Annotated in this window: 222 protein-coding genes, 1 pseudogene and 1 riboswitch (1 of these 224 running past the window's edge); of the genes and pseudogenes, 121 read left to right on the top strand and 102 right to left on the bottom strand. The window is 66.4% G+C overall.

The genetic code is table 11. The annotated features are described in order from the left end of the window. Positions 1-12 precede the first annotated feature (12 nt). Complete coding sequence (locus tag ABS767_RS08060; RefSeq protein WP_408077831.1) at positions 13-420, bottom strand: EVE domain-containing protein; 408 nt, start codon at positions 418-420, stop codon at positions 13-15. A 172-nt stretch (positions 421-592) separates the two neighbouring features. Between ABS767_RS08060 and ABS767_RS08065 the strand changes: the two genes are divergently transcribed. Both ABS767_RS08065 and ABS767_RS08070 read left to right on the top strand, forming a co-directional pair. Next, on the top strand, positions 593-955 hold the full coding sequence (locus ABS767_RS08065; RefSeq protein WP_408077832.1) for a hypothetical protein: 363 nt from the start codon (positions 593-595) through the stop codon (positions 953-955). A gap of 81 nt (positions 956-1,036) precedes the next feature. Continuing rightward, the gene (locus tag ABS767_RS08070) at positions 1,037-1,315 is read left to right on the top strand and encodes a DUF3297 family protein (protein WP_408077833.1); all 279 of its coding nucleotides are present in this window, start codon (positions 1,037-1,039) and stop codon (positions 1,313-1,315) included. A 121-nt stretch (positions 1,316-1,436) separates the two neighbouring features. On the opposite strand, the gene ABS767_RS08075 is transcribed toward ABS767_RS08070, so the two are convergent. From ABS767_RS08075 to ABS767_RS08085, 3 genes are all read right to left on the bottom strand, one after another. After that, entirely contained in the window at positions 1,437-2,186 is a 750-nt protein-coding gene (locus ABS767_RS08075; RefSeq protein WP_408077834.1) for an isocitrate lyase/PEP mutase family protein, read from the bottom strand. A gap of 70 nt (positions 2,187-2,256) precedes the next feature. Next, the gene (locus tag ABS767_RS08080) at positions 2,257-3,060 is read right to left on the bottom strand and encodes a LytR/AlgR family response regulator transcription factor (protein ID WP_408077835.1); all 804 of its coding nucleotides are present in this window, start codon (positions 3,058-3,060) and stop codon (positions 2,257-2,259) included. A 100-nt stretch (positions 3,061-3,160) separates the two neighbouring features. Further along, positions 3,161-4,258 carry a sensor histidine kinase gene (locus ABS767_RS08085; protein WP_408077836.1) on the bottom strand — a complete coding sequence of 366 codons (1,098 nt, stop codon included), beginning with the start codon at positions 4,256-4,258 and terminating at the stop codon, positions 3,161-3,163. Between the two features lie 145 nt (positions 4,259-4,403). On the opposite strand from ABS767_RS08085, the gene ABS767_RS08090 reads away from it, so the two are divergent. Continuing rightward, complete coding sequence (locus tag ABS767_RS08090; protein ID WP_408077837.1) at positions 4,404-4,829, top strand: OsmC family protein; 426 nt, start codon at positions 4,404-4,406, stop codon at positions 4,827-4,829. A gap of 124 nt (positions 4,830-4,953) precedes the next feature. Here the strand turns inward: ABS767_RS08090 and gpmA are convergent, their stop codons facing one another. Beyond that, entirely contained in the window at positions 4,954-5,640 is a 687-nt protein-coding gene (gene gpmA, locus ABS767_RS08095) for a 2,3-diphosphoglycerate-dependent phosphoglycerate mutase (RefSeq protein WP_408077838.1), read from the bottom strand. A gap of 69 nt (positions 5,641-5,709) precedes the next feature. Between gpmA and ABS767_RS08100 the strand changes: the two genes are divergently transcribed. Then, entirely contained in the window at positions 5,710-6,435 is a 726-nt protein-coding gene (locus ABS767_RS08100; RefSeq protein ID WP_408077839.1) for a dienelactone hydrolase family protein, read from the top strand. Positions 6,436-6,525: 90 nt separating this feature from the next. On the opposite strand, the gene ABS767_RS08105 is transcribed toward ABS767_RS08100, so the two are convergent. The 3 genes from ABS767_RS08105 to purB are packed head-to-tail and all read right to left on the bottom strand — an operon-like array spanning position 6,526 to position 9,253. Next, the gene (locus ABS767_RS08105; protein ID WP_408077840.1) at positions 6,526-7,146 is read right to left on the bottom strand and encodes a DUF4126 domain-containing protein; all 621 of its coding nucleotides are present in this window, start codon (positions 7,144-7,146) and stop codon (positions 6,526-6,528) included. Between the two features lie 7 nt (positions 7,147-7,153). Next, entirely contained in the window at positions 7,154-7,912 is a 759-nt protein-coding gene (locus tag ABS767_RS08110) for a hypothetical protein (RefSeq protein ID WP_408077841.1), read from the bottom strand. 27 nt (positions 7,913-7,939) lie between these two features. Further along, complete coding sequence (gene purB, locus ABS767_RS08115; RefSeq protein WP_408077842.1) at positions 7,940-9,253, bottom strand: adenylosuccinate lyase; 1,314 nt, start codon at positions 9,251-9,253, stop codon at positions 7,940-7,942. A gap of 295 nt (positions 9,254-9,548) precedes the next feature. Here purB and ABS767_RS08120 point away from each other — a divergent pair, with 295 nt between their 5' ends. After that, the gene (locus tag ABS767_RS08120; RefSeq protein WP_408077843.1) at positions 9,549-10,133 is read left to right on the top strand and encodes an EF-hand domain-containing protein; all 585 of its coding nucleotides are present in this window, start codon (positions 9,549-9,551) and stop codon (positions 10,131-10,133) included. 87 nt (positions 10,134-10,220) lie between these two features. Next, positions 10,221-10,592, top strand: coding sequence for an excalibur calcium-binding domain-containing protein (locus tag ABS767_RS08125; RefSeq protein ID WP_408077844.1), 372 nt, complete (start codon positions 10,221-10,223; stop codon positions 10,590-10,592). 10 nt (positions 10,593-10,602) lie between these two features. Here ABS767_RS08125 and radC read toward each other — a convergent pair whose 3' ends face one another. Further along, entirely contained in the window at positions 10,603-11,295 is a 693-nt protein-coding gene (gene radC, locus ABS767_RS08130) for a RadC family protein (RefSeq protein ID WP_408077845.1), read from the bottom strand. Positions 11,296-11,455: 160 nt separating this feature from the next. Between radC and ABS767_RS08135 the strand changes: the two genes are divergently transcribed. From ABS767_RS08135 to ABS767_RS08165, 7 genes are all read left to right on the top strand, one after another. Next, the gene (locus ABS767_RS08135) at positions 11,456-11,773 is read left to right on the top strand and encodes an AtpZ/AtpI family protein (RefSeq protein ID WP_300495037.1); all 318 of its coding nucleotides are present in this window, start codon (positions 11,456-11,458) and stop codon (positions 11,771-11,773) included. A gap of 63 nt (positions 11,774-11,836) precedes the next feature. Continuing rightward, positions 11,837-12,601, top strand: coding sequence for a F0F1 ATP synthase subunit A (locus ABS767_RS08140; RefSeq protein WP_408078674.1), 765 nt, complete (start codon positions 11,837-11,839; stop codon positions 12,599-12,601). A gap of 43 nt (positions 12,602-12,644) precedes the next feature. Further along, the gene (locus ABS767_RS08145; protein ID WP_408077846.1) at positions 12,645-12,872 is read left to right on the top strand and encodes a F0F1 ATP synthase subunit C; all 228 of its coding nucleotides are present in this window, start codon (positions 12,645-12,647) and stop codon (positions 12,870-12,872) included. A 65-nt stretch (positions 12,873-12,937) separates the two neighbouring features. After that, positions 12,938-13,429, top strand: coding sequence for a F0F1 ATP synthase subunit B family protein (locus ABS767_RS08150; RefSeq protein WP_408077847.1), 492 nt, complete (start codon positions 12,938-12,940; stop codon positions 13,427-13,429). Continuing rightward, positions 13,422-14,051, top strand: a complete 630-nt coding sequence (locus ABS767_RS08155) for a F0F1 ATP synthase subunit B family protein (RefSeq protein ID WP_408077848.1) — start codon at positions 13,422-13,424, stop codon at positions 14,049-14,051. The genes ABS767_RS08150 and ABS767_RS08155 overlap by 8 nt, the downstream gene beginning before the upstream one ends. A gap of 251 nt (positions 14,052-14,302) precedes the next feature. Then, positions 14,303-14,881, top strand: coding sequence for an outer membrane protein (locus tag ABS767_RS08160; protein WP_408077849.1), 579 nt, complete (start codon positions 14,303-14,305; stop codon positions 14,879-14,881). A gap of 66 nt (positions 14,882-14,947) precedes the next feature. After that, on the top strand, positions 14,948-15,340 hold the full coding sequence (locus tag ABS767_RS08165) for a YidH family protein (RefSeq protein ID WP_408077850.1): 393 nt from the start codon (positions 14,948-14,950) through the stop codon (positions 15,338-15,340). Here ABS767_RS08165 and ABS767_RS08170 read toward each other — a convergent pair. Continuing rightward, positions 15,330-16,649, bottom strand: a complete 1,320-nt coding sequence (locus ABS767_RS08170; RefSeq protein WP_408077851.1) for an amidohydrolase — start codon at positions 16,647-16,649, stop codon at positions 15,330-15,332. The two genes, ABS767_RS08165 and ABS767_RS08170, sit on opposite strands and share 11 nt — an antisense overlap. 65 nt (positions 16,650-16,714) lie before the next feature. Continuing rightward, on the bottom strand, positions 16,715-18,154 hold the full coding sequence (locus ABS767_RS08175) for a S41 family peptidase (protein WP_408077852.1): 1,440 nt from the start codon (positions 18,152-18,154) through the stop codon (positions 16,715-16,717). A gap of 81 nt (positions 18,155-18,235) precedes the next feature. Between ABS767_RS08175 and uvrC the strand changes: the two genes are divergently transcribed. Continuing rightward, positions 18,236-20,152: an excinuclease ABC subunit UvrC gene (gene uvrC / locus ABS767_RS08180; RefSeq protein ID WP_408077853.1), complete on the top strand. Its 1,917-nt coding sequence runs from the start codon at positions 18,236-18,238 to the stop codon at positions 20,150-20,152. Between the two features lie 86 nt (positions 20,153-20,238). On the opposite strand, the gene ABS767_RS08185 is transcribed toward uvrC, so the two are convergent. From ABS767_RS08185 to ABS767_RS08195, 3 genes are all read right to left on the bottom strand, one after another. Beyond that, positions 20,239-20,532 carry a hypothetical protein gene (locus ABS767_RS08185; RefSeq protein WP_408077854.1) on the bottom strand — a complete coding sequence of 98 codons (294 nt, stop codon included), beginning with the start codon at positions 20,530-20,532 and terminating at the stop codon, positions 20,239-20,241. Positions 20,533-20,550: 18 nt separating this feature from the next. After that, positions 20,551-21,780, bottom strand: a complete 1,230-nt coding sequence (locus ABS767_RS08190) for a DUF2254 domain-containing protein (RefSeq protein WP_408077855.1) — start codon at positions 21,778-21,780, stop codon at positions 20,551-20,553. Positions 21,781-21,929: 149 nt separating this feature from the next. Beyond that, positions 21,930-22,769: a 23S rRNA (adenine(2030)-N(6))-methyltransferase RlmJ gene (locus ABS767_RS08195; protein ID WP_408077856.1), complete on the bottom strand. Its 840-nt coding sequence runs from the start codon at positions 22,767-22,769 to the stop codon at positions 21,930-21,932. Between the two features lie 101 nt (positions 22,770-22,870). Between ABS767_RS08195 and ABS767_RS08200 the strand changes: the two genes are divergently transcribed. The 7 genes from ABS767_RS08200 to ABS767_RS08230 all read left to right on the top strand — a co-directional run bounded on the left by ABS767_RS08200 (position 22,871) and on the right by ABS767_RS08230 (position 29,234). Then, positions 22,871-23,191, top strand: coding sequence for a hypothetical protein (locus ABS767_RS08200; protein WP_408077857.1), 321 nt, complete (start codon positions 22,871-22,873; stop codon positions 23,189-23,191). Positions 23,192-23,445: 254 nt separating this feature from the next. Continuing rightward, complete coding sequence (locus ABS767_RS08205; protein WP_408077858.1) at positions 23,446-24,399, top strand: polysaccharide deacetylase family protein; 954 nt, start codon at positions 23,446-23,448, stop codon at positions 24,397-24,399. Continuing rightward, the gene (locus tag ABS767_RS08210; RefSeq protein ID WP_408077859.1) at positions 24,396-25,319 is read left to right on the top strand and encodes a GNAT family N-acetyltransferase; all 924 of its coding nucleotides are present in this window, start codon (positions 24,396-24,398) and stop codon (positions 25,317-25,319) included. Before ABS767_RS08205 ends, ABS767_RS08210 begins: the two co-directional genes overlap by 4 nt. 9 nt (positions 25,320-25,328) lie before the next feature. Further along, positions 25,329-26,060: a DNA repair protein RecO gene (recO, locus tag ABS767_RS08215; protein ID WP_408077860.1), complete on the top strand. Its 732-nt coding sequence runs from the start codon at positions 25,329-25,331 to the stop codon at positions 26,058-26,060. 49 nt (positions 26,061-26,109) lie between these two features. Continuing rightward, the gene (leuB, locus tag ABS767_RS08220; RefSeq protein WP_408077861.1) at positions 26,110-27,156 is read left to right on the top strand and encodes a 3-isopropylmalate dehydrogenase; all 1,047 of its coding nucleotides are present in this window, start codon (positions 26,110-26,112) and stop codon (positions 27,154-27,156) included. Then, positions 27,153-28,256, top strand: coding sequence for a glycosyltransferase (locus tag ABS767_RS08225; protein WP_408077862.1), 1,104 nt, complete (start codon positions 27,153-27,155; stop codon positions 28,254-28,256). The genes leuB and ABS767_RS08225 overlap by 4 nt, the downstream gene beginning before the upstream one ends. A 42-nt stretch (positions 28,257-28,298) precedes the next feature. Next, the gene (locus ABS767_RS08230) at positions 28,299-29,234 is read left to right on the top strand and encodes a TraB/GumN family protein (RefSeq protein ID WP_408077863.1); all 936 of its coding nucleotides are present in this window, start codon (positions 28,299-28,301) and stop codon (positions 29,232-29,234) included. A 1-nt stretch (position 29,235) separates the two neighbouring features. Here ABS767_RS08230 and ABS767_RS08235 read toward each other — a convergent pair whose 3' ends face one another. Beyond that, positions 29,236-30,474 carry a glycosyltransferase family 39 protein gene (locus tag ABS767_RS08235; protein ID WP_408077864.1) on the bottom strand — a complete coding sequence of 413 codons (1,239 nt, stop codon included), beginning with the start codon at positions 30,472-30,474 and terminating at the stop codon, positions 29,236-29,238. Between the two features lie 82 nt (positions 30,475-30,556). Between ABS767_RS08235 and ABS767_RS08240 the strand changes: the two genes are divergently transcribed. From ABS767_RS08240 to ABS767_RS08265, 6 genes are read left to right on the top strand one after another with little or no spacing between them, the layout of a single operon-like run. Then, complete coding sequence (locus ABS767_RS08240; RefSeq protein ID WP_408077865.1) at positions 30,557-31,765, top strand: trans-sulfuration enzyme family protein; 1,209 nt, start codon at positions 30,557-30,559, stop codon at positions 31,763-31,765. After that, positions 31,762-32,160 (top strand): Co2+/Mg2+ efflux protein ApaG, encoded by a 399-nt coding sequence (gene apaG, locus ABS767_RS08245; protein ID WP_408077866.1) that lies wholly within the window; start codon positions 31,762-31,764, stop codon positions 32,158-32,160. The genes ABS767_RS08240 and apaG overlap by 4 nt, the downstream gene beginning before the upstream one ends. A gap of 4 nt (positions 32,161-32,164) precedes the next feature. After that, positions 32,165-32,959, top strand: a complete 795-nt coding sequence (locus tag ABS767_RS08250) for a LysR family transcriptional regulator (protein ID WP_408077867.1) — start codon at positions 32,165-32,167, stop codon at positions 32,957-32,959. Beyond that, positions 32,959-33,837 (top strand): hypothetical protein, encoded by an 879-nt coding sequence (locus ABS767_RS08255; RefSeq protein WP_408077868.1) that lies wholly within the window; start codon positions 32,959-32,961, stop codon positions 33,835-33,837. Before ABS767_RS08250 ends, ABS767_RS08255 begins: the two co-directional genes overlap by 1 nt. Beyond that, positions 33,834-34,376, top strand: coding sequence for a GNAT family N-acetyltransferase (locus ABS767_RS08260; RefSeq protein ID WP_408077869.1), 543 nt, complete (start codon positions 33,834-33,836; stop codon positions 34,374-34,376). The genes ABS767_RS08255 and ABS767_RS08260 overlap by 4 nt, the downstream gene beginning before the upstream one ends. Further along, the gene (locus tag ABS767_RS08265; protein WP_408077870.1) at positions 34,373-34,942 is read left to right on the top strand and encodes a GNAT family N-acetyltransferase; all 570 of its coding nucleotides are present in this window, start codon (positions 34,373-34,375) and stop codon (positions 34,940-34,942) included. Before ABS767_RS08260 ends, ABS767_RS08265 begins: the two co-directional genes overlap by 4 nt. Here the strand turns inward: ABS767_RS08265 and ABS767_RS08270 are convergent. The 4 genes from ABS767_RS08270 to parE form a co-directional block, all read right to left on the bottom strand. Next, entirely contained in the window at positions 34,896-36,203 is a 1,308-nt protein-coding gene (locus ABS767_RS08270; protein ID WP_408077871.1) for a serine hydrolase, read from the bottom strand. The genes ABS767_RS08265 and ABS767_RS08270 overlap by 47 nt on opposite strands. Positions 36,204-36,220: 17 nt before the next feature. Next, positions 36,221-36,808: a hypothetical protein gene (locus ABS767_RS08275; RefSeq protein ID WP_408077872.1), complete on the bottom strand. Its 588-nt coding sequence runs from the start codon at positions 36,806-36,808 to the stop codon at positions 36,221-36,223. Then, complete coding sequence (locus ABS767_RS08280) at positions 36,805-37,338, bottom strand: RNA polymerase sigma factor (protein ID WP_408077873.1); 534 nt, start codon at positions 37,336-37,338, stop codon at positions 36,805-36,807. Before ABS767_RS08280 ends, ABS767_RS08275 begins: the two co-directional genes overlap by 4 nt. A 69-nt stretch (positions 37,339-37,407) precedes the next feature. Continuing rightward, on the bottom strand, positions 37,408-39,387 hold the full coding sequence (parE, locus tag ABS767_RS08285; protein WP_408077874.1) for a DNA topoisomerase IV subunit B: 1,980 nt from the start codon (positions 39,385-39,387) through the stop codon (positions 37,408-37,410). Positions 39,388-39,533: 146 nt separating this feature from the next. Here parE and ABS767_RS08290 point away from each other — a divergent pair, with 146 nt between their 5' ends. Then, positions 39,534-40,361 carry an outer membrane protein gene (locus tag ABS767_RS08290; RefSeq protein WP_408077875.1) on the top strand — a complete coding sequence of 276 codons (828 nt, stop codon included), beginning with the start codon at positions 39,534-39,536 and terminating at the stop codon, positions 40,359-40,361. Between the two features lie 57 nt (positions 40,362-40,418). On the opposite strand, the gene ABS767_RS08295 is transcribed toward ABS767_RS08290, so the two are convergent. From ABS767_RS08295 to ABS767_RS08305, 3 genes are all read right to left on the bottom strand, one after another. Next, a complete protein-coding gene (locus ABS767_RS08295; protein ID WP_408077876.1) occupies positions 40,419-41,945 on the bottom strand; it encodes a methyl-accepting chemotaxis protein in 1,527 nt (508 codons plus the stop codon). 20 nt (positions 41,946-41,965) lie between these two features. Next, on the bottom strand, positions 41,966-42,283 hold the full coding sequence (locus ABS767_RS08300; protein ID WP_408077877.1) for a hypothetical protein: 318 nt from the start codon (positions 42,281-42,283) through the stop codon (positions 41,966-41,968). A gap of 69 nt (positions 42,284-42,352) precedes the next feature. After that, positions 42,353-43,033: a GcrA family cell cycle regulator gene (locus ABS767_RS08305; protein WP_408077878.1), complete on the bottom strand. Its 681-nt coding sequence runs from the start codon at positions 43,031-43,033 to the stop codon at positions 42,353-42,355. Positions 43,034-43,095: 62 nt separating this feature from the next. Here ABS767_RS08305 and ABS767_RS08310 point away from each other — a divergent pair, with 62 nt between their 5' ends. Further along, the gene (locus ABS767_RS08310; protein ID WP_408077879.1) at positions 43,096-43,941 is read left to right on the top strand and encodes an ABC transporter permease; all 846 of its coding nucleotides are present in this window, start codon (positions 43,096-43,098) and stop codon (positions 43,939-43,941) included. A 3-nt stretch (positions 43,942-43,944) separates the two neighbouring features. Here the strand turns inward: ABS767_RS08310 and ABS767_RS08315 are convergent, their stop codons facing one another. Next, the gene (locus ABS767_RS08315) at positions 43,945-45,939 is read right to left on the bottom strand and encodes a sensor histidine kinase (protein ID WP_408077880.1); all 1,995 of its coding nucleotides are present in this window, start codon (positions 45,937-45,939) and stop codon (positions 43,945-43,947) included. A 182-nt stretch (positions 45,940-46,121) separates the two neighbouring features. Between ABS767_RS08315 and ABS767_RS08320 the strand changes: the two genes are divergently transcribed. The 6 genes from ABS767_RS08320 (at position 46,122) to queE (ending at position 51,142) form a co-directional block, all read left to right on the top strand. Then, the gene (locus ABS767_RS08320; RefSeq protein ID WP_408077881.1) at positions 46,122-47,318 is read left to right on the top strand and encodes an aspartate aminotransferase family protein; all 1,197 of its coding nucleotides are present in this window, start codon (positions 46,122-46,124) and stop codon (positions 47,316-47,318) included. A gap of 21 nt (positions 47,319-47,339) precedes the next feature. After that, the gene (argF, locus tag ABS767_RS08325; protein ID WP_408077882.1) at positions 47,340-48,269 is read left to right on the top strand and encodes an ornithine carbamoyltransferase; all 930 of its coding nucleotides are present in this window, start codon (positions 47,340-47,342) and stop codon (positions 48,267-48,269) included. Between the two features lie 149 nt (positions 48,270-48,418). Then, positions 48,419-49,315 carry an Hsp33 family molecular chaperone HslO gene (locus ABS767_RS08330; protein ID WP_408077883.1) on the top strand — a complete coding sequence of 299 codons (897 nt, stop codon included), beginning with the start codon at positions 48,419-48,421 and terminating at the stop codon, positions 49,313-49,315. A 56-nt stretch (positions 49,316-49,371) separates the two neighbouring features. Beyond that, complete coding sequence (locus ABS767_RS08335) at positions 49,372-49,767, top strand: DUF3617 domain-containing protein (RefSeq protein ID WP_408077884.1); 396 nt, start codon at positions 49,372-49,374, stop codon at positions 49,765-49,767. Positions 49,768-49,809: 42 nt separating this feature from the next. Next, positions 49,810-50,499 (top strand): 7-cyano-7-deazaguanine synthase QueC, encoded by a 690-nt coding sequence (gene queC, locus ABS767_RS08340; protein ID WP_408077885.1) that lies wholly within the window; start codon positions 49,810-49,812, stop codon positions 50,497-50,499. A gap of 10 nt (positions 50,500-50,509) precedes the next feature. Then, positions 50,510-51,142: a 7-carboxy-7-deazaguanine synthase gene (queE, locus tag ABS767_RS08345; protein ID WP_408077886.1), complete on the top strand. Its 633-nt coding sequence runs from the start codon at positions 50,510-50,512 to the stop codon at positions 51,140-51,142. Here the strand turns inward: queE and ABS767_RS08350 are convergent. From ABS767_RS08350 to lipB, 3 genes are all read right to left on the bottom strand, one after another. Beyond that, positions 51,139-51,783, bottom strand: coding sequence for a hypothetical protein (locus ABS767_RS08350; RefSeq protein WP_408077887.1), 645 nt, complete (start codon positions 51,781-51,783; stop codon positions 51,139-51,141). The genes queE and ABS767_RS08350 overlap by 4 nt on opposite strands. Positions 51,784-51,997: 214 nt before the next feature. Continuing rightward, entirely contained in the window at positions 51,998-52,246 is a 249-nt protein-coding gene (locus ABS767_RS08355) for a hypothetical protein (RefSeq protein WP_408077888.1), read from the bottom strand. A 90-nt stretch (positions 52,247-52,336) separates the two neighbouring features. Continuing rightward, a complete protein-coding gene (gene lipB / locus ABS767_RS08360; protein WP_408077889.1) occupies positions 52,337-53,011 on the bottom strand; it encodes a lipoyl(octanoyl) transferase LipB in 675 nt (224 codons plus the stop codon). A 96-nt stretch (positions 53,012-53,107) separates the two neighbouring features. On the opposite strand from lipB, the gene ABS767_RS08365 reads away from it, so the two are divergent. Both ABS767_RS08365 and ABS767_RS08370 read left to right on the top strand, forming a co-directional pair. Further along, positions 53,108-53,932: a hypothetical protein gene (locus ABS767_RS08365; protein ID WP_408077890.1), complete on the top strand. Its 825-nt coding sequence runs from the start codon at positions 53,108-53,110 to the stop codon at positions 53,930-53,932. Then, positions 53,929-54,663, top strand: a complete 735-nt coding sequence (locus tag ABS767_RS08370) for a hypothetical protein (RefSeq protein WP_408077891.1) — start codon at positions 53,929-53,931, stop codon at positions 54,661-54,663. Before ABS767_RS08365 ends, ABS767_RS08370 begins: the two co-directional genes overlap by 4 nt. Here the strand turns inward: ABS767_RS08370 and ABS767_RS08375 are convergent. Genes ABS767_RS08375 through ABS767_RS08385 form a run of 3 tightly spaced genes read right to left on the bottom strand, consistent with a single transcriptional unit; the run spans position 54,627 to position 56,528 of the window. Then, positions 54,627-55,226 (bottom strand): GNAT family N-acetyltransferase, encoded by a 600-nt coding sequence (locus ABS767_RS08375; protein ID WP_408077892.1) that lies wholly within the window; start codon positions 55,224-55,226, stop codon positions 54,627-54,629. The two genes, ABS767_RS08370 and ABS767_RS08375, sit on opposite strands and share 37 nt — an antisense overlap. 1 nt (position 55,227) lies before the next feature. Further along, positions 55,228-56,082 carry an oxygen-dependent coproporphyrinogen oxidase gene (hemF, locus tag ABS767_RS08380; protein WP_408077893.1) on the bottom strand — a complete coding sequence of 285 codons (855 nt, stop codon included), beginning with the start codon at positions 56,080-56,082 and terminating at the stop codon, positions 55,228-55,230. Beyond that, positions 56,079-56,528: a tRNA (cytidine(34)-2'-O)-methyltransferase gene (locus tag ABS767_RS08385; RefSeq protein WP_408077894.1), complete on the bottom strand. Its 450-nt coding sequence runs from the start codon at positions 56,526-56,528 to the stop codon at positions 56,079-56,081. The genes hemF and ABS767_RS08385 overlap by 4 nt, the downstream gene beginning before the upstream one ends. Before the next feature lie 195 nt (positions 56,529-56,723). On the opposite strand from ABS767_RS08385, the gene petA reads away from it, so the two are divergent. The 5 genes from petA (at position 56,724) to ABS767_RS08410 (ending at position 60,666) form a co-directional block, all read left to right on the top strand. After that, the gene (gene petA, locus ABS767_RS08390; RefSeq protein ID WP_408077895.1) at positions 56,724-57,296 is read left to right on the top strand and encodes a ubiquinol-cytochrome c reductase iron-sulfur subunit; all 573 of its coding nucleotides are present in this window, start codon (positions 56,724-56,726) and stop codon (positions 57,294-57,296) included. Between the two features lie 14 nt (positions 57,297-57,310). Next, entirely contained in the window at positions 57,311-58,597 is a 1,287-nt protein-coding gene (locus tag ABS767_RS08395; RefSeq protein WP_408077896.1) for a cytochrome b, read from the top strand. A 17-nt stretch (positions 58,598-58,614) separates the two neighbouring features. Next, positions 58,615-59,469 carry a cytochrome c1 gene (locus ABS767_RS08400; RefSeq protein WP_408077897.1) on the top strand — a complete coding sequence of 285 codons (855 nt, stop codon included), beginning with the start codon at positions 58,615-58,617 and terminating at the stop codon, positions 59,467-59,469. Between the two features lie 68 nt (positions 59,470-59,537). Next, positions 59,538-60,077 carry an adenine phosphoribosyltransferase gene (locus ABS767_RS08405; protein ID WP_408077898.1) on the top strand — a complete coding sequence of 180 codons (540 nt, stop codon included), beginning with the start codon at positions 59,538-59,540 and terminating at the stop codon, positions 60,075-60,077. 70 nt (positions 60,078-60,147) lie between these two features. Next, positions 60,148-60,666 carry a hypothetical protein gene (locus ABS767_RS08410; protein WP_408077899.1) on the top strand — a complete coding sequence of 173 codons (519 nt, stop codon included), beginning with the start codon at positions 60,148-60,150 and terminating at the stop codon, positions 60,664-60,666. A gap of 6 nt (positions 60,667-60,672) precedes the next feature. Here ABS767_RS08410 and ABS767_RS08415 read toward each other — a convergent pair whose 3' ends face one another. The 3 genes from ABS767_RS08415 to ABS767_RS08425 all read right to left on the bottom strand — a co-directional run bounded on the left by ABS767_RS08415 (position 60,673) and on the right by ABS767_RS08425 (position 62,886). Beyond that, on the bottom strand, positions 60,673-61,122 hold the full coding sequence (locus ABS767_RS08415; RefSeq protein ID WP_408077900.1) for a MaoC family dehydratase: 450 nt from the start codon (positions 61,120-61,122) through the stop codon (positions 60,673-60,675). Between the two features lie 68 nt (positions 61,123-61,190). Next, on the bottom strand, positions 61,191-62,525 hold the full coding sequence (locus ABS767_RS08420) for a hypothetical protein (protein WP_408077901.1): 1,335 nt from the start codon (positions 62,523-62,525) through the stop codon (positions 61,191-61,193). Between the two features lie 55 nt (positions 62,526-62,580). Then, the gene (locus tag ABS767_RS08425) at positions 62,581-62,886 is read right to left on the bottom strand and encodes a hypothetical protein (protein ID WP_408077902.1); all 306 of its coding nucleotides are present in this window, start codon (positions 62,884-62,886) and stop codon (positions 62,581-62,583) included. A 50-nt stretch (positions 62,887-62,936) separates the two neighbouring features. Here ABS767_RS08425 and ABS767_RS08430 point away from each other — a divergent pair, with 50 nt between their 5' ends. Both ABS767_RS08430 and ABS767_RS08435 read left to right on the top strand, forming a co-directional pair. Continuing rightward, positions 62,937-63,776: an oxygenase MpaB family protein gene (locus tag ABS767_RS08430; RefSeq protein WP_408077903.1), complete on the top strand. Its 840-nt coding sequence runs from the start codon at positions 62,937-62,939 to the stop codon at positions 63,774-63,776. 34 nt (positions 63,777-63,810) lie between these two features. Next, a complete protein-coding gene (locus ABS767_RS08435) occupies positions 63,811-64,584 on the top strand; it encodes a hypothetical protein (RefSeq protein ID WP_408077904.1) in 774 nt (257 codons plus the stop codon). Between the two features lies 1 nt (position 64,585). Here ABS767_RS08435 and ychF read toward each other — a convergent pair whose 3' ends face one another. Further along, positions 64,586-65,686, bottom strand: coding sequence for a redox-regulated ATPase YchF (ychF, locus tag ABS767_RS08440; RefSeq protein ID WP_408077905.1), 1,101 nt, complete (start codon positions 65,684-65,686; stop codon positions 64,586-64,588). Between the two features lie 102 nt (positions 65,687-65,788). Beyond that, a complete protein-coding gene (locus tag ABS767_RS08445) occupies positions 65,789-66,388 on the bottom strand; it encodes a TIGR02466 family protein (RefSeq protein ID WP_408077906.1) in 600 nt (199 codons plus the stop codon). A 111-nt stretch (positions 66,389-66,499) separates the two neighbouring features. Here ABS767_RS08445 and ABS767_RS08450 point away from each other — a divergent pair, with 111 nt between their 5' ends. Both ABS767_RS08450 and ABS767_RS08455 read left to right on the top strand, forming a co-directional pair. Next, positions 66,500-67,036, top strand: coding sequence for a hypothetical protein (locus ABS767_RS08450; RefSeq protein WP_408077907.1), 537 nt, complete (start codon positions 66,500-66,502; stop codon positions 67,034-67,036). Positions 67,037-67,195: 159 nt separating this feature from the next. Further along, positions 67,196-68,209, top strand: a complete 1,014-nt coding sequence (locus tag ABS767_RS08455; protein WP_408077908.1) for a HupA family protein — start codon at positions 67,196-67,198, stop codon at positions 68,207-68,209. A gap of 55 nt (positions 68,210-68,264) precedes the next feature. Here ABS767_RS08455 and pth read toward each other — a convergent pair whose 3' ends face one another. The 3 genes from pth to ABS767_RS08470 all read right to left on the bottom strand — a co-directional run bounded on the left by pth (position 68,265) and on the right by ABS767_RS08470 (position 70,587). Beyond that, complete coding sequence (pth, locus tag ABS767_RS08460; RefSeq protein ID WP_408077909.1) at positions 68,265-68,840, bottom strand: aminoacyl-tRNA hydrolase; 576 nt, start codon at positions 68,838-68,840, stop codon at positions 68,265-68,267. Between the two features lie 111 nt (positions 68,841-68,951). Beyond that, a complete protein-coding gene (locus ABS767_RS08465; protein ID WP_408077910.1) occupies positions 68,952-69,629 on the bottom strand; it encodes a 50S ribosomal protein L25/general stress protein Ctc in 678 nt (225 codons plus the stop codon). 109 nt (positions 69,630-69,738) lie between these two features. Then, positions 69,739-70,587 carry a TraB/GumN family protein gene (locus tag ABS767_RS08470; RefSeq protein WP_408077911.1) on the bottom strand — a complete coding sequence of 283 codons (849 nt, stop codon included), beginning with the start codon at positions 70,585-70,587 and terminating at the stop codon, positions 69,739-69,741. A 76-nt stretch (positions 70,588-70,663) separates the two neighbouring features. On the opposite strand from ABS767_RS08470, the gene ABS767_RS08475 reads away from it, so the two are divergent. The 4 genes from ABS767_RS08475 to ABS767_RS08490 all read left to right on the top strand — a co-directional run bounded on the left by ABS767_RS08475 (position 70,664) and on the right by ABS767_RS08490 (position 77,479). After that, positions 70,664-71,557 (top strand): glycine--tRNA ligase subunit alpha, encoded by an 894-nt coding sequence (locus ABS767_RS08475; protein WP_408077912.1) that lies wholly within the window; start codon positions 70,664-70,666, stop codon positions 71,555-71,557. After that, positions 71,554-73,938 carry a glycine--tRNA ligase subunit beta gene (gene glyS / locus ABS767_RS08480; RefSeq protein WP_408077913.1) on the top strand — a complete coding sequence of 795 codons (2,385 nt, stop codon included), beginning with the start codon at positions 71,554-71,556 and terminating at the stop codon, positions 73,936-73,938. The genes ABS767_RS08475 and glyS overlap by 4 nt, the downstream gene beginning before the upstream one ends. Positions 73,939-74,266: 328 nt before the next feature. Further along, a complete protein-coding gene (gene ppdK, locus ABS767_RS08485; RefSeq protein WP_408077914.1) occupies positions 74,267-76,930 on the top strand; it encodes a pyruvate, phosphate dikinase in 2,664 nt (887 codons plus the stop codon). Positions 76,931-76,981: 51 nt separating this feature from the next. Further along, positions 76,982-77,479: a hypothetical protein gene (locus ABS767_RS08490; RefSeq protein WP_408077915.1), complete on the top strand. Its 498-nt coding sequence runs from the start codon at positions 76,982-76,984 to the stop codon at positions 77,477-77,479. Between the two features lie 7 nt (positions 77,480-77,486). On the opposite strand, the gene ABS767_RS08495 is transcribed toward ABS767_RS08490, so the two are convergent. The 8 genes from ABS767_RS08495 to ABS767_RS08530 all read right to left on the bottom strand — a co-directional run bounded on the left by ABS767_RS08495 (position 77,487) and on the right by ABS767_RS08530 (position 85,421). Then, a complete protein-coding gene (locus tag ABS767_RS08495; RefSeq protein WP_408077916.1) occupies positions 77,487-78,173 on the bottom strand; it encodes a hypothetical protein in 687 nt (228 codons plus the stop codon). An 87-nt stretch (positions 78,174-78,260) separates the two neighbouring features. Then, positions 78,261-79,256: a type II secretion system F family protein gene (locus ABS767_RS08500; protein ID WP_408077917.1), complete on the bottom strand. Its 996-nt coding sequence runs from the start codon at positions 79,254-79,256 to the stop codon at positions 78,261-78,263. A gap of 4 nt (positions 79,257-79,260) precedes the next feature. Beyond that, positions 79,261-80,238, bottom strand: a complete 978-nt coding sequence (locus ABS767_RS08505) for a type II secretion system F family protein (protein WP_408077918.1) — start codon at positions 80,236-80,238, stop codon at positions 79,261-79,263. 44 nt (positions 80,239-80,282) lie between these two features. After that, a complete protein-coding gene (locus tag ABS767_RS08510; protein ID WP_408077919.1) occupies positions 80,283-81,566 on the bottom strand; it encodes an AAA family ATPase in 1,284 nt (427 codons plus the stop codon). Beyond that, entirely contained in the window at positions 81,563-82,201 is a 639-nt protein-coding gene (locus ABS767_RS08515) for a CpaD family pilus assembly protein (RefSeq protein ID WP_408077920.1), read from the bottom strand. Before ABS767_RS08515 ends, ABS767_RS08510 begins: the two co-directional genes overlap by 4 nt. Before the next feature lie 18 nt (positions 82,202-82,219). Then, positions 82,220-83,854, bottom strand: a complete 1,635-nt coding sequence (locus tag ABS767_RS08520; protein ID WP_408077921.1) for a pilus assembly protein N-terminal domain-containing protein — start codon at positions 83,852-83,854, stop codon at positions 82,220-82,222. A 1-nt stretch (position 83,855) separates the two neighbouring features. Then, positions 83,856-84,899, bottom strand: a complete 1,044-nt coding sequence (gene cpaB / locus ABS767_RS08525) for a Flp pilus assembly protein CpaB (protein ID WP_408077922.1) — start codon at positions 84,897-84,899, stop codon at positions 83,856-83,858. 51 nt (positions 84,900-84,950) lie between these two features. Then, positions 84,951-85,421 (bottom strand): A24 family peptidase, encoded by a 471-nt coding sequence (locus ABS767_RS08530; RefSeq protein WP_408077923.1) that lies wholly within the window; start codon positions 85,419-85,421, stop codon positions 84,951-84,953. 50 nt (positions 85,422-85,471) lie between these two features. On the opposite strand from ABS767_RS08530, the gene ABS767_RS08535 reads away from it, so the two are divergent. After that, positions 85,472-86,416, top strand: coding sequence for an alpha/beta hydrolase (locus ABS767_RS08535; protein WP_408077924.1), 945 nt, complete (start codon positions 85,472-85,474; stop codon positions 86,414-86,416). Next, entirely contained in the window at positions 86,413-87,519 is a 1,107-nt protein-coding gene (locus ABS767_RS08540) for an NAD(P)/FAD-dependent oxidoreductase (protein WP_408077925.1), read from the top strand. The genes ABS767_RS08535 and ABS767_RS08540 overlap by 4 nt, the downstream gene beginning before the upstream one ends. A 31-nt stretch (positions 87,520-87,550) precedes the next feature. On the opposite strand, the gene rnhA is transcribed toward ABS767_RS08540, so the two are convergent. The 3 genes from rnhA to ispH all read right to left on the bottom strand — a co-directional run bounded on the left by rnhA (position 87,551) and on the right by ispH (position 89,994). Further along, complete coding sequence (gene rnhA, locus ABS767_RS08545; protein ID WP_408077926.1) at positions 87,551-87,994, bottom strand: ribonuclease HI; 444 nt, start codon at positions 87,992-87,994, stop codon at positions 87,551-87,553. Continuing rightward, entirely contained in the window at positions 87,991-88,944 is a 954-nt protein-coding gene (gene thrB / locus ABS767_RS08550; RefSeq protein WP_408077927.1) for a homoserine kinase, read from the bottom strand. Before thrB ends, rnhA begins: the two co-directional genes overlap by 4 nt. Before the next feature lie 96 nt (positions 88,945-89,040). Beyond that, a complete protein-coding gene (gene ispH / locus ABS767_RS08555) occupies positions 89,041-89,994 on the bottom strand; it encodes a 4-hydroxy-3-methylbut-2-enyl diphosphate reductase (protein ID WP_408077928.1) in 954 nt (317 codons plus the stop codon). Positions 89,995-90,145: 151 nt separating this feature from the next. Between ispH and ABS767_RS08560 the strand changes: the two genes are divergently transcribed. The 9 genes and pseudogenes from ABS767_RS08560 to ABS767_RS08600 all read left to right on the top strand — a co-directional run. Continuing rightward, the gene (locus tag ABS767_RS08560) at positions 90,146-90,784 is read left to right on the top strand and encodes a hypothetical protein (protein WP_408077929.1); all 639 of its coding nucleotides are present in this window, start codon (positions 90,146-90,148) and stop codon (positions 90,782-90,784) included. Positions 90,785-90,981: 197 nt separating this feature from the next. Continuing rightward, positions 90,982-91,078, top strand: a riboswitch (glycine riboswitch). Between the two features lie 159 nt (positions 91,079-91,237). Further along, a complete protein-coding gene (gene gcvT, locus ABS767_RS08565) occupies positions 91,238-92,401 on the top strand; it encodes a glycine cleavage system aminomethyltransferase GcvT (protein WP_408077930.1) in 1,164 nt (387 codons plus the stop codon). Continuing rightward, on the top strand, positions 92,398-92,769 hold the full coding sequence (gene gcvH / locus ABS767_RS08570; protein WP_408077931.1) for a glycine cleavage system protein GcvH: 372 nt from the start codon (positions 92,398-92,400) through the stop codon (positions 92,767-92,769). Before gcvT ends, gcvH begins: the two co-directional genes overlap by 4 nt. Positions 92,770-92,918: 149 nt before the next feature. Then, on the top strand, positions 92,919-94,277 hold the full coding sequence (gcvPA, locus tag ABS767_RS08575) for an aminomethyl-transferring glycine dehydrogenase subunit GcvPA (RefSeq protein ID WP_408077932.1): 1,359 nt from the start codon (positions 92,919-92,921) through the stop codon (positions 94,275-94,277). Beyond that, the gene (gene gcvPB / locus ABS767_RS08580) at positions 94,274-95,902 is read left to right on the top strand and encodes an aminomethyl-transferring glycine dehydrogenase subunit GcvPB (RefSeq protein ID WP_408077933.1); all 1,629 of its coding nucleotides are present in this window, start codon (positions 94,274-94,276) and stop codon (positions 95,900-95,902) included. The genes gcvPA and gcvPB overlap by 4 nt, the downstream gene beginning before the upstream one ends. Positions 95,903-95,978: 76 nt before the next feature. Beyond that, a complete protein-coding gene (locus ABS767_RS08585; protein ID WP_408077934.1) occupies positions 95,979-96,347 on the top strand; it encodes a hypothetical protein in 369 nt (122 codons plus the stop codon). A 63-nt stretch (positions 96,348-96,410) separates the two neighbouring features. After that, positions 96,411-97,535, top strand: coding sequence for a serine hydrolase domain-containing protein (locus ABS767_RS08590; RefSeq protein WP_408077935.1), 1,125 nt, complete (start codon positions 96,411-96,413; stop codon positions 97,533-97,535). Further along, positions 97,532-98,161, top strand: a complete 630-nt coding sequence (locus ABS767_RS08595) for a DUF938 domain-containing protein (RefSeq protein WP_408077936.1) — start codon at positions 97,532-97,534, stop codon at positions 98,159-98,161. Before ABS767_RS08590 ends, ABS767_RS08595 begins: the two co-directional genes overlap by 4 nt. Continuing rightward, positions 98,158-98,409 (top strand): annotated as a pseudogene (locus ABS767_RS08600) (TMEM175 family protein); the annotation flags it as partial. The gene ABS767_RS08595 and the pseudogene ABS767_RS08600, both read left to right, overlap by 4 nt. 261 nt (positions 98,410-98,670) lie before the next feature. Here ABS767_RS08600 and ABS767_RS08605 read toward each other — a convergent pair. After that, positions 98,671-99,654 (bottom strand): DMT family transporter, encoded by a 984-nt coding sequence (locus ABS767_RS08605; RefSeq protein WP_408077937.1) that lies wholly within the window; start codon positions 99,652-99,654, stop codon positions 98,671-98,673. Between the two features lie 85 nt (positions 99,655-99,739). On the opposite strand from ABS767_RS08605, the gene proS reads away from it, so the two are divergent. Both proS and ABS767_RS08615 read left to right on the top strand, forming a co-directional pair. Then, positions 99,740-101,272, top strand: coding sequence for a proline--tRNA ligase (gene proS / locus ABS767_RS08610; RefSeq protein ID WP_408077938.1), 1,533 nt, complete (start codon positions 99,740-99,742; stop codon positions 101,270-101,272). Between the two features lie 30 nt (positions 101,273-101,302). Next, positions 101,303-101,617: a hypothetical protein gene (locus ABS767_RS08615; protein ID WP_408077939.1), complete on the top strand. Its 315-nt coding sequence runs from the start codon at positions 101,303-101,305 to the stop codon at positions 101,615-101,617. Here the strand turns inward: ABS767_RS08615 and ABS767_RS08620 are convergent. After that, a complete protein-coding gene (locus tag ABS767_RS08620) occupies positions 101,614-102,783 on the bottom strand; it encodes a saccharopine dehydrogenase family protein (protein ID WP_408077940.1) in 1,170 nt (389 codons plus the stop codon). The genes ABS767_RS08615 and ABS767_RS08620 overlap by 4 nt on opposite strands. 146 nt (positions 102,784-102,929) lie before the next feature. Here ABS767_RS08620 and ABS767_RS08625 point away from each other — a divergent pair, with 146 nt between their 5' ends. Further along, positions 102,930-103,226, top strand: coding sequence for a hypothetical protein (locus tag ABS767_RS08625; protein WP_408077941.1), 297 nt, complete (start codon positions 102,930-102,932; stop codon positions 103,224-103,226). Here the strand turns inward: ABS767_RS08625 and ABS767_RS08630 are convergent. After that, positions 103,223-105,025 carry an ABC transporter transmembrane domain-containing protein gene (locus ABS767_RS08630; protein ID WP_408077942.1) on the bottom strand — a complete coding sequence of 601 codons (1,803 nt, stop codon included), beginning with the start codon at positions 105,023-105,025 and terminating at the stop codon, positions 103,223-103,225. The genes ABS767_RS08625 and ABS767_RS08630 overlap by 4 nt on opposite strands. 192 nt (positions 105,026-105,217) lie before the next feature. On the opposite strand from ABS767_RS08630, the gene ABS767_RS08635 reads away from it, so the two are divergent. Beyond that, positions 105,218-106,450, top strand: coding sequence for a polyhydroxyalkanoate depolymerase (locus tag ABS767_RS08635; RefSeq protein ID WP_408078675.1), 1,233 nt, complete (start codon positions 105,218-105,220; stop codon positions 106,448-106,450). A 9-nt stretch (positions 106,451-106,459) separates the two neighbouring features. Here the strand turns inward: ABS767_RS08635 and ABS767_RS08640 are convergent, their stop codons facing one another. Further along, positions 106,460-106,828: a YkvA family protein gene (locus tag ABS767_RS08640; protein ID WP_408077943.1), complete on the bottom strand. Its 369-nt coding sequence runs from the start codon at positions 106,826-106,828 to the stop codon at positions 106,460-106,462. 83 nt (positions 106,829-106,911) lie between these two features. Here ABS767_RS08640 and ABS767_RS08645 point away from each other — a divergent pair, with 83 nt between their 5' ends. Next, the gene (locus ABS767_RS08645) at positions 106,912-107,859 is read left to right on the top strand and encodes a prolyl hydroxylase family protein (protein WP_408077944.1); all 948 of its coding nucleotides are present in this window, start codon (positions 106,912-106,914) and stop codon (positions 107,857-107,859) included. A gap of 39 nt (positions 107,860-107,898) precedes the next feature. Here ABS767_RS08645 and ABS767_RS08650 read toward each other — a convergent pair whose 3' ends face one another. The 4 genes from ABS767_RS08650 to ABS767_RS08665 are packed head-to-tail and all read right to left on the bottom strand — an operon-like array spanning position 107,899 to position 110,065. Then, on the bottom strand, positions 107,899-108,453 hold the full coding sequence (locus ABS767_RS08650; RefSeq protein ID WP_408077945.1) for a hypothetical protein: 555 nt from the start codon (positions 108,451-108,453) through the stop codon (positions 107,899-107,901). 38 nt (positions 108,454-108,491) lie between these two features. Continuing rightward, the gene (locus tag ABS767_RS08655) at positions 108,492-109,121 is read right to left on the bottom strand and encodes a trimeric intracellular cation channel family protein (protein ID WP_408077946.1); all 630 of its coding nucleotides are present in this window, start codon (positions 109,119-109,121) and stop codon (positions 108,492-108,494) included. Between the two features lie 37 nt (positions 109,122-109,158). Beyond that, positions 109,159-109,512 (bottom strand): DUF6768 family protein, encoded by a 354-nt coding sequence (locus ABS767_RS08660; protein WP_408077947.1) that lies wholly within the window; start codon positions 109,510-109,512, stop codon positions 109,159-109,161. Further along, entirely contained in the window at positions 109,505-110,065 is a 561-nt protein-coding gene (locus ABS767_RS08665; RefSeq protein ID WP_408077948.1) for an RNA polymerase sigma factor, read from the bottom strand. The genes ABS767_RS08660 and ABS767_RS08665 overlap by 8 nt, the downstream gene beginning before the upstream one ends. A 112-nt stretch (positions 110,066-110,177) precedes the next feature. Here ABS767_RS08665 and ABS767_RS08670 point away from each other — a divergent pair, with 112 nt between their 5' ends. Continuing rightward, positions 110,178-110,837, top strand: a complete 660-nt coding sequence (locus tag ABS767_RS08670) for a YoaK family protein (protein WP_408077949.1) — start codon at positions 110,178-110,180, stop codon at positions 110,835-110,837. Positions 110,838-110,841: 4 nt separating this feature from the next. After that, positions 110,842-111,849 (top strand): L-glyceraldehyde 3-phosphate reductase, encoded by a 1,008-nt coding sequence (mgrA, locus tag ABS767_RS08675; protein WP_408077950.1) that lies wholly within the window; start codon positions 110,842-110,844, stop codon positions 111,847-111,849. Here the strand turns inward: mgrA and ABS767_RS08680 are convergent. From ABS767_RS08680 to ABS767_RS08745, 14 genes are all read right to left on the bottom strand, one after another. Then, entirely contained in the window at positions 111,846-113,192 is a 1,347-nt protein-coding gene (locus ABS767_RS08680) for a serine hydrolase (RefSeq protein WP_408077951.1), read from the bottom strand. The two genes, mgrA and ABS767_RS08680, sit on opposite strands and share 4 nt — an antisense overlap. 80 nt (positions 113,193-113,272) lie before the next feature. Then, positions 113,273-115,216 carry a sensor domain-containing diguanylate cyclase gene (locus ABS767_RS08685; protein ID WP_408077952.1) on the bottom strand — a complete coding sequence of 648 codons (1,944 nt, stop codon included), beginning with the start codon at positions 115,214-115,216 and terminating at the stop codon, positions 113,273-113,275. Positions 115,217-115,283: 67 nt separating this feature from the next. Beyond that, positions 115,284-116,678, bottom strand: a complete 1,395-nt coding sequence (gene lpdA, locus ABS767_RS08690; protein WP_408077953.1) for a dihydrolipoyl dehydrogenase — start codon at positions 116,676-116,678, stop codon at positions 115,284-115,286. Positions 116,679-116,774: 96 nt separating this feature from the next. Next, positions 116,775-117,041, bottom strand: a complete 267-nt coding sequence (locus tag ABS767_RS08695; RefSeq protein ID WP_408077954.1) for a GIY-YIG nuclease family protein — start codon at positions 117,039-117,041, stop codon at positions 116,775-116,777. A 114-nt stretch (positions 117,042-117,155) separates the two neighbouring features. Continuing rightward, the gene (odhB, locus tag ABS767_RS08700; protein WP_408077955.1) at positions 117,156-118,397 is read right to left on the bottom strand and encodes a 2-oxoglutarate dehydrogenase complex dihydrolipoyllysine-residue succinyltransferase; all 1,242 of its coding nucleotides are present in this window, start codon (positions 118,395-118,397) and stop codon (positions 117,156-117,158) included. Between the two features lie 26 nt (positions 118,398-118,423). Further along, positions 118,424-121,387 carry a 2-oxoglutarate dehydrogenase E1 component gene (locus tag ABS767_RS08705; RefSeq protein ID WP_408077956.1) on the bottom strand — a complete coding sequence of 988 codons (2,964 nt, stop codon included), beginning with the start codon at positions 121,385-121,387 and terminating at the stop codon, positions 118,424-118,426. Positions 121,388-121,453: 66 nt separating this feature from the next. Then, a complete protein-coding gene (gene sucD / locus ABS767_RS08710) occupies positions 121,454-122,338 on the bottom strand; it encodes a succinate--CoA ligase subunit alpha (RefSeq protein WP_408077957.1) in 885 nt (294 codons plus the stop codon). Then, positions 122,339-122,926, bottom strand: coding sequence for a hypothetical protein (locus ABS767_RS08715; RefSeq protein WP_408077958.1), 588 nt, complete (start codon positions 122,924-122,926; stop codon positions 122,339-122,341). Continuing rightward, on the bottom strand, positions 122,923-123,459 hold the full coding sequence (locus ABS767_RS08720; RefSeq protein ID WP_408077959.1) for a hypothetical protein: 537 nt from the start codon (positions 123,457-123,459) through the stop codon (positions 122,923-122,925). Before ABS767_RS08720 ends, ABS767_RS08715 begins: the two co-directional genes overlap by 4 nt. Before the next feature lie 4 nt (positions 123,460-123,463). Beyond that, entirely contained in the window at positions 123,464-124,426 is a 963-nt protein-coding gene (gene mdh, locus ABS767_RS08725; RefSeq protein ID WP_408077960.1) for a malate dehydrogenase, read from the bottom strand. A gap of 162 nt (positions 124,427-124,588) precedes the next feature. Then, positions 124,589-125,701 (bottom strand): cell division protein ZapE, encoded by a 1,113-nt coding sequence (gene zapE, locus ABS767_RS08730; protein WP_408077961.1) that lies wholly within the window; start codon positions 125,699-125,701, stop codon positions 124,589-124,591. Then, complete coding sequence (locus ABS767_RS08735) at positions 125,698-126,156, bottom strand: PaaI family thioesterase (RefSeq protein ID WP_408077962.1); 459 nt, start codon at positions 126,154-126,156, stop codon at positions 125,698-125,700. The genes zapE and ABS767_RS08735 overlap by 4 nt, the downstream gene beginning before the upstream one ends. A 17-nt stretch (positions 126,157-126,173) precedes the next feature. After that, entirely contained in the window at positions 126,174-126,956 is a 783-nt protein-coding gene (locus tag ABS767_RS08740; RefSeq protein ID WP_408077963.1) for a succinate dehydrogenase iron-sulfur subunit, read from the bottom strand. Between the two features lie 117 nt (positions 126,957-127,073). Then, positions 127,074-127,412 (bottom strand): ArsR/SmtB family transcription factor, encoded by a 339-nt coding sequence (locus tag ABS767_RS08745; RefSeq protein ID WP_408077964.1) that lies wholly within the window; start codon positions 127,410-127,412, stop codon positions 127,074-127,076. A 118-nt stretch (positions 127,413-127,530) separates the two neighbouring features. Here ABS767_RS08745 and ABS767_RS08750 point away from each other — a divergent pair, with 118 nt between their 5' ends. Further along, positions 127,531-128,274 (top strand): SDR family NAD(P)-dependent oxidoreductase, encoded by a 744-nt coding sequence (locus ABS767_RS08750; RefSeq protein WP_408077965.1) that lies wholly within the window; start codon positions 127,531-127,533, stop codon positions 128,272-128,274. Between the two features lie 48 nt (positions 128,275-128,322). Here ABS767_RS08750 and creD read toward each other — a convergent pair whose 3' ends face one another. The 6 genes from creD to sdhC form a co-directional block, all read right to left on the bottom strand. Next, positions 128,323-129,681 (bottom strand): cell envelope integrity protein CreD, encoded by a 1,359-nt coding sequence (gene creD / locus ABS767_RS08755; RefSeq protein WP_408077966.1) that lies wholly within the window; start codon positions 129,679-129,681, stop codon positions 128,323-128,325. 83 nt (positions 129,682-129,764) lie between these two features. Further along, positions 129,765-130,328 (bottom strand): ATP-dependent Clp protease proteolytic subunit, encoded by a 564-nt coding sequence (locus tag ABS767_RS08760; protein ID WP_408078676.1) that lies wholly within the window; start codon positions 130,326-130,328, stop codon positions 129,765-129,767. A 157-nt stretch (positions 130,329-130,485) separates the two neighbouring features. Further along, positions 130,486-131,472, bottom strand: a complete 987-nt coding sequence (locus ABS767_RS08765; protein ID WP_408077967.1) for a C13 family peptidase — start codon at positions 131,470-131,472, stop codon at positions 130,486-130,488. 94 nt (positions 131,473-131,566) lie between these two features. Further along, positions 131,567-133,369 (bottom strand): succinate dehydrogenase flavoprotein subunit, encoded by a 1,803-nt coding sequence (sdhA, locus tag ABS767_RS08770; protein ID WP_408077968.1) that lies wholly within the window; start codon positions 133,367-133,369, stop codon positions 131,567-131,569. Continuing rightward, positions 133,369-133,767 carry a succinate dehydrogenase, hydrophobic membrane anchor protein gene (gene sdhD, locus ABS767_RS08775; RefSeq protein ID WP_408077969.1) on the bottom strand — a complete coding sequence of 133 codons (399 nt, stop codon included), beginning with the start codon at positions 133,765-133,767 and terminating at the stop codon, positions 133,369-133,371. Before sdhD ends, sdhA begins: the two co-directional genes overlap by 1 nt. After that, positions 133,767-134,231 (bottom strand): succinate dehydrogenase, cytochrome b556 subunit, encoded by a 465-nt coding sequence (gene sdhC / locus ABS767_RS08780; protein WP_408077970.1) that lies wholly within the window; start codon positions 134,229-134,231, stop codon positions 133,767-133,769. The genes sdhD and sdhC overlap by 1 nt, the downstream gene beginning before the upstream one ends. A gap of 214 nt (positions 134,232-134,445) precedes the next feature. Between sdhC and ABS767_RS08785 the strand changes: the two genes are divergently transcribed. From ABS767_RS08785 to ABS767_RS08805, 5 genes are read left to right on the top strand one after another with little or no spacing between them, the layout of a single operon-like run. Continuing rightward, a complete protein-coding gene (locus tag ABS767_RS08785) occupies positions 134,446-135,762 on the top strand; it encodes a methyl-accepting chemotaxis protein (protein WP_408077971.1) in 1,317 nt (438 codons plus the stop codon). A 12-nt stretch (positions 135,763-135,774) separates the two neighbouring features. After that, a complete protein-coding gene (locus ABS767_RS08790; protein ID WP_408077972.1) occupies positions 135,775-137,139 on the top strand; it encodes a methyl-accepting chemotaxis protein in 1,365 nt (454 codons plus the stop codon). Positions 137,140-137,190: 51 nt separating this feature from the next. After that, positions 137,191-137,892: an SDR family NAD(P)-dependent oxidoreductase gene (locus ABS767_RS08795; protein ID WP_408077973.1), complete on the top strand. Its 702-nt coding sequence runs from the start codon at positions 137,191-137,193 to the stop codon at positions 137,890-137,892. An 11-nt stretch (positions 137,893-137,903) separates the two neighbouring features. Next, entirely contained in the window at positions 137,904-138,629 is a 726-nt protein-coding gene (locus ABS767_RS08800; protein ID WP_408077974.1) for a hypothetical protein, read from the top strand. Further along, complete coding sequence (locus ABS767_RS08805; protein WP_408077975.1) at positions 138,629-139,606, top strand: 50S ribosomal protein L11 methyltransferase; 978 nt, start codon at positions 138,629-138,631, stop codon at positions 139,604-139,606. Before ABS767_RS08800 ends, ABS767_RS08805 begins: the two co-directional genes overlap by 1 nt. A gap of 4 nt (positions 139,607-139,610) precedes the next feature. Here ABS767_RS08805 and ABS767_RS08810 read toward each other — a convergent pair whose 3' ends face one another. Beyond that, on the bottom strand, positions 139,611-140,189 hold the full coding sequence (locus tag ABS767_RS08810; protein WP_408077976.1) for a DUF6882 domain-containing protein: 579 nt from the start codon (positions 140,187-140,189) through the stop codon (positions 139,611-139,613). Next, on the bottom strand, positions 140,167-141,036 hold the full coding sequence (gene phhA / locus ABS767_RS08815) for a phenylalanine 4-monooxygenase (RefSeq protein WP_408077977.1): 870 nt from the start codon (positions 141,034-141,036) through the stop codon (positions 140,167-140,169). Before phhA ends, ABS767_RS08810 begins: the two co-directional genes overlap by 23 nt. Positions 141,037-141,172: 136 nt before the next feature. On the opposite strand from phhA, the gene ABS767_RS08820 reads away from it, so the two are divergent. Beyond that, positions 141,173-141,898: an alpha/beta fold hydrolase gene (locus tag ABS767_RS08820; RefSeq protein WP_408077978.1), complete on the top strand. Its 726-nt coding sequence runs from the start codon at positions 141,173-141,175 to the stop codon at positions 141,896-141,898. Between the two features lie 12 nt (positions 141,899-141,910). On the opposite strand, the gene ABS767_RS08825 is transcribed toward ABS767_RS08820, so the two are convergent. After that, positions 141,911-142,165: a hypothetical protein gene (locus ABS767_RS08825; RefSeq protein ID WP_408077979.1), complete on the bottom strand. Its 255-nt coding sequence runs from the start codon at positions 142,163-142,165 to the stop codon at positions 141,911-141,913. Positions 142,166-142,176: 11 nt separating this feature from the next. Beyond that, positions 142,177-143,241, bottom strand: coding sequence for a glycerophosphodiester phosphodiesterase (locus tag ABS767_RS08830; RefSeq protein ID WP_408077980.1), 1,065 nt, complete (start codon positions 143,239-143,241; stop codon positions 142,177-142,179). Positions 143,242-143,303: 62 nt separating this feature from the next. On the opposite strand from ABS767_RS08830, the gene ABS767_RS08835 reads away from it, so the two are divergent. The 3 genes from ABS767_RS08835 to ABS767_RS08845 are packed head-to-tail and all read left to right on the top strand — an operon-like array spanning position 143,304 to position 145,645. Continuing rightward, entirely contained in the window at positions 143,304-144,221 is a 918-nt protein-coding gene (locus ABS767_RS08835; RefSeq protein WP_408077981.1) for an XdhC family protein, read from the top strand. After that, positions 144,208-144,795: a nucleotidyltransferase family protein gene (locus ABS767_RS08840; RefSeq protein WP_408077982.1), complete on the top strand. Its 588-nt coding sequence runs from the start codon at positions 144,208-144,210 to the stop codon at positions 144,793-144,795. Before ABS767_RS08835 ends, ABS767_RS08840 begins: the two co-directional genes overlap by 14 nt. Then, the gene (locus tag ABS767_RS08845; RefSeq protein ID WP_408077983.1) at positions 144,788-145,645 is read left to right on the top strand and encodes an EamA family transporter; all 858 of its coding nucleotides are present in this window, start codon (positions 144,788-144,790) and stop codon (positions 145,643-145,645) included. Before ABS767_RS08840 ends, ABS767_RS08845 begins: the two co-directional genes overlap by 8 nt. Positions 145,646-145,681: 36 nt before the next feature. Here the strand turns inward: ABS767_RS08845 and ABS767_RS08850 are convergent, their stop codons facing one another. The 4 genes from ABS767_RS08850 to ABS767_RS08865 are packed head-to-tail and all read right to left on the bottom strand — an operon-like array spanning position 145,682 to position 150,474. Next, positions 145,682-146,890: an ABC transporter permease gene (locus tag ABS767_RS08850; protein WP_408077984.1), complete on the bottom strand. Its 1,209-nt coding sequence runs from the start codon at positions 146,888-146,890 to the stop codon at positions 145,682-145,684. After that, positions 146,890-147,606 carry an ABC transporter ATP-binding protein gene (locus ABS767_RS08855; protein ID WP_408077985.1) on the bottom strand — a complete coding sequence of 239 codons (717 nt, stop codon included), beginning with the start codon at positions 147,604-147,606 and terminating at the stop codon, positions 146,890-146,892. The genes ABS767_RS08850 and ABS767_RS08855 overlap by 1 nt, the downstream gene beginning before the upstream one ends. Further along, positions 147,599-148,978 (bottom strand): efflux RND transporter periplasmic adaptor subunit, encoded by a 1,380-nt coding sequence (locus tag ABS767_RS08860; RefSeq protein ID WP_408077986.1) that lies wholly within the window; start codon positions 148,976-148,978, stop codon positions 147,599-147,601. Before ABS767_RS08860 ends, ABS767_RS08855 begins: the two co-directional genes overlap by 8 nt. Then, positions 148,978-150,474 carry an efflux transporter outer membrane subunit gene (locus ABS767_RS08865; RefSeq protein WP_408077987.1) on the bottom strand — a complete coding sequence of 499 codons (1,497 nt, stop codon included), beginning with the start codon at positions 150,472-150,474 and terminating at the stop codon, positions 148,978-148,980. Before ABS767_RS08865 ends, ABS767_RS08860 begins: the two co-directional genes overlap by 1 nt. Positions 150,475-150,639: 165 nt before the next feature. Between ABS767_RS08865 and ABS767_RS08870 the strand changes: the two genes are divergently transcribed. Then, positions 150,640-151,146: an O-acetyl-ADP-ribose deacetylase gene (locus tag ABS767_RS08870; protein ID WP_408077988.1), complete on the top strand. Its 507-nt coding sequence runs from the start codon at positions 150,640-150,642 to the stop codon at positions 151,144-151,146. Here the strand turns inward: ABS767_RS08870 and ABS767_RS08875 are convergent. Together ABS767_RS08875 and ABS767_RS08880 are read right to left on the bottom strand one after the other, a co-directional pair. Next, positions 151,138-151,830, bottom strand: coding sequence for an NnrU family protein (locus ABS767_RS08875; RefSeq protein ID WP_408077989.1), 693 nt, complete (start codon positions 151,828-151,830; stop codon positions 151,138-151,140). The two genes, ABS767_RS08870 and ABS767_RS08875, sit on opposite strands and share 9 nt — an antisense overlap. Before the next feature lie 21 nt (positions 151,831-151,851). Further along, positions 151,852-153,465, bottom strand: coding sequence for a peptide MFS transporter (locus ABS767_RS08880; RefSeq protein ID WP_408077990.1), 1,614 nt, complete (start codon positions 153,463-153,465; stop codon positions 151,852-151,854). A gap of 211 nt (positions 153,466-153,676) precedes the next feature. Between ABS767_RS08880 and ABS767_RS08885 the strand changes: the two genes are divergently transcribed. From ABS767_RS08885 to ABS767_RS08900, 4 genes are read left to right on the top strand one after another with little or no spacing between them, the layout of a single operon-like run. Beyond that, entirely contained in the window at positions 153,677-154,276 is a 600-nt protein-coding gene (locus ABS767_RS08885) for a nitroreductase family protein (RefSeq protein WP_408077991.1), read from the top strand. A gap of 52 nt (positions 154,277-154,328) precedes the next feature. After that, the gene (locus ABS767_RS08890; protein WP_408077992.1) at positions 154,329-154,685 is read left to right on the top strand and encodes a GntR family transcriptional regulator; all 357 of its coding nucleotides are present in this window, start codon (positions 154,329-154,331) and stop codon (positions 154,683-154,685) included. 16 nt (positions 154,686-154,701) lie between these two features. Continuing rightward, positions 154,702-155,730: a hypothetical protein gene (locus tag ABS767_RS08895; protein ID WP_408077993.1), complete on the top strand. Its 1,029-nt coding sequence runs from the start codon at positions 154,702-154,704 to the stop codon at positions 155,728-155,730. Next, on the top strand, positions 155,727-156,479 hold the full coding sequence (locus tag ABS767_RS08900; protein ID WP_408077994.1) for an ATP-binding cassette domain-containing protein: 753 nt from the start codon (positions 155,727-155,729) through the stop codon (positions 156,477-156,479). The genes ABS767_RS08895 and ABS767_RS08900 overlap by 4 nt, the downstream gene beginning before the upstream one ends. A gap of 4 nt (positions 156,480-156,483) precedes the next feature. Here ABS767_RS08900 and ABS767_RS08905 read toward each other — a convergent pair whose 3' ends face one another. Then, complete coding sequence (locus ABS767_RS08905) at positions 156,484-156,957, bottom strand: SMI1/KNR4 family protein (RefSeq protein ID WP_408077995.1); 474 nt, start codon at positions 156,955-156,957, stop codon at positions 156,484-156,486. Beyond that, complete coding sequence (locus ABS767_RS08910; protein ID WP_408077996.1) at positions 156,926-158,617, bottom strand: acyl-CoA dehydrogenase; 1,692 nt, start codon at positions 158,615-158,617, stop codon at positions 156,926-156,928. Before ABS767_RS08910 ends, ABS767_RS08905 begins: the two co-directional genes overlap by 32 nt. Positions 158,618-158,665: 48 nt before the next feature. Here ABS767_RS08910 and ABS767_RS08915 point away from each other — a divergent pair, with 48 nt between their 5' ends. Next, entirely contained in the window at positions 158,666-159,604 is a 939-nt protein-coding gene (locus ABS767_RS08915; protein WP_408077997.1) for an L-threonylcarbamoyladenylate synthase, read from the top strand. Between the two features lie 30 nt (positions 159,605-159,634). Here the strand turns inward: ABS767_RS08915 and msrA are convergent, their stop codons facing one another. Next, complete coding sequence (gene msrA / locus ABS767_RS08920) at positions 159,635-160,180, bottom strand: peptide-methionine (S)-S-oxide reductase MsrA (protein WP_408077998.1); 546 nt, start codon at positions 160,178-160,180, stop codon at positions 159,635-159,637. 70 nt (positions 160,181-160,250) lie between these two features. Between msrA and galE the strand changes: the two genes are divergently transcribed. The 5 genes from galE (at position 160,251) to otsA (ending at position 165,909) form a co-directional block, all read left to right on the top strand. Beyond that, positions 160,251-161,252 carry a UDP-glucose 4-epimerase GalE gene (gene galE / locus ABS767_RS08925; RefSeq protein ID WP_408077999.1) on the top strand — a complete coding sequence of 334 codons (1,002 nt, stop codon included), beginning with the start codon at positions 160,251-160,253 and terminating at the stop codon, positions 161,250-161,252. Continuing rightward, positions 161,249-161,872, top strand: coding sequence for a MarC family protein (locus ABS767_RS08930; RefSeq protein ID WP_408078000.1), 624 nt, complete (start codon positions 161,249-161,251; stop codon positions 161,870-161,872). Before galE ends, ABS767_RS08930 begins: the two co-directional genes overlap by 4 nt. Before the next feature lie 67 nt (positions 161,873-161,939). Then, entirely contained in the window at positions 161,940-162,704 is a 765-nt protein-coding gene (gene otsB, locus ABS767_RS08935) for a trehalose-phosphatase (RefSeq protein ID WP_408078001.1), read from the top strand. Beyond that, positions 162,701-164,497, top strand: coding sequence for a glycoside hydrolase family 15 protein (locus tag ABS767_RS08940; RefSeq protein WP_408078002.1), 1,797 nt, complete (start codon positions 162,701-162,703; stop codon positions 164,495-164,497). The genes otsB and ABS767_RS08940 overlap by 4 nt, the downstream gene beginning before the upstream one ends. Further along, a complete protein-coding gene (otsA, locus tag ABS767_RS08945) occupies positions 164,494-165,909 on the top strand; it encodes an alpha,alpha-trehalose-phosphate synthase (UDP-forming) (protein ID WP_408078003.1) in 1,416 nt (471 codons plus the stop codon). Before ABS767_RS08940 ends, otsA begins: the two co-directional genes overlap by 4 nt. Here otsA and ABS767_RS08950 read toward each other — a convergent pair. The 3 genes from ABS767_RS08950 to hppD all read right to left on the bottom strand — a co-directional run bounded on the left by ABS767_RS08950 (position 165,906) and on the right by hppD (position 168,733). Continuing rightward, positions 165,906-166,262 (bottom strand): Rieske (2Fe-2S) protein, encoded by a 357-nt coding sequence (locus ABS767_RS08950; RefSeq protein WP_408078004.1) that lies wholly within the window; start codon positions 166,260-166,262, stop codon positions 165,906-165,908. The two genes, otsA and ABS767_RS08950, sit on opposite strands and share 4 nt — an antisense overlap. After that, positions 166,259-167,539, bottom strand: a complete 1,281-nt coding sequence (gene hmgA / locus ABS767_RS08955; protein ID WP_408078005.1) for a homogentisate 1,2-dioxygenase — start codon at positions 167,537-167,539, stop codon at positions 166,259-166,261. The genes ABS767_RS08950 and hmgA overlap by 4 nt, the downstream gene beginning before the upstream one ends. A gap of 141 nt (positions 167,540-167,680) precedes the next feature. Beyond that, positions 167,681-168,733: a 4-hydroxyphenylpyruvate dioxygenase gene (gene hppD / locus ABS767_RS08960; protein WP_408078006.1), complete on the bottom strand. Its 1,053-nt coding sequence runs from the start codon at positions 168,731-168,733 to the stop codon at positions 167,681-167,683. 164 nt (positions 168,734-168,897) lie between these two features. On the opposite strand from hppD, the gene ABS767_RS08965 reads away from it, so the two are divergent. The 18 genes from ABS767_RS08965 to paoC all read left to right on the top strand — a co-directional run bounded on the left by ABS767_RS08965 (position 168,898) and on the right by paoC (position 193,616). Beyond that, the gene (locus ABS767_RS08965) at positions 168,898-170,574 is read left to right on the top strand and encodes a tetratricopeptide repeat protein (protein ID WP_408078007.1); all 1,677 of its coding nucleotides are present in this window, start codon (positions 168,898-168,900) and stop codon (positions 170,572-170,574) included. 40 nt (positions 170,575-170,614) lie between these two features. Then, the gene (locus ABS767_RS08970; RefSeq protein WP_408078008.1) at positions 170,615-172,084 is read left to right on the top strand and encodes a trypsin-like peptidase domain-containing protein; all 1,470 of its coding nucleotides are present in this window, start codon (positions 170,615-170,617) and stop codon (positions 172,082-172,084) included. Continuing rightward, a complete protein-coding gene (locus ABS767_RS08975; RefSeq protein ID WP_408078009.1) occupies positions 172,084-172,890 on the top strand; it encodes a response regulator transcription factor in 807 nt (268 codons plus the stop codon). Before ABS767_RS08970 ends, ABS767_RS08975 begins: the two co-directional genes overlap by 1 nt. 5 nt (positions 172,891-172,895) lie before the next feature. Continuing rightward, positions 172,896-174,305: a sensor histidine kinase gene (locus ABS767_RS08980; protein ID WP_408078010.1), complete on the top strand. Its 1,410-nt coding sequence runs from the start codon at positions 172,896-172,898 to the stop codon at positions 174,303-174,305. Next, on the top strand, positions 174,305-175,702 hold the full coding sequence (locus ABS767_RS08985; protein WP_408078011.1) for a trypsin-like peptidase domain-containing protein: 1,398 nt from the start codon (positions 174,305-174,307) through the stop codon (positions 175,700-175,702). The genes ABS767_RS08980 and ABS767_RS08985 overlap by 1 nt, the downstream gene beginning before the upstream one ends. A gap of 285 nt (positions 175,703-175,987) precedes the next feature. Further along, on the top strand, positions 175,988-176,680 hold the full coding sequence (locus ABS767_RS08990; protein WP_408078012.1) for a hypothetical protein: 693 nt from the start codon (positions 175,988-175,990) through the stop codon (positions 176,678-176,680). Between the two features lie 103 nt (positions 176,681-176,783). Then, entirely contained in the window at positions 176,784-177,461 is a 678-nt protein-coding gene (locus ABS767_RS08995; protein WP_408078013.1) for a hypothetical protein, read from the top strand. Positions 177,462-177,492: 31 nt separating this feature from the next. Further along, positions 177,493-179,265 (top strand): CHAT domain-containing protein, encoded by a 1,773-nt coding sequence (locus ABS767_RS09000; protein ID WP_408078014.1) that lies wholly within the window; start codon positions 177,493-177,495, stop codon positions 179,263-179,265. Positions 179,266-179,395: 130 nt separating this feature from the next. Further along, positions 179,396-180,088 carry a hypothetical protein gene (locus ABS767_RS09005; RefSeq protein WP_408078015.1) on the top strand — a complete coding sequence of 231 codons (693 nt, stop codon included), beginning with the start codon at positions 179,396-179,398 and terminating at the stop codon, positions 180,086-180,088. 19 nt (positions 180,089-180,107) lie between these two features. Then, complete coding sequence (locus ABS767_RS09010) at positions 180,108-182,528, top strand: caspase family protein (RefSeq protein ID WP_408078016.1); 2,421 nt, start codon at positions 180,108-180,110, stop codon at positions 182,526-182,528. Positions 182,529-182,592: 64 nt separating this feature from the next. Then, entirely contained in the window at positions 182,593-183,063 is a 471-nt protein-coding gene (locus ABS767_RS09015; protein WP_408078017.1) for a hypothetical protein, read from the top strand. A gap of 153 nt (positions 183,064-183,216) precedes the next feature. Then, positions 183,217-186,660: a response regulator gene (locus ABS767_RS09020; RefSeq protein WP_408078018.1), complete on the top strand. Its 3,444-nt coding sequence runs from the start codon at positions 183,217-183,219 to the stop codon at positions 186,658-186,660. Then, the gene (locus tag ABS767_RS09025) at positions 186,657-187,493 is read left to right on the top strand and encodes a CheR family methyltransferase (RefSeq protein WP_408078019.1); all 837 of its coding nucleotides are present in this window, start codon (positions 186,657-186,659) and stop codon (positions 187,491-187,493) included. Before ABS767_RS09020 ends, ABS767_RS09025 begins: the two co-directional genes overlap by 4 nt. Beyond that, the gene (locus tag ABS767_RS09030; RefSeq protein WP_408078020.1) at positions 187,490-188,062 is read left to right on the top strand and encodes a chemotaxis protein CheB; all 573 of its coding nucleotides are present in this window, start codon (positions 187,490-187,492) and stop codon (positions 188,060-188,062) included. The genes ABS767_RS09025 and ABS767_RS09030 overlap by 4 nt, the downstream gene beginning before the upstream one ends. Further along, a complete protein-coding gene (locus ABS767_RS09035; RefSeq protein ID WP_408078021.1) occupies positions 188,059-189,744 on the top strand; it encodes a response regulator in 1,686 nt (561 codons plus the stop codon). Before ABS767_RS09030 ends, ABS767_RS09035 begins: the two co-directional genes overlap by 4 nt. Positions 189,745-189,837: 93 nt before the next feature. Continuing rightward, complete coding sequence (paoA, locus tag ABS767_RS09040) at positions 189,838-190,467, top strand: aldehyde dehydrogenase iron-sulfur subunit PaoA (RefSeq protein WP_408078022.1); 630 nt, start codon at positions 189,838-189,840, stop codon at positions 190,465-190,467. Beyond that, a complete protein-coding gene (locus ABS767_RS09045) occupies positions 190,464-191,414 on the top strand; it encodes an FAD binding domain-containing protein (protein WP_408078023.1) in 951 nt (316 codons plus the stop codon). Before paoA ends, ABS767_RS09045 begins: the two co-directional genes overlap by 4 nt. A 3-nt stretch (positions 191,415-191,417) precedes the next feature. Beyond that, the gene (gene paoC / locus ABS767_RS09050; protein WP_408078024.1) at positions 191,418-193,616 is read left to right on the top strand and encodes an aldehyde oxidoreductase molybdenum-binding subunit PaoC; all 2,199 of its coding nucleotides are present in this window, start codon (positions 191,418-191,420) and stop codon (positions 193,614-193,616) included. Positions 193,617-193,647: 31 nt separating this feature from the next. Here the strand turns inward: paoC and ABS767_RS09055 are convergent, their stop codons facing one another. Then, the gene (locus tag ABS767_RS09055; protein ID WP_408078025.1) at positions 193,648-194,793 is read right to left on the bottom strand and encodes an AraC family transcriptional regulator; all 1,146 of its coding nucleotides are present in this window, start codon (positions 194,791-194,793) and stop codon (positions 193,648-193,650) included. Between the two features lie 96 nt (positions 194,794-194,889). Here ABS767_RS09055 and ABS767_RS09060 point away from each other — a divergent pair, with 96 nt between their 5' ends. The 5 genes from ABS767_RS09060 to ABS767_RS09080 all read left to right on the top strand — a co-directional run bounded on the left by ABS767_RS09060 (position 194,890) and on the right by ABS767_RS09080 (position 203,493). Next, positions 194,890-197,538: a TonB-dependent receptor plug domain-containing protein gene (locus ABS767_RS09060; protein WP_408078026.1), complete on the top strand. Its 2,649-nt coding sequence runs from the start codon at positions 194,890-194,892 to the stop codon at positions 197,536-197,538. 79 nt (positions 197,539-197,617) lie between these two features. Next, positions 197,618-199,657, top strand: coding sequence for an acetoacetate--CoA ligase (locus ABS767_RS09065; RefSeq protein WP_408078027.1), 2,040 nt, complete (start codon positions 197,618-197,620; stop codon positions 199,655-199,657). Beyond that, complete coding sequence (locus ABS767_RS09070) at positions 199,654-200,499, top strand: 3-hydroxyacyl-CoA dehydrogenase family protein (protein WP_408078028.1); 846 nt, start codon at positions 199,654-199,656, stop codon at positions 200,497-200,499. The genes ABS767_RS09065 and ABS767_RS09070 overlap by 4 nt, the downstream gene beginning before the upstream one ends. A gap of 25 nt (positions 200,500-200,524) precedes the next feature. Beyond that, the gene (locus ABS767_RS09075) at positions 200,525-201,835 is read left to right on the top strand and encodes a spinster family MFS transporter (protein WP_408078029.1); all 1,311 of its coding nucleotides are present in this window, start codon (positions 200,525-200,527) and stop codon (positions 201,833-201,835) included. Between the two features lie 26 nt (positions 201,836-201,861). Further along, on the top strand, positions 201,862-203,493 hold the full coding sequence (locus tag ABS767_RS09080) for a tannase/feruloyl esterase family alpha/beta hydrolase (protein WP_408078030.1): 1,632 nt from the start codon (positions 201,862-201,864) through the stop codon (positions 203,491-203,493). Between the two features lie 38 nt (positions 203,494-203,531). Here the strand turns inward: ABS767_RS09080 and ABS767_RS09085 are convergent, their stop codons facing one another. The 4 genes from ABS767_RS09085 to ABS767_RS09100 form a co-directional block, all read right to left on the bottom strand. Beyond that, positions 203,532-204,839: an alpha/beta fold hydrolase gene (locus ABS767_RS09085; RefSeq protein ID WP_408078031.1), complete on the bottom strand. Its 1,308-nt coding sequence runs from the start codon at positions 204,837-204,839 to the stop codon at positions 203,532-203,534. Between the two features lie 134 nt (positions 204,840-204,973). Continuing rightward, entirely contained in the window at positions 204,974-205,465 is a 492-nt protein-coding gene (locus ABS767_RS09090; protein ID WP_408078032.1) for a hypothetical protein, read from the bottom strand. After that, entirely contained in the window at positions 205,462-206,025 is a 564-nt protein-coding gene (locus ABS767_RS09095) for an RNA polymerase sigma factor (RefSeq protein ID WP_408078033.1), read from the bottom strand. Before ABS767_RS09095 ends, ABS767_RS09090 begins: the two co-directional genes overlap by 4 nt. A gap of 144 nt (positions 206,026-206,169) precedes the next feature. Then, positions 206,170-207,069: an SDR family oxidoreductase gene (locus tag ABS767_RS09100; protein WP_408078034.1), complete on the bottom strand. Its 900-nt coding sequence runs from the start codon at positions 207,067-207,069 to the stop codon at positions 206,170-206,172. Positions 207,070-207,166: 97 nt separating this feature from the next. On the opposite strand from ABS767_RS09100, the gene ABS767_RS09105 reads away from it, so the two are divergent. The 4 genes from ABS767_RS09105 (at position 207,167) to ABS767_RS09120 (ending at position 214,286) form a co-directional block, all read left to right on the top strand. Continuing rightward, positions 207,167-208,003 carry a helix-turn-helix transcriptional regulator gene (locus ABS767_RS09105; RefSeq protein WP_408078035.1) on the top strand — a complete coding sequence of 279 codons (837 nt, stop codon included), beginning with the start codon at positions 207,167-207,169 and terminating at the stop codon, positions 208,001-208,003. 327 nt (positions 208,004-208,330) lie between these two features. Continuing rightward, positions 208,331-209,488, top strand: a complete 1,158-nt coding sequence (locus ABS767_RS09110; RefSeq protein WP_408078036.1) for a tyrosine-type recombinase/integrase — start codon at positions 208,331-208,333, stop codon at positions 209,486-209,488. A gap of 278 nt (positions 209,489-209,766) precedes the next feature. Next, positions 209,767-212,055, top strand: a complete 2,289-nt coding sequence (locus ABS767_RS09115; RefSeq protein WP_408078037.1) for an ATP-binding protein — start codon at positions 209,767-209,769, stop codon at positions 212,053-212,055. A gap of 2 nt (positions 212,056-212,057) precedes the next feature. Beyond that, on the top strand, positions 212,058-214,286 hold the full coding sequence (locus ABS767_RS09120) for a putative bifunctional diguanylate cyclase/phosphodiesterase (protein ID WP_408078038.1): 2,229 nt from the start codon (positions 212,058-212,060) through the stop codon (positions 214,284-214,286). A 109-nt stretch (positions 214,287-214,395) separates the two neighbouring features. Here the strand turns inward: ABS767_RS09120 and ABS767_RS09125 are convergent, their stop codons facing one another. Next, positions 214,396-214,602, bottom strand: coding sequence for a helix-turn-helix transcriptional regulator (locus tag ABS767_RS09125; protein WP_408078677.1), 207 nt, complete (start codon positions 214,600-214,602; stop codon positions 214,396-214,398). A gap of 255 nt (positions 214,603-214,857) precedes the next feature. Between ABS767_RS09125 and ABS767_RS09130 the strand changes: the two genes are divergently transcribed. Together ABS767_RS09130 and ABS767_RS09135 are read left to right on the top strand one after the other, a co-directional pair. Then, positions 214,858-215,670 (top strand): transporter, encoded by an 813-nt coding sequence (locus tag ABS767_RS09130; protein ID WP_408078039.1) that lies wholly within the window; start codon positions 214,858-214,860, stop codon positions 215,668-215,670. A gap of 357 nt (positions 215,671-216,027) precedes the next feature. Then, on the top strand, positions 216,028-219,333 hold the full coding sequence (locus ABS767_RS09135; protein ID WP_408078040.1) for a sensor domain-containing protein: 3,306 nt from the start codon (positions 216,028-216,030) through the stop codon (positions 219,331-219,333). Between the two features lie 142 nt (positions 219,334-219,475). Here the strand turns inward: ABS767_RS09135 and ABS767_RS09140 are convergent, their stop codons facing one another. After that, positions 219,476-220,180 (bottom strand): anti-sigma factor family protein, encoded by a 705-nt coding sequence (locus ABS767_RS09140; RefSeq protein WP_408078041.1) that lies wholly within the window; start codon positions 220,178-220,180, stop codon positions 219,476-219,478. Beyond that, entirely contained in the window at positions 220,177-220,659 is a 483-nt protein-coding gene (locus ABS767_RS09145) for an RNA polymerase sigma factor (RefSeq protein ID WP_408078678.1), read from the bottom strand. Before ABS767_RS09145 ends, ABS767_RS09140 begins: the two co-directional genes overlap by 4 nt. A 271-nt stretch (positions 220,660-220,930) precedes the next feature. On the opposite strand from ABS767_RS09145, the gene ABS767_RS09150 reads away from it, so the two are divergent. Both ABS767_RS09150 and ABS767_RS09155 read left to right on the top strand, forming a co-directional pair. Further along, on the top strand, positions 220,931-221,983 hold the full coding sequence (locus ABS767_RS09150; protein WP_408078042.1) for a S8 family serine peptidase: 1,053 nt from the start codon (positions 220,931-220,933) through the stop codon (positions 221,981-221,983). A gap of 83 nt (positions 221,984-222,066) precedes the next feature. Continuing rightward, positions 222,067-223,011: a hypothetical protein gene (locus tag ABS767_RS09155; protein ID WP_408078043.1), complete on the top strand. Its 945-nt coding sequence runs from the start codon at positions 222,067-222,069 to the stop codon at positions 223,009-223,011. A gap of 118 nt (positions 223,012-223,129) precedes the next feature. Here ABS767_RS09155 and ABS767_RS09160 read toward each other — a convergent pair whose 3' ends face one another. Beyond that, positions 223,130-224,230 carry a sensor histidine kinase gene (locus tag ABS767_RS09160; protein WP_408078044.1) on the bottom strand — a complete coding sequence of 367 codons (1,101 nt, stop codon included), beginning with the start codon at positions 224,228-224,230 and terminating at the stop codon, positions 223,130-223,132. 4 nt (positions 224,231-224,234) lie between these two features. Further along, on the bottom strand, positions 224,235-225,359 hold the full coding sequence (locus ABS767_RS09165) for an alpha/beta fold hydrolase (protein ID WP_408078045.1): 1,125 nt from the start codon (positions 225,357-225,359) through the stop codon (positions 224,235-224,237). Between ABS767_RS09165 and ABS767_RS09170 the strand changes: the two genes are divergently transcribed. Beyond that, on the top strand, positions 225,358-225,573 hold the 5' end (the start) of the coding sequence (locus tag ABS767_RS09170) for a PAS domain S-box protein (protein WP_408078046.1). The gene runs 3,123 nt beyond the window's last position; only the first 216 of its 3,339 coding nucleotides appear in the window; the start codon lies at positions 225,358-225,360; its stop codon lies beyond the right edge, outside the window. The two genes, ABS767_RS09165 and ABS767_RS09170, sit on opposite strands and share 2 nt — an antisense overlap.

Below are 225,573 nucleotides of genomic sequence, written 5' to 3' on the forward strand. Positions count from 1 at the left end.
GTTCCGCGCGATTCAGCCGCGCGCCATCTTCAGTACCTGGTCCCATTCGGCCTTGCGCACCTTGCCGACCGACAGGCGCGAATATTTGACCAGTTCCATCTCGGCGAGCTTCGGCTCGGCCTTGACCTGCTTCAGCGTCACCGGATTGGCGAGCGGCTCGACCGGCTTCATCTCGACCGACACCCAATGCTTGCCCTCGCCATCGGGCTGGGCTTCGCGGCTCACCTCCATGATGCCGACGATCTTCAGGCCGATATTGCTGTGATAGAAGAAGGCGCGGTCGCCCACCTTCATCGCGCGCAGATTGCCGGCGGCGGCATGATTGCGGACGCCGTCCCATTCGGTCTTGCCGTCGCGGACGAGATCGTCCCAGCTGAACACATCGGGTTCGGACTTCATCAGCCACAGGTTCATCGGCATTCCTTGTCTGGTTCGGCAAGCGCCGGGGCGGCCTTCCAAACCGAAAACCACCTAAACCGCAAGTGAACATCCGATTCCGCACGAGTTCAGGACGACTCGGCCAGTGTGCATCCACGACGCCCGCTCATGCGTTTTCGGCGTCAGTGATGCAGAATGCACGAGGAGGAACGTCATGAATACCATTACCAAGGCGGTAATCGGCCTGACGCTCGGCGCCACGGCGTTGACCGCAGCCGCTCCCGCAGAGGCGCAGCGTTATCGCTATCGCGACCGCGACAATACCGGTGCCGCGGTGGTTGCGGGCATCGCCGGGATCGCCATCGGCGCGGCGATCGCGTCGTCGGGCCGCGACCGCTATGATCGCTACGATCGCCGCTACGACTATGACCGCCGCTATTATCGCGGGCGCGGCTATTATCCGCGCGATGGCTATTATTACCGCGAATATGAGCGCCGCGGCTGGCGCGGCTGCACCGTCCGCCGGGTGTACGATCCCTATATCGGACGCCGGGTGAAGGTGCGTTATTGCCGCTGATCGCGGTGAAATGCAGGCGGCGCGGGACTTGGGTTCCGCGCCGCTTTCGTTTGCGCGCAATTCGGGCTAGAGGCGCCGCCCATGAGCGACACTCCTCCCGACCGGCTCTCGGTCAATCCGAAGAGCCCCTATTTCGACCAGGCCGTCCTTCAGCGTGGCATCGGCATCCGCTTCAAGGGCAATGAGCGCCGCGACGTCGAGGAATATTGCATTTCGGAAGGCTGGATCCGTGTCCAGGTCGGCAAGACGATGGATCGCAAGGGCAATCCGCTGACGATCAAGCTGTCCGGCCCGGTCGAGGCATGGTTCGAGAGTGCGCCGGCGGGCGAAGGCGACGGCGACGGAGAGGCGGAAGCCTGAATTACCTTCGTCAGCCCGGCCTTGTGCCGGGCTCCGCAGTTCCCCGGTCCAGAACCTGAGCCTTTTTCGACGCGCTCGCCTCCGGGTGGACCCCGGCACGAGGCCGGGGTGACGATCGGTCTTAGCTGAGCAATGCCCGCGCCGATTCCTCCAGCGCCTGCATCGCTGCGCGGAAGGGGAAGGGGCCGTGGCTGATTCGCGCCACGCCTGCCTGCGCCACCGCCGCCGCGTCGGGCGCCCCCGGAAACGCCATGAAGTTCACCGGTAGCGGTGACGCGTCGCAGATGCGCGCGAGCAGGTCGAGATCGGCGAGCCCCGGCACGAAGAAGCCGCTCGCGCCCGCTTCGGCATAGGCACGGGCGCGCTCGATCGCGGCATCGGCCTTTGCCACGTCATGCGCGTCGGCTTTCGCCTGCAGGAAGATATCGGTGCGGGCGTTGATGAAGAACGCCGGGCCGGTCGCGGCGCGGATCGCGGCGATGCGCTGCGCCTGAAACCCGGTCTCGTGCAACCCTTCGCCGCCGATCACCTGATCCTCGAAATTACACCCGACCGCCCCGGTTGCCGCGAGCCGCGTGACATTCGCCGCGAGCGAGGCGGGATCGACCGCATAGCCGCCCTCGAAATCGATCGTGACGGGAAGGTCGACCGCGGCCACGATCCGCGCCGCGTTCGCCAGGGCTAGGTCGATCTCCAGCACCTCGGCATCCCCAACACCGTGCGCCGCCGCGACCGACGAACTGCCCGTCGCGATCGCGCGCGCTCCGGCCGAAGCGACTGCCTGTGCCGATCCCGCATCCCAGACATTGACTAGGATCAGCGGGTTGCCGGGTACATGCAGCGCGGCGAATTGTTCGAATCGATCGGTCATCGGTCCCTCCTCGTTCGACCGACTTTATGGCCGGAACAAAGAGAGAACAATCCGTTTCTTGCGCGCAACGTTAATGGACGAAGCGGGCCACCACGTCGCGATAGCTGCGGCTGACCTTCACCTGCGATCCCGAATCGAGGATCAGGAAACATTCGCCATTGGTGTGTGGCTTGACCTGCTTGACCTGATCGAGATTGACGATGGTCGAGCGGTGGACGCGCTGGAAGCGGCGCGGGTCGAGCCGCTTTTCCAGATCCTTCATCGTCTCGCGCAGCACCAGCGTATTGTCGGCGGTCTTGATGCACATGTAATCGCCCGCGGCCTCGACCACCTCGATCGTGTCGACATCGACGCGGAAGATCTGGCCGCGATCCTTGATGTTGATCAGCTTTTCGAAACGGCTGGACGAGACTTCGCCGCCGTCGCCGGCGGCAAGTTCCTCGACCGCGTCGGGGGCGACTTCGGCCAGAACTTCCTTGAGCTTCTCGACCTCCTCGACGCCGCGCTTCTCGGTCAGGCGCTGGCGGACGCGGTCGAGCGTGTCGGCAAGACGGCCCTCATCGACCGGCTTCATCAGATAATCCATCGCATTGGCTTCGAACGCGCGGATCGCATGGTCGGAATAGGCGGTGACGAACACGAACAGCGGCGGCTCGATCTCCATCAGCCCCTGAACGACCGAGAATCCGTCGAATCCGGGCATCTGGATATCGAGAAAGACCAGATCGGGCTTGTGCGTCTTGATCGCGCGGATCGCTTCGCGGCCGTTCTGGCATTTGTCGATGATCTCGACATCTTCATGCGCGGCCAGCCGCAGTTCCAGGCCCTGAATGGCCAGGGGTTCGTCATCGACCAGAATGGTGCGGATCGTCATGCTCTCTCTACTCTCATCCGGTGCCGTCCCGATGCCCCCGGGTCCGGCGTCCAACAACCCCTATTACACTCCCAACTCAATGGTTACGGCTCGGTTCCGATCAGGCTGCCTCCTTGGCTTGTTCCTCGAACTGGAACGGAATTTCGATCTCAACGCGGAAACCGCGCCCGGGGTCCGAGCGCGTTTCGAACCGGTGATCCGGCCCGAACGCCTGTGCCAGCCGCTCCCGTATATTGGTAAGCCCGACCCCGGTTGAAAGGCTTGGACGGTTCTTGCCCTGGATCAATCCCGGACCGGTATCGGATACGGTGATCTGCACCCGATCGCCGTTGAGCCGCGCGACGATGCAGATTTCGGCACCCTCCTCCTGCGGCGTCACGGCATATTTGATCGCATTCTCGACCAGCGGCTGCAGCAGCAGCGAGGGCAGGCGCGCCTTGGCTGTGCGCGGGTCGATGTCGAATTCGGGCTTGAGCCGCTGTTCGAAGCGCATCTTCTCGATCTCGAGATAGAGTTTGAGCGTCTCCACCTCCTGCGCCAGCGTGACGTGCGCCGTCGGCTCGTTGGCGAGCGTGTAGCGCAGGAAGTTCGACAGCCGCGCCAGCATCGCGTTGGCCCGATCCGTCTGCTTGAGCAGCACCAGCGTCGAGATCGAATTGAGCGTGTTGAACAGGAAATGCGGGTTGAGCTGGTAGCGCAGCATCGCCAGCTGCGCTGAACTCGCCTGATTCTCGAGCAGCAGCATGCGGTCGCTCTGATCCTCGACGATCAGATAGAAATTGATGCCGAAATACAGCGCCGACCACCCCGCCAGCACGGTGAAGTTGAGGAACAGGCTGCCCAAGATCAGCGGCAGCTCGATCCCCGGATCGCCGCGCATCACCGACACGGTGAAGGCGTTGAGCATCGCATAGATCAGCGTCGCCGCGGCCAGCGTCGCGACCGTCGCAAGGATCCCGCTGATCCGCGGCAGGCGGCGGTAATAGCCGAAGAGAGCGGACAGCAGCAGCGTGATGCAATAGCCGACGATCGATTCGATCGTGACGCGAATCAGATCTTCGAAGCTGAAGCTGCGGTTCGAGAAGTTCGACACCGCGCGCAGCAGCAGATAGCCGCCCCAGCCCGCGCCCTGGAGCATCCAGAAGGCACGGCTCTTCTGCTCGAAGAAGGGGCGGGAGAAGATGGCGGGTTTCTGCATGGGGTTCGCGCTTCTCTACATCGCCCCTCTGCGGCTGGGAAGAATGGTGCAACGTGGCTGCAACGATATCGTTGCACCCCCGTTCATGTCGCGACCCGCGCACCCATATCCGCTGGCGCGTTCATTTCGAGAGGAGACCGATCCCATGACCACCCGTACCGCCACCGCCCGCTATTCCGGTTTCGGCAAGGAGGGGAAGGGGGCGATCTCGACCCAGTCGGGCGTGCTCACCGACCAGTTTTACGGCTTCAACACGCGGTTCGAAGACGAGCCGGGGACCAATCCCGAGGAACTGATCGCCGCCGCCCATGCCGGCTGCTTCACCATGGCGCTCAGCTTCGCACTGGCGCGGGCGGGCTATAGCGAGGGAACGCTGGAGACCAAGGCCGCGGTCAAGCTGGAGCAGAAGGACGGCGGCTTCGTCATCACACGCTCGGACCTGACGCTGGAGGCCAGCGTACCGGGCATCGATGCCGACGCGTTCGCCGATCTGGCCGAGGAGGCGAAGAAGAACTGCCCGGTATCGAAGCTGCTCAATGCGGAAGTGTCGCTCGCGCACAAGCTGAACTGAACACCATTGTCACCCCGGACTTGTTCCGGGGCCCACCGAAACGCGGCGTGGAATTCGAGCCTTATGGCCTGAGCTCGCCGCACAGTGGACCCCGGCACTAAGGCCGGGGTGACGGCTGTGCGACTTACCGCTCGTTCAGATAATAGCGATCGGTCGGCGCCAGATCGTCGGCGAGTTCATAGACGATCGGCTGTCCGGTCGGGATCTCCAGGCCCGTGATCTCTTCGTCCGAAATACCCGACAGATGCTTCACCAGCGCACGCAGCGAATTGCCGTGCGCGGCGATCAGCACGCGCTTGCCCGCGCACAGGTCGGGCGCGATGCGCTCTTCCCAATAGGGCAGCACGCGCGCGATCGTGTCCTTCAGGCTCTCCGTCTGCGGGATCGGGATGCCCTTGTAGCGTTCGTCCTTGGCGAGGTCCCACGCCGACCCCTCCTCGGGCAGCGGCGGCGGAATGTCGAAGCTGCGGCGCCACAGATGCACCTGTTCGTCGCCATGTTTCGCCGCGGTCTCCGCCTTGTTGAGCCCGGTCAGCCCGCCATAATGGCGCTCGTTCAGTTTCCAGCTCTTCTCGGTCGGTAGCCACAGCCGGCCCATCGCCTCCAGCGCCAGGTTGAGCGTCTTGATCGCCCGGCTCTGGAAGCTGGTGTAGGTCATGTCGAAATCCAGGCCCTTGTCGCGCATCAGCTCGCCCGCCGCCCAGGCTTCCTTGACGCCCTGTTCGGTCAGGTCGACGTCCCACCAGCCGGTGAAGCGGTTCTCCAGGTTCCAGGACGACTGGCCGTGGCGGATCAGGACGAGCGTGGGCATGGGCTACTCCTTGCAGGACGTTGCCCGCGTCCTTAGCGAATGGGGCCGACAGGGCAACGGAGGATGGCCATGGGCATCGAAAGACGGAGCATCGTATATGACGGCCCGGGCGGGCCGTTCGAAGGTGTTGCGGTGGTCGATGGCGACTGGGACACCCCGCGCCCCGGCGTACTGATCGTCCCCAATGTTCTGGGGGAGAAGGAACAGGATCGCGTCACCGCCGAGCGGATCGCGGGGCTGGGCTATGCCGCCTTGGTCGCCGACCTCTACGGCCAGGGCAAGCGCACGACCCGCGACTCGCCCGACCCGGCGATGTACATGAATCACCTCAACGCCGACCGGCCATTGCTGCGCGACCGATTGTTCGCGAGTGTCGCGGCGCTGCACGCGCTGCCACAGGTCGACGCGGCGCGGACCGCCGCGATCGGCTATTGCTTCGGCGGCAAGGCGGTGATCGACCTCGCCCGGGCCGGCGGCGACGTGCTCGGCGTGGTGGCGTTCCACGGCATCTTCGATCCGCCCGGCTACGATTATCCGTGTCCGATCGGTGCGAAGCTGCTCGTCTGCCATGGCTGGGACGATCCGCTCGCCACGCCCGACGCGGTGACGGCGCTGGCGGCGGAGCTGACCGGGGCGGGCGCCGACTGGCAGCTGCACGGCTATGGCGGTGCCGGCCATGGCTTCACCGATGCCAGCATGACGGGATCGACGCGACCGGGATTCGGCTACGATGCCAATGCCGACCGCCGCAGCTGGGCGGCGATGACCGGATTTCTGGCGGAGGTGTTCGGCTAGTTCATCCTCCCCGGAACGGGGAGGGGGACCATGCGCAGCATGGTGGAGGGGGCGCGAGGCAGGGGAGTCCGGTGCGTCAAACCCCCTCCGTCAGCGCTGCGCGCTGCCACCTCCCCGTGCCGGGGAGGATTTGCGCCGCATCAGCCTGCGCAGCAGGCGCCGCAGCAGCACCAGGGTCGCGATCGTCGCGAGCAGGATCAGCACCGCGATCGCGACCGCCGCGATCGGGTTGGCAAGGGCGAGCAGCAACAGCCCGCCGGTTACGATGTCCTCCCCGGTCGAAATCACCACGTTGCTCACCGGCTCCGGGCTGACATTGACCGCCGCACGCGTCCCCGCCTTCGCGCCATGCGTCAGCAACGCGCTTCCGCCGCCGAGCAGCAGCGCGGCGATCTGCCAAGCCGGGTCCGACGGATCGACGATGGCCAGCGCGAGCAGCGCGCCGCCGATCGGGCGGATCGCGGTGTGCACGCTGTCCCACAGCGAATCGATCCACATTACCTTGTCGGCAAAGAACTCGGCGATTGCGCCCACCCCGGCAATGCCGATCAGCCAGGGATTGGCGAGAACGTCGAGTGCCTTCAACTGGTCCGGCAGTTCCACCCAGCCGGTGCGCATCGCGATGCCGACCGCGAATATGCACAGATAAAGCCGCCAGCCCGCAAGCAGGCTGACCGATGCCGCAAGGCCGATCAGCTCGACGGCGCCCATCGGCGCGTCAGCTGGCGCCGCCGGTCTTGCGCGGTGCGCGCGGCTTGGCGGGGGCCTTGGCCGCAGGCTTTTTCGGCGCAGGGGCTTTTGCCCCCGCGGGCGCCTTTGCCGCCGGCTTCGGGGCGCTGGCGGCTTTCGTCGCAGCGGGCTTGCTCGGCGACGCCTTGGCAGCGGGCGTGCGCGGTGCGGCCGGCCTTTTAGGCGCTGCGGCGCGCGCGGGACGGGCAGGTGGTGCCTCGGCAACGGGTGCCGCAGGCGCCTCGGGCGGTTTTGAAGGTACAGGTGGCGTGGGAGGTTCGGGCGCCTTGGGAGGTTCCGGCGCCTCGGGCGCGGCGGGCGCGGCCGTCCTGGGTTCGCCGCCCAGCTTCGCACTGATCTTCTCCGCCGCGCGCGCCGCGATCAGCGTGGCGAGCGAGGAGGCGGTCCTGGCGAAATCGTCCATTCCCGACGGCTTTTTCTCGGCCGTCCCGGTGGCGGCGGGCGCAGGGGCGGGCGTCGGCGCGGGTGCCGGGTCGCTGGCCTTTTTCCGCACATTGCCTGCCAGCGCGACCAGTCCGGCGGCGACGATGTCGGCGACCAGCGGATGGCGGGTCAGCTCGAGCAATTTGGCGCCCTGCTCGCGCAATTCCTTGGGCAGTTCGATCCCCGCGACGCTCTTGGGCAGTTTCGCGGTCTTCTCGGCCTTGCTGGCCTTGCCGGTCTTCGGCTTGCTCGCCTTCGCGCTCTTCTTGCCCTTGGCCATCGTCACGCCTCCATGGTGTGTCATGTGACTGACACACCCGGAGGCGTGCCGTCAATCCGCGAATACCCGTTCGAAAATGGTATCGACCGCCTTGAAATGATAGTCGAGGTCGAACTTCTCCTCGATCTGCTGCGGCGACAGCGCGGCGGTGACCTCGTCATCGGCCTTGAGTAGCTCGAGCAGCGAGAGTTCGCCGTCGCTCTCCCACACCTTCATCGCGTTGCGCTGGACGAGGCGATAGCTGTCCTCGCGGCTCACGCCCGCCTGGGTCAGCGCCAGCAGGACGCGCTGCGAGTGGACCAGCCCGCCCATGCGGTCGAGATTCTTCTGCATCCGCTCGGGATAGACCAGCAGCTTGTCGATCACCCCGGTCAGCCGCGCGAGCGCGAAGTCGAGCGTGATCGTCGCGTCCGGCCCGATATAGCGCTCGACCGACGAGTGGCTGATGTCGCGCTCATGCCACAGCGCGACATTCTCCATCGCCGGGATGACGGCGGCGCGGACCATACGGGCGAGGCCGGTGAGGTTTTCGGTGAGAACCGGGTTGCGCTTGTGCGGCATCGCCGACGAACCCTTCTGCCCCGGCGAGAAATATTCCTCAGCCTCGAGCACCTCGGTGCGCTGCAAGTGGCGCACTTCGACCGCCAGCCGCTCGATCGAGCTGGCGATCACGCCCAAAGTCGCAAAGAACATCGCATGGCGGTCGCGCGGGATCACCTGCGTCGACACCGGCTCGACCGTCAGGCCCAGCTTGTCGGCGACATGCTGCTCCACGCGCGGATCGATATTGGCAAAGGTGCCGACCGCGCCCGAGATCGCGCAGGTGGCGATGTCAGCGCGCGCGGCGATCAGGCGTGTCTTGCAGCGGCTGAATTCGGCATAAGCCTCGGCGAGCTTGAGCCCGAACGTCACCGGCTCGGCATGGATGCCATGGCTGCGGCCGATCGTCGGGGTCAGCTTGTGCTCGTACGCACGGCGCTTGAGCACCGCGAGCAACTGGTCGAGATCTTCCAAAAGGATGTCTGCCGCCCGCGTCAGCTGCACCGCCAGACAGGTGTCGAGCACGTCGCTCGATGTCATCCCCTGGTGCATGAAGCGCGCTTCGTCGCCGACATTTTCCGCGACCCAGGTCAGGAACGCGATCACGTCATGCTTGGTCACCGCCTCGATCGCATCGATCGCCGCGACGTCGATCGTCGGGTTGGTCGCCCACCAGTCCCACAGCGCCTTGGCTGCGGATTCGGGCACGACGCCCAGTTCACCCAGCTTCTGCGTCGCATGCGCCTCGATCTCGAACCAGATGCCGAAGCGGGTTTCCGGCGACCAGATCGCGGTCATTGCGGGGCGGGAATAGCGGGGGACCATGGGAGAGCCTTTCGTGGGACGCGGCGCCCCTAGCAAAGCCCCGCCGGGGCGGCAAATCGATCCGGATACGGTCCGATCCATCCGCTCGTCGCAGAATCAAACCGGAATCGCGACAAGTTGAAGCTGATCGCCGACAAGACGAGGACTTACTAATTTTTTCAGGGAACGTGACAATTATATCACTCGTTGAGACCTCGTACGTGAAATCCGAATAGTGACGGTTTTTCATTATGGAATTCGGAAATAGAACAGGAGAAGATCAATGTTGAAATCAATCCTTCTGGCTAGTGCAGTCATGATTTCTGCCCCTGCATTTGCGCAGGACATGCAGGACGATCAGTCTTCGGCGCCGCAGGAGCAGACTGCTCCCGATACGGCAACCGAGCCCGTCCCCCAGGAAACGCCGGACGCGACGCCCGAGCCGATGACGGATCCGACCCCGGCGCCGACCCCGGAACCTGCCCCGACGCCGGAACCCACCCCGACCCCTGAGCCGGCCCCGACGCCTGAGCCGCAGGCGGCGGAACAGACGGCGCAGGTGAAGCAGCCGGCAACCCAGGCGACCCCGGCTGAGGCTGCTCCGGCGGAACAGTCGGCGTCGACCGCTGGCCAGAAGCCTGCGGATGCCGCCCAGATCGCCCAGATCATCGACCAGGGTTTTCCGACCTATGACAAGGATGCCGACGGCAACCTGAAGTCGGAAGAGTTCGGCAGTTGGATGGTCGCGCTGCGTTCGGCGAGCGAGCCGGCGTTCACCGGTGAGTCCGCCGCCGACAAGGAATGGATTGGCCGCGCCCTGGCTGCTGCCGATGCGGACAAGTCGGGTGGCGTCAGCAAGGAGGAACTGAAGGCGTTCCTGGCCCCCGCCGCCGCGTCGTAAACGAGGCCCCTCCCGAGCGGGTCCTCTCGCATCTGGCCCGCTTGCAGACGGCCGTCGGAGTTCGCTCCGGCGGTCGTCTCGCCATGAATGATTGTCAAAACCATTCGTCAACGCCGCTCAGGTGATGTGTTCGAAATGACGGGGCATCCTTCGGGCAGAGCCAAGGGCAGATCGCGTCCGCGGCGGCGCGGTCAGGAGGCAAGCTTTGGCGCTCAACTCTTCGTGTCCTGCGCGGCGGTGGGCGCGATTACCTTCGTGATGGCACCGGAAATCGAATCGATATGGTCCTTGTCCACGCACTCCCCGGAGCAAATCGCCGCGGTTGAGCGGAGTCGCTATTTCTCCGGTTGCGACGAGGCGCGCGCCGCCGGCGTGGCTCCCATCCACCGCGGCAGTCCCGGCTATCGGAGCGGCATGGACGGCGACGGGGACGGCATCGCCTGCGAACCCCATCGCTGATCGGCTCGCGTTACATCAGCCCCTGCGCGCGCAGGCTGACATGCCCGCCGCTGCCGAGCACGATATGGTCGTGCACCGCAATTCCCAGCCGCTTGCCCGCCTCGACGATGTTGCGGGTCAGTTCGATGTCCGCGCGGCTCGGGCTGGGGTCGCCGCTCGGGTGGTTGTGGACCAGGATGATCGCAGTCGACCCCAGATCGATCGCGCGGCGGATCACCTCGCGCACATAGACCGGTGCCTCGTCCACCGACCCTTCCTGCATCAATTCGTCGCGGATCAGCATGTTGCGGCTGTTGAGGTGGAGCACCCGCACCCGTTCGATCGCATGGTGCGCCATGTCTGCGCGCAGATAGTCGAGCAGGGCCTGCCAGTTGGACAGGATCGGCCGGGCCGCGACCTCGCCCTTGAGCAGCCGCAGTGCCGCGGCATGCGCGATCTTGAGCGCCGCGACCGATGTCTCGCCCATCCCCGGCACCCGCGCGATCGCCTCGGCATCGGCGGTCAGCAGTCCGGCGATCCCGCCGAACTCATGCAGCAGTGCCTTGGCCAGCGGCTTGGTGTCGCGCCGGGGAATCGCCAGTGCGAGCAGATATTCGATCAGCTCATGGTCGAGCAGCGCGTCATGATCCGCAAGCAGGCGCGCGCGCAGGCGGGCGCGATGCCCGGTGCCGTCGGTGATCGCATCGCTGCCGCCGTCCCCCATAAGCGGAGCTTAGCGGCAGCCGGACGGGCGGGGAAGGGTTGCAACAATGTTGCACCGCGGTTGACTCGGGATGCCCCCCTTTCTAAAGCGCGCGTGCCTTGGCGGGCTCGCCGCTCGGCCCATGCGTTTCGCCCTGGTATGATGCTGGTGGAGAGACGAAATGACCGAGAACGAGCCCGGACTGGACCCCCTCAAGGAGGATGGCCGCATCACGTCGCTCAACGAGCGGCTGGCGCGGGCGAAATCCGAAGAGGCGGATCGGCGGGGCGAGGGGCAGCAGGCCGGCGATCGGGATTATCGCATGGGCAACCGCGTCCTCGCCGAGCTGATCGGAGGAATGGTCGGGGGGGCGCTGATCGGGTGGGTGCTCGATCGGTTCCTGGGAACCTCGCCATGGCTCCTGCTCACGCTGCTTGCCCTGGGCATCGTCAGCGCGTTCAGGAACATCATCAGGATTTCGAACCAGCGCTCGAAGTAACTTTCGGGCGCTTGCGTTACATGGGAAACGGGCGTGGCTGAAGAAGCGGGCAAGATCGATCCGATGCACCAGTTCGAGGTGACGTCGATTGCCGACATGTTCACCATCGGCGGGCATCAGATCGCCTTCACCAACAGCGCGCTGTGGATGGGGCTCGCGGCGATTGCCCTATGGCTGTTCATGCTGGGCGGCATGAAGCGTGAGGTGATTCCGGGCCGCTGGCAGATGGCGGTCGAGGGGTTCACCGGCTTCATCGATAACCTTCTCAAGGCGAATATCGGGGCTGAGGGGCGCAAGTTCCTCCCCTACGTCTTCTCGCTGTTCATGTTCATCCTGTTCGCGAACGTCATGGGCCTGCTGCCGTTCGGCGTGGTGCCCGGCGTGCATCCGTTCACCGCGACCAGCCATTTCACCATCACCGGCGTGCTGGCGATCCTGTCCTTCTCGATCGTGCTGGTGGTCGGCTTTGCCAAGCATGGCCTGCGCTTCTTCTCGCTGTTCGTGCCGAAGGGGACGCCGATCCCGGTCCTGCTGCTCGTGGCGCCGATCGAGTTCGTCTCGTTCATGGTCCGCCCGTTCAGCCTCGCGCTGCGACTGTTCGTCGCGATGACCGCAGGCCACATCCTGCTCAAGGTGCTGGCCGGCTTCATCATCAATTCGGCCAATGCCGGCGCCGGCTGGGGCGTGCTCGTGGGCGTGCCCAGCTTCGCGCTGATGCTCGGCGTCTCGGCGCTCGAGCTGCTGGTCGCCGGCGTTCAGGCCTATGTGTTCGCGCTGCTCACGTCGCTGTACATCAACGACGCGGTGCACCTGCACGATCATCACTGAGTTTTTTCCAACCAACGACTGATTTTTCGAAGGAGTGATTTCAATGGACGCAGAAGCTTTCAAGCTGCTCGGTGCCGGTCTCGCGGCAATCGGTGCGGGTCTGGCGGCGCTGGGCGTGGGCAACGTCTTCGCGGCATTCCTCCAGGGCGCGCTGCGCAATCCGGGCGCGGCTGCCAGCCAGCAGGGCAACATGTTCATCGGCTTCGCGGCTGCCGAGCTTCTCGGCCTGCTCGCGTTCGTCGTGGCGGTGCTGCTGATCTTCGTCGCCTGATGTCTCTGCCGCCCCGTATGCTGTATACGGGGCGGGCTTGAGGACGGACCGCGAGAGGACCGACAATGCCCCAGATCGAACAAATCGCGGCGACCTATGCGTCGCAGATCTTCTGGCTGCTGCTGACCTTCGGGCTCACCTTCGTGATCGTCGGCCTGGGCATCGTGCCCAAGGTCTCGACCACGATGGACGCGCGCGACGCGTCGGTGGCGAACGACCTTGCGGCTGCGGAAGCGGCACGCGTGGCGGCCGACCAGGCCGAAGAGACCTGGCGTGCGCAGGAAAATGCGGCGCGTGAAGCGGCACGCAAGCGCCTCTCCGAGGCTCGCGCCGAGGGGCAGGCCCAGACCGACGCCGCGCTCGCATCGGCCAATGCCGAGATCGAGGGTCGCGTGGCTGCGGCGGAGGCCCGCATCGCGGAGGCGAGCGCCGCTGCAGCGGGCGAGATCGAATCGGTCGCGACCGACGCCGCGCGCGATATCGTCGCGCGCCTGTCGGGGGTGAACGTGACGGCGGCGGAAGCCGGCAACGCAGTGAAGGCGGCACTCAATGGCTGAACAGGCACAAGTGACGGCAACCACCGGCACCGATCCGGTCGCCCAGAATCTGAGCGAAGCAGCCAAGGGCAAGGGCATGGGCCTGCCCGATGCCACGGTCGAGGCGCCCGGCGCCGTCCATCATGCGACGCCGGCGGTGTTCGGCATCGATGCGACGATGTGGGTCGCGATCGCGATGCTCGGGCTGATCCTGATCGTCGTGTGGAAGAAGGTGCCGTCGGCGATCGGCGGCATGCTCGACAAGCAGATCGCCGCGATCCGCACCCGACTCGACGAAGCCAACCAGCTCCGCGCTGAGGCCGAGGCGCTGCGCGACGAGTATGCGCGCAAGCTCACCAATGTCGAGCAGGAGGCCGCCGCCATGGTCGCCCATGCCGATGAGGAGGCTCAGGGGCTGCTGGTGAAGGCCAAGGCCGACGCCGAGGATCTGATCCGCCGCCGCACCAAGATGGCCGAGGACAAGATCGCCGCGGCCGAGCGTGCCGCGCTCGACGAGGTGCGCGCCAAGGCGGCGCAGGCGGCTGCCACGGCTGCGGGCACGATCATCGCGCAGAAGCACGATGCCGGCGCCGACAAGGCGCTGGTCGACCGGACGATCGCGGGCCTGTCGCGGCTCAACTGAGCGAAGTCCAGTGACGTGAACAGGGGCGTCGGCCAGTGGCCGGCGCCCCTTTCCGTTTGCATATGGTTCGGATGAACGAACCGTCAGGCTTGCGGCAACATATTACGCCGCCGACACAATTCGGGCCGAATTGCGCCCGATGCCGAAACGATCGAGGAGTCGGGCCGGGTTCTCCGGTCCTGGCTGGGCGAGTTTCGCGCAACAATTGCGGGCACGAAGGGCGCCGGCCATCCTGTTGTGAGGTATTGTGTATGCGTCTGATTGCTTCGATCCTGACCGCTTCCCTGGCCGTTGTTGCCCTCCCCGCAGCCGCCCAGGATGCCGAACCCTTCACTGGCGCCAGCGTGGTGGCGCTGGGCGGCATCGACCATACCAGCAGCGGTCCGGGCGACCCGCTGACCGGCTTCGTCTATGGCGGCGCGGTCACCTACGATCTCGGCGAAGGCAAGCTGCGTTACGGCGTCGAAGCGGAAGCCACCGGATCGACGATGGACGGCTGCTATACCATGGGGGGAACGGCAGTGCGGTCGTGCACCAGCTTTGGCCGCGACCTCTACGTCGGTGGTCGCGTCGGTGTCGTGCTCAACCCTTCGCTGATGCTCTACGGCAAGGCCGGCTATACCAACGCGCGCGCGACCGGGACATTCGATGATCCGTCGACGGCGGCATCGCCCGATCTGCGCTTCGAAGGAAATGACGACGGGTATCGCCTGGGCGGTGGCCTCGAATATGACGCCGGCAAGTTCCTGATCCGCACCGAATATCGCTATTCGGACTATGGCGCGGATCGTCGTCACCAGGGGACGGTCGCGGTCGGCGTCCGCTTCTGATCGATACGCCCGCGCGGACTCCGCTCCGCGCGGGCAACTCCGGCGATCCCGGTGCGTTGGGCCGCCATGGCGGACGACACCCCCTCTCGCTCGGAGCTCGCCGAAGACCGTACGGACCTGGCCGAGGATCGCACGCTGCTCGCCAATGAGCGCACCTTCAGCGGCTGGGCGCGGACGGCGCTGGCGACGATCGGCATTGGCCTGGGCTTTCACGTCCTGTTCGGCGCGCTCGAGCCGGCCTGGCTGCCCCGGGTGATCGCGACGATCTTCATCGCGCTCGGCGTCGCGATCATCTGGATGGCCGAACGCCGCGCCTGCGCGATTCAGGCCCGGCTGTCCGCGCACAATATCCATACCCTGCGCTCGCTCAACATGCGCCTGATCGCCTGGGTCTACACCGTCGGCGCGCTCGCGCTCCTGGTCGCGCTGTGGCTGATCGACGGCGCGGCTACTTCCTGAGCAGGTCAAGCACCGCCACCGTCATCGCCGTCGTGCCCAGCGTGACCGAAGGCTCCGGATCGATCTTGAAGAAGGGCGAATGGTGTGCGGGCAGCGTCTTCTCGCCGCGCTTCGCCGCATCCAGATCGGCCTGGGGCGTGCCGCCCACCACGAAATAGGCACCGGGCACGCCCAGATCCTTCTCGATGAAATAGGCGAAATCCTCCGCACCCATGCTCTCGCGCGGCTCGGTGCGCAGGATGTCCGCGCCGAACGCTGTCGTGAACGCACTGCGCACCCGTCCGGTCAGCGCCGGATCGTTGCGCGTCACCGGAGTCGATTCGAACCCCACGCGCACCTGCGGCAATTTGTCATCGGGCAGTCCGTTCATGCGGCCGACATTGGTGGCGATGCGCTTGATCCCGTCGAGCAGCGTCTTGCGCGTCTCTTCGTCGTCCGAACGCACCGTCAGCTGCAGCTCGGCCTTGTCGCTGATGATGTTGTGCTTGAAGCCCGAATGGAACGATCCGACCGTCACCACGCCGGGCTTGAGCGGCGCGATTTCGCGGCTGACCAGCGTCTGCAGCGCCATCACGATCTCCGCGCCCATCACGATCGGGTCCTTGCCCATATGCGGCGCGGCGCCGTGCGTACCGACACCCTGGATGGTGATGTCGACACTGTCGGACGAGGACGAGCTGATCCCAGGCTCCAGCCCGATCTTGCCGGTCGGGAAGCCGGAGGTGACGTGGAACGCCACCGCATAATCGGGCTTGGGGAAGCGGGTATAGAGCCCGTCCTCCATCATCTTGCGCGCCCCGCCGATCCGCTCCTCGGCCGGCTGCACGACGAACACCACCGTGCCCTTCCAGCGATCCTTCATCTTCGCCAGCTGCCGCGCGGTGCCGATCAGCGACGTGATGTGAACGTCATGGCCACAGGCGTGCATCACCGGCTTCACCACGCCATCGATATCCTCCTGCGTCACCGTGGAGGCATAGGCGAGCCCGGTGTCTTCCTTCAGCGGCAGCCCGTCCATGTCGGCGCGCAGCAGGATGGTGGGCCCGTCGCCATTCTTCATCACGCCGACCACGCCGGTCCCGCCGACCTTCTCGGTCACCACGATCCCGCCCACGGCGCGCAACTCCTTCGCCATGATCGCGGCGGTGCGGCTCTCCTTGAACGAGAGTTCGGGATTCTTGTGGAAATCGATGAACAGCTTTTCGAGGTGCGCCTTATAGTCCGCCTCGACCGCCGGGGCGAAGTCAGGCTCGGCCAAGACAGGCGTGGCGAGCAGCGACGAGGCGAGCAGGGCGGTGAGCAGGCGCATGTGACGATCCCCCAATGGCGTTTGCGGACAGGCTATCAGATGGGGGCGTCCACGCAACGCCCCGCTCAGCGACGGCCGGCCTGCGCGCGTGCCTGATCGATCGCCGCCGGAAGCGCCGCCGCGAGCAGCTTCGCGCGAAACGCCTCGCTGTCGGTGGCGCGCCAGCCGATAGTGACGTCCGGGACGATTCCCGCCACTTCGTTGCTGCCATCGGCGCGGAAGCGGGCGCAATCGGGCAGGTACAGCGTCGCACCGCTATGGGTCAGCACCGTCGGCATGCCGCCCCACGTATAGCCACAGCCCGCGCCCCCGGTGCGCGCGCCGACGATCACGGCGGTATCGGCATCCTGCAGCAGCGCGGTGAACTCCTCCGCCGCCGACCAGGTCTCCTGATCGACCAGCACCGTCACCGGGCCGCCCCATACCCCCTCGTGATAATCATGCTGACCCGCGCTGAAGACCCAACCGCCCCAATCGGTGGCGAGCCATTCGCCCGGCGCGGCTGTCCCTACCAGCCCGGTGGCATAGCCCGCCCGGCCCAGCCAGTCGCACCCGGTCGCCGGGTCGCACGGCGTGTCGGCCACCACGCGCGCGGCATCGGCTTTCACGGCCAGCGCGAGTAACTTGGCGCGATCCTGCTTTGGTGCCGACTTGGCCCATCCGCGCAGGCGTTCGCCCAGTGCCGCCCAGTTGCGCGACCAGTGTTCGCCGCGCACGAATCCCAACGGTGCCGAGGTCAGCCGTCGCGGCGTCACCATCCGCGCCGCCGCCTCGGCCCACTCGCTACCGCCGCCGTTGCCGGTCAGATCGACCATCAGCACACTGGCGCCCGCAACACGCAACTGCCGCAGCCGGTCCTCCGCATCGCGGGTCAGCGCGGCGAAAGCGCGGGTGATGATTTCACCCTGGCATCCGTCGTCGCACGGCTGGTCCACCGGCAGCTTCAGCGCGGCGACCGCATCGGTGCACAGCTGGGGAAATGCCTGGGGGTCGAACAACGGGATACGCAGCACGCCTAGGATCGTGTCGCCAGACGGCGCGGTTCCGGCGTCGAGGACACCAGCGACAGGGAGCGGGCGATAGCCCGGAAGCGCCGATGCGATGCCCGGCCGGGCCTTGCGCGCGTCATAGCCGATCGACGCGCACAGCGCCTGGGCAGTCGGGGCCGGCGCTTCATCTACCGCCGATGCGACGACGGCGGGCCGCGGGCGCGGCCAGCGCAGCGAGACATGGCCGTCGCCGATACCGCGCATCGCCCGGTCGAGGATCGCCCGCGCCTCGGCATCGCTCCCCGCGGCCTTCACCTGCGCGGCGATCTGTTCGAAGCGCTTGTCGATCTCCCAGCCGCGCTCGCGTTCCAGCCAGTCGCGATTGGCGTATTTCGTCTCGAACGCCGCGCGCATCTGCGCGACATCGGCGAGCCATGGCGCGGGGTCCCAGTCCCGCGCTTGCGCGCTGCCCGTCATCAGGGCGAGCCCGATCAGAACCCCCGCGAATCTCCGCATGTGCCCTCCTGTACTATTTAAGTAATACACGCTGATTGGGCTCTGGCCTAGCCCCGATCCAGTGCCTAGATCGGACGACGCATGTCGGACCCCAATTCCCCCAGCCGCTTCAACGAGGAAACCGCAACCTACGCCGTGCGCGGGTCGGAGACGCCCGATCTAGACGCCGGCGTGGCCGCGATCCGCAACGTGCTCAAGACGCTGCCAGTGCGCCCCGGCGTCTACCGCATGCAGGATGCGCGCGGCGACGTGCTCTATGTCGGCAAAGCCCGCGCGCTCAAGAACCGCGTCGCCAACTACACCCAGCCGGCCAAGCTCTCGAACCGCCTGCGCCGCATGATCGCCCAGACGCGGTCGATGACCGTGGTGACGACAAACAACGAGGCCGAGGCGCTGCTGCTCGAGGCGCAGCTGATCAAGCGCTTCCGCCCGCCCTACAACGTCCTGCTACGCGACGATAAGTCGTTCCCGTACATCCTGCTGCGCGGCGATCATGATTTCCCCCGCGTCCAGCTGCATCGCGGCGCGCGCCGCGCCAAGGGCGACTATTTCGGCCCGTTCGCCGGGGCGGGACAGGTGCGCAAGACGCTCAACGCGCTGCAGAAGCTGTTCCTCCTGCGCAGCTGCACCGACAGCTTCTTCAACACCCGCGACCGCCCGTGCCTGCTCTACCAAATCCGCCGCTGCTCGGCCCCGTGCGTCGATCGTATCGACAAGGCGGGCTATGCCGAACTTGTGTCCGATTCCCGCGACTTCCTGATGGGCAAGTCGACCAAGGTTCAGGCGAAACTCGGCGAGCAGATGCAGGCCGCCGCCGAGAATCTCGACTTCGAGCTCGCCGCGATCCTGCGCGACCGGTTGAAGGCGCTGACCTTCATCCAAGGGTCGCAGGCGATCAACGCCGAGGGGGTGGGCGACGCCGACATCTTCGCCATGGCCGCCAAACAGGGGCAGATCGGCATCCAGGCTTTCTTCATCCGCGGCGGGCAGAATTGGGGCCACCGCGCCTTCTTCCCCGCGCACACCGCCGACGTGCCCGAGGACGAAGTGCTGAGCCAGTTCCTCATGCAATTCTACGAAGAGGTCCCCCCGCCGCGCACTGTCTTCGTCGATCGCAACCTCGAAGAACTCAAATTGCTCTCCGAAGCGCTTGCCGAACGCGCCGGGCACAAGGTCGCGATCGGCATGCCGCAACGTGGGACGCGGCGGCGACTGCTCGAACAGGCGCAGCGCAACGCGGTCGAGGCGCTCGACCGCCGCATGGCCGAATCGACCACACAGGCGAAGATCCTGCGCGACATCGCCGACCTGTTCGGGCTGGCCGAGCCGCCCGACCGGATCGAGGTCTATGACAACAGCCATATCCAGGGGACCGCCGCGGTCGGCGCGATGATCGTCGCCGGGCCGGAGGGCTTCCGCAAGGGCCAGTATCGCAAGTTCAACATTAAGAGCGCCGCCACCGACGACGATTTCGCGATGATGCGCGAAGTCTTCACCCGCCGCTTCGCCCGCGCGCAGGAGGAGGACCCCGACCGCGACAAGGGCGTGTGGCCCGACCTCGTCCTGATCGACGGCGGCAAGGGCCAGCTCAGCGCCGCGCGCGCCGTGCTCGAGGAACTGGGGATCGAGGACGTGTGCATGGTCGGCGTCGCCAAGGGCCCGCATCACGGCCGCGAGGGGCGCGAGGTGTTCCACCTGATGGACGGCAGCGAACGGATGCTCCCGACCAACGCGCCCGCGCTGTTCCACATCCAGAAGCTGCGCGACGAAGTCCACCGCTTCGCGATCGGCGCGCACCGGGCAAAGCGCGCCAAGGCGATCGGCGCGAGCCCGCTCGACGAAGTCCCCGGCATCGGCCCGGCGCGCAAGAAGGCGCTGCTGATGCACTTCGGCACGGCGCGGGCGGTGCGGGGGGCGAGTCTCGAAGATCTACAGAAGGCGCCGGGAGTCAGCGCGGCTGTCGCGCAGCAGGTCTACGACTTCTACCACTCGCGGTGAGGTGAGCCTGTTGGGCTAAAAATGGGCGCGATCGGCGACGGTGACCGGGCGCTTGCTGGCGGGTGATAAAGCTACCGACCGGAGCGTCATGCTAGAGGATCGACAGCCTCCACATCCTCCTGCACGATAATCCGATCGTAGTCCTTCCAGAAAGGATCAGCGTAGGCACAGCGGATATCCGCCAGACGCGGGAAACGTCCGACAGCGCGAAGCTCCTCTATTTCCACTATCAAACGCTTATACGCTTCGTTGCCCTCTGTGCGTTTGTAATCAGACAATGCTGCGCCGAAGTCATTGTACACGTCGCTTGCCGTCTGATTCCAATATCCGTCCATGAATGTTTTGAAGGCTGACGGATTATCGTTCGGCATCAACTCCATCGTCCTGGCTGTCCTCCCCTAATCCGGCCAATCCTCAAACGCCCGCGCCACCGCCAACCGCTCTTCCTCGACCGTCAGCGCGGTCCGCGCCCGCGCCTTCGCGTCCTCCGCCGCATGCCGCGCCGCCGCCGCCCAGTCGGGCGCGATTCCCGCCAGCGCCGCCAGCATCTTCTGCAGCTTCACCGCCACCTCGACATGGCCCGCGCCGTCGCGCCCGATCGGGCGGCACGCATCGACCACCAGCTTCTCGATCTCCAGCGCCGGGAACACCACGCGGTCATCGGCCGGCTGCCCCTCGACCTGCGCCATCTTGTCGAACACCCGCAGCTGCGCGCCCAGCACCGCGATCGCCGTCCCCGGATCATTGACCGCCGGCGACAGCGCGCGCGATGCGATCTCGGACAGCACGATCAGGCCAAAGCGCGGGTCATGATCGAAGCTGCGGTCGCGCTCCACCGTGATCGAATCGGCCACCCGCGTCCGCACCTCTTCGTCGCCGCCGACCACCCAGGCCAGCACCCGCCCCGGATCGACAAAGCTTCCGGGCAGCACCGCCAGGTGGACCGTACCGCCACAATCGCCCATCACCTCGCCCAGCTCGCCGACATCGATATTGGTGACATAGCCGATCCGCCCCGTGCACCGCACCGGCTCCGCCTCCGCCGGCACCGGCGCGACCGCCAGGCCCGAGATGCGCGGACGATGCTGCATCCGCTCGGCCGCCGAGATCCCGGCGCGCTCCACCCGCGTGATCGTGTCGTGCACCCGGCCGAGCAGCGCGATATGCTGGATCCAGCGCAGCAGCGTCACCACGATCACCACAATCAGTGCGATCGATCCCGCGAACAACAGGACGCGGCCCTGCTCGCCATAAAAGCCGGTCGACAGCGCACAGATGCCGACGATCGCAAACAGGAACGCGCCCAGAAAGGTCGACAGCGCGTTCTGCGACGTCGAATCCTCGACCAGCAACGCCACCGCGCGCGGCGTGACGTTCGACGTCGCCGCGCCATAGGCCGAGACCATCGCCGTCAGCGAGAATGTGGTCACCGCCAGCATGCTCGACGCGATGATGCCCAGGATATTGTCGACCGCATCCGCGCCGATCTTGGCTCCCAGCGTATAGGGGATCAGCGGCGCCACCACCGGTGCGATCAGCGCCAGCAACGCCGCGGCCACCGAAAACGCGGCAGCACGGAACCACAGCCGCCGCGACAACAATCGCCAGACCCAGCGCCAGCGACTCATGGTGTAGAACGAACCGGATTCGTAACGATCATTGGGGTCAAACCCACCGCGGCGGGGGAGGTTCCGGAGGAGGGGGAGGGGCGCGGCCAGTGACTGATGTTCATCGGTCGCGGTGGGGCGGGCAGGGGGCCTCAGATGGCCGCAGCCGATTACTGGCCGTCCCGGTCCAGCCAGTCCGCCATGATCGCGCCGCGATGCCCGTCCGGCGCAAGGGTAGCGCGGAGCGCTTCCAGCAGCGGCGGCAGCGCCTGCGTGAAGGCATAGGGCGGATTGACGATGAACAGCCCCGCGCCGTTATAGATGCCGGGCTGGTCTTCATCATATAGCCAATGCTCGACGACCAGCATTTTCGGGATGCGCAGGTTCCGCAGCTTGTTCTTCCACTGCTGATGCGTCGTGCGGTCCTTCAGCGGATACCAGATGACCGTCACGCCATGCGCCCATTTGCGGTGCGCCGCGGCGAGCGTGGCGGTGATCCGCGCACGCTCGTCGGTCTGCTCGTACGGCGGATCGACCACCACCACGCCGCGTGCGGTTCGGGTCGGAAGCATCGCCAGCCACAGCTCATAGGCATCGCGCTCATGCACGGCAGCAGGCGTGCCGCGCATCGCGCCGCGCAACGAAGACGCGTCTTCGGGATGTTTCTCATTCAGGATCAGCGCGTCCTGCGGGCGCAGTAGCTGAGCGAGGACCTGCGGCGATCCCGGATAGAGTTTCGGTTCTGCCCCGACATTCACCGCCTGTACTGCGGCGCGATAGTCGTCCAGCAAAGGATGTGGGTCGGCAAAGACCCGCATCACCCCCTGCGCCGCCTCGCCGGTGCGCTGGGCCTGCTCGCCGCCCAGGTCATAGAGCCCGCACCCGGCATGGGTGTCGATCAGGGTCAGTGCCCCCTCTTTCAGCTGTAACGCCCGGACCAGCGCGATCAGCAGGCTGTGTTTGACGACATCGGCGCTGTTGCCGGCGTGAAAGGAGTGGCGATAATTCATTGAAAACCCAAAGCCCTGCCGCTCTGCCCCTCGGGCCTCTGGCAACGCTTGCCTAGACGTTCGGCTAGTCCTTGCAAGATCGGTCATGCTAGGGCGCCTACATGTCGAAATCTCAAAGCAAGGGCGGTGCCGTCCAGGTCGATGGCATCCTCTACGATTGGCACCTGCAACGCGAGCCGCATCTGTCCGATGACGAAGGATGGCGGGGCATGACAATCTCCCTGCAGCAGCGCGATGCCCGGCGCGAAGCGCTGGTCGAATTTCCCCCGCCCAAGCGGTTGATGAAGGGGTTGCCGCCCGGTCGCCTCCAGCTCGATGACGCGACGATTTCGCGCTGCGTCCGCGCCGCGCTGTCGGCGGGATGGGAGCCGGAAACGCGGGGAAAGCCGGTGGTATTCATGGTCGATTCCGAAGGGAATTGAGGTGACTGATACCGCCCGGTGAAGGCTGCACCGTAACGCCACCCCAGGGGCTGTCCTACAAGCCCCCGAATCGCTAGACTTCCTGCCATGCCCGGCGTCCCGCCATCCCCGCACGCCTTCACCGCGCGAATGTGTCAGGCGGCGCCCCTCACATACGGGAATCTTGTCAGAATTGTCAGCATACTGAACGACGCCGTTCAGCAATGCCCGCTCCATTTTGCGATTTCTTCACCCCTCTCCGCTACGCCGCCGCCATGCCCACGCGCGCATTCCTGACCGTCGATACCGAACTCATGTGGCGGCACCATGCCGCCGGGCTGCCGATCGCCGAGATCGCGGAGCGCTCGCTCGAGCCTGCCGGGGTCGGCATCGGCTATCAGCTGCGTCGGTTTGCAGAGCACGGGCTCAAGGCGACGTTCTTCGTCGATCCGATGCCCGCCGTCGCCTATGGCCTCGATCCGATCCGCCGCGTCGTCGATGCGATCCTGGCGGCGGGGCAGGAGGTGCAGCTGCACCTCCACCCCAATTGGGCCGCCGCGCGGGAGAATGATCGCAGCGCCGCCGCGTCGTTCGAATTGATCGACTTCACCTTTGCTGAACAGCGCGAGCTGATCCGCGCTGCGTCCGACCTGCTGGTCGCCGCCGGGGCACCGCGGCCGGTCGCGTTCCGATCGGGCAGCTACAGCGCCAGCGACGATACGCTCGCCGCCCTCGCCGAACTCGGCATCCGTTATGACAGCAGTCATAACGGCTCTGAGCATCCCTGGCCCAGCGCGATCGGCCTGCCCCCGCGCCAGATCGCCCCGGTGGCGCATCGCGACGTGATCGAGGTGCCGGTCACCCTGATCGAGGATGTGCGTGGCCATCTGCGCCATTTCCAGATCTGCGCGCTCTCCACTGCCGAGATGCGCGACGCGCTCGACCATGCGGTGTCGGCGGGCCATGCCGCAGTGACGATCGTCAGCCACGGCTTCGAACTGGCCAACCGCGCCGGGACCCGCCCCAATGCCGTGCATGTCGCACGGTTCGACGCGCTGTGCGCGATGCTGGCCGATCGCCGCGCGGGACTGGAGACGGTGCATTTCGCCGATCTCACCCACTTGCCGCTTGATCACGACGACGCCCCGCTCGGCCCTAGCGTGATCCGCACCCGCGTGCGACAGGCGCAGCAGCTTTGGTCGAACCTGGTGTCGGAGCGCGCGGCATGACCGCCGCCGCCGTCCGCCCGACCCCGCTCAACTTCCGCATCGGCGCACGCACCCTGATGGCGGTTCAGCGCGCGATGGTCCGCGTGCCGCTCAGCCTCGACGAAGCGCGCGATGGCCGCTTGCCCGTTCTCCCGCCGCTGCCGCGCGACGCGCATGGCTATGTCGTCACCTCGCTGCCGGAGGATCGGCTCGAGGCGATGGTCTATGCCTCGGGCAAGATGATCGGCTTCGTCCGCCAGAAATACACGCGTTACTATGCCGATCTGTCCGGCGGGTTCGACGCCTATATGGCCGGGCTGTCGGGCAATGCGCGGCAGGGGGCGAAGCGCAAGGCCAAGAAGATCGCGCAGGTTTCCGGCGGCGATCTCGACATCCGCGCCTATCGCACGCCCGCAGAGCTTGAGGCGTTCCACGACATCGCCCGCCGCATTGCGCTGCGCACCTATCAGGAAAAGCTGATGGGGGAGGGGCTTCCGGCGACCCCTGAATTCATTCGCGGCATGCTGACCGCGGCGGCGGCGGACGATGTCCGCGCCTGGCTGCTGTTCATCGCCGGTGAGCCGGCCGCCTACCTCTACTGCCCGGCACAGGGTGAAACGCTGGTCTATGAATATGTCGGCCACGATCCGGCGTTCAACGACCTGTCCCCCGGCGCGGTGCTGCAGATCGAGGCGTTTCGCGACCTGTTCGACGAGGGGCGATTCGCGCGGTTCGATTTCACCGAGGGGGACGGCCAGCACAAACGGCAATATTCGACCGGCGGCGTTCCGTGCGTCGATCTGCTGCTGCTGCGGCCGAGCCTGACCAACCGCGTGACCACCGCTGCGCTGGGCGGGTTCAACCGCACCGTGGCGGGGGGCAAGGCGCTGGTCGAGGCGGCGGGACTGGAGAAGCTGTCAAAGAAGCTGCGCCGCGGCTAAGCCCGGCCCATGCATCTGCGCACCTCCGCCATCATCCTCGCGATCCGCCCGCATGGCGAAAGCGGGGCGATCGTGAGGGCATTGACCGCCGAGGCCGGCCTGATGGCTGGCTATGTCCGGGGCGGTCGCTCGCGACAGCACCGCCCGGTGCTCCAGCCGGGCAATATCATCCTCGGCGACTGGCGCGCCAGGACCGATGAGCAGTTGCCGGCGCTGGTGGCGGAACTGGTCCACAGCCGCGCCCCGATGTTCCGCGAGCCGCTGCCCGCCGCGGCATTCGACTGGGCCACCGCGCTGACCGCCGCTGCGCTGCCGGAAGGCCAGCCCTATCCGCCGCTTCACTCGGCGTTGTGCGGGCTGCTCGACGCCATCGAAGCCGCTCCGGCGGCAAGGGGCTGGGCGGTGGCGCTGGTCCGCTACGAACTGCTGCTGCTGGCGCTGCTCGGCTTCGGCCTCGATCTCGACCAGTGCGCCGCCACCGGCGCGACCGAGGATCTGGCATTCGTCAGCCCGAAAAGCGGCATGGCGGTCAGCGTCTCCGGTGCCGCCGGCTACGAGGCCCGCCTGCTTCCGCTCCCCGCCTTTGTCCGCACCGGCGGCGCGGCGGAATGGGACGACATCCTGGACGGCCTGCGCCTCACCGGCCATTTCCTCGAACGCGACCTGCTCCACGGCAGGGCGGCGGAAGTGCTGGCGGCGCGGGAGCGACTGGTCGACCGCCTCAACAGGGCGGTTGCGTGACGCGTCACAGCACGGCAAGGGGCCTGCATCCTGAGCAGGTGGAGAGCCCATGCCGTTGATCGCAATCCTTCCCGGCGACGGGATCGGCCCGGAAGTCACGACACAGGCACGCCGTGTGCTCGACGCGCTCGATCTGGACCTGAGCTTCGAGGAAGCTGCCGTCGGCGGCGCGGCCTATCTGGAGAGCGGGCATCCGCTCCCGCCCGCGACGCTCGATCTCGCCAAGCGCGCCGACGCGATCCTGTTCGGCGCGGTCGGCGATCCGCGCTGCGACGCGCTCGAGCGGCAGTTCCGCCCCGAACAGGCGATCCTGGGCCTGCGCAAGGAACTCGGCCTGTTCGCCAATCTGCGTCCGGCCAAGCTATTCCCCGGCCTCGAGGATGCCTCGGCACTTCGACCGGAGGTGGCGGGCGCGATCGACATGGTGATCGTCCGCGAGCTCAACGGCGATGTTTATTTCGGCGAAAAAGGGATGCGCACCACCGCCGATGGCCGGCGTGAGGGCTATGACATCATGTCCTATGCCGAGGACGAGGTGGCACGGATCGCAAAGGTCGGCTTCGAGACGGCACGGGTCCGCCAAGGCAAGCTGTGCTCGGTCGACAAGGCCAATGTCCTCGAAACCTCGCAATTGTGGCGCGACGTCGTGACCGAGATGTCGGCGCATTACCCCGATGTCGCGCTGACGCACATGTATGTCGACAACGCCGCGATGCAGCTCGTGCGCAACCCCGGCCAGTTCGACGTGATCGTCACCGGCAATTTGTTCGGCGACATCCTGTCCGATCAGGCGAGCATGTGTGCGGGATCGATCGGCATGCTCCCCTCCGCCTCGCTCGGTGCCGGGCGCAAGGGGCTGTACGAACCGATCCATGGCAGCGCCCCCGACATTGCCGGGCAGGGCAAGGCTAATCCGTGCGCGACGATCCTGTCGGCAGCGATGCTGCTGCGCTATTCGCTGGGAATGGACAATGCGGCGGACCGGATCGAAGCGGCGGTGACCGAGGCGCTGGCCGGCGGCGCGCGCACCGCGGATCTTGGCGGAACGCTCTCGACCGAAGCGATGGGGGATGCGGTTGTGAAGGCGCTCGGGTGAGCACAGCCGCGCTCGAACTAGCGGTCGTCGTTCCGACCTTCAACGAGTCGCGCAACATCCCGGTGATGGTCGCGGCGCTCGACGTGGCACTGGCCGGGCGCAGCTGGGAAGTCATCTTCGTCGACGACAACAGCCCCGACGGCACCGCCGATGCCGCGCGGACGATCGGGCGTTCCGATCCGCGGGTGCGGGTGGTCCAGCGGATCGGACGGCGCGGCCTCTCTTCGGCGACGATCGAAGGGATGTGTGCCACCGCCGCCCCGTTCGTCGCGGTGATCGACGGCGATATGCAGCATGACGAGACGCTGCTACCCAGGATGCTCGACGCGCTTCAGGCCGACGAGTCGCTCGATGTCGCGATCGGATCGCGCTTCGTCGAAGGCGGCGGCACCGGCGAATGGGACCGCGACCGCGTGGCCAAGTCTGAACTCGCCACCCGGATTTCGCGCAAGGTGCTCAAGGCGGATCTGAGCGATCCGATGAGCGGCTTCTTCATGATCCGCAGCGATGTGGTGCGTGGCATCATCCCGCATCTCTCGGCGATCGGGTTCAAGATTTTGCTCGACATCCTGACCGCCAGCCCACGCGCGCTCAGCTTCGTCGAACTCCCCTATATCTTCCGCACGCGGCAGATCGGAGAGAGCAAGCTTGACCATGTCGTCGCGATGGAGTTCCTGATCGCGCTGTACGACCGCATGTTCGGCCGCGTTATCCCGGTGCGGTTCGTGATGTTCTCCGCAATCGGTGCGCTCGGCGCAGGCGTGCATTTTGCGGCGCTGTGGCTTTTCTACCGCCTGTTCGGCTACAGCTTTCTCACCGGCACCATGGTCGCGACGCTGATCGCGATGACGTTCAATTTCTTCCTCAACAATGCTCTGACCTATCGCGACGCGCGGCTGCGGGGTGTTCGCGCGCTCATAGACGGTTGGGTCGGCTTCTGCGTCGTCTGTTCGGTGGGCGCGGTTGCCAATATCGGCGTCGCGGCGTTCCTGCACGACGTCCAGCAGGCGCAATGGGCGCCGTCGGCATTGGCTGGGATCGCCGTCGCGGCAGTATGGAACTTCGCGCTGTCGTCGCGCTTCGTGTGGGGCCGATACTGAGGCTGCCTTATTGGCGCTTTGATTGCCGGTAACCATCGCACAATGATCCGCCAGCTCGTCATCTCGCTCTCGCTGCTCTGCGCGGGTTCCACGCTTCCCGCCGCCGCGCAGGACGCAGTGCCCGACGCTGCCGAAGAGGTGGTGGTGACCGCGCGGAACTCCGGCGCGCCGATGTGGACCGTGGAGACCCCGACCGGGGTCCTGCTGGTGGTAGGCGAGATTCGCAACGTGCCCAAGGCGACGCCCTGGTATCCCGACCGGCTGGAGCGGGCGGCCGGCGGGGCGCAGCGCATCATTCTGGGCACCAGGGCGAAGGTGTCGCCGGGCGACATCCTGCGGCTGATCTTCCGCGGCGGAAAGTTGACCAAGCTCCCCGACGGAAAGGTCGCGGCGGACTATCTCGATGCGCCGCGACTGGCACGGCTGCGCGCGCTCGCGGTGCGATACGAACAGGATTACGACCGGCGTAACTTCCTGATGACCGCGTTCGACCTGCTCTCGCGACGGCTGGCGTTCACCAGGGACACCGGCGACGATGCGACGGACGTCGTGCGCAAGGCGGCGCGCCGCGCCGATATCCCGACGCACCCGGTCGGCGAGATGCGGGGCGAGGATATGCTCGACAATCTGTTCGCCGCGGCTCCGGAGACGCATCTCCCGTGCCTCGATGCCGCGATGGCGGCGGCTGAGATCGGCCCGGATATCGTGACGGCGCGCGGGAAGGCGTGGACCGGCTTCGATATTCCTGCGGTGATGGCCAACCCGCTGGAGACGGCGCTGGGACGCTGCTGGCCATGGACGGATGACAGCTTCGGCGGCGCGCTGCGCGACCAGTGGGTCGACGCGATCGACGCGGCGGTTGCAGAGCCGGGAGTGACGCTGGCCGTTGTCCCGATCCGCGTACTCGCGGAGAAGGGCGGGGTGCTCGACCGGATCGAGGCGCGCGGACTGGCGATCAAGGGTCCGGTCTGGCGCTAGGTCACGCCCAGCCGGGCAACCACATCCACCGCGTGAACGCACGCTCGCTGCTCAGCGCTTGTGCCGACAGGATCGGGTAGAAATAAGCGAACGCGCCGACCGCCGGGATCAGCAGCCACTCGTCGCGCCGCTTGAGCGCATCGCGCCAATGGTGGAGCGCGACCGCCAGAACCACGCACAGAATGATGCTCGGCAGATAGTAATAATAGAAGAACCCAAGCGACTTGGGGATGATCGCCCAGATGCCGATCGAGAAGGTCCATAGCATCGCCGCCGCCAGCGGCACCCCCGCCTTCTGGCGCAACCCCGCCCACCAGCAGGCCGCGACCGCGACCAGCCCAGTCCACAAGATCGCCGGGTTGCCGATCAGCAATACGCCGCGCATTGCCCCCTGATCGGGCTCGTAGAAATACCAGATCGGGCGCAGCATCAACGGCCAGGTCCACCAGCTCGACTGGTAGTTGTGGGGCGCCAGCACCTGCGTCTGCAGCGCCCACATCTCTAGCTGGAACGGGATCAGCCGTTCCAGCGTCATCGGCCCGGTTTCGTCGAAGAAGGCGGGGGCGAAGGTCGCGAAATAGGTGGCGATGCTGACCACGCCCATTACTGCCAGCGCGGGCAGCCCGTGCATACCCCCGAAGCGTCCCGGGTCGCGATGCCGCAGCCACAGGAACGCCAATCCGGTGAACGCGACATAGGGCACGGCCGCCCATTTCACCCCCACGGCCGCGCCGAACAGCATCGCGCTGGCCGTCCACCAGACCCACACTCGCCGCGAGTCGGCGCGCATCGCGGCGAGGAAGGCGACCCCCGCCCAGACGAGGAATCCGCCCATGAATATGTCGAGCATCCCGATCCGCGCCTGCACGAACACCATCTGGCCGAGCAGCGCGAAGATCGCCGCGAACAGCGCCGGCCGCGTGGCGCGGGCCAGCAGCAATGTGAAGGCATAGACCCCCACGATCGTCGCGGTACCGAACAGTGTCGAGAAGGCACGCCAGCCGATGGCATTGTCGCCGAAGAGATGGATGCCCAGCGCGATCAGCGACTTGCCCAGCATCGGGTGTTCGGGATTGGTGATGTGTGAGAAGTCGAGCAGCACCCGCGCCGCGGTAACGTAGTGTACCTCGTCGAACAGCAGGATGCTGGGCCGCTCGACCCCGATGGTGAACAGAGCCTGCGCGACGACCGCGATCAGCAGGGCAAGCAGGGCGGGGCGCTGTTCGAGACGGTCGAGCATCGCGGCGTTCGATAGCTGAGCTTGGCGCCCGCGTCATCCGTCCCGCTTGGCACGCGCGCCAACCGCGCTTAGGAGCATCGCCATGAAGCGTCGTACCGGACAGGATCGCGAGATCACCAAGCACTGGAAGCCCGCCACGCTCGCCGTGCGCGGGGGCACCGCGCGCAGCGAATGGGGCGAGACGAGCGAGGCGCTGTTCCTCACCTCCGGCTATGCCTATGACTGCGCGGGCGATGCCGCCGCGCGCTTCGCGGGTGAGCAGGCGGGCATGACCTATTCGCGGTTGCAGAACCCGACGGTCGAGATGCTCGAACAGCGCATCGCGCTGCTCGAAGGTGCAGAGGCGTGCCGCGCCACCGCATCGGGCATGGCGGCGATGACCGCTGCCCTGCTGTGCCAGCTGTCGACGGGGGGCCATATGGTCGGCGGCCGCGCCGCCTTCGGATCGTGCCGCTGGCTCACCGACACGCTGATGCCGCGCTTCGGGATCGAGACTACTGTGGTCGATGCGCGCGATCCGCAGCAGTTCGTCGATGCGATCCGCCCGAATACCAAGGTGTTCTTCTTCGAGACCCCGGCCAATCCCACGATGGACGTGGTCGACCTCCAGGCCGTGTGCGACATCGCACGCGACCGCGGTATCACCACCGTTGTCGACAATGCCTTCGCCACCCCGGCGCTGCAGCGGCCGATGGCGTTCGGCGCCGATGTCGTCGCCTATAGCGCGACCAAGATGATGGACGGGCAGGGCCGCGTGCTCGCCGGCGCGATCTGCGGCAGCGAGGAGTTCATAACCAACACGCTGCTCCCGTTCCACCGCAACACCGGCCCGACGCTCAGCGCGTTCAACGCCTGGGTGGTGCTCAAGGGGTTGGAGACGCTCGACCTGCGCATTCGGCGGCAGAGCGAGAATGCGGTGAAAGTCGCGCACTTCCTAGAGGGACGCGTACCGACCGTGAACTATCCCGGACTGCCCAGCCATCCGCAGCACAATCTGGCGATGCGCCAGATGGATGCGGCGGGGCCGATCTTCTCGATCGAACTGGATGGCGGCCGCAAACAGGCGCACGGCCTGCTCGATGCGCTGGGCCTCATCGACATTTCGAACAATATCGGCGATTCACGGTCGCTGATGACCCATCCCGCCTCCACCACCCACAGCGGCGTTGCCGAAGACCAGCGCGAGATCATGGGCGTGCGCGAGGGGATGCTGCGGATCAATATCGGGCTCGAGGATCCCGCCGACCTGATGGACGATCTCGATCAGGCGCTCCGGGCGGTCGGGCTGTGAAGGCGCTGTTCGGGCAGGAGGCGGTCACGCGCGACATCACCGTGCGCGTGTCGGTGAGCTATCTGTCCGAACAGTCCGAACCCGATCGCGGCCGCTGGTTCTGGGCCTATCATATCCGGATCGAGAACGGGTCGCACCAGGCGGTGCAGCTGCTCACGCGCCGCTGGACGATCACCGACGGCCGTGGCCACCAGCACGTCGTCGAGGGGGAGGGCGTGGTCGGCGAACAGCCGATGATCGCGCCGGGATCGAGCTACGACTATGTCTCCGGCTGTCCGCTGACTACGCCCACCGGCTGGATGGAGGGAAGCTATCTGATGGTCGGTGCCGACGGGCGCGACTTCGAGGTGGCGATCCCCCGGTTTACGCTGCGCGCGCCGGCGGTGGCGGAGTAAAGCCATGAAGCGTACCCATCTTCCCCTCAACGGCATGCGCGTCCTCGACGCGGCGGCGCGGCATCTCTCCTTCACCCGTGCGGCGGACGAACTGGCGGTAACCCCGGCGGCGGTCGGCCAGCAGATCCGCGCGCTCGAGGATACGCTGGGTGTGGTGCTGTTCCGTCGCACGACCAAGGGGCTGGAATTGACGCCGGAGGCGGAGGCGGGTCTCGCCGCGCTGCGCGCGGGCTTCCTGCAGTTCGAGGAATCGGTGCGGGCGATGCAGGCCGGGCAGTCGAGCAAATCTCTGACCATCGCCGCGCCGCGTGACCTCACCGAAAAATGGCTGATGCCGCGCCTCGCGGAGATTGCACGCGAGGACCCGGAACTGCGCTTCGTGCTGATCGCGGCGGATGAGGCGATCGACTTCACTGAGGCCAATCTCGACCTCGCGATCCGCTGGGGCGAGGGGCCCGGCGAGCATGAGGGCGAGGCGCTCGAGAGTGACGGCATGGTGACCGTCGCAAAGCCGGGGGCACGTGCGGACACGCCAATCGGCTGGCCCGGTTGCGTATCGGAGGATGGCGTCGCTCTGGTCCGTGTCGGCGACGCCGGCCTCGCGCTCGATGCCGCCGCCGAAGGTCTCGGCCGCGCCACCATCCCCGAACTGCTCGCGCGCGGGGATATCGAGGCGGGACGCGTCGCGGTAATCGGCGATCCGATCGCGTCGCGGCTCGGCTATTGGATGGTCGCTCCGCTGCCGCAATGGCGGCAGAAAAAGGTGAAGGCGCTGGTCGAGGCGCTGGGCGAGGCGTGATGGCGCGCTGGCCATGGCTCGCCGCCCTCGCGGTCGCCTTGGCTGTCCCGGTATTGGCCAGCACCTATTCCACCGTCGAGAAGACTTGTCCCGTCGGTGGTCAGAAATTCAAATTCCAGCAACTCGGCAGCATATCGACCTGGGATGCGTTGCCGGACGGCATGCCGATCGGGTCGGGTCTGTTCCCCATCGCGCTACCGCTATGCCCGGGCAACGGGCTGGTCATGTTCCGCGATTTCACGCCGGAAGAAGTGGCGAAGCTCGCGGCCTATATCGAGGGCGAAACCTATCGCGGGCTGCGCGCCTCGGGGGAAACGCCCTATTACCTCGCCTTCCATACCGCCCGCATGCTCGGCGATGTCGGTCCCGACTGGCTGCTGCTTTCCGCTAGCTGGGAGGCGAAGAATGCGGGGCCCCCGGCCGCCGCGCGGGCGGCGCGCTACAATGAAGAGTTCGTCGGTCTGGCCAAGGCCCGTCCCGCCGACCCCGGCGATTTCGAATCGATCGCCCTGCGCGCGCGGGCCGCAAATGCCCTGCGCGAACTGGGCCGGTTCGACGAGGCGGAGGCGCTGCGCGCGAGCATCGTGATCGCATCTGATGCGGGTGGCGATACAGAGGATGCCAAAGAGTATCGCGAGGGCTGGACCAGCTATCTCGATGCGCTGGCCGCGCCGATCGCCCGTGCCGACCCGACGCGCGCGCCGATCGACATGATGCGCAACGAGCAGGCTGCCTATCGTTGCCTCGCTCGCGCCTATGCCGCAAAGTATGACGAGCCGGAGCCGCCGGCGCTGACGCCGTTCGAGGTGCAATATTGCGCGCGGCCAGAACTCGCGGGGACGATTGCGGAGCTCCGGAAGGAGCTGGCCGAACGGTGACCACCCTCCGCGAGACGGTGGTGCTGGAAACGCTCCGGCTGATCCTGCGGCCCCGCCGGGTCGAGGACGCCGAGGCGATGTTCCCGAGCTTTGCCGATCCCGACCTGATGACCTACTGGTCTGGTGCCCCACATCGGAGCGTGGAGGATACTCGCGCAGATTTCCGTCGTCATGCCTCCGACTGGCGCGCCTGGGCGGTGACGCTGCGCGGCGATGATACTGCGATCGGCATAGTCGCGGCAGGCGAGAAGCGGCAGGGCGACGTGACCGAGCTCGGCTATTTTCTGGCGCGCGCGCATTGGGGCAGCGGGATCGCGCGCGAGGCGGTGAGCGACCGCATCTTCGCCGAGGGGCAGCGCAAGGTGTTCGCGGACACGGACCCCGACAATGCGCCCTCGCGCGGGCTGCTCGAACGGCTCGGCTTCAAACAGGAAGGGTATCTTCGCGCCGAATGGAAGACCCATATCGGTGTCCGCGACACCACCATCTACGGCCTGTTGAGCGAAGAGTGGCTTGATCGAAAGCGAAACCAGCCGTGAGCGCGCTGCCGATCCTCGAAACCGCGCGGCTTCGGCTGCGCGGGATCGGGCCGGACGATGCGTCGGCAATGTTCCCGGTGCTGTCCGATGACGCCTTGATGACGTGGTGGTCCAGCGCGGCACATCGCGACGTTGCCGAGACCCGCGCCTATCTGACCTATACGCCCGATCCGGAAGCGATGCGCAGCTGGGCGATCACCCTTTGCGACGGAAGCCCGGCGATCGGGTGGGTGACGGTGATCCGTCGTCGCCCCGGGGTGAACGAGATCGGCTATATTCTCGCGCGCGACCATTGGGGATCGGGCATCGCGAGCGAAGCGGTGGCGCGGGTTCTCGACCTGCTCTTCCGGGACGAGGGACAGCGGCGCGTGTTCGCCGACATCGATCCCGACAACAGTGCATCGTGCTCACTGGTCGAACGGCTGGGCTTCAGGAGGGAGGGGCTTCTGCGCGGTGCGTGGGAAACTCATATCGGGGTGCGCGACAGCGTTATTTACGGCTTGTTGCGCGACGAATGGCTTACTGCGCGGCCAGTTGGGCGATCAGACGGTTCATCAGGTTCATGAAGGCCGTCTGCTGAACACCGGCATCGGTGCGCGTCCACCCGCCGGTGACCGCGTACCAGTTGCCCTTCCTGGTCTTGAGCAGCCAGCTGCCATAGATCACGCCGGTTTCCGACCCGCCCTTGAACCCGGCATAGTCGAACAAGGCAGCGCTCGGCGTGCCCGGATTGGCCGCCATGATCTGCAGCGCGGTATCGCCGCCCTGCGTGCGCAGCCAGTCGAGCAGCGCCGCCTGATCGCGCGGCGTGGCGAACCATTCGACGTCGAGCGCAAGCGGCTTTTCCCCGAACAGCGCGGCATCGATCCTTGTTTCGGCGATCTGCGTCTTGTGGTCGGCCAGAAGCTTGCGCCGCGCGTCGGGGCCCACCGATTTCCATTGCGCCGCCAGCCGGGCATTGCCGGGGGTCTTGAGCCGGAACGCCTCCATCGTCGTCAGCACGGGCAGCGTCGCGCCCGGGTCGCGCGCCCCGCCGCGCGCCACCATCGCGTCGACCTTGTCGCGACCCAGCGTCCGCATCAGCGTGTCGGTCGCTGTATTGTCGCTGAGCGAGATCATCAGCGTCGCTAGCGTCTGCAGCGTCACCGGCGCGTCCATCGGCCAGCTCTGGGTGATGCCCGAGGGCAGCGAGCGCTGCCCGTCGATCCGTGCCACGTCGTCCCACCGACGCTCGCCCGCCTGGACCTGCCGCGCCGCTTCGGCGAGCACCCACAGCTTGAAGGTCGAGCCGAGCGGCATTGCCTGGCCGCCGCCATGTTCGAACCGCGGCGTTATCCCCCGGCCCAGGGCATAGACTCCGAACGCGGTGCTTCCGGGCAGCGCCCGGAAATCCGCCTGCACCTTTTGCGCATTGTCTTCGCGCGGTTCGATGCGCGCGATGAGCAGTCCGGTCACCGCATGGGGCGGCGCGGGATCGATCGTCAGCTGGATCGTGGCGATACCGCGCTCGAAGCCGAGCAGAACGGTCGCTTCATGCGGGGAGGTTACCGTGACCTTCTCCACCGCTCCGATCGCGCCATATTGGGCGACGATCTGCGGGCCGATCGCATCGAACTTGTCCTTGGGGATCTGCGCTCTGAAGCTTGATGCGAAATAGGCGTCGAAATCACCCTTCGCCGCGACGATTGCGGGCAAGTCCGCGATCCGCTGGGTCAGCGCCGGCGAAGGTTGCACCGTCGCGGGCGTGGCGGTCGAGGAGGGTGTCTGGGCGATCGCCGGCGCGATGGGCGTGGCCAGCAGGCAGAGGGCGAGGAGCTTGATGCGCATGGTCGTCCTTTCGGAGGTCATTCGGGTTGGTTGGGATCGCGCCCGGCGTCGAGCGCGGCGATTTGCTGGTCGAGCGACCGGGCGGCACGACGGTTCAGGCCGAGCACCATCCAGAAGGTGGCGGCGATCACGCCAGCACCGATCGCGCCAATGACGAGTGCAGCGGCGAGCGGCATGCGTTGCGCGCTTTCATGGACCATCGCCCCCACGAACAACGTCATGCCAGGCATGAACGGGCCGAGATACCAGCGGGCGACACTCGCCAGCGCGTCGCGCTGCTCGACCAACTGGCTGCGTAGATAGCCATGGGCATCACGGGCCAGCGCGGCGGGGTCGTCGTGCGGGCGGCGGCGCCACAGGTTCCACATCACCGCGCAGGTTCCCACAATCGTGACGATACATGCGACGCGCATCGGCCATGCCTGCGCGTCGAGCGCGAAGCGACCGAAGATGAAGATGACCAGCAACCCGGCGGCATATTCGATCAGGTCGCGCCGCAGCACGCGCCGCTGCAACAGCCGGGATCGGCGAGCGAGTTCGTCGTGCGACAGGCCGCGAGCGTCGCGCTCCTGCGCAGTCCACAAGGTGATGAAGGGATCGCTCATGCGGGGTCTCCCTGGGCGAAATGGCGGGTGAGCATGGCCTTGATGCGATGCACCTTCACCGCGACATTGGTGGAGGACAGGCCGGTGATCTCCGCGATGACGCGGGCCTCCAGCCCTTCGAGATAGAGCAGCATGACGCTGCGGTCGGCGGGTTCGAGGGTCATGATCAGAGCGCGGATCCGCGTCAGCGTCTGCACCTCGCCCGCCTCGACTTCCGGATTGGCGTTGGTTGGCAGATCGCCTGCTTCCTCCAGCGTTACCAGCCGTGCCGACCGGGCGCCGCGTGCCGCATGGGTCGCGGCGACGTTGTGCGCCACGCGATAGACCCAGGTACCGAGCGCGCAGCGCCCGTCAAATCCGGCGAGGCTGCGCCATAGCGCGAGATGGATATCCTGTTCGAGATCGCGGGCGCGGTCGCCGTCGCGCTCGATCGCGCGGGCGAGCCGGGCGATCGCGGGAGCATGGCCGCTGCAGGCTTCGGCATAGAGCCGGTCCTGCGCCTTGGCGGTCTGTTCATTCGGGGCGGTCATCGCGTCCATGCCCCCTTTAGTCGCGGGCGACGCGGGCATCTTACACCGGGATGCGAAAAAACTCCCGGGTCAGGCGTCGATCGCTTCCTCGTCGAGCCGCGCGGCGTTTTCCTGGATGAATGCGAAGCGATGCGCCGGGTTGGTCCCCATCAGCCGGTCGACCAGATCCTTCACCTCCGCGCGTTGCTCATATTCCTGCGGCAGGGTGATGCGCAGCATGCCGCGCGTCTTCGGGTCCATCGTCGTTTCGCGCAGCTGGGACGGGTTCATCTCGCCCAGGCCCTTGAAGCGCGACACCTCGACCTTGCGGCCCTTGAACGGACCCGCCTCGATCTCCGCGCGATGCGCGTCGTCGCGGGCATAGAGGCTCTTCGCCCCCGCGGTCAGGCGGTAGAGCGGAGGCTGGGCGAGATAGAGGTGTCCGCGCCGGACGATGTCGGGCATTTCCTGGAAGAAGAAGGTCATCAGCAGCGTGGCGATATGCGCGCCATCGACATCGGCGTCGGTCATAATGACGATCCGCTCATAGCGCAGATTGTCGGGCACGCAGTCCTTGCGCGTGCCGCAGCCCAGCGCCTGAATCAGGTCCGCAATCTCCTGGTTCGCGAGAATCTTGGCCGATGTCGCGGATGCGACGTTCAGGATCTTGCCACGGATTGGCAGGATCGCCTGCGTCTTGCGGTCGCGTGCCTGCTTGGCGCTGCCGCCCGCGCTGTCGCCTTCGACGATGAACAGTTCGGTACCCGCAGGATCGTCGGCGGAGCAGTCGGTGAGCTTGCCCGGCAGGCGCAGCTTGCGGCCGCTGGTCGCGGTCTTGCGCTTGACCTCGCGCTCCTGCTTGCGCCGCAGCCGGTCGTCCATCCGCTCGAGCACATAGCCGAGCAGCGCCTTGCCACGCTCCATCTTGTCGGTGAGGAAATGGTCGAAATGGTCGCGCACCGCCTTTTCGACCAGCGCCGTCGCCTCGGGCGAGGTCAGCCGATCCTTGGTCTGCGACTGGAATTGCGGATCGCGGATGAAGACGCTCAGCATCAGTTCGCTGCCGACCATGATGTCGTCGGCGGTGATGTCCTTGGCCTTTTTCTGCCCGACCAGGTCGCCGAACGCGCGGATCCCGCGCACCAGCGCCTGGCGCAGTCCCTGCTCGTGCGTGCCGCCATCGGGGGTCGGAATCGTGTTGCAGTACCAGCTGTAGCTGCCGTCGCTCCATAGCGGCCAGGCCACCGCCCATTCGACGCGCCCGGCACCGTCCGGAAAATCCTGCTGCCCCGAAAAGAATTCGGCGGTCGCGCCCTCGCGCGTGCCGAGCTGTTCCTTGAGGTGGTCGGCAAGTCCGCCGGGGAACTGGAACATCGCCTCGGCCGGGGTATCGTCGGTGATCAGCGACGGATCGCACTTCCAGCGGATTTCGACGCCCGCGAAGAGATAGGCTTTCGACCGCGCCAGCTTGTACAGCCGCGCGGGCTTGAAGTGCATGTCGCCGAAAATCTCGGTGTCGGGGGTGAACGCGACGCTGGTCCCGCGCCGGTTGGGCGCCGCACCGACGGCCTCGATCGGGCCGAGCGTCTGCCCCTGGCTGAAACGCTGGCGATAGAGCTGACGGTCGCGCGCTACCTCCACCACCATGTCGACCGACAGCGCATTGACCACGCTGCTGCCCACGCCGTGCAACCCGCCAGACGTTGCATAAGCCTTGCCCGAGAATTTGCCGCCCGCGTGGAGCGTGGAGAAGATCACCTCCAGCGCCGACTTGTCGGGGAATTTGGGATGCGGATCGGTCGGGATGCCGCGACCGTTGTCGACGACGGTGAGGCGATTGCCGACCTCCAGCGTCAATTCGATGCGGCTGGCATGGCCCGCCACCGCTTCGTCCATCGCATTGTCGAGGATTTCGGCGGCAAGATGGTGCAGCGCGCGTTCGTCGGTGCCCCCGATATACATGCCGGGCCGGCGGCGGACCGGCTCGAGCCCCTCCAGCACCTCGATCGAGGCTGCGTCATAGCTGTTGGAAGGGGTGGCGGAACCGGACTGGAAGAGATCGGACGACATTTGTTCTGGCTAGTGCCCGGAGCGGGGCGGGGCAAGCGCGGGTGTTGCTGCAAGGCAACATGTGTCAGGAAATTCGGAATGGCGAGGGAAAGAACCACGGCGCGCCTCGTTGTGCCCCTCGCAAGTTCAATCGGAGTATCCTGTAAATGCGTATGCGTACCCTGTTGGGGGCCACTGCGGCCGCCCTGACCATCGTTGCCGCCCCCGCCATGGCGCAGGACGGCGAAGCCCAGTTCGAGGGCTTCTATGTCGGCGGTTCGGTGGGCTACACCGTTCAGAACAACGATGTCGGCGAGCGGATCGATTTCGACGCGGGCCAGAACGGCACGTTCGGCGACACGATCACCACCGCCGCCGGCGCAGACGCGTTTTCGCCCGGCTTCTGCAACGGCGCGGCAACCGGCAACGCCAATGTTGCCTGCACCAACGACAAGGACGACATCGAATATTATGGCCGCATCGGCTTCGACAAGCAGATGGGCAAGATCGTGGTCGGTGCGGTCGCCGAGTTCGGCAAGAGCGAGGTGCGCGACAGCGTGACCGCGTTCAGCACCACCCCGGCCTATTACACGATGACGCGCGAACTCGACTGGAACGGCGCGCTGCGCCTGCGCGCCGGCTATGTTGCGGGTGAGAGCACGCTGTTCTACGCGACCGGCGGCGGCGCCTATGCCAAGATCGACCACAGCTTCAGCACCAGCAACGGTGCGAACAGCTTCGCGGTCACCGGCGACGATGAGGCCTGGGGCTGGCAGGCCGGTGGCGGCATCGAGCAGAAGCTCGGCCGCAACTTCTCGGTCGGCCTCGAATATCTCTACAGCCGCTATGACGACGATGACTCGCGCGTCGCGGTCGGTCAGGGCACGGCGGGCGCAACCAACCCGTTCGTGCTGGCGGGCGGCGCCGATTTCCGTCGCAGCACCGATCGCTTCGATTTCCACTCGCTGCGCGCGACCGCGGCGTTCCGCTTCTGAACCTGAATCCCGGGCCACCCGGGGGTGCGGGCGGCGGAGCGATCCGCCGCCCGTTTTCTATGCCGCCTCGATCCGTTGCAGGAAGCGCCTGGTCGACTCGTCGAGCGCGCGCGCGGTCTCGGTCAATGCGCTTGCCGCGACGGCGACGCGATCGGACAAGTGTTCGGTCTCTCCCGCCATGGTCGCGACGCCCCGCACCCGCTCGGCCATGAAGGCGGCGCCGGTCGCGGCCTCGCGCGCGGATCGGTCGATCGCCCCGACGGTTTCGCGCTGCGCGTCGACGGAGGCGCGAATCGCCTCGGCAGCGGTGGCGAGATCGCCCACCATCGCGGTGATCTCGCTGAGTGCGTCCTGCGCCACCTCCGCGCCACCGTGCATCGAATCGGCGAGCAGCCGGATTTCGCCGGTCGCGCGGGCGGCCTCTCCCGCCAACTGCTTCACCTCGTTTGCGACCACCGCGAATCCGCGACCGGCATCGCCTGCGCGCGACGCTTCGATCGTCGCGTTGAGCGCGAGGAGATTGGTGCGGGTCGCGATCTCATGGATCGAATCGGCGAACCCGGTGATCGTGTCCGATCGCTCGGTCAGCGCCGCGACGGCGCCGCGTCCACCGTCGGAAATACTGCTGGCATCGTCGCTGCGGCGCGCCTGCTGATCGGCGCTGGCGGCGATCGCGGTGATCGAGGTCGACAGCTCGCGGAGGCGGGCGGAGAGAGTCTCGGTCGCGCCGGACGTCTGCACGGCGCTCGACGCGGTGTCGGCGGATTCGCGGCTCGCGCGCCGCGCGACGCCGTTGAGCGATGCGGACAGCTGCTCGAGATCGGCTGCTGCGGTTCCCACCGACGCGACGATACCTGCCATCGCTTCCTGAAAGGCGATTGCGATTTGGCGGTGATCTTCGCGCCGCTCCTGCTCCGCCGCGCGGCGCTGAGCCTCGGCGTCGCGCGCCAGCGCCTCGCGTGCGGCACGGGCTTCGGCCTCGCGGCGGGCTGCGGCGGCGCTCTCGGCCATCGCGTTTTCAGCCTGGACCCGGCGCTGCTCGGCGATCTCCGCCGCCCGGTCGCTCGCATCGAGCGCGTCGCTCTGGCGCTGGAGCAACGCGCGCAGGGTCACGGTCAGGTAGATCAGCACCGACGCCTGCATCACCACTGCGATCGCGTGGAAGAGCACGCGGCCGAGATCGCCCGCGCCCGAAAAAACCCAGGCGGGAGCGGCATATTGCAGGATCAGATGGTGGAGCGCGATCAGCGCGGAGGCGAGGACGATCGGGCGCCAGTCGCAAAGGATCGTCAGCGCGCCGAGCGCGACGAAGAAATACATATGCCCGTCCATCTGCCAGGCATCGCCGCTCAGCGCATAGACGATCAGTGCCGGCTGGACCGCGGCGAGCGTGCCGAGGATCAGCCGAGCGGACAGGTCGACCCGGCGCTGGCGCACCATCAGCGTGGGCAGGATCATCGCCCCGATGCCGAGGACCGCGAGCGGTAGCGCCTTGTCGCTTCCGGCTGCCCAGGTGAGCAGCATCAGGCCCAGCGTGTTGATCCAGCTGGCCGCGACGAGCACTGCGGCGCCGCGTTTCTGCATGGCTGAAAGGTCGTGCGGGGTCATGACGGCTGGCGGTCCGCGCCGCACCAGATGGCGGGCGCTGCGAGAATCAGGACGCCGCCGGTGACGAGCGGGGCGAGACGGCGACGTTCGCCACGCACGATCAGCATGTTCCCAAGCGGGCCGCGACCGGCGATCTCCACGCCAGCGTCGATCGCGGGTTGTACGAGCCGTCCGGCATCGCGCCCGTCGAGCGCGAACAGGATCAGCGCACCTTCACGCGGTGGATAGAGCGCAAGAACGCCCGCCCCGCCAAGGACGAGCAGGGCTTGGGCAGCAACCGAACCGAACCGGAGCAGGGAGGCGGGAACGAACACGCCACCGCGATATCGGCGCCATGGTTAAAAGAGCGTTGACCCTAGCGCGCGGGTGAGTCCCGTCGGATTTTAGCGGACACGGGGGCCGCCATAGGGAAGCGGCGGCGGCGGGCGCCGGTCGCGGCGCGGGAGTTGCGCCTGATAGGCGTGGCCGCAATGCTCGACGCAATAGGGGAAGCCGGGATTCACCTTGTCCCCGCAGAAATGGAAGTCCGGCTCGCCCGGATGGCCCAGCGGCCACTTGCAGATGCGGTCGTTCAGGTCGAGCAGCGAGGTCTTGCCCTCGATCTCCTTGCTCGGCTTGGCCGGAACCAGGCGACGCGGCGGGGCGGGCGCGATCGGCGGCGCCTGCTCGCCCGGATTCTGGCGAATGAAGCCGCCGGGGCCGACGGAACGCAGCACCGGGCCGTCGGGACGGGGGGTGGGCGCCGTGTCCTCTTCGTCCGATTCGGGCGCGGGCGCGGGCGCCGGCGTGGGGGGCGTAGCAGCGGCCGGTGCGCGAGGCGCGGCGGCGGGCTTTGGCGCGGGGGCCGGGACGCTGGCGGGGGCGGCCGGTGCCACCGGGGCGGGCTTCGCCTCGGCCGCATTGGCTTTCACCGGCGACGGGCGCGAGGCGAGGCCAAGCCGGTGCGCCTTGCCGATCACGGCATTGCGGCTGACTCCGCCCAGTTCCTCGGCAATCTGGGTGGCGGTCAGCCCGCTGTCCCACATCTTGCGCAGCGTCTCGATCCGCTCGTCCGTCCAGCTCATTCGTCGTCCCTAAAGAATCTTCCCGTTGCCGGGCGTTGCGACAGCGGTTACCCGGCCTGACTATGGCCGACCAGTCCCCGCCGTCCGAATCCATGATCGCCCGCCCCGGCGTTCCGGTAATCCGCAACGTCAATTGGGGTGGACTGTGGACCCTCTATGTGAAGGAGGTGCGCCGTTTCTTCAAGGTGCAGCTCCAGACGATCTGGGCGCCGGCGGTCACGACCTTGCTGTTTCTGGTCGTGTTCACCGTCGCGCTGGGCGGGGGCGGGCGCACCGTGACGCTCGACGGACAGGGAATCCCCTTTGCCGATTTCATCGCGCCCGGTCTGATCGTGATGGGAATGCTGCAGAACGCCTTTGCCAATGCCAGCTTCTCGCTGCTCGTCGGAAAGATTCAGGGCACCATCGTCGACTATCTCATGCCGCCGCTGTCGACCGGCGAGCTGCTGGCCGCGCTTTGCGCCGGCGCCGTCACCCGCGCCTTTTGCGTGGGCGGCGCGGTGTGGCTGGCGATGGCGCTGTGGCCCGGGGTCAGCGTGACGCCGCACCACCTGTGGGCGATTCTGTGGTTCGGGCTTCTGGGATCGCTGTTCCTAGCGCTGATGGGGGTGCTGACATCGATCTGGGCCGAAAAGTTCGACCACGCCGCGGCGGTGACCAACTTCGTGGTCGCGCCGCTCGCGCTGCTGTCTGGCACCTTCTATTCGGTCGATCGCCTCGCCCCGGCGTTTCAGACGATCAGCCATGCCAACCCGTTCTTCTACATCATCTCCGGCTTCCGCTATGGCTTTCTGGGAGTAGCGGATTCGCCGATCCTGATCGGCAGCGCGGTGATCCTGGGGCTGGATATCGTGCTGGCGTTCGCCTGCTACCGGCTCCTGCGCTCCGGGTGGAAGATCAAGAGCTGACGATCAGAATAGCGGGCTGTCCGACTGGCCGGCCGCAGCGGGGATCGTAAAGCGGAATGTGGCGCCGACGTCCGGGTTGTCGCCGGCGGTCAGCGTGCCGCCATGCGCCTCCACGATCCGCTTCGAGATGTTGAGGCCGATGCCCAGCCCCGTTTCCGGCTTGGTGGAAGAGAAGCGCTGGCCCAGCCGGTCGGCGAAGTCGATCGGCAGGCCGATGCCGTTGTCGACGACTTCGATCTCGACCAGATGGTCGCTCTGCGCACGGGCGGCGATGCGTACCGCCGGCTCCCGCCCAGCCTGTTCGCACGATTCGAACGCGTTGCGCAGCAGGTTGACCAGCACCTGCTGCACCTGGATGCGATCGACATAAACCGGCGGCAGATCCGGTGGGAGCGTGACAACCAGCGTCCCCGCCACCCGCCGCGAGCCCACCTTGACCAGCTTCACGGCATCCTGAACGACGTCGGTCAGCGGCTCGCGGCGCAGCTCGATCTCGCGATTTGCGAGGAATGCGCGCAATCGTCTGATGATTCCGCCCGCGCGGAGCAGCTGGGCGGAGATTTCCGAGAGATACTCACGCACCTTCGCGTCGCCGTCGCGCTGTTCGAGCAGATAGGCTGCGGTCGAGGCGTAGTTGGTCGCGGCGGTCAGCGGCTGGTTGATCTCGTGCGCGATGTCGCCGGCCAGTTCTCCCATCGCATTCTGGCGCGAGAGGTGCATCAACTGGAAGCTGAGCCCGTTGAGCTGGTCTTCCATCGCCATTCGTTCGGAAAGGTCGCGCACGAATGCGATGCGCACGCGCTCGCCGTCCTGCTCGGCCAGCCCGAGCCGCAGCTCGGCGGGAAAGGTCGTTCCGTCGGAACGCAGGCCGGTGGTGAACTGCGCAAGCGCGGCACTGGCACCCGGGGCATCCGCGACCGCATCGAGCGGCCGCGAGAACAGCGCGGCGAGCGATTGCCCCTGAAGCTCGTGATCCTCGCAGTCCCACAACAGTCGCGCCGACCGGCTGTACGTGCGGATGTTCAACGCCTCGTCCGTCACGATCAGCGCATCGGGCGCGGTCTGAAGGATTGAGTCGAGACCGGCTTCGCGCTCTGCCAGGACCCGGTTCTGCTCGTTGGCGCGATAGGTCACGAAGATCAGCAGCATAGCGACCACCAGCAGGTTGCCCATCGCCATGACGAAGTGGAACTCGGCGTCGGTCATGCCCAGAACCGGTCGCAGCGAAACGAGGGCGAGCGACGGGAAGATCGCGCCGACGATGATCAACGGCTCCATGCGCTCCAGAATGCGCCACGGCGATGTCGCGAACCGCCGCCCGGCGACCGGGGATCCGGCGCTCAGAACGGTCACGAGCGCCAGGATGAACACGGGCAGTCCCGCCGTGGTCGATACTCCGACGAACCGGACATTCGCCTGTGCGTCATTCAGCGTGAACGCCAGCACGAGCAGGAGTGCCGCGAGCGCGGTACTGGCCAGCGGAGAGGCCAGTTGGTGCCAGCGTGGCGACGATGCCTGGGCGAACAGCGCGGCGGTGAGCAGCACCAGGACCGTCAGCGGCCCCAGCGGCGTGACGCGGCGGCCATGCAGCCACTGCATGCCGTCGGTACCGAGCAGGTTGTCGATCACCAGCGTCAGCAGCCCCACCAGATGCTGGACCACCAGCAGGGCGATTGCGGCCAGCGCGATGCCGTAAAGCCATCGCGCGACGCGCGGATGGCCGCGCAGAAACAGCAACGATCCCGATGCCAGCGACAGAAAGGTCAGCGCGGTCGCCGGATGAATCGCGCTGCCCGGATCGCCCAGGCCGCGCAGCACCGGGCTGTCGACGAGCCATCCCAGCAATACGGCGATGGGCATCAGCGCAGCGAGCGCCGCGCCGGCCGTCGCCAGCTTCACGGCCCTATCGTCGGCCACCTTCGATGTCTCGATCCATCCTGACTCCATCCCGTCACGCTCCCGCATCGCATCGGGATACGATCGAACCTCGGGATGCATGCGGTCAGATTAGGCCGGAAATTGGCCGGTGTCATTACGCGTTTGCATGGGCAGCGCGCGCGCCGAGGCCGCTTTCAGCCGCGCCGCGAGCCGCGATGTTGACGCTCCACCGCCGCGCGCCTAGGTTCCGGCCGGGCGGTTCGCAGTTGGGCCGCCCTTTTCTTTTGCGAAGGAGGCTGCCCGTGTCGATCACCCCGCTCATGCCCGTTTATCCGCGGTGCGATGTGCGTCCGGTGCGAGGTGAGGGCTGCTACCTGATCGGCGAGCGCGGCGAGCGCTATCTCGATTTCGCCGCCGGCATCGCGGTCAACGCGCTCGGCCATGGCCATCCGCAGTTCACCAAGGCGGTGCAGGATCAGCTCGCGACGCTGATGCACGTCTCCAACCTTTACGGATCGCCGCAGGGGGAGGCGCTGGCACAGCGCATCGTCGACAACAGCTTCGCCGACACGGTGTTCTTCACCAATTCCGGCGCCGAGGCGATCGAGTGCGCGATCAAGACCGCGCGCCGCTATCACTATGTGAACGGCAATCCCCAGCGGACCAAGATCATCACCTTCCACAACGCCTTTCACGGGCGGACGATGGGGGCGATCTCGGCGACCAATCAGGCCAAGATGCGCGACGGGTTCGAACCGCTGCTGCCCGGCTTCGATTATGCCCCGTTCAACGACCTCGACGCAGCGCTCGCGCTGGTCGACGAGAATACCGCCGGCTTCATGGTCGAGACGGTCCAGGGCGAGGGCGGGATGACCGCCGGTACCCCCGAGTTCATCCAGGGGCTGCGCAAGGCGTGCGACGAACACGGCATGCTGCTGATCCTCGACGAGATCCAGTGCGGCTATGGCCGCACCGGCAAGTTCTTCGCGCATGAGCATTACGGCATCACGCCGGACATCATGACCGTGGCGAAGGGGATCGGGAACGGCTTCCCGCTCGGTGCCTGCCTCGCCACCGAGGAAGCGGCCAAGGGCATGGTGTTCGGCACGCACGGATCGACCTATGGCGGCAATCCGCTTGCCATGGCGGCGGGGATGGCTGTGCTCGACGTGATGCTGGAGCCCGGCTTTTTCGAGCATGTCGCGAAGATGGGCGACCGCCTGCGCGCCGCATTCGAGCAGATGATTCCCAATCACGACCATCTGTTCGACGAGATTCGCGGCAAGGGCCTGATGCTCGGCATCAAGCTCAAGGAACCGGCGGTGGCGCGCGATTTCGTGGCGCATCTGCGCGACAATCACGGCCTGCTGACGGTTGCGGCGGGGGAGAACGTGTTCCGCGTTCTGCCGCCGCTGGTGATCGAGGAAAGCCATATCGCCGAAGCGGTCGAAAAGCTGAGCGCCGGCGCGCGCAGCTACGCGCCGCTTGCCGACGACTGATCCCAATCCTCCAAGGGAGGAATGTTCGTGACCTACCGGAATTTCCTGAGCCTGTCCGACGCGGGGGCCGACGGCCTTGCCGCGATCCTGTCCGAAGCGATCGAGCGCAAGGCGGCGCGTGCCGGCTGGCCGAAGGGACGCATCGACGCCGATGCGCCGCTGGCCGGGCACACGCTGGCCATGGTGTTCGAAAAGAACTCGACCCGCACCCGCGTCAGCTTCGAGATGGCGATCCGCCAGCTCGGCGGCAGCGCGGTGGTGCTCGACGCCGCGACCAGCCAGCTTGGCCGGGGCGAGACCGTGGCCGACACCGCCCGCGTCCTGTCGGGCTATTGCGACGCGATCATGGTGCGCACCGACGACCATGCCAAGCTGCTGGAAATGGCCGAATATGCCACCGTCCCGGTGATCAACGGCCTGACCGACGACAGCCATCCGTGCCAGATCGTCGCCGACCTCCAGACGATCCTCGAAAGCGGCAAGGCGCTTCCGGGCCTCAAGGTCGCCTGGCTCGGCGATGGCAACAACGTCCTCGCCTCGATCGTCGAGGCGGCGGGGCTGATGCATTTCGACGTCGTTGCCGCCTGCCCGCAGAGCTTCTCGCTGCCCGACGCGGCGATGGCGCTGGGCAAGGGGCGCGCGACCTGCGTCAACGATCCGGCGGAAGCGGTCGCGAACGCCGATGTGATCGTCACCGACACCTGGATCTCGATGGGCCAGCTCCACGCCGACGCCAAGCTCGCCGCGCTCGCCCCCTATCAGGTGACCGAAGCGCTGATGGCGCAGGCCAAGCCGGACGCGAAGTTCCTCCACTGCCTGCCCGCGCATCGCGGCGAAGAGGTGACCGAAGCGGTGATCGATGGGCCGCAATCGCTGATCTGGCCCGAGGCGGAGAACCGCCTCCACGGGCAGAAGGCGGTCCTGCGCTGGTGCTTCGGCCAGATCGGGTGAGTTGAACGGGCGGGGGCGACACCCTATCTCCCGGCCGTTCCCCGAAACCCGTTTGCCCTGAGCTTTTCCAAGGGCGGTTCCCTCTTCCTCCGCACGGGCGAGACGAGGGAATGGGCTTCGACAGGCTCAGCCCGAACGGATTTTCGACGATGACTGCGACCACCGATCTCGACCGCACGGTCAACTTCACCATTCCCGCACGCCATGCGCGCGGACGGCTCGCGCGGCTCGGCCCCGTGCTGGGCGAGATTCTGGCCGCGCACGCCTATCCCGCGCCGATCGAACGGCTGCTGGCCGAGGCGCTGACGCTGACTGCCTTGCTCGGATCGATGCTCAAGGATGCGGGCGGCCAGCTCACCCTGCAGGCGCAGGCACAGGGCGGCATCGTCAGCCTGATGGTGTGCGATTACAAGGGCGGCGAACTGCGCGGCTATGTTCAGTTCGACGCTGACCGGCTGGTCGAACTGGGCGAGAACCCGTCGCTCTACGCGCTGTTCAACCAGGGCTATCTGGCGGTCACCTTCGATCAGGCGACGACCGGCGAACGCTATCAGGGCATCGTTCCCCTCGACGGCGGCTCGCTGGCGGATGCTGCGGAAGCGTATTTCGACCAGTCCGAGCAGATTCCGACGCTGATCCGGCTGGGCGTCGGCCATGACGCGGCGGGCAATTGCATCGGTGGTGGCCTGTTCCTCCAGCACCTCCCCGAGGGCGAAGAGGGTGGCGAGCGCCTGCATGCGCGCGAAACGCATCCCGAATGGGAGCATATCGAGGCGCTGGGTGCCACCATCGGCGCGGACGAACTCGCTGACCCCGCCATTCCGCTCGAAACGCTCGTCTGGCGCCTGTTCAACGAGGAGGAAGTGCGCGTGCTCGGCGGCGCCGATCTGGTTCGCGGCTGCCGCTGCGATCCCGACTATATCGGTTCGGTGCTGGCGAAGTTCACGGCCGAGGATCGCGCGGACATGGCGGAGGACGGGATCATCACCGTCGATTGCGCCTTTTGCGCGAAAAAATTCCCGATCGCGGTCGAAACGCTTTCCTGACTGGAATTGTCAGGGAAATGACAGACGAACTGTGCTAGGACAGCGGTGAAATGAAAATGCTTCGCTCCTTGTTTGCCGGTGGTGCGCTGATCGCGGCGCTGGTCACGGGCTATGCCGTTGCCGCGCAGGGCAATGGCCTGACGGCGCTCGCCCGGATCGAGCGGGGCGAATGGACGCTGCGCGCCCCCGACGGGACCGCCCGCGCGATCTGCGTCACCGATCCGCAGATGCTCCTCACGCTCCAGCACCGCGGCGCCAGCTGCAGCCGGTTCGTGGTGGAGAATGGAGCGAATGGCGGCCGCATCACCTATGACTGCCCGGGCATCGGCAAGGGCGATACCCGCATCACGGTGGAGACGCCGCGCCTGATTCGCCTGGAAACGCAGGGGATCAGCCGGGGGCTCCCGTTCACCTACGAATATGAAGGGCGGCGGACCGGCACCTGTGGCTGACGTTTCTTGCCGCACCGCGGCAAAGGGGCTAGCGCTGCAGCGATGACCGAACCGTCCAGCTATGCCGTCTGCCTCATTTCCGGTGGGCTCGATTCCTTCGTTTCGGCCGCCTGTGCGCGTGCCGACGGCCATCGCGTGCTCGCCCTGTCGATCGACTATAATCAGCGCCATCAGGTCGAGCTGGCCGCCGCGCGCCGCATCGCCACCTTGCTGGGTGCCGAACGGCATGTCGTGCTCCCGCTCGACCTGTCGCTGTTCGGCGGATCGGCGCTGACGGCCGACATCGCCGTCCCCAAGGAAGGCGTGGGCGAGGACATCCCCGTCACCTATGTGCCCGCCCGGAACACGATCTTCCTCAGCCTCGCGCTCGGCTGGGCCGAGGCGATGAGCGCGCGCGACATCTATATCGGCGTCAATGCGCTCGATTATTCGGGCTATCCCGATTGCCGGCCGGAATTCATCGAAGGGTTCGAGAAGCTGGCCGAACTCGCCACCAAGGCGGGCGTCGAAGGTGCGCCGTTCCGGATCCAGGCGCCGCTGTTGACGATGAGCAAGGCGGATATCGTCCGCAGGGGCACCGAACTCGGTCTCGACCTCGGGCTCAGCTGGTCGTGCTACGATCCTGCCCCCGGCGGGGTGCATTGCGGGCTGTGCGACAGCTGCCGGCTGCGCGCGAAGGGGTTCGAGGAAGCCGGCATTGCCGATCCCACGCGTTACGCGGTCCCCGCCTGAGGCGACGCCGATGAGCTATGCGGTCAAGGAAATGTTCCTGACCCTGCAGGGGGAGGGGGTGAATGCCGGCGCGCGGGCGGTGTTCGTCCGCTTTGCCGGCTGCAATCTCTGGTCGGGGCGCGAACAGGATCGTGCTGCGGCGATTTGCCAGTTCTGCGACACCGATTTCGTCGGGACCGACGGGCTGGGTGGCGGAAAGTTCGCCGATGCCGATGCGCTGGCGGACGCGGTCGCGCGCTTTTGGGGTGACGGCGCGGAGCGGCGCTTCGTTGTGCTGACCGGGGGCGAGCCGATGCTGCAGGTCGACGATGCGCTGGTCGATGCGCTCCATGCCCGCGGCTTTCGCATCGCGATCGAGAGCAATGGAACGCTACCCGTGCATCCCGGCATCGACTGGGTGTGCATCAGCCCCAAGGCAGGAAGCGAAGTCGTCCAGCGCAGCGGCGACGAGCTCAAGCTGGTCTGGCCGCAGGCGGGGACCAGCGTCGAGGATCTCGAGACATGGGATTTCGCCCATTATCTGGTCCAGCCGATGGATGATGCCGACGCGGCCGCCAATGTCGAGGCGGCGGTCGCCTTTGCGATGGCGCGCCCGCGCTGGCGCCTGACGCTGCAGACGCACAAGACGCTGGGGTTGCGTTAGCGCTTCTTCGTGCAGCGCCCGGGCGAATAGACATTCTTGCGCCAGCATTTCTCGTCCGCGAAGTTCGGATAGTTTGCCGGAATGTAGAGATTATAGGTGCCCGGGAATTGCTGCTCGCCCCACCGCATCAGGCTGTTGCGGATTTCCGCGATCCGATCCGCGGCAAGGTCGCCGAATTCGCCACGCGGGGTAAACACCGCCTGCTGCGCGACATCGTCCGCCGCCGCGCAGAAGGTCAGCTGGGCATGCACCGCCGAAAAGCTCGAATAGATGCGCGTGCCATACTGGTCGAGTGCGGTCTGGGCTTCCTTCGCGCTCTTGTGCGTGCGCGCGAAATACTTGGTCAGCACCGTGAAGGACTCGGCGAGCTCCACCCGGTGATCGCGCAGGATCGTATTGTAGTTGGGAAGCGTCAGCAGCGTGGGCGCGAACTGGCACTGCAATGCGGCGACGTTCAGCGCGGCGCGCATATTCCACACCATCGCTGCGCGCAGTTCGGCGGGGGTGGCGCCGGGCAGTGGCTGGACCAGCAGCCCGGGCTCCGCGCCGGTCGACCGCGATCCGCTGATATCGGGACCCTTGAAGTAGAATTGTGCGCTTGCCGGGGCCGCCGCGAAGAGCGCCGCCCCGAGGACCGCCATTGAAATCAGACGCGAAACAGGCATTCCCAACCCTCTTGAATGCGGCACCATGTGGTTGGGTTAGGGAGTTTTAACCGCCCGCCCAAGCGCTTTTTGATGCCGTTCCGTTGCGGCCACGTAAGGGGCCGCGCCCTGCCGTCGTGCAAGCGCCGAATCGAAAGGGCCGCCCGGTCGCCCGGACGGCCCTGAAATCGATAAATCCGCTTGCGCGAACTTACATGCCATTGCCCATGGTGTCGTTGGCCATCATGTCGCCGGCCATGCCCATGTCGTTGCCGGTGGCGCCGTCGACCATGGTCATGTTGTCGGTGGTGGTGCCGTCCAGAACCGGGTCGGTCGCGTTCACGTCCATGACCGTCGTGTTGTCCGTGGTGGTCTCGGGCGTTCCGCCGCATGCCGAAACGAGCAGTGCGGCGCTGGCGATCATCGAACCGGCAACGGCCTTGGTGAGAAGTGCGCGCATAGATATAGGCTCCCTAGATATTGGCGGGGGCAGCGACCCGCTGCTTAATCCCCGATCCGCGATAGACATTAAACGCTTCGGGCCGTCCCCTCAAGCCCCGGCATTTGACGCGATCGAACATGCGCCGCCCACCGAACGAAGAAAGGCCGGGAACGCAAACGCAAGCGCCGCGTCAAAGGTTGCAGGCGAAATGGTTTTTCCCAACGCCGCAGCGCTCGTAACGGGGAATTCGGGCAGGCCGCACGGCACGATTCCCCCGAAATCCGCCAGATCGGGGTCCAGGTTCACGGCAAAGCCGTGCATCGTCACCCACCGCCGCACCCGCACCCCGATTGCGCCGATCTTGGCCTCGCTGCCCCCGTCGCGGGTCCATATGCCGATCCGGCCCTCGGCCCGAAAGGCGTCGATGCCGAACTGCGCGAGCGCAGCGATCACCCAGCCTTCCAGCGCATGGACATAACAGCGCACATCCTTGTTGCGCTTCGACAGGTCCAGCATCGCATAGCCGATCCGCTGTCCGGGGCCGTGATAGGTGTACCGCCCGCCACGCCCGGTATTGAACACCGGGAAGCGTGGGTCGATCAGTTCGGCCGGATCGGCGCTGGTCCCGGCGGTATAGACCGGCGGATGTTCCAGCAGCCAAATCTGCTCGCGCGCCGTCCCCGCCTGGATCGCGGCGACGCGCGTCTCCATCTCCGCCAGCGCGTCGGGATAGGGAACACGCCCGTCCGATACCCGCCACTCGATCCCGTCAACCAGTTCCATCACCGCCCGATGCGCCAGTGCGCCGCGCGGCGCAAGCATGTGGCGCACTGGCTCGGGATCGGCTAACTAGCGCGGCGAGAAGGGGGAAGATGCACGATGACGAGCATGGGGAATGTCTGGGACCGGACCGCGGAGTTTCTGAGCGACAATCTGGGGACCATCCTGCCGCTCGCCCTGATCGCCATCTTCGTGCCCGCGACGATCAGCGCCAATCTCAGCGAATTGCAGCGAACTGCCGCGCCCGGCACGGCGATGTTGCTCGGTCTTGGCGTGTTCGTGCTCGCGCTCGCCACCTTCTGGGGGCAGCTTTCCATCACCGCGCTGGCGATCGATCCGGCACTGGGCCGTCAGGCGGCCGGGGTGGCGACGCGCCGCTATCCCGCGGCGTTGCTGGTGATGATCGTTCTGCTGCTGGCGGTGCTGGTGCTGATCATCCCGGTGGCGGTGATCCTGGCGGCCTCCGGGGTCGCGCTCACCGGCATGGAATCGGGGACCATGCCGGAAATTCCGGCGACGGCGGCCTTGTGGATCGCGCTGTATCTGTTTCTCCTCCTGCCGCTGGTCCTGTGGCTCGTTGCGCGGCTTGCGGTGGTGCTGCCGGCGATCGTCGGGGATCGACTGGCGCTCCGTGCGATCCCGCGCTCGTGGTCGCTCACTCGCGGAGTCGCGCTGAAGATCGTCGGGGTCATCATCCTCTATGCGGTCGTTTCCATCGTCGCGAACCTCGCGGCGACCACCGCGTTCGGTGCGATCATGTTCCTGGTTGCCGGACGGGGTGAGGACGGCCTCTCGCTCGCGACGGTTCTCACCACGATCGTCGGCGGCGCGGTGTCGACCGGCTTCACCGTGCTGGCTGCCGCGTTCGCCGCGAAGCTCTACGTCGCGCTGCTCGCCCGCAAGGAGGCGTTTGCCGCGCAATGACATTGTCGCTGGGCGGCGCGTTGTCCGATGCCGCGATCCTCTGGCGTACCGACCGCGATGCGCTGCTGCGCCTCGCGGGCGTCTTCGTGTTTCTCCCGATCCTCGCCATCGGGTATCTGGCGACCGGGATCGAGGTGACCGAGGGCGCGACGCCCGAGCAGCTTCGCGAAGGCATCAACGCCTTTTATGCCGCCAATCTGGTCGCCATCGTCGCGATCAGCGTTGCGCTGGAATTCGGGACGTTGAGCATCCTCAACCTCTATTTCCAGCGTGGGACGACGGTTCGCGAGACGTTGCATGCCAGCGCGCTGCGCCTCCTTCCCTGGGTCCTGCTGGGTCTCGCCAACGGCGCGATCATGCAGCTTGGCTTCGCCCTGTTCGTGCTTCCCGGCGTCTATGTCTTCGGCCGGACCTGGATGATGGGCGCCGCCTATGTCGCCGAGCCCGAGCGCGGCCTGTTCGGTGCGATCGAGCGCGGGTTCAGGCTGAGCTCGGGCAATGGCTGGCGCATCGCACTGCTGGGCTTCGGGGTCGCGATCCTGCTTGCCGCGCCGGTGCTGGCGTTGGTCGTCGGCGCCAATATCCTCACGACTGCGGCGGGGGGATCGGTGCTGATCCAGGGCGTGCTACTCGTGCCTGTCGCGGCCGCTGCTGCCGCTGCCTATAGCTTTTTCACGCTCGTCCGCATCGCCGCCTATCGTCGGCTGGGCGGCTCGATCAACGGTATGTGAGGCGCCGCGTCACGCGGGAGATGCCCGGTGACGCGCGGATCGGCAAAGGTCTCGACCGCGCGATGATAGGGCACGAAGCCGGACGCGCGATAGAAACCCAGCGCCCGGGGATGGTCGAGCGTGCAGGTATGCACCCATACCCGCGTCACGTCCTTGCGCCATGCGCGCGTCAGCGCCTGCGCCATCAGCCAGCGGCCATGCCCCGCGCCGGTCAGTTCGGGGACCAAGCCGAAATAGGATAGTTCGCCTTGCCCGGCCTCGCGAAAATCGAGTTCGAGCAGCCCGACCTCGATCCCCCGCGGGTCGGCGACCGCATAGATCTCCACCGCCGGGTCGTGGATGATCGACACCAGTCTCGCCTCGTTCATCACCAGTCGCGAAAACCACAGCCAGGGGGCCCCGACGCGTTCGAACAGGGCGCGATACTTGCCCGGCGCCGGCGCGTCCCATCGCACCAGCCGCAACTGCGAATCGGGCATCGGCCGGGGCTTGGGGCGCTCGCGCATCTCCAGGCTGGTGACGATCGTCGCCACCTCGCCGGGCTTTACGGGAAACAGGCCCATCTCAGCTCCAGGTCGCGAGCGGCGGCAGGCTCATCAGGATCGCGTCGATATTGCCGCCGGTCTTCAGCCCGAACAGCGTGCCGCGGTCGTAGACCAGATTGAACTCGGCATAGCGGCCGCGCCATTCGAGCTGCTGCGCCTTGTCCGCGTCGCTGAACGGCGTCGCCATGCGCCGCCGCACAAGCGCGGGGAAGATGTCGAGAAAGGCGCGGCCGACGTCCTGGGTGAAGGCGAAATTCGCCTCCCATGCCGCCGCGCCATCGCTTTCGAGATGGTCGTAGAAAATTCCGCCCACGCCACGATGCACCTGGCGGTGGGGGATGTAGAAATAATCGTCCGCCCATTGCTTGAAGCGCGGATAATGATCGGGGTCGTGCGCGTCGCAGGCCGCTTTCAACCGCGCGTGGAAATCGGCGGTATCGGCATCATAGGGCAGCGGCGGGTTGAGGTCCGCGCCGCCGCCGAACCAGCGCTTGGTAGTCACGAGAAAGCGCGTGTTCATGTGGACCGCGGGCACATGCGGGTTCGCCATATGCGCGACCAGGCTGATCCCCGTGGCGAAGAAGCGCGGATCCTCGCCGGCACCATGGATGGTCTTGCCGAATTCGCCTTCGAACGTTCCGCCCACGGTCGAGACGTTGACCCCGACCTTCTCGAACACCTTGCCCTTCATCACGCCGCGCACGCCGCCGCCGCCCGGCGCTCCCGACGGATCCGCACGATCCCAGGCGAGATAGTCGAACGCCGCGTCCGATCCCGCCTCGCGCTCGATCGCCTCGAACTCGGCGCAGATCGAGTCGCGCAGTTCCTCGAACCAGGCGCGCGCCCGTGCCTGTTGGGGGTCGAGTGGGATCATTCGGGATAGCCTTTGGTCTGTCTGAGCGCTTCTGCGAGCGCGATGCCCGCGGAAACGGAGAGGTTCAAGGATCGCATTGCCGGCTTCATCGGGATTCGCAGGCGCAAGTCGGCGCGGTCATGGACAGGATCGGGCACGCCTGCATCCTCCGATCCGAACAGCAGGATGTCGTCCGGCGCGAATTGCGCTTCGTCAAACCGCGCCGCCCCCTTGGTGGTGAACAGGACGACACGGCCGGTCGTCCGCGCCAGAAATGCATCCCAGTCGGCGTGCCGGGTGACGTCGACATGGTCGATATAGTCCATCCCGGCCCGCGCAACCCGCTTGTCGTCCCACGCGAATCCCATCGGCTCGATCAGGTCCACGGGGGTGTCGAAACACGCGCCGATACGCAGCACGGCACCGACATTTCCGGCGATACAGGGTTCGAACAGGGCAATTCGCATGGCGCCCCCGATAGGACAGGCGGCGTACCCGTCACAAGCCGGTCAAAAAGGCGGTTGGCAAACGCGCCGTGTGGCGTCTATCAGGCCCGCCAGCCACCGGGGGCAATCCGGGGGTGTGGCGTGGCGTTCATGCGCTGCGCTGTCCGGGACAGGGGCGTGAGAACGCCGGAAATTTTGAAGTGCAAGGGCTGATGCATGGCAACGCTTGATGAAGCTGTTCCTCCGGGTGACGCGGGTGACGCGCCGGCTGATCCCCGTCGTCGCGATTATTTCGCGATCGGCGCGGTCGCATTTGCGGGCGTAGGAGCGGGCGTCGTCGCGCTGCCGCTGGTCAACCAGATGAGCCCCTCGGCCGATGTGCTCGCGCTGTCCACCACCGAACTCGACATCTCGGCGATCCAGCCCGGCCAGTCGATCAAGGCAAGCTTTCGCAAGCAGCCGCTGTTCGTGCGCAACCTGACGCCGCAGGAAATCGCCAAGGCGAACGCGGTGCCCGTCAGCGAACTGCGCGATCCGCAGACGCTCGCGCAGCGGACCAAGGAGGGCAAGGAAAACTGGCTCGTCACGCTTGGCGTGTGCACACACCTGGGCTGTGTGCCGCTGGGCGCGGGCGAGGGCGAGAACAAGGGGCCGTTCGGCGGCTATTTCTGCCCGTGCCACGGCTCGGCCTACGACACTGCCGGACGTATCCGCTCCGGCCCGGCGCCGAGCAATCTGGCGGTACCCGAATATGAATTCATTTCCGACACCGTGATCCGGGTCGGCTGAGGGGGCATAGGACAATGAGCTTTCCCTGGGCCAAGCAGTATGAGCCGAAGCACCCGCTGATGAAGTGGGTGGACAGTCGTCTGCCGCTTCCGCGCTTCGTCTATGGTGCCGTCGGCGCCGGTTATCCGGTTCCGCGCAACCTCAACTATTTCTGGAACTTCGGCGTGCTCGCCGGCATGTTCCTGGCGATCCAGATCATCTCGGGCATCGTGCTCGCGATGCATTATGCCGCCAATGCCGGCATCGCGTTCGACAGCGTCGAGCACATCATGCGCGACGTGAACGCCGGGTGGTTCTTCCGCTACGCGCACGCCAACGGCGCGTCGATGTTCCTGCTGGTCGTCTATGTCCATATCGCCCGCGGCCTGTGGTACGGGTCGTACAAGGCGCCGCGCGAGATGGTGTGGCTGCTGGGCGTGGTCATTTTCCTGCTGATGATGGCCACCGCCTTCATGGGCTATGTGCTCCCCTGGGGGCAGATGAGCTTCTGGGGCGCGCAGGTGATCACCGGTTTCTTCTCGGCGATCCCCGGCGTGGGCGAGACGATCCGCATCTGGCTGCTCGGCGGCTTCGCGCCGGACAATGCCGCGCTCAACCGCTTCTTCTCGCTCCACTATCTGCTGCCGTTCGTCATCGCCGGCGTGGTCATCCTCCACATCTGGGCGCTGCACATTCCGGGTTCGAACAACCCGACCGGCGTCGAGGTTAAGAGCGAGCAGGATACGGTGCCGTTCCACCCCTATTACACCGCCAAGGATGGCGTGGGCGTGGGCGTGGCGCTGATGATCTATGCCGCGCTGATCTTCTATTCGCCGAACCTGCTGGGCCACCCGGACAATTATATCCCGGCCAACCCGCTCTCGACCCCGGCGCACATCGTCCCCGAATGGTATTTCCTGCCGTTCTACGCGATCCTGAAGTCGTTCACGATCGACTTCCTGTTCCCGGCGAAGCTGTGGGGCGTGCTGGCGATGTTCGGTTCGATCCTGCTGCTGTTCTTCCTGCCCTGGCTGGACACGTCGCCGGTGCGTTCGGCGAACTATCGCCCGACCTACAAGTGGTTCCTGCTGGTGCTGCTCGTCGACGTGCTGATCCTGGGCTATATCGGTGGCGCCGCGCCGTCGCCGGGGGTGATCCTGGTCGGCCAGATCGCGACCGCGTACTATTTCCTGCATTTCCTGGTGATCCTGCCGATCGTCTCGGCGATGGAGCGTCCGCGCCCGCTGCCGAATTCGATCACCGAAGCCGTACTCGCCGGAAAGGGCGGCACCTCGCCGCTCCAGACCGCGGCTGCCGAATAAGAGGGGCTTGAAAGAACATGGTTCGCATTGGCGGCTTCATCGTCGGCGTCGGCTTCGTCTTCGCCCTGCTGCTCGGCATCTGGGATACGGTGTCGAACTGGATCAAGGAACCTCCCGCGCCCACCGCGGAGCATGAGTTCCACGCGCACCCGAGAAAGGCGGGCTTCTCGTTCGAGGGGCCGCTGGGGAAGTATGACAACCGCCAGCTGCAGCGCGGCCTGCAGGTGTACAAGGAAGTCTGCGCCGCGTGTCACTCGCTGCGGCTCGTCTCGTTCCGCGATCTTACGGCGCTGGGCTATAGCGAGGGTCAGGTGAAGACCATCGCCAAGGGCTTCCAGGTCCCGTCGGTCAACCCGGAGACGGGCGAGCCCGCGACGCGCGACGGCATCCCCTCGGACCGCTTCCCGCTGGTCTATGCCAACGACGTCGCCGCGCGTGCCGCCAACAACAACGCGATCCCGCCCGACCTGTCGCTGATGGCGAAGGCGCGGCACGACGGCCCGAACTATATCTACTCGTTGCTGACCGGCTATACCGCGCAGGAGGGCTACAAGAACGAGAAGGGTGAGGAGCTGCTCAAGGAGTTCCCGGAGACCAAGACCCCCGAGGGTCTGCACTTCAACCCCTATTTCGCGACGCTGAACCTGGCGATGGCGCAGCCGATCAAGGACGGTCAGGTGACCTATTCCGACGGCACCGCCGCCACCGCCGACAATTATGCCAAGGACGTCGCGGCGTTCTTGACCTGGGCCGCCGAGCCCAAGATGGAGGCGCGCAAGACCGCCGGTCTCGCGACGCTCATCTTCCTGCTGATCTTCTGCTTCCTCGCCTATGGTGCCAAGAAGCAGATCTGGCGGAACGTGAAGGACTAAGGTCCGCCTGATGATTTCTCCGACGGCCCGGGAAGCGATTCCCGGGCCGTTTTCTTGGGAGCGATGCCGTGACCCCGACCAATGACGATCTCGCGGCGCTGATCCGCACGATCCCCGATTTTCCCCAGCCGGGGATTATGTTCCGCGACATCACCACCTTGCTGCTCGACCCGGCCGGCTTTGCCCGCGCGGTCGAGCGGATCGTCGATGCCGTCGAGGGTCCGGTCGATCTCGTCGCCGGGATCGAGGCGCGCGGCTTCGTGTTCGCCGCGCCCGTCGCATTGGCGCTCGGCGCCGGGACGTTGCTGGTGCGTAAGGACGGCAAACTGCCCGGCGCGACCGTGGCCGAGGATTATGCGCTCGAATACGGCACCGACCGCATCGCCATCCATGCCGATGCCTTCGCCCCCGGGGCGCGTATCCTGCTGGTCGACGATCTGATCGCCACCGGCGGCACCGCGCGGGCAGCGGCGCGGCTGTTGCGCAAGGTGGGGGCGCACGTGACACAGGCGGCATTCGTCATCGATCTGCCCGACCTTGGCGGTGCCGATGCGCTGCGGGCGGAGGGGATCGATGTCGCCGCGCTGGTCACCTTCGCCGGGCACTGACGGAACCCCAGCGACCTTTCCCCCGTTCTCAATGGGATAGGGCGTCCAGGCGACGCCCGGGAGAGGTGAGATGTTCGGTTCGACGATCCTGAAACTTGGTCTGGCGGGCGCCGCAGCGCTCGGCGTGGCCGCATGTACCGACGGTTATGGCTATTCCGGCGTGTCGCTTGGCTATGGCGGCGGCGGCTATTATGACGGCGGTTACGGCGACCCCTATTGGGGCTGGAACGGCGATTATTATTATCCCGGCACCGGCTATTACGTCTACACGCGCGATCGGCGGCCGGTACGCTGGAGCGCAAGCCAGCGCCGCTATTGGGAACAGCGCCGCCAGAACTGGCGCGGCGATCGCCGCGACGTGCGCGCCAACTGGCGCGAGTTCGCGCGTGACCGGCGCCAGGATACGCGCGAATATCGTCAGGATCGCCGACAGGACCGGCGCGCGTTCCGGCGCGGCGAGGTTACTCGGCCGGAATTTCGGGCGGAGCGACGCCAGGACCGGCGCGAATATCGCCGTGAATACCGTCAGGACCGCCGCGAACTGCGGCGCGAGAACCGGAGGGACCGCCGCGATCGTCGCCCACGGTGATGCGTTCTAATCCTGCGGGCGGCGCGCGATCATCGCGTTGGCGATAAAGCTCATGACAGGCTCATCGTGCTGGTTGAACACGGTCATGCGTGACCGTGTTCGACCGATCTCGGGCCGCTTCTCCGAGATGCGCTTTTCGATCAACTCGGTCTCGCACCGCAATGTGTCCCCGGGATAGACGGGTTTGATCCAGCGCAGTTCGTCGATCCCCGACGCCCCTAGGCCGGCCGACGGGTTCGCCTTCATCTGCTCGACCAGCATCGCCATCGTCATCGCCGATGTGTGCCATCCGCTCGCCGCAAGTCGGCCGAAATGGGTCTTCGACGCCGCCTCGTCCGAGAGATGGAACGGCTGCGGGTCATATTTCTCGGCGAAGGCGAGGACTTCCTCGCGGGTGACCGGATAGGAGCCGAAGCTCGCCTTGTCGCCGACCGTCAGGTCCTCGAAATATTTCATGCAGTCGGTTTCGGACCGAAACTGGATCTTGGCAAGAGGGGGCGGACGCTTTGGCCCGCCCCGTCCGGTCAGTCGCCCAGCGTCAGCTTGGCGAACCCCGTCGCGCTCAACGGACTGTCTCCGTAATAGGGATCGAGCGCGTCGGGCTTGGCATAGGTGGCGACCGACCCGCCCAGCGCCAGCGTCACCTTGTCCGCCAACGGGATGCGATAGGCATAGCCGCCCTCGAACCGCGCCACGCGAAACGGCTGATCGTGCAGCGGGTGGCTGTGATCGGGAAACAGCTCGTCGTTGCGCACCAGTTCGGCGCGCCCGAACAGGCTGTGCCGCGCATCGATGTCCCAGTTCGCTTCCGCCACCCAGGCGCTGAGCACGTCGCCGGGCACGCGGTTCTTCGCCGACCAGGCGAGCGTCGCGGACAGGCCGCCGCGCGCGTAGTGCACGCTGGCGGTGGTGCGTGCCTCATCCTCGCCGCCATGCAGCGCCTCGGGGCTCTCGAGCCGTCCGTGGCTGACCTGCACCGCCCAGTGGGGGGAGGGGGTAAGCGTCGCGCGCAGGCTCCACGAATCGAGCTTGATGGGATCGAACCCCCAGCGCTCCTCGTCCGGTTCGCGACCCTTGAACGCCGACGCCTCCAGCTGGAACGCGCGCGTCCGCACGCCGGCGGTGACGACGCCATAGGTGATGTGCGTCGAATCGAACCAGTGATGCGCGATCGGCGACATCGTCTGGTAGCGCGCGGAGCGGCGGTGCATGAACGCGGGCGGGCCCAGCGCCGGCTCGCCGACCGGCCCGCCATAGAGGAACGCGGTGGCGCCATCGGCGACATCGACCTCGACCCGCGCGGCCAGTTCCATGAACAGGTCGTGCGGATGCTGGCGATCCACCAGTGCCCGGCCATTGGCGGTTTCGCCCGCCGCGAACAGATTGGGGTAGCCGCGTCGCCCCATCAACGGCTCGAGGCTGAACATGCCGCGCAACTCGACCCGCGCTGAATCACCCAGCGACCGGCTGGCGGTGACCATTCCCATCGACTGGATAAAGGCCATGTCGTCGCCGCGCGGCCCGCCCTGGCTGGTCACCGCTCCCCAGGCATAGCCGTGCGCCATCACCATCCAGTCGCCCGCCATGGCGTGCAGGCCACCATGCTGGCCGCCCTCGGCTGCAGGGAGCAGGGCGGTGCCGGACGCGATCTGTGCATTGGGCTTCGGGCTTGTCGCGCCGGCACCTGGCTCAGCGCCATGATGCATCGCAGGCGCGGGCGCGGGCTGCGCGGGGGCGGGGGATGGTGCAGCCGCAGGCGGCTCCATCTTGTGCTGCCCGTGATCGTGTTCTTGCGCCGCCGCAGCAATCGGCAGCGCCGTCGCCGCCAGCAGGGCGGCGAGCGTCGTTCGGTACGTCATCGTAAAATCTCCATGTCTGATCGGGTCCAGCGGGGCCAGATCGCCCCGCATTCGATCAGGCGCGCGGAGGGGGCGGCTCGGGCGTCAGCGCGGCGCCCGTCAGCCCGTCGCGCGGGCCCGGCACCGCATGCTGCTCCGGCGTGGCGCGCGACGCCGTGACCGCCGCCGTCTTCAGCGTCGCGGGCGCGATACAGCCGACGCACAGCGCCTTTCCCATCGCCGGCGGCAGCTCGGGCTGTGGCGCGGGCGCGTCATGTCCCATCGTCATCCCCGCCATCTCGTGGCACGCAGGCGCCGCCGCCGAGGGGGCGGGCAGCGTGCCGAGCATCAAGGCCAGCAGGATGAGCATCCGGACGATCACGCGCTCGCCCTAGCATTGCCGTCCGTGTCGCGACAACCTAGCTTCAAGCCATGCCGCCACCCGATCTCGCCGCCGGTCTCCGCAATCGCCTGATCGGCGTCATCCGCGCGACGTTCAACGATCAGGAGAAGGGCGAGACGCCGGTCCAGCGCAGCGACGATGCGCTGTTCGCGCGTGACAGCGTCACCTGGCGTGTCCATGGCGACGTCACCACGATGATGGTGGGCGGTGTCGCGTCGCTGCTGCTGCAGATGCTCCATCCCGCGGTGCTCGCCGGCGTGTGGGACCACAGTGCGTTTCGCAAGGACATGCTCGGCCGCCTGCGCCGCACCGCGCGGTTCATCGCGGAAACGACCTATGCCGAGCGCGGCATCGCGGAGGCAACGATCGCGAACGTGCGCGCCGTGCACGCGCGGGTCGGGGGCACGCTGCCCGATGGCACGCCCTATCGTGCCGACGATTCGGAGCTGCTGGCCTGGGTCCATGTCACCGAAATGTCCAGCTTCCTCGCCGCGTGGCAGCGCTATGGCGTGCCGGTGAGCCGCGCGGAGGAGGATGTCTATTATGCCGAAACCGCGCGCGTCGCGCAGGCGCTGGGCGCCGACCCAATTCCGCGCAGCCGGTTCGAGGCGGAGGGGCTGATTACCGCGATGCGCCCGCAGTTGATGGTTGATGACCGCACCCGCGAAGTCGCACGCTTCCTGCTGAATCAGCCCTCGCCGAGCCTTGCGATGGCGCCGGCGCAGGCGGCGATCTTCGCCGCAGCGGTCGATCTGTTGCCCGACTGGGCGCGCGCGATGCATGGTCTGCAGCGGCCGGTCGTCGCGCTGCCGCTGGTGCGCGGATCGACGCTGGCGATCGCCAAGACATTCCGCTGGGCGTTTCACTAGCGGAACTATCTCGCGGCGCTTAGGTTGTCGCGCCATGACGCAGCCTGCATCGACCTCACGCTCCATCGCCACACTGGTCCTGGCGTTCGCACAGATCGCCACGCCGCTGCTGCCAATGATCGGGATCGGCAATCCGGTCGGCGAACAGTCGGGACAGACGCAGACGCTGATCACCCCCGCCGGCTGGGCCTTTGCCATCTGGGGGCCGCTGTATTTCGGTACAATCGTCTATGCCATCTGGCAGCTGTTTCCGGCCCAGCGCGAGCGCGATCTGGTCCGCCGCATCGGCTGGCATGCGTCCGGGGCGTTCCTGGGAAACGCCGTGTGGGTGGCCTATACGCAGCTGTGGGGCCTCGGCTTCCCATCGGTGCTGATCATCGTGTTCACGCTGGTCAATCTGCTCTCGATCCTGCGCGTCTTCGCGGGCACGCGGGCATACACCGCGGCCGAGCGGCTGGCCGCGGTTCTTCCGCTCAGCGCACTCGCGGGCTGGCTGACCGCCGCGACGATCGTCAACATCGCCGCCGCGCTGAACTTTCACGGCATTGTCCTGCCCGGACCCGGCCCGCTGATCGCGGCGGCGATCCTGGTGGTGGGCGGGGTCATCGTTTCCGCCGCACTGGTCGGCACGGGGGGGAATCCCTGGTATCCGCTGCCGTTCCTGTGGGCGCTGTTCGCGATCCACCAGAAAATCGGCTCGATGCATGCGGAAATCGCCACCGCGACGCTCGTCGCGGGGTTCCTCGTCGTCGTTACGCTGATTGGGATGCTTGCCCGGGCGGAGCGCCGCCGACGCTATCTCGGCTAGTTCAAACGTTGAAGCGGAACAGCATCACGTCGCCGTCCTGAACGACATACTCCTTGCCTTCCGAACGCAGCTTGCCGTTGTCGCGCGCGCCGGTCTCGCCGTGGAACTTGACGTAATCGTCGAACGCGATCGTCTCGGCGCGGATAAAGCCGCGTTCGAAATCGGTGTGAATCTCACCCGCCGCCTGCGGCGCCTTTGCGCCGACATGGGTGGTCCAGGCGCGCGCTTCCTTCGGCCCGACGGTGAAGAAGGTCAGCAGGTGCAGCAGGCTGTACCCGGCGCGGATCACGCGGGTCAGGCCGGTCTCCTCCAGCCCCAGCTCGGCCAGGAACTCGCCGCGCTCCTCGGCCGGCATCGTCGCGATTTCGGCCTCGATCGCGGCAGAGACGACCACCGCCTGCGCGCCCTCGGCCTTCGCCTTCTCGAACACACGCGCCGAATAGGCGTTGCCCTGCGCGGCATGCTCCTCATTGACGTTGCAGACGTAGAGCACCGGCTTGGCGGTGATGAGCTGCGCCTGCTTGAGCACGCGCTCTTCCTCGATATCGTTCGGCTTGGTCAGCCGCGCGGGCTTGCCTTCGCGCAGCAGATCGAGCGCCTGCGCCAGCACCGATGCGGCGATCTTGGCTTCCTTGTCGCCCTGCGCCGCCTTTTTCTGAAGGTTCGGCACGCGCTTCTCGAGGCTTTCGAGGTCGGACAGCATCAGCTCGGTCTCGACCGTCTCGGCATCCGCGATCGGATCGACCTTGTTATCGACATGCTGGATGTCGTCATTCTCGAAACAGCGCAGGACGTGGACGATCGCGTCCACCTCGCGGATGTTGCCCAGGAACTGGTTGCCGAGGCCCTCGCCCTTGCTGGCGCCGCGCACCAGCCCCGCGATGTCGACGAAGCCCAGCTGGGTTTCGATGATCTTGGCCGATCCCGCGATCTTCGCCAGCGCCTGCAACCGGTCGTCCGGCACCGCGACGTTGCCGACATTCGGCTCGATCGTGCAAAAGGGGTAGTTGGCCGCCTGCGCCGCCGCCGTTTCGGTCAGCGCATTGAATAGCGTCGATTTGCCGACATTCGGCAGGCCGACGATGCCGCAGCGAAAGCCCATGAGTCTCTAGGTCCTGTGGTCCGGGAAAGGCGCGCAGATAGGCCGGACCCGGGCAAAAGGCTAGTCATGCAATTCCTTCCCCCGGCAACGCCTGAGCCCGGTTCAGCGATAGTTGAAGCTGATGCTGATCCGCTCGGCCTTGCCCGCATGCGGCGTCACCTCATGCCGCAGCCAGCTTTCCCACAGGAAGATCGCACCGGGGGCGGGCTCGGCATAGACGAATGTCTGGAGATCCTCGGGCGCATCGGCGCGGCGCGGGGGCGCCGCCATCAGCAGCGGCAGGCGCGGGTCCTCCAGCTTCAGTGCGCCCGCGCCGGCCGGCACCTCGATATAGATCGTGCCGGATATGACGCTGTGCGGGTGGATATGCCCCGAATGCGTGCCGCCGGGCTTGAGGATGTTCACCCACAGGCTGTCGAGCTTCAGCTTGCGCGACAGGTCGAGCGCGCAGGCATCGGCGAAACGTGTGACGTGACGATTGAGGTGACGGACGAGATCGGCGAAGCGCGGATCGCGATCGGGCAGATCGTCGAGCGACGCATAGCTGGTATAGCCGCGATAGCCATGCGCCTTCGACCAGCGCTGTCCCGCTTTGTCCTGCACCGCGATGTCGCGGCACGCATCGGCAAGCTCCCCGAGCAGCGCGGCGTCGTCGAGCGCGGTTTCGGAAAAGCGCGTGGCAAAGAGCGATCGGATCGTCATCCCGCCCGCACAGCATTTCGGCGCCGCGCATGCAAGCCGGGCGCGGTTGACAGCGCCCGGCACCACGTCACACTCACGCACACGCAAAAGACAGGGGAGGACAGCAAGTCCATGAAGACATTCGCAATGCTGGCGCCGCTGGCGCTGGTCGCACTGGCCGGCTGCGGCGACAATGGCGCGCAGGAAAAGGCTGCCGCGGAAGCGAAGGCGAAGGCCGCAGAGGCGCGCAAGGCGCAGGACCTGCAGGACGCCCTTTCGCTCAACGTGCGCTGCTATGCTGCGGTCAAGTGGCAGGAGCGGCTGCTCAACAGTCCCGTTCCGCGCAATATCGCCGGGGGCGCGCAGCCCTTCCTCGATTACTATCGCGGGATGATTGAAAAGAAGCTGGGCGATCAGACAATTCCCGCCGACCCGCCCAAGCCGGAACTGTCCAAGGCCAATCTCGATGCCTATCTCGACTGGGCGGTGAAGGATCAGATCGATACCAACTTCACGCAGGGCGACCGTGCGCAGGCGCATGCGACCGTCACCACCTGCCTGCAGAGCGCGGCCGAATTCGGCACGGGTCCGATGGCCAAGCTCAACCCCGCCGAGCGGCTGGGCAAGATTCAGCAGCTGCGCGCATTACTCGGGCAACTCGGCGACTGACCGGCTGAGTTGCCGGTGCGGTGAAAGCCGCACCGGCGCTCTTCCGTTTCGCGCGCAGTCAGGCTACCGCAGGCGTCAAAGCCGCGTTCGCGCGGGGTCGTTCATCCGGGGTACAGGCGCGGGGCGCCTTGCAGTCGGTCACGTAACAGGAGTCGCAGTATGATTCGTCGTTCAGTTCTGATTGCCAGCACCGCAGTCGCGCTCGCCGTTGCGGGTTGCGGCGGCGGCGACGATACCAGCCCGACTCCGACGCCGTCACCGAGCTCGTCGGTGACGCCGACCCCGTCGCCGGTCAGCTATTCCAGCTTTCCGCTGACCGCGCCGGCCGAAGTCTTCACGGTCAGCGCCGCGACCAGCTACACGGGCGATGCGTCGGCGGGACCGGTCACGCTCGGCACGGCAGGCACCGACGCCTTCTCGAACCGCGTGCGGCTCGCCGTTCAGTCAAGCGTGACGACGGCGCAGACCGCCGAAACCGTGGTGCGTGAGAATACCGAGGAATCGCGCTTCACCGGTGCCGACCTGCTCGTCGTGCCGGCGCCGACCGTGACCGAATATGTCTATCGCGAGAGCACCGCGCCGACCACGGCGGGCGCGTTCACCCAGCTCGAGCTCCTCAACAACACCGTGTCCGGCCAGGTCACGTCGGACACTGCGCTTGCGCTGTCGCGGGTCAGCTATGCCGGCTGGTGGCGTGGCGCCAGCACCGCGGGCACGAAGCGGATCACCTATGGCACGTTCGGCTATCCGACCGTCCTGTCCGACATGCCGACCACCGGCACGTTCAGCTACACGATGCGGGTCGCGGGACGCGCCGTCGTTTCGCCGGCTGCAGGAGCCAGCTCGGTCGACAAGCTGACCGGAACGGTCACGCTGTCGATCAACTATGCGACCGGCCTGGTCAATCTGACGATGAACCTCAGCCGCGCCACGTCGGGCGGCAATATCGCATACGGCACGTTCACCGGCACCGGTGCGATTGCGGTCGGCAACAATCAGTTCACCGGCAGCTTCGGCCCCGGCAGCACCGCGGGCGGCACCTTCCAGGGTCTCGCTTATGGTCCGCAGGCGGCCGAAATGGGCATCAGCTTCGCGATCAGCGGCGCGGTGGCGGGCGGTGACAGCCGCGCGGCCGGCGTGCTGGTCGGCAAGAAGACCGCCCCGGCGACCTGATCCCGGATCGATCCGAATTACGAAAAAGGCCGGGGAGACCCGGCCTTTTTTGTGTTCACGGCGCCTGATGCAGTCGCAGTGCGATATCGTTCATGAAGCGCACATCGTCACCCTTGGCCAGCCATTCCGCCTCCGCCGCGATCGCGCCGAGCAGGTCCGACAGATCCTCGATCTCCGCCTTGGCGTAGTTGCCGAGGACATAGCCAGTCACGCGGTCCTTGTGCCCCGGATGGCCGATGCCGATGCGCACGCGCCGGAACTCGGCGCCGACGTGCGCGATCGCGCTGCGGATGCCGTTCTGCCCCGCCGCGCCGCCGCCGCGCTTCACCTTGACCTTGAACGGCGCCAAATCGAGCTCGTCGTGGAACACGGTCACGTCCTCGACCGCGAGCTTGTAGAAATCCAATGCCGCGCGGATCGCCCGGCCGCTCTCATTCATGAACGTCGCGGGTTTGAGCAGCAGGATCTTGTCGCTGCCGATCCGCCCTTCCTGCAGCCAGCCCTGAAATTTCTTCGCCGGGGCGGAGAAGCCGTGCACCTCCGCGATCGCGTCGGCGGCCATGAAGCCCACATTGTGCCGGTTCATCGCATAGTTCGGTCCCGGATTGCCGAGGCCAACCCACAATTGCATCGCACGACTCCCATGGCGGCGGGCCGGTACCGCGACCGCTAAAACGCAGATCGCCCCCGCACCATGTCGATGCGGAGGCGATCCAGATCAACCCGAAACGGGAAGGTCGGCTTATTCGCCGTCCTTCGCTTCAGTCTCGCCTTCGGCTTCACCCTCGGCGGTGACTTCAGCCGAAGCGTCCTCGGCTTCAGCGGCAGCTTCGCCCTCTTCGGACTTCAGCGCCGACGGAGCGACGATCGTGGCGATGGTGAAATCGCGGTCGTCGATCGCGCTGGCCACGTCCTTGGGCAGGGTGACCGACGAGATGTGCAGCGAATCGCCGACTTCATAGCCCTTGAGCGAGATGGTGATCTCGCTGGGGATCTCGGCCGCGTCACACACCAGCTCCAGCTCGTGGCGAACGACGTTGAGCACGCCGCCCTTCTTGAGGCCGGGCGAGGCTTCCTCGTCGGCGAACACCACCGGCACCGCGACGGTGACCTTGGCGTGCTCGGAGATGCGCAGGAAATCGACATGGACCGGGCGTTCGGTGACCACGTCGAGCGACACGTCCTTCGGAAGCGTCCGGATCGCCTTGCCGCCCACGCCGTCGATCATCACGACCGAGTTCATGAAGTGGCCGGTGTGCAGTGCCTTGGTGAGCGCGCGCTCATCGAGGTGGATGCTGGTCGGTTCCTTGTTGTCGCCATAGATCACGGCGGGGACGCGGCCTTCACGACGCAGCGCCCGGGAGGCTCCCTTGCCAACCCGGTCGCGCGTCTCGGCCGACAGCGTAAGCGTGTCGCTCATATGTCGTTCCAATGCGCTAGTTGTTTCCATCCCCGATCAGGCCTCCAGGGATGACCCTGACCGGAAGCGCGCGCCTATAGGCAGAAGGGCGGGAAAAGGCAAGCTACGGTCAATAGGCGACGCGCTCGACCTTCAGTCCCTTTTCGCCCAGCAGGTCCTGGACGCTGCCCTTGCCCGCCAGATGCCCGGCACCGACCGCGACGAACACCGTACCCGGCTGATGCATCCGAGCCGCCACCCAGTCGGCGAAGCGGGCGTTACGGCGGGCAATCAGCGCGTCGGCGAGTTCGGGCGCGGCCTGCGCGGTGCGGTTCAATTCCCTGCCTACCGTCTCCGCATCCCCCTTGGCCCAAGCGGTCACGAAGCGGTCGAGCCGCGCCTTGGTGCCGGGCAATTCCTTCACCGTCGCGTCGAGCATCGCGCTCTGCGCAGCGCCCGACAGGCCATCGAACAGCATCAGCTGGGCGCGTACCGATTCGAGTGCCTTGACCGGCTTGCCGGCATTCTCCGCTGCCTCGGACAGCGTCGCCTCGACCCCGTCGCCGCTGTCATAGCCCGCGCGCTGCACTGCACGCTGGCTCAGCGTCATCGCTGCCAGCCAAGGCTTTTGCTTGTCGATCGCGCCCGCCGGCATGCCGAGGTCGCGTGCCGCCGCATCCACCTCCGGCGCGAACGGCGGGCCGCCGCGCGTGCCGAGCTGCGCAGTGAGCGCTGCGATCGCATCCGCATCGGGCCGGGCGATCTCCAGCACCACTTCGTCGCTCGCGTCGAACGCCTCGCGCACGCCGTCATCGAACCAGTTCATCCCGGGCTTGAGCACATGGACGGTACCGAACAGGTAGATGGTCGTATCGGCGTCCTTGACCACCCACAGCGCCGGATCGGCATCCTCGCCGAACAGCGAACAGCCGGAGAGCATCAGGGCGGCGAGGGGGGCGATCAGGCGCTTGAACATCATGCGCGCCCCCAAAGCCGTCCCCGCCCGCGCCGTCAACCGTTGACCCCCGCATGGCCCTGCGCCAAAGCGCGGCGCTATGACCACGCCGCTCAGCTTCCAGGGCATGATCCTCAAGCTCCACGATTATTGGAGCCAGCGGGGCTGCCTGATCCTCCAGCCCTATGACATGCGCATGGGCGCGGGGACGTTCCACACCGCGACAACGCTGCGCGCGCTCGGGCCGGAGCCGTGGAACGCCGCGTTCGTCCAGCCGTGCCGCCGCCCGACCGACGGCCGCTATGGCGAGAACCCCAACCGGCTTCAGCATTATTACCAGTATCAGGTGATCCTGAAGCCCAGCCCCGCCGACCTGCAGGAACTGTATCTCGGCAGCCTGACCGCGATCGGCATCGATCCGCTCAAGCACGACATCCGCTTCGTGGAGGACGACTGGGAATCCCCCACGCTCGGCGCCTGGGGGCTCGGCTGGGAAGTGTGGTGCGACGGGATGGAGGTGACGCAGTTCACCTATTTCCAGCAGATGGGCGGGTTCGATTGCAAGCCGGTGGCGGGCGAGCTGACCTACGGCCTCGAACGGCTGGCGATGTACATCCAGAACAAGGACAGCGTGTACGACCTCGCGTTCAACGATGCCGGCGTCACCTATGGCGACGTGTTCCTCGAGAACGAGCGCCAGATGTCGAAGTATAATTTCGAGGTGGCCGACACCGACACGCTGTTCGAAGGCTTCCGCAAGGCGATGGCCGAGTGCGAGAATTGCTTGAACAACAACGTCCCCATCGCCGCCTATGAACAGGCGATCGAGGCGAGCCATCTGTTCAACCTTTTGCAGGCGCGCGGCGTCATCTCGGTCGCCGAGCGCCAGGCCTATATCGGCCGCGTCCGCGATCTCGCGAAGGGCAGCTGCGAGGCGTACATCGCGCACATGACGCCCGACTGGACCGCCAAATATCCGGAGTGGTCGCTGTGAGCGATTTCCTGCTCGAACTCCGCTCGGAGGAAATCCCCGCCCGCATGCAGGACAAGGCGCGCGAGGATCTCGCCCGCCTGTTCGCCGCCGAGCTGGACAAGGCCGGGCTCAAGGCCGCCAGTCTCGTCACCTACGCCACCCCGCGCCGCCTCGCGCTGATCGCGCGCGACCTGCCCGAGCAGACCGCAGCGGTGAGCGAGGAACTCAAGGGGCCGCCCGCCGACGCGCCCGACGCGGCGGTCGAAGGGTTCCTGCGCAAGGCCGGCCTGACCCGTGACGCGCTCGAGACGCGCGACGTGAAGGGCCGCGCGACGCTGTTCGCGGTGATCGACAAGCCCGGCCGCGCCACCGCCGACGTGCTCGCCGAGGCGATCCCGGGAATCGTCCGCGCCTTCCCCTGGCCCAAATCGATGCGCTGGGGCGATGCTTCGCTTTCGACCGAGAGCCTGCGCTGGGTGCGTCCGTTACAGGGCATCGTCGCGCTGCTAGGCGAGACGGTGGTCGAGTGCGAGGTCGCCGGGGTGAAATCGGGCGCGGCGACGGTCGGTCATCGCTTCCACCATCCGGGGGTCATCACCATCGGCTCGGCCGCCGACTATGTCGAAAAGCTGCGCGCCTGCCACGTCATCGTCGATCAGAATGAGCGTCGCGCGACGATCGCGGTCGGCGCGAAGCTGGCGGCGAACAAGGCCGGGCTGACGCTGGTCGAGGATGAGGGGCTGCTGATCGAGAATGCCGGCCTCACCGAATGGCCGGTGCCGCTGCTCGGCCGGTTCGACGAAGCGTTCCTCGATGTCCCGCCCGAGGTGATCCAGCTCACCGCGCGGGTGAACCAGAAATATTTTGTCTGCACAAATGCTGAGGGCAAGCTGGCGAATGCCTTCATCTGCACCGCGAACATCGACGCGGCGGATGGCGGCGAGCGGATCGTCGCGGGTAACCAGAAGGTGCTCGCCGCGCGGCTGAGCGATGCGCGGTTCTTCTATGAGACCGATCTCAAGACGAAGCTGGATGACCTGCGTCCGAAGCTCGAGAAGATCGTGTTTCATGAGAAGCTCGGCACCGTCGCCGACAAGGTCGACCGCGTCGCCAAGCTGGCGCGGTGGTTAGTGGAGGAGGGTATCGTAAAGCCCTCTCCCCTTCAGGGGAGAGGGTTGGGAGAGGGGCCTGACGCAGCGGCTCCTGCCGATCCCACTGCCCCTCTCCCGACCTCGCTCCGCTCGGCCACCCTCTCCCCTGAAGGAGAGAGGGAGAAATTGGCCGACCTCGCCGAACGCGCCGCGCGGCTGGCCAAGGCGGACCTCGTCACCGGCATGGTCGGCGAATTCCCCGAGTTGCAGGGCCTGATGGGCGGCTATTACGCCGCTGCGCAGGGCGAAGACCCCGCCGTCGCCGAAGCGATCCGCGACCATTACAAGCCGGTCGGGCAGGGCGATGAAGTGCCGACCGCTCCGGTCACGGTGGCGGTCGCGCTGGCGGATAAGCTGGATACGATTGCGGGCTTCTTCGCAATAAATGAGAAGCCGACGGGTTCTAAAGATCCATTTGCGTTGCGTAGGGCAGCGCTCGGGATCCTTTCGACGCTTACGCCCACTCAGCTTCGTGTTAGCCTAGATCGCGCCTACGCGATCGTCTTCTTGGGCTGGGCAGAAGGCGCAGTGCGTTTCGCGCGCCGGGACGCAAAAGTTTCTCTCAACGAGAAGGACTTCCAAGATGCTCGCGTCGGTTCTTTGCAGGACAGACTCTTCGAGCATTATCTAGAATTCGCTCCCACTGACGTTGGTCACGCATTCCTCGAGCGTTACTCTCGGTGGAATCCAGAAGCTGCCAGCGAAATCCTCGACTTCTTCGCCGACCGCCTCAAGGTCCAGCAGCGCGAAGCGGGTGTCCGCCACGACCTGATCGACGCGGTGTTCGCGCTCGGCGGGGAGGACGATCTCGTCCGCCTGCTCGCGCGGGTTCATGCGTTGCAGGCTTTCATGGCGAGCGAGGATGGGGCGAACCTGCTCGCCGGGTACAAGCGCGCGGCGAATATCCTGAAGAAGGAGGGGTATGCCGCCTCCAGCGACGGCGAAGACAGCGGGACCCCGGCTCAAGGCCGGGGCGACGATGGGTTGGGCTATGATCCCGAGCTGGAGGAAGCTGCGCTGATCGCGGCGCTCGAATCGGCTGAGCCGCGTGCTGCTGCGGCGGTGGAGGCGGAGGACTTTGCCGGGGCGATGGCGGCGCTCGCGACGCTGCGCGCGCCCATCGATGCGTTCTTCGACAAGGTGACGGTCAACGACAGCGATCCCGACAAGCGCGCCGCACGGCTGGCGTTGCTCGCCCGCATGCGCAACGCGGTGCATCGCGTGGCCGATTTCGGGAAAATCGAGGGCTAGGGCGTTCGGCACCGCCGCCGCCCTGACGCGACACGCTCCACTTCACTGGTCACCCCGGACTTGTTCCGGGGTCTACTCTTCCACTCGCCCCTTCGGTTTGTGAGGCACGGTGGACCCCGGAACAAGTCCGGGGTGACGAGCTGGTGAGGGCACACGGGCGAGTTGCGCTGCGTCAATCCGGAGGCGTTCCTGCGAACTGGACTTGATAGCGCTCCCACCCCCATTTTCACACGACCGTAGCATTTCTTCCCCCTGACAACGGGGGACAGGCCCTTCCCCCTTGTTCGCACCTGCGGTAGGCCCCGCCCAAGTCACGGAAGGGGTTTGAATGACTCGCTATGTGTACCGCTTCGGCGGCAGCGTCGATGACGGCGGCAATCAGGACAAGAACCTGCTCGGCGGCAAGGGCGCCAATCTCGACGGCATGGCCGGCATCGGCCTCCCGGTCCCTCCCGGCTTCACCATCAGCACAGAGATGTGCACGCGCTATTATGACGAGGGCGAGCAGTTCCCCGACAGCCTGCGCGGCGAAGTCGCCGACGGCATCGCGCATATCGAGGGGCTGACCGGCAAGCGCTTCGGCGACGCCGCCGATCCGCTGCTCGTCTCGGTCCGCTCGGGCGCGCGCGTGTCGATGCCGGGGATGATGGACACCGTCCTCAACCTCGGCCTCAACGACCAGACCGTCGTCGGGCTTGCGACGATTTCGGGCGACGATCGCTTCGCATGGGACAGCTATCGCCGCTTCATCCAGATGTATGCCGACGTCGTGCTCGAACTCGATCACGCGCGGTTCGAGGAAGCGCTCGAGATCGCCAAGGAAGACAATGGCTACGACCTCGATACCGAGCTGACCGCCAAGGACTGGCAAAAGCTGGTCGAGGAATACAAGGCGCTGGTGCAGGAATTGTGGGGCAAGCCGTTCCCGCAGGACGTGCACGACCAGCTATGGGGCGCGGTCGGCGCGGTGTTCGGATCGTGGCAGTCGGAGCGTGCGAAGGTCTATCGCCGCCTCAACGACATTCCCGGCGGCTGGGGCACCGCGGTCAACGTCCAGGCGATGGTGTTCGGCAACATGGGCGAGACGTCGGCGACCGGGGTTGCCTTCACCCGCGACCCCTCGACCGGCGAGAATGCCTATTATGGCGAATTCCTGATCAACGCGCAGGGCGAGGACGTGGTGGCGGGCATCCGCACGCCGCAGTACCTGACGCGCGCCGCGCGCGAGCGGGCCGGGGCCAAGCCGCTGTCGATGGAAGAGGCGATGCCTGAGGTATACGCTCAGCTTGCCGCGGTGTTCGAGACGCTCGAGAAACACTATCGCGACATGCAGGACATCGAGTTCACCGTCGAACGCGGCAAGTTGTGGATGCTCCAGACGCGCTCTGGCAAGCGGACCGCCAAGGCCGCGCTCAAGATCGCGATCGACATGGCGAATGAAGGGCTGATCACGCGCGAGGAGGCGATCCTGCGCGTCGATCCCGCGGCGCTCGACCAGCTGCTGCACCCGACGCTTGACCCCGATGCGCCGCGCGACGTGCTGACCAAGGGGCTGCCCGCCTCGCCCGGCGCAGCGTCGGGCATCGCCGTGTTCGACAGCGACACCGCCGAAAAGCGCGCGCATGCCGGCGACGCGGTGATCCTGGTGCGGGTCGAGACCAGCCCCGAGGATATCCATGGCATGCACGCGGCCAAGGGTATCCTGACCGCGCGTGGCGGGATGACCAGCCATGCCGCGGTGGTGGCGCGCGGCATGGGCCGTCCCTGCGTGTCGGGCGCGGGGACGCTGTCGATCAAGGCGGCCGAGGGGATCGCGCGGATCGGTTCGCGCGAGATCCGCGAGGGCGACCTGATCACCATCGACGGCACCACCGGCGAGGTGATGGCGGGCGAGGTGCCGACGATCCAGCCCGAGCTGGCGGGCGATTTCGGGACGCTGATGGTGTGGGCCGACGAAGTGCGGCGGCTCAAGGTGCGCACTAATGCCGAAACTCCGCTCGACTGCCGCACCGCGCGCGAGTTCGGCGCTGAGGGCATCGGGCTGTGCCGCACCGAGCATATGTTCTTCGACGCCGCGCGGATCACCGCGGTGCGCCAGATGATCCTGGCGAGCGACGAGGCCGGGCGGCGCGCCGCGCTCGACAAGCTGCTGCCCGAACAGCGCGCCGACTTTACCGAGATTTTCGAGGTGATGGCGGGGCTGCCGTGCACGATCCGGCTGCTCGACCCGCCGCTGCACGAATTCCTGCCGCATGAGGAAGCGGAATTCGCCGAGGTGGCGAGCGCGGCGGGGCTCGATGTCGAGACGCTGCGCCGGCGTGCGGCGGAGCTGCACGAGTTCAACCCGATGCTCGGCCATCGCGGCTGTCGTCTGGGTGTGACCTATCCCGAAATCTACGAGATGCAGGCGCGCGCGATCTTCGAGGCGGCGTGCGACGTCGCCGAGAAATCGGGTGCGGCGCCGGTGCCCGAGGTGATGATCCCCTTGGTCGGCACGCGGCGTGAGCTAGAGCTGATGAAGATCGTCGTCGACAAGGCGGCGCAGGCGGTGTTCGCCGAGAAGGGGCGGACGATCGAGTATCTCGTCGGCACGATGATCGAACTGCCCCGCGCGGCCCTGCGTGCCGGGGAGATTGCCGAGGTCGGCGAGTTCTTCAGCTTCGGCACCAACGACCTGACGCAGACGACGCTGGGCGTCAGCCGCGACGATGCCGGGCGGTTCCTGACCACCTATGTCGAAAAGGGCATCTATGCGCGCGACCCGTTCGTCAGCATCGATGTCGAGGGTGTGGGCGAGCTGATCCAGATCGCCGCCGAGCGCGGCCGCGCGACCCGGCCCGACATCAAGCTCGGCATTTGCGGCGAACATGGCGGCGACCCCGCGTCGATCGCCTTCTGCGAAGCCACCGGCCTCGATTATGTCTCCGCCTCGCCTTATCGCGTGCCGATCGCACGGCTCGCGGCGGCGCAGGCTGCGCTCAAGGCACGGTGACGCGCGGTGGCTGCGGTCGCATTGCTGATCGCAGCCACGGCTGCCGCGAAGATGTCTCCCGTCGAGCGCCTGAATGCCGATTTGCTGGCGGCACGCACCGCCACCCAGGTGCTCGAGGCGCGCTGCGCCGCGCTGGGTCTGGCCGATCCGCCGCGCGTCCATGCCGAGGTGAAGCGCGCGTACGTCGTCGCCAGCGCTTCGCCCGCGCGGCACCGGCTGAAGGTCGGCAAGAGCGAGATGCTAGGCTATCGTCGCGTCCGACTGATGTGCGGCACGCACCTGCTGTCCGAAGCGACCAACTGGTATGTGCCGAGCCGGTTGACGCCGGATATGAATGCCGCGCTGGACAATGGCGACGCGCCGTTCGGGCGGGTGATCCTGCCGCTGTCACCGCACCGGCGCACCCTGTCGACCTGGACGGTCGCGCGCGGCCGCGTGCCGCCGGGCGGGGTCGTGGTGCGCCACCATGCGGTCGTGCTCGACGGGGAGGACCGCCCCCTCGCCGATGTGGTCGAGCAGTATCAGCGCGTGTTGCTCGACGCGAACTGATCCGCTCTCAGGGTCGCGGCGTTTCCGCCCGGACATGCGGCGGCAGCCATTCGTTGGCCGTCTGACCCGGCTGCTCGATCTTCACGCCTTCGGTCGGCGGGGTGGCCGGTTCAGCGGCCGCTGACGTGGCCGGCGCAGCTTCAGGCGCTCTGCCCGCATCTTGCGGCGGGGGGGGCGGGGGCGTTGCTTCCGGAAAGTTGGTCTCGGGCGGCGCCGGGTTCACCTCCTCCTGCGCGGCGGCAGGGGCGGGAGGGGTGTCGGGGGCGATCGACTGCGCCGCTGGCTGGGGCGCGGGTTCGGGCGTGCCCATCGCCAGCGGCGGCGGGGGCGGACCCTCGGGGATCCAGTTCTTCTCGTCCTTCGCAGGAGCGGGCTCGGTGTCCGCGCTCTTGCTCAGCAAGGTCGCCGTCCCGGCCCCAGCGACAGCCCCTGCAGCGAAGGGGACCGCAGCGCTGGCCGGGGCAGGCGCGCCCGCCCGAGTCGCCTTCAATTCGCTTTCAAGCTCCCGAATCCGTGCCTTCGCCTCGCGCAATTCCCGCTCGTCGCGATCGCGACTCTCGGCGTGGGCGAGTTCCGCGTCCGCGAGCTGGCGCTTCCACTTCTTGCCGCCGGAACTGCTGGCGAGGCCGAAAAACCACCCGGCGATCAGCGTGATGGCAAGCGCCACCCAGTGCGTGGGCGTGGTAAACAACATGATGGCGTCTCCCCGTTTCCCTTGCGAAACAGGTTAACCAAAGCGGAAGTGCAGCGCCACCCGTCGAATCGGGTGGGCGCGCGTGCCTCAGCCGCTCATCAAGGCATCGTTGATCGAGCAGGCCGCCGGGCCCAGAATGACGATGAACAAGACCGGCAGGATGAACAGGATCAGGGGCACCGTCATGATCGCGGGCAGGCGGGCGGCCTTTTCCTCGGCCCGCATCATCCGCTCGTTGCGGAACTCAGCCGAGAGAACGCGGAGCGCCGAGGCAAGCGGCGTGCCGTATTTCTCGGTCTGGATCATCGTGGTGACGACCCCGCGCACCGAATCGAGGTCGATGCGCATCGCCAGATTCTCGAATGCCTGGCGCCGGTCGGTGAGGAAGCCGAGCTCGATCGCGGTGAGCGAGAATTCCTCGCCCAGTTCGGGATAGGCCTTGCCCAGTTCGCGCGAGACGCGACCGAAAGCGGCGTCGACGGTGAGTCCCGCTTCGGCACAGATCACCAGCAGGTCGAGCGCATCGGGGATGCCCTTGCGAATCGCGCTCGAGCGCTTCTGGATCTTGTTCTTGAGATAGATGTCGGGCGCCTTGTAGCTCAGGATCGCCGACCCGGCGACGAGGCCATAGGCCTTGAGCGGCGTCCAGTCCGCGAACATCTCGGTGCCATAGACGAGAAACGCCATCGTTCCGCCGATCGCGATCGGGAGAACCATGCGACCAAAGATCACGGCGAACGCATAGTCCTTCGACCGGATGCCGGCCTGCATCAGTTTGATCTGCGCGGTCTTGACCTGCGAATCCTGAAGCACCTTCAGCGAGGACAGGAAGTCGCGGATCCGATCGGTCGTCGCATTCTTCTGGACCAGCTTCGCACGACGCTTGCTGGTCGAGGCGGTGATGCCCGCCTTGAGTTGCTCGCGCCGCTCGTTGAGGGCCTTGACGCGCTTCGCCATCGGATCGCGGACCGAGATGGCGGCGTAGACGGCGAGCAGCACGCTGAACGCGGCGACGCCGGCGAGCACCGTCGCGACATAGATCACGTCGAAGCCGAGCAAGGTGGGTCCGGTGGGATCGGTCATCGCATCAGATCTCGAAATTGATCATCTTGGCCATGATAAAGGCCCCGATGCCCATCCAGATGATCCCGCCGCCGCCCGCGACGATCAGCCGCTGGTCGATGAAGAACCCCTGCATATAGGTGTCGTTGATCATCCAGATCATGCCGAAGACGATGAACGGCAGCGCGCCGATGATATAGGCCGATGCCTTGGATTCGGACGACATCGCCTTGATCTTGAGCTTCATCTGGCTCCGCTTGCGCAGTACTTCGGCCAGGTTGGCGAGCGTCTCGGCAAGATTGCCGCCGGTTTCGCGCTGGATCGCGATCGTGATGCAGAAGAACTGGAATTCGGGGGTGCCGAGCCGGTCCGCGGTCTCCTGAAGCGCTTGGTCGAGCGTGCGGCCGATCTTCATCTTGTCGGAGATCGAACGGAACTCCTCGCCCACCGGCCCGTCCACTTCGGCGCCGACGACGCCGATCGTCTCGGTGATCGGAAGGCCCGAGCGCAGGCCGCGCACCAGCAATTCGATCGCATCGGGAAACTTGGCGTTGAAGCGCGCGATGCGCCGCGAGATCAGGAACCCGACCGCCATATGCGGCAGACCGCCGCCGATGACGACACCGACCAGCAGCGCCAGGAGCGCGGGCAGCCCCTGCACCATCAGTGCTGCGGCGACGACTACGAGGATCCCGATCGAGGCGAGGCCGTACTGGCCGACCGTCCAGGGCTTGCCGGTCATCGCCAACCGCTTGGCGAGTTGCGCCGGGTTGGGAAGGAACCGCGCCGCAGCCCGGTCCATATTGCTCGCACGGTTGGTCGAGATTCGACGCAGCTGTGCCTCGACCGCCCCGGCGCCGACGACGCCGGCATGGCGATCGCGCAGGCCGGTCAGGCGCCGCGCGCCCGCGGCCTTCGCCGATGGACCGGCAAAGGCGAGGATGAGCAGCGCCAGCACCATGAAGGTGCCGCCCGCCAGCAACATCATCGGCATCAATTCCATGCCTCGCTACGCCTCCCTTTGCGGACCCGGTACGGCCGGCCCGCTTACGCCTTCTTCTTCGCCAGCTTGATCGAACCGGTCAGCTTGCCGAGCAGCGACCCGTCCTTGCGCGCGGATTTCTTGCCCTTGTCGGTCGCGACGACCTCACCCGCGTCGGTGATCGCGACGACGCGCGCCGCAATCTCGGCGAGTGGCGCGAGCGATTTCGTGCCCTTGCCAGCCTCGGCGAGCGGTTTGCCGAGCTTCGCGGCCTGGACCGCGACCTTGGTTTCGAGCGGGATCAGATAGTCGAGCTTGCGTTCGATCGACCCTTCGAAGTCCTTCCGGTTGATCTCGAGCTGGCCCGATGCGGGAACGCGGTTGGCGACGACCACCAGCTGCGTGTGCGGCGCATTGGACTTGAACCAGCTGATGATCCGGATCGAATCGCGCGCAGCGGCGAGGGTCAGTTCGGTCACCAGGATCGCCACCTGAACGTCCGAAATCAGATGGGGATAATTGACGAGCATTGCGCGCGGCAGATCGACCACCGTGCATTCGAACGCGCTGCGGATTTCTTCCTGAAGCTGGAAGAAGGCCGCGCCGTCGGTCATCACCGGCGAGTTGATCGGCGCTTCGGCGGACAGCACGGCAAGCTTGTCCGACGCCTTCACCATCGCGCGTTCGATGAACAACCCGTCGATGCGGCTCGGATTTTCGATCGCGTCGGTGAGGCCGCGACCGGGCTCGAGATCGAGTGCCAGCGCACCCGTTCCGAAATGTACGTCGAGGTCGAGCAGGGCGGTCGAACGGTCGCTCTTCTCGCTCATCAGCCAGGCGAGCGAGGTGGCGAGCGTGGACGCACCGACCCCGCCGCGCGTCCCGATCACTGCGACCGCGCAATGCGGGCGATCCGACGAAGCCTCGGTATGCTTCGGGGCCGCGAGCATCGCCTGGGCATGCACGAAGGTTTCGCGCATCACGTCGGGGTTGAGCGGCTTGAGCAGATAATCCTGGATACCCGATGCGACGAGATCGCGGTACAGCCGCACGTCGTTGACCTGGCCCGACGCGATCACGACGGTACCGGGCTCGCAAACTTCGGCCAGTGCGTTGATGTCGTTGAGGGGATCGCCCGATTCCGACAGGTCGACGAACAGGATGTTCGGGCTGGCCGAGACCGACAGCGTCTGGACGGCGTTGCGAAGGCCGCCCTTGTGAACCTTGTCGGGGTTCCAGCCCTGTTCGATCGCGATCGGGCGGAGCGCTTCGGCCGTCGATTCGTCGCACACAAAGGCCACAAACGGCTCGCGGTGCGCCGCGCGCTGGGGATTGAAGGGTGCGTTCACTGGCCGCCTCCGCCGGTACCTTCGGACTTGACGGTAGTGCCGCCGGTCCCGGTCGGCGCCGCCTCGCGCAGCGCCTTGATCGATTTGGTGATCTGCGCCGGGTCGGCGGTCGGCGATCCGGGTTCGCCGCGCACGAGATCTTCCGGGCGCGCAACCATCGAGGCGAGGTTGCCGTTGATCGCGCAGCCATAGCCCGAACTGGTCTTGCCACCGAAATTGCCTTCGCCGGTGTCGCGTGTGTCGGGGCAACCCGGCACGCTCGCCCGCATCCGGCTGACGATCACGCGCACCATGCCCGGCTGGACCGCGCCGGCGGTGACCGGGGCGGGCCCTGACAGCAACACGCCATAGCGCGCAGCCTCGCTCGCGACCTGGCGCGCGGCGCCGGTGCCGCCGGGATCATCGACATAGACGCGGTCGCCATAGCCGAGCCGCAGCGACGCCAGCCATCCGGCGACCCGCGCCTGTTCGCCCGCCGCCAGATAGCTGCCGTCGGTCGCCGCATCGAACACATAGTCGGTCCGGGCGACGACCGGCTGGTTGGCGGATTCGAGGCCGGGTGTGCTGCCCGTGCCGCACGCCGACAACAGGCCGGCCGCGGCACTCAAAAAGAGGATCGTGTTACGCTTCGACATCGTCGTTCCTCGCCGCGATCAGTTGAAACCAAAGCCTGGTGCGGGGGCTGCACCCCGCTTGCGCTTGTCCTTCGACTCACCCTTTGCCGCCGGTTGCTGGGCGGGGGTGGCGAGCGGCTGGACCGGTGCGCGCTGAGGCGGCGGACCCGGCTCGACCGGGCTCGCTGCGCCGAGCGACGGCTCGGCACCCACTGGCGGCGCCATTTGCGGCGTGGGGCGTCTGCCATCCTTGCTAGAACCGCCAAGCCGTCCCAGCAGCACGCGCTCGGCATCGTCGGGCGCGCGGTAGCCGTCGGTCGGCAACGCGATCTGGTTCCCGTCGACCGGCCTGACCAGATAGGGCGTGATCACGATCACCAGCTCGGTCTCGTTGCGCTTGAACCCGTTCGATCGGAACAGCGCGCCGAGTACCGGCAGGTTACCCAGGCCCGGGGTCTGATCGATCAGATTGTCGTGCGAATTCTGGAGCAGGCCGGCGATCATCAGGCTCTGGCCCGATCCCAGTTCGACCGTCGTTTCCGCGCGGCGGGTGGTCAGCGCGGGGATTTGCACGCCACCGATCGTGACCGAGCCGGCCGCCGACAGCTGCGATACTTCGGGACGCACGCGAAGCGAGATGCGGCCGTCCGCCAGTACGGTCGGCGTATAGGCAAGGCTGACGCCATATTGCTTGTACTCGACCGACACCGCGCCCAGCCCCTGGCTCACCGGGATCGGGATCTCGCCGCCGGCGAGGAACGAGCCCGTTTCGCCCGACAGCGCGGTCAGGTTCGGGTTGGCGAGGGTCGAGACCTGGCCGTTGGTTTCGCCAAGGTCGAGCGCGCCGAGGATGTCGAGGCCGAACAGGCGGCCCAGGCCACCGATCGTGGTGCGCTGGGCGCCCGGCGTGATCGATGTTCCAGGGCGCTGGACGACCGCGCCGGTGATCGGATCGACCGTATAGCCGGTCACATTCTGGCCGACGCCGAGCGGCAGATTGGGGTCGGTGGTCCAGGTGCTCGCCGGCGCACGACCGCTGCCGATGCCGAACTTGAATCCGCCGGACCCGTCGATCGTGGTGAAGTTGCTGCCGATGTTCTTGGCAAAGCTCCGGCTCACCTCGGAAATGCGGACCTGCAGGTTCACCTGAAGCGGCGTGGCAGTCTTCAGGCGCGACAGCACCTTGGTCTGATCGCCGACAAATGCCTGGGCCAGTCGCTCCGCCTCAGCAGCGTCCTGCGGCGCGGCGACCGTGCCGGTGAGCAGCACGAAGCCGTTCATCGTCGTCGCCGTGATGTCCGATTCGGGCATCGCGGTTTCGAGCATCCCCTGGACGCTGTCGAAATTGTTTCCGACCCGCACCGTGGTCGAATAGATGACCTTGCCCGCCTTGGTCGTCGCATAGACCGTGGTCTCGCCTGCCGCCTTGCCGAACACCCAGAGCTGGGTGGGCGAGCGGACCTGGACGTCGGCGACGTTGCTGTCGGCAACGAAAATGTCCGACATCGGTGCGTTGAGCGTCACCAGCCGCCCCCGGCCGGTCGCGATCTGCACCATGTCGCGCGGGCTGGCGTGGACGGTCTGCGCCGTTGCCGACATCGGCGCCGCGACTGGCGCTGCCAGCACCGCGACCGCCGCCAGCGGCGCGACCAGCTTGTTACCCCTCAAGCGCATCTCAGTCTTTCCCCCCAACCGGAACAACGGTGACCGCGTTGCCCCGTGAAACCTTGACGATCGGGCCCACGCCCACGGGCGCTGCGCCCGGATATCCCCCCGCAGCCGACGCAGGTGCGCCGGTCATGCCGCCATTGTTGTCGCGCGCCTTGCCCGGCACGGTGCTGCGCTGGAACCGGGAGACATCGGCACCGGTCGAAAACGTACTGCGACCTTCGACAGGGCGCGCCGCGACGCGTGCGAGCATCGCCTTCTCCGCCTTGGGATCGTCGCCGTCCGGCAGCGATACCTCTCCGGATGCGATCGCCTCCTCGAGTTCACCGGCATTGTCGGCGATCGAGCGCAGCGAGAGCGAGAGCGAGCCCAGCGTCTGCGCGACCGCGATCTTTTCGGCGATGCGCGGCGTCGCTTCGACCGTCACGGTCGAATAGGTCGCGACGACGGTATTGCCTTGTTCGTCCTGCTGCTTGTCGGTGCGCTGGTCGGTGGCGAGTACGCGCAGGTTGCGCAGCACCGTCTCCGATGCCTTGAGCGGTGGGCCATCGCCGCCGCCCGGCACCGCCTGGGTGAGGATCAGGTCGACGCGATCTCCCGGGAAGACGAAGCCCGCAACGGCCGCCTGCGCCGACACCGGCACGGTCACGGCACGCATGCCAGGTCCCAGTGCAGCCGCGAGGAACCCGCGGTCGCCCGGCTTGACCAGTGCGCCCTGCGTCAGCGGCTGCCCGGCGGGAATCGCAAAGCGGACCACCGTGCCGGGGAGCTTCGCCAGATCGGTATCTTCCTTCTTGAAATACGCGCCTTCGACCAGATCCTTGGGCCAGGCGACGAACTTCATCGAATCGGGGCCGAGGATCGTCCCGACCGGCAGCGCACGCGTGGCAACCAGCACTTCGACGCCATCGATCGGGGCCGGCTGACCGGCGACCGGGACGGCGCCCGCAACGGGCGCGCCCGATCCGCTCATCAGGCTGCGCGCCATGAACGCGGTGATCGCGGCAACGATCAGCGCGCCGACCAGCAGAATGATCTTCCGTCCATCCATGACGTCTCAGGCCTTTTCTATCTCGGACCGGGTTGAGCCGGCGTTAAGCATCTACGCTAAGGGGTTAAGAATCGGTTCGCGCAGCGTGAGAAGCGCGGCGATGGCGATCGCGATGCCATAGGGAATCTCGGGCGGCTCGCTGCGGCGCCGCGCCCATTTGTCGATCAGCATCAGCAGCGTGATCGCGCCGCCCGCCAGCGACATGATGACCAGCAGGTTCACGAATTGCGTGAAGGGAAACCACAGCGCGATCGCCGCGATCATCTTGACGTCGCCCCCGCCCATCATCCCGAACTGGAACGCGAGCGCGAACAGCGCGAACGCCCCGGCGGCCATTGCCGCCTGAACCGCCATGTCCGGCCAGGGCGACAGCCCCATCGCGAACCACCAGGGCAGTGCCAGCAGCGCGATCGCGGCGTTCTTCCGGTTCGAAATCTCGCGGATGCGCGCGTCCTCGATCCCGGCCGAAACCAGGATCAGGACCAGCAGGCCCAGCAGAAGTGCAGGCGCAAATTCCCCCATCGCAACCTAATCCCTAGACGCGAGGGCTTTCCAAACCGTAACCAGCGCGCATGACAGCTTCCCCATTCGATCGCCGCGCCATCCCCGCTGGCGCCCAGGTGACCCGCTGGACCACCCGCGACGGCTGGTCGCTGCGGTGCTTCGCCTGGCCTGCCAGCGGCACGCCGCGCGGGTCGATCCTGTTCCAGGGCGGGCGCGGGGATGTGTTCGAGAAATATCTCGAGGCATTCGCGCACTGGCAGGCGCGCGGCTGGACGATTACCTCGTTCGACTGGCGCGGGCAGGGCGGATCGGGTCGAATGACCGATGCCGGCAATTGCGGGCATATCGACGATTTCGCGCGCTATATCGCCGATTTCCGCGACTTTGCGGGCGAGTGGCAGGCGGCGACGCCGGGGCCGCATATCATCATGGGCCATTCGATGGGCGGCCATCTGGTGCTGCGCGGGTTGGTCGAGGGTGCCACGCGGCCCGATGCCGCGGTGCTGATCGCGCCGATGCTGGGGCTGAAATCGCCGATGGGCGCGGCTCTGGGCGAGCGGCTCGCGCGCATCCTGGGCGGCGTTGGCGATAGTTCGCGACCGGCATGGAAGGCGAACGAGAAACCCTACACGACCGACACCCGCGAATCGCTGCTGACCCATGACGCGGATCGGTACCAAGACGAATTGTGGTGGCAGGCGCAGAATCCGGGGAACGTCACCGGCCCGCCCAGCTGGAAATGGCTGATCGAGGCATTTCGATCGACCCGCGAACTGCGTGCCAGCCCGGCACTCCGCCAGATGAGCGTGCCGGTACTCGCGCTGATCGCCGAAGCCGACGGGCTGGTCGATGCCAAGGCGGCGATCGCCACAGTCGGCAAGCTCCCCGATGCGCGCATCGTGCGGTTCGGGAAGGAGAGCGCGCACGAGATCCTGCGCGAGGGCGACAAGGTGCGCAATCGCGCTCTCGGGGAAATCGACCTGTTCCTTGAGGCGCGGGCGCGACGCGGATGACCCGGTACGACGTCGCGATCGTCGGCGCGGGCATCGCGGGCGCGAGCCTCGCGGCAGAGATCGCCCAGCATGCGCGGGTGCTGATCCTGGAGGGCGAGTCGCAGCCCGGGTATCACGCCACGGGTCGATCGGCCGCCTTCTGGTCCGAGACCTATGGCGGTCCCGACATTCAGCCGCTGGTGACCGCATCGGGTGATTTTCTGCACAATCCGCCGGCGGCAATGGGCGGTGAGAGCTTCCTGGCGCCGCGCGGCGAACTGTTCATCGCGACCCGGGCCGACCGCCATGTCCTCGACGGGTTCGTCGCGAAATTCGCGGAGGCGGGGGTGGTGCTGGATGAGGTCGATCCGGCGACCTATTGCCCCGGCATCCGCCCCGAATGGACCGAAGCGCTCTACGACGTGACGTGCAGCGATATCGACGTCGCGCGGCTGCACGGCGCCTATCTGGCCGTGGCGCGGCAGGCGGGTGCCGAACTGGTGTGCAATGCGGCAGTGACCGGCCTGTCTCGCGATGGGCATTGGACGATCGCCACCCGAGCGGGCGCTTTCGCAGCCGATGTGCTGGTCAACGCCGCGGGTGCGTGGGCCGAAGCCCTTGGGCGGATGGCGGAAGCGCGCCCGACCGGAATCGCGCCGCTGCGGCGCACAATGGTGCAACTGCGCGTCGACCCGCCTGCCCCCGGGACGCTGCCGCTGGTCCGCGACGCGCACGAGCGCTTCTACTTCAAGCCCGAATCCGGCGGACGCATCTGGCTGTCGCCGCATGACGAGATCCCGACCGATCCGTGCGATGCCGCGCCGGAGGAAATCGATGTCGCCATCGCGATCGACAAGCTTGCCAGCGCGGTCGACTGGCGGGTCGAGGCGGTCGAGCGGCGCTGGGCGGGGTTGCGCACCTTCGCCCCCGATCGCAAGCCCGTCTATGGGTTCGACCCCGCCGTCCCCAGCCTGTTCTGGTGCGCCGGACAGGGCGGTTTCGGTATCCAGACCGCGCCCGCCGCGTCGAAGCTGGCGGCGGCGATGCTGCTTGATACGCCGGTCGATCCGATCGCCGCGCATCTCGACCCGGAGCGTTATTCGATCCGCCGTCTTCGCAGCTGACGGGCAAGGGGCAATCGCGGAAGCGGCGAACCTAAGCCTTCAGCGCCGCGTCGCTCGCGAGTTGATCCGCCCGCTCATTGTCCGGGTGGCCAGCATGCCCCTTTACCCACTGCCATTCGATGCGGTGCGGCTTGGCCGCGTCGAGCAACTCGATCCACAGGTCGGAATTCTTCACCGGCTTCTTGTCCGCAGTACGCCAGCCGTTGCGCTGCCAGCCCTTGATCCACTTGGTCAGCCCATCCATCACATAGCGGCTGTCGGTCGACAGCTTGACCCGGCACGGCTTGTTGAGCGCCTTAAGGCCCTGGATCGCCGCCATCAATTCCATGCGATTGTTGGTCGTGTGTGCTTCGCCGCCCGACAATTCCTTCTCGGTCGCACCCGCGCGCAACAGGACGCCCCATCCGCCGCGCCCGGGATTGCCCTTGCACGCGCCGTCGGTGGCGATTTCGACCAGGGGGAGTTCGGTGGTCATGCGGAATGGCTCATGGCTTCGTAGTGACGGAGGCGGCGGACATAGGCGAGCGGATCCTTGCGCGTGACGAGTGCATCGGCGGGGGTGTTGATCCAGTCGAACGCGCGCGAGAGGGCGAACCGGATACAGGCGCCGCTAGCCAGCAACGGGAAGGCCGCGCGTTCGGCATCGCTGAGCGGAAAGCGCGATTCATAGCCGCGCAGCAACGCGTCGCCGATCTCGTGGTGATATTCGGCACCTGTCGCGCCGAAGCTCCATGCGCTGTGCATGATCGCCAGATCGTAGATCCGGATATCGGTGCTCGCGAAATAGAAGTCGATCAGGCCGGTCACCTGTTCGCCCAGCATCAGGACATTGTCCGGAAACAGATCGGCATGGATGGCGCAGCGGTCGAAGCCGTCGCGCGGCCACGCCGCTAGCACCCGATCGAGCGCCGCGCCCAACTCGGCGTCCAGCCCGGGGGCAATGTCATCGAGACTGGCGCCACACCGTTCGAACAGCGGACGCCAGCTCTCGATCCCCATCGAATTGGGGCGGTCCTCCCCAAAATCGGCAACGGCGAGATGCATGTCGGCCATCGCGCGCGCCGCCGCTTCCGCCTGTCCGGGTGTCGGGTGCGACAGCGATACGCCGGACAGGAACTTGATCAGGCATGCCGGCCGCCCCTCCAGCTCCTGAATGGCCACGCCCGCGCGATCCGGTATCGCGGGCGGCACCGGCAAACCCTTGGCATCGAGATGGGCGAGCAGGCTCATGAAATAGGGGAGGTCGCCCGCATCGACCCGCTTTTCATACAGGGTCAGGATGAACCGGCCGCGGGTCGTGTCGACCAGATAGTTGCTGTTCTCCACCCCCTCGGCGATGCCCTTTGCCGAAACGAGTTCGCCGACATCGTAACGCGCAAGGAAGGCCGCGAGCGATTCGGCCGGGACTTGCGTATAGACTGCCACCGATTCCTCCGTCTGTGCTGAGCCTGTCGAAGCGCTGAAGCACGCCGGTAGGAGAAAAGACTGCCCTTCGACAAGCTCGGGGCGGGCGGATGGGGATTACGCCGCCTCAAGCCCCTTGGGCAGTTTGAACGCGATCGTTTCCTGCGCCGTCTCGACCAGTCGCTCGGCCACGTCGTAGCGCGTTGCGATCCGGTCTATTACCTCGCGCACCAGCACTTCCGGTGCCGAAGCGCCTGCGGTGATGCCGAGCGTGCCGACACCCCATAGCCAATCGAAATCGAGATCGTCGGCGCGTTGGATCAGCTTTGCGGTCGTCCCCTCGCGCTCGGCCACTTCGGCGAGCCGCAGCGAATTGGACGAATTGGGCGCGCCGATGACGAGGACCAAGTCGCAAGAACCGGCGATCGCGCGGACCGCAGCCTGGCGGTTCGAGGTGGCGTAGCAGATGTCGTCGGCCTTGGGCGCGACGATGCCCGGAAAGCGCTGCTGCAGGATTGCCAGGATTGCCGCCGTATCGTCCACCGACAGCGTGGTCTGGGTCAAGAAGGCAAGATTGTCGGGATCGGCCGGCGCGACGGTCTCGGCGTCCGCCTCGGTCTCGATCAGCGTCATCGCGCCGTCGGGCACCTGCCCGAAGGTGCCGATCACCTCCGGGTGTCCCGCATGGCCGATGAACAGGATGTGGCGGCCTGCCGCCACCAGCCGCTCGGCCTGTCGGTGCACCTTCGATACCAGCGGGCAGGTCGCGTCGAGATAGGAAAGGCCGCGATTCTGCGCTTCCGTCGGGACCGATTTCGGTACGCCGTGCGCCGAGAAGACGACATGGACGCCGTCGGGTACCTGGTCGAGTTCGTCGACGAAGATCGCGCCTTTGGCCTTCAGCGTGTCGACGACATATTTGTTGTGCACGATCTCATGCCGGACATAGACCGGCGCGCCGTGCAGTTCGATCGCACGCTCGACGATCTGGATCGCGCGGTCCACCCCCGCGCAGAAGCCGCGCGGCGCGGCGATGAGGAGGTCGAGAACGGGCTTTTCGGTCGCGGTCATCGCGGTCGCCTTACGCGATCCTGCGGCGGTGTGAAAGGCGCGGCTTGCCCCGTTGCGGGATGCACCGGCGCTGCCTATGGTGCCGCCGCCGGGCCCGGTCCGCCAGATAATGGCGCGGGCGCGGCGTTCTTGTTCGGGAAAGGTGCCCCAGTTGAAACTCCGTAACCTCGCTATCGCCGCTTCGATTCCGCTGGCGCTGGGTGCCTGCGCCCGGTCGGGCGACATTGCCGAGGGGGGCATTACCGCAGTCCGCTCGGCGTGCCCGCGCGTCGGCGTCCCGGCGGGGACGGGCGACATCACCCTGTTCAACCCGGCGGACAGCACTGCCGCGAGCGCGATCGACGTCACCGCGACGCTGACCAACGTCACGTCGACCTGCGACGATTCGGGTGAGATGATCCGCACCGACATCGCGTTCGAGGTGCTGGGCGGCCGTCGTTCGACCGAGGGTGCGCGCGAAGTGACGCTGCCGTATTTCGTGACGGTGGTGCAGGGGGGCAGCTCGGTCGTTTCCAAGCGGGTCGCGCAGGTGACGCTGCGGTTCGAGCCGGGCCAGCTGCGCGCGCAGACGCGTGGCACCGCGACCAGCTATGTTTCGCGCGCGGCGGCGACGCTGCCCGAGGATATTCGCCGCCAGATTCTGGCGAAGCGCAAGGCGGGCGACGAAACGGCGGCGATGGACCCCCTGGCCCGCCCCGAAATCCGTCAGGCCGTGCTGCGCGCCACGTTCGAGGCGCTGGTCGGCTTCCAGCTGACCGACACTCAGCTCAAATATAACGCGACACGCTGATTTGTCGGGCCCCGCTCGCGCGGCGCGCGCGGCACCGGCCCGCTCCCCCACCCGGCCACCCATTTCAGAATATCCTGCCGATGGGTGGCCGGGTGGGGGAGCGGGCCGGTGCCGGAAACCAGACAAACGCCAACTTCCCGATTGACTCCGCCTGTGCGGCGCAGCATTCCGGCTGCGTCGGCATCGGGCGACCGGTGAAGGCACGCGCGGGAGAGTTTGCGGGTCTCCGGACCCGGAACGCCGAAGGAGCAACCGCCCCGGAATCTCTCAGGCACCAGGGACCGCGCGGGCCACGACACTCTGGAAAGCGCTTGCCTCGTCAGGGGTGAGCCACCGAAGGGGTAAGTCCCGGACACGCTCCGGGATCAAAGCTCTCAGGTTCCCGTGACAGAGGGGGCGACGGATGAATGGCCGCGTTGTGCGGAATTCCGTCGTCAATTCTGGAGCACGCGCGTGACCGATACCCCTGATACCGTAGCGGGAGAGCCCGAGTTCATCGAAGAGCTGATGCTGCTCCCGCTCGACGCCTGGCATCGCGCGCGCGGCGGGCGGATGGTGCCGTTCGCGGGCTATGAGATGCCGGTCCAGTATGAAGGCATCATGGCCGAGCACCAATGGGTGCGCGAATCGGCGGGGCTGTTCGATGTCAGCCACATGGGCCAGCTGTTTTTGTCGGGCGAAGGCCTCGACGCCGAGCTGGAGAAGCTGATCCCGGCGGATGTGGCGGGCGTCGCGGTAGGGCAGCAGAAATACTCGCTGCTGCTCGCCGAAAATGGCGGCATTCTCGACGACCTGATGTTCAGCCGCTGGCCGGGTGGCATCTACATGGTCGTCAACGGCGCGTGCAAATGGGACGACATCGCCCATCTGCGCGAGCATCTGCCCGACTCAATCGAGATCAACCACATGGACGAGCATGCGCTGATGGCGCTGCAGGGTCCCAAGGCGTTTGACGCTCTGAACCGCCATGCGACGGGCGAATACCCGCTCGATGCGCTGGTGTTCATGAAAGGCGGCAAGTTCGAGATCGCCGGTGTCCCAGCCTATATCAGCCGCTCGGGCTATTCAGGCGAGGACGGGTTCGAAATCTCGATCCCTGCGGAGGACGCCGCGAAAGTCGCCGACCTGCTGTGCGGCGAACCCGAAGTGAAGCCGATCGGCCTTGGCGCGCGCGATTCGCTGCGGCTCGAGGCCGACCTGCCCCTCTACGGCCACGACCTCGACCCCGAGACGACGCCGATCATGGCGGCGCTCAACTTTGCGGTCGCGAGCAAGCGGCGGCGCGAGGAAGCCAATTTCCCCGGGGCCGAGCGGATCCTGCACGAGCGCGAGAACGGCCCGATTCAGCGCCGCGTCGGCCTGATCGTCGAGGGGCGCCAGCCGGTGCGCGAGGGTGCGCTGGTGCTGGACGATGCCGGCAACGAAGTCGGCCGCGTCACCAGCGGCGGCTTCGCCCCGACCGTGCAGAAGCCGATCGCGATGGCCTATGTTCCGACCGCGATGGCCGAAATCGGCACGCGCGTGACGCTGAGCCAGCGCGGCAAGATTCATCATGGCGAAGTGGTCGCCATGCCCTTCGTCCCCCATCGTTACGTTCGTGCAGGAGCATCGAAATGAGCCGTTACTTCACCGAAGACCATGAGTGGATCGACGTCGACGGCGACACCGCGACCGTCGGCATCACCGATTATGCGCAGAGCCAGCTGGGCGACATCGTGTTCGTCGAAGTGCCCGAAGAGGGCAAGTCGGTCGGCAAGGGCGACGACGCCGCGGTGGTCGAGAGCGTCAAGGCGGCGAGCGACGTCTATGCGCCGGTCAGCGGCACGGTGGTCGAGGGCAACCCCGCGCTGGAGGAAAGCCCCGCGCTGGTCAACGAGGACCCCGAGGGCGAAGGCTGGTTCTTCAAGATGACGCTGAGCGACACCAGCGAACTCGACGGGCTGATGAACGAGAGCGCCTACGCGGACTTCGTCAGCAAGCTTTGAGTCCTGGTGGTCGCCCCGGCCCTGTGCCGGGGTCCACCGGGAGATAAGCGCAGTTCGGGAGGCGCAAGCTTCGCCCCTGCGTCACAGTGGACCCCGGCACAGGGCCGGGGTGACGAGTTTGTTTTTTGGCCAATGGCCGGAGAAGTGAATTGCGCTACCTTCCCCTTACCCCGTCCGACCGGCAGGCGATGCTCGCCGCGGTCGATGCCGCGACGATCGATGACCTGTTCGCGGACGTGCCCGAAAGCGCGCGGCTGTCCGGCCCGGTCGCCGGGCTGCCGATGCACGCCAGCGAGCTGGCGGTCGAGCGGCATATGTCGAGGCTGGCGAGCAAGAACCTGTCGGCGGGGGAGGCGCCCTTCTTCCTCGGCTGCGGCGCCTATCGCCATCATGTGCCGGCGAGCGTCGATCACATTATCCAGCGCGGTGAGTTCCTGACCGCCTATACGCCGTACCAGCCGGAGATCGCGCAGGGCACGCTGCAGGTGATGTTCGAGTTCCAGACGCAGGTCGCGCGCCTGCTCGGCACCGATGTCGCCAACGCGTCGATGTATGACGGATCGACTGCGTGCTGGGAGGCGATCGGCATGGCACGGCGCATCACCAAGCGCGCCAAGGCGGTGCTGTCGGGCGGGCTGCACCCACATTATGTGTCGGTCGCGAAGACGATGGCGAAGTACACCGGCGACACGCTGGTCACCGCCACGCCCGAACTGACCGCCGAGCCCGATACGGCGAAGCTGCTCGATCTCATCGACGACGACACCTCGTGCGTCGTCGTCCAGTATCCCGACATTCTCGGCCGCATTGGCGACCTGTCCGACCTCGCGGCGGCGTGCCAGGCGAAGAAGGCGCTGCTGGTCGCGGTGGTGACCGAGCCGGTGGCGCTGGGGGCGATCAAGTCGCCGGGCGAGATGGGCGCCGACATCGTCGTCGGCGAAGGCCAGTCGATCGGTGTCGGGCTGCAGTTCGGCGGGCCCTATGTCGGCCTGTTCGGGTGCAAGGACAAATATGTCCGCCAGATGCCCGGCCGCCTGTGCGGCGAGACGGTGGACGCCGAGGGCAAGCGCGGCTTCGTGCTGACGCTGTCGACGCGCGAGCAGCATATCCGGCGCGAGAAGGCGACGTCGAACATCTGCACCTCGTCCGTGCTGTGCGCGCTGGCGTGGTCGATCCACATGACGCTGCTGGGCGAGAAGGGGCTGCGCCAGCTCGCTGCGATCAACCATGCCGGGGCAAGCACGGCGGCGGATCGTCTCGCCAAGGTGCCGGGGGTCGAGCTGGTGACGCCCACCTTCTTCAACGAGTTCACGCTGAAGCTGCCCAAGGAAGCACGCCCGGTCGTGCGCGAACTCGCCGACAAGGGCATTCTCGCCGGCGTGTCGCTGGGGCGGCTCTATCCGGGCGCGGACGCGCTGGCCAACGGACTGGTCGTCGCGGTTACCGAAACCACCACCGCGGAGGATGTCGAGACCCTTGCCGCCGCGCTTGAGGAGGTACTGGCATGAGCACGATCAACCAGTCGGGCTGGCGTCCGGAGATGAACGCGGTCGAGGGCGGCGCGGGGGCCACCTTCACCGGCAACCGCGCGTTGATGCTGGAAGAGGCGCTGATCTTCGAGATCGGCGCGCTCGATACCACCGGGGTCGATTTCGAGCCCTGTGCTCCTGCGAAGGCAGGAGCCCAGAGTGGCGAAGACACCGCGTTTGGCTCTGGACCCCTACTTTCGCAGGGGAACAGGTTGGCTGGTTTGGAACGCCACCGCGACATCGGCCTGCCGGGCCTGAGCGAGCCCGAGGCGGTGCGTCACTATACGCGCCTCAGCCGCCAGAATTACGGCATCGACCTCGGCTTCTTCCCGCTGGGGAGCTGCACGATGAAGCATAATCCGCGGCTCAACGAGCGCATGGCGCGGCTGCCCGGCTTTGCCGATATCCATCCGCTCCAGCCGGTCGACACGGTGCAGGGCGCGCTGGAGGTGATCGACCAGCTGGCGCACTGGCTGGTCACGCTCACCGGCATGAAGGCGGTGGCGATGTCGCCAAAGGCGGGCGCGCATGGCGAGCTGTGCGGTATCCTCGCGATCAAGGCGGCGCTGGAAGCACGGGGCGAAGATCGCCGCGTGGTGCTGGTCCCCGAAAGCGCGCACGGCACCAATCCGGCGACTGCCGCATTCGCGGGCTTTACCGTCGAGGACATTCCCGCGACCCCGGACGGGCGCGTCGATGTCGACGCGCTCACGGCGCGGCTGGGGCCGGACGTGGCGGGGGTGATGATCACCAACCCCAACACCTGCGGGCTGTTCGAGCGCGACCTCAAGACGATCAGCGACGCGGTGCACGCGGCGGGCGGATACGTCTATTGCGACGGCGCCAATTTCAACGCGATCGTCGGCAAGGTGCGCCCCGGCGACCTCGGCGTCGATGCGATGCACATCAACCTCCACAAGACCTTTTCCACCCCGCATGGCGGCGGCGGGCCGGGCTCGGGGCCGGTGGTGCTGTCGGAAGCGCTGGCGCCGTTCGCGCCGCTGCCGTTCGTCGAGAAACAGGGCGACCGCCTCGCGCTGATCGAGGAAGAGACGGCGGACGAGCATCATGGCGAGAGCTTCGGCCGCATGGTCTCGTTCCACGGCCAGATGGGCATGTTCACGCGCGCGCTCACCTACATCCTGTCGCATGGCGCCGACGGGTTGAAGCAGGTGGCCGAGGATGCCGTGCTCAACGCCAATTACGTGCTGCGCGCGCTGGAAGGCGTGCTCGACGCGCCGTTCGCGAAGAGCGGGCCGTGCATGCATGAGGCGATCTTCAGCGACCGCGGGCTCGCCGAGGGCTTCTCGACGCTCGACATCGCCAAGGGGCTGATCGACGAGGGCTTCCATCCGATGACGGTGTATTTCCCCCTGGTCGTGCACGGCGCGATGCTGGTCGAGCCGACCGAGACCGAGAGCAAGGCGACGCTGGACCAGTTCATCGGCGCATTCCGCGCGGTGGCCGAGCGCGCCAAGGCCGGCGATGCGGCGCTCAAGTCCGCACCGCACTTCGCGCCGCGGCGGCGGCTCGACGAGACCCAGGCCGCGCGCAAGCCGGTGCTGGTGTGGAAGGAACCGGCTCAGGCGCAAGCAGCTGAATAAGTCAGTATTCGCACAGGTCGTTTCGGGTTAGGCCTGCTCGACCCGGCGCGCTGGCGCCGCAAGACGGGGGATGCGCATGAGCCGAACGACCTTTGCCGCGATGCTGATCGCGCTGACCGCCACGCCGCTGGCGGCGCAGACCTATGACCCGCGCATCCCCGCCGCGGAAGCCGAGGCCGACCGGGCCGAGGCGCAACGCATGTACGAGGCACAGCGTCGGCGCGATCAGGACGAAGCCGATCGCGTGGCGAAGACCAACCTCGATCGTCAGGCCGATTACGACCTCTACATCGCCCGGCAAAAGGCCGACTATGAGGCGAAGATGGCCGCATGGCGCGCCGACGTCGCCCGGCGCGATGCCGAAGCGGCACGCGTGCGGGCCGATTGGGAAGCGCGCGTGGCGCGGTGCAAGTCGGGTGATCGGTCGGCCTGCAGGCCCAAGTGATCCGATCGATTTGATGGCAGCACGGTCGATCGGTTAGCCTTTCGGAAAGAGGGGGGCTCATCGATGATTCGGGTGCTGATACTGCTTGCCGCCGGGGCGCTGTGGCCCGCTCAGTCGCGCGCGCAAGCCGCGCCGACCACCGATGCTGCCCGGATCGAAGCCTTTCGCGACTTCGCCAAGGCGTATCGTGCCGAGCACCGCGTGCTCAGCTTCTCCTGGGCGATTGCCAAGGGCGATCGGATCATCGCCGCAGAAGGGATCGGTTGGCAGGATCACGACGCGGAAGAGAAGACGACCGCCGACACCACCTATCTGGTCGCGTCGATCACCAAGACCTTCTCGGCAGCGACGCTGATTGCGATGGATGCCGACGGGATCATCGATCTCGACGATGACTTTACCAAGCTGTCCGACTGGAAGGGGCGATGCAACTGGCTGTCGAGCAGCGGCATCGTGTTCGGCGGCGGGGTAAAGCTGGAAGATGGCTATGTGCCGCCCAAGATCGACTGTTCGGCGAAGCTGACGCTGCGCAACGTGCTGCAGATGCGCGTGCTTGGGACGCCGGGCACCAACTTCCTCTACAACCCGATCGTCTATGGCCGCCTCGCCAACTGGGTCGAGGAACAGACCGGCAAGCCGTTCGACTATTGGGTGCGCCGCTACGTCATCGACAAGGCCGGGCTGAAGGACGTCGCCGCGGGGTGGCGGGATACGCAGGGCGGGCTGGCGCTCGTCAACCTCGCGCCGCCGTTCAAGCATGTCCCGCCCGAGGTGGACGAGGATCAGCTCGAGCCCTCGCCCCTGCCCAATCCCGAGATGAATGCGTCGAGCGGGATCATTGCGAGTGCGCGCAGCCTTGCGCTCTACTCGATCGCGCTCGACCAGGAGCGGATCCTGCCGCGTCGCCTGCTCACCGCGATGTGGACCCCTGCGGTCAATCCCGATGGCACGGAGGCTGGCTACGCCTATGGCTGGTGGACCCAGCGCTGGCGCGGGCAGCGGCTCGTCTGGCACGGAGGGTGGTGGCCCGATGCCTATGCCGGGCTGCTGCTCAAGGTGCCCGACAAGAAGCTGACCCTGGTGCTGCAGGGCAATACCGACGGCCTGAACTGGGGCAATCGGCTGTACGTCGCCGAGGTGGAGAAAAGCCCGCTGGCGCTCAAATTCCTCGAACTGTTCGCGCAGTGAGCGATTCGACTCCCTGGATCGTCGCGGAGGACACCGGGGCGGAACGCAAGCACGCGCCCGCGACGCTGCGCAACCGCGACGCGATCGTCGCGGAATTGCGCACGCTGTTGCCCGATCGCGGCCTGGTGCTCGAGGTGGCGAGCGGCAGCGGCGAACATGCCGCCTATTTCGCCGCAGCCTTTCCCGACCTGACCTGGCAGCCGAGCGATCCCGACGCGGCGGGACGCGCCTCGATCGCCGCCTGGTCCGCCGGGCTCCCCAATGTCGAGCCGCCGTTCGACCTCGACGCGGCAGCGCCGGTCTGGCCGATCGACGCCGCCGACGCGCTGCTGTGCATCAACATGGTGCACATCAGCCCGTGGGAGGCGACGCTGGGGCTGCTCCACGGCGCGATGCGGCTGTTGCCGCCCGATGGACCGCTGATCCTCTATGGCCCCTACCGCCGCGCCGATGTGGCGACCGCGCCGTCCAACGAAGCGTTCGACCATTCGCTCCGCGAGCGCGACCCGCGCTGGGGCCTGCGCGACGTCGCCCAAGTCACCGACGCGGCGGAGCAGCGTGGTCTTCGGTTCGCTGCCCTGATCGAGATGCCCGCCAACAACCTCATGCTGGTGTACCGGAAATGACCGAACGCGAGACCACCCGGACCGACAATTTCACCGACGCAGCGTTCGCATTTGCGGTGACGCTGATGGTGGTGGGCGGCGGCGGCGCGGCGGGGGATGGCGGAACGCTCGAGACCGCCGTCGCCGCGATCCCGAGTTTCGTGATCGGCTTTGCGATCATGGCGATGTTCTGGTGGTCGCATGTCCGCTGGCGTCGGCTGCGCGGGACGGGCGACGCGCGGTCGTTGCTGCTGACGCTGCTGCTCGTCTTCACCGTACTGATCTATGTCGTGCCGCTACGCGCGATGGCGGCGTCGTTTGCGGCGTTTCTGGCGGGGGATTTTGCGGGCTATCGCGGAAGCCTCAGCCGGTTGTTCACCGTCTATGGGCTCGGCTTCACCGCCATGTCCGCGATCACCGCGGCCTTGTACAACGATGTGCGCCGCAAGCCCGATCTGTCACCGGACGAGGCGCGTGAGGGGCGGGGTCAGGTCGGGATCTGGTCGATCCTTGCCGCGACCGGGTTCGCCTCAACGGTGTTGGCGATGGTCCCCGGTTTCGCGCCGATCGCTCCGTTTCTCTACGCCACGCTCCCCATCAGCATTGGGATCTTCTCCTGGCGCTTCAACTGGAGTGGTGCGCCGGGCAAGGCCAAGCCGCTGCTCGCGCCAGGCGATGTAGAGGCCGCTGGCGACGATGATCGGCGCGCCGAGCCAGGTCCAGGGGCCGGGCAGCACGCCGAACAGGAAATAGCCGTAGAGCGTGGCCCATAACAGGCTGGAATAGTCCATCGGCACCACCGCCGAGACAGGAGCGAAGCGCAGCGCGGCGGTGAGCGCGAGCTGGCCCGCGCCGCCGACCAGCCCGATGCCGATCAGCATCGCGAACGTCGCCATGTCGTGCCCCTGCGCGAAGAACGGATAGGCGATCGCGAGCGGCGGGATCGACAGGGTCGAAAACCAGAAGACGGTCGTCGCCGGTTGCTCGGTCCGGCTCATATGGCGCAGCTGGATCGCGATCAGCGCGACGAAGAACGCCGCGGTGAGGCCGACCAGCGCGCCGGTAAGCGGGATACGCCCGTCGCCCGGCTGGGTGACGATCAGCACGCCGGCGAAACCGGCAAGCACCGCGCTCCAGCGGCGCCACCCGGTCGCCTCGCGCAGGATCAGCGCGCCGAGCAGCGTGGCGAAGATCGGCGCGGTGAACGACAGGGTCGTCGCCTCGGCCAGCGGAAGCAGCATTACCGCGCCGAAATTGAACACCATCCCGGTCAGGCCGATCATCGTGCGGTTGAGGTGCAGCTTGAACCGCTGCGTGCGCAGCGACGCGAAGCCGGGCCCGGCGGCAACCCAGGCGAGAATGAAGGGGATCGCGAACAGCTGTCGGAACAGCAGGATTTCGCCGAGATGGGCGCCGCGCACCTCCACCAGCTTGATCAGCGCGCCCATCGTCGAAAGCATGACGATGGCAACGAGGCGCAGGCCCAGGCCCGTCAGGATGCGATCGTTGTGCACGTGCGAACGGGTAGGGACGCGCGCCGTGCAGGGCAAGCCGTGAAGAGGCGTGACGGGCCGGATTTCCCGCGCTAATCGCGTCGGCATGATCAAACGCGCACTCAACGTCACCCGCGAAGCGGACTTCGCCGCCTGGTACCAGGCCGTCATCACCGAAGCCGACATGGCCGAGGAAAGCGGCGTACGCGGGTGCATGGTCATCCGGCCATGGGGCTATGGCATCTGGGAGCGGATCCAGCGCCTGCTCGACGATCGCATCAAGGCGACCGGCCACGACAATTGCTATTTCCCGCTGTTCATCCCGCTCAGCTATTTCGAGAAAGAGGCCGAGCATGTCGACGGCTTCGCCAAGGAGATGGCGGTCGTCACACATCACCGGCTGATCCAGAAGGACGGCAAGATGATCCCCGATCCCGAGGCGAAGCTGGAGGAGCCGCTGGTCGTGCGCCCCACGTCGGAGACGGTGATCGGCGCGGCGTTCAGCCGCTGGGTGCAGAGCTGGCGCGACCTGCCCGTGCTGATCAACCAATGGGCCAATGTCGTGCGCTGGGAAATGCGCACGCGCATGTTCCTGCGCACCGCCGAATTCCTGTGGCAGGAAGGGCATACCGCGCACGCTACCGTCGACGAAGCGCGCGACGAGACGATGAAGATGCTCGAAGTCTATCGTAGCTTCGCCGAGGAATGCGTCGCGATGCCGGTGATCGCGGGCGAGAAGCCCGAGAACGAGCGCTTCCCGGGCGCAGTCGCGACCTACAGCATCGAGGCGATGATGCAGGACGGCAAGGCGCTTCAGGCCGGCACCTCGCACTTCCTCGGCACCACCTTCAGCTCGGCGCAGAACATCAAGTTCCAGAATGCCGAAGGGCAGCAGGAACTGGCGCAGACGACCAGCTGGGGCATGTCGACGCGGATGATCGGCGGGCTGATCATGGTCCATGGAGACGATGACGGCCTGCGCGTGCCGCCGCGGATCGCGCCGTGGCAGGTCGTGATCGTGCCGATGCTGCGCGATACCGACGAGGACGCGGCGCTGCTCGACTATTGCAAGGACCTGCAGCAGCAGCTGGCGAAGCTGTCGGCGTTCGGCGAACCGGTGCGCGCACTGCTAGACGCGCGTCCGGCGAAGGCGGCGACCAAGCGCTGGGGCTGGGTCAAGAAGGGCGCGCCGATCGTGATCGAGGTCGGCGGGCGCGACATGGCGGGCGGCAACGTCTCGGTGATCCGCCGCGACCGGCTGTATCGCGAAGACGGCAAGCTCGACAGCGTTGTGGTTGCTAAGGGGGACTTCGCGGCTGGTGCGGCAGCAATGCTGGAGGAGATCCAGGCCGGGCTGCACGCCGATGCGCGCGCGCGGATGGATGCCAATATCGTGCGCGGGGTCGAAAGCTTCGACGCGCTCAAGGCGCATTTCGAAGGGTCGGGCAAATATCCCGGCTGGGTCGAGGTGCAGTGGGCCAGGCCGGAAGGCGCCGAGCTGGACGCGGTGGTCGAGCGGATCAAGGCGCTCAAGCTGACCTTCCGCAACGTGCCCCTCGACGCTGCACCGGCGGACGGGGCATGCGTCTTTACCGGCAAGCCTGCGGTCGAGCGGATCTTGGTCGCGCGCGCCTATTGATCGGCGGAAAGTCCGCCCGGGAGGTTGGGAATGGCGGTCGTTCAATCGGTACCGATCACGCGAACGGCACGGGCGCGGCACAAGATCGTCGCTGCGTTCTGCGCGCAACATGCGATCACCCCGCTCGACACGATCCTGTATACGCCGTCGCCCGAATTGAAGCCGGTGTTCGACAAGATGATCGCCCAGCGGGTGATCCGGCGCGAGGCGCAGGGTTATTACTGGCTCGACCTGCGCGCGCACGATGCGGTGATCGTGCATCAGCGGCGCAAGATGGTGCCGGTCGCGATCGCGGTTTCCGTGGTCCTCGCGCTGGTGGTGATGCTGTTCTTCTACCGCGGCTAGCCGGTCACCGCGAAGGTCAGACCGGCATTTGCCTCGAGCCTGGCCTTGAGCGGTTCGGCCATCAGCGCGCCGGGGGTCCACACGCCGCCCGCGCCCTCGACATCGCGGATCAGGCACAAGGCCGCCTCCGCGATCATCTTGCTGGTCGAGCCATAGCCGGGATCGCGGTCGCCGGTGACGGTGCAGGTCAGCGTCTCACCGGTCGGCATCTCGGCGATGAAGTCGATCTCATAGAAGCCGGAGTCGCGCTCTTCCTTCGACGGCCCTTCGCCGGGGGCCGGGCCTTTGTCGGCATTCATCGGGTTCATCTTCGCGATCGCCTCGGCCGCGGCCTTGCCCATTTCGCCAAGGCCGGGCGCGACCATCATCTCGTCGTAGCGAAAGTCGGTGCCATAGGGGTGGCCAGCAAGCAAATTGGTGCGGTGGACATTCTTGGTGTTGATCACCGCCATCACGAAGGGCGCCACCCAGCCCCCGACCGCCTCGTCATATTCGGGCATCACGCCCTTGGGCTGGTCGGGGCCGGTGAAGCCCGGCGTGAGCGCGAAGGGATCGAGCAGGATCTTGAACACCGCCGGGTTTTTCGCCGCCGCGGCAGCGGTCGCCTTGCCGCTGGCGAAGGTTCCGCCCGAAAAGGTGCCCTGCATCTTGCGCACGCGCCCCTTCACGCGCGGCGCCGGGCGCCCCCATTTGGCGATCGCCGCCTGCTCGACGGTCCACACGCCGAGATCGAACGGGATCGAATCGAACCCGCACGACAGCACGATGCGCGCGCCGCTGGCCTTCGCCGCATCCTGATGCCGCGCGATGACGTCGTGCATCCAGTTGGGTTCGCCGCACAGATCGACATAGCCCGTGCCGGTCTCGACACAGGCCGCGACGAGGTCGTTGCCATGGATCTGGTAGGGGCCGACCGTGGTCAGGACGACCTTGGCGCGGGCGGTGAGTGCGCGCAGCGCGGCAGGATCGTCGGCGTTGGCGGTGAGCAGGGGCGTATCGGCGGCGGCGCCGATTTCGTCCCGCACCGCCTGCAATTTGGTCAGCGAGCGACCGGCCATCGCCCAGCTCAGGCTGCCGTCGCCGTAACGCTGCGCCAGATATTCGGCGACGAGGCGGCCGGTGAACCCGGTGGCGCCGTAGACGATCAGGTCGAACTCGCGGGTCATGCTATCCTCTCCGATTTTTGCCGAGCGTACCGTGGTTTCGAATTGTTGGGAAGCCAGGCGCGGGGTGCGGCGATGCAGCCGGTGGCCTTGAAACTGCGCCATCGCTCCCCGACTATCGGCAACGCTGTCCACCGAAAGCTCAAACGATGTCGTTCTCAGGTTCGTCCGATCTTGCGCAGTTTCGCGTGCAGCGGCATTTCGCCGATCACCGGGCGGTGTCGCCGGATACCGCGATCGAATATGCGCCGGGGCCGGTGGAGCGTCGGGCGTTCGACCGGCTGCGCGCCTCGGGCGTCATTCGCGAGGCGCATCCGGCGCATTACTGGTTCGATCTCGACCGGATGGGGCATGACCCGCGGAAGAAGCGCAACCCCAAGGCCTATGTCGCGGCGGCGCTGGGGGCGATCCTCGCGCTGATCGCGATCTGGGTGTTTCGCGGCTAGGACGGGTCGTTGAACTGCAGGCTGGCGAGGCGGGCGTAGAGGCCGCCCTTGCCGACCAGTTCGGCGTGCGTGCCGGTTTCGACGATCCGCCCTTCGTCCATCACCACGATCCGCTTCGCCGCGCGGACAGTGGCGAGGCGGTGGGCGATGACCAGGGTGGTGCGCCCCTGCATCAACCGGTCGAGCGCGTCCTGCACCAGCCGTTCGCTTTCGGCGTCGAGCGCGCTGGTCGCCTCGTCCAGCAGCAGGATCGGGGCGTCGCGCAGCAGCGCGCGGGCGATCGCGATGCGCTGGCGCTGGCCGCCCGACAGGCGCGCGCCGTCCTCGCCCAGAAAGGTGTCGAGACCCTGGGGCAGGTCGCGCAGGAACTCGGCCGCGTTGGCGGCCTCGGCCGCCTCCCAGATCTGCTCTTCGCTCGCGTCCCAGCGCCCGTAGCGCAGATTGTCGCGCGCGCTGGCGGCGAAGATCACCGTTTCTTGCGGTACCATCGCCATCCGCGCTCGGACCTCCGCCGGATCGGCGCGGCGCAGCGGGACGCCATCGACGCGGACCTCGCCGCCTTCGGGGTCGTAGAAGCGCTGGACGAGCTGGAACAGCGTCGACTTGCCCGCGCCGGATGGGCCGACCACCGCGACGGTCTCGCCCGGGGCCACCGACAGGTTGAAGTCGGACAGCGCCGACACCTCAGGGCGGGTCGGATAGCGGAAGGTGACGCCCGCGAAGTCGATCGCGCCCTGTGGCGGCTGGGGCAGCGGGAGCGGATCGTCGGGGGCCGCGATCTCCGGCTCCTCCGACAGCAATTCGGCGAGCCGTCCGGCGGCGCCCGACGCGCGCAGCAGATCGCCATAGACTTCGGTCAGCGCGCCGAACGCACCGGTGACGAGGCCGGCGGTGATGACGAAGGCGGTGATCGATCCGCCCGAAATCCGCCCCTGCGCGACGCCGTACACCGCATCCCACATGATCAGCGTGATCGCTGTGAACAGCGCGAAGATGACGAGCGCGGTCATGATCGCACGCGTGGCGAAGCGTGCGCGCGCCGTGGCGAAGCCGCGATCCACCGCGTGCTGGAAGCGCTCGCTCTCGCGCTCTTCCTGCCCGAACGCCTGGACGATGCGCATCGCCCCCAGCGTTTCGGACGCGATCGACCCGATATCGGCGACGCGGTCCTGACTGGTGCGCGAGAACCGGCGGACGCGCCCGCCGAGCCACATGATCGGAAGCACGATCACCGGGATGCCGACCAGCAGATAGGCGGCGATCTTGGGTGCCAGCACGAACAGATAGATGGTCCCGCCGACGGCGATCAGCAGGTTGCGCAGCGCGACCGAGACGGTCGTGCCGACGATCTGCTCGACCACCGCCGTATCGGCGGTGAGGCGGCTCGCGATTTCCGACGGGCGGTTCTCCTCGAACCAGCGCGGCGGCAGGCGCAGCAGGTTGCGGTGCACCGCGGCGCGCATGTCCGCGACCGTGCGCTCGCCGAGCCACGAGACGAAATAGAACCGCATCGCGGTGGCGAAGGCCAGCACGACGACGACCAGCAACAGCCCCTGGAAGTAGATGCCGATCTGACTGGGGTCCGCGCCTGACGCGAAGCCCTTGTCCACGACTTCCTTGAAGGTGCGGGGAATCCACAGCGTCGCGCCGGCCGCGAGCAGCAGCGAGAGGATCGCGAGGCCCAGCTGGAGCGGATAGCGGCGGGTATAGCCCCACACGATCGTCAGGCTGGACAGCTTGCGCGGCGGCTGTGCGGGTGTGGGAACGGGCGGGGCGGGGGGCGGTGCGGGCTCGGCCATGGCGCCGCGTAGCGCGATGGTGGTCGCAAGGGAACCGGTTTGAGTCGGCGCGGGCCTAGGGCGCTCGGCTAAGCTGCCGCCCGCTCCGGATCGAAAAACGGGTACGCCGCGTTTGCACTGCAGCATGAGGCCGCTATAACTTATATCCGACCGTCGTTTTGGCCCCGGTCGGGGTGGGGAATCTGATTGCCGATGTTGTACAATGCCTATGAACTTCAGCGCTCGATGCTGGCGGGCGCGAGCGCGCTGGCGAATTTCAGCGCGGGCCTGCTGAACAATCCGGCCAATCCCTTTGCCTATTTCGGCGGCGGTCCGATCCTCGCCTCCGCGCTGGAGGTGTTCGCGCACGCCGCCGCCCCGCGCGGCAAGCCGGAATTCGGGCTCGACTTCACGACCATCGGCGGAAAGCGGGTCGATGTCCGTGAGGAAATCGTGCTGCGCAAGCCGTTCGGGCAGCTCAAGCGATTCGTGCGCGACGGCGTCGAGGGTGGCCCCAAGCTGCTGATCGTCGCTCCGATGAGCGGGCATTTCGCGACGCTGCTGCGCGGAACGGTCGAGCGGATGCTGCCGGTCGCGGACGTATACATCACCGACTGGCGCGATGCGCGGCAGGTGCCGCTCGCCGACGGCCGCTTCGATCTCGACGATTATGTCGACTATCTGGTCGAATTCCTGGAAACGATCGGAGCCGAAGGGGACAAGCGCCCGCACGTGCTGGCGGTGTGCCAGCCCTCGGTCCCGGCCTATGCCGCGGTTGCGCTGATGAATGCGGACAAGCATCCCAACACGCCGCGCACGCTCAGCCTGATGGGCGGGCCGATCGACACGCGCGAGGCGCCGACCGCGGTCAACACGCTGGCGACCGAGCGGCCGCACAGCTGGTTCAGCCAGAATGTCATCGCGACGGTTCCGGCAACCTATCCCGGTGCCGGGCGGACGGTCTATCCGGGCTTCCTCCAGCTCGCTGGGTTCATGACGATGAACCTCGGCAACCACATGAATTCGCACTGGGAGATGTTCAAGCATCTCGTGAAGGGCGATGGCGAGAGCGCGGAGTCGACGATGCGCTTCTACGACGAATACCGTTCGGTCTGCGACATGACGTCGGAATTCTACCTCCAGACGATCGACGTGGTGTTCCAGAGCCACGCGCTGCCCAAGGGCGAGATGATGCACCGCGGCCGCCGCGTCGATCCCGCCGCGATCACCGATACCGCGCTATTGGCGATCGAGGGCGAGAAGGACGATATCTCGGGGCTCGGCCAGACCAGGGCCGCGCTCTCCATCGCGACCAAGCTGCCCGAGAAGATGAAGAAATATCACATGGCGCCGGACGTCGGCCATTACGGCATCTTCAACGGCAGCAAGTGGCGCACCAGGATCGCCCCCGTGCTCGAGGCGTGGATCGCGGCGCACAGCGACTGAACGCCCGGCTCAGTCGTAGCCCAGCATCAGGAATTCATAGGCGAGCAGCGCGATCAGCGCCCACAGCGCAACCACGATCGCGATGCCCCATCTGCTGACCGGCCGGGCCGACGCGGCTTCGGCGGTGGCGCGATGCTCGGCAAGCAGCGCAGCGGGCACCAGCTTTTCGAACAGCCAGACCCCGGCGGGGATCAGCAGCGCATCGTCGACAAGGCCCAGCACCGGAATGAAGTCCGGGATCAGGTCGATCGGCGAGAGCGCATAGGCAGCCACCAGCAATCCCACCAGCTTCGCGAGCAGCGGCGTGCGCGGATCGCGGACGGCAAGCCAGACGGCATGCGCCTCGACGCGGATACGGTGCGTGAAGCTCGATCCCATAAGCCGGGCATTATGCGCACCACGGCGGGCGTCAAGCGGCTGCGGACGGTTGCATTGAGGACGAAAGCCGCCAACAAACGGGTATGAACGAAACCGACCCCATTCGCGCGCTGATCGATGCGGGGCAAATCGACGCGGCGGTGGCGCAGGTGGAAGCCGGCGCGCGCGGCGGCGATCCGGCCAGCCTGTGGCGGCTGGCCGACTGGCGCGTGTTCGGCCTGTACGGACCCCAGGATTTCGGCGTCGCGCACCGGGCGCTTGCCGCGGCCGCCGAAAGGGGAATGGCTCAGGCCGGGCGTGCGCGGGCCTATCTCACGGCGGCGGGGATCGGCTGCGCACCCGATTTCGAGGGTGCGGTGACGATGCTGCGCGCGCTGGACGATGCCGAGTCCGACCGGCAACTGGCTATGCTGGAGCGCGCGCCGGTGTTGGAAGACACCCTGGCCGCGCCACGCACGATCCTGAGCGAGCGCCCGCTGATCGTGCGGATCACCGGCTTTGCGAGCATAGAGGAGTGCGATTATCTCACGGCGCACAGCGCGGCGGAACTGCGCCCGGCGCTGGTGGTCGATCCCGCCACAGGGGAGGGCAAGCCCGATCCGGTGCGGCGTTCGGACGCGATGTCGATCCTGGCGCTGGACGAGGATCTGGTCATCCACAACCTCAACCGCCGTATTGCCGCGGCGACGGGCACATCGACGCGGCAGGGCGAACCGCTCAACATCCTGCGCTATGCGCCGGGCCAGGAATTCCGGCGACACCACGATGCCTATGCCGGCGTCCCCGGGGCGTCGCAGCGCATCCTGACCGCGCTGATCTGGCTCAACGACGACTATTCGGGGGGCGAGACGGTGTTCACCGAACTTGGGCTGCGCGTGGCCGGGCGGAAGGGCGATGCACTCGTGTTTCGCAACACGCTCGACGATGGCCGCCGCGACGAGCGCGGCTGGCACGCGGGTGCGCCGGTGGAGCGCGGCGAGAAGTGGCTGGCCAGCCGCTGGATCCGCGCCGGGGCCTGTACGCCCGAGTAGCACCGATGCGTCGCGCGGACGCCAGCGACCGCCGACAAATCAGTGGCGGGCGAGCGCCGCGATATGCGTATCCGCTTCGGTGAGGCCGGGATTGCCGCCCGCCTCCCGCGCCTGGGCATAACGCTCGCGCGCATCTTGCCACATCATCAGTGCCTGTTCGGGCTCGCCCAGCGCCTCGGCGAGCAAGGCGACGCTGCGCACCGCGTCGGCGATTTCGAGCGTGCCGGCGTCCGGCGACGCCTCGTACAGGACAAAGGCTTCGGCGAGCGCCGCGGCGGCACGCTCCTGATCCCCTTGCGCGAGGAAGATGTCGCCGGCACGGCGCAGCGCACGGGCAAGCGCATGGCCGTCGCCCGCCTTGCGCAACAACGCGATCGCCGCCTGCTGGTCATGCTGCGCCCACTCGAGATTGCCCGCATCGCGCGCCAGTCGCGCTTGGCGGGTGAGCGCACGGGCCTCGCCCGCAAGGTCGCAATCGAGGTGGAAGACCGAAATCGCCTCGGCAAAGCAATGCCGTGCCGCGTCGGGCTGGCCTGCCCGGCGCCGATCCTCGCCCTGGTCGAGGAACTGGTATCCGCGACTCGTCTCGATCATGGGGAGAAGCGTCTCGCATCTTGCGCCTGCGCGCAAGGTCAGCGCCCGCCGCGATAGGCAGGGAGTGCCAGTTTCCAGACGATCGCCGCGGCGCGCAACGCGAAGCCGGCCGCCGCGGCGAGGAAACCGGCGGCATAAAGCGGCAGCCCCGCGAGACTGAGCGCGACGTGCAGCCCGGAAGCGAGCGCGGCGGCGGTCACATAGAGTTCGGGGCGCATCAGGATCGAGGGTTCGCCCGCCAGCACGTCGCGGATGATGCCCCCGGCGCAGGCGGTGAGCACGCCCATCAGCATCGCCGGGATCGGCGGGATGCCATATTCGAGCGCCTTGGCGGCCCCGAACACGGCATAGGCGGCCAGTCCGGCGGCATCGAGCCAGTCGAATCCGCGCCCGTCCCACCAGCGTTGCGGAGTAACCCAGATCAGTGCCGCGACGCCGAGACACAGCGCTGCGACGAACGGGTGGTGGACCCACCACACCGGCGCCCCGATCAGCAGATCGCGGATCGTCCCCCCGCCGACGCCGGTCACCAGCGCGAAGAACGCAGCCGTGACGAAGGTCTGGCTGCGGCCCGCCGCGGCGAGTGCGCCGGTCGCCGCGAACACGGCGATACCGAACAGGTCGAGCCACGGCAGAAACGGGCCGAGCGGGAGCGGATCAGGAGCCATGGCGCATCCTGTCCCACCCCCGCCGGTCCGCGTCAATTCAGCGCGTGGCGCCCGTCGCCCCCAGCCGGTTCACCGCGCGCAGCACGCGGTTGACGTGCATCACCGGAAGCATCGCCGCCTTGAAGATCGTCGCCATCAGCAGAAGCGTCATCGACGGCAGGCCCCAGCGCAGCGCCTGGAGCGGCTCCGTGGCGCCGAAGAACCGCCAGGCGGCATAGACACCGGCGAAGAACATCAGCGTCTGGGTGACGAGCACCACCGCGCTGGTCCAGCCGATGCTGCCGCGGAACATCGAACCGACCTGGGTGAGATAGCCGGGCTCTTCTCCGATCTGGCGCAGCAACTCGCGCTCCTCGGCCGCGATGGCCGCGTCGATTTGGGCGTCACGCATGGTCTTCTCCTTCCAACATGGCTTTCAGCCTCGTGCGGGCGTGCATCAGGCGGGTCTTGACGGTTCCGGCGGGAATGCCGAGCGCGACCGCAGTTTCGGCGACGCTCAGCCCCTCAAAATAGTGGAGCGCCACCGCCGCGCGATGGCCCGGTGCGAGCGTGGCGACGGCATGGCGCAGCGCCGAGCGGTCGGCGGCATCGTCCGGGCCGGGCACCGGAAGAGGCGTGTCTTGCTCAAGCGCGGCGGCGAGCGCACGACCGGCGACGCGCGTACCGATCGCGGCTGCGGTCTTGCGGGTGACGATGCGATAGGCCCAGGCGGGGAAGGCGCGTTCGTCGCGTAGCCGGGCGATGCCGCGAACGATGTCGATCCACGCCGCCTGTACCGCCTCCTCGGCCATTGCCCTGTCGCCGGTCAAGCGCCAGCCATGCGCCACCAGCCGCCGATGCCAGCGCCGGGCGAGCAGCGCGATTGCACGCCGGTCGCCACCCTGTGCGGCTACCACCAGCCAGGCGTCGGTCGCGCGATCGGCGTCGTTCGAGTTTGCGTTCATGGCGGAAAGGTGCTCCGGAATCGGCTTTCGGTTCAATCGACAGCGCGGATAGTTTCGGTCGATCGCGCGGTCCGGGCTTGGCGACGGCGCGCACATGTGGAGAATGGCGCGGATGCAGTCCTACGCCCCCCGCTTCATCGCGCTCGCCGTCGCGCTTGCCGCGCTGGCCGGCTTCGTCGATGCGATCGCATTTACCCGGCTGGGCGGCTATTTCGTCTCGTTCATGAGCGGGAATTCGACCCGTCTGGGCGTCGGGATCGGGCTGGGCGACGGGACTGCGACGCTGGCGGCCGCGCTGATCCTGGCCTTTGTCGCGGGCGTCATGGGAGCGGCAATCCTGGCGCGGCGCTTTGCGCAGCGGCGGAAGGTGGCGGTGCTGAGCGCGGTGACCGTGACGCTGGCTGCGGCGGCGGCGCTATGGATGGTGCTGCCGGGTCCGCTGCCGCTGCTGCTGGTGGCGGCGGCGATGGGGATGGAAAACGGCGTGTTCGCGCGCGATGGCGAGGTGGCGATCGGGGTTTCATACATGACCGGATCGCTGGTGCGGATGGCGCAGCGGCTGGCGGGTGCCTTGATGGGCGACCCGGACCGCTGGGCGTTCGTGCCGCACCTGCTGCTATGGCTGGGATTTGCGCTGGGCGTGCTATTGGGCGCGCGCGTGGGCTTGGCGGCTGACGATGCGGCGCTATGGATCGCCGCAGCCGCCGCAGGCGGGCTGACGCTGGTGGCGGCGGGGTTGACCCGCACTGCGACCGGGACCGTGCAGGAGTGACTTGATGACCTATCTACCCGCTGCCGATCGCTATGCCGGCGCGATGCCCTATCGCCGGTGCGGGCGGAGCGGGATCGTGTTGCCTGCCGTTTCGCTCGGCCTGTGGCAGAATTTCGGCGGGGTCGATGTGTACGAGACCGGGCGGGCGATGCTGCTGCGCGCGTTCGATCGGGGCGTGACGCACTTCGACCTCGCGAACAATTACGGCCCGCCCTACGGATCCGCGGAGGAGACGTTCGGCCGGGTGCTGGCGCGCGACCTGCGTCCGCATCGCGACGAACTGATCATCTCGACCAAGGCCGGATGGGACATGTGGCCCGGCCCTTATGGCGATGGCGGCAGTCGCAAATATCTGATCGCCAGCCTGGACCAGTCGCTGCGCCGCATGGGGCTCGACTATGTCGATATCTTCTATTCGCACCGCATGGATCCCGACACCCCGATCGAGGAAACGATGGGCGCGCTGGTGCAGATGCACCGGCAGGGCAAGGCGCTGTATGTCGGCATCTCGAGCTATACGCCCGAGGCGACGCGGCGCGCGGCGGAAATCCTGACGGCGGAGGGCGTGCCGCTGCTGATCCACCAGCCCGATTATTCGATGCTGAGCCGCTGGATCGAGGACGGCCTGCTCGACGCGCTGGAAGCGGCAGGGGCGGGGTGCATCGCCTTCTCGCCGCTGGCGCAAGGCCTGCTCGGCGGGCGGTATCTGAACGGCGTGCCCGACGACGCCCGCGCGGCGAAGGATTTCTCGCTGCGGCGCGATCGACTGACCGACGCGCTGGTGGCGCGGCTGCGCGGGCTGAACGACATCGCCGTGGCGCGCGGCCAGACGCTGGCGCAGATGGCGATCGCCTGGGTGCTGCGCGACCCGCGCGTCACCTCCGCGCTTATCGGTGCACGGACGGTCGAGCAGCTCGACAATTCGCTGGATGCGGTCAAGGCGCTCGACTTCAGCGCGGAGGAGCTGGCGGCGATCGATCGGTTCGCGGCGAAGCCGGGGGAGCGGCTCTAGGGCTGCTTCCGCGGCGCCGGCATCGATCGCCCGCCCTGATGCAGGATCAGGCCGGTGACCTTGCCCGCGGCGTCGCGGGTGAAGTCGACCTGAGCGTCGACGACCTTGAGGAAGAAGCGGTCCTTGCTTTCGGGGAACAGCTCGAACTCCGGCTGCCCGGTCGCCTGGGTCATCAGCTTGCCGTCCTTGACGCGCATGGTGATCGCGAAGGTCGGCGCGAGTTCGTACACGCCTTCATATTGCGCGAGCTGTTCCGGGGCGATGGTCGCCGCCTTGCGCTCTGCGGGCAGCACGACCGTGCCGCCGCGCGCCAGGGTCATCAACGACTTGGAAAGCTTGCCCGGCGAGGGGCCGTTGAGGTTGCCGAGGACGACTACGGTGATCTTGCGGTCCGGATCATAGGCGAGCGAGGTATTGAACCCCTCGATCCCGCCGCCATGCTCGATGGTGGTGACACCGTCCTTGGCTTCGACGGCGATGCCGAGCGCGTAGCCGTTCTTGTACGGGGTGCGAAACGCAGTGAGCGAGGTGGGCTTGAGCAGCTTGCCGCCATAGAGCCCGCGCTGCCATTTCAGCAGGTCGCGCGTCGTGGAATAAAGCGCGCCCGCCCCCTGCGGGATCGTCATGTCGACATAGTCGGCATTGACCGGACCGTCCTTCGCCGGGGCATAGCCCGACGCGCGGCGTGGGATGATCGCGGCGTGGCTGTCATAGCCTGTGTCGTCCATGCCCAGCGGCTTGAACAGGTTGCTCGCGACGAACTCGGCATAGCTTTGCCCGCTCACCTTTTCGACGATCGCACTGAGCAGGACATAGCCGGAATTGGAGTAGGCGAACTTCTCGCCTGGCGCGAACTCCAGCGGCTTGTCGCTGAAGCGTGCGATCAGGCTGGCGTGCGTCGCGGGCAGCGTCTTCAGCTTCTCGTATTCCGGGAAACCGGTGAAATTCGGGATGCCGGACGTGTGGGTGAGCAGATGGTGCAGCGTCACCTTGTCCCATGCCGCAGGCGCATCGGGGAGGTAGGTCTTGACCGGCGCATCGATCCGGAGCTTCCCCCGCTCCTGCAGCAACAGGATCGCGACGGCGGTGAACTGCTTGGTCACCGACCCCAGGCGGAACTTCGTCGCGCCGTCATTGGCGATCTTCCACTCGAGATTGGCCGACCCATAGCCCTTGTCGAGCAACACGTCCCCGTCGCGCGCGACCAGGACCGCCCCCATGAACTCGCCCTTGCGCGCATCGTCCTGCACGACCGCGTCCATCCGCCCCGGATCCTGCGCCACCGCCGGCACGGGCGTTAGAATAAGCGCGGCAAGCCCCGCGGCGACGGTCAGACGCTTCATGACGATCCCTCCCTGTGTATTGCCCAACTATAACGGTTGTCCGCGCGGCGCAATGGGAAGGTCGTGCGGGTGGTGCGCAATCAGGCGGTCGCGTTGAGCCTCCCGGCAGGCTGTGACGCGCGAGCGGCGTGGTAGGTCGCGCGATCCCGCCCCCCGCGCTTCGCCCGGTCCAGCGCGATGCCCGCGCGGGCCAACACCGCATCGAAGCTGTCGCCCGGCGCCGCGCCCGTCACCCCGACGCTGGCGTTCAGGCGGATCATCTCCCCATAACGGCCCGGCGTTTCCAGCCCGAACAGGCCGACACGCACCCGTTCGGCGACGTTCATCGCCTCGGCGGGGCAGGCGGCGCGAATGAACGCGGCGAACTCGTCCCCGCCGACGCGACCGTACAGATCGCCCTCCCGCAGCAGCGACGCGATTCCGTTGGCGACCCGGGTGAGCGCGCGGTCGCCCGTCCCCTCGCCATGGTCCGCGTTGATCCGATGAAAATGATCGATGTCGAAGAGAATCAGATAATGCCCCTCCGGATTCCGCGATGCCATTCGAGCCTCGACCTCCGCGCCGAAGGTGCGGTGATTGGGAATGCCGGTCAGCGAATCGCGCGTCGCGTTCAGCTTGAGCTGCTGATTGGCACGGTGAAGCGCCTCGGTGCGGCCGGCGACCCGGCGCTCCAGCTCCGACTGAGCCGAGCCGATCCGTTCCGCCATCACATCGAAGTCGTGCGTCAATTGTGTCACCTCGTCGCGAACCGCGATCCGTTCGACATCGACATGGCGCGCGGGCGGGACGCGACGGGTCAGCGCCCGCGTGCGTGCGATCAGCCGGCGCAGCGGCGTGCCGACCTGGCGCCGCAGCAGGAGGAGAATGGTGAGCGCCTGCAGCACCAGACACGCGATCGCGGTCAGCGTGACGCGCAGGATCAGCCGATAGGATTCGGACCGCATCACCGCTTCGTCCTGAACGACCAGCGCATACCAGCCCGGTGTGTCGATCGTCCGCATCGCCACGAAACTGTCGAGCGTCGGCGCCTCCCCCAGGAACCGTCCGTCGCGCTGCGCCTGAACGAAGGCCCACAGCGCGGCGAGTCTGGGATCGCGGGTCGTGGTCAGGTCGAGCATCGCTTCGGGGCCGACGCGACGCTGCTTGGTATAGTCCGGGTGGTGGATCAGCCGTCCCTCATGCGAGATGAGGATCACCCCGGCCCGCGGAACGTCGGAAAACTCCCCAGGCTCGATCAGCGTATCGAGCAGCACGCTGGTACCCCAGGTGCCCACGTGCCGCCCGCCGATATCGACGGGCGTCATGCATCCGGTGGTCCAGGTCCCGCCGCTGCGGTCGTGCATGATGTGGCGAAGCGCCGTGCAGCGCATCGTGCGGCCCGGATTGGCCCGGGGCGTCGCGATGGTCGCGAATTCCTGTTGCTGGAAGTCGAGCGAGCTCGGTGCATCCCGCCGGTAGAAGCGGAGACGATCGGGTCGATCCGCCGCGAAGATCACCAGGCTGTTGTCCGGGGTGAAGTAATAGAGGCTTTCGAGATCGGACCGCACCCCTTCGCCGAGCGCGTGGACGATACCCGTGGCCGCCATCAACCGTCGCCGCTCGGCCCCGTCGGGCTCATGGGCGATGAACGCACCGACGCCACGCATATAGCCGAGCGGGGTGCTGCCACCATCGTAAAGCGCAGGCGCGCTGCGTCGCCCTCCGCGCCGGTCGCGCGGAAACATGGCATCGAAGGCGCCGGGGCCGGTGACGGGGGCGCCCAAAGCGAACTGCGCCCGGAACAGCTCCGTCGCGTGGACATGTGTCTTGCGGATGCGCGAGAAGCGCTCTTCCTGATGCCGCGCCACCTGTCGGGCATAGTGATCGAGCGTGGCCAGCCCGGCCTCGCGCGTGCGCTGTTCGCTGTCCTGATAGGCGATGAGCCCGGAAACCGCGAAGATCAGGCCGATCAGCGCGGACAGCATGATCGCGGTCCGCGTCGTGATCGACATGTCGCGAAAATAGGTCGCAAGCCGGTCCAGCATTGCATCGCGCTAGACCGGCGCCGTCACCGGCTTGCAAAAGCGACCCTACGTAGTCGCCGCAATCCGATCAGATATGGATCGGCTTGCCCGTCACCGCCATCGCCGCTTCCTTGATCGCCTCGCTGTGCGTCGGATGGGCGTGGCAGGTATAGGCGATGTCCTCGCTGGTCGCGCCGAATTCCATCGCCTGCGTCGCCTGCGCGATCATCGTGCCGGCGACACTGGTGATGATCCACACGCCGAGAACGCGATCGGTCTTGGCGTCCGCAATGATCTTCACGAAGCCGTCGGGCTCGTGATTGGTCTTGGCGCGGCTGTTGCCGGCCATCGGGAACTTGCCGACCTTCACCTCGCCCTTTTCCTTCGCCGCCTCTTCGGTCAGGCCGACGCCAGCGATTTCGGGCATCGTGTAGACGACCGAGGGGATCAGATCGTGGTTCACGATTCCCGTGAGGCCGGCGATATTCTCGGCGACCGCGATGCCCTCATCCTCGGCCTTGTGCGCGAGCATCGGGCCGGGGACGACGTCGCCGATTGCCCAGATGCCGTCGACCCCGGTCTCGAACTCGTGCCCGACCTCGATCTGGCCGCGCGCGTTCACCGACAGCCCGGCGGCTTCGAGGTTGAGGCCGTCGGTATTGGGACGGCGGCCGATCGCGACGAGGACATTGTCCGCTTCGATCGTCTGCGCCTCGCCGCCCTTGGCAGGCTCGAGCGTGACGGTCGCCTTGCCGCCGCTGACCGAAACGCCGGTGACCTTGGTCCCGGTCTTGAACTCGATTCCCTGCTTCTTGAACAGCTTGGCCGATTCCTTGCGCACGTCGCCGTCGAAGCCGGGGAGGATCTGGTCGAGATATTCGACCACGGTCACCTTCGCGCCGACGCGGCGCCACACGCTGCCGAGTTCGAGCCCGATCACGCCGCCGCCGATGACGACGAGATGCTCGGGCACCTTGGCCAGTTCGAGCGCGCCGGTGCTGTCGACGACGACCTGCTGGTCGATCTCGACGCCGGGGAGCGGAGTGACGCTGGAGCCGGTGGCGATGACGATGTTCTTGGCGCGGACCTCACGGTCGCCGACCTTGACGCTGTCCTTGCCGGTGAACGCGGCATAACCCTTGAGCCACTCGACCTTGTTCTTCTTGAACAGGAATTCGATGCCGCCGGTCAGGCCCTTGACCGCTTCCTTGCGCTGCGCGTGCATCGCATCGAGGTCGAGTTCGACCGAGCCGAGCTTGACGCCGAGCTTGGCGAGCGCGCCGCCGGCGGCTTCCTCGAACAGTTCGGACGCGTGGAGCAGCGCCTTGGACGGGATGCAGCCGACATTGAGGCAGGTGCCGCCCAGCGTCTCACGCCCCTCGGCGCACGCGGTCTTGAGTCCCAGCTGCGCCGCGCGGATCGCGGCGACATAACCGCCGGGCCCGGCACCGATCACGAGGACGTCGAAGTCGTATTCAGCCATTTTGCACTCCATTGTGCTCCTGCGAAAGCAGGAGCCCAGGGTTACGAAGCGTGACGCCAGCGGCTTCGGCGCCTGCAGCTGCAGGATCGCAGAGCCTTAAAATAGCGTCTCGTACAAGTCCTTCCACTGCGGGTTATGGCGTTCGATCAGCTCGACCTTCCATTCCCGCTTCCACTTTTTCATCTGCAATTCGCGATATCGGGCGGCGTCAATGTCTCCATGTCCCTCGAACCACACCAGCAGAACACAGCCGTATTTTTTCGAGAAGCCTTCGATCAGCTTGTTGCGATGTTGGTACGCCCTCGCGGCGAGGTCGCTGGTCACGCCAAGATAGAGCGTGCCGTTGCGCTGGTTCGCCATCATATAGACGTAGCCGTCTTTCGTCGGTCTTCTCCCCAATCTCGCGAGCGCGGTCTAGGTTCCAAGTTGGCCCCCTGCCACTCTGGGCTCCTGCTTTCGCAGGAGCGCAGGAGTGCATCAGAGGTCGATCAGCAGGCGGGTCGGATCCTCGATCGCGTTCCTGAGCGCGACGAGGAAGGTCACTGCCTCACGCCCGTCGATCAGGCGGTGGTCGTAGCTCAATGCGAGATACATCATCGGGCGGATGACGATCTGACCGTCGCGGACGACGGCGCGGTCCTCGATCCGATGGAGGCCCAGCACCGCCGACTGCGGCGGGTTGATGATCGGGGTCGACATCAGCGAACCGAACACGCCGCCGTTGGAGATGGTGAAGGTGCCGCCCTTCATCTCGTCCATCTTGAGCGTGCCGTCCTTGGCGCGCTTGCCGAAGTCGCCGATGGTCTTTTCGACCTGCGCGACGCTCATCTGATCCGCGTCACGGATGACGGGGACGACCAGGCCCTGCGGCGCGCTGACCGCGACCGAGATGTCGGCATAGTCGTGATAGACGATCTCGTCGCCGTCGATCTGGGCGTTGACGGCGGGGATGTCCTTGAGCGCCATGCACGCGGCCTTCACGAAGAAGCCCATGAAGCCGAGGCGGACGCCGTGCTTCTTTTCGAACAGATCCTTGTACTTGGTGCGCGCTTCGATGACGGCGGTCATGTCGACGTCGTTGAAGGTGGTGAGCAGCGCGGCGGTGTCCTGCGCTTCCTTGAGGCGGCGGGCAACGGTCTGGCGCAGGCGGGTCATCCGCACGCGTTCTTCCTTGCGGCCGCTGGCCGATGCGGCGGCAGCCGCCGGGGCGGGCGCGGGCGCTGTTGCCGGGGCAGGCGCGGGCTTGGCCGAGGCGGCGGCGACCACGTCTTCCTTGGTGATGCGGCCGTCCTTGCCGGTACCGGTGATCGTCGCCGGATCGACGCCATGCTCCAGAATCGCACGGCGGACCGACGGCGAGAGGGCTGCGGCCTCGACATCGCCCGACGCCGGTGCCTGCTGCGCGGCGCTCGCCGGGGCGGGCGCCGCTTCGGCCTTGGCGGCGGGAGCGGGGGCGGGGGCGGGGGTTGCGGCCGCGCCGTCACCCGCCTCGATCGTTCCGATCATCGCGCCGACGGCAACGGTATCGCCGACCTGCACCGCATGCGCGCCCATCACGCCGGCGACGGGGGCGGGCACCTCGACCGACACCTTGTCGGTTTCGAGGCTGGCGATGGGCTCATCGGCCGCCACGGTATCGCCGGGCTGCTTCAGCCATTCGCCGACCGTCGCTTCGGTGATCGATTCGCCCAGCACGGGGACGAGGATTTCGGTTGCCATCGTTCAGTCCTTCCTGGGGATCAGGCTTATGCGCCGGCCATGCCGGTCGGCTTGGTGGTGTCGCTGCGGGTGCGGCGGATTTCTTCACGGACATTGTGGCCCAGCGCGTCGGCGACAAGGGCACCCTGTTCGGCCTGGTGACGCTTCATCAGGCCGGTGGCGGGCGATGCCGCCGCGGCGCGGCCGGCATAGCGCGGACGCTGCGGCGCGACCCCGGCTTCGATCAGGCATTCCTCGATCAGCGGCTCGACGAAGAACCAATATCCGTTGTTCTTCGGCTCTTCCTGCGCCCACACCACCTCTTCGAGGTTGGTCATGCGCTGGAGGCGCTTCACCAGCGGCTCGCCGGGGAAGGGGTAGAGCTGCTCGATACGGACGATCGCGGTGTTCTTGTCGCCCGCCGCGTCGCGCGCCTCGATCAGGTCGTAGGCGACCTTGCCGGTGCACAGGACCAGCCGCTTCACATCCGTGTCTGCCGGCGCCGACGGGTCCGAAAGGATGCGCATGAAATGCGTCTCCCCCAGGAAGTCCGCCGCCTTGCTCACCGCCATCTTGTGGCGGAGCAGCGACTTGGGTGTCATCACCACCAGCGGCTTGCGGAAATTGCGGTGCATCTGGCGGCGCAGCAGGTGGAAGAAATTGGCCGGCGTGGTGCAGTTGGCGACCTGCATATTGTCACCCGCACAGCTTTGCAGGAAGCGCTCGGGACGCGCCGAACTATGCTCGGGTCCCTGGCCTTCGTAGCCGTGCGGAAGCAGCATCACCAGGCCGTTGGCACGCAGCCACTTGGCTTCGCCCGACGAGATGAACTGGTCGATCATGATCTGCGCGCCGTTGACGAAGTCGCCGAACTGCGCTTCCCACAGCACCAGGCTCTTCGGATCGGCGAGTGCGTAGCCATATTCGAAGCCCAGCACGCCATATTCGCTCAAGGGGCTGTCGAGCACCTCGAACCGGCCGTGCGGGATTTCGTTCAGCGGCACATATTTGCGCTCGTCGGTCTGGTCGACCCAGACGGCGTGGCGCTGGCTGAACGTGCCGCGGCCCGAATCCTGCCCCGAAAGGCGCACGCCATAGCCTTCCGACAGCAGCGAGCCGAATGCGAGCGCCTCGCCCGTTGCCCAGTCGAAATTCTCGCCCGACTTGAACATCGCAGCCTTGGCGTCGAGCACGCGGTTGAGCGTCTTGTGGACGGTCAGCCCCTCGGGAACCTGCGTCAGCGTGCGGCCGAGGCTGTCGAACAGCTTCTTGTCGATGCCGGTTTCGACGTTGCGACGCGCGGTCTCCGCGTCGCCCGGCGCGCCGAGCCCGGACCAGCGCCCGCCGAACCAGTCGGCCTTGTTCGCCTTGTACGATGCGCCAGCTTCGAACTCGGTCTCCAGATGCGCGGTGAACTCGGCGGTGTGCTGTTGGGCGAAGCCGCCATCGATCACGCCCTCGCCCTGCAGCCGCTGGGCATAGAGCTCGGCGACGCCGGGATGCTTCTTGATCTTGGCGTACATCAGCGGCTGGGTGAAGCTCGGCTCGTCGCCTTCGTTATGACCGAAGCGGCGGTAGCACCACATGTCGATGACGATGTCGCGCTTGAAGCGCTGGCGGAATTCGATCGCCATCTTGCACGCGAAGGTGACCGCTTCGGGATCGTCGCCATTGACGTGGAAGATCGGCGCCTGGACGCCCTTGGCGACATCCGACGGATAAGGCGACGAGCGCGCGAATTGCGGGCTGGTCGTGAAGCCGATCTGGTTATTTATGACGAAATGGATGCAACCACCGGTGTTATAGCCACGGATCCCCGAGAAGCCGAGACACTCCCACACAATCCCCTGCCCAGCGAATGCCGCGTCGCCATGGATCAGCACGGGCAGGACCTGCTCGTGATTCTCCAGATCGTTGCGATTGGTCTGCTGCGCGCGGACCTTACCGAGCACGACCGGATCGACCGCTTCGAGGTGCGAGGGGTTGGCGACCAGCGACATGTGCACGCTGATCCCGTCGAACTCGCGGTCGGTGCTGGTGCCGAGGTGATATTTGACGTCGCCCGAGCCGCCGATGTCGTCGGGGTTGGCCGATCCGCCCGCGAATTCGTGGAAGATCACGCGATAGGGCTTGGCCATCACGTTGGCGAGCATGTTGAGGCGGCCGCGATGCGCCATGCCGTACACGATCTCGCGCACGCCATACTGGCCGCCATATTTGATGATCGCTTCCATCGCGGGAATCATCGATTCACCGCCGTCCAGCCCGAAGCGCTTCGTGCCGACATATTTCTTGCCGAGGAATTTCTCCCACTGCTCGGCTTCGATCACCTTGGCGAGGATCGCCTTCTTGCCGTTGGGCGAGAATTCGATCGCCTTGTCCTTGCCCTCCATGCGCTCCTGAAGGAAGCGGCGCTCCTCGACATCGGCGATGTGCATGTATTCGAGGCCGACATTGCCGCAATAATTACGGCGCAGGATCTCGACGAGCTCGCGCACGCTCGCCTTTTCCAGGCCGAGATTGCCGCCGAGGAAGATCGGCCGGTCGAGATCGCCTTCGGTGAAGCCATGATATTCCGGCGTCAGATCGGCGGGCAGGTCCTGTTTGGACAGGCCGAGCGGATCGAGATTGGCGGCGAGGTGCCCGCGCACGCGATAGGTGCGGATCAGCAGCATCGCGCGGATCGAATCGTTCGCAGCGCGGGCAATGTCCGCGGCCGACGCGGCGGGTGCCGCCGCAGGAGCGGGGGCGCCGCCGCCGCGTGCGGGCTTGGGCGCGGGCTCCATCTGCGTCGGATCGAGCGCTGCGGTGAGCGCGTCGGTATCCTTCAGCGGCCAACGCGGATTGGCCCAGCTGGGGCCGGTCGCGGTGCTTTCCAGCCCCTCGAACCACTGGCGCCAGCCCGCCTCGACCGCCGACGGATCGGCCTTGAACTTCGCGTACATCGTCTCGACGAAGGCAGGGCTTACGCCACCTGCGATCTCCGCGAAATCCAACCCATCAACGCCCATCGTCTTTGTCCTTCTACCCCCGGGGAATGGCCGGGCCGCGCGGCGCGCGCCCGGCCGGGAGTGGTGTCAGCCCTTCAGCGCCTCGAGCAGCGTTTCACCGAGCAGGCTCGGCGACTGCGACACGCGGATGCCCGCTGCCTCCATCGCCGCGATCTTGCTTTCTGCATCGCCCTTGCCGCCCGACACGATCGCGCCGGCATGGCCCATACGGCGGCCCGGAGGCGCCGTGCGGCCCGCGATAAAGCCGGCCATCGGCTTCTTGCGGCCGCGCTTCGCCTCGTCGATCAGGAACTGCGCGGCCTGCTCCTCGGCGTCGCCGCCGATCTCGCCGATCATGATAATGCTCTCGGTCGCGTCGTCCGCAAGGAACAGCTCAAGCACGTCGATGAAGTTGGTGCCGTTGACCGGATCGCCGCCGATGCCGACCGCGGTGGTCTGGCCCAGGCCCGCATTGGTCGTCTGGAACACCGCCTCATAGGTCAGCGTGCCGGAGCGGCTGACGACGCCGACGCTGCCCTTGGAGAAAATATTGCCCGGCATGATGCCGATCTTGCACTCGCCCGGTGTCAGCAGGCCGGGGCAGTTCGGGCCGATCAGGCGCGACTTGCTGCCCGACAGCGAGCGCTTGACCTTGACCATGTCGAGCACCGGAATTCCCTCGGTGATGCACACGATCAGCGGGATTTCTGCATCGATCGCCTCGAGGATCGAGTCCGCGGCGAAGGGCGGGGGCACGTAGATCACCGACGCGTCGGCGCCGGTCTTGCTCTTCGCCTCGGCGACCGTGTCGAACACCGGCAGCCCGATATGCTCGGTGCCGCCCTTGCCGGGGGTCACTCCGCCGACCATCTGGGTGCCATAGGCCAGCGCCTGCTGGGTGTGGAAGGTGCCGGTCTCGCCGGTCATCCCCTGCGTGATGACCTTGGTATTCCGGTCGATGAGAATGGACATTCAGAACCCTCCGATAGATTGCGATACCAGGACCAGGCCCTGGATGCCGTAAGATGAGCCCAGCGGGTGATCGCGCGGGACATAGGTAATTTCGAGGCTCACGCCAGTCTGCCACGGCTCCCAGAGCCGTTTGGTCGCGTTGCCGTTGGCTTGAACGCCGGTCGGCGCCGATCCAACCCAAGCGTCGACGGTTTCGCGCGCGGGGGCGGCCGGGGCGTCGAGGTCATAGGCGCGACAGCCATTGCCCCAATAGCCTTCCTTGGCGACGAAGCGGCTGGTGACCAGCCAGACGGTGCGGCCGTCGAAGCTGTGGCGGAACAGCTTGCCGGCATAGGTGCCGTCCGGCTCCTCCGCGCGGACCGCGTCGCGACCCTTTGAGACAATGTTCGCGATGCGCGGATCGGCGTCGGCCTCGGCGAGTTCGTACCAGCCTGCGGCCTTGGCGGCGGGGGCAACGCGGTCGAACGAGGACTTGCCGTCTTCGCTGTCGAGATTGAAGCACGCCGCCTTGAACGCTGCGAACAGCGAGGACGGTGCAGGAGCGGGTGCCGCCTGCATGGTGGCGGAGACCAGAAGCATGGCGATCATCGGACCGGCCCTACTTCGTTTTGTGCGCTCGTAACGACACGGCGATACGCGGCATCATACTCGGGGCTGGTCGTGTCGAGGCGCATCGCCTCGACCATTGCGCCGTCCCCAGTCTTGCGGAACACCATGACCCAACCATTCTCCTGGTCGGGTATCACCATATGAATGATCGCTGCACCCGGTTCGACCGGCCCAGAAAGGTCGGTCCCGCGATACCGCGCATAAATGTCAGAGAGCAGGTCTTCGACGATACCCTTTTTCGACACCACTGCGCATCGCTCGGCAACGTCGCCCCCTTTCTCGTAGGACGCGATGGCGAGCGTCGCGCCAGGCCGGTCGGAGAAGCGCCATCCTTCGACCTTGCTCGGCGTTCCGAGACGGGCACGGACTGCCCTCGGCAATTTGGCTGGCGCGACTAGCGATGCCGTTTTCGCCTCCTTGATTCCACCCTCCGCGCACGCCTGCCAAAACAGCTCGGCCGCCTGCGCGGACGCAGACGGCACAGCTGTAAAAAGGGCGGCGGCAAGCAGCAACGGATCAGCCGAGCGAGCTGTCGATGCCTTTGCAGGCGACCAGCAGTTCCTTGACCGCGTCGACCGAGACCTGGAGGTTGGCCTTGGCCTCGTCGTCCAGTTCGATTTCCACGACCTGTTCGACGCCGCCGGCGCCGATGATCACGGGCACGCCGACATAGAGGTCGTCGACGCCATATTGGCCGGTCAGGTGCGCGGCGCAGGGCAGCAGGCGCTTCTGGTCATACAGATACGCCTCGGCCATCGCGATGCCACTGGTGGCGGGGGCGTAGAAGGCCGAACCGGTCTTGAGCAGGCCGACGATCTCGCCCCCGCCCGAACGGGTGCGCGCGACGATCGCGTCGATCCGTTCCTTGGTCGAACGGCCCATCTTGATGAGGTCGGGGATCGGGATGCCCGCGACGGTCGAATATTCGACCACCGGGACCATGGTGTCGCCATGGCCGCCAAGGACGAAGCTGTTCACTTCCTTGACCGACACCTGGAATTCCTCGGCGAGAAAGTGGCTGAAGCGCGCGCTGTCGAGCACGCCGGCCATGCCGACGACCTTCTGGTGCGGGAGCCCCGAGAATTCGCGCAGCGCCCACACCATCGCGTCAAGCGGGTTGGTGATGCAGATGACGAAGGCGTCGGGCGCGTTGGCAGCGATTCCTTCGCCGACGGCCTTCATGACCTTCAGGTTGATGCCGAGCAGGTCGTCGCGGCTCATGCCAGGCTTGCGGGCGACGCCGGCGGTGACAATGATGACGTCCGCGCCTGCAATATCGGCATAGTCGTTGCTGCCGGTGATCTTGGCATCAAAGCCTTCGACCGGGCCGCACTGGCTGAGGTCCAGCGCCTTCCCCTGGGGAACGCCCTCGACCACGTCGAACAGGACGATGTCGCCCAGTCCCTTGAGTGCAGCGAGATGGGCAAGCGTTCCGCCGATATTGCCGGCGCCGATAAGGGCGATCTTCTTGCGGGCCAAATGAGCCTCCCTGAACATGCGTTGGGCGGCCGGTCCTACTCATTGGCCGCAGGGACGCCCGGCGCCTTAGGCCCATTATAGAGACGGGGCAACCGGGGAATCGCCGGTGTCAAGGAAATCTTTGCGGTTGCGAATTAGTTGCAATAACCCGCCTGGATGCCGTCAGGTTGCGCTGCCGTGCCCCTGTGCCAGATAGTCCTCCGACTGCATCTCCATTAGCCGCGACACCGTCCGCTCGAACTCGAACTTGCCATCGCCCTCGGCATAAAGATCGATCGGCGCGGCGTCGGCCATCGCGAGCAGCTTGACCTTGTGCTCGTACAGCGCGTCGATCAGCGTGACGAAGCGGGCGGCTTCGTTACGGTTCTCCGGCCCCAGGCGAGGGATGCCGACCAGGATGACGGTGTGATAGCGGCGCGCGATGGCGAGATAGTCCGACGCGCCGCGCGCCTCGCCGCACAGCCGCTTGAACGAGAAGACCGCGACGCCCTTGAGCGCCTTGGGCACGTGCAGCATCCGGCCCTGTACCGCGAGGTCCTCCGACGGCACATGATCGCGATCCTCGACCGAGAAGTCGGTGAGGCGGAAGAAGGCGGCGGAGAGGGTGGCGGTGTTCGCCGGGCTGTTGGGAACGAGCCACATGTCCATCGTCCCGAGCCGGTCGCGGCGATAGTCGGTCGGGCCGTTCAGCGGCAGGACGTCGAGCTTGTCCTTCAGCAGCGCGATAAACGGCAGGAAGCTATCGCGCTGAAGCCCGTCCTTGTAGAGATCATCCGGAGGGCGGTTCGACGTCGCCACGACAGTCAGCCCCTCGTCCATCATCGCGGTGAACAGGCGGCTGAGGATCATCGCGTCGGCGGTGTTGTTGATCACCATCTCGTCAAACGCGAGCAGGCGGAGATTCTCGGCGAGCGCCTTCGCCACCGGCGGGATCGGGTCGCCCGCTTCCTTCTTGCGCTCTTCGGCGATGCGGGCGTGCACCTCGATCATGAATTCGTGGAAGTGGACGCGGCGCTTGCGCTCGATCTTCACCGTCGCGAACAGCAGGTCCATCAGCATCGACTTGCCGCGCCCGACGCCGCCCCACATGTACACGCCGCGCGGCGCTTCGGGCGCACGGCGGGCGAGGCGCCACAGCACGCTGCCCTTGCGCGGTCCCTGTTCGAGTTCGAGCGCGAGATGGTCGAGCCGACGCGCGGCAGCGGCCTGATCGGCATCGGGGCGCAACTCGCCAGCGTTCACCAGCGACTGATATTTTTCGAGGACGCGCGTCATGTTTTCGGCGGGGAGGATTTGCGAACGGTGCCCGAGAAGCTCGCGAGGATGGTCTCGTCCTGCTTCACGAGTCCGCGCATGAACAGCATCCGGCCGGTCTCGCGCAGCACCTCCACCTCGGCGATGATGGGCTCGCCGATCCGGCTGGTACCGATGAATTGCGCCGAGAGGTCCACGGTCACCGCGCCGCCCGCGGACAGCATGCCGAACGCGCGCGCCGCCCCGAACAGCGCCACGTCCATAAAGCCGAGCAGCGCGCCGCCATGGGTCGAATCGCGCAGGTTCGAATGTTCCCGTCCGGGCACCATGCGAACCAGCGCCTTGTCACCATCGACGCGGGTCAGGAGCGGGCCGAGAAACGCGTTGAACCGTGTCGGGTCGCGCAGTTCCCAGCGCATCCACCCGGGATGATCGGGATCGGCGAAATAGGCGAAATGCGGATCGGAATCGGTCAAGTTGGTGGTCCGACCGGTCAGACGACTCGTTCGGCTTCCATCTTCTTGATCTCCGCGATCGCTTTGGCCGGGCTCAGCCCCTTGGGGCAGACGTTCGCGCAGTTCATGATCGTGTGGCAGCGATAGAGACGGAACGGGTCTTCCAGCTCGTCTAGCCGCTCGCCGGTCGCCTCGTCGCGGCTGTCGGCCAGCCAGCGATAGGCCTGGAGCAGGATCGCCGGGCCGAGGAAGCGGTCGCTGTTCCACCAGTAGCTCGGGCAGCTGGTCGAGCAGCAGGCGCACAGGATGCACTCGTACAGCCCATCGAGCTTGTCGCGCTCGGCTGGCGACTGCAGCCGCTCCTTGCCCGATGGCGGTGGGGTCACGGTCTTCAGCCAGGGCTGAATCGAGGCGTACTGCGCGTAGAAATGGGTGAAGTCGGGGACCAGATCCTTGATCACGTCCATCGCGGGAAGCGGGGTGATCTTGATCTCGCCCTTGATGTCCTCGATCGCGGTGGTGCAGGCGAGGCCGTTCTTGCCATCCATGTTCATCGAGCACGACCCGCAAATGCCTTCGCGGCACGAACGGCGGAAGGTCAGGCTCGGGTCGATTTCCGACTTGATCTTGATCAGTGCGTCCAGGACCATCGGGCCGCAATCGTCGAGATCGATGGTGAACTTGTCGTAGCGCGGGTTCTGGCCCGAATCCGGGTCGTAGCGATAGATGGTGAAGGTGCGCGCGTTCTTCGCGCCTTCGGGCGCGGGATGGGTCGTGCCCTTCTTGATCTTGCTGTTCTTGGGAAGGACAAAATCGGCCATCTTCAACCCCGTGACTGTTCGGTCGGCATGGCTAGGCGGTTCGCGCGCCACGCCGGATTGCGGGTCAAATACATAACCGCCGCCCTGGCTGCAAATGGAAGCAGCGCGGCAGTGTCCTCAGGATGCGGCGGTAGCGGGCGCGGAGCAAATACCCGCATTGGCCAGCACCGTATCGAGCAGGCCCGGAAAGCGTGCGTCGAACTCCTTGCGGCGCAGCGTGTTGAGGTAATCGCGGCCGTTCTGCACCGTTTCGATCAGCCCCGCCGCTCGCAGAATCTTGAGGTGATTTGAGCGCGTGCTTTTGGGCACTTCGCATTCCGGGGCCGTCGCCGCGCAGTTCATCGTCTCGGCCCCGGCAAGCCGCGCGACCATGGCCAGCCGCATCGGATCCGAAAGCGCATGCAGCGCCGCCGACAGGGGCACGTCTTCGAGACGGGGGTGGAGAAAGCTGCTCATCGAAATGCAAATATAGGCATTTGCGAAAAGTTTAATAGTTCGGGATGATTGAACTATCATGCGATGCTTCCTAGCTTCGGGGCTCGCCGGACTGCCCGGCACAGCAAAGGAACATCACATGAGCAATCGACTGAACGGCAAGCGCGCACTGGTAACCGGTGGTTCGCGGGGGATCGGCGCCGGAATCGCGCGGCGGCTGGCGGCGGAGGGCGCGGACGTCGCGATCACCTATGCCGCGAGCAGGGACAAGGCCGATGCGATCGTGCGCGAGATCGAATCGGCCGGGCGCAAGGGCTATGCGATCCAGGCCAATGCGGCCGATGCGGAGGCGCAGCAGGCAGGCGTCAACGCCGCGATCGACGCGCTTGGCGGGCTCGATCTGCTCGTCCACAATGCCGGTGTCGCCAATATGCTGCCGATCGGCGAAGGAACGCTGGAGGATTTTCGCCACCAGTTCGGGACCAATGTCGAGGGGGTCTTTGCCGGGACGCTGGCGGCCGCATCGCGGATCAGCGACGGGGGTGGCATCGTGGTGATCGGCAGCAACGCGTCGCACTGGACGCCGATGCCGGGCTTTGCGGTCTATAACGCGACCAAGGCGGCGGTTGCGCTCCTCGTGCAGGGCTGGGCGCGCGATCTGGCGCCGCGGGGCATTCGCGTCAACGCGGTGCAACCCGGCCCGATCGATACCGACATGAACCCGGCCGACGGCGATCTGGCCAAGGCGTTCATGGAGCGCATCCCGCTGGGCCGTTATGGCACGGCCGACGAGATCGGCGCGCTGGTCGCGTTTCTGGCGAGCGATGACGCGTCGTTCATCACTGGCGCGCGGATCGATATCGATGGCGGACTTTCGCTGTAACCAAGGATCATGGGAGAGGGGCTGCCCCTCTCCCAATTTCGATTGCGCTTACGCCGCGAGCGGTGGAGCAGCGCGGCCGCCCCAGTCGAGGTTGCGCGTGAGGTACATCACCGCCGCCAGCGCCGCGAACAGCAACAGCGACCCGATCAGCAGCGAATAGGCTTCGAGGCTGAGCAGGATGTAGAGCACGCCATAGAGCGCGACGAGCAATCCGGCGATGAACCCCGCGCGGTGCCGACTGCCGAGCACTGCAGCGCTGTAGGCGGTCAACAGCGCGATCACTCCGCCCGCCGCGACGATATACGCAGGAGTAAAGCCGATTACCTCGGCAAAGGCGAGGAGCAGAACGAAGAACAGCACCAGCCCTGCGCCGACCAGCAGATATTCGACCACCGACACCCGTACGCTCGCGACGACATCAAACAGCAGGAACGCCATGAAGGTGAACCCGATGAACAGGAATCCGTACTTCACGCTGCGATTGACTTGCGCATAGAGGTCGACCGGCTGGATCAGGCCGACCTGCGCCTCCGCGACGAGCCGAACTTCCTGCGTGCGGGGGTCAGCCTCAGAACCGGATGTGCCGACCAGGGTCATGCCGAGCGCAAGGTTCGAAATCCTGTAGGTCGCGGAAAAGCCGTCGGCGGTTACGTTGCGGCTTTCCGGGAGAAATCCGCCGGTGAAACTGGGATGCTGCCACGGCGAGGTGACGCTCCAGCGCGTCGCCCCCGCACGCGGTGCCAGCGAGACCACCGAATGCCCGCGCAGCGCATATGCGAACCGGGCGGTCACGACTCCGTCACGCAGCCGGGCTGCGTCGAAGCTGGCGAAAAATCCCGATCCATTCGTAGCGGCGGGTCCGTTGCCGGGCTGTGCCGGGACAGCGCGGCCATCGATCGCGATGCGGTTGACGGGTTTCAGCCCGCGCGGATCGGCGACGCCGAAGCGCAGTTCCGCCTTGTCGAACTCGAGTCTGGCGATGTCGACGATCCGTGCAGTGTCGGCGGGCAGGCGGAAGGTTGCGGCGCCGCTGATGTCGGCATCATAGACCACGGCCTCATAAATCGATCGCGACCGCCGCTCGGGTTTTATCTTGGTGTCGAGGTCGAGCGTCGCCGGGGCGAGGAAGAGTTCGCGGCGCTGGACCGAGGTCCGCGTCATCGGCCTGCCGTTTTCCTGAACCGTCCGGGACACCTCTTCCTGATAGGGAATGACGATCAGCGGCCCTGCGAGGATCTGGGGTCCGCCCCATCCCTCGGCGATGCTGCTCCGCGCCGTCTCCGACTGGTTCTGACGGTCGTAAACGAGTAAATAAACGGTGAAGACGGGAATGGTGAGCACCGCCGCGACGAGCAGCGAAAGCAGCAATTTCATTCCGGGCGAACGGTCGGACGCGAGCAACTCCATGATGGTCTCCTGTTGGTGAGCGCCCGGCGTAGCGCGCACCTGCAGGGAAGATCATGAGAAGCGTGTGAGCTTATTCTGAGCGGTCAGATGACGTCGAGCACCAGGCCGAGGTCGCGCGCCTCTTCCGCCTCGATATACCAGTTCTCCGGTGCGCGGCGGCGCACCTCTTCGAAGTCGATCTTCGATCCAGCGACGAGGTCGCGGAACCCCTCTTCCTCGATCCGGATCGAATGTTCGATCTCGTGCAGCTTGGCCTTGAGCGTCGCGGTGAGCGTCTTGAGCGGGCCAGACAGGTGAATGTCTGAGGTCAACAGCCGCTCATGCACCATGATGCGGGAGCCGCGCGTGAGGAAGCGCTTGTCGGCCGGGAATGCCGCCATGAAGGTCGCCCCGGCGGAATAGATTGCGACCTTGCCGAGGAACAGCAGCTCGCGTCCCTGATATTCCCGGATCAGGCGCACCTCGTCGCCCATCAGTCGCGCGACCTCCGGATCGCCGCCCAAGGTCGAAATGGCGATGACAAGCGTGCCATCGGCCGGCGCGGCCGCGATCTGGTCGCGGAAGCTGTGGTACATAGCCTGGTCCACCGGACCGGACAGATGGACATGCGGGCTGGCGAGCAGCGGATAGCGTGTGGCGTCGGTCATGCCGCGCGTAACCGGTCGCGCCGCGTTAGGTTCCCGTTGCACGCGTCGCACGGCGTCGCGAATCCCGACCGCGACAAGCAGCAGGCCGAGCAGCAACGCCAGAGCGAGCAGGAATGGAACCAGCATCGCCGCGACAACCCGCGACGGACGGAAAGGATCAGCGCAGCGCCTTGAGGCTGTCGATCGACGGCTTTCCGACCGGCTGGGTCGCACTTTTCGGCATCCGCGCCTCGAGCGGGGCGAGCCAGTCCCGCACATCGACGCCCATGCTCTGTTGGGGCAGCGATGGCTTGAGCTTGCCCTGCCGCTCCCATGTCGCGATCTGCGCGACTGCCTCGGTCACCGCCGCGCCGAGCGGCTGAGGCTTGCGCAGCGCACGATTGATCAGCGCGTCGCCGAAAAAGGTCCAGTCGTTCTCGGCCAGGCAGCCGAAGGATGAACGATCGGATGCCGCCGCGCTGACGATCGCGGTCTGCGGGCCGGACAGGACGGGGACGAAGACGCCCGAGTAGCAAGCGCTGACGATCAGCAAGCGTCGGTGGATGCCATGCGCCTCGAGCAGTGCGGCAAGCCGGCGCGGGGAGATCGCGCCATAGCCTTCATCGCCGTCATGATAGACGATGCCGAACGGCGCCCCGTGGCTGGTGGTGTAGAGGATCAGCACGTCCTCCGCCGGGTCCATCACTTCGGCGATGCGCGCGAGAGCGATCTCGACATTCGCGGGCGATCCGAACGGGAGCGTGCTGGGCCCTGCTCCGTCGCTGCCCGCCAGGGTGAGCATGCGGCCGGCGCCGTCATAGCGGCGCGCAAGGACCTGAGCGGCCTCGCGCGCTTCGCGACCGAATACCGGATCGCTGTCGAGCGCGACCGACAGAATATAGGCGTCGACCACCCCCTTGCGCTGGGGAGCGAGCGTGGCGAGCGCGCGGATAAGGCGGCGATGCTCGGCCAGCGCATGGGAGGCGGGGCGGTCACGCTCGACCTGCGTACCGCCATCAGCCTGCTGCACCACCTCGTACGGGGTCGCGCGCGTGAATGCCGGGGGCGGGTCGGCGGTATGCTGGGGCGGGGAATAGGGCGGCTGCTGTGCGGACGCGGGGATAAGCGCGAACAGCGCAACGGCCAGTGGCAGGATCGAACGCATCAAATCACCCCCTGCGCGCCAAGGTGCGGGCAGGGGGTGATTCCGTCAAGCTGTCGCGATCACCGACTGGGGCCCCGGGGCCCGGTCTGGCGGATCAGTACACCCGCTTCTTCGGCTTGATATACTCGACCTCGTCGGTAAGCGTGTAGTCGTGGACCGGACGGTAGTCGATCGCCACCGCGCCGCCCTTGCCGCCCCAGCCATCGAATGTCGTTACGGTGTGCTTCATCCAGTTGGCGTCATCGCGCTCCGGGAAGTCCTCATGCATATGAGCGCCGCGCGATTCCTTGCGGTTGTCGGCGCTGCGGATCGTGACGACCGCCTGGCTGATCAGGTTGTCGAGCTCGAGCGTCTCGATCAGGTCGGTGTTCCAGATCAGCGAGCGGTCGCTGACGTCGATGTCCTCCATCCGCTTGTACACCTGATCCATATGCTGAACGCCTTCGGCCAGCAGGGCGGTGTCCCTGAACACGGCCGCGTGGCGCTGCATCGTTCGCTGCATATCAGCGCGGATCTGGGCGGTGGGCGATCCGCCCTTGGCATTGCGGAAATGGTCGAGGCGGGTGAGCGCGAACTCTTCCGAACCCTTTGGCAGCGGGGAGTGCGACGTGTTGGGCTTGAGCAACTCCTTGAGTCGCAGACCCGTGGCGCGTCCGAACACGACCAGATCGATCAGGCTGTTCGAGCCGAGGCGGTTGGCGCCATGGACGCTCACGCAGGCTGCTTCGCCCACTGCGAACAGGCCGGGCACGACGGTATCCGGGTTGCCGTCCTTGTTGATGACGACTTCGCCATGATAGTTGGTCGGCACGCCGCCCATATTGTAGTGGACGGTCGGAACCACCGGCAGCGGCTTCTTGGTCAGGTCGACGCCGGCGAAGATCTTCCCGGTCTCGGTGATGCCCGGCAGGCGCTGGGCCAGCACCTCGGCGGGAACATGGTCGAGGTGAAGGAAGATATGGTCCTTCTCCTTGCCGACGCCGCGCCCCTCGCGAATTTCCATCGCCATCGAGCGCGCGACGACGTCGCGGCTGGCAAGGTCCTTGGCCGAAGGGGCATAGCGCTCCATGAAGCGCTCACCCTCGGAATTGGTGAGGTAGCCGCCTTCGCCGCGCGCGCCTTCGGTGATCAGCACGCCCGCGCCGTAGATTCCGGTCGGGTGGAACTGGACGAACTCCATGTCCTGCAACGCGATTCCCGCGCGCAGCGCCATGCCGTTACCGTCGCCGGTGCAGGTGTGCGCGCTGGTCGCCGACTGATAGACGCGCCCGCCGCCGCCGGTCGCCAGCACCACGGCGTGGCTGCGGAAGCGGTGGATGCTGCCATCTTCCATGCACATCGCGATCACGCCACGGCACGCGCCGTTCTCCATGATCAGGTCGAGTGCGAAATATTCGATGAAGAAGTCCGCGTCGTACTTCAACGACTGCTGGTACAGCGCGTGCAACATCGCGTGGCCGGTGCGGTCGGCGGCGGCGCAGGTGCGCTGCACGGGCGGGCCCTCGCCCATATTCTGCATATGGCCGCCGAACGGACGCTGATAGATCGTGCCGTTTTCATTGCGGCTGAACGGCACGCCGGCATGCTCCAGCTCGATCACTGCGGCCGGCGCCTCGCGCACCATATATTCGATCGCGTCCTGATCGCCCAGCCAGTCCGACCCCTTGACGGTGTCGAACATGTGCCAGGTCCAGTGATCGGGCGAATTATTGCCGAGCGAGGCGGCGATGCCGCCCTGCGCCGCGACGGTGTGCGACCGGGTGGGGAACACCTTGGTGATGCAGGCGGTCTTCAGGCCCGCCTCGGCGCAGCCCATCGTCGCGCGCAGTCCCGAACCGCCCGCGCCGACGACGACGGCGTCATAGCTGTGGTCGATGATCTTGTAGGCAGCGGACATCAGGCGGGCGCTCCGGTGGTGGTGGCGGTGAAGGCGACCTTGAGGATCGAGAAGATCGCGAACGTTCCGGCGGCGAGGGTGAAATAGTTGAGTAGCGTCAGCAGCACGATGCGCGTCTCGTCATGCTGATAATCCTCGATCACCACCTGCAGGCCGAGGCGGAAGTGATAGAAGACGCTGAATACCAGCAGGATCATCGGTACGGCGGCGATCGGCGCCGACAGCCACGCCTGCACGGTCTCGTACCCAAGGTTGGGCAGTCGAACGAGGCTGACGATCAACCACAGCATCAGGATCAGGTTCGACCCGGCGGTCAACCGCTGATGCACCCAGTGGTGCGTGCCTTCATGTGCGGAGCCGAGGCCGCGGACGCGGCCGATGCTGGTACCGTTGCCCATTACTTCTTCTCCGCCGCAATCGGGGTTTCGGTCTTCGGTGCCTTGGCCAGGTCGCCATAGACGATCCAGCCCCACAGCAACGCCGTCAGCACGACCGAGACGACCATCGTCAGCACCGCAAAGCTCTTGTTCGCCTTGAGTTCGAACGCCGCGCCTGCATCCATCACGAAATGGCGGATGCCGGTCATCATGTGCTGGAAGAAGCTGAGCGTCAGGCCGATGCCGAGGACATAGCCGATGACATTGGGCGCGCCGCTTTCGACGGTCAGGCAGTCGAGGAATTTTGCATAGGCATCCGGCCCCGACGCGAGCGCGCCCAGCCACCACAGGAAAACGCCGACACCGACGGTGGCCATCCCGCTGCCCGTCACGCGGTGAAGGATCGACACCAGCATGTGCGGCCCCCATTTCCAGACCTGGAGATGGGGTGAAAGCGGACGATTGATATTGCGCGCCGTGGCCAAGGCTTGGCTCCCTGTTCGGTTTGCCGCCTCATTAGACGGCGCGGCGAGCGATGCAAGTATCGACGCGAGCCATGGCTAACCGCGCTTTAACTTCTGACTCTTAGTGTTTGGCAATCAGACCGGGGGTGAGGTGTGCCGTCCGGATCGGACTGGGGGATATGGATTCGTGAGCGGATCGAGCAAACAATTGCCGGCGCCGGGCAGCGTCAGCCCGATGATTGATCTTCGGGAACGGCTGCGCCTGTTCGACCTGACCGAGGCCGACCTGGCCCTGGCGCACAAGCTGTGGCTTACGATCGAGCCCGAGGCGTCGGCGATCTCGAAGGCGCATTGGGAGCAATGGGGCCGCTTCTACGGTGACCAGCAGACCTTCGCCCAGCATGATCATGATCGCATGATCGAGCTGGGTATCGCCTATCTGCGCAACCGCTACACCAATCTCGCCGGTCTGGACTGGGTGCAGTCGGCCGAGCGCACCGTGGCCGCCGCCTATGCCCAGGGCGTGTCGCTGACCGCCATCCTGTCGATGACCGATGCCGGCGGCCGCGTGACGCTCCAGATCCTCAATCGGCGGATGGAGACCGGATCGAGCGAACTGGCCGAGATGGTCGATCTCCTGTTCCGCCTCCGCTCGTTCGAATGCGAGGTCTATACCGCGCTCTATTCCGCCTATTTCGAGTATAATGCGCGCAGCGAGCGCGACCGTCTTGCTAGCCAATTCCGCGATTCGATCGGCACGACCGTTGAGCGCGCATCCACTGAAGGCGAATCCTTGCGCGCACAGGCAACGCATACGTCGAGCGCGGCGCGCGGAATGCTGGGCAAGGCGAGCGAAGTTGCGGCAGCGGCCGAGCAGTCCGCCGTCGCGATGCGCGAGGCGGCGCACACCGCCGCCGGTCTGATCCGCGCGATCGAGGACGCACGCACCGAAGTCGAGGTTGCGGCCGATGTCGCGACCCGGGCATCGGCACAGGCGGGCGAGGCGGTAGCGATGAGCGAGATGCTTTCCGATCATGCCAAGTCGATCGAATCGATCCTGGGCCTGATCCGCGATATTGCCGGCCAGACGAATTTGCTGGCGCTCAACGCCACGATCGAGGCGGCGCGGGCGGGCGATGCCGGTCGCGGCTTTGCGGTGGTGGCGCAGGAGGTGAAGAGCCTCGCCAACCAGACCGCGCGCGCGACCGACGATATCGCTGCCAAGATCGCCGCGATCCAGTCCGCCACGCGCGGCACGGTCGAAACCAATGCGTCGATCCGCAACACCGTTCAGGAAGTCCAGGCCAGCGCAAACCGCATCCGCGGGGCGATGGAGGTACAGGCGCAGACCGTTACCGCGATCACCGCGGCAGTCGACGAGACCGCGCTGGCGGCGGATTCGATGTCCGCTACGATCGGCGCGATCCGCGAGGATACCGAAAGCGTCGCCAGCGACATCGAGCGGGTCGGGCAGGGCTTTGCCGTACTCGACAAGGAATTGGGCGTACTCAAGAACAGCGCGGGCGAATTCGTCGCAAAAGTCGCTGCATGATGGAGGGGATTGATGGCCGGAGCGAAGGAGCTCGGGCAGTGGAGCGGCGACAGCCGCCCCGTTGCCGAGCGTATCCGCGATTATGACTGGGACGGCACGATCGCAGAGGGATGCGCCCAGATCGCAGAACTGATCGCGGACGACTTCGAAACCATCGCACGTGCGTTCTGGGAATATTATCTCACGCTGCCCAGCACCGCGCATGTCCGCACGTTCTTCGTTGGCGCCCGCCTTGAGGAGCAGGTCGCGCTCAGCACGCGCTACACTTTCGTCAAATATGCGCGCCCCTTCGACAGCGAATGGGTCGAGATGGCGATGAAGCATGCCGACGACACGCATCGCGCGCGCATTCCACTGCGCGCCTTGCTGTCCGGGTTCGCCTTTGCCCATGCCCGAACGTTCGAGGTGCTGCGCAATCGCCTGCCGGACGACATCGCGACGTTTCGGCGGCTGAGCGATGTCGCGACGCGCATGGCCATGCTGGAAGCCGATTTCATGGCCTCGCAACTGGGCGTACGCGATGCGGAACTCGCACGCCGCGAGCGTTCACAGCGTGCCGATCGGTTTCGCGCGGATATCGCCGGAACGATCGAGGTGACCAACGCGCTCGGCACCCAGGTGCGCGAGCAGGCGCGCGGCGCTGCCGGATCGGCACGCGGCATGCTGGACAAGACGCACGAGGTCGCGGCCGCTGCCGAACAATCGGCCGTCGCGATGCGGGAGGCGGCACATACCGCCGCCGGCCTGATCCGGGCGATCGACGATGCGCGGACCGAAGTCGAGGTCGCAGCAGGTGTCGCGACGCGCGCGTCGGCGCAGGCGGATGAGGCGGTGGCGGTGAGCGGCACCCTTTCCGATCACGCCAAGTCGATCGAATCGATCCTCGGCCTGATCCGGGACATCGCCGGACAGACGAACCTGCTGGCACTCAATGCGACGATCGAGGCGGCACGCGCGGGCGATGCCGGGCGCGGCTTCGCGGTGGTCGCGCAGGAAGTGAAGAGCCTCGCCAACCAGACTGCGCGCGCGACCGACGATATCGCCGCGAAGATCGCCGCGATCCAGTCCGCTACCCAGCAAACCGTCACCACCAACGCGTCGATCCGGTCGACGGTGGAAGAAGTGCAGGCCAGTGCCGACCGGATTCGCGAAGCGATGGAGATCCAGTCGCAGACCGTGACGGCGATCACCGCCGCCGTCGACGAAACCGCGCTGGCGGCCGATTCGATGTCGGCCACGATCGGCGCGATCCGTGAGGACAGCGCCGCCGTGGCGGACGAAATCGACACGCTGGAAACCGCCTTTGGGGAGATCGACCAGCGGCTGGGCAAGCTGAGCGACGCGGCGGGGAGCTTTTCGGCATCGGTCGCGGCGTGAACGCTACCGTGGTGGGGTGACGGATCGCGACCGACCTTCTAGTCGGGCCGCATGACGATCCATATTCTAGTGACCGGCGCCAGCCGGGGCATCGGCGCGGCGATCCTTGCCGCCTTCGGTTCGGACGATGTGCGCGCGGTGGGGCAGGGGACGCAGAGCGGCATTCCCGCCGACTTCACCGATCCCGGCGCCCCCGCCGCATTGTGGCAGGCGGCACTCGACCAGCTCGACGGGCGGATCGACGTGCTGGTCAACAATGCCGGAATTTTCGAAGCCGCCCCGATCGACCTGGATGACGATTCCTGGCTCGCTGCGTGGGAGCGGACGATGCAGGTAAACTTGACCGCCTCGGCGCAGCTGAGCCGCTTTGCCGTCCGCCACTGGCAGGAGCGCAAAGAGGGCGGCCGCCTGATCAACATCGCCAGCCGCGCCGCCTATCGCGGCGACAGCCCTGCGCACTGGCATTATGCCGCGTCGAAGGCGGGCATGATCGGCATGACCAAGAGCATCGCGCGCGGCTATGCGCGCGAGACTATCCTCGCCTTCGCCATCTGCCCGGGCTTCACCATGACCGGCATGGCCGACGACTATCTGGCGAGCCGCGGCGGCGACAAGCTGCTCGCCGACATCCCGCTCGGCCGCGTCGCGATGCCGGACGAGGTGGCGACGATGGCCCGCTTCTGCGCGCTGGAGGCTCCGGCTTCGATGACCGGCGCGGTGCTCGACGTGAACGGCGCGAGCTACGTACGATGACGGAAGGGGCGATGGCGGAGGGGACGACCACGCAGCGCGGATGGTTTGGTCGCGCTCTGATCTGGGTCTTTGCGGCCGTTGGGCTCCTCGCGGCGATCGCGGTGATCGGGCTCGCCATGATGATCGCTGGGATCGGCGAATGGGAGCGACCGCGCCGGGACGCGCCGGTGGCGGTAAAGGGCCAGAAGTCTCCTTTTTCAGTTCAGGATATCCGCGACGTGCGGGGAACCGGACTGATCCAGCTGGCGATCGGAATCCCGGGCCGAGTCAGCCCGGGCGCATCGTCGTCGGGTCGCTACGACTTCGACCACCGCAATCTGATCCTGCTCGACAAGGCAACGGGCGCGAGCCGCAAGCTGCTTCCGGACAATGGCCGCAGTATCATGGAATTTCGCTTCTTGCCCGCAGTCGCCGCAGTCGATGGCGCGCAGCGGCAGGGTGAGGAATATGTGGTGGAGGACCCCGATGAGCCGGATGGCAAGAGCGCGCCGCCTGCAGCCTATTATGTCCTCGCCGTAGCTCAGGCCGACCGGACAAAGCAGGACGTCTTGGTGGGGAATATCGCGGACGGCCGTCAGGCATTTCTGCTTAAAGATATCGATGGCATCGACCGGATGTGGATGCTGACGCCCACGCGGCTGGCGATGGTGGTGCGCGAGGGAATGGCGGTTCACTACAAGGTGATCGACGTGCCGGCGCTGAAGATCGTCCTCGCGCGGCCGGTGGAGATCGGCTGATGACCAGCTGGAAACTCACCCTGCCCTGCACGCGCGACGAGGCGGAGGCGATTGATTTCGAGGGGGCGGAGCTGATCGGCATCGATCCCGCGCCGGTTTTGCTGACCAGCGAGACGATCCCCGACGATCCTCTCGCCTGGCAGCTGGAAGCCTATTTCGAGGCCAGGCCGGGCAAGGCCGACATCGCTGCGGTCCGCACGCTGGTGCCGAGTGCGGCGAAGGCGAAGGAAGTGGTAGAGCAGATTCCCGACGAGGACTGGGTGACGCTGAGTCAGCAGGGCATCGCGCCGGTTCATGCCGGGCGCTTCTATGTCCACACCTCGACCAATCGCGGCACCGTGCCGCCGGGCGCGACGACATTCCAGATCGAGGCGAGCCGCGCCTTCGGCACCGGCACGCACGAGACGACCGCCGGATGCCTGCGCACGCTCGACGCGATGCGCGGGCGGGGCGAGCGGGTGCATAATCTGGTCGATATCGGCACCGGGACCGGGCTGCTCGCCTTTGCCGCGATGCACCTGTGGCCGCGCGCCTATGCGACCGCATCGGACATCGATCCGGTCGCGGTCGACGTGACGGCGGAGAATGCCGCGATCAACGGCGTGGCACTGGGGGTGCGGCAGGGACAGCTCGCGCTCGCCGCCGCGGCGGGGCTGGAGCATCCCTTGCTGATCGGCCGGGCGCCCTATGATCTCGTCATCGCCAACGTCCTCGCGGGGCCATTGATCGAGCTCGCGCCGAGCATCAGCGCGGCGCTGGCGGAAGGCGGAACGCTGATCCTTGCCGGCCTGCTCGACACGCAGGCGGAGCGCGTCGCCAACGCCTATCGCCGCCACGGCCTGCGGTTGGCGGGTAAAACCCCGATGGGCGACTGGCCGACGCTGCGGCTGCGCAAGCGCACCCGGCATGGCTGGCACCGCGCGACGCGCCCGGGGCCGGACGGGCAGGGGCTGGCACCCGGCTTCGGGAGCTGGTGAACCGTCAGGGCTTGGTGATCGTCACCGTGCCATAGGTGAAGAAGGCCATCGCCTTGCCCACCGGTGCGCGATAGGCGCCGGTCGCGCCAGCCAGATGCGCCGCCAGTGCGGTGAATTGCCAGCAATCCGCCTCGGTCGTCTCGATCTTGCGCGTCGTCAGCGCGGCCAGCCCCTGGGTTTCGCCGAACGCGCGCACCAGCTTCGCATGGTCGCGCACCGGTTCGGGGGCGGAGGGATGATCCCATCCCCACAGGAAGCTATTGTCGGTGGTCAGGAAGGTGCCGATGAACTGGACCGGCGCGGTGATTACCCAGCCCTTCGGATTGCGGAACTCGATTTCGCCCTTGTCCAGATCGACCGACCAGGACGCCTCGTCCGCCTGCCAGGCGCCGACATGGGCTTGGGTCTTGAGTCTCAGCTCCTCCGACGCCCGCTCGAAGACGGCGTCGATCCCGGCATCGTCCATCCGCGTGGGATAGTGCCGCCCGTCGGCGCGCGCGACGCCGGGGCGGGACAGCATCAGCGCCGCCGCCGCCGCCAGCACCGTGCGTCGCCCGACATTACCGATCGCGGCTCCGTGCATAGTCCTGGGTCCCCCGTGTGATCACCCGATCCCCCTCGACGATCGCTGCGATCGGGATATCGGGCTGTGCCAGGATCTCGTCGTAGAGCGGCGCGAAGTCGGTCTCGACGGTCACGCGCAGCAGTTCGTCGTAGCTCGGGATGACGAAATAGTTCTGCTGGAAATCGTCGATGCGATAGTCGGTTCGCATCACGCGCTTGAGGTCGAAGCCGATTCGGTTGGGGCTGTCGCTGTCGAGCGCGAAGCGGCTCTCGCCCGAGCTGGACACGATTCCCGCGCCATAGATGCGCAGATCGCCGTCCTCCTCGATCAGCCCGAACTCGACCGTGTACCAATAAAGGCGCGACAGCTGCTTCAACGCGCCATGTTCGAGCGCGCGCAGCCCGCCGCGGCCATAGGCCTCCATATAATCCGCGAACACCGGATCGGCGAGCAGCGGCACATGGCCGAACACGTCGTGGAACACGTCGGGTTCCTGCAGGTAATCGAGCTGGTCGGCGCGGCGGATAAAGTTGCCCGCGACGAAGCGGCGATTGGCCATATGGTCGAAGAACACGTCGTCGGGGACGAGGCCCGGCACCGCCACGACCTGCCACCCGGTCGCCTTCATGAGCCGCTCGGACAGCTCCTCGAAATTCGGGATGCCGGATTCGGACAGCTTGAGCAGGTCGAGCCCGCGCAGGAACGCCCTGGATGCGCGGCCGGGCAGCAGCTTGATCTGCCGTTCGTACAGCGTGTCCCACACCGCATGTTCCTCACGGGTGAAGGCTTCCCAATTCTGGGGGATGGTCCAGTCGGTTGCGGCCCCCTCGGGAGGGCGGTCGAGAACGTGGGATTCACTCATCATGCCGCCAGCATAGCATGCAGGCGCGGCACGCGGAACTGAGGGGATAAACGCAGTGCGCGCAGCTTTTCTTTGCCTTGGCGGAGGTCAGGGATGACAAACCCGATCGGCTCCCCATGTCAGCTTGAGGAGTGATGCGATGGCAGTGAACCTACAGGCAAAGGCCCCACCGGCATCGGCGCTGCTCGCCGAATGGCCCCGCGCGGCGCTGACGCTGGGATCGCTGCCCTTCGCGTGGAAGGAATTGCTGGCCGAACCGCGCGGCGACGGGCGCCCGGTGCTGACGCTGCCGGGCCTCGTCAACAGTGACATGAGCAATATCGTGATGCGGCGCTATCTCGATGCACTGGGCTATCGCGCCTACCCCTGGGCGCTGGGTCGCAATTTCGGTGCGCGCGCGATCGGGGCGGAGGGCGAGCGGCTGATCGAGCGGATCGCGCAGGTCCGTGACGAGACTGGCGAGAAGGTCACGCTGGTCGGCGTCTCGCTGGGCGGGATCATGGCGCGGATCGTGGCACATCGCCGGCCGGAACTGGTGCGCGAGGTGATCACGGTGAGCTCGCCCTTTGCCGGGCTGCCCACCGCGACCAATGTGTGGCGGGTGTTCGAGTTGGTCAGCGGCCAGCGCGCCGACGATCCCGCGGTGCGCGCGATGCTGGAGGAAGCCTCATCGCCGCTTCCCGTTCCGGCAACCGCGATCTGGAGCGCGAGCGACGGGCTGGTCAACGGCGCGATCTGCCACGAGCCCGACTGCGCGACCGCGCGGTCGGTCGAGGTGGATTCGAGCCATCTCTGGGTGCAGATGAAACCGCAGGTGCTGCGCGCGATCGCGCAGACGTTGGGGCGCGGTGCGACCGCGCGCTAGCCGAGATGCGGCTTAGCGCTCGCACTCATCCGGATTCTTGCGGCACTTCTCGTCCCGCTTCTTGCGCTCGCGGCCTTCCTTGGCCTCCTGCTTGCGCATCTTGCGACCATAGTTGCGGTCGGCCTCATCCTGGCTGGTGGTGGCCCAGTCGGCCGCCTGGCCCGCGGCCTTGACCGGCATGGTGACGATGTCGAACGCGGTCTTGGCGACGCAGCCGCCCGACAGGAGCGGCAGGACCGCAGCAGCAACAATCAAGCTCTTGCGCATCACACGGTCCTTCATTCGGCCGGACGGCGTGAGTGCCGGTCGCGTGCTTCTACACCGAGATAAGCGTAATCTGTGAAGAAACCATCCACGCCAGCATCGAGAAAGCGCATAATTTCCTCGCCCAGTCGTCCATGGCCCGCGGGGTTGATCCCCTTGCGGAAGGCCGAGGGGAGGAAGAAATTCTCGGCACGGAACGTCCACGGGTGAACCTTGAGCCCGACAGCGTGCGCGTCGGCGATCAACGGCGAGACGGTGCCGTCGTTCGCGATGACCATGACCTTTTCCGGCCCCACCCCGGCGGCGTAGGTGGCGATCGCTTTGAGCCCGTCGGGCGTCGCCATCGCGGCGTAGCTCGGCTGCGCCCCGTCTGCGGGAGCGCCGTCGGAGGCCATCAACTGGATCAGCCTGACCTTGGTCAGCTGCTTCAGCGCCTTGAGATTATTGACCTCGAACGACTGGATGAACACCGGCGCGTCGGCGCGGTCCCATCCCGCCGCCTTCAGCTCGGCGACCAGCAGCGCCTCCATCGGCAGGCCGATCGATGCGAAATAGCTGGGGTGCTTGGTTTCGGGATAGATGCCGATCATCCGCCCGGTCTTCACGCTCGCCGCCTTGGCCAGCGCGATGATCTCGCGCAGCGTCGGCACCTCGAACTGGCCGTCATATCTGGTGTTGCCGCGGCGCAGCAGCGGCAACCGTTCCTTTGCGCGCAAGGTCTTCAGCTCGGCGAGCGTGAAATCCTCGGTGAACCAGCCGGTGTACGTGACGCCATCGATCACCTTCTTGCGCTTGCGGTCGGCGAATTCCTTGCGGCTCGCCACGTCGGTGGTGCCGGTAATGTCGTTCTCGTGCCGCGCGACCAACTGGCCGTCGCGGGTCATCACCAGATCGGGCTCGATGAAGTCGGCACCCTGCTCGATCGCGAGGCTGTAGGCGGCGAGCGTGTGTTCGGGCCGTTCCCCGCTGGCGCCGCGATGCGCGATGACGATGGGCTTGGACGACATGGGGGCTTCCTTGGCAGCGGCGGGCGTGACGATCATGGCCAGCGCCAGCGCGGCTCGCAACATTCCGGTCATCGCCCTATCTCCCTGAAGCTAAACTGGCCGCTAGGTGATTCGAATGACAATAGTGAGGCGCCATGGCCGATAACGACAGCGTGATCGCGGCAGGCCGCAGCTGGGCCGGGGCGCGGATGGCGCTGGCGACGGTCGTCTCGACCTGGGGGTCGGCGCCGCGTCCGCGCGGGAGCCATTTGTTGGTGCATGAGGACGGCCGGTTCGAAGGGTCGGTGTCCGGCGGCTGCGTCGAAGCCGATATCATGGCCCTCGCGGCGGATGTGGTCGCAGGCGCCCCCTTCGCGCTGCGCCGTTACGGCGTCGCCGACGCGGCGGCGTGGGAGGTGGGTTTACCCTGCGGCGGCGAGATCGAGGTGATGGTTCAGCCGGTCGATGCGACCGGGTTCGATCCGGCGCTGTTCGATGCGATCGCGCAGGCGCGCGAAGCGGGAAGGGTGGCCGAGGTCGCGACCGATCTCGACAACGGACGCAGCAGCCTCGATCCGCTGCCCGACGCCTTCGTGAATCGTTACGAACCGCCGCGCCGCCTGCTGATCGTCGGCGCGGTGCAGATCGCACAGGTGCTGGCGGGCCTCGCGCGCGAGCTCGGCATCGCCACCGTGGTGATCGACCCGCGCGGGCGGTTCCTGACCGAAGAGCGCTTCCCGGGCGTCACGCTGGACGATCGCTGGCCGGACGAGGCGGTCGAGGCGTTGCGCCCGGACGGCGCGACTGCCGTGGTGACGCTGAGCCACGACCCCAAGATCGACGACCCCGCGCTGATTGCGGCGGTGCGGGCCGGAGCGGGCTATGTCGCGGCATTGGGATCGCGCAAAAGCCACGCGGCGCGGCGCGAACGGCTGGCGGCAGCGGGTCTGTCGTCCGAGCAGATCAATCGCGTAGAGGGACCGGCGGGGATCGATATCGGCGCAATCGGCCCCGCGGAGATTGCACTCTCGATCGCGGCCGGGATGGTGAGGGCGCTCCATGATCCGCGCTGAACGGACTGCACTGGTCCTGCTCGCGGCGGGGCGGTCGCGCCGCTTTGGCGACGCAGACAAGCTGACCATTCCCTATCTCGGGCGCCCGCTGGGCCTACACGTCGTGGTTGCGCTCGAAGCGATACCATTCTGCACCCGCATCGGGGTGGTCGCGGATACTGCGCTCGACCTGGCGCACTGCGGGTATCGGGTCGTCACCAACGACGATCCCGCTGCAGGACTTGGTCGGTCGCTGCGGCTGGGGGTGGAGGCGGCGGCGCGCAGCGATCCCGATGCCGTGGTGATCGCGCTCGCCGACATGCCGCGCGTCACCGCGACGCAACTCTATCGCCTGCTCGACCATGCCGAGGGTGATGCAGCGATCGTCGCGTCGAGCGACGGGGTCATTCCGCGTCCGCCCGTGCTGTTCGGGCGCGCCCATATCCCGGCTTTGCTGGCGGTCGAGGGGGATATGGGCGCGCGCGACCTCGTGCGGCGCGGTCATCATATCGTCGTGCCGCCCGCCGAGCTGGTCGATATCGACACGCCTGAAGACCTGGACAGGCTGGTGCGTGGGGAGCATCGCGATGGGTGAGCAGGCGCTCGCCGTCGCGCTAGGCCTGCTGTCCGCATTCACGCTCGCCCTTACCAACATGGTGGTGAAGCGGGGGCACGACATCTTGGTCGGGCGGGCGCTGCTGTCGTCGAGCGCGGCGGTGGTGATCGCGCCGTTCGCGCTGATCGTTCCGCTCCCCGACAGCGCAACCTGGGCCGCGCTCGCCTGGGCGGTCCCGGCGCATTTCGCCTATCAGCTGTGCCTGGTCCGCGCGATGCAGCGTGGCGATCTCAGCCTCGTCTTTCCGATCATGCGCGGGGCGGCGCCGTTGCTGACGGCCGCCTTCGCGATGCTGGTGCTGCGCGAGCAACTGCCGCTGGTCGGCTGGGTCGGGCTTATACTGGCGACGTGTGCGGTGATCGTCTTTGCGCTGCCTGCTCGCGGGATTTCACTCGCCGCGCACCCTGATAAGGTCGCGCTCGGCTGGGCGTTCGCCACCGCGATCGGGGTCGCGCTGTACAATATGGCCGATGCGCGCGGGGTGCGGGTCGCGCCCAGCCCGTTCACCTATATCGTGTGGCTGTTCATGCTCGACTGCGTGTGCATCACCACCACCGCCCTGCTCCTGCGGCGGCGCGAGCTGGGGCGGGCGGTCAGGGCGACGTGGAAGCACGGCGTTGCCGCAGGCGCGCTATCGAGCATCTCGTTCGGATCGGCGCTCTATGCCTTCTCGCTCATCGAGGTCGCGAAAGTATCGGCGCTGCGCGAGACGGCCGTGGTCTGGGCCGCGCTGATGGGGGCATGGATGCTGGGCGAGGGATTCGGCGCGCGTCGCATCCTTGCGGCAATCGTTCTGGCGCTCGGACTGGTCCTCCTGCAGTTCAGCTAGGGGCGTTTCTGCTTCGCTGAATCGGCATCGGCCCGCCTATTCGTGCCGCAACGCGTCGATCGGGTTGAGACTCGCTGCGCGCCGTGCCGGGAAATAGCCGAAGACGACGCCAATCCCCGCCGCGATGGCGAAGGCGATGATGTTGATCTGGAGATCGAACGTCCACGGTACCTGCATCACCGGCGTCAGCGCGGCGACCGCGATCTGCGCGACGAGCAGCCCGATGATGCCGCCCAGCATCGACAGCACGATCGCCTCGACCAGGAACTGCATCAGCACCTCGTTCGCGACTGCGCCGATGGCGAGGCGGATGCCGATCTCGCGCGTGCGCTCGGTCACCGACACCAGCATGATGTTCATGATGCCGATGCCGCCGACGATCAGGCTGATCGCGGCCACCGTCGCGACGATGCTGGTGAGCAACTGCGTGGTGCCGGTCAGCGTCGCGCTGATCTGGGCGGTGTCGAAGATGTTGAAATTGTCCTGCTCTCCGCGCTCGATCCCGCGCCGTTCGCGCAACAGGTCGCTCAGCGCCGACTGCACCGCCGCGCTGTCATAGGCGCTGTCGACGCCGACCAGCATCAGGCGGATGTCGCGATTGCCGGAAAAGCGCCGCTGCACGGTCTTGATCGGCATGATGACGATATCGTCCTGATCGCCGCCGAACCCGGCCTGTCCGCGGGTCGAGAGGGTGCCGATCACGTCGCACGACACGTCGTTGATGCGGATGCGGCGACCGACCGCCTCGCCACCGCGGAAAAGGTTCTGGCGGACGGTATTGCCGATGATGCACACCGCCTTGCCCGCCGCTTCCTCGGCAGCCGAGAAGGTGCGGCCCCCGGTCAGCGGCCAGGGCTGGACCTCAAAAAAGGCGTTGGTGGTGCCGTTGATCGTGGTCGACCAGTTGGCGCCGTTGTAGATGGCGGTGCCGGTCGCCTGCGCCTGCGGGGCAACGGCGGTCACTCCGGCAATCTGTTCGCGGACCGCCTCGACATCCTGTTCCTCGAAATCGGGCGGGCGCGGTCCGCCGCCGCCGCGGCCGAACCCTTGTCCCGGGCGAACCTGGAGGATGTTGGTCCCCAGGCTGGCGATCTGTTGCTGCACCGCGGCGGTGGTCGCGTTGCCGAGCGTCACCATCGCCACCACGGCCGCCACGCCGATGATGATGCCGAGCGTGGTCAGGAACGAGCGGAGCTTGTGCCGCAGGATCGATCGGATCGCGAGCGTGAAGGTCGTACCGAGCATCAGGCCGAGACCCCCGCGCGCATGCCTGTCTCGATGCGCTCGACCAGCCCGTCCTTGAAATGGACGATGGTGCGCGCGAACGCCGCCATCTCCGGCTCATGTGTGACCATCAGCACGGTAATGCCGCTGTCCTTGTTGAGGCCGGTCAGCAATTCCATGATCTCCACCGACCGCTCCGAATCGAGGTTACCGGTCGGTTCGTCGGCGAGCAGGACGGCCGGGCTGGTGACGATCGCGCGCGCAATCGCCACGCGCTGTTGCTGGCCGCCGGAAAGCTCGGCGGGGGTATGGTCCCACCACTGGTCGAGCCCGACCTTTTCCAGCGCCGCCATGCCGAGCGCGTGCCGGGTCTTCTTGTCCTCGCCGCGATAGAGCAGCGGCAGTTCGACATTTTCCAGCGCGCTGGTGCGGCTGAGCAGGTTGAAGCCCTGGAACACGAAGCCGAGATAGCGGCGGCGCAGCAGCGCGCGCTGGTCGCGGTCGAGCGTTTCGACATGGACGTTCTTGAACAGGAATTCGCCTGCACTCGGCACGTCGAGGCAGCCGAGGATGTTCATGGTGGTCGACTTGCCCGACCCCGACGGACCCATCACCGCGACGAAATCGCCCTGCTCGATGTCGAGGTCGATGCCCTTCAGCGCCTGAAACGCCGTCGCGCCCTCGCCATAGGTCTTGGTAACGCCGCGCAGGCGGATGATCGGATCGCGCTCAGCCACCCGAGCCTCCGCCCTTGCGCTGACCACCGCCGCCCTTGCGCGCCGAGCCGCCGCCGCCTTCGCCGGCAAACTGGCCGGTGATGACCTCCATCTCCGGCTTGAGCCCACCAGAGAGGATTTCGGTGACCTGACCGTTGGTATCGCCGGTCGTGACCTGAACCGCCTGCGGCTGCCCGTCCTCGCCCTTGATATATACGGTCTGGGTCGCACCGCGCCGGATCGTCGCGCTCTTTTCCGCCTCGTTCCCGCGACGTCCGCGCCGGGGAAGCAGCGCGCCTGTCATGCCGCCGCCCGACGCCTGCTCGCCGCCCGCGCTCGGCGTGAAGCGCAGCGCGGCATTGGGGACCAGCAGGACATTGTCCTTCTGCAGCGTCACGATTTCGGCGGTCGCGGTCATGCCTGGCCGCAACTTCTGTTCCGGATTGGCGACCGACAGCGTCGCGCCATAGGACACGACCTGCGCGCTCGTCGTGCTGGTGGTCGAACTGCTTGTCGTCTGGGCCGACAGGTTCGATCCGACGTCGACGCGCTGGATCGTCGCGGGGAAGGTCTCACCGGGGAAAGCGTCGACCGTGAACGTCGCCTTCTGCCCGTCCTTGACTTGGCCGACATCGGCTTCGTCGATCGCGACCTCGAGTTCCATCGCACCCAGATCCTCGGCGATCACGAACAGCGTGGGCGTGTTGAAGGATGCGGCGACGGTCTGGCCAGGCTCGACCTGGCGCGCGAGCACGACGCCGTTGACGGGGGAGCGGATGATCGCCTTGTTCCGCTGGGTCACGCTCGAGCGCAGCGCCGCCTGTTGTGACGTGACCTGTGCCTGGCTCGCGCGCACCGTCGCGACGGCGCGGGCGACCGCGGCGCGGGCGTTATCGAGTTCGCTTTTCGCCGGAACGCGTCCGCCGGACAGGCGACTGACTTCCTCGAACCGCGCGAGCTGGCTGCGCGCTTCGGTCAGCGTCGCCTGATTCTGGGCAACCGTAGCCTGCGCGGCGGAGACCGATGCGCGCGCCTGGGTGATCGCGTCGTCCAGCCGTTCGGGGTCGATCAGCGCCAGCGGCTGACCCGCGGTGACGCGGTCGTTGACGTCGACCAGCACGCGCGTGATCAGGCCGGACAGTTCGGAGCCCACCTGAACCTGGTTGGTGGGCGCGAGCTTGCCGGTCGCGGAGACGGTGACGGCCAGCGACCCGCGCTGGACCGGCTGGCTGGCATAGCCCGCGTCCTCGGCGCCGCCGAAGACCCGCGATAAGCCAAACATCACCGCGATGACGACCAGTATCAGCGCGATCCATTTGGCGTTGCGCTGCCAGGCGGGGGTCGTCTTTCCGCCCAGGAATTCGTCTAGCTTTGGGTCTGCAGCGTCGGCCATCAATCGGTTCCGGTCGTGGTTGCGGGGGCGGGGGCGGGGGCGGGAACGCCCTCCGGAGTGGGGACGGCAGAGGCATCCCAGCCGCCGCCGAGCGCGAGATAGAGCTGGATTAGCGCCGATGCCTTGTCGGCGCGCGCCTGATTGAGGCCGTTGCGCGCCGAGACCAGCGATGCCTCGGACTGGCTCAGCGTCAGAAAATCGGCGAGGCCTGCGCGGTATGAACTGCGCGACAGGATCGCGCTGTTGTTCGCGGCGTCGAGCGCGACGATGAACTCGCGCTCCCGCGCCTGTGCGGTTCGCAGCGCGACCACGGCGTTCTCGACATCCTCGATGCCGATCAGCACCGTCTGCTTATAGGCATAGAGCGCCCCGTCCGCCGCCGCCTGCGCCGACCGCACCTGCGCGCGTCCGCGCCCGGCATCGAAGATCGTCTGCGCCAGGCTGGCAAACACGCGTCCCGTAATGACGTCGAAGATGCTCGAGATAGCGCCCGACCCGGCGTCGATGCTCCCGCCGAGCGAGAGCTGGGGATAGAGCTGCGCCTGCGACACGCCGATCTGCGCGACCGCGGCGGCGAGGTTGCGTTCGGCGAGGCGAATGTCGGGGCGCTGGCGCAGCGTGTCGGCGGGGATGCCGATCGCGATCCGCTCGGGACCCTGCGGGATCGGTCGAACGGCTTCCATCTCCGCCTTGAGCGCGCCAGGGGCACGGCCGGTCAACACGCCCAGCCGCGACACCGCACTGTTGTAGCTCGCCTCGATCGACGGGATCGACGCCGCCGTCTGCGCGCGGCTGGCGCGTGCCTGTTCCTGGTCGAGCGACGACACGAGACCGGCCTGCACGCGGAAGCCCGCGATCTCGAGATTGTCGTCCTGGATGGCCAGGCTTTCGCGTGCATTGGCCAGCTGCGCCTGCGCGGCCCGGGCGAGGACATAGTTGCGGGCGATCTCACCCTGGATCGAGACGAGCGTGGCGGCGTAGCTATAGCCCGAAGCCTCGAACTGCGCCCGGCTCGCCTCGACCCCGCGCCGGATGCCGCCAAACAGATCGACCTGGTAGCTCGCGTCCGCGCCGAGCGAGAAGCTGGTGTTGCCGCCCTGCGACACGGTCGTGACGGTGCCATCGGGCAGGGTGACCTGCGTGCTCGATCCGCGGATCGGCTCGCTGCGCGACGCGCTGCCGCCCGCGCTGACCGAGGGGAGCAGCGATGCGCGGGAGATGACCAGCGATTCCCGCGCCTGCCGCAGCCGGGCGACCGCTTGCGCGACATCGAGATTGCGGGTCGCGGCCTGCTCGACCAATCCGGTCAGCATGGGATCCCCGAATGCGGTCCACCAGCGTTGCAGGTCGGCCTGCACCTGCTGGTCCGCTTCGATCGAATAAGCGGGCGGGACGCCGAGCTGCGACGCGCTGCTCGGCGTATAATCCGGCCCCGCCGCGCAGCCAGCGAGCGGCAGCGCGGCCAGGCTCAGGATCAGGATCGGGCGATACATCATGCCCCGAAAATGGGCAGCGGGCCTTGGGCCGTCCACCGAAATAGTGTCGCAAATTGTAAGCATCGCCTTGGAACACATTCGAAACGATTAGGTTGCGTGCTTGCGTTCGCACCGGTCCAACGGGCACCGCTTGACCGCCGGTGGGGGAAACGCGACACCCGTATGATGCCGATTACCCTGGTCCAAGGCGACATCACCCGGATCGCGGCGGACGCGATCGTCAATGCGGCGAACTCCTCGCTGCTCGGCGGGGGCGGCGTCGATGGCGCGATCCACCGCGCGGCCGGGCCGGGACTGCTCGAGGAATGCCGCAGGCTGTACGCGCTGGGCGGCTGTCGTACCGGCGACGCCAAGCTGACCGGGGGGCACCGTCTTTCTGCGCGCTACATCATCCATGCGGTGGGGCCGGTCTGGCAGGGCGGGACGAAAGGCGAGGCAGACCTGCTCGCCAGTTGCTACCGGCGCTGCTTCGAGATCGCGGCGGAGCGGGGCGTCGCGAGTATCGCCTTTCCGGCGATCAGCTGTGGCGTCTACCGGTTTCCGGTCGACCGGGCGGCGGCGATATCGGTACGCGAAACCCGGGCGGCGCTGGCCGCGCGACCGGAGCTGGAGGTGATGCTGGTGGCGTTCGGCGCCGAGATCAAAGGCGCGTACGAAGCGGCGCTAGGCTAGCCACCGCCAGATGCCCGCGGGCATGTCGGCGAGCGGCAGATGCGCCCAGGTCGCGCCGAGCCACAACAGCGTGCCCGCGACGGTGGCGATCGTTCCCGGCCACGCCGCGGCGCCCTGCGCCCGCCCCCGGGCAATCGCGACGAAGGGCCAATAGCTCGTCACCGCCTGCCAGCGCGGCCAGAAATCGGGCTGAAGTCTCCGCTTCTTTTCGTCCTGCAACCCGGCGCCGACCAGCGCGAGCAGCCCGATGCTCGCCGCGAGCACGATCTGGGCGGGTTGCGGGAACACAAGGATATGCGCCAGCGCCCACAGGCCGAAGCTCCACATCATCGGATGGCGCGTGATCGCGAAGACGCCGCGCGGGGCGGGGACGGCTTTTGGCTTGCCGGTCGGGTCGGGAAGGGCGGGGTTGCCGATCAGCGATCCGACGAGGAGCACGGCGGCGACGAACATGATCGCGCTGGCGATTCCCCAGAGGCCGTCGCCGACCCCCCACAGCGGCGCTTCGTCCGGCATCCGCCCATAGACATGCGCCATCCATCCCAGCGTCGCGAAGGCGACCAGCGAATAGATGCCGAGAAAAAGCCGCTCGCCGACAGCGTCGACCAGCGGCTTTCGAAGTGGGTGGGAGAGGAGGAAATGGGTCCCCAGAAACGCTGCACAGGCCGCGATCAGTTCACCCATTTCCTGCCTCCATCCAGAGTATCAGCGCTTCTCGTCGTCGAGATGAACGCCCGGCGCCTGCGGTTCGGCCAGTTCGGCCGCGCCCGCCAGATCGTCGTCGCTTCGCAGCGTATCGAGGTGCATCCACTTCTTGACCAGCGGCGCCACGACCAACACCGCGACGGCGGCGCCGATAGAGATCCAGCCGAACAGGCCATAGATGTCGAGCAGCCCCTCTTTGGTCATCTGACCGTCATGACCGCCGGTCGCTTCGCCGATCTTGCCCGCGACGAAATTCCCGACCGCGGTCATGTAGAACCACGCACCCATGATCAGCGATGCGAGGAATTTCGGTGCGAGCCGGTTCATCGCCGACAGGCCGACGGGCGAGAGGCAGAGCTCCGCAGTGGTCGCAAAGAAATAATAGGCGAAGACCAGGATCACCGGGGTCAGAACCTCGATGCCCCAAGCGCGCGCGCCCCAGACGAGGACGAGGTTGGCCAGTCCCATCTGAGCCAGCGCGAGGCCGAACTTGGCCGGAGCCGACGGCTCCATGTTGCGCTTGCCCAGCCACTGCCACAGCCCCGCGAAGAGCGGCGCGAGCAGGATGATGTAGATCGGATTGATCGACTGGAAGATACCGGCCGGCACGCCGCCGCGATCGACGAACTGGTTGGTGAACAGGTTCATCGACCCGCCCGCCTGTTCGAACAGACCCCAGAACAGCGGATTGAGCGAGATCAGAAACAGGATCGCGAACATGCGCTCGCGCGGTTCCTTGTCGAGCTTGAAGCTCTCGTAGAGCACATAGCCGAGCAACGCGACGCCCGATACGGCGAGCAGGCCCTGGATCACGTCCTGATACTGGACCAGCGCCCAGATCACCGCGACCGACGCCAGACCGACGCCGTAAAGCATGATTTCCTTCGAACGTGCGAGCGGGGCAGGGGCCTCGCCGGCGCCCTTCAGCGACGCCTTGCCCAGCACGAACACGATCAGGCCCGCGAGCATGCCGATCCCGGCAAGACCGAAGCCATAGCCCCAACCGATCGTCTGGCCGAGATAGGCGACCATGATGGTGCCCAGCGCGGCGCCGACATTGATGCCCATGTAGAAGATCGTATAGGCAGCATCGCGGCGCGTGTCGGTCAGGCCGTAGAGCTGACCCACCATCACCGAGATGTTCGCCTTCAGGAAGCCCGAGCCGACGATGATGAAGGCGAGCGCGGCCCAGAACACGTTGATCGTCGGATCATTCTGGCCGCCGGTCCCTTCCACCGCCATCAGCGTATGGCCTGCGGCCAGCAGCAGCCCGCCGAACACCACCGCCTTGCGCTGGCCGAGATAGCGGTCGGCGAGATAACCGCCGAGCACGGGGGTGATGTACACGAGCGAGGTATAGGCGCCGTAGATTAGGTTCGACTTGCCGTCGCTGAACAGCCAGTGCTGCGTCAGGTAGAAAATGAGGATGGCGCGCATGCCGTAATAGGAAAAGCGCTCCCACATTTCGGCGAAGAACAGCATGTACAGGCCCTTGGGATGGCCCGCGAATTCCGGCTTTTTACTGGCAGCGATCATTGCGCCGGTGGCGAGGAAGGCGAACAGGAGAACCGTCGCGATGACGGCGATCCACTCGGCCTCGGCCCACAGGGCCATGTCTTTGAAATGCGGCAAGGTCGAACCCCTTATGTCGATCTGTCGTCCGGCCCCGTTCGTGCGGGGCCGATGGCTGGCCGGGAGACTAGCGGCGAAAACCCGCATGTGAAGGGTGATTGTCGCATTGGTAACCAGCGATGAACGTCACGCAATTTGCGAACGATTCGCAATGATACTTGGCTGGCGGGCGCGAACCCGCTAACGCGGGCCGATGGAATTCAACGACACGCGCACCCCCCTGACGCTGCTGCGCACCCGCCGGTCGGGCAAGGCGCGCGACCTGGTCGCTCCCGGGCCCGACCCCGCACAATTGCGCACGATGCTGGAGATCGCAGCCCGCACGCCGGACCATGGCAAGCTCGCGCCCTGGCGCTTCGTGGTGGTGCCGCAAGCGGCGCGCGACGGCTTCGCTGCGGCACTGGTCGATGCCTATCGCGCGGATCGGCCGGGTGCTGGACGGCTGGAGGTCGAGGCGATCGACCAGTTCGCGCGGCAGTCGCCGGCGCTTGTCGTGGTGCTTCATGCGCCGAAGGTCGAGAGTCACATTCCGCGCTGGGAACAGGAATTGTCGGCGGGTGCCGCAACGATGAACCTGCTCCATGCCGCGCATGCCCTCGGTTTCGTCGGGAACTGGCTCACCGGCTGGGCGGCGTTCAGCGATCGGGTGCGCGACCGGTTCGGTGCTGCGCCGGAGCGGATCGCGGGATTCGTCTTTATCGGGACTCCGGCGAAGCCACTCGAGGAACGTCCCCGCCCCGATCTCGACGCGATCGTGTCGGATTGGCGCAGGGGTGCGACAGACGGTATCTGACAGTCTGTTCTTAGCGCTGGAACTTTAATCCCCCGTGCTGTATTAAGGCAGCATGACAGCGCTCGAACATGAAGACAGCCCGGTTTACCTGAAGCTGCGGGCCAGCATCGCGACGGCGATTCTGCGCGGCGAATACCGGGCGGGGGACCAGTTGCCATCGGTGCGCGCGCTCGCCGCCGAACATGGTGCCAATCCGCTGACCGTGGCGAAGGCCTATCAGAGCTTTCAGGACGACGGCTATGTCGAGGTGCGCCGCGGGGTCGGCATGTTCGTGCTCCCCGGCGCCGTCGAGCGGCTGAAGCTGGCCGAGCGCGACCGCTTTCTTACCGGCTATTGGCCCAAGGTGCGCGAGCATATCGCGCTGCTCGGCCTCAGCGCGCACGAACTGCTGGACCGCGAGATCGCCTGATCCATCCCGGCGCGGCGTGATGCATCCGCTTCTGCGCTACGAGTGGGCGATCGTGCGCGCGGAGATTGCGCTTGCGTTGCCGGGCTGGCGCGATCGTCTGATGCTTGCGGCAATGGTCGCGCTTGGCGTGCTTCTCCTGCTCGAATCCGGCACGTCAGCTGTGTTGCGGGAGCGCGCCATTGTCGCCGTGGTCTTGGGTGCGATCGCCGGTTGGACCGGCCTGCGTGCCGGGGAGCGACGTCTTGAACGCCTCGCCTATGGGTCGGTGATTGCTCCAGCCGCGCTCGATCCTGCCGGGCGAAATTACTATCGCGGTGTAATTTTGGTCGGGATCGGCTGCGCCCTGATCGCGCTGGGCGTCCCTGCCGGGCCGTGGTCGATCCTGTCGCTGCTCGCCGGCATGGCAACGGGCGCGGTGACCGGCGCCTTCCTCCCGCTGCGCATCCTGCCGCGATGCTCCTTTCCAGCGCGGCAGCGCGAGCGTTGTGCGATTACGCCGACCGGAGCTTTGGCGGGCCATCAAATCCTGGCGGGAACGCGATTCGGTCGGGTCGCGCTGCCGTTAGCCGCCGCCCTCGCGACCGTGCTGATCGCGAATGCGCTCCCCGACACGTGGAGCTTGGCGCTGCGTCTTGCCATTCCCGCCGCGGTTGCCGCGTTCACCATGCTGCTGCTCACCCGAGTCGACGCCCAGTGCGTCACCTTCCTGGCGCGGGCGGGGTATGGCGCATGGCGCAGCGCCTGGCTGCACCTCACGGTGGTGGCGACCTATGCGGTCTTTCTCCTGCCGCTGCTCGCGGTGTTTGCACCTCACGTGCTCGGCCCATGCGCGGCGGCCGTCGCGACCTTCGCCCTCTTCGCAGTCCTGCGGGTTTGGAGCTATCGTGCCTATTCGAAGCGCCTTGCCGACGTGATGCTGGTGTTCGGCGGCGCCGCCGCCGCATTTCTGGCGACCAGCTTCCCGCCGCTGCTGGTTCCGATCGCGATCGTTGCCGCGATCGGCCTGTTGCGGCGGGCCACGCCCGCTACCTGGCGCATGGCATGAGCGAGACGCTCGGCACGTCATCGCTGTCCGTTTTGCGCGACGGCGCGCGCGCGGTTCGGGACATCTCGCTGTCCGTTGCGGCGGGCACCTGGTTCGGACTGATCGGCGCCAACGGCTCGGGCAAGACCAGCTTTCTGCGCGCGGTCGCGGGCAGGCTGGCGGTGGAGGGGGGAGTCGTGCGGATCGACGGCGTCGACCGCACGGCCGACCGTGCCGGACGGGCTGCGGCGATCGGCTATGCCCCCGACGCGGCAATGCTCCCGGCCCCGCTGACCGCCCGCGCGGTGCTGGGGATCGTCGCGGGCGATTCCGACCGCGCGTTGGCAGCAATCGGCGGCATTGCCGATGCGCTGGTGCTCGCCCCGCTGCTCGACCGCCGCATCGGCGCCTGTTCCGCCGGACAGCGCCAGCGCATCGCCATCGCCTGTGCGTTCGCCGCCGGGCAGGGCATCGCAATTCTGGACGAGCCGTTCAACTGGCTCGATCCGGTCGCAGCCTATGACCTGCGCCATGCACTCACCGCCCGGGTCGCCGCCGGGCTGACCCTTGTCACGGCACTCCACGACCTCACCACGCTCAGCAGCGCCTGTCAGGCCGGCGCGCTACTGGCCGAAGGCCGCGTCGCGCTCGCACTCGATGCCGCTGCGCTCGCCGACGCCCGCACCGACCCCGCTGCGTTCGAAGCGCAAACCATCGCGCATCTGCGCGGTCAGGCGGCGAACGTCTCCATACCGGACCAAGATCGCTAGGGTATCAGGAAAGCGAGTCGTTATCCGTCAGATAGCGATCCACAAATTCTCCGAAAGTGTCGGCGACGAAGCGTTCGTCACCTCCCACGATCTTGATCCGACCGCGATTCTCGTCGTCGGTGCATGCAATAGCCCATGCCCAACTCCAGATGAGGTGATCTGCGAAGAACAGATATTGGGCAAGCGCCGGGGACTTCTCGTTGAGTTCGTCCGGCACGTTTTTGATGCGCGCAATCGGCCACCATGTGCCGAACTCATCGTCCATCCGCTCGTCAGCCGGTGCCATCGCGCTGAGGTAGGAACGAAAATCCGCCGGCAGCTTGACCCCGTAACGCGATTCAAGCGCGGCAAGCTCCGCCTCGCTCGCTGGTTGAATCGCGATCTCTTCGCGCTCGAACCAGCGCCGCAACCGCTCCAGCGGCGCGGCGCCAATCTCGAACGATGGGCTAGGCGGCGAAGGTGTCCGCTTGAACCACATACAGAACCTCCGCGCTCGCCATCGCCGCCGCCTTCAGTCCCATCGCCTCGGGCACGATCTGCGCGACATAGAAGTCCACAGCGGCGCGCTTCATCGCCAGAAACTCGGGATCGCCTCCAGCCCCCGCCGCGATCCGCCCCTGCGCCTCCATCAGCCAGCCGCACGCGGCGGTGGAGAGCATCGTGAGAAACGGATAGCTGCCCGCCAGTCGGTCATCCATATCCGCCGCCAGCATGTGCTGCGTCACCTCCGCGCACGCATCGATCAGCGCGATCAGCCCGGAATCCTGCGCGTCGGCCTTCATCTGCGCGAGCAGCGCCGTCAGCGTCGCGCCGCCATCCATGTTGAGCTTGCGCCCGACCAGATCGGCCGCCTGGATGCCGTTGGTGCCCTCGTAGATCGGGGTGATGCGCGCGTCGCGGAAATGCTGGGCGGCGCCGGTCTCCTCGATATAGCCCATGCCGCCATGGACCTGCACGCCGATGCTCGCGACCTCGCAGCCGAGATCGGTGCCATGTGCCTTGGCGAGCGGGGTGAGCAGGTCGAGCAGCGCCTTGGCCTGCGCATCGCCCGCATTGGCACGGTCGACCTGCGCCGCCGCCAGATAGACCAGCGCGCGCGCCGCCATCGTCTGCGCCTTCATCCGCATCAGCATGCGGCGGACATCGGGGAAGTCGACGATGCTTGCAGGCTTTCCCTCGCGGCTGCCCTGCACCCGCTCGCGGGCGTAGGCGACGGCGCGCTGAGACGCGCGCTCGGCGACCTGCACGCCCTGTAGACCGACGTTCAGCCGCGCATTGTTCATCATCGTGAACATCGCGCGCATGCCGCCCATCTCCGGACCGATCAACTCGCCGATACACTCGCCATTGTCACCGAAGCTGAGCACGCAGGTGGGGGAGGCGTGCAACCCCATCTTGTGCTCGATCGACACGACACGGACGTCATTGAAGTCGCCCGGGGTCCCGTCCGCATTCAGGCGGTATTTCGGCACTAGGAACAGCGAGATGCCCTTTGTCCCTGCAGGCGCGTCGGGGGTGCGCGCGAGAACCAGGTGGACGATGTTGTCGGCCAGATCATGGTCGCCGAAGCTGATGAAGATCTTGGTCCCGCTGATCGACCATGTGCCGTCGCCACGCGGCTCCGCCTTGGTCTTGAGCGCTCCGACGTCGCTGCCCGCCTGCGGCTCGGTCAGGTTCATCGTCCCAGTCCATTCGCCGGTGGCGAGCTTGGGCAGGTACCCCGCCTGCTGCTCCGGCGTGCCGTGATGCGCCAGCGCCTCGATCGCCCCGACGGTCAGCGTCGGGCACAGCGCGAAGCCCATATTCGCGCTCCCCAGCGTCTCCAGCACCGCGGTCGACAGCGCGAAGGGCAGTCCCTGGCCGCCATAGGCCTCAGGCGATCCGATCGTGCCCCAGCCGCCCTCGACATAGGCCTGATAGGCCGCGCGATAGCCGTCGGGCATCGTCACCCCCTCGGGCGACCATTGCGCGCCAACCGTATCGCCCGCGCGGTCGAGCGGAGCCCATTCGCCCGCGGCGAAGGCGCCGGCACCTTCGAGCACCGCGTCGAGAATGTCGTCTTCGACGCCCAGCTCCGAAATCCTTGCGACATGCTCCAGCACGAAACGCTGTTCGGCGACTGCGGGGGTGAAGCTCATTTCGTCCTCTCTCTTGCGGCGCTTTTGCCCGCGCTATAGCCACCGGACATGACCGAGCCAAATCCGCGCATCTTACCCTACGGCGAGGCCGCCATCGCCGAAGCCGCGACGCTCATCGGTGCTGGCGGATGCGTCGCGACTCCGACGGAGACGGTGTACGGACTGGCGGCCGACGCCACCAATGCGGACGCGGTGGCGGGCATCTATGCGGCAAAGGGGCGGCCGAGCTTCAACCCGCTGATCGTCCATGTCGCCGGTCGTCGCGCAGCCGAGGCGATCGCGATGTTCGATCGCGACGCGCGCGCGTTGGCAGACGCATTCTGGCCGGGTCCGCTTACGCTCGTGCTGCCGCTGCGTCCCGATGCATCGATTGCGGGGCTGGTGACTGCGGGTCTGGCAACCATCGCGATCCGCGTGCCCCAGCATCGCGCGATGCAGGCGCTATTGGCTGCAACAGGCAAACCGCTTGCCGCGCCATCCGCCAATGCCAGCGGGACGATCAGCCCGACGCGCGCAGAACATGTCGCCACCTCGCTCTCCGGGCGCATCCCGCTGGTGATCGACGACGGAGCGACCAGCGGCGGGATCGAATCGACCATCGTCGCCGTGGGCAGCCAGCCACGCCTACTGCGCCCCGGCCCGATCTCGGCGGCGGATATCGAGCGGGAAATCGGTCGCTGGCTGGGGGAAGCGGGCGCGGGGATCGAAGCCCCCGGACAACTCGCCAGCCATTACGCTCCGCGCAAGCCGTTGCGGCTGAACGCGAGCGCGCCGCACGACGGCGAGTGGCTGATCGGCTTCGGGGATGTCGCGGGGGACGACACGCTCTCGGCTGGCGGCGATCTGACGCAAGCGGCCGCGCGCCTGTTCGACGCGCTGCATCGTGCGGATGCGTCGGATCGCGCGGCGATCGCCGTCGCGCCGGTGCCGGAAGAGGGCATCGGGATCGCGATCAACGACCGCCTTCGGCGCGCTGCGGTACGCTGAACAGTCCTCCCCGACCCGGGTGAGGCTAATTCAGGCGCCGGCCTTTGCCTTCAGCCGCTCGGCAAAGCTCTTGCGCAGCTTGTTAAGCTTGGGCGGGATCACCGCGAGGCAATAGGGATTGCGCTGGCCTTCGCCCTCCCAATAATCCTGGTGATAGGCCTCGGCCGGCCACCATGTATCGTTCGCCTCGATGGTCGTCACGATCGGCGCTGGCCATTCGCTCGCATTGCGCTCGATCCCGGCCTTCGCCGCGGCTTCCTGTTCGGGCGATTGCGGGAAGATCGCCGAGCGATATTGCGTGCCGACATCGTTGCCCTGGCGGTTGAGCTGCGTCGGATCGTGCGTGGCGAAGAAGATGTCGAGCAGGTCGTCATAGCGGATCTGCGCCGGATCGAAGGTCACCTTCAGCGCCTCGGCATGGCCGGTATCGCCGCCGCACACCTGCTTGTACGTCGGATTGTCGACATGCCCGCCGATATAGCCGCTCTCGACGCTCTCGACGCCGATCAGGTCCTTGAACACGGCTTCCACACACCAGAAGCAGCCGCCCGCGAAGATTGCGGTTTCGGTAGTCATTCGCTTCAACTCCTTGCTACGGGGCCCAAGATAGGATTGAGCGCGGGGCTCAACTAGGGGTGAGATCAAGATGCGTGACGGCACGGTGATGGTGACCGGCGGGGCGGGCTATATCGGCAGCCACGCGGTCCTTGCGCTGCTCGACGCTGGGTGGCGCGTCGTCGTGCTCGATAATCTGGTCACGGGGTTCGATTGGGCGGTCGATTCCCGCGCGACCCTGGTGGTTGCCAATATCGCCGATGACGAAAAGGTCCGCGCGGCGCTCCGCGATCACGATGTCACCGCGATCATGCATTTCGCCGGATCGGTGGTGGTACCGGAATCGGTCAGCGATCCGCTCAAATATTACCGCAACAATACCGCCGCCAGCCGCAGCCTGATCGAGAGCGCGGTTGCCGAGGGGGTGAAGCATTTCATCTTCTCGTCCACCGCCGCCACCTACGGCACCCCGGCGGTCGTGCCGGTGCGCGAGGACGCGCCCAAACAGCCGATCAACCCCTATGGCATGTCCAAGCTGATGACGGAGATCATGCTGAAGGACGTCGCCGCCGCTCACCCGATCAACTACTGCGCGCTGCGCTACTTCAACGTCGCCGGCGCCGATCCGCAGGGGCGGACCGGCCAGAGCACCGCGGGTGCGACGCACCTGATCAAGGTTGCGGTCGAGGCAGCGACGGGCAAGCGCGACGGTGTCAGCGTCTTCGGCACCGATTTCGCGACGCGCGACGGCACCGGGGTGCGCGACTATATCCATGTCAGCGATCTCGCCGCCGCCCATGTCCATGCGCTCGACCTGCTGATGGCGGATCCCGCGAGCAGCCACACCCTCAATGCGGGTTATGGTCGGGGCTATTCGGTGCTCGAAGTGCTCGACGCGGTCGATCGCGTGACCAACGTGACGATCGACCGCCGCATGGAGGGTCGTCGCGCTGGCGATCCCGACGAGCTGGTGTCCGACAATCGCGCGATCCTCGCCGCGCTGCCCTGGCGCCCGCAGTTCGACGATCTCGACGTCATCGTGCGCGACGCGCTTGCATGGGAACGCAAGCTGGCCGAGAGACAGGCGGAATGATCGAGCTGTTCCTCTCCGCGTTCGCGACCCTGTTCGTGGTGATCGATCCGCCCGGCTGCGCGCCGATCTATGCGGGCATCACCAAGGGCGCAAAGCCGGTGCAGCAACGCGCGATGGCGATGCGCGCGGTGATGATCGCGAGCGCGATCCTGCTGGTCTTCGCTCTGGTCGGCGAGGCGCTGTTGCGCACGCTGGGCATCAGCCTCAGCGCTTTCCGGATCGCGGGCGGGATCATGCTGTTCATCATCGCGCTCGAAATGGTGTTCGAAAAGCGCCAGGAGCGCCGCGAGGATCGCGCGGAAAAGGTGCGCCAGACGCCCGAGGTGGAGGACGTATCGGTCTTCCCGATGGCGATGCCGATGATCGCCGGGCCGGGATCGATCGCGACGATCATGCTGCTGGTCTCGCGCGCGGAGGGGCCGGCGCAGACGGCGGCGGTCTTCGGCGCGCTGGCGCTCGTGCTGGCGCTCACGCTCGCCGCGCTGCTCGCCGCCGGACCGCTGATGCGGCTGCTCGGCGCGAAGATCGAGGCGGTGATCACGCGCCTGCTCGGCGTGCTGCTCGCGGCACTGGCGATCCAGTTCGTCATCGACGGCGTGAAGAGCAGCTTCGCGATCTGATTTCGCGGCGTTTCGCATTGCAGCAGAAATATCGGAACGAAAGCGTTTCGATTGCTTTATCCCACTGATGTCAGATTTCGCGACGATTGCCGCGGCGGCCAGTCTTGCGCCGCCTCCTCCCGACCTGTTGGCTGGTGCCAGCCTGTTCCTCGACTTCGATGGCACGCTCGTCGAGATCGCCCCGCGCCCGGATGCGGTGGCGGTAGATGCTCGGCTGAAACGCCTGATGACCGCGCTGGCGCAGCGCCTCGATGGACGCATCGCGATCGTCAGCGGACGCGGGGCAGCGGAAATCGATGCGCTGTTCGACGGCGCAGCGTTCCCGATCGGCGGGAGCCATGGGGCCGAGTTGTTTGGCGTGGAGGGCGCGGTCGCGCCAGAGCGGCCGGAACGGCTCGATGCCGTGCTCGAGCGATTGCGCGCCTTTGCCGTCGCGCGCCCGGGCGTGCTGGTCGAGGCCAAGCCGCTCGGCGCCGGGCTCCATTACCGCGGTGCGCCGGATGCTGAGGCGGAATCGCGCGCGCTGGCTGAGGAACTTGCCGAGACGAGCGGCCTTACGCTGCAGGAGGGTAAGATGGTGTTCGAACTGCGCGCACCGGGCGACAAGGGCCGCGCGATCGACGCGTTGATGGCGTTGCCGGTCTTCGCGGGCACGCGCCCGGTATTCATCGGCGACGACCTGACCGACGAGCCCGGCTTTCGCGCAGTGCGCGCGCTTGGGGGCGCGGGCGTCCTCGTCGGCGCGCCACGAGCCACCGATGCGGGGTACCGATTACCGGATGTGGCCGGGGTACTCGCCTGGCTCGAGACCTTTGCGGGAGCGACCGAATGACTCCGAATCTCGACCTGTGGCCGATCGGCAATTGCCAGGTCAGCGCGCTGATCGATCGCGCCGGTCGCTTCGTCTGGGGCTGCGCGCCCAAGGTGGACGGCGATCCGCTGTTCGCCTCGCTGGTGGACGGCCGCGATCCGCGTTCGGGCGATGCGGTGGGGTTGTGGGCGATCGATCTGGAGGACTGCGCCTCGATCGAGCAGCATTATGTGACCAACACCCCGATCCTGGTCACGCGCATGACCGACAGCAACGGCAGCGCGGTCGAGATCACCGACTTCTGTCCGCGCTTCGAGCGGCTGGGGCGGATGTATCGCCCGGTGGCGTTCGCGCGGATCGTGCGGCCGGTCCAGGGCTCGCCGCGCATCCGCGTGCGGCTGCGTCCGACGCGCAACTGGGGCGACCCGGCGGTGCTGACCACGGCGGGGTCGAACCATATCCGCTATCTGCTCGACGGGATGCAGCTGCGCCTGTCGACCAACGCACCGGTAGGGTTGCTGCTCGACGAGCTGTCGTTCCGGGTCGAGCGGCCGCTGCACTTCTTCCTCGGCCCCGACGAGAGTTTCTCGGGCAATATCGCCACCACCGTCGACGAGATGGCGGACTATACCCGCTACCACTGGCAGAACTGGTCGCGCGGGCTTGCCACGCCGCTGGAATGGCAGGAAGTCGTGATCCGCAGCGCGATCACGCTCAAGCTGTGCCAGCATGAGGAGACCGGCGCGATCGTCGCCGCGCTCACCACCTCTATCCCCGAACATGCCGATAGTGGCCGCAACTGGGACTATCGCTACTGCTGGATCCGCGACGCCTATTACACCGTCCAGGCGCTCAACCGCGTCGGCGCGCTCGACGTGCTGGAGGGGTATCTCGCCTATCTCCGCAACATCGTCGACCAGGCGAAGGGCGGGCATATCCAGCCGCTGTACGGCGTGCAGGGCGAGGCGGTGCTGATCGAGAACGAGGCCCCCCGGCTCGCCGGGTATCGCGGCATGGGGCCGGTACGGGTCGGCAACCAGGCCTATGAACAGGTCCAGCACGACGCCTATGGCCAGATCGTGCTATCGAACGTGCAGGCGTTCTTCGACAAGCGGCTGTTCCGCATGGCGGGGCGCGAGGATTTCGAGGCGCTGGAGCGCGTCGGCGAACGCGCAATGGAGTTATTTGACAAGCCCGACGCCGGGCTGTGGGAGCTGCGCACAAGGCAGAGCGTGCACACCTATTCGGCGGCGATGTGTTGGGCGGCGTGCGACCGGCTTGCCAATGCCGCCGAGCGGCTGGGTCTCGAGAGCGAACGGAGCGTATGGCAGGAGCGCGCCGATCGCATGCGCCGGACGATTGAGGAGGCGGCGTGGCGCCCCGATACCAACCGCATGTCGGCGACCTTTGGCGGCGACGATCTCGACGCCAGCCTGATCCAGCTGCTCGACATGCGCTTCATGGCGCCAGACGACGAGAAGTTTCGCGGAACCCTGGCGGCAGTCGAGCAAGGGTTGCGGCGAGGCAGTCATATGCTACGCTACGCGACCGAGGATGATTTCGGCCTGCCCGAAACCGCCTTCAATGTCTGCACATTCTGGCTGATCGAAGCATTGCACTTCACCGGCCGGGACCAGGATGCACGGCAATTGTTCGAGGAGATGCTGGAACGGCGCACCGCGGCCGGTCTTCTTTCGGAAGACATCGACCCGGTCAGCGGTGAACTATGGGGGAACTATCCCCAGACCTACTCGCTTGTCGGCATGATCAATTGCGCCGTCCTGTTGAGCAAACCGTGGAGCGCCATCCGATGAGCCGCCTGATAATCATTTCGAACCGCGTTTCGGCGCCCAAGGAATCGCATTCCGGCGCGCAGGGCGGTCTCGCGGTCGCGCTGCAGGCGGCCATCCGCGAATTTGGCGGAATTTGGTTCGGCTGGTCGGGCGAGACGGTCGATCACTTTACCGGCCATATCCAATTTCAGCGCGCGCAGGGCGTGACCACCGCGACCCTTGACCTCGAGGAACAGGATATCGAGGAATATTATAACGGCTACGCCAACCGGACGCTGTGGCCGCTGTTTCATTATCGCATCGATCTGGCGGAATATGAGCGCGGGTTCGCCGGCGGCTACAAGCGCGTGAACGAGCGGTTCGCCGAGACGCTGCGCCCGTTGGTCGAGGCGGATGACGTGCTGTGGGTGCAGGATTACCACATGTTCCCGCTCGGTCAGGAATTGCGCGATCGTGGATGCAAGAACCGGATCGGCTTCTTCCTCCACATCCCGTGGCCGCCGAGCCGGCTGCTCGCGACGCTACCCGAGGCAGCGGCGCTGGTCGAGACGATGTTCGCCTATGATCTTGTCGGCTTTCATACCAAGGAATGGCTCGATTCCTTCCGCCACTATGCGACCCACGAACTGGGCGCAGAGGAGGATGGAGATTCGCTGACCTATAAGGGCCGCACCCTGCGCCTGATCGTCGCGCCGATCGGAATCGATACCAAGGAGTTCGTCGAGGGCGCGAACGGTCCCAAGGCGCGGCTGGCGCTGCGCAACATGCGCGACAGCGCGGTCGGGCGCGATATGATCGTCGGGGTCGACCGGCTCGACTATTCCAAGGGGCTGGAAGAGCGCTTCCACGGCTATGAGCGCTTCCTCGGCGAGCATCCTGAGGAGCGCAAGGAAGTGTTCCTGCTCCAGATCGCGCCGCCGTCGCGCGGTGCGGTGGAAAGCTACCAGAAAATCCGGTCCACGCTCGAAGGGCTGTCGGGCCAGATCAACGGCGCGTACGCCGATGTCGACTGGGTGCCGATCCGCTACGTCAATCGCGGCTATCCGCGTGACGTGCTGGCGGGCATCTATCGCGCCGCGCGGATCGGGCTGGTGACGCCGCTGCGCGACGGGATGAATCTGGTCGCGAAGGAATATGTCGCGGCGCAGGATCCCGAGGATCCGGGCGTGCTGATCCTCTCGCGTTTCGCCGGGGCGGCGGCGCAGCTCAAGGAAGCGGTGCTGGTCAATCCCTACAGCGCGGACGAGGTGTCCGACGCGATCATGCAGGCGCTGCGCATGGATCTGGGCGAGCGCAAGCGGCGCTGGCGCGCGATGATGGACAATATCGAGCAGGAAGACGTGGTGTGGTGGCGCAAGCTGTTCACCGATGCGTTGATGGGGACCGATGGCAAGGCGCCGCTTCCTGCGGACAATGATAGCGCGGCAGCCTAGGCGGTATAGATCGCGCCCTCGCGCACTTCGAGCGGCCAGGGACGCAGCGCGCTCCCCTTGCAGGGTCCGCCGATGCACATGCCGTCGTCGATGCTAAACAGCGCGCCGTGCCAGCTGCATTCGATCAGGCTCTTGTCGCCGGTCAGATAGGCGTCGAGCTCTTGCGCAAGTGGCAGGCCCATATGCGGGCAACGATCGACATAGCCGCTGACGGTCTCACCGCTGCGCACCGCAAAGCCATGGAAGCGGCCCGCCTTCATCTCCAGCACGAAATTGCGCGCGGCGCCGTCGGCGATCAGGTCGATCGGTCCGAGCCGCACGCCTGGCGGGGTGGCGGTGAGGCGCTCACTCACTCCGGCAGCTTGGCCTTGGGGAAGCCCGCCCACGCGGCGTCGTAATCCTGTTGGGCGGTCTCGAGGGCATAGGTGGTCGGGCGATACGGCCAGCAGGTTTCGACCATGAACGCCATCGTCCCGTCGATCTTGTGCGGCCTCAATTCTGCGTTGCTCGCGCCGTCCCAGCTCGCGACATCGGGGCCGTGGCCGGCCATCAGATTGTGCAACGACAGACCGCCGGGGACGAAGCCATCGGCCTTGGCGTCGTACGCGCCATGGATCAGCCCCATCGCTTCGCTCATCACATTGCGGTGGAACCAGGGCGGGCGGAACGTGTCCTCCGCCACCATCCAGCGCGGCGGGAAGATCACGAAGTCGGCATTCGCTCGGCCCGGCACGTCGCTGGGTGAGGTCAGGACGGTGAAGATCGACGGATCGGGATGGTCGAAGCTGACCGTGTTGATCGTGTTGAAGCGCGACAGGTCGTACCGCCACGGGGCAAGGTTGCCGTGCCACGCGACCACGTCGAGCGGGCTATGATCGATCGTCGTCGTCCAGAGTGCGCCCAACGACTTCTGGATCACCTCGAATTGTTCGTCGCGATCCTCGAACCAGGCTGCGGGGGTCTCGAAGTCGCGCGGATTGGCGAGGCCGTTGGCGCCGATCGGGCCGAGATCGGGTAGGCGGAACAGCGCGCCGTGATTCTCCGCGACATAGCCACGCGCCGCGCCATCGGGCAGCAGCGCGCGGAAGCGAACCCCGCGCGGGACCAGCGCGATCTGGCCCGGCGCCACATCGATGCGCCCCATTTCGGTCAGCAGCGTGAGCCGGCCCGCCTGGGGAATAAACAGCAGTTCGCCATCGGCGTCGGAGAAGACGCGGCGGTCCATATCGGCATTGGCGGCATAGACATGCACCGCCACGCCCTCGAGATCGGCGGGGTCGCGATTGGCGAGCATCGTCGTCATGCCGTCGATCAGGTCGGTGCCGGGGGCGGGATCGGCGATCGGGCCCCAGCGCAGGCGATTGGGTGCGAGGGGGGCGTCGGAGGTGCCCGGCGCGAAACGGACGGCGCCCTCGTATCGGGTGAAGGGCGGGTGCTCGGCGCTCGGGCGCATGCGATAGAGCCAGCTGCGGCGGTTCTCGTCGCGCGGCGCGGTGAAGGCGGTGCCGGAGAGCTGCTCAGCATACAGGCCAAATGCGGGCCGCTGCGGCGAATTGCGGCCGACCGGCAATGCACCGGCCACCGCCTCGGTCGAGACATGGTTGCCAAAGCCGGGGAAATAGTCGGTCATGCCGCTTCCTAGTCGTTCATCACGCTGGCGAGAAGTCGGATGAGGGGGCGATCTGCGGCCGCCTCCCTCATCCTCCTGCGTTCCTTCCCCCTTCGGAAGGTGTCGGGCCGGGTTGATCCCGGCTCCCCTCTCCAACCCTGATCAGGCGTCGACCTTGATCACCCCGCGGCGGATCTGGTCGAGCTCGATGCTCTCGAACAGCGCCTGGAAATTGCCGTTGCCGAAGCCCTCATTGCCCTTGCGCTGGATGATCTCGAAGAAGATCGGGCCGAACATGTTTTCGGTGAAAATCTGCAGGAGGATACCCTCTCCGGTTTCCACGCTGCCGTCGATCAGTATGCGGTTCTTCTTCAGCCGCTCCAGATCCTCGCCATGGCCGGGCACGCGCTTGTCGACCAACTCGTAATAGGTCTCGATCGTATCCTGCAGCTTGACCCCGCGTTCGCGCAACCGCTCGACCGTGTCGAAGATGTCCGGTGTCGTCAGCGCGAGATGCTGGATGCCCTCGCCCTTATACTCGCGGATGAACTCCTCGATCTGGCTGTTGTCATCCTGGCTCTCGTTGAGCGGGATGCGGATCGCCTTGTCCGGCGCGATCATCGCCTGGCTGAAGAGGCCGGTCGCCTGGCCCTTGATGTCGAAATACTTCTGTTCCTCGAAGCCGAACAGCGTCTTGTAGAATTCCGACCACACCCGCATTTGCCCGCGCCGGACGTTGTGGGTGAGGTGATCGAGCAGGTCGAGCCCGACATTGTTCTCGGCCTCCGCCTGCTGCCAGCCGGGGACTTCCTCCCAGTCGGCATAGAGGTCGGTGCCGTCCTGGATGAAGTAGAGATACGATCCCCCGATGCCGATGATGCAGGTATCGTCCTCTGCGGTCCGTTCGGCGCCATGCTCCAGCGCCCATTTCATCGCCACTGCCGGATCGGCGACGCGGAACGCCATCGCGCTGGCCGAGGGGCCATGCGCCGCGCGGAACTCGGCGACGCGCCCGCTTTCGTCGCGGTTGAGCATCAGGTTGATGCGCCCCTGCTTGTAGCGGGTGATGTCCTTGCTCGGGTGGCGGTGCGACGCGACGAATCCGAGCTGTTCGAACTGGCGCGCCATCGCATCGGGGTCGGGCGAGGTGAATTCGACGAATTCGAAGCCGTTGAGGCCGAGTGGATTGTCGGGCGCGATCGTGGGGTCGGTCATGTCCATCCCTCCTGGAAAATTTGAGCCCGAAGATAGAAGGTAGGGGATTTGGTGTCAAATGATACTAAATGGTCGCGCCGGTTCGTGTCGGGTGTCAGGACTTGTCGCTGGCCAACGCGCGGGGCTAGGCTGAGGTTCACCGGGGAGAAAGGGGACCGAACCGGATGCAGCCATTCCGCACTCAGATCGCGCTGGCGGTTGCCTTGGCCTGGGCAGGCGTCGCGCAGGCCCAGGTCGAGGTCGAGATACGTAACCCGAGCGATGCGTTCATGGCGGAGTTCGAGGCGGGCGATCTCCGCGAGGCGCTGCCCCTGATCGAGCCGGACGCGAAGGCATGCATCGCTGCGGCGGGGGGAGACCGGGCCACGATCGACTCCCTCGACACATGCGTTCTGCTGCTCGCTTACTACGGCGTCACGCTTGGGGAGGCCGGACGCAGCCGTGAAGGGGTCATGTGGGCGCGCAAGGCGGCAGAGGTGGCTGCGACCTTCGGCAACGAGAGCGAGGTCGCACTGGTCGCGAATTTCTTCCTTGGGCTCGCGCTGGAACGGATGGGACAGCATGGCAACGCGGAGGCGCCATTCCGTCAGGCGTTGGTCGCGGCGGAGAAGCTGCTGACCGACGAAGCGGACCTCGCGCCGTATCTTGCACGGCGCGCGAACAATCTAGTTATGATTGGTCGCTTTGAAGAGGCGCTGCCGCTGGTCGCGCGCGCGATCGGGGCGTCGGGTGATACGATTGATGGCAATTTCTATCGCCTGATCCACGGCAATGCGCTGGTGAAGCTGGGCCGCTTGAGCGAGGCCGAGAAAACGCTGCGTGTCGGGGTTGCTCGCTTGACTGCGCAGATCGGCGCCACGGCCGACCAGACGATTGCCGTGCGCGAGGCGTTGGCGCTGTGCCTAGACGCGCAGAACAGACCCGACGAAGCGCTGGCGATCTGGCGCGAGACCGTCGCCCTTCGTCGCGCGCAAGGTGAAGGGCATGCACTTGGCGACTCGCTGACCGGCCTTGGCGTCACTTTGATTCGGCTCGGCATCCACCGCGAGGCGGAGGTTGCGCTGCGCGACGCACTGACGTCGCGACTGCGATACTTCGGCGAAGCGAGCAGTTTTACGGGGCTGGCCTATTCCAATCTCGGTCTGGCGCTGATGGAATCAGGTCAGAACGCCGAGGCGACCGCGATGTTTTCCCAGGCGCTGGCGGTGCTAAATGCCGCAGGTGGTGCAAATCCGGAGGAACAGGTCGTCCTGATGAATAATCTCGCGACCGTGATGCGCCGCGAGGGTGGCTATGCGGAAGCGGTAGCGGTCCAGCGGAAGGCTCTGGCTTTGGCGGAGAGCAGCTTCGGACGCGGTCATGTGCGGACGATCCTTGTCCGCAACAATCTCGCTGTGGCGCTGGGCCGCCTGAAGAGTCGGCCCGAAGCAATCGCGCTGCTTGAAATCAGTTACGCCGCAGCCCGGGCGCTGGAAGCGCAGGGCGGGCAGTTGCGCGCGCTGGCCGCGATGAGCCTCGCCGTTTTCGTCGCGGACGAAGGGGACCGGGCGAAGGCGGCGGAATGGCATCGTGTGGCGGAACGCGACGCACGCATGGCATTTCGTGCCGATCATGCCCAGCGGATCAATATCCTATGGTCCTATGGCCGCTTTCTGCTCGACGAATCACGAGGGCTACCGCTTGCGCGCACCTTGCTGCGCGATGCGGCAAGCCAAGTGGTCGCCCGGTCGGCTAGAGGTGCGGATTTCGACGCTCAGGCACAGAGTCAATTGGGTGAATTCACCGTCGTATTTCGTGATCAGGTGAGGTCCGCATGGGCCTTGGCTCAGCGCCACAACTGACGGCCTGTCTGATCCTGACCGTCGTCTTTGTCTGAACCGAATGACAGGAAAGGGGCGTCGTCAGTCAGTTTCCGGATGGTCCATGACTCCCCACAACAGATTCCCTTTTGCCCGCCATACGCTGGGCTGGTTCCTCGGCGCAGCGCTCTGTCTCGGTGCCGCGCTCCCTTCGACCGCCCGGGCTGCTGCAATGCCGACACAGGCCGCGGCATCCGCAACCACAAGCAGCGAAACCGCGATCGAACGGGCGATGAAGGCGGTAGTCGCCATCAGCCCGCAGGACGAGGCGGCGCGCAAGCAGAATGGCGACAGCGAGGCCGCAGGTGGTTCGGGCTTCGTCATCGACGCGTCCGGCCTGATCCTGACCAACGCGCATGTCGTCGCCAAACTCGACATGGTCGAAGTGACCTTCTCAAATGGCAAGCGTTACAAGGGCAAGGTGATCGGACGCGATGGGCGTACAGATCTCGCCCTCATCAAGATTGAAGCGGGCGAGCCGCTACCGGTACTCAAGTTCGCCAAGTCCTCGAAGCTTCCGCTCGGCGCAAAAGTCTTCGCTTTGGGTAACCCTATGGGAAATCGTTTCTCGGTTACTTCCGGGATCATAAGTGGTTATGACCGGGCCTATGACGTCGCGTGGCCGGTGAATTTCATCCAGCATGACGCAGCGCTGAATCCTGGGAATAGCGGGGGGCCGCTGATCACCGAGGAGGGGGAAGTGATCGGGATCAACACGGCGACGCCGCCGGAGACCATTTTCGATATCGGGATCGGTCTCGCGATTCCCGCCGAGCTGGCCGCCAAGATCGCGCCCAAGCTGCTGGCGGACGGCAAGGTAGTCCGCGGGCGCCTGGGCGTTACCGCCAGCAGCGCCGACGCCGGAATGGCGGAGGCGCTGGGTGCGCCGGGCAAGTCAGGTCTCATCATCGACGCGGTCTCTAAAGGCGGCGCCGCCGAGCGCGCGGGCATCAGGATCGGCGATCTGTTGCTGAGCGTCGAGGGGCGCAGGCTGGAGGTCGTGCGCGACCTGTCGATGGCGCTGATCGACACCCGCCCGGGGGAACAGGTGAAGGTTCAGGTGATCCGCGACGGCAGACCGGTCGAACTGGCTGTCGCTCTGGAATCGGACGGAGACACGGCGGGCGAGCGCGGCAAAGCTGCTGCGCTGTCGATGGATCTGGGCGGAGGCGCGCAGGGCGGCTTCGTGCTCGGTTTCGAATTCAAGGCCGATCCGTCCGGAAAGGTGGTGGTCGGCAAGGTAGAGGAGGCATCGATCGGTCAGATGTACGGCTTGTATGAAGGTGACGAACTACTCGCGGTGGATGGAGTCGCGGTGCGCGATCCCGCCGCTGCTATGGCTGCGATCACGCGGTCGACGCGCGACGTGTCGGTGCTGCGGATCCAGCGCGCCGGGCAGGGGACGCTGCATGTCGCGCTGCCGCTGAGTGCGGAGGCCGCCAAGGCCAGGCGGCCCGGCGTGCCGCGCCGCTTTCCGCGGGGGCCGCTCTGATGAGCGCGCTCAAGCTGGACGCGGAAGCCGCGCAGAACATCGCCGACACCTTCGGCGGATGCCGCGCACTGATCCTGGAGGACGAGATCGGTGCCGAGATGAAGACGGCGCTGGAAGATGCAGGGTGCCAGAGCGTTGACCTGTTCGAGACCGGGGACGCCGCGCTCGCCGCGCTTCGCGAAAGCGCGTATGACGTGCTGGTCCTCGACCGGATCAACCCGGGCATCGAAGGGCTGGAGGTGCTCGATCGCGTGCGTCGCCGTCCCAACGGGCTCAAGACCGATCCGGACGTGCCGGCACTGGTCTACTCGCTGCTCGGTGGCGAGGAACAGCGCATCCACGGCCTGATCGCGCGCGGCGCGGACGATTATGTCCCCAAGCCCGCGACGAGCGAGGAACTGGTCGCGCGGGTGGCCGCGCAACTGCGCCGCCGCAAGCCTACGATGCGGTCGAAGGGCTGGACCTGCGCGCCGCTGGAAGTCGATGCCGATACCAAGGACGTCCGCTGCAACGGTCGCCTGCTCCAGCTGACCAGTCGCGAGGCGGACATATTGGTCGAGCTTTACAAGGAGCGCGGCAATCCGCTGAGCCAGTCGATGCTGTGGGACCGGTGCTGGATCGGCAAGGGGTGGAGCCACTTTCCCGAGGAATTCGCCAATACGGTGGACCAGGCGATCAAGCGGCTGCGCAAGTCGCTGAAGCGCCAATGCCCGGACATCCCCGACGAGCATCACCCGCTGGTGACCAATATCTGGGCGCAGGGCTTTGCGCTGCGCAATCTCGCCGGACTGGAGGGCGGGCGCTGACCCGGATGTTGCGCTGGCTTCCGCTTCGGACGACCTTCGTCATCGGCGCGCTCGCGGCGGTGGCGCTGGTCGGGCTGACGCTCGGGCTGCTCCAGATGGTGTCGGCGAACGCCCGCGATCTCGCCATGGTGCGCGCGCAGGCCGATGCGGCAGTGCTCTCGAGCAAGATTGCGAGCCTGCCCCCGGCCATGTCGGCGGAGGAGCGTGATGCGGAGATACTGACGATGATCGCCGCGCGCGCGATGGAGGCGACCGATGGCGGCCGCTGCGACAGCGGCGAGCGGGCACGGGCATTGTTCCTCTACCGCGGCACTGGCGGCGGGCTTGTCGGGACGCCGAAGCTTGCCTGGCCATCCGGCGCGGGCGCCGTCCAGTTCCACGTTCCTGCGGGAACCGCATGCCAGCGCGTCGACACGGTCGCGGTCGGCACGGTCGAGGATCTCGGCGATGGTCGGGCGTTCCTGAGCGCGCGTATCTTCAGCCCCGATCCGCGGCTTGTCACGCGCGCCTATTTGCTGGCGGCGGGGGTAGGCCTCGCATTCCTGATGCTCGCCGGATTGCTGGCATGGGCGCTGATGCGCGGGTGGCGCTCCCGCCTCGATGCGTTCAACGCGCTGCTCGACCGGGCCGACCGGACCGGTTTTGCCGAGCGCGCACCTGCCGACGATGTCCAGCCCGAATTCCGCCTGCTCGCTCGGCATCTGAACGCGCTGCTCGCGCGATCGGAGGACATGATCGGCGGCCTTCGCCGCCTCCACCGCCATGTCGCGCACGACCTGCGCGGCCCGGTGATGGTCGCGCGCAAGCATCTCGACGCGCTCGCGCTCAAGGCGCCGAACGAAACCCTCATCGCCGATGCCGATGCCAAATTGCTGACGGTCGACAAGCGCTGCCGCATGCTGCTCGGCATCATCGATGCGGAGGTGTCGCGCCGGACCGAGGCGGACAGCGTCGATCCCGGCGCGCGCATCCGCCAGCTGATCGACGACATGTTCGTCTATCTCGGCGACGACAAGGATCTGGAGTTCGCGCTGGAGGCGCAGGACGCGCGTGTGCGCGTCGCCGCCGATCTATTCGACCGGATGGTCGAGAACATCATGGGCAATGCAGTCAAGTTCGCCGATCCTGGTTCGACGATCCACTGCTCGGTCGCGGGTGCGGAAGAGATGGTGCGAATAGCAGTCGAGAATGACGGGCCGGGGATCGAGGCGAGCAAGATCGAACGAATTTTCGAGCCGGGATATTCGAGCGGTGGGGCCGATAGCCACGGACTCGGCCTCGCCTTCGTCAAGACCGTCGCGCTGCGCGCGGGCGGCAATGTGCAGGCCTATAATCGCGCGGGTGGTTTCAAAATCGAGATCACGCTGCCCGCGCTCACCGACGACATGATCGCAGGATCGGGGAAAGGGGAATGATGAAGAGCAAGGTTCATTCGAAGTTGCTGGCGGGCATAGCGGCGCTGGCGATGCTGGGCACGTCGCTGCCGGTGGTTTCGGCGTCGGCACAGACCGCGCCGTTCGACAGCGTGCGCGGCGTCTATTCCTATGCCCGCGATCTCAAGGCGGTGGCGCCCAGCGTGGTGAAGGTCATCGTGCTGGGGCAAAAGGAAGGCGAACGGTCAGGCCAGGAGGGCGAGGACCCGTTCCGCGGCCAGTCGGCAGCGCAGCGCCGGCCGGCGCAGGGCACGCCGCAGCCGATCGGCAGCGGATCGGGCGTCATCATCGATGCGGCCCGCGGCGAAATCCTGTCGAACAACCACGTCGTCGAAAAGGGCACGGCGTTCAAGATCCAGCTCTATGACGGCCGCGTCGTCGATGCCGAGGTGGTCGGACGCGACCCGCAGACCGACATCGCATTGCTGCGCGTCAAGGCGAGCGGTCTGCGCGCGATCCAACTGGGCGACAGCGGCTCGATCGAGGTCGGCGATCTCGCCTTCGCGATCGGCTATCCCTTCGGGTTCGATCAGACGCTGACGATGGGCGTCATCTCCGGCCTCGGCCGCACCGGCATCGGCGATGGGCTTCAGGACTTTATTCAGACCGATGCCGCGGTGAACAGCGGTAATTCAGGCGGCGCGCTGATCGACAGCCGGGGGCGGTTGATCGGCATCAACACCGCGATCTGGTCGAAATCGGGGGACAATAGCGGCATCGCCTTTGCCGTGCCGATCAACATGGCGATCGCGGTCGCGGACCAGCTGCGGCGGAACGGCAGCGTGAAGCGCGGCCGTATCGGGGTCAGCGTGGGACCGGTGACCGCCGAGGTGGCCGGCAGCGGTTCCACGCGGGGCGCGCTGGTGGCCGAAGTCTCGCCCGACGGTGCGGCGGCGCGGGCGGGTCTGCGTCCGGGCGACATCATCACCTCGGCCGACGGCCGCACAATCGAGGGGCCGGGTAACCTGACTGCGATCCTGGGCGTGCTTGAGCCGGGGAAGACGATCGCGCTCGGCTATCGCCGTGGCGGCCAGTCGGGTACGGCGCAGGTAACGGTGGAGGCGCCGCGGCCGGTCCAGGTACAGCGGCCGCCGAGCGGCAGCGCCCAGGGTCTTGCTGCACTCGGCGCCACGTTCCGCGATGTCAATGCAAGCGACCGACTGCCCGCGCAGGTCCGTGGAGCGGTGGTCGCCAGCCTCCAGCCGAATTCGCCGGCGGCGCGCTCGGGCCTCCAGACCGGAGACGTTATCGTCGGCGTCAATGGCGAACAGGTGCGGAGCGCGGCCGAACTCGCCCGCGCCTTCCAGAACATCGCCGGTGGCGCAGTATTGTTCGTCGCACGCGGCAATAGTCTGATCCAGCTGCGCCTCGAACGCTAGTCGACCGGGCGGCGAGCCATGTTGCTGGGATCAATACTCAACTTGGGTATGTGTGTAACAAGGTTACGCCAAGGTCAACCGCGCGCCGGGGCGGCTGGCCCTGGCATTTTGAGCAGAAGTTCCCGAAACGGGGACTGCGCGGCCAAGAATCGGATGGATTCAAGGACTGAAACTGTTAGTGTCGCGACGGCGGGGGCCACATTACACACACACCTGCCTGATCGATGGATCAGAAATAGCTAAGGCCCGCTCGGGAGCAGGCCGGAGAGTGAGGAGACTTAGGTAATGGTTAAGTTCAACAAGAAGATGGCGCTGGCGCTGGTCGCTGCGAGCATGCTGGCCGCGCCGTCGATCGCGCAGGACAAGAAGGGCACCAATCTCGGCGACAAGGAAGTGCCGGCGACCGACAGCTCGAAGGCCGTCGACACGCTGACGCTGGGCTATCGCCTTGCCGATTATGCGCGCACCAACAAGGATGCGCGCGCGATGATCGTCGCCGCCAAGATGGTCGATTCGGTCACCGTTAAGGAAGGCACCGACAAGGGCAAGATCGAAGGCACCGGCAAGGGCACGGGCGAAGCCAAGGCGACGACCTCGGCCGATCTGTTCGCCGAAGCCAAGACGCTCGCCGCCGGTGATGCGGACATCATCGAGGCAGTCGAGGCGGCTCAGGCCGAGGCGTCGCGCGGCGTGGTCGGCGGTGCCATCCGCACCGTGCAGTATGTCCCCGGCAACACCACCTGGACCGTCCGCTTCGCCGCCCGTGGCGGTGAGCCGCTCGTCGTCGGCGTCCGCCGTGACTCGGCCACCCCGGTCGACCTGAAGATCTACGACGAGAACGGCAACCTGGTGTGCCAGGACATGTCGCACAATGTGACGCTGTACTGCCGCGTCAACCCGATCTGGACCGGCCCGTTCTCGATGCAGGCGATCAACCATGGTGGCATGGGCACCGGCGTCGCGCTGGTGACCAACTAAGCCGATCGGCCGTCCGCCCCGGCGTCTTCGGACCCCGGGGCGGCGGCTTTCTTGGAACGCGGCCCGCCCAGGGCGCGGCCGCACCTGTCCGGGGAGGGTCGCGATGCGGAAGCTGGGTCCTGCGAGCCTGATGCTGGCGCTTGCCGCGACCGCGCTGAGCGCCCTTCCCGCTGGCGCGATGCAAGCCAAGCGCGCCAATCTTTCCGACACAATGATTGCGATGACGCCGGCCGGTGAAGCTGTCGAGGCGCTGGCGCTGGCCTATCGGCTGGCGGATCACGCGCGCGAAGCCGGGGATGCCCGCGCGATGATCGTCGCGGCACGGATGATCGCATCGGTTCCCCTCGCGCCTTCGGCGCAAACCGCGTCCGCAAGCCCCGACCTGACGGCGCAAAGCCTGTTTGCCGAGGCCGCGCGTCTCGCCGCCGGCGACGCCGGCCTGCTCAGCGAGATCGAGGCGGCACGTGTCGCGGAAAGCCGGGGAACGATCTGCAAACTGAGCTGCGCGATCCGCACTGTGCATATGCTCCCGGCCGGAACCAGCTGGCGTGTCCGCTTCGCTGCACGCGGTGGTGAGCCGCTGGTGATCGGGGTCCGGCGCGAAGGCGCGACCGGAATGGACCTCAAGATATTCGATGAGAACGAAAATCTCGTCTGCCAGGACCTGTCGCAAAAGGCGACGCTCTATTGTCGCGTCAATCCGATCTGGAGCGGGCCGTTCTTTGCCGTTGTCGTCAACCATGGAGGGCGCGACGTGCAGGTCGCGATGGTCACCAATTGATACCGGTCGTCGACCGAGACGAGGAGAAGTCATGAACGCCCGTTTCGTAAAGCTGCTCGCCCTCCCGGTCCTCGCTGCGGCGCTCTCCGCGCAAACGGGTTCGGCGCAGACCGCAGGCGATATCAAGATCGAGCCGGTGCCATCGCCGGAGGTGCTCCGTTCCGAAGCGTTCGAGGCGGCGCAATATGCGCAGATCTCCAGCGCCGCCGCGGCCCTCGACCGGACAACCGCGCGCTTTGCCGCAGGAGGCGGCCCGCTCGCTGTGCTCGAGCAGGAACGCGACAAGAAACTGGGCGAGATCGAGGCGGTGGACCGCCAGTTCAGCGCGCTGATCGAACGGGGGGCGCAGGTCTCGGAAGAGGAGCGTCGCGCGCTGACCCAGCGCCGCGCTGCGCTGCGCGGCGAAGTCGACGCGATCGAGGCGCGGATCGCCAAGGACTTCCCGCAATATTTCGACCTGACGCGCCCCAAGGCGCTCGACATCGCGACGGTACAAAAACTGCTCAATCCCGACGAGGCGATGGTGGTGATCCTCGTCTCCGACGATGCCAGCTACACCTGGGCGGTGACGCGCGAAAAGGCCAGCTGGTCGCGGTCGGAGGCGTTGAAGGACAGCGTGCTCGCGGAGAAGGTGAGCCAGCTGCGCGCCAGCATGGAGGTGGATGGCGCGCGTGGATCGGTCCGCCCGCCGCGTGCACCGACCGGGGGGGCGGCGCCGGCAGCGCCAGGGAAGGTGTTCGATCGCAAGCTGGCGCACGAGATCTACTACGAACTGATCGCGCCGGTCGAAGACGTGCTGGCCGGCAAGCAGGTCTTGCTCACCAACGTCAGCGGCGCGCTGACCTCGCTCCCGCTCGCGTTGCTCGTGACCGCCGCGCCACAGGGCGCCGATTCCGATCCCGCCGCGGTTGCGACCAGCCCGTGGCTGATCGACAAATATGCGCTGGCGGAGCTTCCATCGGTCTCGGCGTTGCAGTCGCTGCGCTGCCTGCTGATCGAAAAGGCTTCGGACGCGCATCCCGGCTGCACGGTCCGCGCGGGTTCCGCCACCTATGCCCAGGTGCGCGGCGGCGGCGTCGCCCTCGCCGCCTATGGCGCGCCGACGCTGGCCGGCACCTACACGCCGGCGACCGGCCGCAGCGTGACGCCGGGCCTTGCCGGACAGATGTACAAGGGCAAGCTCGCCGACCCCGAAAAGCTGCGCGCGCTCGCCTATCTGCCACAGGCGAAGGCCGAGCTGGAAAGCCTGCAAAAGTCGTTCGGAACGCAATCCACCGTGGTGATCGGCGATGCCGCGACCGAGGCGGCGGTCAAGGCCAGCAAGGCGCTCCCCTCCGCACGTTTCGTGGTGTTTTCGACCCATGGGCTGCTCGCGACCGAAGTCGGTGACAATGCCGAGCCGGGGCTGGTCTTCACCCCGCCCAAGCAGGCGACCGAGCTGGACGACGGCCTGCTGACCGCGTCCGAAGTGTCGCAGCTCAAGATTCCCGCCGATCTGGTGGTGCTGTCCGCGTGCAACACCGCCGCGGGGGACGGCAAGAGCGCGGACGGCCTGTCGGGGCTTGCCAAGTCGTTCCTGTTCGCCGGTTCCCGCTCGCTGCTCGTCAGCCACTGGGCGGTCAGCGACGCGGCGACCTCGCTGCTGATGCAGCAGACCTTCGACAACATCCAGAAGGCCGACATCGCGGGTCGCGCCCGTGCGCTGCAGGCGGCGATGAAGACCGTCCGCAACGAGGGTACGGGGCAGTTCGTCAGCCCCAAATATTGGGCGGCGTTCACCCTGGTCGGGGAGCCCGGCAAGTGATCTGGCGCGGGGCTTCTTGAGCGCGTTTGCGAGCCTGTCAGAACCTGTCGGTCGCGCCCTTCGCGCGTCCCCGTCATCCTGCAATCCGTTTCCAATGAGTTGCAGGACCGCCGCACACCCGATGAACGTCATGACCGCCTTTTTGCTTGCTCCCCTGCTCGCGCTCGCGGCGCCGCCCGCGGCGGCGACGGCTATGCCGCCCGACGCGGTAAGCGCGGAGACCGCCGCATCCGACGCGACGATCGAGCGGGCCGAGCTTGTCCGCGACCTGATCGCCCGCGCCCGCGCCGACCGCGACGTCGACATGATGATCGTCGCCGCCCGAATGCTGAGCCAAGGCGATTTCGTCCTGGTGCCCGCCGAGAATGCCCCGCTGGTGCTTGGCCGCGCGCGCACGGGCGAGGAGCTGCCCGTCACTGCCCCTGCAGCGCTGCTGGTCGAAGCGCGCGCGTGGGTCGCCGGTGACCCCGACAAGGCCGCGGCGATCGAGGCTGCGCAGGCCGAGGCGAGCCGCGGCATCCTGCCCTCCGCGATCGTCTATACCCATGATCTTCCGGCCGAGCGGACGCTGACGATGCGCGCGCGGGCGGAGGGCGGACGGGTGGCACTCGTGCGCGTGCGCGGCGACGGCGATGCCGCGCTCGAGCTCGCGGTTACCGACAGCGACGGGCGTGTTGCCTGCACCGATCGCCCGGCTGCCCTGCCTGGCGTTGCGCGTCGCGACCTGCTGTGTCGCTGGACACCCGGACGCACCGAGGAATATCGTATCACATTGAAAAACAGGGGCCGCGTCTGGACGCGCGCGATCCTGGTCTCGAATTGAAGCTGAAGGGGGAGGCTTGATGTTCAAGCAGCTGGCACTGGCATTTGCGGCGTTCGGGATGACGGCGGCCGCGATGCCGTCATCGCCCGCCGCGCCCCAGCCCCCGGCGCCCGAAGCAAAGGGCCGTATTCGCGCGGTGATCGTCGGCGTGGTCAATTACAAGGACGGCATCGCTTCCCCGATGATCGGCGCGTATAACGACGCGGTCCTGATCGCCGAAACGCTGATCCGCGAAGGCGCGAAGGCCGAGGACGTGACGCTGCTCACCGACGCGCCGACGCCCGAACTCCTGGCGGCGCGTGGCAATCCCCGCATGCGCCAGACCAAGGTGAAACCCGACGGCGTCGGCACCCGGCTCGCCATCCTCGGCGCGATGAAGCGCATCGTCGATACGACGCAGCCGGGGGACGAGGTGCTGCTGAGCTTCTCGGGCCACGGCATGCAGCAGGACGAGGCGGTCGCGGGGTCCGAGCCGGACGGGCTGGACGAGGTGTTCCTGCCCTATGACACCGGACCGGCCAACGGCACCACCAAGATCGAGAACGCGATCCTCGACGACGAGATCGGCGCGGTGATCGATGCGATCCGCGCGAAGGGCGGCAACGTCACCTATCTCGCCGATTTCTGCCATTCGGGCGATTCGAACCGTGATGCGTCGGGCAAGGACAACGGCGCCCCGACGTCGGCGAAGCTGGGGCTCAAGGTCCACCGCAAGTTCGCGACGGTGAGCGACGGCAATTTCGTCCGCGATCTGGCCGTCGAAACGTCGAAGGGCAAGGCGGGGTGGGGCGCCTATGTCGGGATGCTCGCGGTCCCTTCGGCGCAGCAGGCCAAGCAGTATCAGGCGCCGCGCTATGCCGACCCGCTCGAACAGGCGGCGCACGGGCTGCTGACGGTCTATGCGATGGCGAACTGGAACAATCCGCGCGTCTATTCCTATCGCGATCTGGCGAACCGCGTGACGGCCGGGATCGACGGACACAAGGCGCCGCGCCCGGAATTCGACGGCGATCTCGACCGGCCGGTGATGGGCGGGCTAATGAAGACCGCAGTGGCGGCGTCGGGCGGAGGCAGCTGGGCGGTCTACAAGCCCGCGCGCGTGTTCACCGCGGACACCAAATCCACCGATCCGGTGAAGCTCGAAAAGCTGGAAATGAGTGCCGGACAGCTGCAGGGCGTGGTCGAAGGGACGATCGTCGGCCTGTCGCTGACCTCGCCGGCGGGGGACAAGACCATTCTGTACGGCAGGGTGGACAAGGCGGATGCCTATAAGGCGATCCTCGTCCCCGTCGATTTCGGCGATATCCCGGCGGCGACATGGAACGACGTGCGCGACATCGACGGCAAGCCGCTGTCGCGCGAAGTGCGCTTGGTTGCAACGATCGAGCAACAGCCGGTGCAGCTCGACTATCGCATCGCGCTCCCCGCTGCACCCGCCAGCCCGACCCCGGCCCAGGCGGCGGCGCTGGCCGCGCTCAAGGAAATGAAGCCGGCCGATATCGGCGCCACCTTCGTCCAGCCGGGGCAGGATGCGGATCTGGTGCTCGCCTTCAAGGGCGACATGCTCTCGCTCGACCAACCGCCGGGGCGCGTGACCGCATCGTTCGGCGACGTCGATCTGGGCGCGGCGATGGCGGCCGGGGGCAGCAATCCGGCGGTCCGCGTGCGCTTCACGATCGGCGGCGCGCTGGTCAAGGCGACCCGCTTCAGCCGCCTCCAGCGCGTGCTCGCCAGCCCGGCGATGGAAACCGGCGGTCCGGGCGAGGACCCGGCCAAGAACGTAAAGGTCGAATTCTATGTCGCGCGGCCCCAGGCGCTGCCAGCGGGCGCGCAATGTCCCGACACCAGCGCCGACTATTACGCCGTCGCGAAGGACGCGCGCCAGGTCGGCGGCGACGGAAGCGAGGCGGGGAGCTTCTCCTTCCAGCGTTGCGACTGGCTGTTCATCAAGGTGACCAACACCGGCAAGAGCGACCTGTACGTCAATCCGCTGATCTTCTCTCCCGACGGGGGCATCCTGCTGATCGACGGGCAGGACGGGCGCAGCGCGATCAAGGCCGACAATCCCACCCGCCTGCGTGCCGGGGAGAGCGGCGTGATCCAGTATAATCTGAGCGACGCGCGCCAGGGCGCCGAGCTGCGCGACGATCTGGTGCTGCTGGTGAGCGACGTCAGCGACGGCGTGCCGTTGAGCTATGCACGGCTCGTCCAGTGCCCCGTGGTGGCCGGGCCGGAGGATGGCGAGGCGTGCGCCGCGGCCGCCGGCCCGACGCTGGCGGGAACGCGGATGCGCAACAATGGCGCGGCGGGAACTGCGATCGAGGATCTGATCGATGCGGCGCTGGTCGGATCGACGACCCGCAGCGGCCCGGTCAAGAAGCCGACGTCGGTCTCGGCGCTGCGCTTCAGCTGGCGCACCGAACTGCCGCCGCAGCGCTGACGATTGCGTTGCCTTTCATGATCGGGCAGGCTGTGCCCGGTCACTGGAGGGAACAGTGGTGAACATGCGCGTGCTCATGCTGGGATGGTGCATCGTGGCGGTCGTCCCGGTCTGTGCGCAGAGCCGGTCGGGCTCGCCGACGAAGGTGTCTGCCGAGGCGCGTGCGATCCTTCTGGCGGATCGCGGGACCCGCAGCGGTTCTTCGGTTCAAAGCTCGGGCAAGACCGAGCTGACGGGCGAGGCCGCGCGGTTCGAACTCGCCGATCTGCCGTCCACGCGTGCCGATTTCTCGCTTCCGGCCCTGCCCACCACCCCACAGGCATGGCGGCTTGCCGCGCCGGCATTCTCCACCGTGCGAAGCGAGGCCAATGCCACCGACCGGATGGCGCTGGTCGGGATGACCGGGCCGCGGCACCATCGCAGCACGGCGCTCGACGCGCGGCTCGTGCTGCGTATCGACGGCCGCGAGGAGAGCGAGCCGCTCAGCTTGGGCGGCGGGGTCGCCCGCGCAATCGGGACGGCGATGCGCAACTGACGCGGCGACGCCGCCGGCTACGCCCGAATACACACCTCGCTCCTGAACATTTCCGCGCGCGCAACTGCGGCCCAGCGCTCAGTTCCGGCTTGCGTACGGCGTCCAGCCATGGAAGCGGGGGAATCGCATATCATTTGAGGATCGCCGATATCCATGCCGACCACCAATTCCGGGGTGACTCCGCTTTCCAGGGCCAAAATCGGGATCGGCACCGCACTCGGCGTTGCCGGAGCGCTGATCTTCTTTCTGATCACCGGCGCGCTGGCCTATTCGAACATGCTGACGCTGCGCGCCGACACGAGCCGGGTCGTCCACACGCATGAGGTGATCACGGAACTCGGCAATCTGTTGTCGGCGGTACAGGACGCCGAAACTGGGCAGCGCGGTTTCCTGCTGACCGGCAACAACCGCTATCTCGAACCCTATCAGGATGCGCTTTCCCGGGCGAGTGCGAGCGTCACCGCGATCGAATCGCTGACCGGCGACAATCCCACGCAACAAGCGAACCTGCGTCGTCTCAAGCCCCGGCTCGATGAACGTTTCGCCGAGCTGCGGCAGACGATCGACGTTCGGCGCACCCAGGGCGTCGCGGCGGCGCTCGATCTGGTCAACACCGATCGGGGCAAGGGCCTGATGGATGCCCTTCGCACACAGGTCGACGCGATGCGCGGCGAAGAGCGCCGGCTGCGCGGGATCCGCCTCGAACAGATGAACAGCGCCTATGCGACGGCGACGCTGAGCGGGGTCCTGGCCGCGCTGCTCGGGATCGGACTCACGCTGGCTGTCGGATTTCTGATTCATCGCAACACGCTCGCCCGTCAGCGTCAGGATTGGCTGCAGGCCGGGGAGGTCGGGTTGAGCCAGGCGATGCTGGGCGACAAGACGGTGCGGGAGTTGAGCGACAGCATTCTCGATTTCCTGACCCCCTATCTGGGCGCGCAGGCGAGCGTGCTGTTCAAGGGCGAACATGGCGTGTTCGAACGGATGGCGACGCTGGGCGTACCCGGCGACGCCACGGTGCCCGAGCGCTTCTCGCTGCGCGAAGGCATGCTCGGCCGCGTCGCCGCCGATGGCAGCCCGGTAGTCCTGAATGAGGTGCCGGAGGGCTATCTGACGCTCGGCTCGGCGCTGGGGCGCGATACGCCGCGTCACCTGGTGATCGCCCCGCTCAATGCAGACGGCGCGATCAATGCGGTGATCGAACTCGGCTTCCTGCATCCGATCGATGAAGGCATGCTCGAATTCCTCCAGCGCATCGCCCAGCCCGCCGGGGTTGCGCTCCGCTCCGCCAAATACCGTACCGAGCTGCAGACCCTGCTCGAAGAGACCCAGCGCCAATCCGAAGAGCTGCAGGTGCAGAGCGAGGAGCTCAAGGTCTCGAACGAGGAGCTGGAGGAGCAGGGCCGCGCGCTCAAGGAATCGGCGGTGCGGCTCGAACAGCAGCAGGTCGAGCTCGAACAGACCAATTCGCAGCTGGAAGAGCAGGCCCAGTTGCTCGAAGCGCAGCGCGATGATCTCGCCCGTACCAGCGCCGCGGTCGAGCTCAAGGCGCGCGAACTCGAGCAGGCGAGCCAGTACAAGTCCGACTTCCTCGCCAATATGAGCCATGAGCTGCGGACCCCGCTCAATTCGCTGCTGATCCTGTCCAAGCTGCTCGGCGACAACCCGAACGGCAATCTGACCGACGAACAGACGCAATATGCGCGCACCATTCAGGCGTCGGGCAACGACCTGCTGAACCTGATCAACGACATTCTCGACCTGTCGAAGATTGAGGCGGGGCATATCGATATCGATGCGCAGGCGGTCACGCTCAGCCGCATGGTCGCGGATCTGCGCCAGACCTTCGATCCGATCGCGAAGGAGCGCGGCTTGGCGTTCGAGATCGACATCTCGGGCGACGCGCCCGTAACCATCGGCACCGACCGCCAGCGGCTCGAACAGATCCTCAAGAACCTGCTCGCCAACGCGTTCAAGTTCACCGAGGCCGGAAGCGTGACGCTCGCGATCGCGCCGGTCGACGACGACCGCCTGGCGCTCACGGTGACCGATACCGGCATCGGCATCTCGCCCGAACAGCACCGCGCGATCTTCGACGCGTTCCGGCAGGCCGACGGCGCGATCAACCGCAAGTTTGGCGGCACGGGGCTTGGACTGTCGATCTCGCGTGAGCTGGCGCGGCTGCTCGGCGGATCGATCTCGCTGAAGAGCGAGCCGGGCGTCGGCAGCAGCTTCACCGTGACGATCCCGGTCGATTATGATCCGGCGCTGGTCGAGGCGCGACCCGAGCCGACTGCCGCACCGGCGGCCCCCACGGCGGCCCCCACGGCGGCCACCGCGCCGGCTCCAAGCACGAAGCGCGCGCCGCGTCTGGCGCCGATCGAGGACGATCGCGACACGCTTGAGAGCACGCGGCGGGTGCTGCTGGTGGTCGAGGACGACCGGACCTTTGCTGGCATCGTCCGCGACGTTTCGCGCGAAGCCGGCTTCCAGACGCTCGTCGCCGGTACTGCGGAGGAAGCCCTCGAGCTCGCCCGTGAGCACAAGCCGAACGCGATCGTGCTCGACCTCGGGCTACCCGACCAGTCCGGGCTTGCGGTGCTCGACCGGCTGAAGCGCGAGGATGCCACCCGCCACATTCCGATCCATGTCGTATCGGCGAGCGACCAGACCCAGACCGCCTTTTCGCTCGGTGCGATGGGGTATCTGGTGAAGCCGGTAAAGCGCGAGGAACTCTCGCATGCGCTGGAAGCGCTGGAGGCGCAGCTCACCCGTACCATGCGCCGCGTCCTGATCGTAGAGGACGATCCGTTACAGCGTGAAGCGGTCGGCAAGCTGCTCGCCGGGCCGGAAGTGGAGACCGTCGGAGCCGGGACCGCGGCCGAATGCCTGGCACTGCTGCGCGAACAGACCTTCGACTGTATGGTGCTCGACTTGTCGCTGCCCGATGCCTCGGGCTTCTCGCTGCTCGAGACGCTGAGCAGCAATGACGAGCACGGCTTCCCGCCGGTAATCGTCTATACCGGGCACGATCTGTCGCGCGAGGACGAGCAGAAGCTGCGCCGCTATTCCAGCTCGATCATCATCAAGGGCGCCAAGTCGCCCGAGCGGCTTCTCGACGAGGTGACGCTGTTCCTGCACCAGGTCGTTTCGGAGCTGCCGCCCGAGCAGCAGAAGATGATCCAGCAGGCACGCCACCGCGACGCGCTGCTCGAAGGACGGCGCGTGCTTATCGTCGAGGACGATGTCCGCAACGTCTATTCGCTGACCAATATCCTGGAGCCGCGCGGCGCCAAGGTGGTGATCGCGCGCAACGGCCAGGAGGCGATCGACGCGCTGAACGCCGCCGCCGATACGCCCGAAGCGGTCGACCTGGTGCTGATGGACGTGATGATGCCGGTGATGGACGGGCTTGAAGCGACCCGGCAATTGCGCGCGGACGGACGCTGGGCGAAGCTGCCGATCATCATGCTGACGGCAAAGGCGATGCCGGACGACCAGGCCAACTGTCTCGCCGCTGGGGCCAACGACTATATGGCCAAGCCGCTGGACGTCGACAAGCTGCTCTCGCTGGTGCGCGTATGGATGCCGCGATGACGCCATCGCCGGCCGAGCCGGTCGAGGACATCGAAATCAATCTCCTGCTGGAGGCACTGTACCGGCGGTATCACTACGATTTCCGGCATTATGCACGCGCGTCGATCAAGCGACGGCTGCGCCAGGCACGCGAGCAGCTGGGCTTTGCCGATTTCTCGGCGATGCAGCAGGCGCTGTTGCACAGCGATACGCTGGTCACCCGCCTGCTCGATTATCTGACCGTGCAGGTCAGCGAGATGTTTCGCGATCCCGGCTATTTTCGCGCGTTTCGGGAGAAGGTGCTGCCGCACCTGCGGACCTACCCCTCACTGAAATTGTGGATCGCCGGGTGCAGCCATGGCGAGGAACTCTACTCCTTCGCGATCCTGCTGCACGAGGAGGGACTGCTTGCGCGTACGGTGATTTATGCGACCGACATCAACCCTGCCGCGCTGGAAGCCGCGCGCAGCGGGGTCTATGCGCTCGACCGCATCGCCGCGTTTACGCAGAACCATCAGCGCGCCGGCGGCAAGTCGTCGCTGTCGGACTATTACACCACCGCCTATGGCCGCGCCGTGTTCGACAAGAAGCTGCGTGCACAGGTCGTGTTCTCCGACCATAGCCTTGTGACCGACGCGGTGTTCGCCGAGTGTCAGTTCGTTTCGTGCCGCAATGTGATGATCTATTTCGATCGAGCCCTGCAGGATCGCGCGATCGGCCTGTTCCGCGATTCGCTCAGCCGGCGTGGTTTCCTTGGCTTGGGCTCCAAGGAGACGCTGCGCTTCTCCGCGCACGCCGACGCGTTCAGCGAATTCGTGCGCGAAGAGAAAATCTATCAGCGGCGGGACGGATGAGCGGCGCTTCGCCCCAGGCGGTCGTGATCGGCGCATCGGCCGGCGCAGTGCAGGCGCTGTCGCATATCCTGCCGCGCCTGCCCGCCGACTATCCTCTGCCGCTATTGATCGTCGTCCATGTGCCGGACGCCCCGTCGGGGCTGAGGCCGCTGTTCGCAGCCAAGAGCGCGATTGCCGTCCGCGAGCCCGAGGACAAGGAGCCGATCGCGCCGGCCACCGCCTATCTGGCGCCGCCGGGCTACCATCTGCTGGTCGAGCGCGACCGGAGTATCGCGCTTTCCGCCGACGAGCCGGTCCTGTTTTCGCGCCCGTCCATCGACGTCCTGTTCGAAAGTGCTGCGGACAGCTACGGCGCGGACCTGGTCGGCGTGGTCCTGACCGGCGCCAATGAAGATGGTGCGCGCGGCGCTGCCGCAGTGGTCGCGGCGGGGGGGACCGTGCTGGTCGAGGAGCCGGCCACCGCCTATGCAGCGGCGATGCCGGCCGCTGCGCTCGCCCGCTGTCCCGCCGCCGCGGCGCTGTCGCTCGACGCTATCGCCGATCGCCTTCTGAAGCTTGGAACATCATGAGCAACGCGCCCACACCCATCCACTTCCTGCTCGTCGACGATCTCGAAGAGAATCTGCTCGCGCTGGAAGCGCTGCTCCGTCGCGACGGGCTGTCCTTCCTGCGCGCACGCTCGGGAGAAGAGGCGCTCGAACTGCTGCTCAGCCATGAAGTCGCGCTGGCGTTGTTGGATGTTCAGATGCCGGGGATGGATGGGTTCGAGCTTGCGGAGTTCATGCGCGGAAACGAGCGTACACGGCATGTTCCGATCATATTTGTCACGGCAGGGAGCTCGGACACGCAGCGGCGGTTCCGTGGTTATGAAGCGGGCGCCGTCGATTTCATCCAGAAGCCGATCGAGCCCGACATCCTGCGCGGCAAGGCGAAGGTGTTCTTCGACCTGCACCGGCAACGCCTCGCGCTGGCCGAAGCGGCAGACGGGCTGGAAGCGCAGGTGCGCGAGCGGACCGCCGAGCTGGAACATGCGCTGGTCCGGCTGCAGGCCGAGACCGCCGAGCGCGAGCGCGCCGAGGCATCGCTGCGGCAGAGCCAGAAGATGGAGGCGGTCGGCCAGCTGACCGGCGGCATCGCGCATGACTTCAACAACATGCTGACCGGCATCATCGGATCGCTCGACCTGCTGCGCCGCAAGATCGCGGCGGGGCGGGTCGACGAGGCCGATCGCTACATCGATGCCGCGACCAGCTCGGCGGAGCGGGCCGCGTCGCTCACGCACCGGCTTCTCGCCTTTTCGCGGCGCCAGTCGCTCGACCCGCGCCCGCTCGACATCAACCAGCTGATCGATTCGATGTCGCCGCTGGTGGAGCATGCGCTGCCGGAGCAGATCGCGCTGAAGCTGGTGCATGGCACCGATCTGCCCCATGCGCTGGCCGACGCCCATCAGCTCGAGAATGCGATCCTCAACCTCGCGATCAACGCGCGCGATGCAATGCCCGAGGGCGGCGAACTGACGATCGCGACGAGCCATGCCGATATCGCCGCGGCGGAGGCGGCGACGACGCTGGGCCTGCGGATTGGCGAGTTCGTCATCGTATCGGTGTCCGACACCGGAACGGGCATTCCGACCGACGTCATCGAGAAGGTGTTCGACCCGTTTTTTACGACCAAGCCGCTCGGGCAGGGCACCGGCCTTGGCCTGTCGATGGTCCATGGCTTTGCCAAGCAGAGCGGCGGCACCGTGCAGATCGACAGCACGCCCGATCATGGGACGACGGTCCGCCTGTACCTGCCGACGACGGCCGCGTCGCCGGTGGCCGTATCCGAAGCGCCGCGCGTGGCACGTCGCGGCGCGGGCGAGCGCGTGCTGGTGGTCGAGGACGACGACGCGGTACGCATGCTGGTCCGCGAAGTGCTTCAGGAACTCCACTATGAAGCGATCGAGATCGGCGAGCCCGCCGCAGCGCTTCCCATCCTTGAGTCCGATGCGCGCATCGACCTGATGATCTCCGACATCGGGATGCCCGGGATGAACGGTCGCGACCTCGCCAGCGCCGCGCGCGCGCTACGGCCCGACCTGCCCATCCTGTTCATCACGGGCTATGCCGAACATGCGACGCAGCGCGGGAGCTTCCTGGATGCGGGCATGTCGATGATCAAGAAGCCGTTCTCGCTGGAGGAGCTGGCGACGACCGTCGATGCGCTGATCCTCCGCTCGACCGCCCATCGGGACGCCACGTCCGGCTGAACGGAGTTGTTTGCGGCAGGGTGGTCGCGCCGGTAACATTTTGCCGCTCGGTACGTTACGCTGAGCAGCGATACGACAAAGAGGGCGCGAATCATGACTGAGCGGGACTTGCTCGACCTTTCCCGGCGGGGTGTCCTTGCCGCAGGAGCCGCCGGTCTGGCCGCGAGCCAAGTCCGCGTTGCCGCGGCGCGCCCTGCCGATGCGGTGGAGAACAAGATGCCCGTGACCCTGACCGTGAATGGGACCGCGCGCGAGCTGGACGTGGACGTGCGTACCACCTTGCTCGACGCGCTGCGCGAGCATCTGCAGCTGACCGGTACGAAGAAGGGGTGCGACCACGGCCAGTGTGGCGCGTGCACGGTCATCGTGAACGGCGAGCGGATCAACAGCTGCCTGACGCTGGCGGTGATGCACGACGGCGATAAGGTGACGACGATCGAGGGGCTCGGCACCCCCGACAAGCTCCACCCGATGCAGGCGGCCTTCATCAAGCATGACGGCTATCAGTGCGGCTATTGCACGCCGGGGCAGATCTGCTCGGCCGTCGCGGTGCTCGACGAGATCAAGCGCGGCATCCCCAGCCACGTCCAGAAGGACGTGACCGCCAAGCCCCGCCCGACCAATATCGAAATGCGCGAGCGGATGAGCGGCAATCTGTGCCGCTGCGGCGCCTATTCGAACATCGCCGAGGCGATGGCCGAAGTCGCGGGAGCCAAGGCATGAAGGCGTTCACCTACGCCCGCGCAACCTCACCGGCCGAGGCCGCGGCGATGGCGTCGCGGGTTCAGGGTGCGCGCTTCATCGCCGGCGGCACCAATCTGCTCGACCTGATGAAGCTGGAGATCGAAGCGCCGACGCAGCTGATCGACGTCAACCATCTCGGCCTCGACACGATCGAGGCGACCGATGCGGGCGGGCTGCGCATCGGCGCGATGGTCCGCAACACCGCGCTGGCCGCCGACAAGCGCGTACGCCGCGACTATGCGGTGCTGACCCGCGCGATCATGGCGGGCGCGTCGGGCCAGCTGCGCAACAAGGCGACGACCGGCGGGAACCTGCTCCAGCGCACGCGCTGCCCCTATTTCTACGACCCCAACATGGCCTGCAACAAGCGCAAGCCGGGGAGCGGCTGTGCGGCGATCGGCGGATTCTCGCGCCAGCTCGGCGTGATCGGCACGTCGGACCAGTGCATCGCCACCTATCCCGGTGACATGGCGGTCGCGCTGCGCCTGCTCGACGCGGTGGTCGAGACGGTGAAGCCCGATGGCACGAAGCGCGCGATTCCGATCGCCGACTTCCACCGCCTGTGGGGTGATACGCCGCACATCGAGACCGCGCTGGAGCCCGGCGAACTCATCACTGCGGTGACCCTGCCCAAGCCGCTGGGCGGCAAGCATGTCTATCACAAGGTGCGCGACCGCAGCTCCTATGCCTTCGCGCTCGTGTCGGTTGCGGCGGTGCTGCACAAGGACGGAACCGGCCGGGTCGCGTTCGGCGGGATGGCGCCGAAGCCGTGGCGGGTGGAGGAGGCCGATGCGCTGTTGCCGAAGGGCGCCCGTGCGGTCGTAGCGCGCGCCTTTGCCGATGCGCGCCCGACCCAGGAAAACAAGTTCAAGATCACGCTGGCCGAGCGGACGCTCGCAGGCGTGCTCGCCGAAGCGAGGAGCTGACCGATGGAATTCGACGCCCCCGCCGGGACCAATGTGTTCGACAAGGCCAAGATCGTCGGCAAATCCACGCCGCGCATCGACGGCCCGCTCAAGACCACCGGCACCGCCCCCTATGCCGCCGAGCGCCACGACGTCGCCGCCAATCAGGCCTATGGCTTCATCGTTGGATCGGCGATCGCCAAGGGGCGGATCGTGTCGATGGACACCGCCGCGGCCAAGGCAGCGCCCGGCGTCCTCGCGGTCGTCGCTGCGCCGGAAACAAAGCCGGTCGGCAAGCCGCAGTTCAACAACGCGCCGCTGTTCGGCGGCAGCCAGATTTCGCATTATCATCAGGCGATCGCCTGTGTGGTAGCCGAGACGTTCGAGCAGGCACGCGCCGCAGCGGCGCTGATCAACACCCGCTATGACCGCGCCGAGGGCGCATTCGATCTCGAAAAGGCGACCCTCGGCGCGCCGCTTGCCAAGGGCAGCGGGGACAAGCCCGACCGCAAGACGCTGGGCGATTTCGACGCCGCCTTCGCTGCCGCGCCGGTCAAGGTCGACGCGCGCTATCACACGGCGGACGAAAGCCATGCCATGATGGAGCCGTTCGCGACCATCGCGGCATGGGAGGGCGACCGGCTGACGATCTGGACGTCGAACCAGATGATCAACTGGGCCAAGCGGTCGATGAGCCAGATCCTGGGCATCCCCGCCGAGAATATCCGCGTCGATTCCCCCTATATCGGGGGCGGCTTCGGCGGAAAGCTGTTCATCCGTGCCGATGCCGTGCTCGCGGCGCTGGGCGCGAAGGCGGCCGGGCGGCCGGTCAAGATCGCGATGCAGCGGCCGCTGATGGCGAACAATGCCACGCATCGTCACGCGACGATCCAGCGGCTGCGCATCGGCGCCGAACGGGATGGGCGCATTACCGCGATCGCGCATGAAAACTGGTCGGGCAACCTCAACGGCGAGGATGGCGAGAACGGGACGCTGCAGACGCCGAAGCTCTACGCCGGGGCCAACCGTCTGACCGCCAACTATATTGCGACGCTCGACCTGCCCGAGGGCAATGCCATGCGCGCGCCGGGCGAGGCGCCGGGGCATCTGGCGCTGGAAGTCGCGATGGACGAGCTGGCCGAACAGCTCGGCATGGACCCGATCGAGCTGCGCATCCGCAACGAGCCCGACATGGTGCCCGGCGATCCGAAGAAGCGCTTTTCCGAGCGGCATCTGACGCGATGCCTGCGCGAAGGGGCCGAGCGGTTCGGCTGGAGCAAGCGCTCGGCCAAGCCGGCCGCGACGCGCGACGGGCGCTGGCTGGTCGGCATGGGCGTCGCTGCGGGCTATCGCGGCGCACCCACGATGAAGTCCGCCGCGCGGATCAAGCTGACTGCGGACGGGCGCATCAACGTGCAGACGGATATGACCGATATCGGCACCGGCAGCTACACGATCATCGCCCAGACCGCGGCCGAGACGATGGGCGTGCCGCTCGATCGCGTGTCGGTGGATCTCGGCGATTCCGATTTTCCCGTCGCAGCGGGCTCGGGCGGGCAATGGGGCGCGGCGAGCTCGACCGCAGGGGTCTATGCCGCCTGCCTCGCGCTGCGTCGCGCGATCGGCGAAAAGCTCGGATTCGATGGCGATGCCGCGCAGTTCGAAGACGGCAAGATCCGGCTCGGCAACCGCACGCTCGCGCTCACCGATGCCGGCGCCATGTCCGCCGAAGGGGACATGAGTTTCGGCGCGTTCAAGAAGGACTATGATGTCGGCACCTATGCCGCGCATTTCGCGGAGGTGGCGGTCGACGCCTATACCGGCGAAACGCGCATCCGCCGGATGCTGGCGGTGTGCGACGCGGGCCGCATCCTCAATCCGCTGTCGGCGCGCAGCCAGGTGATCGGCGCGATGGTGATGTCGGCAGGTGCGGCGCTGATGGAGGAACTGGCGGTCGACAAACGCTTCGGCCTGTTCGTCAACCACGACCTTGCCGGGTACGAAGTGCCGGTCCATGCCGACATTCCGCATCAGGAATGCATCTTCCTCGACACGCTCGATCCCGTGATCTCGCCGCTCAAGGCAAAGGGCGTCGGCGAGCTGGGGATTTGCGGTCCCGGGGCGGCGGTCGCCAATGCGGTGTACAACGCGACCGGCATTCGCGTGCGCGACTATCCGCTGACATTGGACAAATATCTCGACAAGCTTCCCGCGATCGCTTGACCGGCGCGACGCGGGTGCGAGCCCGGCGGTTTCAGCCGCCGGTCGTGCGCAGCTGGGTGATGGTCTTGCCGGTCCAGCGCCGGATCGCGCGCCGCAGGTTGGCGCTATCGCTGAAGCCGACCTTCCACGCGACGTCATCGACGCTCATCCGCGTCGTCTGCAGATATTCGATCGCCAGCTTGCGGCGGACATCGTCGACGATCGCGCCGTAGCTCGTATCCTCGGCCGCAAGGCGGCGGCGCAGGGTGCGCTCCTGCAGCCCCAGCTGATCGGCGATCGCGGTCATCGACGGGAATTCGGACGGGGCGTTCATCAGCAGCTGATAGACCTCGCCCGACAAGCCCGATGAGATCCGCGACTGGCCGATCAGCCGGTCGCAGGTTTCCTCCAGCATCGTTCGCGTGAGCCGGTTTCCCAGTTCGGGCGTCTGCTCGAGGATGCCGATCGGGTAATGAAGCTCGTTCTCCGCCGCATCATAGGAGCAGGGGCAGGACAGCGCCTGCGCATCCGCGGCCGCATGCGAATCCCTGGCCAGCGCGAACAATGCGCGGACCGGAAGATTGTCGGCGCCGGCGGTGTCGCGGATATGGGTGAAGGTCATCTTCATCTGCTGCCGGACGAGGAAGGTGCGCACGTCGCTGCTCATCACGTCGCGATAGATTTCGCGAAACCGCCAGATCGCCAGATCGCCCTCCGCCCGCCATTCGAGGCGCACGGTGGGGGTCGCGAGCGGCTGATACCGCACCGCGAAATCGAAGAAGTCGCGCATCGTCGGCGAGCACATCAGCGCATAGCCGTACATGCCATAGGCGGAGAGATGTAGGCGCGAACCAATCGCGAAGGCGTCGGCGAACTCGGCGCCGGCCGCGACGATATTCTCGCAGGCGATGAGATATTGGCCGATCGAGGTGAGGGTGTGGGGATCGCGCACCTCGTCCAGGGTCAGCCCGGTCCGGTCGAGCACCGTCTCCGCCGCGATCCCGCGATCCGCCACCGTATCGATCACCGTGGCGATCTTGAACGGCGCGAAGCTGCGCTGGTTGAGTGACGGGAACCCGGCGCGCGAGTTGCGCCCGATCGGCTCGCCATCCCCGTCCCACCCTGCCGCCATCGTCTCGAATCCCAGCGTATGCCTGTCCGCTAAAGACACGGCGATGTCCGCAAATGCGCTTACCACGCGATATTCCAGACCATAAGCAGGGGATCAAGCCGGCAAAGCCCGGCGGCGGCAACGTCCGCGACCGGAACGCGATCAAGGAGGGGATTGAAGATCATGTCGACCCGCATCATTCATCCGGGGCCGCGCGCGCGGCTGCTGTGCCGCTCCGCGCTTGCGCTGGCGACGCTGACCGCACCGGTCGCCGGCTATGCCCAGAGCGCCGAGCCCGCCGAACAGGTCGCGCAGGACGAGGGCGAGGAATCGACCGAGATCGTCATCACCGGATCCAGCATTCGCGGCATTCCGCCGACCGGATCGGGCCTGATCAGCGTGTCGCGCGAGGACGCCAAGCTGATCGGCGCGGCGAGCACGCCCGAACTGTTGGCGACCGTGCCGCAGCTCAACAGCTTCAACACTGCGCCGCGGGTGAGCAACGCCGGGCTCGGCTCGTTCGCCCCCGGGCTGCGCGGGCTGCCTGCCGCCGCGACGCTGCCGCTGATGAACGGGCATCGGCTGATCTCGGGCAGCACGCAGCAGACCAATCCCGACTATCCCTTCATCCCCGAACTGGCGATCGAGCGGGTCGAGATCGTCGCCGACGGCGCGTCGGCCATCTATGGGTCGGAAGCGGTCGCCGGGGTCGTCAACTTCATCACGCGCAAGCGCGTATCCGGGTTCGAAGGGATCGTCCGCTACGGCATGGCGGACGATTATCATGCGTTCAACGCGGGCGCCGTGTTCGGGACCGAGTGGGGCAGCGGGTCGATCGTCGCTGCCTATCAGTATCAGGAAAACAGCAACATCACGGGGGCGGATCGCGACTATCGCTCGCTCGACTTCCGGGCGGTCGGCGGGATCGACACGCGCTCGGCGGTGTGCCCCGACGCGAACGTCAATCTGTTCGCCGGGACGATCTATGCCGCGCCCAGCCTCGCGCCCGGGCTCAACACCTGCGACCCGCGCGGGCCCGTCGACCTGCTGCCCGAGAACCGCACGCACAGCGCGTTCGTGTCGGCGCGGCAGGAGGTTTCGGACGGGGTGACGCTGTGGGCGGATGTGCTCTACTCGGACCGCAAGGATACCGTGCAGGCGGCACTGCCCGGCCAGACTTTCGTGCTGATTACCGCGGCCAACCCGTTCTTCCGTGCCCCGCCGGGGACGGGATCGCTGTTCGGCTATTTCGACTTCCGCCCCGACCGGCTGGTCGGCGACGATCATTTCGACCAGACCTTCCGCGTGCGTACCGGAAACGCCACGGCGGGTGTCGATATCGGCCTGCCGGGCGAGTTCAAGGCGACGATCTACGGATCGTATAACTGGTCGCGCAACGACACCTTCCAGCCGGGCATCAACACCACGGCGCTGACCGCCGCCGCTGCGGGGACGACGACCGCGACCGCGCTCGACCCGTTCGGCTATGGCACCAGCCCGGCGGTTGTCGCCGCGATCCTCGACAACCCAACCACCTTCACCAACCGCCAGCGCACGCGCATCGGCGCGGTGAAGGTCGACGGGCCGCTCGCCGATCTGCCCGGCGGCGCGGTCAAGATCGCGGTGGGCGCTGAATATCGCCGCGAGACGTACATGCAGCGCGGCCAGAGCGGCGGGGTCGGCTTCCCCGAGGATCTCGAGCGCGATGTCCAGTCGCTCTATGGCGAGCTGTTCGTGCCGGTGTTCGGCGAGGGGAATGCGACGCCGGGGGCATACAGCCTCGCGCTGTCGCTGTCGGGCCGCTACGATCATTACAGCGACTTCGGATCGACCAGCAATCCCAAGATCGGCGTGACCTGGGAACCGGTCGAGGGTCTCAACCTGCGCGGTAGCTATGGCCGATCGTTCCGCGCGCCGGGCCTGCGCGACCTCGGCTCGACGGTCGGATCCTATTACTCCGCCGCAGCGCTCGTCGATGCGTTCGGGGCACGCGATCCCTCGCGCGGCGCGGCGCAGGTCAACACGATCCTGCTGTACGGCGGCAATCAGGATCTGACGCCCGAGACGGCGCGCACCTGGTCGCTCGGCGCCGATTTCCGCCCAAAATTCGCCCCCAATCTAAGCGCGAGCGTCACCTTCTACGACATCAAGTACGACAATGTGATCGGGACCCCGTCGGGGCTGGGGGCATTGCTGTTCAGCGACCCGACCTTCGCCTCGCGCGTGATCCGCAACCCCAGCGCGACGCAGCTGAGCGACGCGATCACCAACACCGTGCCGTTCTTCTACACCTTCGCGGCGGTGCCGACGATCGGCAACATCCTCGATCTGCGCCAGGGCAATTTCGGGGTGCGGAAGACCAACGGGATCGATTTCGACCTGCGCTATCGCCAGCCGGTGAATTTCGGCACGTTCTTCGGTGGGATCGCGGGCAACTATATCCTCAACTACACCAACCAGCTGTCTCCGACCTCGGCGGAGAGCAACTCGCTCGAGGCCGGCATCCCGCGCGCCACGCTGCGCACCACGCTTGGGTTCACGGCGGGGCCGGTGACCTTCGTGAACTTCGTCAACCACCGCAGCGGCGTCACCGCATCCTATGCGACCCCCACGGGATCGGCGCTGTACGCGGCGGAGGGCTATACCACCGTCGACCTGCGCCTGACGGTGCGCTTGCCGGACCTTGCATTCGCCAAGGGGCTGGAGCTGGGACTGCAGGTCAACGATCTGTTCGATGCCACCCCGCCGTTCTTCCCCGGCACCGACGGGATCGGCGGCGCCTACAATCCGATCGGGCGCTATGCCGCGATGAGCCTGCGGACGTCCTTCTGAGCCTGACCGGCGGCGTTCCCGATCGGGCGCCGCCGGCACTCCTGTCGATGAGCGGAAACGATACAAGGTTTGCTTTTTGATGACCGGTGCACTTGACCGCGCGAACAGCTCGACCCCGGTCCCCCAGATCCGTCTCTATTCGGATTGGCTCAGGCAGGAGCGGGGGCTCGAGTTCGCGTGCTACGCGGACCTGTATCGCTGGTCGGTCGAAAATCTCGACGACTTCTGGCGCACCATCTGGGACTATGACGGCGTCGAATCTCCGACCCCGTTTACGGCGGTGCTGGGCGAAGACGCCATGCCGGGCGCACGCTGGTTCGACGGGGCACAGGTCAATTATGCGCGGCACGTGTTTCGTCATGCGGCGGCGGCCGATGCGGCGGGCCAGCCCGCAATCGTTGCGCTCGACGAGCGCGGCGGCACGGAGACGCTCAGCTGGGCAGAGCTGCGCCGCCAGGCCGCGGCGCTTGCGCTTGCGCTGCGGGAGCGCGGAATCACGCCCGACGACCGCGTCGCCGCCTATCTACCCAATATCCCCGCGGCGGTGGTCGGGCTGCTCGCCTGCGCCAGCCTCGGCGCGGTCTGGACGCTCTGCTCGCCCGACATGGGATCCAGCGCCGTTCTCGATCGCTGGAAGCAGACACAGCCCAAGGCGCTGATCGCGGTCGACGGTGTCTTCTACGCCGGCAAGTCGCTCGACCGCAGCGCTGCCGTCGCCGAACTGCGCCGCGAGCTGCCATGTATCGAAACGGTCTTTCTGGTCGCCAGCGGCTGTGGCCTAGGCCCCGTAGGCGACGCGATCGACTTCGCAGACGCGGTCGCCCGCGATGACGACGCGGTCGCGGCGTTCGAGCCCGCATGGCTGCCGTTCGATCATCCGCTGTGGATCCTCTATTCCAGCGGCACGACGGGGCTGCCCAAGGCGATCGTCCACGGACATGGGGGCGTCATCATCGCGACCGCCGCCGGGCGAATGCACTTCGACTTGGGGCCGAGCTACGAAGCGAACACGTTCGGCGACCGCTTCCACTGGTACAGCGCCAGTGGCTGGGTGATGTGGAACATCCAGGTCGGGGGGCTGCTCAGCGGCACGACGATCTGCCTGTTCGACGGATCGCCCAGCGGGACCAGGGCCGATCCCGACTGGACGCGGCTGTGGGACTTCGCCGCGCGCAGCGGCGTCACCTGGTTCGGCGCGGGGGCGGCGTTCTTTGCAAGCTGTCGCAAGGCGGGCGTCGAGATTGCCGCCATCCCGGGACTCGATCGCATCCGCGCGCTGGGCAGCACCGGATCGCCGCTGCCGCCGGATGTGCAGCGCTGGGGTACCGCACAATTCGCCGCGATCGGGCGACCCGACATCTGGTGGTGCAATGTCAGCGGCGGGACCGAGATCGCCGCCGCGTTCATGGCGGGCAATCCCGAACTGCCGGACACGCCCGGACGGCTGCAATGCCGTCACCTGGGTGCCGCGATCGAGGCATGGGACGAACAGGGCCACGCGGTGATCGACGAGGTCGGCGAACTCGTCTGTACCCGGCCCTTTCCCAGCATGCCGCTCTATTTCTGGGGCGATGCGGACGGCGCGCGCTACCATGAATCCTATTTCGCCGAATGGCCGGGGGTATGGCGCCATGGCGACTGGCTGACCATCGGCAGCGACGGAAGCTGCACGATCTCCGGCCGCAGCGACGCGACGATCAACCGGCACGGGGTGCGCATGGGCACCGCCGAAATCTATGCCGCGGTCGAACGCCTGCCGCAGGTCGCCGACGCGATGATCATCGATATCGAGGCGAATGACGGCGACAGCCAGCTGGTCCTGTTCGTCGTCCCGGCCGACGGCGTCGCGGTCGATTCCGAGATGCAGGATGCGATCGCAGGTGCGATCCGCTCCAGCCTGTCGCCGCGCTTCGTTCCCGACCGGCTGATTGCCGCGCCGGCCATCCCCCGGACGCTGTCGGGCAAGAAGCAGGAGCTGCCGATCAAGCGCCTGTTTGCCGGATGGCCGGTGGCCAAGGTGGTCAGCGCCGATGCGACTGCGACGCCCGAGGTGCTCCCTTGGTATATCGAGCAGGCGCGAAGCTGGCGACAGGACCATGCTGCGGGAGCTGTGTCGTGAAGGCCGGGGTGGTCGGCGCCGGCTTGATGGGGGGCGAGATCGCGCTGGTGTTCGCGCTGGCGGGCCACGACGTGCTGCTGCACGATCGCAGTGCCGATGCACTCGTCCGCGCGATCGATCGGTTGCGCGCGCTGCTCGACAAGGGCGTGGCGCGGCAATTCTATGCGGCGGACGCCGCCGATGCGGCGCTGAACCGGATCGCCACGGTGACCGATCTGGCGGCGATGGCCGACTGCGCCATGGTGACCGAGGCGGTGTACGAATCGCTCGACGTCAAGGGCGATGTCCTGCGCGCGCTCGACCAGCACTGCCAGCCGAGCTGCTTCCTCGCGTCGAATACCTCGACCTTGCCGATCTCCACGCTGGCCGCGCTCCTGACGCCCGATCGGCGCGCGCGCTTCCTCGGCACGCATTATTTCTCGCCCGTGTCGCGCATGAAGCTGGTGGAAGTCATACCGGCGTTCGCAACCGATCGATCGGTGGTGGATGCGGTGGTCCAGTTGCTCGAAGGCATCGGCAAGCAGGCGGTGGTGATCAAGGATGTCGCCGGGTTCGCGGTGAACCGGATGCTCCACGCATTGCTGATCGAGGCGGTCAAGCTGGTCGAGGAGGGTGTCGCCACGCCAGCCGATCTCGACACGGCGTGTCGCCTGGGGCTGGGCCATCCGATCGGCCCGTTCGCGATGATGGACATCGTCACGTCCGACCTGTGCCTGCAGGTGCAGGAGATTCTCCACGATGCCTATGGCGAGCGCTTCCGCCCACCGGCGCTGCTCAAGCAGCGCGTGGCGGCGGGACTGGGCGGGGGGCGGGGACGCGCCGGATGGATCGAGACGACGTGAGATCAGATAGAGAGGATTAAGGCCGATGGCAGTCAATGATGCGCCGCTCCCGCAGGGAAGCGCGGACTTCGTGCGAAGCACCGGTGGCGGCTTCGTGCTGGGCATGCTGTGCTTCGTCTACGTCCTCAACTTCCTCGACCGTCAGCTGGTCTCGATCCTGGCCAAGCCGATCCAGGACGGACTCCAGATCACCGACGGCCAGCTCGGCTATGTCACCGGCTTCTACTTCGCCCTGTTCTACTGCTTCATCGCGATCCCCGTCGGCTGGCTGGCGGATCGAACCAATCGGGTGAAGATCCTGTCGCTCGCCTGCGGCCTGTGGAGCGGGGCCACCGTCGCCTGCGGGCTGGCGGGCAGCTACGGCCAGCTGGTCGCGGCGCGGATGGCGGTCGGCATCGGGGAGGCGGGCGGCGTGCCGCCATCCTATGCGATCATTTCCGATACCTTCCCGCGTGAGCAGCGCGGCACGGCGATGGGCATCTTCAACCTAGGCCCGCCGCTCGGCTCGGCGCTGGGCGTGGCATTCGGCGCGTCGCTCGCGGCCGCCTATGACTGGCGCGTGCCGTTCTACGCGGTCGGCGCGATCGGTGTGATCACGGCGATCGCGGTCTATGTCCTGGTGCCGGAGCCCGTACGCGGAAGACACGATCCCGCGCCGCTCGCCGCCCCGGCCGGCCCGGAGCCGAGCTTCGGGCAGGCGATCGTAGGCTTCTTCCGGAACAAGGTGCTGGCCGTTGCGGCGCTTGCCAGCGGGGCGGCCAATTTCATCACCTATGGCCTCGCCAATTTCGCGACGCTGTTCCTGATGCGCGAAAAGGGGATGACGCTGGAGGAGGTGGCGCTGTGGTATGCGCTGGCCGTGGGCGTCGGCATGGGTACCGGCATCTTCGCGTCGGGCAGGCTGATCGATCGCTTCGCGGTGCGGAACAAGACTGCCTATGCCACCATCCCGGCGCTGTCGCTCGTGCTGGCGCTCCCGTTCTTCCTCGGCTTCGCCGCGTCCGATCGGTGGGAGGTCGGGCTGGCGCTGCTGTTCGTGCCGCTGTTCCTCAACTCGTTTTTCCTGCCCGCGACGGTCACCTTCGTGCAGGGCGAGGTGGCACCGGGCACGCGCGTGATCGCGGGCGCGTTGCTGCTGCTGGTCATGAACCTTGTCGGTCTCGGGCTCGGCCCGACCTTTGTCGGCATGGCGAGCGACTATTTCCGCCCGGACTATCCCCATCATTCGCTGCGGATGGCCTTCTACGCACTGGCGCCGATGTACGTCATCGCGGCGCTGCTGTTCCTGTGGCTGGCGCGGCTGATCAAGCGGTCCGCGCCGGTCGGCATCGCGTGAGGGGGATCGGAGCGATGGAGATGACCATGACGCGCTTACGCGGCCTTGCCCTGCTGGCGGCGACCGTGATCGGCTGGGTCATTCCGGGCACGGCATGGGCGCAGGCAGCGGACGACAGTCCTGCCGCACGCTGCGGCGCGCTCGCCGGGCTGGTCTTGCCCGATACGACGATCTCAAGTGCAGCCCTGGTCCCGGCCAAGGCGGCGGAAACGACGATCGCCGGAGAGGTTGCCGGGTACCGCAGCTTCTGCCGCGTGGTCGCGCGGGTGCGCGCCGAACCGGGTTCGGACGTCGGGGTGGAGCTGTGGCTGCCCGTCGAGGGCTGGACCGGCGTGTTTCATGGCAATGGCAGCGGCGGCTTCGCGGGCACGTTCGCGCTCGGCTATTCGGGCATGGTCGAAGGGTTGCGACGCGGCTTCGCCACCGCGACCACCGATGGCGGCACTGCGCCGGCAACCCCGCTGGAAGGAGAGGCACTGATCGGCCAGCCGCGCAAATGGCGCGACTGGGGCCGCCTGTCCGCCCACGCCATGACCGTGACGGGCAAGGCGATCACCCGCGCCTTTTACCGCCGCGATGCCGCGAAATCCTATTATACCGGCTGCTCGACCGGCGGGCAGATGGGCCTGACCGAGGCGCTCTATTATCCGCAGGACTATGACGGCATCCTGGTCGGTGCGCCGGTGATGAACCGGACATGGGGCCATGCCGCGGTGCTGTGGAACTACGCGACCGCGAACCGCACGCCGGGCGGGTTGCTGTCCGAAGCGAAGCTAAAGCTGCTCAACACTGCGGCGATCGCGAGCTGCTGGCGACAGGGACATGGGCTGGCAGGCGACCGCTTCATCTCCGACCCGCTGAGCTGCAGGTTCGACCCCCGGATCCTGGAATGCAGCGGCGCCGCGTCCGACCGGTGCCTGACCAAGAGCGAGGTCGCGACCGCGCGCGCCTTCTATTCCGGGCCGACCGACCGGAACGGCAAGCCGACCTATTATGGCTGGCTGCCGGGCAGCGAGATGCCCGACACGTTCGGCTGGAGCTTCCTGCAGACGCCAATCAAGGGCCAGCCCCCGTTCGGCGCGCTGTTCAAATGGGTATTCGGCGCCGACTGGGACTGGCGCGGGTTCGATTTCGAGCGCGACATGCCGATCGTCGACGCGCGGCTCGGCCCGGTCGTCAACGATGCCATACGCGGCAATCTGTCGGCATTCGCGGCGCGCGGCGGCAAGCTGATCGTATTCCACGGCCTTGCCGACACGCTGGTCGCGCCGGGCCAGTCGGTCGCGTTCTTCGATCGTCACGCCGCGCAGATGGGCGGTGCGACACGGCTGGCCGACAGCGCGCGCCTGTTCCTCGCGCCGGGCATGATGCATTGCGGCGGCGGAACGGGTCCGGACTCGTTCAATACGACGCTCGGCATCCCGCCGCGGCCGCCGTCCGACGATCCGAGGCACGACCTGTTCTCCGCGCTGATCGCCTGGACCGAGCGGGGCGAAGCGCCCGACCAGGTAGTGGCGACCCGGTTTTCGCGCGAGGAGCCGGGCAGGATCGACATGCAGCGACCGCTCTGTCCCCATCCGCAACGCGCCGTCTATCGCGGCACGGGATCGACCAGCGCAGTCACCAGCTTCCGGTGCGAGCCTCCGGCCGCGCCCTGAACAGGTGCGCTCGAAGGGCGGGGACGCATCGGCGACATTCAGCGCTGGAAGGGTATCGCGGGCAGACGGACGGTATCGACGCCGATCGGCCGGTCGCGCAGGAAGTCGCGGAGCAGCGGTTGGATCGTCGCCTCCCCGAAGAGGTCGAACTGGTGAGCTCCGTTTTCGACGATGACGATCTTCGCATTGGGCAGGGTGACGGCGATCTCGCGGGCGTTCTCCACCGGCGTTCGGGCATCGAGATCGCCGACCAGGATCAGCGTCGGCACGCCGCTGCGCACCGGCATCCGGTAGTCGGCGCCCAGATCCGCGCGGGGCCAGGCCGTGCGCAGGTCGAGTATCGGGAAGTTCATTGCGTTCCCGAGCAGCGCGCGACGCGATTCACGTCGGATCGTGCGCAGGCGTGACGGGCTCGCATAGGACGCCAGGTCCATCATATATTTCATCGCCGACCCGAGCCGCCACCCGCTGCGCGCTGCGAGGACGAGCGGGCCGATGCGGCTAAAATCGCCGGCGGCCATTTCGCGAAAGGCGACCGGTAGCGTCGCCATGGCGCGCGGATCTGCGATCGCCTGGGCGGTCAGCCACTGCACGTCGAACGCGCCGATCACGACCTTCTGCTGCTCGCCACCGGGTCCGGCGAACTCAATCGTTACCGGCGATCGGCGAAGGCGATCGAAAACGACACGCATCGTTTCGGGCAGGCGCGGGACCCCGGCGCGCTCGGCGATACGCCCGATCACGGCATCGGTTTGTGATGGCAGCTTGAGCGTATGATCGGGGCCCTCCGGCCCGACCAGGATCAGCCGCGCCACGCTTTCGGGATGACGACGCACCGTTGCGAGCGCCAGATGCGAGCCATAGCTTCGGCCCCACAGGTTGATCTTCGCATAGCCGAGCGCACGCCTGATCGCGTCGACATCGTCGGCATTCTCGACGGTGTTGTACGACAGCAGCCGTATGTCAGCCGCGGCGAAGCGCGTCGCGGCACGGTGGGCGTCGCGCGCCATGAGCGGCAGCCACGCCGCCGGAGACCCGGGAACGTCGAGCGGGAGCGGCGTGACATCGTTCAACGCCAGACTGGGGCGCGACCGCCCGGTGCCGCGTTGATCGAACGCGATCACATCGCCACCCATCAGATCGAGCAGCGCGGCAGCCTGCCCGTCCGATGCGCCCGATAGCATTTGCGTGCCCGAATCACCGGGCCCGCCTGCGAGCACCATATTGGCGAGTGTGTTCGCAGCGCCGGCCCACCGCAGCCGGATGACCGCCAGATCGATGTTCCGCGCGGGGCCGGCAACACCGCGTCGTTCGGCCACCCGTACGAAGCCCGTCGTGATCTCCATGCGGCGCCCGTCGGGGGCGGATATGGACCGGATGTGTGCCTGTTGCAGTTGAGGCGATGCAGGCCGGGCATGGGCGAAAGAGCTTGCCGTGGCGACGATCGTCAACACGGCGCACACAAAGCGCGATAGCAGCATCATGCCGCACCCCCGTGCATCGCCTCGAGTTCACGCAGGCGCTCCTGAAGCGCGTTCAGCCGCGTCCGGGCGCGCACAAGAAACCGTCCCGCGACCGCAAGCAGCGCGAGTCCCATCGCACCGGCCGCCAGGCCCGACGCGTGATTTCCGAAGATCGCGATCGCAAACGCGCCAGCCGTGAACACGGATGTGAAGGCGACCGCGATCCAGCCGGCGACCAGGCGCTGCCGGGCGAACAACACGCGCCGCTGCATGAGCACCCACAGCGCATAGCTCGCCCATGTCGCGCCTATCAACGAGAGCGCGATCAAGGCCGCGCGGGTGCGATAGGGCAGGTCGGGTTCGGTGAGCCACAGTGCGGTCACCACGACCGTGGCCGCCAGCGCGACCGACAGCAGTGCGCCATGCGCGATCCGCGGCCCGAGCGACAGCTCCGCGTCGACGATTGGGGACGCGATCGCGGTGGCGGATTCGATCCGGTTCGGGGTCACGCTATGGCTCCGTCATGTTCCAGTTCGCGGCGCAGCAGCCGCCTTGCCCGATGCAGGCGCGACTTTACGGTTCCGGGGGGAATGGCGAGCGCCTCGGCGGTCTCGTCGATCGTGAGTTCCCGGAGGTAAAACAGCGTCAATATCTCGCGTTCGACCGGAGGAAGCCGTGCCAGGCCATGCTCCATCTGCTCCAGATCGGCGTGCGCGTCGGCGAGCGGTTCGTCGGCAATCTGCTCGAAATCGTCCGCGCTCGACGGAAGTTCGCGGTACCGACGACGCAAAAGGTCGCTGAAGGCGCGGTGTGCGATTCCGAACAGCCACGACCGGAAGCGGCTTGCGTCCTCAAGGCGGTCGATGCCGCGAACCACGCGCAGCCACACGTCTTGGGCAAGCTCCGCTGCGGCGTCGCCGTCTTGGCAAACGCGCCGGGCATAGTTGGCGACCGGGTCGGCCCATCGCGCGATCAGCGCGTCGAATGCGCGCCGCTCGCCCAATTGGCAGCGAATGACGAGCAACTCGTCTGCTGATCGCGCCTGCTCAGTTTCGTCCGCTCGCCGCATCGCTCATCCGCCTGTTCCCCCGTGTAGTCGGCGTCCGGGGCAAAAGGTTCACGCTCGGGCGGCAAATGCAAATCGCGCGTCCTGAATTCCGACGGCATCGCCGATGCGACGCTCTGGGGGCGATCCGCCTCATCGGCGCATGGCTCAGTCGGCGCGGACGGAATAGTCCATTCGGGCGAGGTCCTCGAGCAGCGTCGGACCCGTGGGCACCCAGCCGAGCCGTTCGCGGGTGATCGCGGCGGACGCCGGCATGTCGAGGCTGGCGAATCCGGCCATCCACCCGAAATGCTCGCGGGCTTCGCTCTCGGTAATGGAGACCGCGGGCACGCCGAGCCCGGCGGCGATCGCTTCCGCGATAGCGCGGATCGGAATGGCTTCCTCCGCAACCGCGTGCCAGCGGGCGCCCGGTTCGTGCCGTTCCAATGCGAGCACGTAGAGGCGGGCGGCATCGGCGACGGCGGCGGCGCACCAGCGGTTATCGCCCGCGCCGACATAGGGCGACACGCCCTTCGCCCGGGCGATCTCGATCATCGGCGATACCAGGCCCTGCATCACCGGATCGTGGATCTGCGACAGGCGCACGACACCGACGGAGACGCCGCGGTCGGCGACCGACAGTCCGGCAAGTTCGGACGCAATGCGCGGGACGGGGTGGCTGCGGTCAAGGACGTCCTCGCGCGACAGCAGCCCCGCGCCCGGGCTGCCCATGCCGATCGCCGAGGTGATGAGCAGCGGCCGATCCGACCCGGCAAGCAAGTCGCCGAACGCCTCGATCACGCGCCGGTCCTTGTCGCAATTTTCGACGAAGCGCGCGAAATCGTGATCGAATGCCGTGTGGATCACGGCGTCGGCACCTTCCGCGCCCTTCGCCAGACCGGCCGGATCGTTGAGGTCGCCGCGATAAACGTCGGCGCCGGCCTGCTCCAGTCGCCGGGCACTTTCATCGGATCGCGCGTTCCCCAGCACCTGATGTCCGGCGGCGAGCAGTTGGGGCAGGATATGCGAACCGACAAACCCGGTCGCGCCGGTAAGAAATACACGCATGGAAAATCCTCTTTCTGAAGAGGATGACGTATCGCGACCGCGCGTAACCTGTTAAAGTAGTGGCCGTATCATGGTATAATCAGCAACAGGATCGACCATGTCCGACCGGACGCCGAACCAACTCGGCACCTACCTGCGCGATCGCCGGACTCGGATGGATCCCGCGTCGTTCGGCCTTGTCGGCGGCCGCCGGCGTACGCCCGGACTGCGTCGCGAGGAAGTCGCCGCGCGGGCGAACATCAGCCCCACCTGGTATACCTGGCTCGAGCAGGGTCGCGGCGGCGCGCCGTCGGCCGATGTGCTCGACCGGATCGCCAAGGGGTTGATGCTCACCGAGCCCGAGCGCGAGCATCTTTATATGCTTGGCTTGGGCCATCCGCCCGAGGTGCGCTACCAGCCGGTCGAGGGGATCACGCCGCGGCTGCAGCGAATCCTCGACGCGATGCCGCTCAGCCCGGCGATCATCAAGACCGCGACATGGGATGTCCTCGGCTGGAACCGGGCGGCTGCTGCACTGCTGACCGACTATTCGAAGTTGCCGCGCGCGCAGCGCAATATCCTTCGCCTCATCTTCAGCAGCGATCGCGTTCGCGACAAGCAGGGAGACTGGGAGAGCGTCGCGCGCTTCGTGGTGGGCGCATTCCGCGCGGACGTGGCGCGGGCGGGAGCGAGCGGAAGCGCGGAGGTGACGGCGCTCGTCGACGAACTCAGCCGGGCGAGCGCGGAATTCGCGGCGCTGTGGCAGGATAACGACGTGGTCGCGCACGGCGAGGGCGTGAAGTGCATCAGACATCCCGAGGCGGGCACGCTGGACCTGGAATTCTCATCCTTCGCGATCGAGGGGCGACCCGAGCTGGGGATGATCATCTACAACCCCGCCTCTCCCGCCGATGCCGAGCGCCTGCGAAAATTCCTCGAGGCAAGCGCCGCCTGACGGACAGTGCGTTCAGCCGGCTTCCCCACGGCGTTGCATCGGCGGGGCGTCCCGAGCAGTGCGTGCCGATTCCGTTGCTAGCTGGCATTTCGGTATCGCCAAAATCGCAGAAGACAGCCGTTTACGGCACATTCTGGGATGCCTTGGGAAGGCATTTTGGTGACCCCTACGGGCATCGTTCTGAAATTCCAGTAACACTCAAAGCGTCTCAACCTATTGATTTAGAATAGCGTATTTGAAATCCGTCGAACCAGTCGGTCCCACAGTTTCTCGCAAAATCTGGATCAAAATGTGGGACGCGATGTGGGACTTCAGGCGAGGTTTCGGATGGCGTTGACCGCTCTCAAAGTCAGGAATGCCGGGCCGGGCAGGCATGCGGATGTGCATGGGCTTCATCTGCTTGTTCGCGAAAGCGGAACGCGATCCTGGGTGCTCAGAATTCAGCATGAGGGTGAGCGGCGCGACTTTGGATTGGGACCCGCGCACGACGTGTCCTTGGCAGAAGCGCGGTTACTCGCTGCCGACCTGCGAAAGGCGGTACGCGCGGGCGTCGATCTGAGTGCGAGGAAGGGGAGGGCGCGCAAGGCGGTTCCGACCTTCGAGAAAGTGACCCGCGACTGCTACGAGGCGATGAAGGGCGGCTGGAAAGATCAGCGGCATGCGTCCTGGATATCCAGCTTCGAGCGACATGTGTTCCCGCACATTGGCAGTAAGGCGGTCACCGCCGTCGATAGCGCTGCGGTTTTGACCGTGCTGGAGCCGATCTGGCTCAAGATTCCCGACACCGCGAAGCGCGTATTGCAGCGTATCGGAACGGTTCTCGACTTCGCGCACATCAAGGGGCTGGTGCCGGAGGAGGTCTCGCTGCGATCGGTGACGCGAGGCCTGCCGCGCCAGAACCACCGGGTGACACACCGAGCCGCGATGCCGCACGAAGACGCGCCCGCCTTCATGAAGGCGCTTACGGCACTCCCATCGACCTTGGGGCGCGACGCGCTCCGGCTCACCGTTCTGACCGCCGTTCGCTCGAATGAAACCCGGAAGGCGACCTGGAGCGAGTTCGACCTCGACAAAGCGGTCTGGTCGATCCCTGCCGCCCGGATGAAGATGAAGGAGGCGCATGTCGTTCCGCTGGCTCCCGCCGCCGTAAAGCTGCTGCGATCGTTGCACCGGCGCCACCTTGAGCTCCACGGAACGGTGAACCCGGACCGGCTTCTGTTCAGCGTCTCGCGCGGTAAGCCGATCAGTGACATGACAATGCTCAAGGTGCTGCGGGACATGAAGATTACCGACGCAACGGTTCACGGCTTCCGCAGCACCTTTACCGACTGGGTGGCCGAGTGCACCAATGTGCCGAAGGAGGTGGCGGACAAGGCTCTGGCGCACCGCATTCCTAACGCCGTCGAAGCTGCATATCGGCGGACAGACTTCTTCGATCGTCGCCGCGTGCTGATGAACGAGTGGGCTGAATTCTTGAGCGGCTGATGCGTTCAGGCGTCAGCGCGTTGGGGCACCGCAGGCTTTCCGAGCTCCCAGCGTGAACAGTTGCCGGTGCTTCGAAGCTTCGGTCGGAATAGATCTGCTATTAGGGTTGGGTTGAATCATCGATAGAAATCCCGAACGCGCGCGATACCCACCATGAACGCCGGTTTCCGACAGTGGGGCGTTCTATCATACTAGGACATAAGGGGAATCACGCAGTGCGGCTTCAGCCGGCCTTAATAACTGCTGCCTACCGATCATGGATTGGGGAGCGAACTGGAATGGCTGAAGGAAGCGGAGAACTGCGCTTGGCGAGCGTTCCGAGCGAGTCACGGGCGCGCGCAGACGACAGCGATGTGGTTCCCGACACGATCGGCGGACTTCTATCCCGCCTCAGATTCGAGGCTGCGGTTCTCGCGCTCCTGCTATTCACCTTCGCCGCGATCCAGTTCCAGGCGCTCTTCACGACCAAGGAATTGGTAATAACCCCTCATAATCGCTCATTGTACGCGCCATATTCCTATGGTGATCAGACAAGCGGCGGACGGTCCACTGCCACAATCGACCCGGTACGTGCACTAAAATGGTCGTGCGATTTACGGCCCGGCTATGCCTATCCCTTCTGCGGCTACGGAATTCTGTTCGACCAGTCCGCGCAGCGCAGGGGGATCGATTTTTCCGATTTCCAGCAGGTCACGATCAAGTTTCGATACACCGGTCCCGGCGACAAGATGCAGATCGCCCTGATCAACAATCCACTCGATGCCAGCGAAGCTGGAGCAAACAAGCCGAACCAGCTCCAATTTCCCGTGCGACAGGGCGCGCAGACCGTAATGCTCAATCTGAGCGATCTGGCGGTCGCGGATTGGTGGGTAGCGGAGCAGAAGAGCAAAAAGGAACTCGCGGCGCCCCGGATCGACAATGTCACCGCGCTTGAAATCCAGCCGGGGGCTGCAGCCGAACTTGGGCACCATGAGTATGCCTTGGACAGCATCACACTGGTCGGGAAACAAATTTCACAGGCGCAATATTACCTGCTGCTGCTGGGCGTGTGGGTGCTGCTGATCGGAGCATTCCTGATCCACCGCTTTGTGAAGATTCGCAAAGGGTTCGAGCGGCGCCACCAGCGCCAGGTGCGGGAGCGGCAGCAGTTGGTGGTCGCGAAAACGGTCGCGGAAAGCGCCAGCGCCGCGAAGTCCGCATTCCTGGCAAATATGAGCCATGAGCTGAGAACCCCGCTGAACGCCATATTGGGCTATGCGCAGCTGCTCGAGCGCGAGCAGCTGACCGAGCGGCAGGCCGGCGCGGCAAGAACAATCCATCAGAGTGGCGTGCATCTGCTGACGCTGATCACCGACATTCTGGACCTCTCCAAGATTGAGGCGGGACGTCTTGATCTGCAGCAGTCGCGTTTCGATCTTGAAGGCTGCATCTGCGGCGTCGCCGACATGATGCGCATCCGCGCGGAGGAGAAGGGACTGGCCTTCGTCTGCGCGCTGGGCGACGACCTGCCGACGAACGCTGTGGGGGATGAAAAGCGCCTGCGGCAGGTCCTGATCAATCTGTTGGGCAACGCCATCAAATTTACGGAAACCGGACAGATCTCCCTCGCAGCTTCGAAGTGCAGGACGCATACTGGGGGCGCAGGTCTACGGATCGAGGTGCGTGACACGGGGACTGGGATGAACCCCGAGCATCTGTCCCGCATCTTCGACGCTTTCGAACAAGTCGGCAGTGCAGAGAACCGCGCCAGCGGCACCGGTTTGGGTCTTGGCATCTCGCGGCAGATCGTGGAACTGATGGGCGGGCGCATCGAAGTAGAGAGCGCACAAGGCCAAGGAAGCCGGTTCTGGTTCGAAATTCCGCTGGAAATCGTTTCTGCCTTGCCGCCGCCCGAGCGGTGCGCGCGGCCTGCGGTGACCGGCTATGCGGGTACGCGCCGCCGCCTATTGGTCATTGACGACGATGAGGCGAACCGCACGCTGTTGCTGTCTACACTGGGGGACTTGGGCTTCAATACGGATTCGGCTGGCGATGGTCGATCCGGTGTCGAAGCGGTTTTGCTGGAACCACCTGATATGGTGCTGACCGGCCTCAAAATGCCCGTGATGGACGGCTTCGAGGCTATGCGGCAGCTGCGGGCCCGCCGAGAACTGGAGGCGCTGCCAATCATCGCCTACTCCGCAGATGCGACGTCGGAAAACGCGGCGCGTGCGCGTCATGCGGGTGCGGACGCTTTCATCGCGTCGCCGATCGAAATCGCTGAGTTGACGATGGCCCTAAAGGAGTTGCTCGATCTTCGATGGACCGCCGGCGCAACCCTTGATGCGCCTCAAGAGCCGCAGCGGGCGGCAGCGCCCATACCCCCATTAGCGCAGCTCGAGAAACTGCACGAACTGGCGAAGCGCGGTAATATGCGCGCAATCCGGGAGTTCGTGAACGATCTCGCCGACGCCAATTCGGAATACAGGCCATATGCGGAGGAGGTGAATGGTCTCGCTGCCGCGTATCGATCGCCAGCCATCCTCGATCTGGTTTCCCAACATATCAGCAAGCGCAAGGCAGCTTGATCATGAACGCGATTTCGCACCCTCGTCGGAACGACCTTTCCATCCTTATCGTCGACGACAACCCGGTGAACCTAGGCGTAGTCGTCGATCACCTCGAGGAGCAAGGTTTTGACGTTTCCGTGGCACTTGGCGGCGAGGAAGCGCTCGATCGCGCTGAGTTCCTTGAGCCGGATCTTATTCTGCTCGACGTGATGATGCCTGGGATCGACGGGTTCGAGACCTGCCGCCGACTGAAGGCGAAGCCCACGACGAGCGCGATTCCGGTGATCTTCATGACTGCGCTCACGGACGTGACCGACAAGGTCAAGGCATTCGCGGCGGGAGGCGTGGACTATGTGACCAAGCCGTTCCAGGTCGAAGAACTGCTTGCGCGCGTGAATACTCATCTGGCGCTGCGGGCGGCGCAGAAGCAGCTCCGCGCACGCAACGCGGCGCTAGAAGCAGAGATCTCTGCGCGCCGCGCCGCCGAGGATGGGCTGGCGGCTTCGGAATCCCGTTTTCGCAGATTGTTTGAGACGGCCACCGACGGAATTCTGTTGCTCGATTGCGGAACGGGCGCAGTCACTGCGGCGAACCCGACCATGGCTAAGATGCTCGGGTGTTCGCGCGCCACCGTGATCGGAAAGCGCTTGGCTGAGGTTCCGGGCTTTGGCAGTATCGCGCTTTCAGCCGACGCGGTGGAGGAAGTGCGGCAAGCGCGTTACTTAAACTATGGCGATTGGCCTTTGCAGCCTGCGGCAGCGGATCCAATCGACGTCGAGGTGATCGGCAGCTTCTATCGGGACCAGTCGAACGACATGGTCCAGCTTAACTTCCGCGATGTGCGGGAGCGCAGGGCGGCCGAAGCACGCATCCTTTACCTTGCCCACCATGACTCGCTGACCGGCCTGCCCAACCGGACGCTGCTGGCCGATCGGCTGGCCGTGGCGATCGGGCATGCCCGGCGCGACGGGAGCAAGATCGGCGTGCTGATGCTCGACCTGGATCATTTCAAGACGATCAACGACTCGCTGGGACACCATATAGGCGACGAGCTGCTCGAGGCGGTGGCGTCGAGGCTGCGTGCGTGCTTGCGCGACAGCGACACAGCGGCGCGGTTGGGCGGCGACGAATTTGTGATCGCGCTGTCGAATCTCCATTCGACCGCTGACGCCGAGCGGGTTGTCGACAAGGTGCTCGCCGCATTCGCAGAGCCGTTCGTGATCGAAGGCCGCAATCTGCACGTCGGAACCAGCATCGGCATCAGCATGTTTCCTGGGGACGGGGAGGATGCGGCTGCGCTGCTGCAGGCGGCGGACATAGCGATGTACTCCGCGAAGGAGGGCCGCCGCTCCAAATGGCAGGTCTATTCCAAAGAACTCAGCGCCGCCGCGCAGCGCTGGCATACGCTTTCGAACGACATCCACGATGCCCGCGCGCGGGGCGAGCTCGTGATTCATTATCAGCCTCAGCTCGCTGTCGATTCGGGCGAGCTGATGGGTGTGGAAGCGTTGCTGCGGTGGCAGCATCCGAACGAAGGACTGATTTCTCCCGCGCTGTTCATCCCGCTTCTTGAGGAGCGCGGACTGATTGGCGAAGTTGGCCAGTGGGTGCTTGAGTCGGCCTGCCGGCAATGTTCGGCATGGCATGCGGAGGGCCGTCCTGCGATTCGTGTCGCCGTCAATGTGTCGGCCCAGCAATTCTATCAGGACGATATCGTTTCCACGGTGCGGCATGCGCTGCGTTCAGCTGACCTCGAGCCCCAATGGCTCGAACTGGAACTTACTGAGTCGCTGACACTGGATGAAAGCGAAACGACGCTCCGCACCATGGAAGAATTAAAGGCGATAGGTGTGACCCTGTCGCTTGACGATTTTGGCACAGGTTGGTCCTCGCTCTCCTATTTGAGGCGCTTCCCCCTAGACCGCATCAAGATTGATCGTTCCTTCGTGCGCGATCTTACGACACAGTCGAGTTCCGCCGCGATCGTCCACAGCATATTGGAATTGGCCCGAAGCCTGGGTCTGGAATGCGTTGCCGAGGGCGTGGAGACGATTGATCAGCTGAACCATCTTCAACGGGAGCTTTGCTCCGAATTCCAAGGCTTCCTTTATAGTCAGGCAATCCCAGCGGACGAAGTGTCGCTACTACTGCGCGCGCGCGAAAATCGCGGTGCCTCAAATATCCGTTCGAAGGCGGCGGCGATGCAGGCGGAGCTCGATCCGCGAATGGTCAAGAAGGCGGGTGGTTAGCCCGGTGTCGAGTAAATCCGCGCTCGGCACGCTGCAACCTTTGGTCGTGCGACTTGGACTTCCGTAGCGACCACCCGACCAGCTATAGAAGGTCAAGCAACGCGCTTGGCTAGCTTGATTCCCCACTGCTGTACCAAATCGGATTCCGCAACCACTCTTGGGTAGCGGATTCGCGCCACCCGGCACGGCGCGTGCTAATTGCGATCTGCTTCGGGAAGGTTCCTTGATTGATCTTCCGATACAACGTCGAGCGGCTGAGGCAGGTGACGTCGAGCACTGCAGGAAAACGTAGAATTCGGTCGATAGGTTCGGACATCGCTAACTCGTGACTTTGGATCTTGGTGATCACGCGCGCGCTTTTGCAAGTTCACAAGACGGCAGTCGTTCGATCGAACTGGCGGATAGTAAAACCAACGCAGGCGTAAGCCGATCTTCGGCCTGTTGCGACTCGCCCTGTCGCGCGACCGCGTTCTACGGCGCTTTCGCGCCGCCGAGTCGCTGGCGTTGCGATGGATTAATCCGTCGCTCGCGCTCGTTTGCGTGGCGAGCACCTCATAATCGGAGTTCAAATTTGCGATACGCCTTTGCCCTTGCCGCCGTTCTTTGTGCCTCCCCTGCGCTTGCGCAGCAGCCGACCGCGCCTGCCCCCGGGTCAAACCATGATGCGCGACCGCAGTTCGATATATCCACCGGCGTCGACTTTGAACGTGGTGATTTCGGAACGGGAGCCCAGGTCGATAAGATAGCAATTCCTCTGACAGCTGGGGTCTCCATCGGTTCGGTCCGCGTCAGTGCGCAGCTACCGTGGGTGCGCGTGACCGCGCCCGCCAATGTAATCGCCCCGACAGGGCCTCTTGGCCTGCCGATCCTGGTGGACCCTACGCGGCCCGCCACGCGGACCACTCGCCAGGGCCTTGGCGACCTTCGCCTGGGCGCAGCGTACGACCTGCCGGTCCAAGGCATTGTCGCCAGCGTTCGAGCCGCGGCCAAATTGCCGACCGCTTCGGTAGATAAGGGCCTCGGCACCGGCAAGGCCGACTACTCCGTCGGCGCGGATGTCGCCAAACCGCTTGGTGCGGTGACACCGTACGCCGGGGTAACATACACGATGGCCGGTGACCCTGAAGGCTTCCAACTCCGCAACTCGTTCTCTGGACAGGCTGGGGCCGCGCTTCGCCTGGGCGGGTCAGCAAGCGCACAGCTGGGCTACGCCTACGCACAGAACCCGATCGAGGCGGGTGAGGATGACCAGCGCATTGTTGGCGGATTGCACGCCGACGTTGGAAGGAGCCTTTCGCTGGGTGTGTACGGCTCGGGAGGCCTAAGTGCGGGCGCCCCTCGCCTTGGTGGTGGTGTCACCTTGGGGCTGAAGTTTGGCCGGTGAGGGACAATCACATACGCCGAACCAAGACGCGACTGCATTCAAGTAGCTCTCTGTGGCGTACCGACGATGGACATACTCTGCTGAAAAAGCCCGGCATGAAGGTGCGGGGGCACGAGACTGAGATACCGTTGGCCGGTTCGGCTTGGTTGAAGCGATTTGGGAGCTGCTAAACCCCTACCACCGGTATCAGCTGCCAAGCCGACATCAGGACAACGGCCCGGGCCTGTAAGCCAGCGACCTCAGCAGTTTCTTAACGGTAGACCTTATAAGTTCGTGGGCACCGTCGACTCTGGCCAGGGAGTGATTCGGCGTGAGTTACGAGGCGTATACGTCTCAATGTTGGATCGGCGTACCAAGGTGGACGAACACGAGGTCAACTACGGGTCAGAGGGTCCTGGCGGCCCCGCCAAGCCCGATTTGAAGAATGAGCTGGCTGCTGCAATGCATGAGCTGCGTTCACTCCGGCGTCAGCATTCATATCTTGTCCACAACGTACCGGGCGTCGTTTATCGCTGCGAAGTCCATCCGCCCTGGCGAATGCTCTTTGTAAACAATCGGGTCGAAACTCTAACCGGGTATCGACGGGAGGAATTCGAAGGGGGCAAGCCTTGGGCAGAGCTGATCCACCCCGATGATCTTCAGCATGTCGAAGCGGTCGTAGCCGAGGCAGTCTCTAGGCGAGGTGAGTTTTTACTCACCTATCGGCTTTTCGACCGCTTTGGGCGTGTGAAATGGGTGCGCGAGCAGGGGCAGATCAGCTCGGCAGATGGTGCGCCACCCTATTTTCTCGACGGCTTCATCGACGACATAACCGAGCAGCGCCTTCTGACGGGTTCCGTGACCGCCCTAGAGGCGCAGGCCCGGCAGCGGTCAGCAATTCTTGCATCGGTTTTGGAAGGCACTTCCGATTGCGTCTACTCATTGGACCGGGATTGGCGTTTCACCTATCTTAACGGCAAAGCGCTCGAATACTTTAATCGAGGGAATCTGACCGGTCGATCGATTTTTAGCGTGTTCCCCGACGGCAGGCATTCAAGCTTTCGCGATGCCCTCAAGCGAGCAATGGAAGGCGGCGTGCCGGCGTTCGCGGCGGGCTATCTCGAGTCCAGCAACAGTTGGTACGAGCTGCAGGTAACCCCCATTGAGCAAGGCATCACCGTTTTCTTTCGTGACGTCTCCGAACGAATGAGACTTCAGGAGCGGGAGCGACAAGCCGCCGAGCGGTGGCGCTCCGCGTTGGACGTGATGCCGCAAATGGTCTGGTCCATTGCCCATGGGGCTCGGGCGCCGGATTATTACAATGACCGATGGTATGAGTTTACGGGTCTGCCGCGAGGGACCACCGGAGGTGACGAGTGGGCCGGTGTCTATCACCCCGAAGACCTGCGATCTGCGTTAGAGGCTTGGCGTCACTGCCGCGCCTCAGGCGAGCCCTACGAAGCCGAGTACCGGTTGCGCGACCGCAACGGCCACTATCGATGGGTCGTTAGCAGAGCACGCGCCGAAAGAAGCGATACAGGCAAGATCCTGCGCTGGTACGGGACTTACACGGATGTGCATGAGCGTCATCTTCAGCGAGAGGCGCTGGAGACAAGCGAGCGGCGAGCTCACGCAATTCTGGACTCGGTCCCGCAAATTATCTGGGTCGCCACGCCCGACGGCAGGCTGGATTTCCTCAGTGAGCAGTGGAATAGCGTTTATGGCGGGAACAAGGGCGCCATTCTCGGCAGCGGGTGGCTCGACTGGGTCCATCCGGACGATTGCACGTCCACGATCGAGAAATGGCGCGCATGCCTGGCGTCGGGGCTCCCTTACGAGGCCGAGTTTCGCGTCCAACAGATCAATGGCGAATATCTTTGGACGCTGGTGCGGGCACTTCCTGAACGAAACGCAGAGGGGGAGATCGTCCGTTGGTACGGCACGTGCACAGATATAGATGAACTGGTCCGAGCACGTGAAGAGCGGGACCGTAGCGCCGCCCTGAACAGGGGAATTGTGGAAGCAGCGCCTGATTGCATTTCCGTGCTCGACATCGAAGGCACAGTGCTGTTCGTCAATGGCGCCACGATAAATGCTTACGGGGCACCGAATGCATCATTGCTTGTCGGGAAGCGGTGGGGAAGAGCTTTCAAGAAGGCCGACCGATCGAAGGCCGGGGAAGCGCTTGCCCAGGCGCAGGCAGGCGACATCGGACGCTTGGTGATTAGGGGAGGCCCAGAAGACTCTCATTGGTATGATGTGGTTCTCGCGCCGATTAATGGCGCGGACGGAAAGCCTATCAACGTAGTGGTAATCTCGCGAGATTTTACAGAGCAGAAAGAGGCCGAGGAGAAAGTGCAATGGGCCGCCAATCACGACGCCCTCACCCATCTTCCAAACCGCTTTTTGCTTCAAAAGCGGCTCGAAGAACAGATTGCTAACTCGGATGCTGATCGTTCAGGTTTCACCCTACTGATCATCGACATCGATCATCTCAAGCGAGTCAATGACGGTATTGGACACGACGCGGGAGATGCCTTGCTCCGCGAGGTGGCAAATAGACTGACGGAAGCGGTAAGGTGCGGCGACATGGTCGCTCGTCTTGGCGGCGACGAGTTTGCAATCCTCCTTCCGGGGCTCCGCGAGCCAACGGAAATTCAAGAAGTGGAGCAGGCAATACTGGCCCGGCTGACGGAGCCGTTCTCGTATGCGGGGCGACTGCTCGAATGTCAGGGCAGTATGGGCGCAAGCATCTATCCCGAGCATGGGAACTCCAGGGTCGATCTCCTTAAGAACGCCGATGTTGCTCTTTATGCCGCCAAGTCCTCGCTCCGTGGCAAAATGGTGGTTTTCGAGCCCAGCATGCGAAACGAGATCCAACGCCGAAGCTCAATGCTGAGTCTCGCGAAAGCTGCACTTCGCAATGGGTGGCTCGTCCCATATTACCAGCCGAAGATCGACCTTAGGTCGGGCCGTATCCTCGGTTTCGAGGCATTGCTCCGTTGGAAGCATCCCGAAAGGGGGCTGCAGCTGCCGAATACAATCGCAGCCGCGTTCGACGATCTGGATCTGGCGGCCGAAATCAGCGACCAGATGATCGGGAAGGTCATCGCTGACACTAACGGCTGGCGGAAGCGCGGAATCCAGTTCGGCCATGTGGCGGTGAACGCGGCGGCCGCCGAATTTCGACGCGGTGACTTTGTCCATCGGTTGCTTGAGAACCTCGAAAAAGCGGCAATACCGGTGTCGGAATTTCAGGTAGAGGTCACCGAGACCGTTTTCCTCGGCAGAGGAGCGGAATATGTGGAGCAAACCCTGCGGGACCTTAGTGCTGCTGGCGTCAAGATCGCTTTGGACGATTTCGGTACCGGCTTTGCGTCCTTGTCGCACCTGAACCATTTTCCGGTGGATTACATCAAGATCGACAGATCTTTCGTGGAGAACATCGATGCCTCCACGGGCGCTCCAATCATCGACGCAATCATCAATCTTGGCAGAGCCTTGGGAATTGAGATCGTCGCGGAAGGGATCGAGACCTTGACCCAGCACGACTTCCTTCTGCGAAGGGGATGCCAATATGCGCAAGGCTTTCTCTACAGCCAGGCGGTATCGGCAGATGAGGTGCCCGCAACACTTAAACTGCTTGAGGGGGGCGCGCTCGGACGTTGGATCAATGCCGCATGATCGGGAAGAGCGTCGGTGCGGTAAGAGGGGGGGGCGTAAAATGGCGTCTACTTATCTTCTGGCAATTATTGCTGCCCGAGATTTGCCCTTGACCGACCAGTCACTCGAGGCGGCCTGACAATTTCCCAAAGCCGCCGTTAAGCTAGCGCTCTCCTCTATGAGCGCGATTCGTGATCGCGTCCGCTTCTTCCGCTGCGTTCAACGGCTCGTCAGCCATCATCGCCTGCGCCAGAGCCATCAACTCCGCCGAGGACGAGCCCGCCTGGCGATATTCGGTCTTGTTCCCGCTCCCACCGCCGGAGAGCCATTCAACCTGCCACTGCTCGCCCGATGTGCATGCGATCCCGCTGGTTGCGCCATGATCAAAGCTGCGACAGAGATGTTGATTGCGATCGCGGAAGGTGATGCCGATGCGCGTTGCGGCGTTGTCGGTCTGCGTCGAGGCAAGCTGTGTATCGAGCGCCCTTGCGATTTCGCCGCGGGCCAGCGTGCGGCCATCTTCGATCACTAACTCACTGCTGGACGTGACCAAGGGCCCGGTGAAGAAGCCGGCAACTAAACTCGCGGCGACGGCCCCGATCCAGAATTTTCGCTCTCGGCCGTTCGCACGGGGGGCCAACGGCACGACCTTAGCCGACTCCCGCAACATCGCTTCTACGCCGGTGGGGATCGACGCATGCGCGACAGGGGCAAAGGTGCCCCGCAGTGACGCGGCGAGTGCGCGGTGACGATCGACCTTCACGCCAAGCGCGGGGTTTGCGTTGATGGCCTCCTCCACGCGTTTGGCCTCGAGTGGACCGAGCTCGCCATCGGCATAGGCCATCAGCGTTTCGGGATCGATCGTCATGCCGCTTCTCCCAGTCTTGCCATCAGCGCCTCTCGCCCGCGCACCAGCCGTGAGGTGAGGGTGCCCATCGGAATTTCCAGTATCTCTGCGGCTTCCTTGTAAGCAAAGCCTTCGATCACCACGAGCGCCACTGCTTCGCGTTGCTCGGGCGGAAGGCTCCGCAGTGCAGCGCCGACGTTGCCCAGCTCGACCACGGCTTCCTGGCTGCCAGCCATGCCGATCGCATCGCCCGCGTCGGGTGCCACGAATGTCTCGCCGCGGCGTGTCTCCGCCCGGACGGTGTCGATCCACAGGTTGCGCATAAGGCGGTACATCCAGCTGTCCAGTCGCGTACCCGGTTCCCATTGATCGCGTCGAAGCAGTGCGCGCTCGACCGCGGCCTGCAACAGGTCGTCCGCATCCGCCCCGTTGCGCGCCAGCGCATGGGCGAACCGGCGCAGCTGCGGGAGGTGAGCGAGCAGTTGCTTTTCGAAGCGCAACCAGTGGGTTCCTTCAGGTTCGTGGATTAAACGGGCACCGCAAGCCGTTTCATCCAGCATGACTAAGCTTAATTTCGTATCTAGAATATCGGCGATGGTAAAAAACGGACTTATCGCATTGGCCTTGTGTCTGGTCGGCCCCGCGCACGCGCAGCTGGTACCCCAGCTGCCCCGCGTCGGCGGGATGGTCGATCGTGCGACCGTGGTGCTGCCTGACGTGGGCGCGAAATTGGACGACACGCGCGCGCTGGTCCGTGCGCAGACCGAGCGCGTGCACGATCTGGTGCGGCGGCATCCCGATCGCATAGCGATCGATCCTGACGGCAATGCGGTGCGCGCGAACGAACTGATCGTGATCGATGCCGACGAGGTGGTGCACAACGCCGCCGCAGCGCGTGGCTTCGTGGTAATTGAGCGGGTTCGGCTCGACGGGCTCGACGTCGACTATTCGCGCTTTGCAACGCCGCGCGGCATGGGCCTACCGAGGGCGCTCAAACTTCTGCGCAAACTGGCAGATGGCCGCGAAGTGAGCACCGATCCGCTCTATTTCCCAAGTGGCAGCGTTGGGCCGGCTGCGGCCGTCGGCACGCCTATGGCTCCATATGGCACCAACAGCCTCATCGGAATCATTGATGGCGGTGTTCCGGTCGGAACGCCGGGCCTCGTGCGCCAGCAAGGATTTGCTAGCGGCGCGCCCCGCACAAGCGACCATGCCGTCGCGATCGCCTCATTGCTGGCGGGAGGCGGTGGTGTCCGGGCCAGCGCGCCTGGCGCGCAGCTGCATGTCGCCGATGTCTATGGGACGGATCCGGGCGGCGGCAATGCGGCAGCAATCGGCCGCGCTCTCGCGTGGATGGCGCGCGAGCGTGTGCCGGTGGTGGTGGTGAGTCTGGCGGGCCCACCCAACCCGCTGCTGGGCCGCATCGTTGCGGCTGCGCGACGGTTAGGTACAGTCGTGGTTGCGGCAGTCGGCAATGATGGACCCGCAGCAAAGCCGGCTTATCCTGCTTCCTTTCCCGAGGCGATCGCAGTGACCGGTATCGATGCGCGTGGCCGCGTGTTGGTCGAGGCGGGTCGTGCGGTTCGGCTCGATTACGCGGCCCCCGGAGCGGACCTGCTTGCGCTGGCGGCGGATGGTCGGGCGCGAAGGGTGCGTGGTACTTCGTTCGCCGCGCCGTTTGTTGCCGCGCGACTGGCCGCTCATCTTAGTGACGGCGATATTGCGGGCGCGCTCAAGGCGCTCGATTCCGAAGCGCATGGTCGCGGTAAGCGCGGGCTGGGACGCGGCGTGGTCTGCGCAGACTGCGCGACGCGTCCGCGTTGAAAAGTTCTGGATTAAACGTCGATCGGCAGCCGTTCCTATCCCGAAGCGCCGTGCAACACGGCGCCAGATCAGGAGGAACGACGATGAAAACTCTGCTTCTTTCGACCGCCACGATGATCGCCATGGTGATCGCAGCACCCGCCTCGGCGCAATTGCTTGGCGGAGGCGGGTTGGGTGGCCAACTGGGCGGTGGTCTTGGCGGCCAGCTCGGTGGTACGTTGGGCGGCGGTCGTGTCAGTGGACCGCTCGATCGCCCGATCGAGCGCACGCTGGAGCGCACGCGCGAACCGATCAGCAACACCACTCGGGCTGAAAAGACGGCGCGCGGTTCGGCGGATGTTGAGAAGAAGGTCGATCGTCGCAGCGGCCGAGTCGCGGCCGGTGGTAGCGCAGATGGCGGGACGGCCGGAGCGATCGACAGCGGCACGAGCGCGCTTGATCGCAGCGTCGGTATGTCGGGAAGCGGCAGCGCGTCAGGCCGCGCTTCGGGCAGCGCCTCGGCCGACCTCATCGGTACCGACGACGTGCGGGGCACCGTACAAGGTGCGCGTGAGCGTACGACCGGTGCGGTCGGGCGTATGCGTGATACGACCGGAGCGATCCGCGATCGCGCGGCCGGCACCGTCGCCCAGGCCACCGAGCGCGCGCAGGGCGCGGGCGGCGGGCTGGGTGGTGTGCTAAGCGCGTCGGGCGCCGGCACCGGATCCGCCAGCGGATCGGCCGGGAACGGCAGCGCTTCGGGCTCGGCCTCGGGTGCAGGTGAGGGCATGCTCGGCCTGAGCGGCGTTTCGACGCCCGCGATCAGCCCCGGCATGCGGGTCGAGGATGCGCGCGGTCGGCTCGTTGGCCGGGTGCAGGAAGTAAACCGCAATGCCCGCGGCCGCATCGAGTCGCTCACCATGCGCGTAGGCGATCGCGTCGCCACGCTCCCCGCCAGCAATTTCAGTGCCGATGGCGACGTGCTTGTCTCGGCGATGGGCAAGGGCGAGGTGAAGGATGCCGCCAAGTCGCAAGAGGGCGGCGACTGACTAATATGGCGCTGCTTCGGAAGTAAGGTAAGTTTCCGGAGCAGCGGCATTCCTTGATGCCGGCAATCGACGGAGCTTGGCGACCGACCAGATACCGTAGGACGGTGCGCAAATGGGCTTATGATCGATTGGGCATTGTGAAGGTGAAGCGTGTTTCAGCCTCGGAGGAGGTCACCGCCATCGAGCCGCCATGTGCCTTGGCAATCTCGTCGACGATGAAGAGGCCGAGGCCAAGGCCCTGCCGACTGTGGCGCACAGCGCCACGGAAGAAGGGCTGGAAAAGCTGCGCGCGGGCTGCGGGCGGGATCGGGGCGCCGCCATTGGCCACCGACAGGATAAAACCGTCTTCAGACGTGCGTGCTTCCAATTCGATCGGGAGCCCGGGCGCACCATGCGTTAAGGCGTTACCCAGCAGGTTCGAGGCCAGTTGCGCGATCCGCGCATGATCGCAATTAACAGGTGCCCTGATCGAAAAGCGCGTCACAATTTCGCGTTCCGGCGCGATCGCGCGGATCTCGGCGGCGACCTGCTTGAGGACCGGCTCGAGCGGGCGCTCGCGGTCCCGCACCAATATGATTCCCTCGCCCATCCTCCCGCGCGCGAAGTCGAGAACATCCTCGATCAGTGCCTGCGCGCGATCGATGCTCGCACGCATCTCCTCCGCCACGCGCTGGCCACGATCGCTCAGGCTTTCCCGCTTGATGATCATTCGGACGCCCGCTGCCAGTGCCGTGAGCGGATTGCGCAGATCATGTCCGAGGACGGCAATGAACTGTTCTCGAAGGACCGCAATGTCGTGCTCGGCCCTTGCTTTCATCTCCGCCTCGACCTTGGCCGCGACCAGGCCGCGTTCGTAGGTTCGCCGATCAACCGCCTTGAAGACGGTCAGGCGGGTAAAGCGATGTTCGCCTGAGGGGCCTCGCTTCTCGGCTGCGTTTGCGATGACCGGCAGCTTCCCGCCCTTGGCGTCGAGCAGATCGAGCGCAAGTTCATGCACGAAGCCTTGCAGGCGAAGCAGCGGCGCCATGTGCGTCTCGAACGCGATCCGGCCGCCGAAGCTCAGCAAGGCATGGAAAGGTTCACCCACAAGTCTGTCGGCAGAGGTGCCAAGCCAGTCGACTAGCGTATGGTTCACCTTGACGACGCGCGCATCGGACGAAAGCGAAAGATACCCGCACGGGGCGTTCTCGTAGAGATCGGCCAGATCTTCACCTGCCACAGGGTTAGACAAAGGCACGGATCGCCGCCGTCACTTCCTTCGGCGCACTCAGATTGGGACAGTGGCCGGTCGCATCGAGCAGCAGATATTCGCTGTTCGGGATTTGAGCGTGAACATATTCACCCACGCAGGGCGGCGCGATGATATCCTCTCGGCATTGCATGACGAGCGTGCGCGCGGTTAATCGCGGCAGGTCCGCCCTGTTGTCTGAGAAGAAGGTTGTGTGCGCGAACTGGCGGGCGATCTCGGGATCAGTCGCGCAGAAGCTGTTGGCAAGCTTCTCGCCCAGCTCCGGTCGCTCGGGATTGCCCATGATTGCAGGTGCCATCGCGGCCGACCAGCCGAGATGATTGTCGGCGAGGAATTCGAGGAGTTCGTCGACCTGTGCGTGGGAGAAGCCGCCGATATAATCGCCATCGTCGATATACCGTGGCGACGGCCCGACCATGACGAGTTCGGAAAACATGCCAGGCGCTTCCAAGGTGGCGAGCGCACCGATCATCGCGCTCACCGAATGACCGACGAAGATCGCGTCCTTCAGCCCGAGCGCGCGTCCGATCTCGACCACATCCTCCGCATAGCCCTCCAGCGCTGCATATTTGGCAGGGTGGTAGGCCGCAAGGTCGGACCGACCCGCGCCAACATGATCGAACAAAATGACGCGGAAGTCAGCTTCAAATTCGCTCGCGACCTCGGTCCACATGTGTTGATCGCAGCCAAAGCCATGCGCAAACATCATGGCACGGGATCCCGCGCCGGAAATATTCACATTGTTCCGCGCGAGTACCATAGCGCTGTCTAACATAGATGGCCGGCATACGCTAATCGCTTGAGTTGCAAATGAAACCTTCCCGAAAATCCGACTGTCTGCAATAAGCCCTGTGGCAGCGGCAAACTGCGTATGCCGCGAACGAACAAGGGTTTTGCGTTTCGCTATGAGCAGATCTGAATCGATGGACGTATCTGGGGGCAAGACAACGGAGTCTCCGTTTTTCCTGTCCGGAGGAGGCGAGGCCGGCGGGCTGCTCCGCGCGCGGAGCTGGGCCGAAACGCCGCTTGGGTCTCCGGCAGACTGGCCGTCCCCGCTCAAGACGTTGACGGCGGTGATGCTTGGGTCGAGCCAGCCCATGTTTATCGTCTGGGGACCTGAGCGCTCGCTGCTTTACAACGATGCATATGCGGCGATCCTCGCCTCAAAACATCCGGCCGCCATTGGACAGGATTTTCTATCTGTCTGGCATGAAATTCGCGACGAGCTCGAACCGATCGTCTCGCGGGCCTATCGTGGCGGACCCGTCCAGATGGACGACATTGAGCTTTGGATGGAGCGCAAGGGATATCGT

The organism is Sphingomonas plantiphila (assembly GCF_046000505.1).
Lineage (GTDB): Bacteria > Pseudomonadota > Alphaproteobacteria > Sphingomonadales > Sphingomonadaceae > Sphingomonas > Sphingomonas plantiphila.

Bases quoted from the DNA above. Each gene is read 5' to 3' on its own strand.
- ABS767_RS08585 (WP_408077934.1), top strand. From the start codon at position 95,979: ATGAGCCGAACGACCTTTGCCGCGATGCTGATCGCGCTGACCGCCACG.
- ABS767_RS09020 (WP_408078018.1), top strand. From the start codon at position 183,217: ATGCCGACCACCAATTCCGGGGTGACTCCGCTTTCCAGGGCCAAAATC.
- ABS767_RS08515 (WP_408077920.1), bottom strand. From the start codon at position 82,201: ATGTCGAAGCGTAACACGATCCTCTTTTTGAGTGCCGCGGCCGGCCTG.
- ABS767_RS09015 (WP_408078017.1), top strand. From the start codon at position 182,593: ATGCGCGTGCTCATGCTGGGATGGTGCATCGTGGCGGTCGTCCCGGTC.
- ABS767_RS08805 (WP_408077975.1), top strand. From the start codon at position 138,629: ATGACCAGCTGGAAACTCACCCTGCCCTGCACGCGCGACGAGGCGGAG.
- gcvPB (WP_408077933.1), top strand. From the start codon at position 94,274: ATGAGCACGATCAACCAGTCGGGCTGGCGTCCGGAGATGAACGCGGTC.
- uvrC (WP_408077853.1), top strand. From the start codon at position 18,236: ATGTCGGACCCCAATTCCCCCAGCCGCTTCAACGAGGAAACCGCAACC.
- ABS767_RS08210 (WP_408077859.1), top strand. From the start codon at position 24,396: ATGACCGCCGCCGCCGTCCGCCCGACCCCGCTCAACTTCCGCATCGGC.
- ABS767_RS09065 (WP_408078027.1), top strand. From the start codon at position 197,618: ATGACCGGTGCACTTGACCGCGCGAACAGCTCGACCCCGGTCCCCCAG.
- ABS767_RS08060 (WP_408077831.1), bottom strand. From the start codon at position 420: ATGCCGATGAACCTGTGGCTGATGAAGTCCGAACCCGATGTGTTCAGC.
- phhA (WP_408077977.1), bottom strand. From the start codon at position 141,036: ATGATGAGTGAATCCCACGTTCTCGACCGCCCTCCCGAGGGGGCCGCA.
- ABS767_RS08540 (WP_408077925.1), top strand. From the start codon at position 86,413: ATGACCCGGTACGACGTCGCGATCGTCGGCGCGGGCATCGCGGGCGCG.
- ABS767_RS08615 (WP_408077939.1), top strand. From the start codon at position 101,303: ATGGCGGTCGTTCAATCGGTACCGATCACGCGAACGGCACGGGCGCGG.
- ABS767_RS08985 (WP_408078011.1), top strand. From the start codon at position 174,305: ATGAAGAGCAAGGTTCATTCGAAGTTGCTGGCGGGCATAGCGGCGCTG.
- ABS767_RS08740 (WP_408077963.1), bottom strand. From the start codon at position 126,956: ATGGCCGATTTTGTCCTTCCCAAGAACAGCAAGATCAAGAAGGGCACG.
- ABS767_RS08795 (WP_408077973.1), top strand. From the start codon at position 137,191: ATGACGATCCATATTCTAGTGACCGGCGCCAGCCGGGGCATCGGCGCG.
- ABS767_RS08810 (WP_408077976.1), bottom strand. From the start codon at position 140,189: ATGCACGGAGCCGCGATCGGTAATGTCGGGCGACGCACGGTGCTGGCG.
- ABS767_RS08520 (WP_408077921.1), bottom strand. From the start codon at position 83,854: ATGCGCTTGAGGGGTAACAAGCTGGTCGCGCCGCTGGCGGCGGTCGCG.
- ABS767_RS08240 (WP_408077865.1), top strand. From the start codon at position 30,557: ATGAAGCGTCGTACCGGACAGGATCGCGAGATCACCAAGCACTGGAAG.
- ABS767_RS09140 (WP_408078041.1), bottom strand. From the start codon at position 220,180: ATGACGATCGATCCCGAAACGCTGATGGCCTATGCCGATGGCGAGCTC.
- gcvH (WP_408077931.1), top strand. From the start codon at position 92,398: ATGAGCCGTTACTTCACCGAAGACCATGAGTGGATCGACGTCGACGGC.
- ABS767_RS08705 (WP_408077956.1), bottom strand. From the start codon at position 121,387: ATGGGCGTTGATGGGTTGGATTTCGCGGAGATCGCAGGTGGCGTAAGC.
- ABS767_RS08890 (WP_408077992.1), top strand. From the start codon at position 154,329: ATGACAGCGCTCGAACATGAAGACAGCCCGGTTTACCTGAAGCTGCGG.
- ABS767_RS08940 (WP_408078002.1), top strand. From the start codon at position 162,701: ATGACTCCGAATCTCGACCTGTGGCCGATCGGCAATTGCCAGGTCAGC.
- ABS767_RS08255 (WP_408077868.1), top strand. From the start codon at position 32,959: ATGGCGCGCTGGCCATGGCTCGCCGCCCTCGCGGTCGCCTTGGCTGTC.
- ABS767_RS08765 (WP_408077967.1), bottom strand. From the start codon at position 131,472: ATGCGTTCGATCCTGCCACTGGCCGTTGCGCTGTTCGCGCTTATCCCC.
- ABS767_RS08430 (WP_408077903.1), top strand. From the start codon at position 62,937: ATGCCGCCACCCGATCTCGCCGCCGGTCTCCGCAATCGCCTGATCGGC.
- purB (WP_408077842.1), bottom strand. From the start codon at position 9,253: ATGGTCCCCCGCTATTCCCGCCCCGCAATGACCGCGATCTGGTCGCCG.
- ppdK (WP_408077914.1), top strand. From the start codon at position 74,267: ATGACTCGCTATGTGTACCGCTTCGGCGGCAGCGTCGATGACGGCGGC.
- ABS767_RS08235 (WP_408077864.1), bottom strand. From the start codon at position 30,474: ATGCTCGACCGTCTCGAACAGCGCCCCGCCCTGCTTGCCCTGCTGATC.
- ABS767_RS08975 (WP_408078009.1), top strand. From the start codon at position 172,084: ATGAGCGCGCTCAAGCTGGACGCGGAAGCCGCGCAGAACATCGCCGAC.
- ABS767_RS08125 (WP_408077844.1), top strand. From the start codon at position 10,221: ATGATTGTCAAAACCATTCGTCAACGCCGCTCAGGTGATGTGTTCGAA.
- ABS767_RS08200 (WP_408077857.1), top strand. From the start codon at position 22,871: ATGTCGAAATCTCAAAGCAAGGGCGGTGCCGTCCAGGTCGATGGCATC.
- ABS767_RS08930 (WP_408078000.1), top strand. From the start codon at position 161,249: ATGATCGAGCTGTTCCTCTCCGCGTTCGCGACCCTGTTCGTGGTGATC.
- ABS767_RS08820 (WP_408077978.1), top strand. From the start codon at position 141,173: ATGGCAGTGAACCTACAGGCAAAGGCCCCACCGGCATCGGCGCTGCTC.
- ABS767_RS08105 (WP_408077840.1), bottom strand. From the start codon at position 7,146: ATGGGCGCCGTCGAGCTGATCGGCCTTGCGGCATCGGTCAGCCTGCTT.
- ABS767_RS08330 (WP_408077883.1), top strand. From the start codon at position 48,419: ATGACTGCGACCACCGATCTCGACCGCACGGTCAACTTCACCATTCCC.
- ABS767_RS09000 (WP_408078014.1), top strand. From the start codon at position 177,493: ATGAACGCCCGTTTCGTAAAGCTGCTCGCCCTCCCGGTCCTCGCTGCG.
- ABS767_RS08295 (WP_408077876.1), bottom strand. From the start codon at position 41,945: ATGCAGAAACGCGGCGCCGCAGTGCTCGTCGCGGCCAGCTGGATCAAC.
- ABS767_RS08900 (WP_408077994.1), top strand. From the start codon at position 155,727: ATGAGCGAGACGCTCGGCACGTCATCGCTGTCCGTTTTGCGCGACGGC.
- ABS767_RS09075 (WP_408078029.1), top strand. From the start codon at position 200,525: ATGGCAGTCAATGATGCGCCGCTCCCGCAGGGAAGCGCGGACTTCGTG.
- queC (WP_408077885.1), top strand. From the start codon at position 49,810: ATGACCGAACCGTCCAGCTATGCCGTCTGCCTCATTTCCGGTGGGCTC.
- ABS767_RS08290 (WP_408077875.1), top strand. From the start codon at position 39,534: ATGCGTATGCGTACCCTGTTGGGGGCCACTGCGGCCGCCCTGACCATC.
- hppD (WP_408078006.1), bottom strand. From the start codon at position 168,733: ATGACCGACCCCACGATCGCGCCCGACAATCCACTCGGCCTCAACGGC.
- ABS767_RS09095 (WP_408078033.1), bottom strand. From the start codon at position 206,025: ATGCGGCGAGCGGACGAAACTGAGCAGGCGCGATCAGCAGACGAGTTG.
- ABS767_RS08275 (WP_408077872.1), bottom strand. From the start codon at position 36,808: ATGAGCGATCCCTTCATCACCTTGTGGACTGCGCAGGAGCGCGACGCT.
- hemF (WP_408077893.1), bottom strand. From the start codon at position 56,082: ATGATCCCACTCGACCCCCAACAGGCACGGGCGCGCGCCTGGTTCGAG.
- ABS767_RS09120 (WP_408078038.1), top strand. From the start codon at position 212,058: ATGAACGCGATTTCGCACCCTCGTCGGAACGACCTTTCCATCCTTATC.
- ABS767_RS08665 (WP_408077948.1), bottom strand. From the start codon at position 110,065: ATGAACGCAAACTCGAACGACGCCGATCGCGCGACCGACGCCTGGCTG.
- ABS767_RS08915 (WP_408077997.1), top strand. From the start codon at position 158,666: ATGACCGAGCCAAATCCGCGCATCTTACCCTACGGCGAGGCCGCCATC.
- lipB (WP_408077889.1), bottom strand. From the start codon at position 53,011: ATGGAACTGGTTGACGGGATCGAGTGGCGGGTATCGGACGGGCGTGTT.
- ABS767_RS08835 (WP_408077981.1), top strand. From the start codon at position 143,304: ATGGCCGATAACGACAGCGTGATCGCGGCAGGCCGCAGCTGGGCCGGG.
- ABS767_RS08350 (WP_408077887.1), bottom strand. From the start codon at position 51,783: ATGGCGGTCCTCGGGGCGGCGCTCTTCGCGGCGGCCCCGGCAAGCGCA.
- ABS767_RS08435 (WP_408077904.1), top strand. From the start codon at position 63,811: ATGACGCAGCCTGCATCGACCTCACGCTCCATCGCCACACTGGTCCTG.
- argF (WP_408077882.1), top strand. From the start codon at position 47,340: ATGTTCGTGACCTACCGGAATTTCCTGAGCCTGTCCGACGCGGGGGCC.
- ABS767_RS08120 (WP_408077843.1), top strand. From the start codon at position 9,549: ATGATTTCTGCCCCTGCATTTGCGCAGGACATGCAGGACGATCAGTCT.
- ABS767_RS09165 (WP_408078045.1), bottom strand. From the start codon at position 225,359: ATGGGCTGGCTCGACCCAAGCATCACCGCCGTCAACGTCTTGAGCGGG.
- queE (WP_408077886.1), top strand. From the start codon at position 50,510: ATGAGCTATGCGGTCAAGGAAATGTTCCTGACCCTGCAGGGGGAGGGG.
- ABS767_RS08695 (WP_408077954.1), bottom strand. From the start codon at position 117,041: ATGATGGCGAACCAGCGCAACGGCACGCTCTATCTTGGCGTGACCAGC.
- ABS767_RS08280 (WP_408077873.1), bottom strand. From the start codon at position 37,338: ATGACCGCCCCGAATGAACAGACCGCCAAGGCGCAGGACCGGCTCTAT.
- ABS767_RS08080 (WP_408077835.1), bottom strand. From the start codon at position 3,060: ATGACGATCCGCACCATTCTGGTCGATGACGAACCCCTGGCCATTCAG.
- galE (WP_408077999.1), top strand. From the start codon at position 160,251: ATGCGTGACGGCACGGTGATGGTGACCGGCGGGGCGGGCTATATCGGC.
- ABS767_RS08110 (WP_408077841.1), bottom strand. From the start codon at position 7,912: ATGACACACCATGGAGGCGTGACGATGGCCAAGGGCAAGAAGAGCGCG.
- ABS767_RS08470 (WP_408077911.1), bottom strand. From the start codon at position 70,587: ATGATGTTCAAGCGCCTGATCGCCCCCCTCGCCGCCCTGATGCTCTCC.
- ABS767_RS08475 (WP_408077912.1), top strand. From the start codon at position 70,664: ATGACCACGCCGCTCAGCTTCCAGGGCATGATCCTCAAGCTCCACGAT.
- ABS767_RS08645 (WP_408077944.1), top strand. From the start codon at position 106,912: ATGAACGAAACCGACCCCATTCGCGCGCTGATCGATGCGGGGCAAATC.
- ABS767_RS08365 (WP_408077890.1), top strand. From the start codon at position 53,108: ATGACGAGCATGGGGAATGTCTGGGACCGGACCGCGGAGTTTCTGAGC.
- ABS767_RS08910 (WP_408077996.1), bottom strand. From the start codon at position 158,617: ATGAGCTTCACCCCCGCAGTCGCCGAACAGCGTTTCGTGCTGGAGCAT.
- ABS767_RS08625 (WP_408077941.1), top strand. From the start codon at position 102,930: ATGTCGTTCTCAGGTTCGTCCGATCTTGCGCAGTTTCGCGTGCAGCGG.
- ABS767_RS08145 (WP_408077846.1), top strand. From the start codon at position 12,645: ATGGACGCAGAAGCTTTCAAGCTGCTCGGTGCCGGTCTCGCGGCAATC.
- ABS767_RS08865 (WP_408077987.1), bottom strand. From the start codon at position 150,474: ATGATGTATCGCCCGATCCTGATCCTGAGCCTGGCCGCGCTGCCGCTC.
- ychF (WP_408077905.1), bottom strand. From the start codon at position 65,686: ATGGGCTTTCGCTGCGGCATCGTCGGCCTGCCGAATGTCGGCAAATCG.
- ABS767_RS08070 (WP_408077833.1), top strand. From the start codon at position 1,037: ATGAGCGACACTCCTCCCGACCGGCTCTCGGTCAATCCGAAGAGCCCC.
- ABS767_RS08490 (WP_408077915.1), top strand. From the start codon at position 76,982: ATGTCTCCCGTCGAGCGCCTGAATGCCGATTTGCTGGCGGCACGCACC.
- ABS767_RS08860 (WP_408077986.1), bottom strand. From the start codon at position 148,978: ATGGCCGACGCTGCAGACCCAAAGCTAGACGAATTCCTGGGCGGAAAG.
- cpaB (WP_408077922.1), bottom strand. From the start codon at position 84,899: ATGGATGGACGGAAGATCATTCTGCTGGTCGGCGCGCTGATCGTTGCC.
- paoC (WP_408078024.1), top strand. From the start codon at position 191,418: ATGGAATTCGACGCCCCCGCCGGGACCAATGTGTTCGACAAGGCCAAG.
- ABS767_RS08995 (WP_408078013.1), top strand. From the start codon at position 176,784: ATGCGGAAGCTGGGTCCTGCGAGCCTGATGCTGGCGCTTGCCGCGACC.
- ABS767_RS08885 (WP_408077991.1), top strand. From the start codon at position 153,677: ATGGAATTCAACGACACGCGCACCCCCCTGACGCTGCTGCGCACCCGC.
- ABS767_RS08155 (WP_408077848.1), top strand. From the start codon at position 13,422: ATGGCTGAACAGGCACAAGTGACGGCAACCACCGGCACCGATCCGGTC.
- ABS767_RS09125 (WP_408078677.1), bottom strand. From the start codon at position 214,602: ATGTCCGAACCTATCGACCGAATTCTACGTTTTCCTGCAGTGCTCGAC.
- ABS767_RS08845 (WP_408077983.1), top strand. From the start codon at position 144,788: ATGGGTGAGCAGGCGCTCGCCGTCGCGCTAGGCCTGCTGTCCGCATTC.
- ABS767_RS08175 (WP_408077852.1), bottom strand. From the start codon at position 18,154: ATGCGGAGATTCGCGGGGGTTCTGATCGGGCTCGCCCTGATGACGGGC.
- ABS767_RS08650 (WP_408077945.1), bottom strand. From the start codon at position 108,453: ATGATCGAGACGAGTCGCGGATACCAGTTCCTCGACCAGGGCGAGGAT.
- mgrA (WP_408077950.1), top strand. From the start codon at position 110,842: ATGACCTATCTACCCGCTGCCGATCGCTATGCCGGCGCGATGCCCTAT.
- ABS767_RS08825 (WP_408077979.1), bottom strand. From the start codon at position 142,165: ATGCGCAAGAGCTTGATTGTTGCTGCTGCGGTCCTGCCGCTCCTGTCG.
- ABS767_RS08790 (WP_408077972.1), top strand. From the start codon at position 135,775: ATGGCCGGAGCGAAGGAGCTCGGGCAGTGGAGCGGCGACAGCCGCCCC.
- ABS767_RS08310 (WP_408077879.1), top strand. From the start codon at position 43,096: ATGGCCGACCAGTCCCCGCCGTCCGAATCCATGATCGCCCGCCCCGGC.
- ABS767_RS08760 (WP_408078676.1), bottom strand. From the start codon at position 130,328: ATGACCGACGCCACACGCTATCCGCTGCTCGCCAGCCCGCATGTCCAT.
- ABS767_RS08410 (WP_408077899.1), top strand. From the start codon at position 60,148: ATGTTCGGTTCGACGATCCTGAAACTTGGTCTGGCGGGCGCCGCAGCG.
- ABS767_RS08505 (WP_408077918.1), bottom strand. From the start codon at position 80,238: ATGGAATTGATGCCGATGATGTTGCTGGCGGGCGGCACCTTCATGGTG.
- ABS767_RS08400 (WP_408077897.1), top strand. From the start codon at position 58,615: ATGGTTCGCATTGGCGGCTTCATCGTCGGCGTCGGCTTCGTCTTCGCC.
- proS (WP_408077938.1), top strand. From the start codon at position 99,740: ATGATCAAACGCGCACTCAACGTCACCCGCGAAGCGGACTTCGCCGCC.
- ABS767_RS08620 (WP_408077940.1), bottom strand. From the start codon at position 102,783: ATGACCCGCGAGTTCGACCTGATCGTCTACGGCGCCACCGGGTTCACC.
- ABS767_RS08635 (WP_408078675.1), top strand. From the start codon at position 105,218: ATGTTGTACAATGCCTATGAACTTCAGCGCTCGATGCTGGCGGGCGCG.
- ABS767_RS09115 (WP_408078037.1), top strand. From the start codon at position 209,767: ATGGCTGAAGGAAGCGGAGAACTGCGCTTGGCGAGCGTTCCGAGCGAG.
- ABS767_RS08785 (WP_408077971.1), top strand. From the start codon at position 134,446: ATGATTGATCTTCGGGAACGGCTGCGCCTGTTCGACCTGACCGAGGCC.
- gpmA (WP_408077838.1), bottom strand. From the start codon at position 5,640: ATGCCCACGCTCGTCCTGATCCGCCACGGCCAGTCGTCCTGGAACCTG.
- ABS767_RS08230 (WP_408077863.1), top strand. From the start codon at position 28,299: ATGATCCGCCAGCTCGTCATCTCGCTCTCGCTGCTCTGCGCGGGTTCC.
- ABS767_RS09105 (WP_408078035.1), top strand. From the start codon at position 207,167: ATGTCCGACCGGACGCCGAACCAACTCGGCACCTACCTGCGCGATCGC.
- ABS767_RS09010 (WP_408078016.1), top strand. From the start codon at position 180,108: ATGTTCAAGCAGCTGGCACTGGCATTTGCGGCGTTCGGGATGACGGCG.
- ABS767_RS08535 (WP_408077924.1), top strand. From the start codon at position 85,472: ATGACAGCTTCCCCATTCGATCGCCGCGCCATCCCCGCTGGCGCCCAG.
- ABS767_RS08670 (WP_408077949.1), top strand. From the start codon at position 110,178: ATGCAGTCCTACGCCCCCCGCTTCATCGCGCTCGCCGTCGCGCTTGCC.
- ABS767_RS09045 (WP_408078023.1), top strand. From the start codon at position 190,464: ATGAAGGCGTTCACCTACGCCCGCGCAACCTCACCGGCCGAGGCCGCG.
- ABS767_RS08970 (WP_408078008.1), top strand. From the start codon at position 170,615: ATGACAGGAAAGGGGCGTCGTCAGTCAGTTTCCGGATGGTCCATGACT.
- ABS767_RS08495 (WP_408077916.1), bottom strand. From the start codon at position 78,173: ATGTTGTTTACCACGCCCACGCACTGGGTGGCGCTTGCCATCACGCTG.
- ABS767_RS08140 (WP_408078674.1), top strand. From the start codon at position 11,837: ATGCACCAGTTCGAGGTGACGTCGATTGCCGACATGTTCACCATCGGC.
- ABS767_RS09025 (WP_408078019.1), top strand. From the start codon at position 186,657: ATGACGCCATCGCCGGCCGAGCCGGTCGAGGACATCGAAATCAATCTC.
- ABS767_RS08250 (WP_408077867.1), top strand. From the start codon at position 32,165: ATGAAGCGTACCCATCTTCCCCTCAACGGCATGCGCGTCCTCGACGCG.
- ABS767_RS08660 (WP_408077947.1), bottom strand. From the start codon at position 109,512: ATGCGTGACGCCCAAATCGACGCGGCCATCGCGGCCGAGGAGCGCGAG.
- ABS767_RS08185 (WP_408077854.1), bottom strand. From the start codon at position 20,532: ATGGAGTTGATGCCGAACGATAATCCGTCAGCCTTCAAAACATTCATG.
- ABS767_RS08965 (WP_408078007.1), top strand. From the start codon at position 168,898: ATGCAGCCATTCCGCACTCAGATCGCGCTGGCGGTTGCCTTGGCCTGG.
- ABS767_RS09030 (WP_408078020.1), top strand. From the start codon at position 187,490: ATGAGCGGCGCTTCGCCCCAGGCGGTCGTGATCGGCGCATCGGCCGGC.
- ABS767_RS08750 (WP_408077965.1), top strand. From the start codon at position 127,531: ATGAGCAATCGACTGAACGGCAAGCGCGCACTGGTAACCGGTGGTTCG.
- ABS767_RS08685 (WP_408077952.1), bottom strand. From the start codon at position 115,216: ATGCTGGACCGGCTTGCGACCTATTTTCGCGACATGTCGATCACGACG.
- ABS767_RS08445 (WP_408077906.1), bottom strand. From the start codon at position 66,388: ATGACGATCCGATCGCTCTTTGCCACGCGCTTTTCCGAAACCGCGCTC.
- radC (WP_408077845.1), bottom strand. From the start codon at position 11,295: ATGGGGGACGGCGGCAGCGATGCGATCACCGACGGCACCGGGCATCGC.
- ABS767_RS08870 (WP_408077988.1), top strand. From the start codon at position 150,640: ATGCCGATTACCCTGGTCCAAGGCGACATCACCCGGATCGCGGCGGAC.
- ABS767_RS09085 (WP_408078031.1), bottom strand. From the start codon at position 204,839: ATGGAGATCACGACGGGCTTCGTACGGGTGGCCGAACGACGCGGTGTT.
- creD (WP_408077966.1), bottom strand. From the start codon at position 129,681: ATGGAGTTGCTCGCGTCCGACCGTTCGCCCGGAATGAAATTGCTGCTT.
- ABS767_RS08680 (WP_408077951.1), bottom strand. From the start codon at position 113,192: ATGAAGCGTCTGACCGTCGCCGCGGGGCTTGCCGCGCTTATTCTAACG.
- ABS767_RS08385 (WP_408077894.1), bottom strand. From the start codon at position 56,528: ATGCGAATTGCCCTGTTCGAACCCTGTATCGCCGGAAATGTCGGTGCC.
- ABS767_RS08655 (WP_408077946.1), bottom strand. From the start codon at position 109,121: ATGGCTCCTGATCCGCTCCCGCTCGGCCCGTTTCTGCCGTGGCTCGAC.
- ABS767_RS09110 (WP_408078036.1), top strand. From the start codon at position 208,331: ATGGCGTTGACCGCTCTCAAAGTCAGGAATGCCGGGCCGGGCAGGCAT.
- msrA (WP_408077998.1), bottom strand. From the start codon at position 160,180: ATGACTACCGAAACCGCAATCTTCGCGGGCGGCTGCTTCTGGTGTGTG.
- ABS767_RS09100 (WP_408078034.1), bottom strand. From the start codon at position 207,069: ATGCGTGTATTTCTTACCGGCGCGACCGGGTTTGTCGGTTCGCATATC.
- ABS767_RS08640 (WP_408077943.1), bottom strand. From the start codon at position 106,828: ATGGGATCGAGCTTCACGCACCGTATCCGCGTCGAGGCGCATGCCGTC.
- ABS767_RS08375 (WP_408077892.1), bottom strand. From the start codon at position 55,226: ATGGGCCTGTTTCCCGTAAAGCCCGGCGAGGTGGCGACGATCGTCACC.
- ABS767_RS09005 (WP_408078015.1), top strand. From the start codon at position 179,396: ATGACCGCCTTTTTGCTTGCTCCCCTGCTCGCGCTCGCGGCGCCGCCC.
- ABS767_RS08135 (WP_300495037.1), top strand. From the start codon at position 11,456: ATGACCGAGAACGAGCCCGGACTGGACCCCCTCAAGGAGGATGGCCGC.
- rnhA (WP_408077926.1), bottom strand. From the start codon at position 87,994: ATGACCACCGAACTCCCCCTGGTCGAAATCGCCACCGACGGCGCGTGC.
- ABS767_RS08465 (WP_408077910.1), bottom strand. From the start codon at position 69,629: ATGAGCGACACGCTTACGCTGTCGGCCGAGACGCGCGACCGGGTTGGC.
- ABS767_RS08630 (WP_408077942.1), bottom strand. From the start codon at position 105,025: ATGGCCGAGCCCGCACCGCCCCCCGCCCCGCCCGTTCCCACACCCGCA.
- ABS767_RS08085 (WP_408077836.1), bottom strand. From the start codon at position 4,258: ATGCAGAAACCCGCCATCTTCTCCCGCCCCTTCTTCGAGCAGAAGAGC.
- ABS767_RS08160 (WP_408077849.1), top strand. From the start codon at position 14,303: ATGCGTCTGATTGCTTCGATCCTGACCGCTTCCCTGGCCGTTGTTGCC.
- ABS767_RS08875 (WP_408077989.1), bottom strand. From the start codon at position 151,830: ATGGGTGAACTGATCGCGGCCTGTGCAGCGTTTCTGGGGACCCATTTC.
- ABS767_RS08840 (WP_408077982.1), top strand. From the start codon at position 144,208: ATGATCCGCGCTGAACGGACTGCACTGGTCCTGCTCGCGGCGGGGCGG.
- ABS767_RS08205 (WP_408077858.1), top strand. From the start codon at position 23,446: ATGCCCACGCGCGCATTCCTGACCGTCGATACCGAACTCATGTGGCGG.
- ABS767_RS08165 (WP_408077850.1), top strand. From the start codon at position 14,948: ATGGCGGACGACACCCCCTCTCGCTCGGAGCTCGCCGAAGACCGTACG.
- ABS767_RS08980 (WP_408078010.1), top strand. From the start codon at position 172,896: ATGTTGCGCTGGCTTCCGCTTCGGACGACCTTCGTCATCGGCGCGCTC.
- ABS767_RS08415 (WP_408077900.1), bottom strand. From the start codon at position 61,122: ATGAAATATTTCGAGGACCTGACGGTCGGCGACAAGGCGAGCTTCGGC.
- leuB (WP_408077861.1), top strand. From the start codon at position 26,110: ATGCCGTTGATCGCAATCCTTCCCGGCGACGGGATCGGCCCGGAAGTC.
- ABS767_RS08905 (WP_408077995.1), bottom strand. From the start codon at position 156,957: ATGTGGTTCAAGCGGACACCTTCGCCGCCTAGCCCATCGTTCGAGATT.
- ABS767_RS08075 (WP_408077834.1), bottom strand. From the start codon at position 2,186: ATGACCGATCGATTCGAACAATTCGCCGCGCTGCATGTACCCGGCAAC.
- otsA (WP_408078003.1), top strand. From the start codon at position 164,494: ATGAGCCGCCTGATAATCATTTCGAACCGCGTTTCGGCGCCCAAGGAA.
- ABS767_RS08830 (WP_408077980.1), bottom strand. From the start codon at position 143,241: ATGACCGGAATGTTGCGAGCCGCGCTGGCGCTGGCCATGATCGTCACG.
- ABS767_RS08370 (WP_408077891.1), top strand. From the start codon at position 53,929: ATGACATTGTCGCTGGGCGGCGCGTTGTCCGATGCCGCGATCCTCTGG.
- parE (WP_408077874.1), bottom strand. From the start codon at position 39,387: ATGTCGTCCGATCTCTTCCAGTCCGGTTCCGCCACCCCTTCCAACAGC.
- ABS767_RS08270 (WP_408077871.1), bottom strand. From the start codon at position 36,203: ATGCGCATCAAGCTCCTCGCCCTCTGCCTGCTGGCCACGCCCATCGCG.
- ABS767_RS09155 (WP_408078043.1), top strand. From the start codon at position 222,067: ATGAAAACTCTGCTTCTTTCGACCGCCACGATGATCGCCATGGTGATC.
- paoA (WP_408078022.1), top strand. From the start codon at position 189,838: ATGACTGAGCGGGACTTGCTCGACCTTTCCCGGCGGGGTGTCCTTGCC.
- ABS767_RS09035 (WP_408078021.1), top strand. From the start codon at position 188,059: ATGAGCAACGCGCCCACACCCATCCACTTCCTGCTCGTCGACGATCTC.
- odhB (WP_408077955.1), bottom strand. From the start codon at position 118,397: ATGGCAACCGAAATCCTCGTCCCCGTGCTGGGCGAATCGATCACCGAA.
- ABS767_RS08420 (WP_408077901.1), bottom strand. From the start codon at position 62,525: ATGACGTACCGAACGACGCTCGCCGCCCTGCTGGCGGCGACGGCGCTG.
- ABS767_RS09080 (WP_408078030.1), top strand. From the start codon at position 201,862: ATGACGCGCTTACGCGGCCTTGCCCTGCTGGCGGCGACCGTGATCGGC.
- ABS767_RS08530 (WP_408077923.1), bottom strand. From the start codon at position 85,421: ATGGGGGAATTTGCGCCTGCACTTCTGCTGGGCCTGCTGGTCCTGATC.
- lpdA (WP_408077953.1), bottom strand. From the start codon at position 116,678: ATGGCTGAATACGACTTCGACGTCCTCGTGATCGGTGCCGGGCCCGGC.
- ABS767_RS08450 (WP_408077907.1), top strand. From the start codon at position 66,500: ATGAAGACATTCGCAATGCTGGCGCCGCTGGCGCTGGTCGCACTGGCC.
- hmgA (WP_408078005.1), bottom strand. From the start codon at position 167,539: ATGACCGACTATTTCCCCGGCTTTGGCAACCATGTCTCGACCGAGGCG.
- ABS767_RS08150 (WP_408077847.1), top strand. From the start codon at position 12,938: ATGCCCCAGATCGAACAAATCGCGGCGACCTATGCGTCGCAGATCTTC.
- ispH (WP_408077928.1), bottom strand. From the start codon at position 89,994: ATGACCGCGACCGAAAAGCCCGTTCTCGACCTCCTCATCGCCGCGCCG.
- petA (WP_408077895.1), top strand. From the start codon at position 56,724: ATGGCAACGCTTGATGAAGCTGTTCCTCCGGGTGACGCGGGTGACGCG.
- ABS767_RS08315 (WP_408077880.1), bottom strand. From the start codon at position 45,939: ATGCATCCCGAGGTTCGATCGTATCCCGATGCGATGCGGGAGCGTGAC.
- ABS767_RS08065 (WP_408077832.1), top strand. From the start codon at position 593: ATGAATACCATTACCAAGGCGGTAATCGGCCTGACGCTCGGCGCCACG.
- ABS767_RS08100 (WP_408077839.1), top strand. From the start codon at position 5,710: ATGGGCATCGAAAGACGGAGCATCGTATATGACGGCCCGGGCGGGCCG.
- ABS767_RS08455 (WP_408077908.1), top strand. From the start codon at position 67,196: ATGATTCGTCGTTCAGTTCTGATTGCCAGCACCGCAGTCGCGCTCGCC.
- ABS767_RS08745 (WP_408077964.1), bottom strand. From the start codon at position 127,412: ATGAGCAGCTTTCTCCACCCCCGTCTCGAAGACGTGCCCCTGTCGGCG.
- ABS767_RS08170 (WP_408077851.1), bottom strand. From the start codon at position 16,649: ATGCGCCTGCTCACCGCCCTGCTCGCCTCGTCGCTGCTCGCCACGCCT.
- sdhA (WP_408077968.1), bottom strand. From the start codon at position 133,369: ATGTCCGCTGCCTACAAGATCATCGACCACAGCTATGACGCCGTCGTC.
- zapE (WP_408077961.1), bottom strand. From the start codon at position 125,701: ATGACGCGCGTCCTCGAAAAATATCAGTCGCTGGTGAACGCTGGCGAG.
- otsB (WP_408078001.1), top strand. From the start codon at position 161,940: ATGTCAGATTTCGCGACGATTGCCGCGGCGGCCAGTCTTGCGCCGCCT.
- ABS767_RS08195 (WP_408077856.1), bottom strand. From the start codon at position 22,769: ATGAATTATCGCCACTCCTTTCACGCCGGCAACAGCGCCGATGTCGTC.
- ABS767_RS08500 (WP_408077917.1), bottom strand. From the start codon at position 79,256: ATGACCGATCCCACCGGACCCACCTTGCTCGGCTTCGACGTGATCTAT.
- ABS767_RS08850 (WP_408077984.1), bottom strand. From the start codon at position 146,890: ATGCTCGGTACGACCTTCACGCTCGCGATCCGATCGATCCTGCGGCAC.
- ABS767_RS08190 (WP_408077855.1), bottom strand. From the start codon at position 21,780: ATGAGTCGCTGGCGCTGGGTCTGGCGATTGTTGTCGCGGCGGCTGTGG.
- ABS767_RS08590 (WP_408077935.1), top strand. From the start codon at position 96,411: ATGATTCGGGTGCTGATACTGCTTGCCGCCGGGGCGCTGTGGCCCGCT.
- recO (WP_408077860.1), top strand. From the start codon at position 25,329: ATGCATCTGCGCACCTCCGCCATCATCCTCGCGATCCGCCCGCATGGC.
- pth (WP_408077909.1), bottom strand. From the start codon at position 68,840: ATGCAATTGTGGGTTGGCCTCGGCAATCCGGGACCGAACTATGCGATG.
- ABS767_RS08800 (WP_408077974.1), top strand. From the start codon at position 137,904: ATGGCGGAGGGGACGACCACGCAGCGCGGATGGTTTGGTCGCGCTCTG.
- ABS767_RS08305 (WP_408077878.1), bottom strand. From the start codon at position 43,033: ATGAGCTGGACGGACGAGCGGATCGAGACGCTGCGCAAGATGTGGGAC.
- ABS767_RS08715 (WP_408077958.1), bottom strand. From the start codon at position 122,926: ATGATCGCCATGCTTCTGGTCTCCGCCACCATGCAGGCGGCACCCGCT.
- sucD (WP_408077957.1), bottom strand. From the start codon at position 122,338: ATGTCCATTCTCATCGACCGGAATACCAAGGTCATCACGCAGGGGATG.
- ABS767_RS08355 (WP_408077888.1), bottom strand. From the start codon at position 52,246: ATGCGCGCACTTCTCACCAAGGCCGTTGCCGGTTCGATGATCGCCAGC.
- ABS767_RS08090 (WP_408077837.1), top strand. From the start codon at position 4,404: ATGACCACCCGTACCGCCACCGCCCGCTATTCCGGTTTCGGCAAGGAG.
- ABS767_RS09060 (WP_408078026.1), top strand. From the start codon at position 194,890: ATGTCGACCCGCATCATTCATCCGGGGCCGCGCGCGCGGCTGCTGTGC.
- ABS767_RS08335 (WP_408077884.1), top strand. From the start codon at position 49,372: ATGCTTCGCTCCTTGTTTGCCGGTGGTGCGCTGATCGCGGCGCTGGTC.
- ABS767_RS08990 (WP_408078012.1), top strand. From the start codon at position 175,988: ATGGTTAAGTTCAACAAGAAGATGGCGCTGGCGCTGGTCGCTGCGAGC.
- ABS767_RS08395 (WP_408077896.1), top strand. From the start codon at position 57,311: ATGAGCTTTCCCTGGGCCAAGCAGTATGAGCCGAAGCACCCGCTGATG.
- sdhD (WP_408077969.1), bottom strand. From the start codon at position 133,767: ATGGGCAACGGTACCAGCATCGGCCGCGTCCGCGGCCTCGGCTCCGCA.
- ABS767_RS08880 (WP_408077990.1), bottom strand. From the start codon at position 153,465: ATGGCCCTGTGGGCCGAGGCCGAGTGGATCGCCGTCATCGCGACGGTT.